211 protein-coding genes, 1 tRNA gene and 1 riboswitch (1 of these 213 running past the window's edge) are annotated in these 224,482 nt (G+C 74.0%); of the genes, 109 read left to right on the top strand and 103 right to left on the bottom strand.

All coding sequences use genetic code 11. The annotated features are described in order from the left end of the window. Positions 1-156 precede the first annotated feature (156 nt). Positions 157-2,571 carry a transglycosylase domain-containing protein gene (locus tag EBO35_RS19150; protein WP_122819145.1) on the top strand — a complete coding sequence of 805 codons (2,415 nt, stop codon included), beginning with the start codon at positions 157-159 and terminating at the stop codon, positions 2,569-2,571. A gap of 1 nt (position 2,572) precedes the next feature. Further along, the gene (locus EBO35_RS19145) at positions 2,573-3,994 is read left to right on the top strand and encodes a glycosyltransferase family 87 protein (protein WP_122819144.1); all 1,422 of its coding nucleotides are present in this window, start codon (positions 2,573-2,575) and stop codon (positions 3,992-3,994) included. On the opposite strand, the gene EBO35_RS19140 is transcribed toward EBO35_RS19145, so the two are convergent. Together EBO35_RS19140 and EBO35_RS19135 are read right to left on the bottom strand one after the other, a co-directional pair. Beyond that, the gene (locus EBO35_RS19140; RefSeq protein WP_122819143.1) at positions 3,987-5,072 is read right to left on the bottom strand and encodes an alanine racemase; all 1,086 of its coding nucleotides are present in this window, start codon (positions 5,070-5,072) and stop codon (positions 3,987-3,989) included. The two genes, EBO35_RS19145 and EBO35_RS19140, sit on opposite strands and share 8 nt — an antisense overlap. Next, positions 5,072-6,238: a lipid II:glycine glycyltransferase FemX gene (locus EBO35_RS19135; RefSeq protein ID WP_122819142.1), complete on the bottom strand. Its 1,167-nt coding sequence runs from the start codon at positions 6,236-6,238 to the stop codon at positions 5,072-5,074. The genes EBO35_RS19140 and EBO35_RS19135 overlap by 1 nt, the downstream gene beginning before the upstream one ends. Positions 6,239-6,456: 218 nt before the next feature. On the opposite strand from EBO35_RS19135, the gene EBO35_RS19130 reads away from it, so the two are divergent. From EBO35_RS19130 to EBO35_RS20275, 4 genes are read left to right on the top strand one after another with little or no spacing between them, the layout of a single operon-like run. Then, on the top strand, positions 6,457-7,095 hold the full coding sequence (locus tag EBO35_RS19130) for an RNA polymerase sigma factor (protein WP_122819141.1): 639 nt from the start codon (positions 6,457-6,459) through the stop codon (positions 7,093-7,095). Beyond that, entirely contained in the window at positions 7,095-7,571 is a 477-nt protein-coding gene (locus EBO35_RS19125) for a hypothetical protein (RefSeq protein WP_127479395.1), read from the top strand. The genes EBO35_RS19130 and EBO35_RS19125 overlap by 1 nt, the downstream gene beginning before the upstream one ends. Positions 7,572-7,582: 11 nt before the next feature. Next, complete coding sequence (locus EBO35_RS19120; protein ID WP_122819139.1) at positions 7,583-9,184, top strand: S8/S53 family peptidase; 1,602 nt, start codon at positions 7,583-7,585, stop codon at positions 9,182-9,184. A gap of 4 nt (positions 9,185-9,188) precedes the next feature. Then, a complete protein-coding gene (locus tag EBO35_RS20275) occupies positions 9,189-11,636 on the top strand; it encodes a CHAT domain-containing protein (RefSeq protein WP_122819138.1) in 2,448 nt (815 codons plus the stop codon). Between the two features lie 102 nt (positions 11,637-11,738). Here EBO35_RS20275 and EBO35_RS19110 read toward each other — a convergent pair whose 3' ends face one another. The 3 genes from EBO35_RS19110 to EBO35_RS19100 all read right to left on the bottom strand — a co-directional run bounded on the left by EBO35_RS19110 (position 11,739) and on the right by EBO35_RS19100 (position 14,274). Next, positions 11,739-12,350, bottom strand: coding sequence for a DUF5317 family protein (locus EBO35_RS19110; protein WP_122819137.1), 612 nt, complete (start codon positions 12,348-12,350; stop codon positions 11,739-11,741). A gap of 176 nt (positions 12,351-12,526) precedes the next feature. After that, the gene (locus EBO35_RS19105; RefSeq protein ID WP_122819136.1) at positions 12,527-13,324 is read right to left on the bottom strand and encodes a deoxyribonuclease IV; all 798 of its coding nucleotides are present in this window, start codon (positions 13,322-13,324) and stop codon (positions 12,527-12,529) included. A 203-nt stretch (positions 13,325-13,527) separates the two neighbouring features. Further along, positions 13,528-14,274 carry an SDR family NAD(P)-dependent oxidoreductase gene (locus EBO35_RS19100; RefSeq protein WP_122819135.1) on the bottom strand — a complete coding sequence of 249 codons (747 nt, stop codon included), beginning with the start codon at positions 14,272-14,274 and terminating at the stop codon, positions 13,528-13,530. 100 nt (positions 14,275-14,374) lie between these two features. Between EBO35_RS19100 and EBO35_RS19095 the strand changes: the two genes are divergently transcribed. After that, positions 14,375-15,259: a helix-turn-helix domain-containing protein gene (locus tag EBO35_RS19095; protein ID WP_206422620.1), complete on the top strand. Its 885-nt coding sequence runs from the start codon at positions 14,375-14,377 to the stop codon at positions 15,257-15,259. A gap of 1 nt (position 15,260) precedes the next feature. Here the strand turns inward: EBO35_RS19095 and EBO35_RS19090 are convergent, their stop codons facing one another. Further along, on the bottom strand, positions 15,261-16,070 hold the full coding sequence (locus tag EBO35_RS19090; protein ID WP_206422619.1) for a serine/threonine-protein kinase: 810 nt from the start codon (positions 16,068-16,070) through the stop codon (positions 15,261-15,263). A gap of 214 nt (positions 16,071-16,284) precedes the next feature. Here EBO35_RS19090 and rpsF point away from each other — a divergent pair, with 214 nt between their 5' ends. From rpsF to rplI, 4 genes are all read left to right on the top strand, one after another. Beyond that, a complete protein-coding gene (rpsF, locus tag EBO35_RS19085) occupies positions 16,285-16,575 on the top strand; it encodes a 30S ribosomal protein S6 (protein WP_122819134.1) in 291 nt (96 codons plus the stop codon). 94 nt (positions 16,576-16,669) lie between these two features. Continuing rightward, positions 16,670-17,239: a single-stranded DNA-binding protein gene (locus tag EBO35_RS19080; protein WP_122819133.1), complete on the top strand. Its 570-nt coding sequence runs from the start codon at positions 16,670-16,672 to the stop codon at positions 17,237-17,239. 97 nt (positions 17,240-17,336) lie between these two features. Continuing rightward, positions 17,337-17,573 carry a 30S ribosomal protein S18 gene (rpsR, locus tag EBO35_RS19075; protein ID WP_056865083.1) on the top strand — a complete coding sequence of 79 codons (237 nt, stop codon included), beginning with the start codon at positions 17,337-17,339 and terminating at the stop codon, positions 17,571-17,573. A gap of 14 nt (positions 17,574-17,587) precedes the next feature. Next, positions 17,588-18,034, top strand: a complete 447-nt coding sequence (gene rplI / locus EBO35_RS19070; protein ID WP_122819132.1) for a 50S ribosomal protein L9 — start codon at positions 17,588-17,590, stop codon at positions 18,032-18,034. 84 nt (positions 18,035-18,118) lie between these two features. Here the strand turns inward: rplI and EBO35_RS19065 are convergent, their stop codons facing one another. Continuing rightward, on the bottom strand, positions 18,119-19,468 hold the full coding sequence (locus EBO35_RS19065) for an MATE family efflux transporter (protein ID WP_122819131.1): 1,350 nt from the start codon (positions 19,466-19,468) through the stop codon (positions 18,119-18,121). 506 nt (positions 19,469-19,974) lie between these two features. Between EBO35_RS19065 and dnaB the strand changes: the two genes are divergently transcribed. Continuing rightward, positions 19,975-21,393, top strand: a complete 1,419-nt coding sequence (gene dnaB, locus EBO35_RS19060) for a replicative DNA helicase (RefSeq protein ID WP_122819130.1) — start codon at positions 19,975-19,977, stop codon at positions 21,391-21,393. Positions 21,394-21,505: 112 nt separating this feature from the next. Here dnaB and EBO35_RS19655 read toward each other — a convergent pair whose 3' ends face one another. From EBO35_RS19655 to EBO35_RS19035, 5 genes are all read right to left on the bottom strand, one after another. Then, the gene (locus tag EBO35_RS19655; protein WP_164478050.1) at positions 21,506-22,108 is read right to left on the bottom strand and encodes an Ig domain-containing protein; all 603 of its coding nucleotides are present in this window, start codon (positions 22,106-22,108) and stop codon (positions 21,506-21,508) included. Further along, entirely contained in the window at positions 22,018-23,781 is a 1,764-nt protein-coding gene (locus EBO35_RS19050; RefSeq protein WP_122819129.1) for a putative Ig domain-containing protein, read from the bottom strand. The genes EBO35_RS19655 and EBO35_RS19050 overlap by 91 nt, the downstream gene beginning before the upstream one ends. Positions 23,782-23,976: 195 nt before the next feature. After that, on the bottom strand, positions 23,977-24,336 hold the full coding sequence (locus tag EBO35_RS19045; protein WP_122819128.1) for an MmcQ/YjbR family DNA-binding protein: 360 nt from the start codon (positions 24,334-24,336) through the stop codon (positions 23,977-23,979). A gap of 81 nt (positions 24,337-24,417) precedes the next feature. Next, on the bottom strand, positions 24,418-24,999 hold the full coding sequence (locus EBO35_RS19040; RefSeq protein WP_122819127.1) for a hypothetical protein: 582 nt from the start codon (positions 24,997-24,999) through the stop codon (positions 24,418-24,420). A gap of 232 nt (positions 25,000-25,231) precedes the next feature. Then, a complete protein-coding gene (locus tag EBO35_RS19035; RefSeq protein WP_122819126.1) occupies positions 25,232-26,143 on the bottom strand; it encodes an alpha/beta fold hydrolase in 912 nt (303 codons plus the stop codon). A gap of 97 nt (positions 26,144-26,240) precedes the next feature. Here EBO35_RS19035 and EBO35_RS19030 point away from each other — a divergent pair, with 97 nt between their 5' ends. Next, complete coding sequence (locus EBO35_RS19030) at positions 26,241-26,768, top strand: CGNR zinc finger domain-containing protein (protein WP_122819125.1); 528 nt, start codon at positions 26,241-26,243, stop codon at positions 26,766-26,768. Between the two features lie 140 nt (positions 26,769-26,908). Then, on the top strand, positions 26,909-28,315 hold the full coding sequence (locus EBO35_RS19025) for a M14 family zinc carboxypeptidase (protein ID WP_122819124.1): 1,407 nt from the start codon (positions 26,909-26,911) through the stop codon (positions 28,313-28,315). A gap of 81 nt (positions 28,316-28,396) precedes the next feature. Here the strand turns inward: EBO35_RS19025 and erm are convergent, their stop codons facing one another. Continuing rightward, positions 28,397-29,206 (bottom strand): 23S ribosomal RNA methyltransferase Erm, encoded by an 810-nt coding sequence (erm, locus tag EBO35_RS19020; RefSeq protein ID WP_122819123.1) that lies wholly within the window; start codon positions 29,204-29,206, stop codon positions 28,397-28,399. A 389-nt stretch (positions 29,207-29,595) separates the two neighbouring features. Here erm and EBO35_RS19015 point away from each other — a divergent pair, with 389 nt between their 5' ends. Further along, the gene (locus EBO35_RS19015; RefSeq protein WP_122819122.1) at positions 29,596-30,444 is read left to right on the top strand and encodes a DMT family transporter; all 849 of its coding nucleotides are present in this window, start codon (positions 29,596-29,598) and stop codon (positions 30,442-30,444) included. Positions 30,445-30,456: 12 nt separating this feature from the next. On the opposite strand, the gene EBO35_RS19010 is transcribed toward EBO35_RS19015, so the two are convergent. Beyond that, positions 30,457-30,846, bottom strand: a complete 390-nt coding sequence (locus EBO35_RS19010; protein ID WP_122819121.1) for a VOC family protein — start codon at positions 30,844-30,846, stop codon at positions 30,457-30,459. Between the two features lie 79 nt (positions 30,847-30,925). Between EBO35_RS19010 and EBO35_RS19005 the strand changes: the two genes are divergently transcribed. From EBO35_RS19005 to EBO35_RS18990, 4 genes are all read left to right on the top strand, one after another. Further along, positions 30,926-31,663 (top strand): TetR/AcrR family transcriptional regulator, encoded by a 738-nt coding sequence (locus EBO35_RS19005; protein WP_122819120.1) that lies wholly within the window; start codon positions 30,926-30,928, stop codon positions 31,661-31,663. An 89-nt stretch (positions 31,664-31,752) separates the two neighbouring features. Next, positions 31,753-32,028 carry a PepSY domain-containing protein gene (locus tag EBO35_RS19000; protein ID WP_122819119.1) on the top strand — a complete coding sequence of 92 codons (276 nt, stop codon included), beginning with the start codon at positions 31,753-31,755 and terminating at the stop codon, positions 32,026-32,028. A gap of 554 nt (positions 32,029-32,582) precedes the next feature. Next, on the top strand, positions 32,583-35,105 hold the full coding sequence (locus tag EBO35_RS20110) for a LuxR family transcriptional regulator (protein WP_164478049.1): 2,523 nt from the start codon (positions 32,583-32,585) through the stop codon (positions 35,103-35,105). Between the two features lie 139 nt (positions 35,106-35,244). Then, positions 35,245-36,501 carry an amidohydrolase gene (locus tag EBO35_RS18990; protein ID WP_122819117.1) on the top strand — a complete coding sequence of 419 codons (1,257 nt, stop codon included), beginning with the start codon at positions 35,245-35,247 and terminating at the stop codon, positions 36,499-36,501. Positions 36,502-36,507: 6 nt separating this feature from the next. Here the strand turns inward: EBO35_RS18990 and EBO35_RS18985 are convergent, their stop codons facing one another. From EBO35_RS18985 to EBO35_RS18975, 3 genes are all read right to left on the bottom strand, one after another. Continuing rightward, complete coding sequence (locus tag EBO35_RS18985) at positions 36,508-36,822, bottom strand: DMT family transporter (RefSeq protein WP_122819116.1); 315 nt, start codon at positions 36,820-36,822, stop codon at positions 36,508-36,510. A gap of 10 nt (positions 36,823-36,832) precedes the next feature. Next, positions 36,833-36,896, bottom strand: a riboswitch (guanidine-III (ykkC-III) riboswitch). A gap of 20 nt (positions 36,897-36,916) precedes the next feature. Beyond that, the gene (locus tag EBO35_RS18980) at positions 36,917-37,588 is read right to left on the bottom strand and encodes a hypothetical protein (RefSeq protein ID WP_122819115.1); all 672 of its coding nucleotides are present in this window, start codon (positions 37,586-37,588) and stop codon (positions 36,917-36,919) included. Between the two features lie 56 nt (positions 37,589-37,644). Further along, entirely contained in the window at positions 37,645-38,820 is a 1,176-nt protein-coding gene (locus EBO35_RS18975; RefSeq protein ID WP_122819114.1) for a fatty acid desaturase family protein, read from the bottom strand. A gap of 145 nt (positions 38,821-38,965) precedes the next feature. On the opposite strand from EBO35_RS18975, the gene EBO35_RS18970 reads away from it, so the two are divergent. The 3 genes from EBO35_RS18970 to EBO35_RS18960 all read left to right on the top strand — a co-directional run bounded on the left by EBO35_RS18970 (position 38,966) and on the right by EBO35_RS18960 (position 42,883). Beyond that, the gene (locus tag EBO35_RS18970; protein ID WP_122819113.1) at positions 38,966-40,063 is read left to right on the top strand and encodes a PfkB family carbohydrate kinase; all 1,098 of its coding nucleotides are present in this window, start codon (positions 38,966-38,968) and stop codon (positions 40,061-40,063) included. Further along, positions 40,060-40,977, top strand: coding sequence for a pseudouridine-5'-phosphate glycosidase (locus tag EBO35_RS18965; protein ID WP_122819112.1), 918 nt, complete (start codon positions 40,060-40,062; stop codon positions 40,975-40,977). The genes EBO35_RS18970 and EBO35_RS18965 overlap by 4 nt, the downstream gene beginning before the upstream one ends. 118 nt (positions 40,978-41,095) lie before the next feature. Next, a complete protein-coding gene (locus tag EBO35_RS18960) occupies positions 41,096-42,883 on the top strand; it encodes a DUF429 domain-containing protein (RefSeq protein ID WP_122819111.1) in 1,788 nt (595 codons plus the stop codon). Between the two features lie 140 nt (positions 42,884-43,023). On the opposite strand, the gene EBO35_RS18955 is transcribed toward EBO35_RS18960, so the two are convergent. Then, positions 43,024-44,013: an LLM class F420-dependent oxidoreductase gene (locus tag EBO35_RS18955; protein ID WP_122819110.1), complete on the bottom strand. Its 990-nt coding sequence runs from the start codon at positions 44,011-44,013 to the stop codon at positions 43,024-43,026. A gap of 52 nt (positions 44,014-44,065) precedes the next feature. Here EBO35_RS18955 and EBO35_RS18950 point away from each other — a divergent pair, with 52 nt between their 5' ends. After that, positions 44,066-44,569, top strand: coding sequence for a mycothiol transferase (locus EBO35_RS18950; RefSeq protein WP_122819109.1), 504 nt, complete (start codon positions 44,066-44,068; stop codon positions 44,567-44,569). A gap of 6 nt (positions 44,570-44,575) precedes the next feature. Here the strand turns inward: EBO35_RS18950 and EBO35_RS18945 are convergent, their stop codons facing one another. Genes EBO35_RS18945 through EBO35_RS18930 form a run of 4 tightly spaced genes read right to left on the bottom strand, consistent with a single transcriptional unit; the run spans position 44,576 to position 48,411 of the window. Next, a complete protein-coding gene (locus EBO35_RS18945) occupies positions 44,576-46,078 on the bottom strand; it encodes an SDR family NAD(P)-dependent oxidoreductase (protein WP_122819108.1) in 1,503 nt (500 codons plus the stop codon). Positions 46,079-46,099: 21 nt separating this feature from the next. Next, positions 46,100-46,651, bottom strand: a complete 552-nt coding sequence (locus EBO35_RS18940; RefSeq protein WP_122819107.1) for a hypothetical protein — start codon at positions 46,649-46,651, stop codon at positions 46,100-46,102. Positions 46,652-46,686: 35 nt separating this feature from the next. Continuing rightward, complete coding sequence (locus EBO35_RS18935) at positions 46,687-47,967, bottom strand: MFS transporter (protein ID WP_206422618.1); 1,281 nt, start codon at positions 47,965-47,967, stop codon at positions 46,687-46,689. A gap of 54 nt (positions 47,968-48,021) precedes the next feature. Next, positions 48,022-48,411 carry a VOC family protein gene (locus tag EBO35_RS18930; protein ID WP_122819106.1) on the bottom strand — a complete coding sequence of 130 codons (390 nt, stop codon included), beginning with the start codon at positions 48,409-48,411 and terminating at the stop codon, positions 48,022-48,024. Positions 48,412-48,525: 114 nt separating this feature from the next. Here EBO35_RS18930 and EBO35_RS18925 point away from each other — a divergent pair, with 114 nt between their 5' ends. The 3 genes from EBO35_RS18925 to EBO35_RS18915 are packed head-to-tail and all read left to right on the top strand — an operon-like array spanning position 48,526 to position 52,063. Further along, positions 48,526-48,879, top strand: coding sequence for a YciI family protein (locus EBO35_RS18925; protein ID WP_122819105.1), 354 nt, complete (start codon positions 48,526-48,528; stop codon positions 48,877-48,879). After that, positions 48,876-50,111 (top strand): RNA polymerase sigma factor, encoded by a 1,236-nt coding sequence (locus EBO35_RS18920; RefSeq protein WP_241153779.1) that lies wholly within the window; start codon positions 48,876-48,878, stop codon positions 50,109-50,111. The genes EBO35_RS18925 and EBO35_RS18920 overlap by 4 nt, the downstream gene beginning before the upstream one ends. Then, positions 50,108-52,063 (top strand): M3 family metallopeptidase, encoded by a 1,956-nt coding sequence (locus tag EBO35_RS18915; RefSeq protein WP_122819104.1) that lies wholly within the window; start codon positions 50,108-50,110, stop codon positions 52,061-52,063. Before EBO35_RS18920 ends, EBO35_RS18915 begins: the two co-directional genes overlap by 4 nt. A gap of 17 nt (positions 52,064-52,080) precedes the next feature. Here the strand turns inward: EBO35_RS18915 and EBO35_RS18910 are convergent, their stop codons facing one another. From EBO35_RS18910 to EBO35_RS18895, 4 genes are all read right to left on the bottom strand, one after another. Next, positions 52,081-52,686: a response regulator transcription factor gene (locus tag EBO35_RS18910; protein ID WP_122819103.1), complete on the bottom strand. Its 606-nt coding sequence runs from the start codon at positions 52,684-52,686 to the stop codon at positions 52,081-52,083. Next, positions 52,683-53,909, bottom strand: a complete 1,227-nt coding sequence (locus EBO35_RS18905) for a sensor histidine kinase (protein WP_122819102.1) — start codon at positions 53,907-53,909, stop codon at positions 52,683-52,685. The genes EBO35_RS18910 and EBO35_RS18905 overlap by 4 nt, the downstream gene beginning before the upstream one ends. Before the next feature lie 78 nt (positions 53,910-53,987). Beyond that, on the bottom strand, positions 53,988-54,800 hold the full coding sequence (locus EBO35_RS18900) for an ABC transporter permease (protein ID WP_122819101.1): 813 nt from the start codon (positions 54,798-54,800) through the stop codon (positions 53,988-53,990). Beyond that, positions 54,797-55,807 carry an ABC transporter ATP-binding protein gene (locus tag EBO35_RS18895; protein WP_122819100.1) on the bottom strand — a complete coding sequence of 337 codons (1,011 nt, stop codon included), beginning with the start codon at positions 55,805-55,807 and terminating at the stop codon, positions 54,797-54,799. The genes EBO35_RS18900 and EBO35_RS18895 overlap by 4 nt, the downstream gene beginning before the upstream one ends. A 198-nt stretch (positions 55,808-56,005) precedes the next feature. Between EBO35_RS18895 and EBO35_RS18890 the strand changes: the two genes are divergently transcribed. The 5 genes from EBO35_RS18890 (at position 56,006) to EBO35_RS18870 (ending at position 62,588) form a co-directional block, all read left to right on the top strand. Beyond that, a complete protein-coding gene (locus EBO35_RS18890; RefSeq protein ID WP_122819099.1) occupies positions 56,006-56,710 on the top strand; it encodes a PadR family transcriptional regulator in 705 nt (234 codons plus the stop codon). Between the two features lie 68 nt (positions 56,711-56,778). Next, positions 56,779-58,110: a methyltransferase domain-containing protein gene (locus EBO35_RS18885; protein WP_122819098.1), complete on the top strand. Its 1,332-nt coding sequence runs from the start codon at positions 56,779-56,781 to the stop codon at positions 58,108-58,110. A gap of 49 nt (positions 58,111-58,159) precedes the next feature. Then, the gene (locus tag EBO35_RS18880) at positions 58,160-59,410 is read left to right on the top strand and encodes an acyl-CoA dehydrogenase family protein (protein WP_241153778.1); all 1,251 of its coding nucleotides are present in this window, start codon (positions 58,160-58,162) and stop codon (positions 59,408-59,410) included. 29 nt (positions 59,411-59,439) lie between these two features. Next, positions 59,440-61,974: an ATP-dependent helicase HrpB gene (hrpB, locus tag EBO35_RS18875; RefSeq protein WP_122819097.1), complete on the top strand. Its 2,535-nt coding sequence runs from the start codon at positions 59,440-59,442 to the stop codon at positions 61,972-61,974. Continuing rightward, complete coding sequence (locus EBO35_RS18870) at positions 61,971-62,588, top strand: hypothetical protein (protein WP_122819096.1); 618 nt, start codon at positions 61,971-61,973, stop codon at positions 62,586-62,588. The genes hrpB and EBO35_RS18870 overlap by 4 nt, the downstream gene beginning before the upstream one ends. 22 nt (positions 62,589-62,610) lie before the next feature. Here EBO35_RS18870 and EBO35_RS18865 read toward each other — a convergent pair whose 3' ends face one another. Both EBO35_RS18865 and EBO35_RS18860 read right to left on the bottom strand, forming a co-directional pair. Then, positions 62,611-63,537: a GNAT family N-acetyltransferase gene (locus tag EBO35_RS18865; protein ID WP_122819095.1), complete on the bottom strand. Its 927-nt coding sequence runs from the start codon at positions 63,535-63,537 to the stop codon at positions 62,611-62,613. Positions 63,538-63,621: 84 nt separating this feature from the next. Further along, on the bottom strand, positions 63,622-64,221 hold the full coding sequence (locus EBO35_RS18860; RefSeq protein WP_122819094.1) for a YceI family protein: 600 nt from the start codon (positions 64,219-64,221) through the stop codon (positions 63,622-63,624). Positions 64,222-64,405: 184 nt separating this feature from the next. Between EBO35_RS18860 and EBO35_RS18855 the strand changes: the two genes are divergently transcribed. Genes EBO35_RS18855 through EBO35_RS18845 form a run of 3 tightly spaced genes read left to right on the top strand, consistent with a single transcriptional unit; the run spans position 64,406 to position 68,376 of the window. Next, entirely contained in the window at positions 64,406-64,669 is a 264-nt protein-coding gene (locus EBO35_RS18855) for a hypothetical protein (protein WP_122819093.1), read from the top strand. Between the two features lie 54 nt (positions 64,670-64,723). Further along, positions 64,724-66,556, top strand: coding sequence for a glutamine--fructose-6-phosphate transaminase (isomerizing) (glmS, locus tag EBO35_RS18850; RefSeq protein ID WP_122819092.1), 1,833 nt, complete (start codon positions 64,724-64,726; stop codon positions 66,554-66,556). Positions 66,557-66,615: 59 nt separating this feature from the next. Beyond that, on the top strand, positions 66,616-68,376 hold the full coding sequence (locus tag EBO35_RS18845; protein WP_206422617.1) for a DEAD/DEAH box helicase: 1,761 nt from the start codon (positions 66,616-66,618) through the stop codon (positions 68,374-68,376). Between the two features lie 111 nt (positions 68,377-68,487). On the opposite strand, the gene EBO35_RS18840 is transcribed toward EBO35_RS18845, so the two are convergent. The 3 genes from EBO35_RS18840 to EBO35_RS18830 all read right to left on the bottom strand — a co-directional run bounded on the left by EBO35_RS18840 (position 68,488) and on the right by EBO35_RS18830 (position 71,706). Then, a complete protein-coding gene (locus EBO35_RS18840; protein WP_122819091.1) occupies positions 68,488-68,925 on the bottom strand; it encodes a DoxX family protein in 438 nt (145 codons plus the stop codon). 9 nt (positions 68,926-68,934) lie between these two features. Further along, the gene (locus EBO35_RS18835; RefSeq protein WP_206422616.1) at positions 68,935-69,891 is read right to left on the bottom strand and encodes an NAD(P)/FAD-dependent oxidoreductase; all 957 of its coding nucleotides are present in this window, start codon (positions 69,889-69,891) and stop codon (positions 68,935-68,937) included. A 75-nt stretch (positions 69,892-69,966) separates the two neighbouring features. Next, positions 69,967-71,706: a vWA domain-containing protein gene (locus EBO35_RS18830; protein ID WP_122819090.1), complete on the bottom strand. Its 1,740-nt coding sequence runs from the start codon at positions 71,704-71,706 to the stop codon at positions 69,967-69,969. Between the two features lie 346 nt (positions 71,707-72,052). On the opposite strand from EBO35_RS18830, the gene EBO35_RS18825 reads away from it, so the two are divergent. From EBO35_RS18825 to EBO35_RS18815, 3 genes are all read left to right on the top strand, one after another. Then, the gene (locus EBO35_RS18825) at positions 72,053-72,460 is read left to right on the top strand and encodes a MerR family transcriptional regulator (RefSeq protein ID WP_122819089.1); all 408 of its coding nucleotides are present in this window, start codon (positions 72,053-72,055) and stop codon (positions 72,458-72,460) included. Between the two features lie 62 nt (positions 72,461-72,522). Continuing rightward, positions 72,523-74,436 carry a penicillin-binding transpeptidase domain-containing protein gene (locus EBO35_RS18820; protein WP_122819088.1) on the top strand — a complete coding sequence of 638 codons (1,914 nt, stop codon included), beginning with the start codon at positions 72,523-72,525 and terminating at the stop codon, positions 74,434-74,436. A gap of 150 nt (positions 74,437-74,586) precedes the next feature. Further along, complete coding sequence (locus EBO35_RS18815) at positions 74,587-76,044, top strand: NAD-dependent succinate-semialdehyde dehydrogenase (protein ID WP_122819087.1); 1,458 nt, start codon at positions 74,587-74,589, stop codon at positions 76,042-76,044. Between the two features lie 115 nt (positions 76,045-76,159). On the opposite strand, the gene EBO35_RS18810 is transcribed toward EBO35_RS18815, so the two are convergent. Together EBO35_RS18810 and EBO35_RS18805 are read right to left on the bottom strand one after the other, a co-directional pair. After that, positions 76,160-77,668, bottom strand: a complete 1,509-nt coding sequence (locus EBO35_RS18810) for a flotillin family protein (RefSeq protein WP_122819086.1) — start codon at positions 77,666-77,668, stop codon at positions 76,160-76,162. A gap of 41 nt (positions 77,669-77,709) precedes the next feature. Then, positions 77,710-78,252 (bottom strand): NfeD family protein, encoded by a 543-nt coding sequence (locus EBO35_RS18805; RefSeq protein WP_122819085.1) that lies wholly within the window; start codon positions 78,250-78,252, stop codon positions 77,710-77,712. Positions 78,253-78,366: 114 nt separating this feature from the next. Here EBO35_RS18805 and EBO35_RS18800 point away from each other — a divergent pair, with 114 nt between their 5' ends. Then, positions 78,367-79,344, top strand: coding sequence for a DUF2332 domain-containing protein (locus EBO35_RS18800; RefSeq protein WP_122819084.1), 978 nt, complete (start codon positions 78,367-78,369; stop codon positions 79,342-79,344). A gap of 33 nt (positions 79,345-79,377) precedes the next feature. Here EBO35_RS18800 and EBO35_RS18795 read toward each other — a convergent pair whose 3' ends face one another. Next, positions 79,378-79,932: a TIGR03086 family metal-binding protein gene (locus EBO35_RS18795; protein ID WP_122819083.1), complete on the bottom strand. Its 555-nt coding sequence runs from the start codon at positions 79,930-79,932 to the stop codon at positions 79,378-79,380. Next, the gene (locus EBO35_RS18790) at positions 79,929-80,939 is read right to left on the bottom strand and encodes a sigma-70 family RNA polymerase sigma factor (RefSeq protein ID WP_122819082.1); all 1,011 of its coding nucleotides are present in this window, start codon (positions 80,937-80,939) and stop codon (positions 79,929-79,931) included. Before EBO35_RS18790 ends, EBO35_RS18795 begins: the two co-directional genes overlap by 4 nt. A gap of 83 nt (positions 80,940-81,022) precedes the next feature. Between EBO35_RS18790 and EBO35_RS18785 the strand changes: the two genes are divergently transcribed. Next, entirely contained in the window at positions 81,023-81,499 is a 477-nt protein-coding gene (locus EBO35_RS18785) for a GNAT family N-acetyltransferase (RefSeq protein ID WP_206422615.1), read from the top strand. 34 nt (positions 81,500-81,533) lie between these two features. Here the strand turns inward: EBO35_RS18785 and EBO35_RS18780 are convergent, their stop codons facing one another. Then, positions 81,534-82,115 carry a VanZ family protein gene (locus EBO35_RS18780; protein WP_122819081.1) on the bottom strand — a complete coding sequence of 194 codons (582 nt, stop codon included), beginning with the start codon at positions 82,113-82,115 and terminating at the stop codon, positions 81,534-81,536. Between the two features lie 7 nt (positions 82,116-82,122). Beyond that, complete coding sequence (locus tag EBO35_RS18775) at positions 82,123-82,797, bottom strand: pirin family protein (protein WP_164478048.1); 675 nt, start codon at positions 82,795-82,797, stop codon at positions 82,123-82,125. Between the two features lie 15 nt (positions 82,798-82,812). Here EBO35_RS18775 and EBO35_RS18770 point away from each other — a divergent pair, with 15 nt between their 5' ends. Continuing rightward, on the top strand, positions 82,813-84,165 hold the full coding sequence (locus EBO35_RS18770) for a GH1 family beta-glucosidase (RefSeq protein WP_317983509.1): 1,353 nt from the start codon (positions 82,813-82,815) through the stop codon (positions 84,163-84,165). Here EBO35_RS18770 and EBO35_RS18765 read toward each other — a convergent pair. Beyond that, the gene (locus EBO35_RS18765; protein ID WP_122819078.1) at positions 84,134-85,306 is read right to left on the bottom strand and encodes a MalY/PatB family protein; all 1,173 of its coding nucleotides are present in this window, start codon (positions 85,304-85,306) and stop codon (positions 84,134-84,136) included. The two genes, EBO35_RS18770 and EBO35_RS18765, sit on opposite strands and share 32 nt — an antisense overlap. A gap of 111 nt (positions 85,307-85,417) precedes the next feature. Between EBO35_RS18765 and EBO35_RS18760 the strand changes: the two genes are divergently transcribed. The 10 genes from EBO35_RS18760 (at position 85,418) to EBO35_RS18715 (ending at position 94,453) form a co-directional block, all read left to right on the top strand. After that, positions 85,418-86,299: an ABC transporter substrate-binding protein gene (locus EBO35_RS18760; protein ID WP_122819077.1), complete on the top strand. Its 882-nt coding sequence runs from the start codon at positions 85,418-85,420 to the stop codon at positions 86,297-86,299. Positions 86,300-86,315: 16 nt separating this feature from the next. Next, positions 86,316-87,167 carry an amino acid ABC transporter permease gene (locus tag EBO35_RS18755; RefSeq protein WP_241153777.1) on the top strand — a complete coding sequence of 284 codons (852 nt, stop codon included), beginning with the start codon at positions 86,316-86,318 and terminating at the stop codon, positions 87,165-87,167. Then, a complete protein-coding gene (locus EBO35_RS18750; RefSeq protein ID WP_122819075.1) occupies positions 87,164-87,901 on the top strand; it encodes an amino acid ABC transporter ATP-binding protein in 738 nt (245 codons plus the stop codon). The genes EBO35_RS18755 and EBO35_RS18750 overlap by 4 nt, the downstream gene beginning before the upstream one ends. A 262-nt stretch (positions 87,902-88,163) precedes the next feature. Then, positions 88,164-88,430 carry a hypothetical protein gene (locus tag EBO35_RS18745; protein ID WP_122819074.1) on the top strand — a complete coding sequence of 89 codons (267 nt, stop codon included), beginning with the start codon at positions 88,164-88,166 and terminating at the stop codon, positions 88,428-88,430. A 37-nt stretch (positions 88,431-88,467) separates the two neighbouring features. After that, the gene (locus EBO35_RS18740; protein ID WP_122819973.1) at positions 88,468-89,622 is read left to right on the top strand and encodes a CaiB/BaiF CoA transferase family protein; all 1,155 of its coding nucleotides are present in this window, start codon (positions 88,468-88,470) and stop codon (positions 89,620-89,622) included. Positions 89,623-89,626: 4 nt separating this feature from the next. After that, positions 89,627-90,358, top strand: coding sequence for a glutamine amidotransferase (locus EBO35_RS18735; RefSeq protein WP_122819073.1), 732 nt, complete (start codon positions 89,627-89,629; stop codon positions 90,356-90,358). 49 nt (positions 90,359-90,407) lie between these two features. Continuing rightward, complete coding sequence (locus EBO35_RS18730; RefSeq protein ID WP_122819072.1) at positions 90,408-91,832, top strand: flavin-containing monooxygenase; 1,425 nt, start codon at positions 90,408-90,410, stop codon at positions 91,830-91,832. Positions 91,833-91,869: 37 nt separating this feature from the next. Next, the gene (locus EBO35_RS18725) at positions 91,870-92,064 is read left to right on the top strand and encodes a CsbD family protein (protein WP_122819071.1); all 195 of its coding nucleotides are present in this window, start codon (positions 91,870-91,872) and stop codon (positions 92,062-92,064) included. Positions 92,065-92,235: 171 nt separating this feature from the next. Continuing rightward, entirely contained in the window at positions 92,236-93,723 is a 1,488-nt protein-coding gene (locus tag EBO35_RS18720) for a DEAD/DEAH box helicase (RefSeq protein WP_241153776.1), read from the top strand. Positions 93,724-93,745: 22 nt separating this feature from the next. Further along, positions 93,746-94,453, top strand: a complete 708-nt coding sequence (locus EBO35_RS18715) for a CPBP family glutamic-type intramembrane protease (RefSeq protein WP_122819070.1) — start codon at positions 93,746-93,748, stop codon at positions 94,451-94,453. A gap of 8 nt (positions 94,454-94,461) precedes the next feature. Here EBO35_RS18715 and EBO35_RS18710 read toward each other — a convergent pair whose 3' ends face one another. Next, positions 94,462-95,352: an NAD(P)H-binding protein gene (locus EBO35_RS18710; RefSeq protein WP_122819069.1), complete on the bottom strand. Its 891-nt coding sequence runs from the start codon at positions 95,350-95,352 to the stop codon at positions 94,462-94,464. Between the two features lie 74 nt (positions 95,353-95,426). Further along, positions 95,427-96,173, bottom strand: a complete 747-nt coding sequence (locus EBO35_RS18705; protein WP_122819068.1) for a MerR family transcriptional regulator — start codon at positions 96,171-96,173, stop codon at positions 95,427-95,429. Positions 96,174-96,312: 139 nt separating this feature from the next. Here EBO35_RS18705 and EBO35_RS18700 point away from each other — a divergent pair, with 139 nt between their 5' ends. The 15 genes from EBO35_RS18700 (at position 96,313) to EBO35_RS18635 (ending at position 115,174) form a co-directional block, all read left to right on the top strand. After that, positions 96,313-97,524, top strand: a complete 1,212-nt coding sequence (locus tag EBO35_RS18700; protein WP_122819067.1) for an acetyl-CoA C-acetyltransferase — start codon at positions 96,313-96,315, stop codon at positions 97,522-97,524. A gap of 33 nt (positions 97,525-97,557) precedes the next feature. After that, positions 97,558-99,756: a 3-hydroxyacyl-CoA dehydrogenase NAD-binding domain-containing protein gene (locus EBO35_RS18695; RefSeq protein ID WP_122819066.1), complete on the top strand. Its 2,199-nt coding sequence runs from the start codon at positions 97,558-97,560 to the stop codon at positions 99,754-99,756. 77 nt (positions 99,757-99,833) lie between these two features. Further along, positions 99,834-100,505 carry a histidine phosphatase family protein gene (locus EBO35_RS18690; protein ID WP_122819065.1) on the top strand — a complete coding sequence of 224 codons (672 nt, stop codon included), beginning with the start codon at positions 99,834-99,836 and terminating at the stop codon, positions 100,503-100,505. Between the two features lie 184 nt (positions 100,506-100,689). Further along, on the top strand, positions 100,690-101,286 hold the full coding sequence (locus tag EBO35_RS18685) for a PadR family transcriptional regulator (RefSeq protein WP_122819064.1): 597 nt from the start codon (positions 100,690-100,692) through the stop codon (positions 101,284-101,286). Next, positions 101,283-101,429 (top strand): hypothetical protein, encoded by a 147-nt coding sequence (locus EBO35_RS19650; RefSeq protein WP_164478047.1) that lies wholly within the window; start codon positions 101,283-101,285, stop codon positions 101,427-101,429. Before EBO35_RS18685 ends, EBO35_RS19650 begins: the two co-directional genes overlap by 4 nt. After that, positions 101,426-102,145 (top strand): ABC transporter ATP-binding protein, encoded by a 720-nt coding sequence (locus EBO35_RS18680; RefSeq protein ID WP_122819063.1) that lies wholly within the window; start codon positions 101,426-101,428, stop codon positions 102,143-102,145. The genes EBO35_RS19650 and EBO35_RS18680 overlap by 4 nt, the downstream gene beginning before the upstream one ends. Next, complete coding sequence (locus EBO35_RS18675) at positions 102,142-104,823, top strand: ABC transporter permease (RefSeq protein ID WP_122819062.1); 2,682 nt, start codon at positions 102,142-102,144, stop codon at positions 104,821-104,823. The genes EBO35_RS18680 and EBO35_RS18675 overlap by 4 nt, the downstream gene beginning before the upstream one ends. 173 nt (positions 104,824-104,996) lie before the next feature. After that, complete coding sequence (locus tag EBO35_RS18670) at positions 104,997-105,629, top strand: TetR/AcrR family transcriptional regulator (protein ID WP_122819061.1); 633 nt, start codon at positions 104,997-104,999, stop codon at positions 105,627-105,629. Continuing rightward, positions 105,626-106,423 (top strand): TIGR03084 family metal-binding protein, encoded by a 798-nt coding sequence (locus EBO35_RS18665; RefSeq protein ID WP_122819060.1) that lies wholly within the window; start codon positions 105,626-105,628, stop codon positions 106,421-106,423. The genes EBO35_RS18670 and EBO35_RS18665 overlap by 4 nt, the downstream gene beginning before the upstream one ends. Next, positions 106,420-108,171, top strand: a complete 1,752-nt coding sequence (locus EBO35_RS18660) for an acyclic terpene utilization AtuA family protein (protein ID WP_206422614.1) — start codon at positions 106,420-106,422, stop codon at positions 108,169-108,171. Before EBO35_RS18665 ends, EBO35_RS18660 begins: the two co-directional genes overlap by 4 nt. Then, positions 108,168-109,331 carry an acyl-CoA dehydrogenase family protein gene (locus EBO35_RS18655; RefSeq protein ID WP_241153775.1) on the top strand — a complete coding sequence of 388 codons (1,164 nt, stop codon included), beginning with the start codon at positions 108,168-108,170 and terminating at the stop codon, positions 109,329-109,331. Before EBO35_RS18660 ends, EBO35_RS18655 begins: the two co-directional genes overlap by 4 nt. After that, positions 109,328-110,929: an acyl-CoA carboxylase subunit beta gene (locus EBO35_RS18650; RefSeq protein WP_122819059.1), complete on the top strand. Its 1,602-nt coding sequence runs from the start codon at positions 109,328-109,330 to the stop codon at positions 110,927-110,929. Before EBO35_RS18655 ends, EBO35_RS18650 begins: the two co-directional genes overlap by 4 nt. Before the next feature lie 8 nt (positions 110,930-110,937). Further along, the gene (locus EBO35_RS18645; protein ID WP_122819058.1) at positions 110,938-112,902 is read left to right on the top strand and encodes an acetyl/propionyl/methylcrotonyl-CoA carboxylase subunit alpha; all 1,965 of its coding nucleotides are present in this window, start codon (positions 110,938-110,940) and stop codon (positions 112,900-112,902) included. Continuing rightward, on the top strand, positions 112,899-114,086 hold the full coding sequence (locus tag EBO35_RS18640; RefSeq protein ID WP_122819057.1) for an acyl-CoA dehydrogenase family protein: 1,188 nt from the start codon (positions 112,899-112,901) through the stop codon (positions 114,084-114,086). Before EBO35_RS18645 ends, EBO35_RS18640 begins: the two co-directional genes overlap by 4 nt. 71 nt (positions 114,087-114,157) lie before the next feature. Then, entirely contained in the window at positions 114,158-115,174 is a 1,017-nt protein-coding gene (locus EBO35_RS18635; protein WP_122819056.1) for a YihY/virulence factor BrkB family protein, read from the top strand. 19 nt (positions 115,175-115,193) lie between these two features. On the opposite strand, the gene EBO35_RS18630 is transcribed toward EBO35_RS18635, so the two are convergent. Next, positions 115,194-115,751: a protein-L-isoaspartate O-methyltransferase family protein gene (locus EBO35_RS18630; RefSeq protein ID WP_122819055.1), complete on the bottom strand. Its 558-nt coding sequence runs from the start codon at positions 115,749-115,751 to the stop codon at positions 115,194-115,196. 51 nt (positions 115,752-115,802) lie between these two features. On the opposite strand from EBO35_RS18630, the gene EBO35_RS18625 reads away from it, so the two are divergent. Beyond that, positions 115,803-116,195 (top strand): PLD nuclease N-terminal domain-containing protein, encoded by a 393-nt coding sequence (locus tag EBO35_RS18625; RefSeq protein WP_122819054.1) that lies wholly within the window; start codon positions 115,803-115,805, stop codon positions 116,193-116,195. Positions 116,196-116,216: 21 nt separating this feature from the next. On the opposite strand, the gene EBO35_RS18620 is transcribed toward EBO35_RS18625, so the two are convergent. Both EBO35_RS18620 and sigK read right to left on the bottom strand, forming a co-directional pair. Further along, positions 116,217-117,026 carry an anti-sigma factor gene (locus tag EBO35_RS18620; protein WP_122819053.1) on the bottom strand — a complete coding sequence of 270 codons (810 nt, stop codon included), beginning with the start codon at positions 117,024-117,026 and terminating at the stop codon, positions 116,217-116,219. Beyond that, positions 117,023-117,628, bottom strand: a complete 606-nt coding sequence (sigK, locus tag EBO35_RS18615; RefSeq protein ID WP_263457640.1) for an ECF RNA polymerase sigma factor SigK — start codon at positions 117,626-117,628, stop codon at positions 117,023-117,025. The genes EBO35_RS18620 and sigK overlap by 4 nt, the downstream gene beginning before the upstream one ends. Before the next feature lie 232 nt (positions 117,629-117,860). Here sigK and EBO35_RS18610 point away from each other — a divergent pair, with 232 nt between their 5' ends. The 6 genes from EBO35_RS18610 (at position 117,861) to zwf (ending at position 126,236) form a co-directional block, all read left to right on the top strand. After that, a complete protein-coding gene (locus tag EBO35_RS18610; RefSeq protein ID WP_122819052.1) occupies positions 117,861-118,628 on the top strand; it encodes an enoyl-CoA hydratase-related protein in 768 nt (255 codons plus the stop codon). A 142-nt stretch (positions 118,629-118,770) separates the two neighbouring features. Continuing rightward, complete coding sequence (locus tag EBO35_RS18605) at positions 118,771-120,951, top strand: HelD family protein (RefSeq protein WP_122819051.1); 2,181 nt, start codon at positions 118,771-118,773, stop codon at positions 120,949-120,951. Between the two features lie 63 nt (positions 120,952-121,014). Further along, entirely contained in the window at positions 121,015-122,922 is a 1,908-nt protein-coding gene (locus tag EBO35_RS18600; protein ID WP_122819050.1) for an anthranilate synthase family protein, read from the top strand. Positions 122,923-122,929: 7 nt separating this feature from the next. Further along, the gene (locus tag EBO35_RS18595) at positions 122,930-123,499 is read left to right on the top strand and encodes an anthranilate synthase component II (RefSeq protein ID WP_122819049.1); all 570 of its coding nucleotides are present in this window, start codon (positions 122,930-122,932) and stop codon (positions 123,497-123,499) included. Next, entirely contained in the window at positions 123,496-124,785 is a 1,290-nt protein-coding gene (locus tag EBO35_RS18590; protein WP_122819048.1) for an anthranilate synthase component I family protein, read from the top strand. The genes EBO35_RS18595 and EBO35_RS18590 overlap by 4 nt, the downstream gene beginning before the upstream one ends. A gap of 14 nt (positions 124,786-124,799) precedes the next feature. After that, positions 124,800-126,236 (top strand): glucose-6-phosphate dehydrogenase, encoded by a 1,437-nt coding sequence (gene zwf, locus EBO35_RS18585; RefSeq protein ID WP_122819047.1) that lies wholly within the window; start codon positions 124,800-124,802, stop codon positions 126,234-126,236. Between the two features lie 7 nt (positions 126,237-126,243). Here the strand turns inward: zwf and EBO35_RS18580 are convergent, their stop codons facing one another. Genes EBO35_RS18580 through EBO35_RS18545 form a run of 8 tightly spaced genes read right to left on the bottom strand, consistent with a single transcriptional unit; the run spans position 126,244 to position 132,468 of the window. Further along, on the bottom strand, positions 126,244-127,122 hold the full coding sequence (locus tag EBO35_RS18580) for a thioesterase family protein (protein ID WP_122819046.1): 879 nt from the start codon (positions 127,120-127,122) through the stop codon (positions 126,244-126,246). 46 nt (positions 127,123-127,168) lie between these two features. After that, complete coding sequence (locus EBO35_RS18575; RefSeq protein ID WP_127479459.1) at positions 127,169-127,801, bottom strand: hypothetical protein; 633 nt, start codon at positions 127,799-127,801, stop codon at positions 127,169-127,171. Then, positions 127,798-129,276, bottom strand: a complete 1,479-nt coding sequence (locus EBO35_RS18570) for a sensor histidine kinase (protein WP_122819044.1) — start codon at positions 129,274-129,276, stop codon at positions 127,798-127,800. Before EBO35_RS18570 ends, EBO35_RS18575 begins: the two co-directional genes overlap by 4 nt. Beyond that, entirely contained in the window at positions 129,273-129,974 is a 702-nt protein-coding gene (locus tag EBO35_RS18565; RefSeq protein WP_122819043.1) for a response regulator transcription factor, read from the bottom strand. Before EBO35_RS18565 ends, EBO35_RS18570 begins: the two co-directional genes overlap by 4 nt. 42 nt (positions 129,975-130,016) lie before the next feature. Beyond that, positions 130,017-130,877, bottom strand: coding sequence for a fructosamine kinase family protein (locus EBO35_RS18560; RefSeq protein WP_122819042.1), 861 nt, complete (start codon positions 130,875-130,877; stop codon positions 130,017-130,019). Then, positions 130,874-131,377: a low molecular weight protein-tyrosine-phosphatase gene (locus tag EBO35_RS18555; RefSeq protein WP_122819041.1), complete on the bottom strand. Its 504-nt coding sequence runs from the start codon at positions 131,375-131,377 to the stop codon at positions 130,874-130,876. Before EBO35_RS18555 ends, EBO35_RS18560 begins: the two co-directional genes overlap by 4 nt. After that, on the bottom strand, positions 131,374-131,769 hold the full coding sequence (locus EBO35_RS18550; protein ID WP_122819040.1) for a phage holin family protein: 396 nt from the start codon (positions 131,767-131,769) through the stop codon (positions 131,374-131,376). Before EBO35_RS18550 ends, EBO35_RS18555 begins: the two co-directional genes overlap by 4 nt. Positions 131,770-131,781: 12 nt before the next feature. Then, positions 131,782-132,468, bottom strand: a complete 687-nt coding sequence (locus tag EBO35_RS18545; protein WP_122819039.1) for a GntR family transcriptional regulator — start codon at positions 132,466-132,468, stop codon at positions 131,782-131,784. Between the two features lie 76 nt (positions 132,469-132,544). Between EBO35_RS18545 and EBO35_RS18540 the strand changes: the two genes are divergently transcribed. Further along, the gene (locus EBO35_RS18540; protein ID WP_164478046.1) at positions 132,545-133,102 is read left to right on the top strand and encodes a VanZ family protein; all 558 of its coding nucleotides are present in this window, start codon (positions 132,545-132,547) and stop codon (positions 133,100-133,102) included. Between the two features lie 5 nt (positions 133,103-133,107). Further along, on the top strand, positions 133,108-134,187 hold the full coding sequence (gene hisC / locus EBO35_RS18535; protein WP_122819037.1) for a histidinol-phosphate transaminase: 1,080 nt from the start codon (positions 133,108-133,110) through the stop codon (positions 134,185-134,187). Positions 134,188-134,386: 199 nt separating this feature from the next. Here the strand turns inward: hisC and EBO35_RS18530 are convergent, their stop codons facing one another. Both EBO35_RS18530 and EBO35_RS18525 read right to left on the bottom strand, forming a co-directional pair. Further along, positions 134,387-135,718: an HNH endonuclease gene (locus EBO35_RS18530; RefSeq protein WP_122819036.1), complete on the bottom strand. Its 1,332-nt coding sequence runs from the start codon at positions 135,716-135,718 to the stop codon at positions 134,387-134,389. A 293-nt stretch (positions 135,719-136,011) separates the two neighbouring features. Beyond that, positions 136,012-136,920, bottom strand: a complete 909-nt coding sequence (locus tag EBO35_RS18525) for a M15 family metallopeptidase (RefSeq protein WP_122819035.1) — start codon at positions 136,918-136,920, stop codon at positions 136,012-136,014. Positions 136,921-136,977: 57 nt separating this feature from the next. Between EBO35_RS18525 and EBO35_RS18520 the strand changes: the two genes are divergently transcribed. The 6 genes from EBO35_RS18520 to EBO35_RS18495 all read left to right on the top strand — a co-directional run bounded on the left by EBO35_RS18520 (position 136,978) and on the right by EBO35_RS18495 (position 144,036). Continuing rightward, positions 136,978-137,955 (top strand): glutathione S-transferase family protein, encoded by a 978-nt coding sequence (locus tag EBO35_RS18520; protein ID WP_122819034.1) that lies wholly within the window; start codon positions 136,978-136,980, stop codon positions 137,953-137,955. A gap of 61 nt (positions 137,956-138,016) precedes the next feature. Beyond that, on the top strand, positions 138,017-138,931 hold the full coding sequence (locus EBO35_RS18515; RefSeq protein ID WP_122819033.1) for a cation diffusion facilitator family transporter: 915 nt from the start codon (positions 138,017-138,019) through the stop codon (positions 138,929-138,931). A gap of 170 nt (positions 138,932-139,101) precedes the next feature. Continuing rightward, a complete protein-coding gene (pdhA, locus tag EBO35_RS18510; RefSeq protein WP_122819032.1) occupies positions 139,102-140,280 on the top strand; it encodes a pyruvate dehydrogenase (acetyl-transferring) E1 component subunit alpha in 1,179 nt (392 codons plus the stop codon). Then, positions 140,277-141,257: an alpha-ketoacid dehydrogenase subunit beta gene (locus tag EBO35_RS18505; RefSeq protein ID WP_122819031.1), complete on the top strand. Its 981-nt coding sequence runs from the start codon at positions 140,277-140,279 to the stop codon at positions 141,255-141,257. Before pdhA ends, EBO35_RS18505 begins: the two co-directional genes overlap by 4 nt. An 11-nt stretch (positions 141,258-141,268) precedes the next feature. Beyond that, positions 141,269-142,762: a dihydrolipoamide acetyltransferase family protein gene (locus tag EBO35_RS18500; protein ID WP_206422613.1), complete on the top strand. Its 1,494-nt coding sequence runs from the start codon at positions 141,269-141,271 to the stop codon at positions 142,760-142,762. A 296-nt stretch (positions 142,763-143,058) separates the two neighbouring features. Beyond that, positions 143,059-144,036, top strand: a complete 978-nt coding sequence (locus EBO35_RS18495; RefSeq protein WP_122819030.1) for a DUF2804 domain-containing protein — start codon at positions 143,059-143,061, stop codon at positions 144,034-144,036. 19 nt (positions 144,037-144,055) lie between these two features. On the opposite strand, the gene EBO35_RS18490 is transcribed toward EBO35_RS18495, so the two are convergent. From EBO35_RS18490 to EBO35_RS18475, 4 genes are all read right to left on the bottom strand, one after another. Then, positions 144,056-145,258 carry an MFS transporter gene (locus EBO35_RS18490; protein ID WP_122819029.1) on the bottom strand — a complete coding sequence of 401 codons (1,203 nt, stop codon included), beginning with the start codon at positions 145,256-145,258 and terminating at the stop codon, positions 144,056-144,058. Then, the gene (locus tag EBO35_RS18485; protein ID WP_241153774.1) at positions 145,255-145,767 is read right to left on the bottom strand and encodes a GNAT family N-acetyltransferase; all 513 of its coding nucleotides are present in this window, start codon (positions 145,765-145,767) and stop codon (positions 145,255-145,257) included. Before EBO35_RS18485 ends, EBO35_RS18490 begins: the two co-directional genes overlap by 4 nt. A gap of 32 nt (positions 145,768-145,799) precedes the next feature. Then, entirely contained in the window at positions 145,800-147,293 is a 1,494-nt protein-coding gene (locus EBO35_RS18480) for a carboxyl transferase domain-containing protein (protein WP_122819028.1), read from the bottom strand. A 121-nt stretch (positions 147,294-147,414) separates the two neighbouring features. Then, complete coding sequence (locus EBO35_RS18475; RefSeq protein WP_122819027.1) at positions 147,415-148,914, bottom strand: M1 family metallopeptidase; 1,500 nt, start codon at positions 148,912-148,914, stop codon at positions 147,415-147,417. Positions 148,915-148,976: 62 nt separating this feature from the next. Here EBO35_RS18475 and EBO35_RS18470 point away from each other — a divergent pair, with 62 nt between their 5' ends. Then, positions 148,977-150,488 carry an amidohydrolase gene (locus EBO35_RS18470; protein ID WP_122819026.1) on the top strand — a complete coding sequence of 504 codons (1,512 nt, stop codon included), beginning with the start codon at positions 148,977-148,979 and terminating at the stop codon, positions 150,486-150,488. 11 nt (positions 150,489-150,499) lie between these two features. On the opposite strand, the gene EBO35_RS18465 is transcribed toward EBO35_RS18470, so the two are convergent. The 3 genes from EBO35_RS18465 to EBO35_RS18455 all read right to left on the bottom strand — a co-directional run bounded on the left by EBO35_RS18465 (position 150,500) and on the right by EBO35_RS18455 (position 153,550). After that, positions 150,500-151,456, bottom strand: coding sequence for an SGNH/GDSL hydrolase family protein (locus EBO35_RS18465; protein WP_164478045.1), 957 nt, complete (start codon positions 151,454-151,456; stop codon positions 150,500-150,502). Positions 151,457-151,565: 109 nt separating this feature from the next. Then, on the bottom strand, positions 151,566-152,222 hold the full coding sequence (locus EBO35_RS18460) for a fasciclin domain-containing protein (protein ID WP_122819024.1): 657 nt from the start codon (positions 152,220-152,222) through the stop codon (positions 151,566-151,568). Positions 152,223-152,350: 128 nt separating this feature from the next. Beyond that, complete coding sequence (locus tag EBO35_RS18455; RefSeq protein ID WP_241153773.1) at positions 152,351-153,550, bottom strand: PucR family transcriptional regulator; 1,200 nt, start codon at positions 153,548-153,550, stop codon at positions 152,351-152,353. A 118-nt stretch (positions 153,551-153,668) separates the two neighbouring features. On the opposite strand from EBO35_RS18455, the gene EBO35_RS18450 reads away from it, so the two are divergent. Both EBO35_RS18450 and EBO35_RS18445 read left to right on the top strand, forming a co-directional pair. Then, positions 153,669-154,781: a ferredoxin reductase gene (locus EBO35_RS18450; protein ID WP_122819023.1), complete on the top strand. Its 1,113-nt coding sequence runs from the start codon at positions 153,669-153,671 to the stop codon at positions 154,779-154,781. A 54-nt stretch (positions 154,782-154,835) separates the two neighbouring features. Continuing rightward, entirely contained in the window at positions 154,836-156,071 is a 1,236-nt protein-coding gene (locus EBO35_RS18445) for a fatty acid desaturase family protein (RefSeq protein ID WP_122819022.1), read from the top strand. 37 nt (positions 156,072-156,108) lie between these two features. Here the strand turns inward: EBO35_RS18445 and EBO35_RS18440 are convergent, their stop codons facing one another. Genes EBO35_RS18440 through EBO35_RS18430 form a run of 3 tightly spaced genes read right to left on the bottom strand, consistent with a single transcriptional unit; the run spans position 156,109 to position 157,660 of the window. Beyond that, positions 156,109-156,879 (bottom strand): Type 1 glutamine amidotransferase-like domain-containing protein, encoded by a 771-nt coding sequence (locus EBO35_RS18440; protein WP_122819021.1) that lies wholly within the window; start codon positions 156,877-156,879, stop codon positions 156,109-156,111. Beyond that, a complete protein-coding gene (locus tag EBO35_RS18435; RefSeq protein ID WP_122819020.1) occupies positions 156,876-157,163 on the bottom strand; it encodes a helix-turn-helix domain-containing protein in 288 nt (95 codons plus the stop codon). Before EBO35_RS18435 ends, EBO35_RS18440 begins: the two co-directional genes overlap by 4 nt. Continuing rightward, positions 157,163-157,660 carry a DUF2975 domain-containing protein gene (locus tag EBO35_RS18430; protein ID WP_122819019.1) on the bottom strand — a complete coding sequence of 166 codons (498 nt, stop codon included), beginning with the start codon at positions 157,658-157,660 and terminating at the stop codon, positions 157,163-157,165. The genes EBO35_RS18435 and EBO35_RS18430 overlap by 1 nt, the downstream gene beginning before the upstream one ends. Positions 157,661-157,780: 120 nt before the next feature. On the opposite strand from EBO35_RS18430, the gene EBO35_RS18425 reads away from it, so the two are divergent. From EBO35_RS18425 to EBO35_RS18415, 3 genes are all read left to right on the top strand, one after another. After that, positions 157,781-158,458 carry a response regulator transcription factor gene (locus EBO35_RS18425; protein WP_122819018.1) on the top strand — a complete coding sequence of 226 codons (678 nt, stop codon included), beginning with the start codon at positions 157,781-157,783 and terminating at the stop codon, positions 158,456-158,458. Next, positions 158,451-159,872, top strand: coding sequence for a sensor histidine kinase (locus EBO35_RS18420; protein ID WP_122819017.1), 1,422 nt, complete (start codon positions 158,451-158,453; stop codon positions 159,870-159,872). Before EBO35_RS18425 ends, EBO35_RS18420 begins: the two co-directional genes overlap by 8 nt. A gap of 97 nt (positions 159,873-159,969) precedes the next feature. Beyond that, on the top strand, positions 159,970-160,548 hold the full coding sequence (locus EBO35_RS18415; RefSeq protein ID WP_122819016.1) for a PepSY domain-containing protein: 579 nt from the start codon (positions 159,970-159,972) through the stop codon (positions 160,546-160,548). A 10-nt stretch (positions 160,549-160,558) separates the two neighbouring features. On the opposite strand, the gene EBO35_RS18410 is transcribed toward EBO35_RS18415, so the two are convergent. The 5 genes from EBO35_RS18410 to EBO35_RS18390 all read right to left on the bottom strand — a co-directional run bounded on the left by EBO35_RS18410 (position 160,559) and on the right by EBO35_RS18390 (position 165,670). Further along, positions 160,559-161,275 (bottom strand): ABC transporter permease, encoded by a 717-nt coding sequence (locus EBO35_RS18410; RefSeq protein WP_122819015.1) that lies wholly within the window; start codon positions 161,273-161,275, stop codon positions 160,559-160,561. Further along, positions 161,272-162,186, bottom strand: coding sequence for an ABC transporter ATP-binding protein (locus tag EBO35_RS18405; protein ID WP_122819014.1), 915 nt, complete (start codon positions 162,184-162,186; stop codon positions 161,272-161,274). Before EBO35_RS18405 ends, EBO35_RS18410 begins: the two co-directional genes overlap by 4 nt. After that, positions 162,186-163,085 carry an ABC transporter permease subunit gene (locus tag EBO35_RS18400; RefSeq protein WP_122819013.1) on the bottom strand — a complete coding sequence of 300 codons (900 nt, stop codon included), beginning with the start codon at positions 163,083-163,085 and terminating at the stop codon, positions 162,186-162,188. The genes EBO35_RS18405 and EBO35_RS18400 overlap by 1 nt, the downstream gene beginning before the upstream one ends. Continuing rightward, entirely contained in the window at positions 163,069-164,007 is a 939-nt protein-coding gene (locus EBO35_RS18395) for an ABC transporter ATP-binding protein (protein WP_241153772.1), read from the bottom strand. Before EBO35_RS18395 ends, EBO35_RS18400 begins: the two co-directional genes overlap by 17 nt. 73 nt (positions 164,008-164,080) lie before the next feature. Continuing rightward, positions 164,081-165,670: an LVIVD repeat-containing protein gene (locus EBO35_RS18390; RefSeq protein WP_122819012.1), complete on the bottom strand. Its 1,590-nt coding sequence runs from the start codon at positions 165,668-165,670 to the stop codon at positions 164,081-164,083. 145 nt (positions 165,671-165,815) lie between these two features. On the opposite strand from EBO35_RS18390, the gene EBO35_RS18385 reads away from it, so the two are divergent. Next, positions 165,816-166,523, top strand: a complete 708-nt coding sequence (locus EBO35_RS18385) for a DUF305 domain-containing protein (RefSeq protein WP_206422612.1) — start codon at positions 165,816-165,818, stop codon at positions 166,521-166,523. Between the two features lies 1 nt (position 166,524). Here EBO35_RS18385 and pgm read toward each other — a convergent pair whose 3' ends face one another. Continuing rightward, a complete protein-coding gene (gene pgm, locus EBO35_RS18380; protein ID WP_122819011.1) occupies positions 166,525-168,204 on the bottom strand; it encodes a phosphoglucomutase (alpha-D-glucose-1,6-bisphosphate-dependent) in 1,680 nt (559 codons plus the stop codon). A gap of 116 nt (positions 168,205-168,320) precedes the next feature. Here pgm and EBO35_RS18375 point away from each other — a divergent pair, with 116 nt between their 5' ends. Next, a complete protein-coding gene (locus EBO35_RS18375; RefSeq protein ID WP_164478044.1) occupies positions 168,321-169,916 on the top strand; it encodes a PQQ-binding-like beta-propeller repeat protein in 1,596 nt (531 codons plus the stop codon). A gap of 13 nt (positions 169,917-169,929) precedes the next feature. Here EBO35_RS18375 and EBO35_RS18370 read toward each other — a convergent pair whose 3' ends face one another. The 3 genes from EBO35_RS18370 to EBO35_RS18360 all read right to left on the bottom strand — a co-directional run bounded on the left by EBO35_RS18370 (position 169,930) and on the right by EBO35_RS18360 (position 172,576). Further along, positions 169,930-170,709: a hypothetical protein gene (locus EBO35_RS18370; RefSeq protein ID WP_164478043.1), complete on the bottom strand. Its 780-nt coding sequence runs from the start codon at positions 170,707-170,709 to the stop codon at positions 169,930-169,932. A 95-nt stretch (positions 170,710-170,804) separates the two neighbouring features. Continuing rightward, positions 170,805-171,758: an oxidoreductase gene (locus EBO35_RS18365; RefSeq protein ID WP_122819008.1), complete on the bottom strand. Its 954-nt coding sequence runs from the start codon at positions 171,756-171,758 to the stop codon at positions 170,805-170,807. After that, positions 171,755-172,576: a maleylpyruvate isomerase family mycothiol-dependent enzyme gene (locus EBO35_RS18360; protein ID WP_122819007.1), complete on the bottom strand. Its 822-nt coding sequence runs from the start codon at positions 172,574-172,576 to the stop codon at positions 171,755-171,757. Before EBO35_RS18360 ends, EBO35_RS18365 begins: the two co-directional genes overlap by 4 nt. A gap of 71 nt (positions 172,577-172,647) precedes the next feature. Between EBO35_RS18360 and EBO35_RS18355 the strand changes: the two genes are divergently transcribed. After that, on the top strand, positions 172,648-174,435 hold the full coding sequence (locus tag EBO35_RS18355) for an NHL domain-containing thioredoxin family protein (RefSeq protein ID WP_122819006.1): 1,788 nt from the start codon (positions 172,648-172,650) through the stop codon (positions 174,433-174,435). Here EBO35_RS18355 and mnhG read toward each other — a convergent pair. From mnhG to EBO35_RS18320, 7 genes are all read right to left on the bottom strand, one after another. Further along, positions 174,389-174,757, bottom strand: coding sequence for a monovalent cation/H(+) antiporter subunit G (gene mnhG, locus EBO35_RS18350; RefSeq protein WP_122819005.1), 369 nt, complete (start codon positions 174,755-174,757; stop codon positions 174,389-174,391). The genes EBO35_RS18355 and mnhG overlap by 47 nt on opposite strands. Continuing rightward, entirely contained in the window at positions 174,754-175,059 is a 306-nt protein-coding gene (locus EBO35_RS18345) for a monovalent cation/H+ antiporter complex subunit F (protein ID WP_122819004.1), read from the bottom strand. The genes mnhG and EBO35_RS18345 overlap by 4 nt, the downstream gene beginning before the upstream one ends. Continuing rightward, a complete protein-coding gene (locus EBO35_RS18340) occupies positions 175,056-175,637 on the bottom strand; it encodes a Na+/H+ antiporter subunit E (protein WP_122819003.1) in 582 nt (193 codons plus the stop codon). Before EBO35_RS18340 ends, EBO35_RS18345 begins: the two co-directional genes overlap by 4 nt. Next, complete coding sequence (locus tag EBO35_RS18335) at positions 175,634-177,331, bottom strand: Na+/H+ antiporter subunit D (RefSeq protein WP_122819002.1); 1,698 nt, start codon at positions 177,329-177,331, stop codon at positions 175,634-175,636. Before EBO35_RS18335 ends, EBO35_RS18340 begins: the two co-directional genes overlap by 4 nt. Then, positions 177,328-177,801: a Na(+)/H(+) antiporter subunit C gene (locus EBO35_RS18330; protein ID WP_122819001.1), complete on the bottom strand. Its 474-nt coding sequence runs from the start codon at positions 177,799-177,801 to the stop codon at positions 177,328-177,330. Before EBO35_RS18330 ends, EBO35_RS18335 begins: the two co-directional genes overlap by 4 nt. Then, complete coding sequence (locus EBO35_RS18325) at positions 177,798-180,725, bottom strand: Na+/H+ antiporter subunit A (RefSeq protein ID WP_122819000.1); 2,928 nt, start codon at positions 180,723-180,725, stop codon at positions 177,798-177,800. Before EBO35_RS18325 ends, EBO35_RS18330 begins: the two co-directional genes overlap by 4 nt. A 174-nt stretch (positions 180,726-180,899) precedes the next feature. Then, entirely contained in the window at positions 180,900-182,777 is a 1,878-nt protein-coding gene (locus EBO35_RS18320; protein WP_122818999.1) for an acyl-CoA dehydrogenase, read from the bottom strand. A gap of 286 nt (positions 182,778-183,063) precedes the next feature. On the opposite strand from EBO35_RS18320, the gene EBO35_RS18315 reads away from it, so the two are divergent. Both EBO35_RS18315 and EBO35_RS18310 read left to right on the top strand, forming a co-directional pair. Beyond that, complete coding sequence (locus EBO35_RS18315; RefSeq protein ID WP_122818998.1) at positions 183,064-183,972, top strand: sulfite exporter TauE/SafE family protein; 909 nt, start codon at positions 183,064-183,066, stop codon at positions 183,970-183,972. Between the two features lie 59 nt (positions 183,973-184,031). After that, on the top strand, positions 184,032-184,490 hold the full coding sequence (locus tag EBO35_RS18310) for an RrF2 family transcriptional regulator (RefSeq protein WP_122818997.1): 459 nt from the start codon (positions 184,032-184,034) through the stop codon (positions 184,488-184,490). Positions 184,491-184,513: 23 nt separating this feature from the next. Here EBO35_RS18310 and EBO35_RS18305 read toward each other — a convergent pair whose 3' ends face one another. The 4 genes from EBO35_RS18305 to EBO35_RS18290 form a co-directional block, all read right to left on the bottom strand. Next, positions 184,514-185,143: a DUF2461 domain-containing protein gene (locus EBO35_RS18305; protein ID WP_122818996.1), complete on the bottom strand. Its 630-nt coding sequence runs from the start codon at positions 185,141-185,143 to the stop codon at positions 184,514-184,516. A gap of 61 nt (positions 185,144-185,204) precedes the next feature. Beyond that, a tRNA-Gly gene (locus EBO35_RS18300) sits at positions 185,205-185,277 on the bottom strand. A gap of 37 nt (positions 185,278-185,314) precedes the next feature. Next, complete coding sequence (locus tag EBO35_RS18295) at positions 185,315-186,127, bottom strand: SGNH/GDSL hydrolase family protein (RefSeq protein ID WP_122818995.1); 813 nt, start codon at positions 186,125-186,127, stop codon at positions 185,315-185,317. A 4-nt stretch (positions 186,128-186,131) separates the two neighbouring features. Then, positions 186,132-188,921: a hybrid sensor histidine kinase/response regulator gene (locus EBO35_RS18290; protein WP_127479491.1), complete on the bottom strand. Its 2,790-nt coding sequence runs from the start codon at positions 188,919-188,921 to the stop codon at positions 186,132-186,134. 80 nt (positions 188,922-189,001) lie between these two features. Here EBO35_RS18290 and dcd point away from each other — a divergent pair, with 80 nt between their 5' ends. Both dcd and EBO35_RS18280 read left to right on the top strand, forming a co-directional pair. Continuing rightward, positions 189,002-189,577 (top strand): dCTP deaminase, encoded by a 576-nt coding sequence (gene dcd, locus EBO35_RS18285; RefSeq protein WP_122818993.1) that lies wholly within the window; start codon positions 189,002-189,004, stop codon positions 189,575-189,577. A gap of 141 nt (positions 189,578-189,718) precedes the next feature. Continuing rightward, a complete protein-coding gene (locus tag EBO35_RS18280) occupies positions 189,719-190,633 on the top strand; it encodes a siderophore-interacting protein (protein WP_241153771.1) in 915 nt (304 codons plus the stop codon). A 10-nt stretch (positions 190,634-190,643) separates the two neighbouring features. Here EBO35_RS18280 and EBO35_RS19645 read toward each other — a convergent pair whose 3' ends face one another. Genes EBO35_RS19645 through EBO35_RS18270 form a run of 3 tightly spaced genes read right to left on the bottom strand, consistent with a single transcriptional unit; the run spans position 190,644 to position 192,216 of the window. Next, positions 190,644-190,790 carry a hypothetical protein gene (locus EBO35_RS19645; protein WP_164478042.1) on the bottom strand — a complete coding sequence of 49 codons (147 nt, stop codon included), beginning with the start codon at positions 190,788-190,790 and terminating at the stop codon, positions 190,644-190,646. A 23-nt stretch (positions 190,791-190,813) separates the two neighbouring features. Then, positions 190,814-191,650: a DUF4097 family beta strand repeat-containing protein gene (locus EBO35_RS18275; RefSeq protein ID WP_122818991.1), complete on the bottom strand. Its 837-nt coding sequence runs from the start codon at positions 191,648-191,650 to the stop codon at positions 190,814-190,816. A gap of 32 nt (positions 191,651-191,682) precedes the next feature. Further along, entirely contained in the window at positions 191,683-192,216 is a 534-nt protein-coding gene (locus EBO35_RS18270) for a toxin-antitoxin system HicB family antitoxin (protein ID WP_122818990.1), read from the bottom strand. Between the two features lie 195 nt (positions 192,217-192,411). On the opposite strand from EBO35_RS18270, the gene EBO35_RS18265 reads away from it, so the two are divergent. Continuing rightward, positions 192,412-194,169, top strand: a complete 1,758-nt coding sequence (locus EBO35_RS18265; RefSeq protein WP_122818989.1) for a sodium:solute symporter family protein — start codon at positions 192,412-192,414, stop codon at positions 194,167-194,169. A 12-nt stretch (positions 194,170-194,181) separates the two neighbouring features. Then, a complete protein-coding gene (locus EBO35_RS18260; RefSeq protein ID WP_164478041.1) occupies positions 194,182-194,463 on the top strand; it encodes a hypothetical protein in 282 nt (93 codons plus the stop codon). Positions 194,464-194,577: 114 nt separating this feature from the next. Here EBO35_RS18260 and EBO35_RS18255 read toward each other — a convergent pair whose 3' ends face one another. The 5 genes from EBO35_RS18255 to EBO35_RS18235 form a co-directional block, all read right to left on the bottom strand. Further along, positions 194,578-198,189 carry a heterodisulfide reductase-related iron-sulfur binding cluster gene (locus tag EBO35_RS18255; protein ID WP_317983506.1) on the bottom strand — a complete coding sequence of 1,204 codons (3,612 nt, stop codon included), beginning with the start codon at positions 198,187-198,189 and terminating at the stop codon, positions 194,578-194,580. Positions 198,190-198,215: 26 nt separating this feature from the next. After that, a complete protein-coding gene (locus EBO35_RS18250; protein ID WP_122818987.1) occupies positions 198,216-199,223 on the bottom strand; it encodes a DMT family transporter in 1,008 nt (335 codons plus the stop codon). 141 nt (positions 199,224-199,364) lie between these two features. Further along, entirely contained in the window at positions 199,365-200,171 is an 807-nt protein-coding gene (locus EBO35_RS18245) for an IclR family transcriptional regulator (RefSeq protein ID WP_122818986.1), read from the bottom strand. Between the two features lie 47 nt (positions 200,172-200,218). After that, positions 200,219-200,848, bottom strand: coding sequence for a hypothetical protein (locus tag EBO35_RS18240; protein ID WP_122818985.1), 630 nt, complete (start codon positions 200,846-200,848; stop codon positions 200,219-200,221). A gap of 76 nt (positions 200,849-200,924) precedes the next feature. Next, positions 200,925-202,100, bottom strand: a complete 1,176-nt coding sequence (locus tag EBO35_RS18235) for an MFS transporter (RefSeq protein WP_241153770.1) — start codon at positions 202,098-202,100, stop codon at positions 200,925-200,927. Between the two features lie 171 nt (positions 202,101-202,271). Between EBO35_RS18235 and hutH the strand changes: the two genes are divergently transcribed. The 3 genes from hutH to EBO35_RS18220 are packed head-to-tail and all read left to right on the top strand — an operon-like array spanning position 202,272 to position 205,824. Then, positions 202,272-203,831 carry a histidine ammonia-lyase gene (hutH, locus tag EBO35_RS18230; protein ID WP_122818984.1) on the top strand — a complete coding sequence of 520 codons (1,560 nt, stop codon included), beginning with the start codon at positions 202,272-202,274 and terminating at the stop codon, positions 203,829-203,831. Between the two features lie 8 nt (positions 203,832-203,839). Next, positions 203,840-205,537, top strand: a complete 1,698-nt coding sequence (gene hutU, locus EBO35_RS18225) for a urocanate hydratase (RefSeq protein ID WP_122818983.1) — start codon at positions 203,840-203,842, stop codon at positions 205,535-205,537. Next, positions 205,534-205,824 (top strand): DUF1330 domain-containing protein, encoded by a 291-nt coding sequence (locus EBO35_RS18220; protein ID WP_122818982.1) that lies wholly within the window; start codon positions 205,534-205,536, stop codon positions 205,822-205,824. Before hutU ends, EBO35_RS18220 begins: the two co-directional genes overlap by 4 nt. Before the next feature lie 14 nt (positions 205,825-205,838). On the opposite strand, the gene EBO35_RS18215 is transcribed toward EBO35_RS18220, so the two are convergent. Continuing rightward, positions 205,839-206,360: a cupin domain-containing protein gene (locus EBO35_RS18215; RefSeq protein ID WP_122818981.1), complete on the bottom strand. Its 522-nt coding sequence runs from the start codon at positions 206,358-206,360 to the stop codon at positions 205,839-205,841. A gap of 62 nt (positions 206,361-206,422) precedes the next feature. Between EBO35_RS18215 and EBO35_RS18210 the strand changes: the two genes are divergently transcribed. The 9 genes from EBO35_RS18210 (at position 206,423) to EBO35_RS18170 (ending at position 214,196) form a co-directional block, all read left to right on the top strand. Continuing rightward, positions 206,423-207,076, top strand: a complete 654-nt coding sequence (locus EBO35_RS18210) for a TetR/AcrR family transcriptional regulator (protein WP_122818980.1) — start codon at positions 206,423-206,425, stop codon at positions 207,074-207,076. A gap of 80 nt (positions 207,077-207,156) precedes the next feature. Next, positions 207,157-207,492: a hypothetical protein gene (locus tag EBO35_RS18205; protein ID WP_122818979.1), complete on the top strand. Its 336-nt coding sequence runs from the start codon at positions 207,157-207,159 to the stop codon at positions 207,490-207,492. A 68-nt stretch (positions 207,493-207,560) separates the two neighbouring features. Continuing rightward, positions 207,561-208,727 (top strand): glycosyltransferase, encoded by a 1,167-nt coding sequence (locus EBO35_RS18200; RefSeq protein ID WP_122818978.1) that lies wholly within the window; start codon positions 207,561-207,563, stop codon positions 208,725-208,727. A gap of 48 nt (positions 208,728-208,775) precedes the next feature. Next, positions 208,776-209,117 (top strand): DUF1801 domain-containing protein, encoded by a 342-nt coding sequence (locus EBO35_RS18195; protein WP_122818977.1) that lies wholly within the window; start codon positions 208,776-208,778, stop codon positions 209,115-209,117. A 20-nt stretch (positions 209,118-209,137) separates the two neighbouring features. Further along, positions 209,138-209,479: a DUF2200 domain-containing protein gene (locus tag EBO35_RS18190; protein ID WP_122818976.1), complete on the top strand. Its 342-nt coding sequence runs from the start codon at positions 209,138-209,140 to the stop codon at positions 209,477-209,479. A gap of 248 nt (positions 209,480-209,727) precedes the next feature. Beyond that, a complete protein-coding gene (locus EBO35_RS18185; protein WP_122818975.1) occupies positions 209,728-210,975 on the top strand; it encodes an HNH endonuclease signature motif containing protein in 1,248 nt (415 codons plus the stop codon). A 103-nt stretch (positions 210,976-211,078) separates the two neighbouring features. Next, complete coding sequence (locus EBO35_RS18180) at positions 211,079-211,948, top strand: NmrA family NAD(P)-binding protein (RefSeq protein ID WP_122818974.1); 870 nt, start codon at positions 211,079-211,081, stop codon at positions 211,946-211,948. A gap of 77 nt (positions 211,949-212,025) precedes the next feature. Further along, positions 212,026-213,882, top strand: a complete 1,857-nt coding sequence (malQ, locus tag EBO35_RS18175; RefSeq protein ID WP_122818973.1) for a 4-alpha-glucanotransferase — start codon at positions 212,026-212,028, stop codon at positions 213,880-213,882. Next, entirely contained in the window at positions 213,879-214,196 is a 318-nt protein-coding gene (locus EBO35_RS18170; protein ID WP_206422610.1) for a hypothetical protein, read from the top strand. The genes malQ and EBO35_RS18170 overlap by 4 nt, the downstream gene beginning before the upstream one ends. On the opposite strand, the gene EBO35_RS18165 is transcribed toward EBO35_RS18170, so the two are convergent. From EBO35_RS18165 to EBO35_RS18120, 11 genes are all read right to left on the bottom strand, one after another. Beyond that, positions 214,119-215,228 carry an HAAS signaling domain-containing protein gene (locus EBO35_RS18165; protein ID WP_122818972.1) on the bottom strand — a complete coding sequence of 370 codons (1,110 nt, stop codon included), beginning with the start codon at positions 215,226-215,228 and terminating at the stop codon, positions 214,119-214,121. The two genes, EBO35_RS18170 and EBO35_RS18165, sit on opposite strands and share 78 nt — an antisense overlap. Beyond that, positions 215,225-215,575 carry a PadR family transcriptional regulator gene (locus tag EBO35_RS18160; protein WP_206422609.1) on the bottom strand — a complete coding sequence of 117 codons (351 nt, stop codon included), beginning with the start codon at positions 215,573-215,575 and terminating at the stop codon, positions 215,225-215,227. Before EBO35_RS18160 ends, EBO35_RS18165 begins: the two co-directional genes overlap by 4 nt. A 136-nt stretch (positions 215,576-215,711) precedes the next feature. Next, the gene (locus tag EBO35_RS19640) at positions 215,712-215,855 is read right to left on the bottom strand and encodes a hypothetical protein (protein WP_164478040.1); all 144 of its coding nucleotides are present in this window, start codon (positions 215,853-215,855) and stop codon (positions 215,712-215,714) included. 95 nt (positions 215,856-215,950) lie between these two features. Then, positions 215,951-216,817 (bottom strand): HpcH/HpaI aldolase/citrate lyase family protein, encoded by an 867-nt coding sequence (locus EBO35_RS18155; RefSeq protein ID WP_122818971.1) that lies wholly within the window; start codon positions 216,815-216,817, stop codon positions 215,951-215,953. 5 nt (positions 216,818-216,822) lie between these two features. Further along, positions 216,823-217,911, bottom strand: a complete 1,089-nt coding sequence (locus EBO35_RS18150) for an HpcH/HpaI aldolase/citrate lyase family protein (RefSeq protein WP_122818970.1) — start codon at positions 217,909-217,911, stop codon at positions 216,823-216,825. 97 nt (positions 217,912-218,008) lie between these two features. Next, entirely contained in the window at positions 218,009-218,521 is a 513-nt protein-coding gene (locus EBO35_RS18145; RefSeq protein WP_122818969.1) for a DnaJ family domain-containing protein, read from the bottom strand. A gap of 23 nt (positions 218,522-218,544) precedes the next feature. Next, complete coding sequence (locus tag EBO35_RS18140) at positions 218,545-218,886, bottom strand: hypothetical protein (RefSeq protein WP_122818968.1); 342 nt, start codon at positions 218,884-218,886, stop codon at positions 218,545-218,547. A 64-nt stretch (positions 218,887-218,950) separates the two neighbouring features. Beyond that, positions 218,951-220,432, bottom strand: coding sequence for an MFS transporter (locus tag EBO35_RS18135; protein ID WP_206422608.1), 1,482 nt, complete (start codon positions 220,430-220,432; stop codon positions 218,951-218,953). Beyond that, on the bottom strand, positions 220,429-221,766 hold the full coding sequence (locus EBO35_RS18130) for a M20/M25/M40 family metallo-hydrolase (protein WP_122818967.1): 1,338 nt from the start codon (positions 221,764-221,766) through the stop codon (positions 220,429-220,431). Before EBO35_RS18130 ends, EBO35_RS18135 begins: the two co-directional genes overlap by 4 nt. A gap of 37 nt (positions 221,767-221,803) precedes the next feature. Further along, the gene (locus EBO35_RS18125; protein ID WP_122818966.1) at positions 221,804-222,061 is read right to left on the bottom strand and encodes a DUF6458 family protein; all 258 of its coding nucleotides are present in this window, start codon (positions 222,059-222,061) and stop codon (positions 221,804-221,806) included. A gap of 159 nt (positions 222,062-222,220) precedes the next feature. Then, positions 222,221-222,835 carry a nitroreductase family protein gene (locus EBO35_RS18120; protein WP_122818965.1) on the bottom strand — a complete coding sequence of 205 codons (615 nt, stop codon included), beginning with the start codon at positions 222,833-222,835 and terminating at the stop codon, positions 222,221-222,223. Positions 222,836-222,882: 47 nt separating this feature from the next. On the opposite strand from EBO35_RS18120, the gene EBO35_RS18115 reads away from it, so the two are divergent. Both EBO35_RS18115 and hutI read left to right on the top strand, forming a co-directional pair. Further along, entirely contained in the window at positions 222,883-224,259 is a 1,377-nt protein-coding gene (locus EBO35_RS18115) for a formimidoylglutamate deiminase (protein WP_122818964.1), read from the top strand. Beyond that, on the top strand, positions 224,256-224,482 hold the beginning of the coding sequence (gene hutI / locus EBO35_RS18110; RefSeq protein ID WP_122818963.1) for an imidazolonepropionase. It continues 982 nt past the right edge of the window; the window shows 227 of its 1,209 coding nt (coding positions 1-227); the start codon lies at positions 224,256-224,258; its stop codon lies off the right edge, out of view. Before EBO35_RS18115 ends, hutI begins: the two co-directional genes overlap by 4 nt.

Genomic DNA, 224,482 nt, shown 5'->3' with positions numbered 1-224,482 from the left:
CGTAGCGATATATCTGCCGGACGTGAATCCGCGCGAGTCGGGCGTCGTTGCCGCGCGTTGCGTACCCTCTTGGATTGGCCAGCCCGCCGATCGCGTCCGCGTGGCGCGGGTCACCGGCCCCGGTCCCATCCCTGATCACCCTGGAGTTCCCGAGTCGTGAGCGGAAAGCGCAGGGCGCCCGGCGCCCCCGTCACCAAGACACCGAAGTCGACGGGCGGCACCAAGGCACCAGGCGGCGGCCAGGGCGGCGCCGGCGGCAAGGGGCCTGGCGGGAAGGGTCCGACGGGGCCCGGCAAGGGCGGCAAGCCGAAGGTGCCGCGCACCCGCAAGCAGAAGGTGCAGCGGGCGCTGAAGTGGTTCGCGCTCACCTGCCTGGCCGGCGCGCTGCTGCTGGTCGGCCTCTTCGTGGTGCTCTACCAGACCATCGAGATCCCGGACCCCAACGACGACTTCCAGACCGAGACGTCGTTCATCTACTACGCCGACGGGAAGACCGAGCTCGGCCGGTTCGCCACCCAGAACCGGGACTCGATCCCGCTCGACGAGATGCCCGACCACCTCCAGGACGCGGTCGTCGCCGCGGAGAACCGCACCTTCTGGAGCGACCGGGGCCTGGACCCCAAGGGCATCATGCGCGCGGCGTTCAGCAACGCCTCCGGCGGAACCACGCAGGGCGCCTCGACGATCACCCAGCAGTACGTCAAGATCCTCTACCTCACCCAGGAGCGCTCCTACACCCGCAAGGCGAAGGAGGCGATCCTCTCGCTCAAGCTGCACCGCCAGCAGAGCAAGAAGGAGATCCTCGAGGGCTACCTGAACACCATCTACTTCGGCCGCGGCGCGTACGGCGTCCAGGCGGCTGCCAAGGCGTACTTCGACAAGCCCGCGGCGGACCTGTCGCTGCGCGAGTCGGCAGTGTTGGCCCGGGTGCTGAACAACCCGTCGCGCTACGACCCCGCCAACGGTGAGGACGCCCGCGAGCGGCTGCGCTCGGGCTACGAGCGGATCCTCGCCGGCATGGCCGAGACCGGTGCCATCGAGGACGCGGAGGCCGAGAAGGCCGCCCGCCAGCTGCCGAAGTTCCCGAAGATCAAGGCCCAGAGCGCCTACGGCGGCCAGAAGGGCCACGTGCTCTCGATGGTCCGCGCGGAGCTGCAGCGCCTCGGGTTCAGCGAGCAGCAGATCGAGGGCGGCGGCCTGCAGGTCACCACCACCTTCAACCGCAAGGCGATGACCGCGCTGGAGGAGGGCGTCAACGAGGCCAAGCCCACCGGCTTCCCGGGCGAGAAGCAGCTGCACGTCGGCGCCGCGAGCGTCGAGCCCGGCACCGGGGCGGTGCGCGGCATCTACGGCGGCCAGGACTTCCTGGACTCCCAGATCAACTGGGCGGTCTCCGGCGGCCAGGGCGGCTCGATCCTCAAGCCGTTCGCGCTGGTCGCCGGCCTGGAGCAGGGCTTCGCGCTCACCGACACCTTCGAGGGCAACAGCCCGATCACCGTCGGCGACACCGAGGTCGAGAACCAGGGCGACACCGACTACGGCTCGGCGATCAACCTGATCGCGGCGACCGAGGACTCGGTCAACACCGCGTTCGTCGACCTCACCGACTCGATGGACAGCGGCCCGGAGAAGATCATCGAGGCCGCCAACAAGATGGGCATCCCGCCGGAGGAGGCCTCCAGCCGAAACCGCGGCTTCCCGGCCCGCACGCCGGGGCTGAAGCCGGACCTGACCGTGTCGCTGGGCAGCGCGACGGTGAGCCCGGTGAACATGGCCAACGCCTACGGCACCCTGGCCGCCGAGGGGACCGCCGCCGAGCCCTTCATCATCGAGAAGGTCGTCGACGAGACCGGCGAGGTCCGCTACGACCACAAGGTCCGCGACAAGCAGGCGGTCGACCCCGACATCGCCGCCGACGTCTCCTACGCACTCCAGCAGGTCGTCACCTCCGGCTCCGGCTCCCGGCACGGGCAGCTCCCGGACCGGCCGGCGGCCGGCAAGACCGGCACCTCGACCAACGGGCCCGGCGACGTGGTCTCGTCCTGGTACACCGGCTACACCCCGCAGCTGTCCACGTCGGTGGTCTATGTGCGCGGCACGGGCACCGGCAAGCTCGACGAGGGCTGGCTGCCGGACTTCGAGGGCGCCTCGGGCTACTTCGGCGGCGGCTACCCCGCCGCCACCTGGTCCGCGGTGATGACCCGGGCCCTGGAGGGCGCCGAGGTGCTGGACTTCCCGGAGCCGGCGTACGTCGACGGCGACGCGCCGAGCGACGGGCACGCGCCCACGCTGGCGCCGGAGCCGGAGCCCACGCGGGCGCCGGAGCCCCCGCGCAAGCCGTCGAAGAAGCCGAGCAAGGAGCCCAGCAGGGAGCCCTCGAAGGAGCCGGAGGCGCCGCCGAGCACGCCGGCTCCGTCGCCGCCGCCCCCGCCGCCGACGACGCCCGAGCAGCCGGCGCCGACGGTCCCGCAGCCGCCGGCGCCAACGACGACCGTGCCGCCCGCCGGTACCGGGGGTGCGCCGGGCGGCCGGGTGCCCGGGACGTCGGCGGACCGGAGCTCCGCGGACTGACATGACCGGCCACGTCCACCCGACCCGGGACGACCCCACCGCCGCCGCGCTCAGCGAGGGCATCGGCGGTCCGGTCGGCACGCGTGCCGGGCGGCACCCGTGGTGGACGCCGGTCCGGGTCCTGTTGGCGTTGACCGCGCTCTGCCTCGCCCTGGGTCTGGTGCAGAAGGCCGGCTGCTACCAGTCGACCTGGTCCGACGACGGCCAGCGCTACACCCAGATGTGCTACTCCGACCTGCCCTACCTCTACACCGGGCGTGGCTTCGCCGAGCTGGGCTGGCCCTACGACGACGACGCGGCGCTGCGGGACCGCTACGAGGTGATGGAGTACCCGGTCGGGATCTCCTACTTCGCCTGGGCCGCCGCCCAGGCGACGCACTGGCTGAGCGGGTCACCGGACCTGGACGCCCGCGCGGACCGGCCGGCAGCCGAGCTCGCCGGGGACCGGGACGTCCGGCGCGAGGTCCGGCTCTACTTCCTCGTCAACGCGGTCCTGCTGGCCGCGGTGGCGCTGCTGATGATCTGGCTGCTCGCCGGCGTGCACCGGCGGCGCCCGTGGGACGCCGCGCTGTTCGCGGCCTCGCCGGTCCTGGCGCTGACGGCGCTGATCAACTGGGACCTGCTCGCCGTGGTCTGCGTCGCGGGTGCGCTGTGGGCCTGGGCGCGCGACCGGCCGGTCCTCACCGGGGTCCTGATCGGGCTCGGGACGGCCGCCAAGCTCTACCCGCTCTTCCTGATCGGGGCGATCCTGGTGATCTGTCTGTGCGAGCGGCGGGTGCGGGACCTGCTCCGGGTGGTCCTGGCCGCCGCCGGCGCCTGGCTGCTCGCCAACCTCCCGGCGTACCTCTCCGGACCCGACCAGTGGCGGGTCTTCTGGTCGTTCAACTCCGAGCGCGGCCCGGACCTCGGCTCGGTGTGGCTGGTGCTTGCCCAGGCCACCGACACCGCCATCGAGCCGCACACCGTGAACACCTGGTCGTGGCTGCTCTTCGGCGCCTGGTGCGTCGGGGTCCTCGTGCTCGGCCTCCTCGCGCCGCGCACCCCGCGGCTGGCCCAGCTCGGGTTCCTGATCGTGGCCGGCTTCCTGCTCGTCAACAAGGTCTACTCGCCGCAGTACGTGCTGTGGCTGCTGCCGCTGGCAGTGCTGGCGGTGCCGCGGATCCGGGACCAGGTGATCTGGCAGGGCACCGAGGCTGTCTACTTCGCCTCGGTCTGGTGGTACCTCGGCGGCTACCTCGCCCCGGCGGGCGGCGAGGACGCCGCCCTGTACTGGGTGGCGATCCTGCTCCGGGTGGCCGGCGAGCTCTACCTGGTGGGCGTCGTCGTGCGCGACGTGCTGCGGCCCGCGGCCGACCCGGTGGCCGAGGAGCGCACTCCCCGGGTCCCCTGGCGGGCCGCCCGGGCGCCGGTGCCGCTCAGCTGATCCGGACCGCGTCGAAGGCCGTGGTCGTGAAGCGCACCCGGACCTCGACCTCCTCGCCGACCTCCGGCACCCGGGCGCCGTGCGGCAGGAACAGCATCGAGGCCTGCATGTGCGGCGGCTCGGCGAACAGGCGCAGCTTGCCGTCGATCGAGAACGGCGAGCGCACGAACCCGACGGCGTCGAGGCCGCCGCGCGCGAGCGTGGCCGCGCGGGCCTTCATCGAGTGGTCGCCGGTCGGCGCCTCGAGCCCGATCCCGTGGGCGGTCCCGCCGCTGACCACCAGCAGGTGGCCCGACTTGGGGGCGCCCCGGCCGCGGTAGCCGTAGGTCTCGCCGCGCTCCACCGCGTGCACGTCGAGCACTGTCGACTCGACCCGCAGCGCCCCCCGGTCGCCCAGCCACAGCGAGGTCCCCACCCGGGGCCGGATCGTGTAGTCGGCGTACGCCGTGCGCAGCGCGCTCAGCTCGGTGCCGGTGAGGTGGCTGACCCACAGCGTGCGCGTGTCGAGCTCGGCGGCGACCACGTCGTTCATCAGCCGGTGCACCTCGGACAGGTGCGAGCCCTGGGCCAGTGGCAGGTGCATCGCGACCCCCTCCACCCGGGCGCCGGGCCGGTCGGCGAGCATCCGGGAGGCCGCCCACAGGTCGGGGGCGGAGAACCCGTGCCGCTTCATGCTGGTCATCCGCTCCAGCACGATCCGGGCGTCCGGCTGCCGGTCGAGCAGGTCGGCGAGGTCGCCGAGCCGGCCGACGGTGTGCACGACCCGGTCCGCCAGCGCGGGATCGACCTCGAGGCCGACCCCGAACGGCCGCCACGGGGCGAGCACCAGCAGGTCGCCGTCGAAGCGGTGAGCGACGTGCTCGAGCTCGTCGTAGGTGCCGACCGCCAGCGTCGGAGCGCCGGCGGTCGGGTCGTGGAGCCCCTGGTCGTGCAGCCACTGGGCCTTGCGGGCCAGCCGGCCGACCGTGAAGCCGTAGCCGTTGCCCTTGGCGACCGGCACCAGGCCCGGGTTCGCCGCGGCGACCGCACGCAGGTGGGCGCGCCAGCGCTCGCCGTCGACGGAGAGGGTCAGGCTCATCAGTCCCTCCCCCCGCCGGAGCGGCGCTTCATGTACAGGTCGAACGCGGCGTACAGGGGCCGGTTGAGCGGCAGGTCCCACTCCCCGGCGTACTCCACGGCCTCGCCGCCGGTGCCGACCTTGAACTGGACCAGGCCGACGTGCGGGTCCTCGGCGTCGAGGGTGTCGGTGATCCCGCGCAGGTCGTAGACCTCGGCGCCGGCGGCCAGGGCGTCGCGGATCATCGCCCACTGCACGGCATTGGAGCCGCGGACCTCGCGCTTCTCGGTCGAGGAGGCGCCGTAGGAGTACCAGGCGTGGGTGCCGACCCGGATCGCGATGGTCGCCGCCACCAGGTCACCGTCGTGGCGGGCCAGGAAGAGCTTGAAGCGGTCGGGGTCCTCGGCGGACAGCGCCTGCATCATCGTGCGGAAGTACGACAGCGGCCGCGGCGTGAACGAGTCGCGCTCGGCGGTGTGGACGTAGAGCCGGTGGAACGCCTCGAGGTCCTCGGGACCGCCGACGCTGACCTCGACGCCCTCCTTGGCGGCCTTCTTGATGTTGCGCCGCCACAGCTGGTTCATGCCCTTGAGGAGGTCGTCCTCGGTGCGCGGGGTCCCGTCGGCGGTGGTCAGCGGCACCTGGAAGACGTACTGCGGCTGACCCGCGGCGAACCCGCCCTCGGCGACCTGGTGGCGCCAGCCGAGCCGGTCCAGCTGGGAGACCACCTTCGCGCCGGTGCCGTCGCGGTCCAGGGGGGCGAGGTCGCCCAGGCGCCGGACGCTCTCGTCGGCGATGCCCTGCTTGATCTGCGCGGCGCTCCAGCGGCGGACGACCACCGGGGGGCCCATCCGGACGCCGAAGGCGCCGCGGCGCTTGAGGTGCGCGGTCATCGGGGCCAGCCAGGACTGCAGGTCGTCGGCGGCCCAGTCCAGGACCGGGCCCTCGGGGACGTAGGCCAGGTAGCGCTTGACCCGGGGCAGCTGGCGCAGCAGCACCAGCGCGACGCCCACCAGCTCGCCGTCGCGGAACCAGCCGAGCGACTCGCGGCGCCACTCGGCCTTGACCTGACCCCAGGCCGGGGTCTGCAGGAACGACGCCGAGCGCTGCGCGCGCAGGAAGTCCAGATGGTCGCCCTCGGAGATCGCGTCGACACGCAGGAGGCTTCCGACAGGCTGCTGACTCATCTGGCCGAGGCTATCGGGCGCCCGCCAGCGCGCCCGGCGCGGCCCGCTCCCGGCGAGGTCGATCAGGTCGATCCGGTCGGACGACTGGACCGCGGACCGATCCCGAGGAATGCGGGTGCCGGACCGGAATCGATGCTCCACGATGTATCAGGACCGGTCGTGAGCGCTCTTGGGAGTTCGTGATCGCGATGAGGACCAGGGCAGGGACGTCAGGACCGATGACCACGACGACAGGCGGCACCACCGACGACGCGAGCGACTCCACGCAGCCGCCCGCCGGGCCGGCGCGCCAGCGCCCCGACCAGCTCTGGGGCCGCGCCGGGGCCGCGTTCGACACTTGGCTGGCCGGGGATCCCGCCGGGCTCGACGAGCTGGTCGAGGTGATGACCCCGGTGCTCTGGCACGTCGTGCGCGCCTACCGGCTGCCCCGCGAGAGCGCCGAGGACGTCGTCCAGACGACCTGGCTGGCCCTGGTCCGCCGCAGCGCGGACATCGCCGACTCCGGCGCCGTGGGCGGGTGGCTGACCACCGTGGCCCGCCGCGAGGCCTGGCGGGTCGCCGGGGCCGGGGCCCGCACCACACCGCTCGCGGACGAGGACCTGGCCCCGCGGCTGCCGAGCGTCGGCTCCGCGGAGGGCGACGCCGTCGAGCAGGACGAGCGACGTCGGCTGTGGGCGGTCGTCGACGGCCTGCCCGAGCGCTGCCGACGGCTGCTGCGCGTGGTGGCCTTCGAGCACCGACCCGACTACAGCCGGCTCGCCGGCGACCTGGACATGCCGATCGGGAGCATCGGGCCCACCCGGGGCCGGTGCCTGGCCAAGCTGCGCGTCGCGCTGATGCAGGCGGGAGTGAAGTGATGACCGAGATGACCCGAGAGGCGCTCTTCGGCGTGGTGCGCGGGATCTGGGAGGACCGGGATCCGGTCCCCGCCGGCCTCGTCGACCGGATGCGGGCGGCGGTGGCCGCGGTCGACCTCGACCTGGAGCTGATGCAGCTCGCCGAGCAGCCGACCCAGCTCGCCGGGACCCGCGCCGCCGGCCTGCGCGGCGCCGGCACGACGTACACGCTGCGCTTCGTGCACGGCGAGACCGACCTGCTGCTGCGGGTGGCCGTCGAGGGCGCCGAGTCGCGGGTCGACGGCTGGGTCGTCCCGCCCGAGCCGATGACCGTGCGCGCCCTCAGCGGCGGCGACCAGCCGCGCACCCTGGACGTCGTGGTCAGCGACAACGGCCGCTTCGAGCTGACCGGCCTGCCCGCCGGACTGTTCCGGCTCCGGCTGGAGCCGCACGCCGACGGCGCGCCCCCGATCGCCACCCCGTTCTTCGAGATCTGAGCAGGAGCGTCATGACCGAGCCCGAGAAGAAGCGCCCCCGCAGGCCCCAGGGCCGCCAGCCCGCCCCCGCGGCGCCGGCCGTCCCGGCGACCGCGACCCGGGTCCTGGACCCCACCACCGCCATCGCGGTGCGCGGGGTGCAGCCCCGCTCCACGGCGTACGTCGGCCCGCGGCTGCTGGTCTCGAAGTCCGTCGACTTCGACGGCGCGCTGGAGGTCCTGCGCGCGGTGGCCGAGCCGCTGGGCTGGGAGGTCATTCCGGAGGAGGAGGACGTCCGCACCCGGGACCTGCCCTTCGGGGTGCGAGCGGTCCGGGTCCTGGCGTCGACGTCGGTCAGCGCGGCCCCCGATGCCTTCGGGCTGCTACAGCAGACGCGGGCGCACTTCGGGGCGAAGGCGGTCGAGGGGACCGGCCTGGATCACGTCGTCTTCGCCGGCGGCCTCGGCGCGGACCCGTTCCACGCGAGCAACCCGTTCCACGCGAGCAACCCGTTCCATGCCAGCAACCCGTTCCATGCCAGCAACCCGTTCCACGCGAGCAACCCGTTCCACGCGAGCAACCCCGCCGGCGAGCTGTCCTACGCCGTCTCGACCTACGCGACCCCAGGGTCGGGTGGACGCCAGCCGGTCTCGTACATCGGGCCGAAGCCAGTGCGAAGCGAGCATGTCCCCGGGCGCCGTCCGGTGGTGGCGATCCTCGACACCGGCTGTGCCAGCCACCCATGGCTCGACGACGTCGTGCAGAAGGGGATCGAGCTCGACGGCCAGGCCATCGGGTACGCCGACCCGAAGACCGACCCGGAGGTCGGCGGCGACCTGATGGGGATGCTGGATGGGGTGATCGACCCCCTCTCGGGACACGGGACCTTCATCGCGGGCCTGGTCCACCAGGCCTGTCCCGACGCAGACCTGCTGGTGTGGCGGGCCGTCCCCTCTTCGGGCCCCATTGTGGAGTCCGACCTGGTGGCCACGCTCTCGCAGGTGGTCGAACTCGTGCGCCGGCACCGAGCCGGCGAGCCGGGCGGCCGGGCTATCGACGTGCTGACGCTGTCGATGGGCTACTACCACGAGACACCGGAGGACGAGCTCTTCGACCCGACCCTGCACGGGCTGCTCGCCGAGCTCGGACGCCTGGGGACCCTGGTCGTCAGTTCCGCCGGGAATGCCGCCACCACGAGGCCGAGCTTCCCGGCGGCGTTCGCGCCTTGGAGCGACGGCGCCGGACCGGTCGCGGCCGACTCCACCGTGCTGCCGGTGGTGTCGGTGGGCGCACTGAACCCCAGCGGGCGCAGCGACGCGCTGTTCACCAACACGGGTCCGTGGGTGCGGGTCTACGTGCCGGGAGCCGCGCTGGTGAGCACGATGCCCGCCTTCGAGGGCGGGCTGCAGCCGGTGGCGCGCACGAAGGTCCTCGGTCGGGTCCGGGAGTCCATCGACCCCGACGACTTCAGCGGTGGCTTCGGCGTCTGGAGCGGGACGTCGTTCGCCGCACCCCTGTTCGCGGGCCGGGTCGCCGCAACCCTGGGGGCGTTGCCCGAGGACGAGACCGCCGCCGACATGGTTGACCGGATCTGGGGAGTGCTGGCCGAGGTGGCCGACATGACCCCAGACTAGGAGCGTGCTGACGGCCGAGGAGCTGCACCGCAGGGCGCTCGCCGCGCTCAATGGCGGCCGGATGGCCCAGAGCCGCCGCCTGCTCGTCCAAGCCCGGGAGCGCGCCGACGATGTCGAGATCTCGGCGCGCATCGACCTCACCGAGGCCTACCACCACGCGGAGACCGGGGACCGTGAGCGGGCCCGCGAGATCTGTGACGCGGTGCTCGGCCGGCCGGGGACGGGGCCCGAGACGCGGGCTGCTGCGCACGCCCAGCGCGGGCTGCTCGCGATGCTGGCGGGCGACACGGACTCGGCCCTCGCCCACCTCGGCTCCGCCCTCGCGGCTGCAGAGGCCACCGCGTCGGTCGTCGGTCGCAGCCACCTGAACCGCGGCGGGGTGCATCTCCAGCGCGGCGAGGTGGACGCTGCGGAGGCCGACTTCGCGGCGGCCCTGGCGCCGCTGGCCGCCGCCGGCGAACCGCTCGAGGCAGCGATGGCCGAGCACAACCTGGGCTACTGCCTGCTGATGCGTGGCGACCTGCTCGGGGCGCTGCGCCGGATGGACGCCGCCCGCACCGTACTGGCCCCGCTCAGCCCGGTCAGCGAGGCGACCTGCGACCAGGACCGGGCGGAGGTGCTCCTGCCCGCCGGCCAGCTGGTCGAGGGCAGGAACGCCCTGGCCGCGGCCGCTCGTGCGTACGGCCTGGCCCGGCTGCGGCGGCGCCAGGCCGAGGCGGAACTCGCCCTCGCCCAGAACCTGCTGACCAGCGACCCGGTGGCCGCGGAGGTGGCGGCCAAGGCGGCGGGCCGCCGGTTCCGCGCGAGCGGGGTGCACGCGTGGGCGGTCCGGGCGGACGGGCTCGCGCTGGAGGCCGCGATGGAGCAGGGACGGGCGGGCCCGCGGGTCCTCGAGAGTGCGGGCGCCGTGGCCCAGGAGCTCAGGGGGCTGGGACTGCGCTGGCCGAGTTTGAAGATCGTCCTGCACACGGCCAGGGCGGAGCTGCTGCAGGGCCGCACCGCCGGAGCCCGGGCTCGCCTCGCGACGGTGCGGACCGGGAGCGGGACGCCGCTGGAGGTGCGACTCCTCGACCGCGAGGTCCGGGCCGAGCTGGCGGCCGCGCAGGGACGACGCGCCGACGCCTTGCGGCACCTGCGCGCCGGCCTCGCCGACCTGCACGCCTGGCAGAGCTCGTTCGGGTCGCTCGACCTGCAGACCGGAGTTGCGGGTCAGGGTGTACGCCTCGGCGTACGCGGGCTGGCCCTGGCCGTGGAGTCGGGTCGGCCCGCGGTACTGCTGGAGTGGTCGGAGCGGGCGCGGATGCTGGCGAGCCGGGTGCAACCGGTGCGGGCGCCCGAGGACGAGGCGCTGTCGGCCGACCTGTCCGAGCTGCGCCGGCTCGCTGGCGAGGAGGGCAGCCGCGACCCCGCGCGCGAGGCGGAGCTGCGGCGGCGGGTGCGGGAGCGCGCCTGGCAGCACCACGGATCCGGCGAGGTGAGCGACCCGGTCACGCTTGCGGCGCTGCGCTCGGCCCTGGACCCGCAGACGGCGCTCGTGGCCTACGTCGTGACGGCCGAGCGACTGACCGCGCTGGTGGTGACCGACGCCGGCACCACCTGGGCCGACCTCGGGACCCGGCCCGAGCTCGACGAGCTCGTCGGCGGGCTCCTTCCCGACCTCGACGTGGCAGCGGTCGACCTCCCGGAGCCGATGTCAGGGGCGGTCCGCGGCGCGCTCACCGCGCGACTCGACCGGCTCGCCGGCCTGCTGGTCACGCCGGTGCTCGAGGCGGTCGGCGAGCGGCGGGTCGTGCTGACGCCGTCGGGGGTGCTGGCCGGGGTGCCGTGGCCGCTGCTGCCCGGGTACGTCGGCCGGCCCGTGACCGTCGCCCAGTCCGCGACCTCCTGGCTGGCCCGGCGGACGACGCCGCTGCGGACGGCGACCGCCGGCCTCGTCGCCGGGCCGCGGGTGGCCAGGGCCGAGGACGAGGTCTTCGCGGCCGCCGCGGGCTGGGACGGGGCCCGGGTCCTGGTCGGTGCGGCCGCCACCGCGGCCGCGGTCTCCGAGCTCGCCGAGCAGGTCGACGTCCTGCACGTCGCGGCCCACGGCCGGCACTCGGCCGAGAACCCGATGTTCTCCGGCCTGACCCTGGCCGACGGGCCGTGGTTCGGCTACGACATCGACCGGCTCCGCTCGGTTCCCGACGTGGTGCTGCTCTCCGCCTGCGAGGTCGGTCGCTCCAACGTCCGGTGGGGCGAGGAGCTGATCGGCATGGCCGGGGCCTGGCTGCACGCCGGCAGCCGGTGCGTGATCGCCTCGGCCGCCGCGATCAGCGACCGGGCGGCGTACGACGTCCTGGTCGCCGTGCACCGGCAGCTCGCCGCCGGTGTCGATCCGGCCGCCGCCCTGGCTGCGGCGGTGCCGGCCGTCTCGACCGACACCGCCCCGGTGCCGCTGGTGTGCTTCGGCTAGCTCAGTGACCATGGTTGTACGGCGCGGCGAGGGTGTAGACGGCGAGCACGGTGGTGGCGACGCCGGCGGTGGCGACGTACACGCGTGCCTTGAGGGTGTCCTTCATGGGTTCACCTCCTCCCGGTGTGGAGTGGGGGCGGGCAAGGGTCGGAGGAGGGGCGCGAGGACGGCGGCGAGGAGGATCGCGCCACCGGGGACGAGCAGCAGGTCACCGAGGCTGACGACGGCCTCGAGCACCGGCACCGGAAGGACATCGCCGAGCAGGAGAGCGGGGACCTGGGAGGCGGACACGGCGACGTACTCGGCGTCTGGGTGCTCACCCGCCCGCAGGTCCGACCCCATCCACCGGGCCGACGCGGCGAGCACCGGCATGGCTCCGTAGAGCAGGGTCGCGGCCGCGTTCGCCGCGGCACCGGCTGCGGTCAGACGTACGCCGGCGCGCACCAGCGCCGAGCGCTGGCCCCGGTTCGCGATCAGGAAGCCCGCGGCCGCCAGCACGACCAGGACGGCGAACGTCCGGTTGACGACGCCGTCGGGAACGACCTCGGCGGCGCGCAGGCGCGCTGCGACGGGGGTGGCCACCACGATGGGGACGAGCAGCCAGAGGGCGCGCAGCCGCGAGGCGCCGGCGAGGCGGGGCCGCAGGGCCACGGCGAGTACGCCGGCCGCCGCGATCGGCGCCAGCATCAGGATGACCAGGCCAGGTCCCGGCATCGCGTCAGCAGATCACCGGGCGGGCCTGACGCAAAGGACGACTAGACCAGCGACTCGGTCCCCACCAGGACTCGGGCGGGGTATCACGCGGCCGGCTGCTGGCTCCTGGTGGTCGAGACCCGCGCCCCACGGCCCGGCCGCCACACGGGGTGCGGCCGGCCCGGGGGCGTCCGGAGTCAGACCCGCTCGCGCAGCCAGGCGAAGTCGGCGACGTGGGCGTCGGCCGGGCCGGGGGTCTCGCAGACGACCGGGGCCCCGGCGTCGCGGACGACCGAGGCCAGCAGCTCCGGGTCGATCTTCCCGGCGCCGAAGTTGGCGTGCCGGTCGGCTCCGGAGTCGAACTCGTCGCGGCTGTCGTTGCAGTGCACCAGGTCGATCCGGCCGGTGATCCGCAGCACGTCCTCGACCACGGTCTCCAGCGGGTTGCCGCCGGCGTGGGCGTGGCAGGTGTCCAGGCAGAAGCCGACCAGGTCGGCCTGCTCGCAGCCGGCGATCGCGTCCCAGACCCGCCCGATCCGGTCGAGGTAGCGGGTCATCGCGTTGTCGCCGCCGGCGGTGTTCTCGATCAGCAGCGGCAGCTTCAGGTCGGTCGCCTCGATCGCCTTGCGCCAGTTGTCGAACCCCTTCTCCGGGTCGTCGGCCTTGTTGACGTGCCCGCCGTGCACGATCAGCCCCTTGGCCCCGATCGCGGCCGCGGCGTCGACGTGCTGCTGGAGCATCTTGCGGCTCGGGATCCGGATCCGGTTGTTGGTGGTGGCGACGTTCAGCACGTACGGCGCGTGCACGTACAGGTCGACGCCGGCCGCCTCCGCGTCCGCGCGCAGGCCCTCGGCGCCTCCGGCGTACTCGACCTTCGGGCCCTTCCAGCCCTGCGGGTCGCCGAGGAAGAACTGCACCAGCTCCGCCCCGCGGGCCTGGGCCTCCCCGATCGGGTCGGCCTGGTCGACGTGGGCTCCGATCGCGATGCTGCTCATGGGCTCATCGTAGGAACCGGCGCCGACAGCCGGTGGCGCTGGGCCGATCCGGAAAAACTGGTGGGGTCTGAGGGAGCTGCGGTGACAACGGGTGGGGTCGGGGGCCTGCCGGGGCTCCGGAGCGGGCCGTCCCCACCAGTTGTTCCCGATCCGCCGTCCCACCCCACCTGTTTTTCGCAGCCGGGCCGGGCCGAGCCGGCCCCTCACCAGCCCAGCGCGCCGTCCCGGCCCACGAAGAGGCCGGGGAGCGTGTCCGCGGCGGCGCCGGTGACGATCGCCTCGACCCCCTCCGCGACGCTCTGCGGGCCGGAGTGGCCGTTGAGGTCGGTGGCGGTGTAGCCGGGGTCGACGGCCACGACGCGCACGTCGGGCAGCGCCTTGGCGTACATCGTCGTGACCATGTTCAGCGCCGCCTTCGAGGCGGGGTAGACGAGCCCCGGCACGGTGGACTCGACGCGGTCCGGGTCGCCCGTGATCGCGAAGGAGCCCATCCCGCTGGAGACCATCACCAGCCGCGGGGCGGCCGAGCGGCGCAGCAGCGGCAGGAACGCGTGGGTGACCCGGACCGGCCCGAGCAGGTTCACGCCGAAGACGGGGAGGAAGTCCGCCGGCACGACCTCGGCCGGCGCGGCGTGGGTGCCGGCGATGCCCGCGTTGTTGACGAGCACGTCCAGGCCGGTGCTGCTGGCCACGAGGACGTCGTACGCCGCGGCGACCGACGCGTCGTCGGTGACGTCGAGCAGGAGCGGCCGGACGTCGGCGTCCGGCTGCGCCGCGGCCACGTCGGCGGCGGCCTGGTCGCCGCGCTCGGCGTCGCGGGCGCCGAGCCAGACGGTCCAGCCGAGGGCGGCGAACCGGTGGGCGGCCTCGAGGCCGAGGCCCTTGGTGGCGCCGGTGACGAGCACGGAGGTGGTGGTGGGCGGGGGCGGCGGTGCGCTGTTGGTGGTCATGGCTCCACCCTCGGCGGGTCCGGCGGTGCGCGGGAGGACCGCGTCGTCGTGGGACCGGCGGTCCTACCCGGGGCCGCCCGGGCCGGGGCATGCTGGCCCGGTGAGCATCAACCGCCCCGGCCTCGCGAGCGCGCTGCGCCGGGCCCGGGCGCGGGTCCGGCCCGAGGACGCCGGCCTGGCGCCGGGCCGGAACCGCCGCGTCCCGGGGCTGCGCCGCGAGGAGCTCGCGCTGCTGGCCGGGATCTCGGTGGACTACGTGGTCCGGCTGGAGCAGGGCCGCGGACCCCAGCCCTCGGCGCAGGTGGTCGGCGCCCTGGCCCGCGCGCTGCGCCTCGACGTCGACGGCCGCGACGAGCTGTTCCGGCTCGCCGGGGCGGCGCTGCCCCAGGTGGGCACCATCGACCTGCACGTGCGGCCCAGCGTGCTGCGCCTCATCGACCGCTTCGTGGACCTGCCCACGATGGTGCTCAGCGCCAAGGGCGACGTGCTGGCGTGGAACGCCATGTCCGCGGCGCTGCTGGGTGACTGGTCGGCGCTGCGGCCCGAGCGCCGCAACCTCAACCGGCTGCGCTTCCTGCCCGACCGGAGCGACCCGCCGCGCAGCGGCGTGGGCGGTACGCCGCAGGAGCGGGAGCTGACGGCCCGGCAGAGCGTGGCCAGCCTGCGCTCGGCGTACGCCCGGTATCCGCGCGACCCGGACCTCCAGCGGCTCCTGGCGGACCTGCGCGGCGGCTCGCCGGGGTTCGCGCTGCTGTGGGAGCAGGAGTCGGCCGGCGCCTGGCGCAGCCATCGCAAGACCGTCCTGCACCGGGGGCTCGGCCCGGTGACGCTGGAGTGCGACACGCTGCACGTCCCGGACACCGACCAGCTGGTGGTCGTGTACTCGGCCGCCCCGGGTACGCCGGAGGCCGACTCGCTCGGGCTGTTGCGGGTGGTCGGCACCCAGGACCTGGGCGTCCCGACCTCCACCCTGGACCGGGCCTGAGTCACGGGGTCCGCAGCCGGGGCGGCGGCGGATCGGGGCCGATCCGGTCCGGCACCGACGGCCAGGCCCGGTCGCGGCGTACCGGAAGCGCACGCAGGCGCTCCAGCGCGGCGGCCGCCGAGGGCCGCAGCGCCGGCTCGGAGCGGGTCAGCGAGGCCAGCAGCGTGGCCGCGGGCGCGCTCGGCGCGAGCAGTCGGCGTCCGGTGACGCCGAGCGCGTACACGTCCTGGCTGGGATGCGGCGCGGCCCCGGCGGCCAGCTCCGGGGCGAGGTACGCCGGCGTCCCGGCCGGGCCCACGGGCGCGAACGCGACGCCGTCCGCGACGGTGGCGACGCCGAAGTCGGCCAGCCGGACGTGCGGGCGGCCGCGGCCGGTGGGCTCGAGGAGCAGGTTCGCGGGCTTCACGTCGCCGTGCACCACGCCCGCCGCGTGCACGGCCACCAGCGCCTGGAGGGCCTGGTCGAGCACCGCTGCCACGAAGCCCTCGGCGAGCGGGACGCCGCCCCCGGCCAGCGCCGCCAGGGAGCCCCCGCGGACCAGGTCGGTCGCGAGCGCCACCACGTCGTCCTCGGCCGCCCAGCCGCGCGGGGCCAGCACGTGGCGGTGGTGGATGCGCAGCGACTGCTCGCGCACGAAGCGCAGCACCAGGGCCGGGTCGCGGTGACGCAGCACCTTGACCGCGACGTACAGCTCCTCCCGGACGTCCCAGGCCCGCCACACGGTGCCGCTCCCGCCGAGCCCCACCTGGTCGGTCAGCACGTAGCGACCGGCGACGGTGGGGGGCGCGGCACGGCGGCGCAGACGGACCACCCCGGGAGGCTAACCACGCCGGAGACCCGGACGCGCACCGATCTCCACAGGATTGGGACCGCCGCGCGCGCCGCTGCTAGCCTGTGCTGTCCGCTGCGCCCTGCCCACCGACGGGTCGGTCGCATCCGGGACCCCGTGCTCCGCGCGGGGAACGCACAGCCCTCCTGCCACGGAGAGACCGTGGCCGCCGAGTCCAGAGGAGGTGGAGACCGCTATGCGTGCTTACGAAGTGATGGTCATCCTCGACCCCAGCCTTGAGGAGCGGACCATCGAGCCGTCCCTCGACAAGTACCTCAACGTCATCCGCAAGGATGGTGGCTCGATCGAGTCCGTCGACGTCTGGGGACGTCGCCGCCTCGCCTACGAGGTCAAGAAGAACGCCGAGGGCATCTACGCCGTCATCTCGCTGAACGCCGAGCCGGCCACGGTCAAGGAGTTCGACCGCCAGCTCACGCTCAACGAGTCGATCCTGCGCACCAAGGTCATCCGGCCCGACGTCCACTGAGGCGTCGTCCCCTGTGGATGACCCCCTCCGCATGTCGGCGCAGCACGCGACGATGCGCGGAAACCACTGATCAGCACGACGCTAGGGAGACCCCATGGCAGGCGATACCGTCATCACGGTGATCGGCAACCTCGTCGACGACCCGGAGCTGCGCTTCACCCCCTCGGGTGCTGCCGTCGCGAACTTCCGGATCGCCTCGACGCCGCGCACGTTCGACCGCCAGAGCAACGAGTGGAAGGACGGCGACACGCTGTTCCTGTCCTGCTCGGTGTGGCGGCAGGCCGCGGAGAACGTCGCCGAGTCCCTGCAGCGCGGCATGCGCGTGATCGTGCAGGGTCGCCTGAAGTCCCGGACCTACGAGACTCGCGAGGGTGAGAAGCGCACCGTCTTCGAGATCGAGGTCGAGGAGGTCGGTCCGTCCCTGCGCAGCGCCACCGCGAAGGTCACCCGCGCCAGCCGTCAGGGCGCGGGCGGTGCCGGCGGTGCTGGTGGGGGCGGCGGCTACTCCGGCGGGGGCGGTGCCCCGGCCGGCGGTGGCGGGGCCGACCCGTGGGCCACTCCTCCTCCCCAGCAGGGTGGCGGCTCGGGCGGCGGCCAGGGCGGTGCCCCGGCCAACGACCCGTGGGGTGCTCCCGGCGTGGGCTCTGACGAGCCCCCGTTCTGACCCGGCAGCTGATCAGCAGCCAGACCCATCCGTTCACCCTCAACCATTCCGGCCCTGTAACCACTCAGGGCCGGGCTTCTAGAAAGGAAGCACCACAATGGCCAAGGCAGTGATTCGCAAGCCCAAGAAGAAGGTTTGCCAGTTCTGCAAGGAGAAGGCGACCGGTGTCGACTACAAGGACACCACGCTGCTCCGCAAGTTCATCTCCGACCGCGGCAAGATCCGCGCGCGTCGGGTGACCGGCAACTGCGTCCAGCACCAGCGCGACGTCGCCACGGCGGTCAAGAACGCCCGCGAGGTCGCCCTGCTGCCCTACACCTCCACCGGTCGCTGAGAGGAGCCCAGAAGATGAAGCTCATCCTGACCCAGGAGGTCACCGGCCTCGGTGGCCCCGGCGACATCGTCGAGGTGAAGGACGGCTACGGCCGCAACTACCTCGTTCCCCGCGGTGTCGCGATCCGCTGGACCCGCGGCGCCGAGAAGACCGTCGAGTCCATCAAGTCCGCCCGCGCCTCGCGCTCGGTGCGCGACCACGCCCACGCGGCCGAGATCAAGACCAAGCTCGAGGCCCAGCCCGTCAGCGTGAAGGTGCGCTCGGGTGCTGGCGGCCGCCTCTTCGGCGCCGTCACGGTCGCCGAGATCGCCGGTGCCCTCTCCGAGGCGTCCGGCGAGCAGGTCGACAAGCGCACGATCGCGGTCAAGAACCCGATCAAGGCGCTCGGCTCGCACGAGGTCTCGGTCCGGCTGCACGAGGACGTCTCCGCCACGGTGGCGCTCAACGTCATCCCGGCCTGACGCTCGACCCCTAGCGGTGCCCCGACGGGGCCGTCCCTCATCGAGGGGCGGCCCCGTCGGCGTCGGTGCTGCCGCCGTCCGTGGCTACCGGACCCGCTCGGCGCCGGTGACCAGCCAGGCGTCCCCGCGCGCCCGGTGCGCGAGCACGACGAGCCGGGCGCCCATGAAGCAGCCGGCGAACGCCACCCAGACCGCCACCAGGCCGGCCCCGAGGTGGGCGAGCACCAGCACGACCGGGGCGTAGACGACCAGGGTCGCCACCCCGCCCCAGGCGAGGTAGACGCCGTCGCCGGCCCCGATGAGCACGCCGTCGAGGACGAAGACGATCCCGGCGACCGGCTGCGCCACCGCGGCCACCAGCAGCACCGGCACCAGCGCGTCGACCACCGCGTCGTCGCCGGTGAACAGCCTCCCCAGGAGCGGGCTGGCGGCCGCCAGCAGCAGGCCCGTCACGATCCCGCTGCCCGCACCCCACTGCACCATCCGTCGGGTGAGCGCCCGGGTCCCCGGCACGTCGCCGGCTCCGAGCGCGCGGCCGGTGATGGCCTGCGCGGCGATGGCGATCGCGTCGAGGACGAAGGCCAGGAACGTCCACAGCGTCAGCGCGAGCTGGTGGGTCGCGATCGGGACCGCGCCGTCCTCGGCGCGGTCCGCGACGCCCGCCGTCACGGCGTACGTCGTGACGAGCAGGGCGGCGCGCAGGGTCAGCGTGCGCACGACCAGCGCGACAGCGGCCCGGGCCGCCAGCCGGATGCCCGGCAGGTCGGGCCGCAGCGGGGCGCCCTGACGGCGGGCCCCGCGGACGACCACCGCGAGCAGGGCCGCGGCGCTCGCGACCTGGGCGAGCACCGAGCCGATCGCGGAGCCGGGCAGCCCCCACCCGTCGAACCCCGCGACCCCGTGGACGAGCAGCAGGTTCAGCACGATGTTGAGGCCGTTCCCGCCCACAGCGACGAGCAACGGGGTGCGGGTGTCCTGGAGGCCGCGCAGCACGCCGGTGGCGGCCATCATGATCAGCAGCGGCACCGTGCCGAGGAAGCCGATCCGCAGGTAGGTCTCCGCGTGGTCGGTCACGTCCGCCCCGGCCCCCAGGGCGACGACCAGCGGCCGGCTGAGTAGGACGCCGAGGACGGTGGCGACCGTGCCGATCCCGACGGCGAGCCAGATGCCGTCGATGCCCTGGGCGAGGGCACCGCGCAGGTCCCCGGCGCCGAGGCGCCGGGCGACGCTGGCCGTCGTGCCGTAGGCGAGGAACACGCACAGGCCGACGACGGTCTGCAGCACCACCGCGGCCACGCCCAGGCCGGCGAGCTCGCGGGTGCCGAGGTGCCCGACGATCGCGGCGTCGGAGAGGAGGAAGAGCGGTTCGGCGACCAGGGCGAGGAAGGCCGGGATCGCCAGCCGCAGGATCTCCCGGTCCTGGCTGCGACGCATGGGGCGGATCCTAGAAGGCCGGGCCCGCCGCCGGACTACCCGGGAATGGTCAGGGTGGGGGATTGACGGGCCGGGACGGGTGCTCTACAAGCGGTGGAAAACCTGTGGGGAAGTGCGGATCGGGGACGCTATGTCGACATGACGCCGCGGATTCGGCGTGTCTACCGCGACACGCCCGAACTATTTTCCGTCCACATCGACTCGGCATCGTTTCCGCAGGTCAGAGGGCGGTTGGCCCCGCTGTGACGCTGGTTGTCCACAGGCCCCTCCCCAGTCTGTGCACAGTGTTTCGCGTGTCGTCCACGGGCTGTCCCCGGTTATCCACAGGCCCTGTGGACAGGCCGGTGTCGCCGAGCCCCCGCGGGGCCGTAGCGTGCGGGCGTTGTCGGTCCCCGATCACGCCCCACCGGAGGCATTTCCGGTGTCGGGCCGGGGCCGCTGTCGGTGGAGGTCCCTAGCGTCGTGGGCGCCGGAGCAGGCGGGTTCGTGAACGTGGAGGAGTCAGGGTGAGCGTCACCGAGCAGGATGACCACGCTCTACCCGACCCGCCGTTCGAGGAGTGGGGCGACGGCCCCGCGCCGTACGCTCCCGGCGAGCGGCCCAGCAGGCCCGGTGACCGGACCCCGCCCCAGGACATGGCCGCCGAGCAGTCGGTGCTCGGCGCGATGCTGATCTCCAAGGACGCGATCGCCGACGTCTCCGAGGCGGTCCGAGGCGGCGACTTCTACCGGCCCTCGCACGAGACGATCTTCGACGCGATCATCGACCTGTACGGCCGCGGCGAGCCCGTCGACATGGTCACGGTCGCCGCCGAGCTCCAGCGCCGGGGCGAGCTCCAGCGGATCGGCGGCGCGCCGTACCTGCACACGCTCTCGGCGAACGTCCCGATCGCGGCCAATGCCGGCTACTACGCCGAGATCGTGCGGGAGAAGGCGATCCTGCGCCGGCTCGTCGACGCCGGCACCCGGATCGTCCAGATCGGGTACGCCGGGGAGGGCCAGGTCGACGACATCGTGGACCAGGCGCAGGCCGAGGTCTACAAGATCGCCGACAAGCGCTCCGGCGAGGACTACGCCCCGCTGAGCGACATCATGACCGGCGTCCTCGACGAGATCGAGGCGATCGGCAACCGGGAGGCCGGCATCTACGGCGTGCCGACCGGGTTCGCCGACCTCGACGAGCTGACCAACGGGCTGCACTCGGGACAGATGATCATCGTCGCGGCGCGTCCGGCCATGGGCAAGTCCACGCTGGCGCTGGACTTCTGCCGGGCGGCCTCGATCCACAACAACCTGGCCAGCGTCTTCTTCAGCCTGGAGATGACGCGCGCGGAGATCACGATGCGGCTGCTCTCTGCCGAGGCAAAGGTCCCGCTGAACCACATCCGCAACGGCAACATGACCGACGACGACTGGGTCAAGCTCGCCCGCAAGATGGGCGAGGTCTCCTCGGCGCCGATGTTCATCGACGACTCCCCGAACATGACGATGATGGAGATCCGGGCCAAGGCGCGGCGGCTGCGTCAGCGCCACGACCTGCGCCTGGTCGTCATCGACTACCTCCAGCTGATGACGTCGGGCAAGAAGGTCGAGTCCCGCCAGCTCGAGGTCTCGGAGTTCTCCCGCCAGATCAAGCTGCTCGCCAAGGAGCTCGAGGTCCCGGTGATCGCGCTCTCCCAGCTGAACCGTGGCTCCGAGCAGCGCGCCGACAAGCGCCCCATGGTCAGCGACCTGCGTGAGTCCGGCTCGATCGAGCAGGACGCCGACATGGTGATCCTGCTGCACCGCGACGACGTCTACGAGAAGGAGTCGACCCGCCCCGGCGAGGCCGACCTGATCGTCGCCAAGCACCGCAACGGCCCCACCCGGGACCTCACCGTCGCGTTCCAGGGTCACTACAGCCGGTTCGTGGACATGGCGCACTGACGCGCGACTGCTGCCGACAGCCTGCCGAACTGAAAATCCCTGGGTCGAATGCGCAGACAGGGGGTGCGCCCTCCTCGATCCGGCGTGAACGAGGAAGGCGCACCGGTCAGGCTCAGCGCCGTCGCGGCGGGGCCTTCTTCGCCTTCGTGACCTTCACCGTGAGGGTGCGCGAGATCGTGCGCCCGGCGGCGTCGGTGACCCGGACGCGGATCCGGAAGGTGCCCGGCTTCTTCGCCTTGCCCTTGATCGTCAGGGTGCTCCCGCGGGGGACTGCCTTCAGCCCCTTCGGTGCCGAGGTCACCGCCCAGCGGTAGGCCGGGGAGCCACCGGTGACTCGCAGCGCGGCCTTGAAGGACTTGCCCTGCTTGGTCTTGTGGCTCGGCTTCGAGCCGGAGGCGAAAGCGAATCGGGAGGCGGAGGGGGCGGCCGGGGCGTGGGCGACCTTGATGTCGATGGTCTGGACGAAGTAATTGGTGTCGTCGTAGGCCTCGATCGGGACGGCCCACGCCCCGTCCTGGGTCGGGGTGCCGCTGATCACGCCGTCGTCGGAGAGGGTCAGGCCCGCGGGCAGCCAGTCCTGCCGGGTGAACCAGTGGATGGGGTCGTGGCGCAGTCCGGTGACGCTCAGGCGCACGGAGCCGAACTGGCCGGCGACGAAGGAGACCTCGTCGGGCGTGATGGTGAACGGCCCGGGGGCCCGGACGGTGAAGTCCACGACGGTCTCGGCCTGGCGGCCCGTGCGTCGGTGACGGCGACGGTGAACCGGCCGGTCCTCGGCTGCCGGTCGGTCAGCGACCCACTGAGCAGGCCCGTCTCGTGGTCGATGCCGAGGCCCTCGGGGATGTCCGGAGAGGTCCACAGGTACGGGCGGGTGCCGCCGGTGGTCGTGACGAGCGGTTCGTCGTCGAGCCACTCGTCGTTCCACAAGGTGAGGTCGGCACCGCGGGACACCTGGAGGGGGTCCGGCACCGGGTTCCCGGTGTCGAGGTCGATGTCGTAGGCGCCGATGGATCCGTAGTCGCTGAAGGTGCGCGCCGCGATGGGGTCGAGGTGCCCGATGCCGTCGACGATCGCGGTGTAGCTGGCCGGCTCCATCGGCAGGTCGACGTCCCAGGTGGTCGGCGGGACACCGAAGGGGTCGGACAGGGGATCCATGACGAAGCCGACGGCCGGGGTGATGGAGACGGAGTCGACCTCGTCACCGCTCGCGTCGAGGATGGTGATCCCGGCGTGCAGGTTGGTGTAGGTCGACGGGGTGACCCGCAGCGTCGTGGTGCCGCGGGCGGTGAAGGTGAACGCGTCGGTGTCGGAGCGCGACGTGATGACTCCCTGCTGCGGCCTGCCCTTGACCAGCGTGGCTGCGTCGGTCGTGGAGCCGGCGTGGTCGTCCTCGCGCACAGGAATGCTCCAGGCCACGATCGCGGTGTCGTCCTGCGGGTTGTTGGCCTCGGGGTACTCGCCCTGAGACCACTGGCTGAACTGCGCGCCGTAGCCGGCGCCCATGATCGGGGCCCACGTTGCCTCATCTCCGGCGCCCAAGTAGTCCTGGGTGGCGGTGCCGTCGTGCTCGAGTCGGAGGTTGTGGCCGATCTCGTGTGAGGCGGCGTCGCCCATGGCGTGCCCGTTGCGCCCGAGGGTCTCGGGGTAGACGAACGCCGGCTGGTACCGGGCGCGGTCCGCACCGGCCCGGTCGAAGATGCCGAGGTAGGCCTGTCCGGCGCACCCGCACACGCCGGACATCGGGGTGTTGGCCGCGAAGAGGACCCGGGTGCCGTACGTGGTGTCGGAGAAGTTCGTGCGCTCGATCGCTGCGGCTCCGAGGTCGGCGGTGGTGACGTTGACCTCGAACGGGGCGTAGTCCTCGGCGACGACCTGCCAGGTGTCGAAGATCGCCTGACGCTCGCTGGCATCGAAGGAGGTCGACGCCGGCGCGGTGATCGAGAACGGCTCGGCCGAGATCGGTCCGTAGGTGTCGTTCCACCCGGTTCCGGTGACCTTGCCGCCGGTGAAGTCGAGGTAGATCGTCACCGGTGCACCGGGCAGCGACTGCAACGACAAGACGTCAGCGGGCGCCTCCTGGTAGGCCGAAGCGACCTCGGGCGTCTCGGGGGCTGGGTCGACGTAGAAGGCCATGCCGCACTGGTCGAGCCAGAGCGTCTCGTCATCGGCGACATCGGAGAATGCGGCCGGGCGCTCGCCGTTGACCGTCGCTGCCTTGGCGAACTTCTTCGGCGCGTCCTCGGCGATGTCGGCCGCGGGCGCTGCTTCGCCCAGCAGCGGGCTCGCACACGAGATCTGTGCGGGGGCGGCGGTCGCCGCTGGGACGGTGAGGGCGGCAGCGCCCAGGGCGGCGGCGATGGCGCCGACGATGGTCTTCTTGGGGAGCACGTGGTCTCTCTGTCTGCTGGCGATCGGGCATGGTGGAGGTGCGGAAGCCTGAAGTGCCTATCGGCGGGGCAGCGAGCGATCAGAGGCCGGCGTAGACCACCCGCGATGGCGTCGCGGTGGCACTGGTGCTGGGTCACCCGGACGGGCCTGTGTGGCCGTCGGCGGCGTAGCGCGCGGCGGGCGAAACGTCACCCCTCAGCCGGGGCCCATCGGATGAGCGAGGTCGTAGGCACGGGACAGCTTCTGGGGGACGACCATGCGCCAGGCGTCGACGACGAGCTCGCGGGCCTCGGCTCGATCGAGCGCCGCCAGGTCGGCGTGCACCCAGTGGAAGCGCAGGTCCGACGTGGATGGCATCGCGAACTTCTCCGGTTCGCTCGCGACGAGCGCTGCCCGCTCCTCGCGGGGGAAGGCGAAGCCCATCGTGCGCTTGTCGATGGAGAAGGCGACGTAGACGAGCTGGCCGACCCGGAACTTCAGCCGGCCCCGCACGTACACCTCGTAGGAGCGCTCCAGCTGCGACCCCAGGGGTCGGATGTCGTCGAGCACCGCCATCCGCGTCCCCGTCCCTCGTGCGTGGCCCTCGCCTGGTCGACCGCGCCCGCGGCTCGGACTCATCGACGGCGAGGTCTCGCGTCAGCGGAACGCCGGCACCGGCTCCGACGGATCGGCCCTGATCGCGTCGAGTCGTTCGTCCTCGACGACCGACCGGACAGCCGCGGCGCTGCCGCCGACGGCGGCCCAGTGCGGATCGACGTCCTTGGTGACACACCAGCGCCGGTCGGCGGGCCACACGAACGCCGGCGGCCATGCGGCGTCACCACCGAGGCACTCCGTCCAGGTGTCGAAGTCGGTCAACGAGCCCTGCAGGATCACGAAGCCGCGGTCTCGAAGGCGAACGCGGCTGCGGTCGGAGAATCGGGACAGGTCGAGATCGGAGTAGCCGTCCCAGACGCAGAAGAAGCACTCCTCGGGCGACTCGGTGTACGCCGCGAGGTGGCGAAGGACCCGCCCGACCTGCACCAGATCCGGTGGGTGGTCGTCCGCCAGGACGACATCGGCCTCAGCGGGCGTCGCCGGAGTCGGGTCCGGAATGAACCGGACTCGCGCGTAGGCCTCGAACCCGTCCGGCCCCCAGGTGATCAGGCGCTCGGGCTCGGCCCTCGAGTGGCGTAGCCAGTCGAAGGCGGCCGGGTCCGTGCAGGCGCGAAGCGGCACGTTCGCAGACTAGTGACCTGGCGGCACCCGGCGCCGAAGTGCTGAACCAGCTGGCGGTCCGCGACCGCGGCTGAGCGTGGACGAGCCCGACGTCGGCGCCTTGCCTCAGTACTTCGGCGAGCATCCGGCCGGTGATCAGCCCCGGCGGACCCGCCGCTGTCCCAGAACCGGGTGGCCCGCCGGGGCGTGCGCAGCGGCAGTCTGGGGCCGCGCTCGCCCCGGCGGGGGACGATCAGACCGACGCGGGCCCGCCCACCCGGTCCCGCGCCCGGGGGCGCGAGGCCCGGTCGAGGAAGGCGACCATCAGCGCCGCGGTCTCGTCGAGGGCGCTCTCGAGGAGGAAGTGGCCGCCGTCGAGGAGGTGGATCTCCGGCTCGTGGGCGTCGCGGCGGAACGCCTGGGCGCCGGCCGGTCCGAAGATCTCGTCGTGGCGACCCCAGACCGCGAGGACCGGGACGCGCGAGCTGCGCAGGTAGTCGTGCAGGGCGGGATAGAGCTCGCGGTTGTTCGCGTAGTCCCGGAAGAGCGCCAGCTGGGCGAGGTCGTTGCCCGGACGCGAGAGCCGACCGGCGTCGTGGAGCCAGGTGTCGGGACTGACCACGCTGGGGTCCGGTACGCCGTGCAGGTACTGCCACCTGATCATCTCGAGGCCGAGTGCCGGGCGCACCGCAGCCTCGGTCCGCGGCCCGGGGTCTCTGGCGTAGTCCCAGAGCCCCTGCCAGAACTCCTCGACGAAGCCCTCCTCGTACCCGTTGCCGCTCTGGGAGACGATGGCCCAGATCCGCGACGGGTCCTGCAGGGCCAGGCGCCACCCGATCGGTGCGCCGTAGTCCTGCACGTAGATCGCGTACCGGTCGACCCCCAGCGTCGCGAGCAGGCGCGACGTCATCTCGGTCAGTGCATCGAATGTGTAGTCGAACTCGCTGACGGGCGGGGCGTCCGAGAGCCCGAACCCGACGTGGTCGGGCGCGAGCACGTGGAAGCGGTCCGCGAGCTCGGGGATCAGGTTGCGGAACATGAACGAGCTGGTCGGGAAGCCGTGGAGCAGCACGATGGTCGGGGCGTCCGGCGAGCCGGCCTCCCGGTAGAAGAGCTGCCGCCCGGCGACCTCGGCGTACCGGTGGTGAGTCTGTGTCCGTGTCATGTCTAACCCCTTAAAGTCTGGTTGCTGGTTAGAACAGCAGAGCAGGCGATGCTGTAACCTGTCAAGGTCGGTTTGATGGTTAGGGGGGAGGAGGGTCGTGGACGCGGACGAACAGGCACTGCTCGCCCTGCTGAACTCCACCCCGGTGACTGGCGACGGGCCGGTGGACCTCCTCGACGACGAGGACTACGCCTCGACGCTCGCGCGCGACCTCGGCGGGCGGGGGACCGGCGCCGAGATCCGGGTGCTGCGTGAGGTGCGGGACCAGCTGCAGGACGCCGTACGCGCCGGGCTCGTCCCCGCCGGCCTCGACGACGCGCTCAGCGGAGTCGTGCAGCGACCGCTGCCGCTGACGCAGGACGGGCTGCGCTGGGAGCTGCACGGACCCGCCCCCCGGCTGCCGGCGGCCCGAGCGGTGATCGCGTGGGCGGCCCTCGCCTCCCGCCGGCCGGGTCGGCTGCGAGCCTGCGGCAACGACGAGTGCCGGCTGTTCCTCATCGATCACACCAAGGGGAACACCGCCCGCTGGTGCTCCATGTCGACCTGCGGCAACCGGATGAAGGCCCGTCGTCATCACTCGCGCACCCGCGGCCCGTCGCTCGACCCGTCCGGCGGGGAGCAGTAGCGCGGGCTGCGCTGGACGTCGCGCTTCCGGGACCTCTTGCCAGGCCGGTCCGCGCCGAGCATGGTGGGTGCCACCATCCATCCGCTGTGACTCGGACGAACAGCATGGGGCCGGGGCGCGGCGCATTCTCGAGGAGCGTCATGACGCCACCCGCTTCAACCCAGCCACGGTCCCGCCTCCCCCGCACCCGCCGGCGACTCTCCGTCGCGGTCGCCACGCTCACCGCCTCCGCCGCGGCCGCCGCCGGGCTCTGGGGCGCCAGCCCGGCCCCCGGCCAGGCCACCCCGGGCGGCGGCTCGGAGATGCCCGAGACCCTCCAGGCGGCGCCCAGCCCGCTGCGGACGCCGTTCGAGGAGTCGAACGGCGCGCGCTGGACGACGGTGCCCGAGTCCCAGCGGTTCTGGCGTCAGCTCGACGCCAGCAGCGACCGGGTCCGGGTGACCACTGTCGGGCGCAGCGTCCAGGGCCGCCCGCTCCAGCTGGTGGCCGTCGGCGACCCGGCCCCGGACCCCCAGTCCGCTGCCGCGGACGGCTCGGTGCTGATGTACACCTGCTCGGTCCACGGTGACGAGAACTCCGGCCGCGAGGCGTGCATGCGGCTGGCCCGGGACATGTCGACCACCACCGACCCCGCGTGGCGCCGGCTGCTGCGCGACACCACGGTGCTGTTCATCAACCTCAACCCCGACGGCTGGGTCGCCAACACCCGTGAGAACGCCCAGGGGCTCGACGTCAACCGCGACTACATGGCCCTGCAGTCGCCCGAGGCCAGGGCCGTGGTCAAGGTGATCCGCGACTGGAAGCCCGACGTCCTCAACGACCTCCACGAGTACGGCCCCAACCCGTACTACCGCACGGACCTGCTGCAGCTGTGGCCCCGCAACCGCCAGGTCGACCGGGTCGTCCACGACCTGGCCAGGACCATGAGCGAGGACTACTCCGGTGGCCAGGTGGAGGCCTCGGGCTACACCTCGGGCGAGTACGGCATCTACGTCAAGGACGGCGAGCCGTTCCGCCAGGTCGCCGGTGACGAGCAGGGCCGGATCCTGCGCAACTACGCCGGGCTCCAGCACGTCGCGGGGATGCTCAGCGAGACCGCCAACGAGCCGCTGAACGCCGAGGAGGAGGCCGACGAGTCGCTGCTGAACCGGCGCCGCGTCGAGGTCAACTACCTCAGTGCGGTCGGAAGCGCGCACTTCACCCTCGAGAACCGCGGCACCCTGGTGCGCGAGACCGCCGCGGCGGCCGAGCGGGCCACCGAGGAGGGGGCCACTCGCAGCGGCGTCGTCTACTTCGCCGGTCAGGACAACGTCCTGCCCACCGAGGCCTCGGAGGTGGAGCCGGAGCCGATGTGCGGCTACCAGCTCACCGTCGAGCAGCGGCAGGCCGTCGCCGACAACCTGCGCCTGCACGGCATCACCTGGCGCAACAACGCGCAGGGCGCCTACGTGACGATGGCGCAGGAGGACCAGCCGCTGATCCCGCTGCTCCTCGACGCCCGCTCGGAGTACCGCATCACCGAGGCGACCCCGGTCGAGACCTGCTGACCGCGCCGCTTCGCGCTCGACCCTGAGCGCCGGGCCCCGGGACCGCCTCGGTCCCGGGGCCCGTTCGCGTCGGTCTCCGCGTCAGCCCGGCCGACGTCGCCGGGAGCCGGTACGACGCGTCGGGCGGCGGGCCGCGCTCCTGATCGCGACCCAGAGGCTCGACCACTGCTCCGCGGTGAGGTTCCGCGGCAGCGCCTGGCGGTCGACGGCGGCGGCCACCAGGAGCTCGTCGGTCGGCAGGTCCGGGTGCAGGCGGCGGAGGATCCCGGCGATCCCGCTGCCGGGGCCGGTGAAGACCGCACGCACGAGATCCTGGTACCCGCCACGCTCGCCGGTCGGCACGAGCGGCTGGTCCCGGCGGGTCACCAGGAGCAGGCCGCCGTCCACGCTCGGCACCGGCCAGAAGCGCTCCGCCGGCACCCGCGCGCGCAGCTCGAAGGTGAACCAGGGCCAGTGCTGCGCGGTCATCATGGTGGCGCCACCGACGCCGGCGCGCTTGCGGGCCACCTCCCACTGGAGCAGCAGGATCGCCGAGGCCCAGCCCCGCGCCGCGAGCAGCCGGCGCAGGACCGGGGTGGTGAGGTGGAACGGGATGTTGCCCACGATCACCGGGGTGCTGAGATCGGTGCTGAGCACGTCGCGCCGCTGCACGGCGACGTGGGGCAGTCGGCGCGCGAGCCTGCGCACCTGGTGCTCGTCGACGTCGATGGCCAGCAGATCCCGTCCGAGGCCCGCGAGGGGGACGGTGAGCGCGCCGTCGCCGGCGCCGATCTCCAGGATCGACCCGCTGGTCCGGGCCACGAGATCGACGATCAGGTCGACGGTGGGCTGGTGACGAAGGAAGTTCTGGCCGAGCTCATGGCGACCGCCATGGGAGGAACGGGGATTCACGCGAGGGCTCCATCGATCGCACTGGAGCGCCCGGGACGCAGGCGGGCACGCCGAACGCGCTTCCGGGCGCGGGGGTCATTCGGAAGACGGCGCGATCAGGAACAGCCGCGCCGTCAGGCGCGGCGGTGCCGACTCGCCGCGCCGTCAGGCGCGGCGGTGCCGACTGGCCGCGCCGTCAGGCGCGGCGGTGCCGAACAGGCTGGTACGGGCCGACGGCGGCCCACGGAGCGGTGCTCATGGGCGGCAGGCTATCCACGCTCCGGCGGGGGGCGCCTCCGATTTGAGGGTGCCCCGGGCCGTGGAGCACTGGGGCCGCGACGTACCAAGTGGTACATTGCTGCGATGGTGGGGAAGTCGGTTGTCGAGGCCGGTGCTGGCCGGGCCCTCCAATGACCCTGCTCTTCACGGCGCTGGCGCTGCTGTCCGCCGTGCTGCACGCGACCTGGTCCGCCCTCGCCTACCGATTCCCCGATCAGGCGATCGGCTTCTCCTGCATGTCGGCGATCTCCGTGGTGGTCGGCGTGGTGCTCGTCGCGATCGAGCCGGCGGTCGGCGGTCACGCCGTCCCGTTCCTGGCGGCGTCGGTGGCGCTGCACGCGGGGTACATCGTCGCGCTGACGCGGTTGAACAGGCTGGCGCAGTTCTCCCAGCTCTATCCGCTCTCCCGGGGCCTCTCCCCGGTGTTGATCGCGATCGCCGCCCCGGTCGTCGCCCGTGACCGCCTCTCGGCCGGTGCGGTCCTCGGCCTCGGCATCGTCATCCTGGGCATCGTCCTCGTCGCGGGCGCCCGGATCGACACCGGCCGGGTCGGCGCGCGCAGCGTGGGCGGTGCGCTCCTCGTGGGCCTGACGATCGCCAGCTACACGGTCGTGGACGGCCTGGGGGTGCGGGCCGCCGCCTCGGTCCCGGCCTTCATCGGCTACCTGGCCATCGGGCAGGGGATCCTGGCCCCCGCCATCATGGTGGCCACCGGCGCCACGAGCCTCGCCGCCATCCGCCGCGAGGGACGCTGGGCCCGCGCGGTGGTGGTCGGCGGCCTGAGCGCCGCGTCGTACGCCCTGATGATCTGGGCGCAGACGCTGGGACCGCTGGCCGTCGCCGCGGCACTGCGGGAGACCAGCATCGTCTTCGCGACCCTCATCGGTATCGTCGTCCTACGCGAGGACGCCGGGGCGCGGAAGCTGGTGGCGGCCGGCGTGATCGTGCTCGGCATCGTCGTCCTGCAACGCGCCGCGTGAGCCGCCGGCCGGTCACTGGGGCGTGGTCACCCACTGCACCAGCTGCCAGACCAGGCCGTTGTCGTCGGCGAACTGGCAGTACCGCTCGCCCCAGGGCTCGGTCTCCGGTGGGGTGACGACCCGGGCGCCGGCGGCGCAGATCCGCTCGAACTCGGCGTCCAGGTCGTCGACGACCAGGACGAGCAGGGTGCCCTGGCCGGCGGTGCCGGCGATCTCCTGCGGCTTGAAGGTGGTCAGCCCGGTGCGCAGGAAGATCACGTTGACCCCGGCGGTGGGGTGCTCCAGCGAGACGAAGCCGTCGGCGGCCATCGCCTCGGTGAACCCCAGGTGGCCGGTGGCGAAGCGGGCGGAGGCCCCGACGTCGGGGACGTTGAGGGAGATGGCGGCGGACGTGGCCTTCATGGGCATCCTCTTCTCGACCAGAAACAGCGTACGCCGTACAACGTACAGCGTTATGGGAAGGTTCCGCCATGGAGATTCCGTGCCGCGCCCGCTGATCGACCTGCTGTGGCGCGACCACCCGGCCGCTCCGGCGGGGGGACGCCGCGGCCCTCGGTCCCGGATCTCGACCGGAGCGGTGGTCGACGCCGCCGTGCGGCTGGCCGATGCCGACGGACTGGCTGCGGTCACGGTGCGCCGGCTCGCGGCCGAGCTCGAGGTCTCGACGATGTCGGTCTACACCCACGTCAACAGCCGCGACGACCTGTTGGTCCTCATGGCCGACGCGGCGCACGCGCGCATCGACCAGCCGTCGTGGCGCGGCCTGGACTGGCGGGCGCGGGTCCGAGGGATGGCCGAGGCGAACCTCGACCTGCTCCGGGCCCACCCGTGGCTGCCGGACGTGGCGGACGACCGTACGGCGCTCGGGCCCGGGACGATCGCCAAGTACGACCACGAGCTCGACGCGCTGGCCCCGCTCGGCCTGCCGCCCGCCACCTGGGACGCGGCCATCACCTTCGTGCTGGACTTCGTCCGGTCCTCCGCCCGGGCGCTCCGCCCCGACCCCCGGGCCGGCGAGCTGGCCGAGCACTGGCCGGAATGGGGGCCGCGGCTCGGCGTCTACCTGGGCGAGGACTACCCGCTGGCACGCCGCGTCGGCGCCGCCGCGGGAGAGGCGATGGGCGGCGTGGCCGACCCGGCGCTGGCCTGGGATTTCGGGCTGGCCAGGATCCTCGACGGGCTCGCCGCTCTCGCGCCCGGAGCCGACCAGCGGTCCTGACCGACGCCCGGCGAACCCGGACCCTTTCGGGGGAGCCCGGACGGGTGGGCCAGCGGGAGTATTGAGGCCAGCCAGTCTCGGGGGGTCCCATGAAGCGTCTGTCGAACGCGGTCGCGAGCGCGGGGCTCGTGGTGGCGCTGCTGTGCACCGCGGCCTGCGGGGACGACGACGAGCTGACCAGCGACGAGCGGAGGCAGGCCTCCGACGCGGCGCTCGAGGACGTCGGAGAGGGCCGCGTGACCGAGGTGGAGAAGGGCGACGGGGACGATCCGTACGCCTACGAGGTCGAGGTCACCCTCGACAACGGCAACGACGTCACCGTCCAGCTGGACGACGACTTCGCCGTGCTCAACCCCAGCAGATGATCCCGAGCAGATGCCTGGGCTGACCTGGCACCGCCGGCCGCGACGCATCCGGAGGTGCCGCCCATGACCGTCCCCACCCTGGAGCGGCGCACCCTGCGCGCGGCGGACGTCGTCGCGACGCTGCTGCTGTGGCTGATTCCGCTCACCGGATTCCTCCTCGCGCTCATCTGGGTGGACTGAGCGGTTGTCCGACGGCCGGGCCCGGACCCCCGGAACGGCGGAGACGAGCGGCGACCGAGTCGGCGAAATCGTTGACAGCGCACGTCCGCAGGCGTACCACGGAGAGTAGATCTGCCGGTCACGGCAGTGGTCTACCCGACTCGGCGGGTGGTGCTCGGACGCTCCTTCGGAGTGCCCGCGTGGTGCTGGCCGACCTTTTCCGATTCCCCCGGAAAGGCGCGCACATGGATTCCGCAGCGTTGCAGCCCACCCCCCGGAACGGCCACGCGCAGGCGGCCGCCGTCAGCCGACCGAATCCGCCTCCCTCGCTCCCGGCCGGGTACGTCGCCCGGCCCGGTCTCTGGCAGGCCCTGGACCGGGCCGACTCCTGTCCGGTGACGGTGCTGACCGGCCCCACCGGGAGCGGGAAGACCCTCGGCGTCAGCGGGTGGCTGCGGCGGCGCGTGGACCTCAGCTTCTCCTGGTTCCACGCCGCGTCCGACGCCGGGCCGGGGCTCCGGACCCTGCTCGACGGTGCGCGAGGCGCGGCCGGCGGGGGAGCGACGAGGCCGCGGCTGGTCGTCATCGACGATGCCCACCGCCTGGGTCACGAGGCGCTCGCACTGATCTCGGGGCGGCTGCACGAGGAGCCGGAGCGGCTCCGGCTGCTGCTGCTCTCCCGCTGGCCGCTTCCCCTCGACCTGCTCTCGCCCCAGCTCCTGGGCCACTTCACCGGGCTCGGCGGCGAGATCCTGCGGATGAGTCGGACCGAGGCGGAGGCGCTGGTCCGCGCCCATGCGCCGGAGCTGGACGCCCGCACCACCGACACGATCGTGGCCGGCACCCAAGGCTGGCCGGGTGCCCTCGGGCTGGCCGCCCGCGCGGCTGCTCTTGACCCCGAGCCCGGGCCCGGCGACTGCCTGACCGCCAGCGTCAAGGCGGTCCGGACGCTCGCCGGGCAGGTCTTCGAGGGTCGCTCCGACGCCGAGCGGCACCTGCTGCTGTGCACGGCGGCCGAGGACATCGTCACCGGCGACAGCGCGGCGCACCTGACCCGGGACCCACGGGCGCCCGAGGCTCTCGCCGGGCTCGAGGCCACCGGCCTGCTCGTGCACCGGGTGCCCGCGGATCCCGACGACCCCGGCGCGGCCGGGCCGGCGCGCTACGCCGTGCACCCGCTGCTGCGCCAGGTCGCCGGCCAGGAGCTGGACCGGGGCGGCGAGCTGGTGGAGCGGGCGCGGGAGTCGGTGGCCCGCGCCGTGCAGCTCGACGTCCTGCGCGGGTGCACCGACGGCGCGTTCTGCCGCCTCGTCGCGGTCGGTGCGACGTCCGCGGCCGCACGGCTGCTGGCGACCAACGGGGTCGGGATGGCGATGCGCGGCGAGGGCGCCCAGATCGTCGAGTTCGTCCAGCGGCATCCGGAGGCCGTCCTCGGGACGCCGGCCGCCTGGTTCGCCGTCACCGTCGAGCGCTGGGTGGCGGGGGACGTCGCGGGCGCGCGGCACTGGATGGAGGTGCTGCTGGACAGCGACTACATCCACGAGCCGGCCAGCTGCGTCCAGCTCGCCTGCCTGCGGCTGATGCGCGCCCGCCTCGGCCTCGAACCGGTCGGGGGCGCCGTCGCCCAGGCCCGGCGGGTGCTGGAGTCGTCCCACCCGCACGCGCCTCGCGTGGACATCCCCCTGCTCCTGCACGAGCTGGCGATCACGCTGAACTGGACGGGGAACCTGGCCGAGGCCGAGCGGCACTTCAGCACCGCGGTCGCCCTGGCCCGCAGCGGGCGGCTGCCATCAGTGGAGGTGGCGGCGATGTCGCACCTCGCCCTGACCGAGTACATGCGCGGGCGGGAGCGGGCCGCGGTGGAGATGGCCACCGACACCTTCGCGCAGCTCGGCGACCCCGATCGGTGGTACGAGGAGTTCACCTGCGCCCGGACCGGCCTGGCGCTCTTCCTGGCCGGGGTCTCGGCGCCGCCGTGGCCGGCGGTGCCCCGCCTGGCACCCCCGCAGCCCGAGGCGACGCCGGTCCACCCGGCCGACCTGTGCGCGCTGTTCTGGCGCGACGTGCGCGACGTGACCCTGGCCCTGAGCTCCGGCGACGTGGCCGAGGCCGTCGGCATCCTGGAGCGGCCGCTCCCGGTGCCCGAGCAGTTCGGGACCAGCGCGGCCACCCAGCTGCCCCACCACCTGCACGTCAGCTGGCTAACCCTGCGCCTGCTGCTGGCGGTCGTCTCCTCGGACGGGATCGCCCTGCGGGCGGCGACCGAGGAGCTGCGGGCGGCGGGCGCCGAGGGCGAGGCGTCGCTCGGCGAGGGGTTCGCCGCCGACCTAGCCGGCGACCTGCACGCGGCCCGTCGCAGCTTCGAGCACGCCATGGCCCAGTGCCGCTGCACCCAGCCGCCGGCCGCCGAGATTGCCACGGTCTGCCTGGCGCAGGTCCTCGCGGGCCTCGACGACCAGGGGGGCGCCCTGGCGCTGCTGCGGGTCGCCGTCCAGGGCTCCCAGGTGCGCCGCAACGCCATCCCGTTCCTCGGGTGGTTGCGGCACGGTCGCTCGGTCGCGCTGCTGCTCACCCGGCTCACCGACGTCGAGACCTCCCCGTGGCTCACCCAGCTGGCTGAGGCGGTCGGTGTCGCGCCCGACATCGTCCAGTACTGCGGGCCGGTGGTGGCGAGTCCCTCCCCCGCGGCCTCCCCCGGTCCGGCCCCCGGCCGGGGGATGCCGATGCCGCTGCTGACCGCCCGGGAGAAGGATGTGCTCGCCGGGCTCGCCCGGGGCTGCACCTACGCCGACATGGGTGCGGAGCTGTTCGTGGCCGAGAGCACCGTGAAGACCCACGTGTCGAGCCTGTACGCCAAGCTCGGCGCGGCCCGCCGCAGCGAGGCGCTCGCGCTCGCGCGGCACCTGCGCCTGATCTGAGACCGCCGAACCGGGCGGCGGGGTACCGCCCGGTTCGGCGGAGGCCGCTGGGCCGGGCCGGTGTGAGGATCGAGGGGCCGACCCCAGGAGACCCCATGCAGGCGCAGCTCGCGACCATTCCTCACCCGGTGGCCCGGCGGTGACCGGGCCCCAGGACGCCACGACGCCGGACGGCGACTGGCCCGCGCTCTACCGCGACCTCCACGCCCACCCGGAGCTGGCCTTCCAGGAGGAGCGCACAGCTCGGGTCGCGGCCGACGGACTGGGCAGGGCGGGCTACGAGGTCATCACCGGCATCGGTCGCACCGGTGTCGTCGGCGTCCTGCGGCGCGGCAGCGGGCCCACCGTGCTGCTGCGCGCCGACATGGACGCGCTGCCGGTGCACGAGGAGACCGGGCTGCCGTACGCCAGCTCCGCCACCGGCGTCGGTCCGGACGGCACCACCGTGCCTGTGATGCACGCCTGTGGGCACGACATGCACACGACCTGCCTGCTGGCCGCGGCCACCCGGCTGGCCGGCGAGCAGTCGTGGTCCGGCACCCTGATCACGGTCTTCCAGCCGGCCGAGGAGATCGGTGCGGGGTCGCGTGCGCTGGTCGACGACGGGCTCTACGACCGGGTTCCCCGGCCCGACATCGTCCTGGGCCAGCACGTCGCGCCGCTGCCCGCGGGCGTCCTCGGCGTCCGCCCCGGGACCCCGCCCGCGTTCGCCGCCTCGGACCAGCTCACCGTCACCCTGCACGGTCGCGGCGCGCACGGCTCGCGCCCGGAGGTCTCCGTGGACCCGGTGCTGATGGCCGCCGCCACCGTGGTCCGGCTCCAGGGCATCGTCGCCCGCGAGGTCGGCGGCACGGAGACCGCGGTGCTGACCGTCGGCTCGATGCACGCGGGCAGTGCCGGCAACGTGATCCCCGACCAGGCCCAGCTCCAGCTGAACGTCCGGACCGTCGACCCGAGGGTTCGCGAGCGGGTGCTGCGCGCCATCCACCGGATCGTGGGGGCGGAGGCCGAGGCCTCCGGGGCGCCCCGGCCGCCGGAGATCGAGCCCGGCGAGACCTACCCCGCCGTGGTCAACGACCCGGACGCCTGCGCGACGACGAGCGAGGGGTTCGCCCGGGACCTGCCCCAGATCACCGTGATGGACCCGGGGTCGGGGACCGGCAGCGAGGACGTCGGCCTGCTCGCGACCGAGGCGGGCGCCCGATGCGTCTACTGGATCCTGGGCGGCGCCGACCCGCAGCTGTTCGCCGGGGTCGGCGGCGCGGACCTGGGGCGGGTGATCGCGGGCCTGCCCTCGAACCACTCACCGCAGTACGCGCCGGTCATCGACCCGACGCTGGGCATCGGCGTGAATGCGCTGGTCTCCGCCGCCCACACCTGGCTGGACGAGGCCTGAGCCGGCTCAGTGGGCCAGCTTGAGGCCCACGACGCAGCCGACCAGGCCGACGAGCAGCAGCACCTTCACCAGGCTGACCGGCTCGGTGCCGGTGGCCATGCCGTAGGCGACTGTCAGCGCGGCGCCGATGCCGACCCACACGGCGTACGCCGTCCCGACCGGCAGGGTGCGCAGCGCGAACGCCAGGCCGGCCATGCTGGCAGCCACCGCGACCAGGAACACCAGGGACGGCGTCAGCCGGGTGAAGCCGGCGGACCGGTCGAGCGCGATCGCCCACACGGCCTCGAGGGCACCGGAGAGCACCAGGATGAGCCAGGACACGCTTGCCTCCACGTGGCCGTCTTGTCGCCTGCCGGGTACGGCTCCCTCGTCCGGGGGGCCGGTCGCGGCTCCCGCGGCCAGCCTAGCCGGGGCCTCAGCCTGAGGCGTCGACGGTGCGCGGCGCCGGGGGCCTGTGCTCGAGCTGGGGCGCCACGGTGCGCAGCCGGCCGCTGCGCCAGGACGCGTGCACGACGACCGCGGCGAGCACCGCCCCCAGCCCGCCCAGTGCGAGGTCGCCCAGGGTGTCGGCGTAGGCCTCGAACCGCTCCGAGTGCTGGCTGACGAACGCGACGTACTCGGCCAGCTCCCAGGCCACCGCGCCGGTCATCCCGAAGGCGAGCGCCCGCTCCAGCGCGGCGCCGAACCCGGCGGAGCGGTGCAGGGTCAGCAGCAGCACGGCCCCGGCGAGCAGGCCGATGTTCATGAAGTGGATCCAGTCGTCGAACCAGACGATCTTGTCGTAGAGGTCCATCCCGTTGCCGAGGATGTCGGTGAAGCAGGTGATCGTCACCAACAGGTCCGCGAGCCACGGGAACGACGCGCGGTCGCGCCAGGCGAACCACCACACCGCCGGGACCGTGAACGCGAAGATCGGGTAGCCGATGGCACGGGCCGTGGCGGCCTTGTCCTCGAGGTTCAGGTGCTCGGGACTGACGAAGGCGACCGTCAGCATCAGGACCAGCAGGGTCTTGGCGGCGACGTTCGCGGTGCGGATGATGCCGGGGACCGGATGCCTGGTCTCCACGACCTCGTCGAGCGCACTCACGTCGTCACGCTAGCCGGACCCTCCAGGGCTCGGAGCGGCGGGGCGGCGGGGCCCGGTCAGGCGGGGGTGGCTGCGGGCTCGGCGCGCAGCAGCTTGCGGACCTGGCCGCGCCAGGTCCGGCGGTTGGTCTCCTTCAGCCAGTCGTTGGGCAGCGAGAGCCGGACGACCTTGTGCCAGGCGCTGGCCACCTGCTGGGGCAGCGGGCGGGCGTTGTAGGTCAGGCCGTAGCGCTCGAAGAGCTCGCGCACGTGGACCGCGACCTCGGCGTACCGGTTGGACGGCAGGTCGGGGAAGAGGTGGTGCTCGATCTGGTGGGACAGGTTGCCGGTCAGCAGGTGCATCACCGGCGGGCCCGAGACGTTGGCCGAGCCGAGCATCTGGCGCAGGTACCACTCCCCGCGGGACTCGTCGGGGTCGAGGGTCTCCTGCTCGAAGGCCTCGACGCCCTCGGGGAAGTGCCCGCACATGATCACCGAGTGCGACCACAGGTTGCGGGTCAGGTTCGCGGTGGCCGTGGCGGCCAGTGTCGCCCGCCAGCCGCGGCCCGAGAGCAGCGGCAGGATCACGAAGTCCTTGGCCGCCTGCCGCGCGGCGCGCTTGGCGGTGGTGCGCATCTCGGCCTTCTTCTTGTCGGAGAAGGTCATCCGGGCGCGCAGGTTGTCGCCGAAGTCGAGGTCGTAGAGCGCGATGCCGTACTCGAAGATGCAGGCGTTGAAGAAGTTCCACAGCGGCTGCACGAGGTAGCGGGGCTGCCAGGGCTGGCCCTCGTCCACGCGCATGATGCCGTAGCCGAGGTCGTTGTCCATGCCGAGGATGTTCGTGTAGGTGTGGTGCTGCTGGTTGTGCGCGCGCTGCCACTGCGCCGGGGGCGTGGCGTGGTCCCACTCCCAGGTGGTCGAGTGGATCTTGGGGTCGCGCATCCAGTCCCACTGGCCGTGCAGGACGTTGTGGCCGATCTCCATGTTGTCCAGGATCTTGGCCAGGGCGAGCATCGAGGTGCCCAGCACCCAGGTCGGCTTGCGCCGGCTGCCCAGCACCAGCACCAGCCGGCCACCGAGCTCGAGGCGGCGCTGCACGGCGATCACCCGTCGGATGTACGCCGCGTCGCGCGCGCCGCGGGACTCGATCACGTCCTGCCGGATCCGGTCGAGCTCCGCGCCCAGCCGGTCGACGTCCTCGCTGGTCAGGTGGGCGGCCGGTCCGGTGCGGGTCTGGTCCTGGAGGATCGTCACGAAGGTTCTCCCGTGGTGGGTCGAGGGCGGATGCTCCCAGCAGTGCCCCTGTGGGCGCCACCACATTCCACCGTACGACGCACCCGGGTGACCACTTTTGCAGATGTCACCCTTATTCGAATGAAGATGCCTTAGGCTGCTCAGCATGAGCCTCACCGACCGCGAGCAGCAGATCGTCGCCCTGCTGCGCCGGGACCCGCTGCTGGGGTCGGAGGCGATCGCCGCGGCGCTCGGCACCACCCGGGCCGCCGTGAACGTGCACCTGTCGAACCTCGGCAAGAAGGGCGTCATCCTCGGCCGCGGCTACGTGCTCGCCGACCAGCGCCACGTCGTCGTGGTCGGCGGCGCGAACATGGACGTCAAGGCGCGCAGCACCCGCGCCGCCGTGACCGCCACCAGCAACCCCGGCACCGCGTCGATGTCGGCCGGGGGAGTGGGCCGCAACGTCGCGGAGAACCTGGCCCGGCTGGGCACCCGCACCCACCTGGTCGCCGCGGTCGGCGCCGACCCGCTGGGCGACCAGCTGCTGGCCGCGACCTCCGACGCCGGCGTCCACGTGCAGCACGTACGCCGCAGCGCGCGCGCCACCGGCACCTACACCGCGGTGCTGGACGCCGACGGGGAGCTGGTCGTGGCCGTCGCGGACATGGCAGCGACCGATGAGCTCGCCCCCGCGGACCTCGACGGCGCCCGTGACCTGGTCGCGGTCGCCGGCCTGCTGGTCCTCGACGGCAACCTCGCACCCACCACGCTGGCCTACGCCCTGGACCTGGCCGCCGAGGCCGGCGTCCCCACGATCCTGGAGCCGGTCAGCGTGCCGAAGGCGGCGGCGCTCGCCCACCTGCTCGGCGAGGACCGGCCGCTGCTGGCCGTGACCCCCAACCGCGACGAGCTGGGTGCGCTCACCGGGCGGCCGGTCGGCACCGACCGCGAGATCGACGACGCCGTGGCCGTGCTGCACGGGCGCGGCGTCCAGCACGTGTGGGTCCGCCTGGGCGAGCGCGGCTCCGTGCTCAGCTCGGCGCAGGGCCGCACCGAGCTGGCCACGGTGCCCACCGAGGTCGTCGACGTCACCGGTGCCGGCGACGCCATGCTCGGGGCCTTCGCCCATGCACTGCTCGCCGGCGAGGAGGCCGCTGCGGCGGCCGCCTTCGGCCACGCCGCCGCCGCGCTCACCGTCGCCAGCCCGCACACGGTCCGACCCGACCTCACCGATCGACTCGTCAGGAGAACCGCCCGATGACCACCCCGCACCCCTCCCTCCTCCTCGCCGACGAGGTCGCCGAGGCGCTCGCCGCCGGCCGGCCCGTCGTGGCGCTGGAGAGCACGATCATCAGCCACGGCATGCCGTACCCCGCGAACGTGGCGATGGCGATCGAGGTCGAGGAGATCATCCGCGAGCACGGCGCCGTGCCGGCCACCATCGCCGTCCTCCACGGCCGGCCGTGCATCGGCCTGGACCGCGACCAGCTCGAGCTGCTCGCCCGCGACGAGCACGTCACCAAGGTGAGCGTGCGGGACCTGCCCTACGTCCTGGCCCGCGCCGAGCACGGCGCGACCACCGTGGCGGCGACGATGCGCCTGGCCGCGCTGGCCGGGATCGAGGTCTTCGTGACCGGTGGCCTCGGCGGGGTGCACCGCGGCGCTCAGCAGACCTTCGACATCAGCGCCGACCTCACCGAGCTGGGCCAGACCCCGGTCACGGTGATCAGCGCGGGCGTGAAGAGCATCCTCGACATCGGCCTGACCCTGGAGACCCTGGAGACGCTCGGGGTGCCGGTGCTCGTCGAGGGCAGCGCGGAGTTCCCCTCGTTCTTCTCCCGCAGCAGCGGGCACGCCGCCCCGATGCGCGTGGACGGCGCCGCCGAGATCGCGGCCGTCGCCCGCGCCGCGCGGACCCTCGGCCTGACCAGCGGCGTGGTCGTCGCGAACCCGATCCCGGCGGAGGACGAGATCCCCGTCGAGGAGATCGGCAGCATCATCGACCAGGCCCTGGCCGACATGGACCAGCTGGGCATCCACGGCAAGGAGGCCACGCCGTACCTGCTGGGCCGGATCGTGGAGATCACCGGCGGGGAGAGCCTGACCGCGAACATCGCGCTGGTGCGCCACAACGCCCGGCTCGGCGCCGCGGTCGCGCGGGAGCTGGCCGGCTGAGGGCCTGTCGCCCCTTGTAACGCGACGTTCGCACCACTAGGCGCCTGCTGCAGCGGGCGCCTAGAGCAGCGAACGTCGCGTTACATGCCCCGGGGGCGACATGCGGCAGGCTGCACCCATGCACCTTCACTACGTCGGCCTCGACCTCGCGTGGGGTGAGAACCGGCCCAGCGGGCTGGCGGTCCTCGACGACGGGGGGCGGCTGGTGCACGTCAGCGCGGCCCGCACCGACGACGAGATCGCCGACGGGCTGGCCCGCTACGTCGAGGGGGAGTGCCTGGTCGGCGTCGACGCGCCGATCCTGGTCACCAACGCCACCGGCAACCGGCCGGCCGAGGCGGCGCTGAACCGGGACTTCGCGCGCTTCGACGCCGGCGCGCACCCGGTGAACACCGGGAAGCCGGAGTTCCGGGACGGCACCCGCGCCCAGCGGCTCACCCAGCGGCTCGGCCTCGACGTCAACCCGCGCAGCGGCCGGTCGCGCCGCGCCATCGAGGTCTACCCGCACCCCGCGACCGTCGCGCTGTTCCGGCTCGGCCGGACCCTGAAGTACAAGAACAAGGCCGGGCGCGACGTCGCCGGGCTGCGCGCCGAGCTGCTGGTGCTGATGGGGCTGCTCGAGGGCCTGGCCGCCGCGGAGGTCGCGATGCACGTCGCCGGCCCGGCCTGGGCCGGGCTGCGCCGGGCCGTGGAGGGGGCGAGCCGCAAGAGCGAGCTGCGGGTCGTCGAGGACCAGGTGGACGCGATCGTGTGCGCGTACGTCGCGATGCTCGCCGCCCGCGCACCCGAGTCGGTCACGACGTACGCCGAGGAGGGCCCGGAGGGCTGGCGCAGCGGCTACATCGTCACGCCCACGCTGCCGGCCGACCACGCCCCGACGCCGCGGGAGCGCCGCGCCGCGGCGACCACGCAGGAGCGGATCCAGGCCGCCGTGCGGGAGTACGCCGTCCAGCACCCCGCGCTGGCCCGGGCCGGGGAGCAGGTGGTCGACCTGGTGCGCGCCGTGCTCGACGAGGCCGGCATCAACTATCTGACCGTCGACGGACGGACCAAGTCGATCGCGAGCTTCGCGGAGAAGGCGGCGCGGACCCAGGAGGGCCAGCCGCTCTACCCGCACCCGCTGCGCGACATCACCGACCAGATCGGCGTGCGGGTGATCACCTACGTGCACAGCGACGTCGACGCCGTGGCCGACCTGCTCGCCAGCCAGGTCGTGGTCAAGGACGACCGGGACATGGGTCAGGAGACCGCCGAGGAGGGCCGGTGGGGCTACGCCAGCCGGCACCTGCTGATCGAGCTGGACGCCGGGCGCCAGCGCGAGCCGGCGTACGCCGCGCTGCAGGACCGGGTCGCCCAGGTCCAGATCCGCACCGTGCTGCAGCACGCGTGGGCGGAGTTCGAGCACGACATCCGCTACAAGGGCACGATGCCCGAGGAGCACGCCCGCGACTTCGACCGGCGCTTCACGCTGGCCGCCGGCCTGCTGGAGCTGGCGGACCGCGAGTTCTCCACGATCCGCGACCGGATCCGCGAGGCCCCCGGGGGCCGGCAGCCGGCCGTCGACGAGCCCGACGACCCGCGCCTGGACCCGCGCGAGCTGGCCGCCTTCCTCGCCGGGCAGTACGCCGACGCGGGCTGGTCGCGCACCGACCACTACGCGTGGATCTCCGGACTGCTGCTCGAGCTCGGCATCACCTCCCTCGACGAGCTGGGTGAGGCGATCCGGCCCGCCCTGGCCTGGGACCTCAACGAGCGGATGGACTACCGCTACCCGCCCGGGGCCGTGCGCCGCCTCGACGACGCGCTGCTCGCCGTCTACGGCGACCGGTACATCGCCCTGCACGGCAACGCCCACCGCGCGGAGCTGCTGCGCCAGCGGCTGGCGAAGCTGCGCCCCGAGGGCTGAACCAGCTTGCCGCCCGGTGATCGAGCCGGCCGAGCCCTCGGCGAGGCCGTGTCGAGATCCGGAGGGGTCTCGACACGCTCGCTGCGCTCGCGGCTCGACCACCGGGTCCGCTGCGCTCGCGGCTCGACCACCGGGTCCGGCTAGGCCGGCGCGGCGGCGCGGAGCTTCTCCAGCAGCGGCTGCGCCGCGGTGGCGAGGAACTCCTCCTGGTGCCGGTCACCGACCTGGACCAGCGCGATGTCGGTGAACCCGGCCTTCCAGTACGCCGAGACCGCCTCGACCACCGCGTCCAGGTCCGGGCCGCACGGGATCTGGCCGGCCACGTCCTCGGGCCGGACGAACTGGGTGGCGCCGGCGAAGCCGGCCGGGGTGGGCAGGTCGGCGTTGACCTTCCAGCCCCCGGCGAACCAGCGGAACTGCTCGTGGGCGTACGCCGCGGCCTGCTCGGCGTCGGGACCCCAGCAGATCGGGATCTGGCCGATCGCCCGGGCGTCCGTGCCGATCCGGGGCGCGTCGGCTGTCGTGTTCCAGGTCTCGATCAGCTCGCCGTCCGGCTCGGTGGCGACCAGGTGGTCGGCCAGCGGCGCCAGCGCCTCGATCGCCCGCTCGCCCCCGACCGCGACGCCCAGGTCGACGCCCTCGTCCGGCACATCCCAGACCCGGGCGGACTCGACGTCGAAGTACTCGCCGCGGTAGTCGACCAGCTCGCCGGTGTGCAGCTCGCGGATGATCTCCATGGCCTCCACTAGCATCCGCTGCCGGACCCCGACCGAGGGCCAGCCCGTGCCGACGACGTGCTCGTTGAGGTTCTCGCCGCTGCCCAGCCCGAGCGTGAAGCGGCCTTCGGCCAGGATCTGCAGGGTCGCGGCCTTCTGGGCGACCACCGCCGGGTGGTAGCGCACGGTCGGGCAGGTCACGTAGGTCATCAGCCCGACCCGCTCGGTCGCCTGCGCGACCGCGCCGAGCACGGTCCAGGCGTACGGCGCGTGGCCCTGCTCGCTCAGCCACGGTGAGTAGTGGTCGCTGGAGACCTCGAAGTCGAATCCGGCCCGCTCCGCCGCCACGGCGTAGCGGACCAGCTCGCGGGGGCCGCTCTGCTCGGTCATCAACGTGTAGCCGAAGTTGGTCATGCGCGGTCGGTACCCCGTCGCGCCTGCTAGCTCCGCGTCGTAGCGTCGGTCCATGACTCCTGCAGCACTGCTGAGCGACGGCTTCCAGCGCATCGTGGACAGTGGGACGGCGGTCGTGGACGGCCTCGGCGCCGACGACCTGGCCTTCCGCCCCGGACCGGAGGCGAACTCGATCGCCTGGCTGGTCTGGCACCTCACCCGGGTCCAGGACGTCCAGGTGGCCGAGGTCGCCGGGCGCGACCAGGTATGGGTGGCGCGGCACTTCGTGGACCGCTTCACGCTGCCGCTGGACCCCGACGACACCGGCTACGGGCACAGCCCCGAGCAGGTCGGCCTGGTGCGGGCGCCGGCGGACGCGCTCGCGGCGTACCTGATCGCGGTGCACGAGGGCACGCTGGCGTTCCTCGACACGGTGGGCGAGGCCGACCTGGACCGGGTCGTCGACGAGCGCTGGGACCCGCCGGTCACCCTCGGGGTGCGGCTGGTCAGCGTGCTCGACGACTGCGCCCGCCACGTCGGTCAGGCGGAGTACGTGCGGGGGCTGCTGCACCCCTGAGACGCCTCACCAGGGACTGGGCACGTAGTCCTTGAGGAAGTGCCCGTAGAGGTCGACGCCGGCCTCGCCCTGCACGATCGGGTCGTAGACCCGGGCCGCGCCGTCGACGAGGTCGAGCGGTGCGTGCCAGCCCTCGGCGGCGATCCGCAGCTTCTCCTGGTGCGGCCGCTCGTCGGTGATCCAGCCGGTGTCGACGGCGGTCATCAGGATCCGGTCGGTCTCGAACATCTCGCCGGCCGACGTGCGGGTCAGCATGTTCAGCGCGGCCTTGCTCATGTTCGTGTGCGGGTGGCCCGGCCCCTTGTAGCGGCGGGAGAACTGGCCCTCCATCGCGCTCACGTTCACGACGTACGCCCGGCGCGCGCCGAGCCGCACGGCCTCGCGCATCGAGGCCCGCAGCCGGGAGATCAGCAGGAACGGCGCGGTCTGGTTGCACAGCTGGACCTCGAGAAGCTCCAACGGGTCGACCTCGTCGACGTGCTGGGTCCAGGAGTTCGTCGTCTGCAGGTCCGGCAGCAGGCCGCCGGCGTCGACGGCGGTGCCGTCGAGGTGCCGCTCCAGGGACGCCGAGCCGGCGGTGAGCGCGAGCGCTGTCAGGTCGGCCGCGGTGCGGGCGGGGAGCGTGGCTCCGTCCTCGTCGGGGTGTGCGACCGCGTGCTCGCGCAGCGCGCCGGCGATCATCGCCGGGTGCGCCTCGCTGACCCGGTCGAAGGTGACCATCTCGGGCAGTGCCAGGTCGGTCGGCAGCGGCGCGGACTCCATCTCGACCAGCTGCGAGTAGGCGCCCGGGGAGCGGCGCACGGTCTGGCAGGCGTTGTTGACGAGGATGTCCAGCGGCCCGGCGGCCGCCACGTCGTCGGCGAGCGAGATCACCTGGGTGGGGTCGCGCAGGTCGATCCCGACCACCTTGAGCCGGTGCAGCCAGTCGGCGCTGTCCTCCATCGCGGCGAAGCGGCGTACGGCGTCGCGCGGGAACCGGGTGGTGATCGTGGTGTGGGCGCCGTCGCGCAGCAGCCGCAGCGCGATGTACATGCCGATCTTGGCGCGCCCGCCGGTGAGCAGCGCGCGCTTGCCGGTCAGGTCGGCGTGCTGGTCGCGCTTGGTGTGGCTGATCGCCGCGCAGGAGGGGCACAGCCAGTGGTAGAACGCGTCGACGAGTGTGTAGTCGGTCTTGCAGATGTAGCAGCCGCGGGGGTTCAGCAGCTCACCGGCGAAGGCGCCGCCGGAGGTCGAGACCAGCGGGATGCCGGCGGTCTCGTCGTCGATGCGCATCGGGGAGCCGGTGGCGGTCGCCTCGGTGACCGCCCGGTCGTGGGCGAGCTCGGCCTCGCGCTTGCGGGTGCGCCGCTCGCGCTTGAGCGCCTTGTACATGTGCGAGGCGGCGTGCTTGACCGTGCGGATGTCTGGGTGGTCGTCGGGCAGCTCGTGGAGCTGGTTGAGGACCCGGACTGCGGTGGCGAGGTCGTCGGGGTCGATCCCGTCGAGCGGGCTGCGGTCGGTCGGGATCACTGGCCGGATTCTACGGCCGGCTCATCCCGGGGCGCCCGCCGCGTCCTCATCCTGCTGCTCCTCGACCCGCTTGCGGATCCGGCCCATGCCGGGCAGGTTCAGCAGCAGCTCGTTGAGCTCCCGGGAGATGTCGAGCAGGTCGTGCAGGTCGGGGGCGACGCTGCGCAGGGTCCTCAGCACCGGCAGCACGTCGGACTCGACGCTGTCGGTGAGCGCCGGCAGCCGGTCGATCAGCGCGACCATCGAGTCCACCTCGTGGGGCGAGGTGGACTCGGAGAGCCGCTCGAGCATCGGCTGCAGGCGCAGCAGCGAGGGCTCCAGCGCGTCCAGGAGCCTGATCAGCCGCCGGAACGGCTCGTCCATGTCGCGGACCATCTGGTCGGCGTCCAGGCGGGTCCCCTCGATGCGCGCCATCAGGCTCCGGGTCTCGGCCAGCAGGCCGTCCGCGGCCACCACGAGGGCCTCGGCCCCCGCGAGGACGGCGGTCATCCGCGGCACGGCGCCGATCAGCTGCTCGGCGTACCGCTGCAGATCGCGGGGTCCCGGGAGCCCGGGCGGGAAGGGCCAGCTCATGGTCCCCGGTGACGCACTCCGCGGGAGCGCAAACCTCAGGCGGTGCGCCGGTGGGTGACGCGGTAGCGGACGAACGACGGCACGGCGAGCGCCGCGACCACCGTGCCGACCACGACCAGGACCCCGCCGCCGGCCGCGGCCGCGGCCGCCCCGACCGAGGCGGCCGCCGCGCCGTGGGCGACGTCGGCGACCCGGGGGCCGCCGGCGACCACGACGATGAAGACGCCCTGGAGCCGGCCGCGGACGGCGTCGGCGGCCGCGCTCTGGAGCATGCTGGAGCGGAACGCCGCCGAGGCCATGTCCGCCGCACCGCCGAGGACCAGCATCAGCAGCGCCAGGCTCAGCATCAGGGTGTGCGCGTGCTCGGCCAGCCCCACGAAGACGCCGAACCCGGTCATCGCCGCCCCCCAGACCAGGATGCACACGATCACCGCGAGCCCCTGGCGCTCCACCCGGGAGACCCAGCCGCTGAACACCCCGCCGATCACGGCACCCGCCGGGATGGCGGCGAAGAGCAGCGCGAAGACCAGCCCGCCCTCGTCGGGGCCGCCGAAGTCGAGGTGGGCCATCTCCGGGAACAGCGCCCGGGGCATGCCGAAGAGCATCGCGATGATGTCGACGACGAACGACATCAGCAGCACCGGGTGGTCACGCAGGTAGCCGAGCCCCTCCAGGACCGAGCGCAGCCCGGGGACCGCGGAGCTCGCGCCGAGCACGGGCAGGCGCGGCAGCCGGAGCACCGCCCCCAGCGTCGCGAGCAGCGTGACCGTGTCGATGAGGTAGAGCCACTCGAAGCCCAGCACCGGGATCAGCACGCCGGCCACCAGCGGGCCAGCGATCGCGCCGGCCTGCATCACCGTCATGTTCAGCGAGTTGGCGGCCGGCAGCAGCTCGAGGTCGAGCAGCTTGGGCAGCAGCGCGCTGCGGGTCGGCTGGTTGACGGCGAAGAACGCCTGCTGCACCGCGAACAGCCCGAGCAGCAGCCAGACGTCGGTGCTGCCCATCGCGGCCTGGAGCCAGAACAGCGCGCTGGTGCCGATCAGGCCGAGCGTGGTCACGACGAGGATCGAGCGCCGGTCGAAGACGTCGGCCAGCGCTCCGCCGTACAGCCCGAAGACGACCAGCGGGACGAGGCCGAACAGCCCGGTGAGCCCGACGTACGCCGAGGAGCCGGTGTCGGCGTAGATCTGGGCCGGCACCGCCACGACGGTCAGCTGGGCGCCGATCACCGTGACGATGTTCGCCAGCCACAGCCGGCGGAAGTGCTCGTTGCGCAGCGGCCGCGTGTCGGCGACGAGGCTCCTCAGGCGCGGCACGGCGCGAAACGCTACGCGGGGGCCGAGGAGGACGCGGCGCGGGTCCCGGCCGGCTCAGCCGCCGGGGGCGAACAGGCAGAACGGATGGCCGGCCGGGTCCAGCAGCACCCGGACCAGCTCCTGGGGCTGCAGGTCGGCCTGGGTGGCGCCGAGCTGCTCGGCCCGCGCGACAGCGGCGGGCAGGTCGTCGACGGCGATGTCGAGGTGCAGCTGCATCTGCTGCCGCCCCTCGCCGGCCGGCCACGCCGGCGGGACGTGCCCGTCCTCGCGCTGGAAGGACAGGCCGGTGCCGCCGAGGCGGGGCTTGATCACCACCCAGTCGGGGTCGCCGTCGTCGGGCTGGCGCACCTGCCAGCCCAGCAGCTCGCGGTAGAACTCCGCGAGGCCGCGCGGGTCCGGCGTACCCAGGACGGTGTTGGCCAGCTCGAACCGGGGACCAGGCATGCCTCGAGGCTAGAAGGATCGCGGCTTCTCGGGAAGGGTGTCGGATCGGGGCCGGTCCGCTCGTGGAGGGGACGAGCGGTGGGCGGCGGTCCGCCCCGACACCGAGGAGGAACCATGACGCAGTACCTGCTCTCCGTGCACCACGGCGCCGACGAGGACCCGTACGCCGAGGATCCGGAGGCCGCACGGCCGGTCTTCGAGGCGGTGGACCGGTTCAACCAGAGGCTCCGCGCCGAGGGGGCCTGGGTCTTCGCCGGCGGGCTGGAGCCGATCGACACCACGACCACCGTGGACGCGACCGGCGGCGAGCCGGTCCTCACCGACGGGCCCTTCGCCGAGGCGAAGGAGTGGCTGGGCGGCTTCTGGGTGATCGAGGCCCCCGACCTCGATGCAGCGCTGCGCTGGGCGGCCGAGGGCTCGCGGGCCTGCCAGGGCCGGGTCCAGGTGCGGCCGTTCCAGTCGGAGTGAGCCCCGGGGAGGCCGATCCTGGGATCGATGCCGAGATCGAGCGGATCTACCGCCACGAGTACGGCCGGGTGGTGGCCGGGCTGGCGCGCCGCTTCGGCGACCTCGACCTGGCCGAGGAGGCCGCCGGGGAGGCGCTGGTGGTCGCGCTGGAGCGGTGGCGCCGCGACGGCGTACCGCCCAACCCCGGCGGCTGGCTGACCACCACGGCCACCCGCCGCGCGCTGGACCGGCTGCGGCGGGAGTCGACCCGCGGCGCCCGGCACCGGGAGGCCCTGCTGATGTACGACGACACCCCGCACGAGCCGACGGGCGCGGTCGCCGACGACCGGCTGCGGCTGATCTTCACCTGCTGCCACCCGGCCCTCGCCCCCGAGGTGCGGGTCGCGCTGACCCTGCGGCTGCTCGGCGGGCTCACGGTCGCCGAGATCGCCCAGGCCTTCTTCGTCGGCGAGGCCGCGATGGCGCAGCGGCTGACCCGGGCCAAGCGGAAGATCGCCCGGGCCCGGATCCCCTTCCGGGTGCCCGCGGCCGAGGACCTCCAGCCGCGGCTGGGCGCCGTGCTGGCCGTGGTCTACCTGATCTTCAACGAGGGCTACCTCGCCAGCGGAGGGGACGCCGCGCTCCGCGGCGACCTCACCGCCGAGGCGCTGCGGCTGGGTCGGACCCTGCGCGAGCTGATGCCCCGGGAGCCGGAGGTGGCCGGGCTGCTGGCCCTGATGCTGCTCACCGAGGCCCGCCGGCCCTCCCGGGTCGGCGCCGACGGCGCGCTGGTGCCGCTGGCCGAGCAGGACCGCGGCGGGTGGGACGCCGGCCTGGTGGCCGAGGGACATGCACTGGTCCGGGAGTGCCTCGCGATCAACCGGCCGGGGCGCTACCAGCTGCTGGCCGCGATCAACGCCGTGCACACCGACGCGCCGGCCGCCGCGGACACCGACTGGTCGCAGGTGGTGGCGCTCTACGACCGGCTGCGGGTCCTCGACCCCGGTCCGGTGGTGGCCCTCAACCGGGCCGTCGCGGTCGCGGAGGTCGACGGGCCCGAGGTGGCGCTGGCCGAGGTCGACCGGCTGGACCTGGCCGGCTACCACGCCTGGCACGCGACCCGCGCGGAGCTGCTGCGCCGGCTGCGTCGCAGCGCCGAGGCCCGGGCCGAGTACGACGCCGCGATCGCGGCGACCGCGAACCCGGCGGAGCGGGCCTACCTGTCCCGGCGTCGTGGCACGCTGGCGCCATGACGTCCCCCGCGCCGCTCCGGCTCCCCGACGCCGACACCGCCGAGCAGTGGGTCGACCACCGCGCCACCACCCTGCTCGGCACCGTGCAGGAGCTGGCCGACCGGCTGCGGACCGACCCGCCCGCCTCGGTCCTGGAGACCCTCGAGCTGTGGGACGAGATCACCCTCCAGCTCGGGAACGTCGCGGCGGTCGGCTCGCTGCTGTCCAACGTGCACCCCGACGCGGCGGTGCGCACCCGCAGCGAGCTCGCCGAGCTCGAGGCCGACCGGCTGGCCACCGAGCTCAGCCAGGACCGGGCGATCCACGACGTCCTCGCCGCGCTCGACCCTGCCGGCCTGGACGCCCAGGCGAGCCGGCTGCTCGAGCGCACGCTGCGCGACTTCCGCCGCTCGGGCGTCGACCGCGACGACGCGACCCGGGAGCGGATCAGCGAGATCCGGGAGCGGCTGACGGCGCTGGACCAGGAGTTCAGCCGCAACACCCGCGACGACGTGCGGACCATCTCGTTCCCCGCCGAGCGGTACGCCGGCCTGCCGCAGGACTGGCTGGACGCGCACCCGCCCGCGGCCGACGGAACGATCACCGCCACCACCGACTACCCGGACGCGGTCCCGGTGCGGATGTTCGTCCACGACGCGGAGGTCCGGGCGGCGATGACCCGCGCCTTCCTGACCCGCGGCTACCCGCAGAACGACCAGCTGCTGCAGGAGATGTTCGCGCTGCGCCACGAGCTGGCCACGCTGCTCGGCTACGCGGACTGGGCCTCCTACGACGCCGAGGTCAAGATGATCGGCTCCGGCCCGGCGGTGCCGGCGTTCATCGACCGGATCGCGGCGGCCGCCGAGGAGCCGATGGAGCGCGACCTGGCGGTGCTGCTCGAGCGCTACCGCCGCGACGTGCCGGGAGCGGAGCAGGTCACCGGCTCCGACGCGTCCTACTACCAGGAGCTGGTGCGCCGCGAGCAGTACGACGTCGACTCCCAGCAGGTGCGCGCCTACCTCGACTTCGCCAAGGTCCGCCAGGGCCTGCTCGACGTCACCGGCCGGCTCTTCGGGCTGCGCTACGTCGAGGTCGCCGGCGCCGCCGTCTGGCACCCGGACGTCACGGCGTACGACGTCGTGGACGCCGCCGCCCCCGAGGGCGCGGCGCCGCTGGGGCGCATCTACCTCGACCTGCATCCCCGCGAGGGCAAGTACAAGCACGCCGCCCAGTTCACGCTCACCGACGGAGTCCTGCGAGACGGCTCGTCCCTCGCCTCGAGCAGCCAGCTGCCCGAGGGCGTGCTGGTCTGCAACTTCTCCCGGGGGCTGATGGAGCACGACCACGCGGTGACGCTCTTCCACGAGTTCGGCCACCTCGTCCACCACGTCCTGGGCGGCCGGGGCCGGTGGGCGCGCTTCGCCGGGGTCGCGACCGAGTGGGACTTCGTCGAGGCGCCCAGCCAGATGCTCGAGGAGTGGGCCTGGGACGCCGAGGTGCTGGCCGGCTTCGCCACCGATGCCGCTGGCGAGCCGATCCCCGCCGACCTGGTGTCCCGGATGCGGGCGGCGGAGGACTACGGCAAGGGGATCGCGGCCCGGGTGCAGATGTTCTACGCCGCGATGTCCTACTGGTTCCACACCGAGCGACCCGCGGATCTCACCGCAGCGATGCGGGAGCTCCAAGCGCGCTACTCGCCGTTCCCGTACGCCGAGGGCACCCACATGTACGCCAGCTTCGGGCACCTCGGCGGGTACTCCTCGGCGTACTACACCTACATGTGGTCGCTGGTCATCGCCAAGGACCTGTTCAGCGCGTTCGACCAGGACGACCTGTTCGACACCGAGGTGGCCGGCCGCTACCGCGACCGGGTCCTCGCGCCCGGCGGGGCCAAGGACGCCGCCGACCTGGTCGCGGACTTCCTGGGTCGGCCCTACACCTTCGACGCGTACGCCGCCTGGCTGGCGCGGTAGCCGGGGCGGGCCCGAGGTCAGATCCAGCCCAGCCGCCGGGCCACGGAGCAGGCGTCGTGCCGGTTGGCGGCGCCGAGCTTGAGGGTGGCGCTGGACAGGTAGTTGCGGACCGTGCCGGGGCTCAGCGCGGCGCGCTCCGCGATCTCGTCCACGGGCGCGCCGTCGGCAGCGAGCTCCAGGACGTCGGCCTCCCGCGGGGTCAGCGGGCTGTCGCCGGCGGCCATCGCCTCCGCGGCGAGCTCGGGATCGACGTACCGACCGCCGGCGTGCACGCTGCGGATCACGGTGGCCAGCGTGGTCGCGGAGGTGGTCTTGGGCAGGAACCCGCGGACGCCGACCGCCAGGGCGCGCTTGAGGTGTCCCGGGCGGCCGTGGCCGGTGACCATGACGACGCCGCAGCCGGGCAGCTCGGCGGTCAGGGCCTCGGCCACGCCGATGCCGTCGAGGCCGGGCATCTGGAGGTCGAGGACGGCGACGTCGGGCCGCTGGGCCCGCGCGACCGCGAGCGCCTCGGGGCCGGAGGCGGCCTGGGCCACCACCGCGAGGTCGTCCTGGAGGTCGAGGAGCTGGGCCAGCGCGACCCGGATCAGGTTCTCGTCGTCGGCGAGCAGCAGCCGGATCACGGGGCGACCCCCGCAGGTCCGGCGGCTACCCGGCCAGCCCGGGTCGTGGGGCCGGTCGGTCCGGTCGGGAGGGCGGCGGGCCCGGGACCGGGAAGCCGGGCGGCGACCTCGAAGCGCTCGGTGCCCCGCTCGGTAGTCACGGTCGCGCCCAGCGGCGCGAGCCGGTCGGCCAGGCCGCTGAGCCCGGCTCCGGTGGGCCCCGGGGCGGCCGGGGCCGCCGGTCCGGGCCGGTCGTTGCCGACCCGCAGGACGCCGTCCTCGCCGTAGCGGATCGAGACGGTCGTGGCCTCGGAGTGGCGCAGCACGTTGGTCACCGCCTCGCGCACCACCCAGGCGGCCGGCTCGTGCCAGCCCGGCGGGAGGTCCGCGACGTCGAGCTCGACGGTGATGCCGGCCGAGCGCAGCAGCGACCGGGCGCCGTCCAGCTCCTGGCCGAGGTCGGTGGCGCGGTAGCCGCGGGCGAGCTCGCGGGCCTCGCGCAGCGCCTCGTTGGCAACGGCCCGCACCTCGAGCATCCGCGCGGGGGCCGAGGGGTCACCGCGCTCGGCGAGGGCGGCGGCCAGCTCGGCCTGCACGCCGATCGCGGAGAGCCGGCGGCCCAGCACGTCGTGGACGTCGCGGGCGAACCGCAGCCGCTCCTCGGCCACGGCGAGGGCCGAGCGGGTCCGTCGGGCGTGGTCGAGCTCCTGGACCACGGAGAGCAGCCAGAGCGAGACCCGCACGGTGAACACGAAGAACCCGCCGACGCCCAGTCCCAGCAGCGCGGACCTCGGCTCCCGGCTGGCGAGGGCAGGGGTCACCGTGAGCACCGCCAGGAGCACGCCGGTCGCCACCCGCCCGCGCAGCCCCGCCAGCGACCAGGCCAGCGAGCTCCACAGCAGCACCACCGCCAGGCCTCGGGTCTCGGTGGGCAGCCACAGGGCCGCGACGTACCCGACGGCGAGCAGTGCGAGGAACGGCACCGCCCGCCGAGGCAGCGCCCCCGCCTGCGGGTAGGCCTCCATCACCTCGCGCAGCACGACGGTCGCGGGGACGCACACCACCAGGCCGGCCACGGTGACGGCGAGGGCGAGGGCGGTCTGGTCCTCGGGGACCAGGGCCAGGGCCTGTAGGGCCAGGAAGACCGGCGACCCCCACAGCAGCAGGTACAGCGACTGCCGCGTGTAGGCGTCCACCCGGGAGACCTGGTCGCGGCCGGCCCACTGCCACCAGCGTGCGCTCATCGGTCTCCGCTCCTCGGTGCTGGCCGGCCGGGTGGCCGCGATGCTCGGGTCGGCGCCATTCTGCCCGGCGCCGGGGCCTCAGGCGCGCGGCTCCCAGCGCATGGATCGGGCGGCGAGCCAACCGCCCAGCAGGGTCCAGGCCACCAGCACCAGCAGCGGTACGCCCGCGCCGGCCCAGGCACCCAGCGTGTCGAGGGTCGGGTCGACGCCGTCGTCGGGGCCCAGCCCGAACCAGGAGCCGCGGACCAGGTCGGTGACGGCGCCGCCGGGCGTGTAGGCGATCCAGCGCCGCACCTCGTCGGGGAACCCGACGGCGAGTTGGCCGGCCACCAGCAGCGCCATCACCGGCATGCTGGTGAGCTGCGCCGCCTCCGCGTTGCGGGTCCAGGCGGCGGTCCAGAAGGCCAGGGTCGCCAGGGTCACCGAGGCGACGGCGATCGTCAGCAGGTAGAGCACCGGCGCCTGCGGGGCGGGTACGCCGAGGGCCAGGGCGGCGGGGATGGTCACGAGGCCGATCAGCATCGCGATGATCGCGCCGGGGGCGGCGAGCGAGACCAACAGCTCGGCGTCACGGACCTCCCCGGTGCGCAGCCGCTTGAGCACCAGCTCGTCGCGTCGGGTCACGATCATCGACAAGGTGTTGTAGAAGACCGGGAACAGCAGCGCGAGCATCACCACGGTGATCACCGAGGCGGCGCCCGGGCCGATCGCGCCCCGGTCGCCGCCCAGCACCAGCAGCAGCGGCAGCAGCGGCAGGACGACGGCGTAGGACAGCGTCAGCCGGTTGCGCACCACCAGGCGCGCGTTGGCACGGACCAGGCCGCGGACCCGGCGCAGCGAGGCGCGGGCGGGCGACGGGGTCGGGGAGTCGGTGGGGGCGAGGGTGCTCATCGCGGGATCCCTTCGAGGGCGCCGGCGAGCTGGTGCCCGGTCTGGTGGCGGTTCTGGTGGTCTGCGGGGTCGCTCGGGCGGTCGACGGGCTCGCGGGCGATGTCGAGGAAGACCGATTCCAGGCTCGCGGTGCGGGCGTCGAGGCCCTCGAGGCGTACGTCGTGGCGCCCGGCCCAGGTGAGCAGCGCGGTGAGCGTGGCCTGCAGGTCGTGGGTCTCGACGGTCGTGGTGGTGTGCTCGGCATGCAGGCGGAGCGCCCCCAGGGCATCGGCCGACGGCAGCGGCTCGATCGCCGGGTCGGTGCTGAACCGGATCCGGGAGGGGCGCGCGGCGGTGATCTCGGCCGCGGTGCCGTCGCGCACGATCAGGCCCCCGTGCATGATCGCGATCCGGTCGGCGAGGGTCTCCGCCTCGTCCAGGTGGTGGGTGCAGAGCACCACGGTTCGCCCGGCGTCGCGCAGCCCGCGCACCAGGTCCCACAGCCGCTGCCGGCTCTCGGGGTCCAGGCCGGTGGTGGGTTCGTCGAGCAGCACCAGCTCGGGGTCGCCGAGCAGCGTGCAGGAGAGGTCGAGACGGCGCTGCTCACCGCCGGACAGCGCCCCGACCCGGGTGTCGGCGCGGTCGGCGAGGTCGAGCATGGCCAGGCCGTCCGCGACCGGACGCGGACGGGTCAGGGTGCTGGCCCACAGCTCGAGGGTCTCGCGCACGGTGAGGTCCGCGGCAAACCCGCTGCGCTGCAGCAGTACGCCGGTGCGCCGCCGCACCTCGGCGCGGTCGGCGATCGGGTCCAGGCCGAGCACCTCGATGGTGCCGGCGCTGGCGGGTGCGAGGCCCTCGACGACCTCCAGCAGCGAGGTCTTGCCGGCACCGTTGGTGCCGAGCAGCGCGACGACGCTGCCGCGCGGGACGTCGAGGTCGACGCCGCGCACGGCCTCGAAGCGGCGCTCGCCGGTGCCGTAGCGGCGCCGGACGCCGCGCAGTCGGATGGCGGGGGTGGGGATCTCCATGCGTCCTACCCTCTCGGGCTCCGCGGCCGCCCGACAGTGCGGTGCCTCATCACCTGCCCATGACAAACCTCAGGGGTCCACCGCGCCGCCCGGGCGCCGAGGGACCTTGTCCGGGGACGGACCGCGGCGTACGGTAGCGATATATCGCCGAACAGTCGCGATATCACTTTCTGGAAGCACCACCGAAGGAGGTCCCCGATGGGACGCAGGAACGAATGGGGTCGAGGCCCCGACGGCGACTGGGAGTCGCGCTGGAGCCAGCACCGTGACGGCGGCCGTGGTGGCCGAGGCGGCTGGGGCGGTCACGGCCACGGCGGGCCGCCGCCGTGGGCCGGACTGCTGGGCTTCGGCCAGGGCGGCGGTCGCGGTGGACCGGGGGCGGGCCGGGGTCCGCGGGTGCGCCGCGGCGACGTCCGCACCGCGATCCTCGACGTGCTGCGCAGCGCGGCCGAGCGCGGTGAGCAGGTCAACGGCTACCAGGTGATCCAGCAGATCGAGGAGCGCACCGGCGGGGCCTGGAAGCCCAGCCCGGGGTCGGTGTACCCGACCGTCCAGCAGCTCCAGGACGAGGGCCTGGTCGTCGAGGTCGCCGATGGCGGCCGCCGCGCGCTGGGCCTCTCCGAGGCGGGCGCGACGTACGCCGCGGAGCACGCCACCGAGCTGGCAGCTGTATGGGCGCCGTTCGAGGAGCCCGGCGAGGAGCCGGCCCGCGGGGTCGACCTGAAGCCCGAGATCGGGCAGGTGATGAGCGCGGTGTGGCAGATCGTGACGACCGGCTCGGAGCAGCAGCGCTCGGCCGCGGTCACGGTGCTCGTCGACGCCCGCCGCAAGCTCTACGGGATCCTCGCGGACGGCGACGAGGCCGAGGACGGCACGGCCCCCGGGTCCGCCGACCGGGACTGATCCGGCCCCGGCGCCGCCCCCGGGGCAATTGGCGGGCGGCGGCGGTCCCGCCGGGATAACCTGCGCCGGTGCTCCTCGTCATCGGTCCCACCTGCGCCGGCAAGTCGACCTACATCCGCTCCCTCGAGGAGCCGGCCGACGGCGCCCGCCGGCGGGTCCACTTCGGGCACCAGCTGCGCCGCGGCCGCGCGGTGCCGAGCGGGCCGAACGACGTGGTCCACCTCAACCTGCTGGCGGTCAGCCAGTCCCGCAAGGGCGAGGGCCCCACCCGGATCGCACAGACCCAGCACCCGGAGTTCGTCGCGAGCCTCGAGGCCGCCGAGCGGGTCGTCGTGATCGGCGCCCCGCGCTCGGTGCTCATCGAGCGGGCCGCGATGCGGGAGGGCACCGAGCCCGACATCAAGCGCTTCGCGGACAACACCTACCGCGCCGAGCGCTGGTCGACAGTGCTGCAGACCAAGCACCTCGCCCAGTACTACGAGCAGCTGGCGCTCGCCCTGGACGGGGCGGGCAAGCCGGTGGAGTACCTGTGCAGCAACCACCCCGAGCTGCTCCCGGTCTCGCGCTGGCAGTTCCCGCTGCTCGCCACCGACGCCGCCGAGGGGCTGTGCGCGGCCGGCCACCCTGCTCCGGACCTCGACCTCGGCCCGCGGACCTACCAGGCCGACTACCGGCCCGGGGCCACCGGCTCGAAGCGCTCGCTGACGCTGGGCCGGGCCCTGCAGATGCCGCTGGCCGACAAGCGGGTCCTCGACATCGGCTGCGCCGAGGGCGCGGCGGCGCTCAGCGCGGCCCGGATGGGTGCCGAGGTGACCGGCCTGGAGCCGAAGCAGTCCCGGATCCGCAAGGCCCGGGCGATCTCGCAGGCCCTCGGCACCCCGATCGAGCTGCACCGGATGGTCCTCGACGGGTACGACGCGCCGCGGAACTCCTTCGACGTCGTGCTCGCGCTCAACGTCATCCACCACGTCCACGACCCGTTCGCGTTCCTGGACCGGGCCGCGGACCTGACCCGGTCCCACCTCGTGCTGGAGTACCCCGGGCTCGGCGACCGCAAGTTCGCCGCGACAGTGCCCGGGGCGACGGTCCCGGGCGACGACCTGCCGCTGATGGGGGTCAGCCTGCCCGCCGAGCAGGACCAGACCTACGTCTACACCCCGGCGGCCTTCGAGCGGTACCTCGTCGAGATCCTCGGCGTCTTCGGTCACCACGAGGTGATCCCCTCGCCGATCCCGGACCGGTGGATCTCGGTCTTCTCCCAGAAGCGCCGTCGCGGCAGCCGTCTCGACAGCGCCCTGGCCCGCGAGGCCGAGCTGCGCCGGCGCATCGCCGACCTCGAGGCCAGCCGCTCCTGGAAGCTCACCGCGCCGCTGCGCCGGCTCGGCGCCCTGCGCGGCTGAGCGACCCGATCCGCCCCCCGCGGGCGCCGGCCGTGGCTACGCTCGGCGCGTGAGCGACGCCACCGCAGCACCCTCCGGGCCTTCCGTCGGGCCTTCCTTCGAACTGGGCCCGGACCACCGGGAGCTGCGGGACTGGGTGCACACCTTCGCCGCGGACGTCGTCCGGCCCGCCGCCGCGGAGTGGGACGAGCGCGAGGAGTTCCCCTGGCCGGTGCTGGAGGAGGCCGCCGCGATCGGGCTCTACTCCCTGGACTTCTTCGCCACCCAGTCCTTCGACCCGACCGGGCTCGGCATCCCGGTGATGATGGAGGAGCTCTTCTGGGGCGACGCCGGCATCGGGCTCTCGATCGTCGGCAGCACGCTCGCCGCCGCGGCGGTCAGCGCGAACGGCACGCCCGAGCAGGTCGGGGAGTGGGCGCCGCAGATGTTCGGCGAGCCCGGCGACCTGCGGCTCGCGGCGTTCTGCTCCTCCGAGCCCGACGCCGGCAGCGACGTGGGCGCGATGCGCACCCGGGCGAGGTACGACGAGGCCACCGACGAGTGGGTCCTCACCGGCACCAAGACCTGGGCGACCAACGGCGGGCTCGCCGACGTGCACGTCGTCACCGCCGCTGTCGACCCGGAGCTGCGCACCCGCGGCCAGGCCAGCTTCGTCGTCCCGCCGGGCACCCGCGGGCTGAGCCAGGGCCAGAAGTTCCGCAAGCACGGCATCCGCGCCTCGCACACCGCCGAGGTCGTCCTCGACGCCGTACGCGTGCCCGGGCGGTGCCTGCTGGGCGGCAAGGAGAAGCTGGACGCGCGGCTGGCCCGGGCCCGGTCCGGGACCGGGCCCGCCCGGGGCAACGCCAGCATGGCCACGTTCGAGCGCACCCGGCCGGGTGTCGGGGCACAGGCGGTCGGCATCGCGCGGGCGGCCTACGAGGTGGCCCTGGACTACGCCCGGACCCGTGAGCAGTTCGGCCGCCCGATCGTGGAGAACCAGGCGATCGCCTTCGCGCTGGCCGACATGCGGACCTCGATCGACGCCGCCCGGCTGCTGGTCTGGCGCGCGGCCTGGATGGCCGCCCAGGGCAAGACCTTCGAGGCTGCCGAGGGCTCGATGTCGAAGCTGGTGGCCGGCGAGACAGCGGTGCGGGTCACCACCCAGGCCATGCAGATCCTCGGCGGCAACGGGTTCACCCGCGACTACCCGGTGGAGCGGTGGTCGCGCGACGCGAAGATCTACACGGTCTTCGAGGGCACTTCCGAGATCCAGCGGCTGGTCATCGCCCGCGCGATCAGCGGCGCCCCCATCCGCTGAGGCCACCGCCGGGGCGGCAGACTTCAGGGGTGAGCACCGACCCGATCGAGTGGCTGCTGGCGACTCCGCCGGACCTGCCGGTCGCGGCCGGGCTGGCTCCGCTCGTCGAGGCGCTCGCCGCGCGCGGGGCGGCGGTGCTGCACGCGCCGCCCGGCACCGGCAAGACCACGCTGGTGCCGCCCGCGGTGGCCGCCGCCCTCGGCGGGCGGGTCGTCGTGACCCAGCCACGCCGGATCGCCGCGCGGGCCGCGGCTCGGCGCCTGGCCCACCTGCTGGGCGAGCCGGTCGGCGCCACGGTCGGGTACGCCGTGCGCGGCGACCGCAAGGTCGGTGCGGCCACCCGCATCGAGGTCGTCACCACCGGGGTGCTGCTGCGCCGCCTCCAGCGCGACCCGGAGCTGCCCGGCGTGAGCGCTGTCGTCCTCGACGAGGTCCATGAGCGCCAGCTCGACGTCGACCTCACCCTCGCGCTGCTCGTCGACGTCCGGGAGCACCTGCGTCCCGACCTGGCGGTGGTCGCGATGTCGGCGACCGTGGAGGCCGAGCGGACCGCGGGGGTGCTGGCCGGCGGGGGCGCTGCCGGCGAGCCGGTGCCGGTCGTGGGCGTTCCCGGCGCGCTGCACCCGGTCGCCGAGCACTGGTGCCCGCCGCCGCCCGGCGTACGCCGCACCGACGACCGCGGCGTGACGCCGGCCTTCCTCGACCACGTCGCGGCCACGGCGCGCCGTGCCCTGGCCGATCAGCCCGGCGACGTCCTGGTCTTCCTGCCGGGGGTGGGCGAGGTCTCCGGCGTGGTGCGCCGGCTCGCCGGCGTGGCCGCTGACGTGCGCGCACTGCACGGCCGGCTGCCGAGCGAGGAGCAGGACCTCGCCCTCACCGCCGGACCGCGGCGGCGGGTGGTGGTCTCGACGGCGGTCGCCGAGTCGTCGCTGACCGTGCCCGGGGTCCGGGTGGTCGTGGACGCCGGCCTGACCCGCCGGCCGCACACCGACCACCGGCGGGCGCTGGCCGGGCTGGTGACGGTCCCGGTGAGCCGGGCGAGCGCCGAGCAGCGCGCGGGCCGGGCCGGGCGCGAGGGGCCGGGTGCGGCGTACCGCTGCTGGTCGCAGGCCGAGCACGCCCACCTCGACCCCCATCCGGCGCCCGAGATCGCCACGGCAGACCTGACCGCGTTCGCGCTCGAGCTCGCCGTGTGGGGCAGCCCGGGCGGCGCGGACCTCGCGCTCCTCGACCCGCCGCCCCGGCCGGCGCTCGCGGCCGCCCGCGCGACGCTGACGCTGCTGGGGGCAGTGGACGAGGACGGCGCGGTGACCGCGCGCGGCCGCGAGATCGCCCGGGTGGGCACCGACCCGCGCCTGGCCCGGGCCCTGCTGGACGGCGCCGGTCCGGTCGGCGCCCGCCGGGCGGCCGAGGTGGTGGCGCTGCTCTCCGAGGACGTGCGGGTTCCCGACGGCGACCTGGTCGCCGCCCTGCGGGCGATGCGCCGCGGCGGACCCGCGACGGGCTCGTGGCGCACCCAGGTGCGGCGCCTGCACGACGCGCTGCCCGGCAGCCACCGCCAGGACCGGCAGGACCGGCAGGCCGGGGGCACGCTCAGCGACGACCTCGCGGTCGGGATGGTCGTGGCCCTGGCCCACCCGGACCGGATCGCGCGCCGGCGCCGGGACTCCACGGCGTACCTGATGGCGTCGGGCACCGGCGCCGTGCTCGCGCCCGGGCAGTCCACCCTCGCGGGGCTGCCGTGGCTGGTGGTCGCCGACGCCGAGCGCCGCCCCGGCCAGCGCGACGCCACGGTACGGGCCGCGGCCCCGCTCAGCGAGGACCTGGCCCTGGAGGCCGCGCCGTCGCTGTGGCACGAGCGCGACGAGGCGACCTGGCGCGAGGGCCGGGTGGTGGCGCGCCGTACGACGCGGCTCGGCGCGATCGACCTCGCCTCGGTGCCGCTGGCCGACCCGCCGCCGGAGCTGGTGGCGGCGGCGGTGGGGGAGGCGCTGAGTCGCGAGGGGCTCGCGCTGCTGCCGTGGTCGGAGGCCGCGACGGCCCTGCGGGCGCGGCTCGCGTTCCTGCACCGGACGCTCGGCGACCCGTGGCCGGACGTCTCCGACGCGGCCCTCTCCGCCTCGGTCGAGAGCTGGCTCGGGCCCGAGCTGGCGAAGCTGCGCGGGGGGCGCGACCTGCGCCGCGTCGACCTGGTGACCGCGCTGCGCCGGCTGCTGCCCTGGCCCGAGGCGGCGCGTCTCGACGAGCTCGCCCCGGAGCGGGTAGCGGTGCCGAGCGGGTCGAGCGTGCGGGTGGACTACGACGGCGAGCAGCCGGTGCTGGCGGTGCGCCTGCAGGAGGTCTTCGGGTGGCGCGCGGCGCCCCGGATCGCCGGCGGCCGGGTGCCGCTGCTGCTGCACCTGCTGTCGCCGGCGCGCCGGCCGGTCGCGGTGACCGCCGACCTGACGTCGTTCTGGGCCAGCGGCTACCCGCAGGTCCGCGCCGAGCTGCGCGGCCGCTATCCCAAGCACGCCTGGCCCGAGGACCCGCTCTCGGCGCCGCCGACCCGGGGCGTACGCCGATGAGCCGGTTCCGCGGGGCGATCGCCGGGATCGGCACCACCAGCGGGACCCGGATCGTGGTCGGCAGCTGGCGGGAGAGCCCGCTCGGCGCGTTCGCCGACGCGATGGTGGAGACCGCCGACGGGCACCGGGTGCTGGTGGCGCCCCGGGCCGAGGTGGCGGAGTTCGTCGGCGCGACGTACGTCTTCGACGAGGTGCGGATCGAGCCCGTCGACCTGGTCGAGGCCGGCGCCGGGACAGGCGGGCCGGCCGGTTCCTGGCGGGTGCTCTCGGCCTCGCTCGACCTCGAGCTGCGGACCGGGCGCCGCACCGCGCTGGGCCTGCTGCTCGCGCTGGTGCCGCGCCGGCTGGCGGAGTCGCCGGCCTGGTGCGCGGTCACCGATCCGGTCGCCCGCGTCGTGCTGCCGGGCGTGCGCACCCGCGGGACCGCGCGCGGCGGCCGCCGGGAGTACTACGGCGCGACCGGCGCGCGTCGCATCGTCGCGGCCGCGGGCACCTTCGACGGCCGGCCGCTGGGCGGGCTGGCGCCGGTCTCCCCGCCCCCGGCGTTCGGGTTCTCCTCCACTCCCCGGACCCCGTCGCTCACCGAGGTGGTCACCACGGTCGTCGGCGACTGAGGGGTCCGGGGGACACAGCGGGTCACAGGTCGATCGCGCGGTTGACCCAGGTCGAGGTGACCTCCATGCCGACCTTCTCGTAGAGCGCCAGGGCGCCGGTCCGGCTGTCGGTGCTCAGCTCCGCGACGCCGGCGCCGTGCTCCCGGGCGACGGCGAACGCGTCGACGAGCAGCGCCTGGGCGAGGCCGCGGTGGCGCTGGTCGGCCCGGGTGGCCAGGCGGTCCACGAAGCCGGTGTCGGCGCTGAGCAGGACCAGTGCGCAGCCGGCCACGGCGCCGGCCGGGTCCAGCACGACGCGCAGCTGCCAGGGCTCGAAGCCGGGACGCCGCAGCACGGTGGCTGTGAAGTCCTCGAAGGACTGCCGGTCGCGCTCGGACCACTCCAGGAACGCGTCCTCGAGGACGGTCCAGCAGGCGCGGTGCTCGTCCTCGCGGGCGGCGCGTACGGCGTACCCCGCGGGCAGCGGCCGCTCCGGCACCGTCGCGCCCGGCGGCAGCCGCAGCACCCAGCTGGTCCACCGCTGCCGGTAGCCCAGCGCGGCGAGCAGCCGGTCGCCCGGGGAGCCCTCGGGCACCGGCATGCCGATCGTCGTGGCGCCCTGCGCGCGGGCCAGGTCCTGCATCCGGTGTGCCAGCCAGACGCCGATGCCCCGGCCGCGGTACGCCGGGTGCACGGCCGCGTCCCCGCGGTCGCCGCCCGCCGCCTCGGCGTACCCGACCATCCGGGCGCCGTCGAGGACGGCGACCGAGCTGGCGGCCAGGTCGTAGGACGGGCGCTGCCAGTCCGCGACCAGGTCGGCCTCCTCGATCAGGACCTCACCGAGGTCCTCGCGCTCCGAGGCCGCCATCAGCTCGTAGACGGCGCGCAGGTCGGTCGGCTCGAGCGGCCGCCAGACCAGCCCGGGCGGCAGGTCCCGGGCCGGGTCGTGGTGCTGCGGCGCGGTGTCCATGCCGGCCAGTGTGGGCCGGGCCGAACGCACCGCGCCTCCCCATTTGGGAGCCCGGAGGACCCAGGGGAGGCGCGGCCTGAGGGCTCAGGCGCTCTTGATCGCCGAGATGTCGAAGTCGAGCTTGATCTTCTCCGAGACCAGGACGCCGCCGGTCTCCAGCGCGGCGTTCCAGGTCAGGCCCCAGTCCTTGCGGTTGATGGCGGTGCCGCCCTCGAACCCGACGCGCAGGTTGCCGAACGGGTCCTGGGCCGAGCCGGTCTCGTCGAAGGCGATCGTGAGGGACTTGGTCACTCCGTGCAGGCTCAGGTCGCCGGTGACGGCCCAGGTGTCGTCGTCGACCTTCTCGACGGCGGTGGAGACGAAGACGATCTCGGGGTGGGCCGCGGCGTCGAAGAAGTCCGCGGAGACCAGATGGCCGTCGCGGTCGGCCGAGCCGGTGTCGATGCTCGCGGTCTGGATCACCAGGCGCACCGAGGAGGCGGCCGGGTTCGTGGTGTCGAGGTGCGCGGTGCCCTCGAACTCCTTGAAGGCGCCGCGCACGGTGGTGACCATCGCGTGGCGGGCGCTGAAGCCGATGTAGCTGTGGCTGGAGTCGATCGTGTAGTCGCCGGTCAGGTCGGAGACGGCGGAGGTGCCGGCGTCGAAGACGGTCTCGGTGGCGGTCTTGCGGCCGAAGATGCTCATGCGGTGCTCCTGGGATCGAAGGAAGTAGTTCAAAGTTCAATCACCATAACCACGGGGACCGGCGGGCCATTCCCGATGGCACGCACCGGTCTGGGCCGGGCGAATTCCTGGGCGACGAGGCGGATTCCTGCCCGATTTCGGGCAGGAACTTGTCAGTCGCCGGCGATCGAGCGACAGTCGAGAGGTGCCGCCCGATCCCGCCCTGGTCGCCCACGTGGCCACAAGCACCGGACTGACCGAGTCGGAGGCGCGCCGGGTCATCGAGGACGTCGTCGCCTTCCATGCCGAAGGGGTCGAGGACTACGTCCGGCGGCGGCACGCCCACCTGAAGACCTATGGCGCCAGGAACCCGGAGATCTTCGCCCGGATCGCCACCGAGCTCGGCACCCGCGTGGTCGCGGCGCCGCCGCTCTCCGAACGACAGCTGCGCCGGATCGTCTACGGCTGAGCGCGGCCGCGCCCCCACCGAGCAAACCGTTCAGCACGAGGAAAGGACCCCGCCATGTGCGGAATCGTCGGCTACGTCGGCAGCCAGCAGGCCGCTCCCCTGCTCCTGGAGGGCCTGACCCGGCTCGAGCACCGCGGCTACGACTCGGCCGGGATCGGCGTGCTGTCCGGCAGCGGGCTCAAGGTGGCCAAGCGGGCCGGCCGGGTGCGGGACCTCGCCGCCAGCCTGCCCGCCCGGTTCCCCGGCCGGGTCGGGATCGGGCACACCCGCTGGGCCACCCACGGACCGCCCACCGACGCCAACGCCCACCCGCAGGTGGACGCGGCGGGGCGCGTCGCCGTGGTGCACAACGGGATCATCGACAACGCCGCCGCGTTGCGCCGGCGGCTCAGCGACGAGGGCGTCCCGCTCGCCTCGGACACCGACACCGAGGTGATCGCCCACCTCGTGGCCCGCTCGGTCGCCGCGACGCTCGAGGAGCGGGTCGCCGCGGCGCTCGCGCTGGTCGAGGGCACCTACGGGCTCGCGATCGTGCACGCGGACTTCCCCGACCGGATCGTCGTCGCCCGCAACGGCAGCCCCCTGCTCATCGGGGTGGGGGACAAGGAGATGTACGTCGCCTCGGACCTGGCGGCGCTGGTGCGCTACACGACGACGGTCGCCCACCTCCAGGACGGCGAGATGGCCACGGTCACCGCCGCCGGCTTCACGACGTACCGCCAGGACCTGACCGCGACCGTGACACCGGCCGAGGAGCTCGACATCGACCCGGGGGCCTACGACGTCGGGGAGCACGACTCGTTCATGCACAAGGAGATGCTCGAGCAGCCGGACTCGGCCGAGCACGTCCTGCGCGGCCGCCTCGACGACCGGTTCGGCACCGCGCACCTGGGCGGGCTGGGGCTCGACGCCCGCGAGACCCGGGAGGTACGCCGGGTCAAGGTGCTCGGCTGCGGCTCGGCCTACTACGTCGGTGAGATGGGTGCCTCGCTCATCGAGGAGCTGGCCCGGGTCCCCGCGGACGCCGAGGCGGCCAGCGAGTTCCGCTACCGCAACCCGGTCATCGATCCGGACACCCTCTACGTCGCGGTCAGCCAGTCCGGGGAGACCGCCGACACGCTGCTGGCCGTGCAGGAGATCCGCCGCAAGGGCGGGCGGGTCGTCGGCCTGGTCAACGTGGTCGGCAGCGCGATCGCCCGCGAGTGCGACGGCGGCATCTACCTGCACGCCGGGCCCGAGGTCGCGGTCGCCTCCACCAAGGCGCTGACCAACATGTTCCTCGGGTTCGCGCTGCTGGCGCTGCAGCTGGGCCGGGTCCGGGACCTCTCGATCGCCGACGGGCACCGGCTGATCGCCGGGCTGCGGGCGCTGCCCGCCCAGATCGGGGAGGTCCTCAAGCGGCAGGAGGAGCTCCGGCCGCTCGCCGAGCAGCTGGCCGCCGCCGAGAGCCTGTTCTTCGTCGGCCGGGTCCGCGGCTACCCGGTCGCGCGGGAGGGGGCGCAGAAGTTCAAGGAGATCAGCTACCGCCACGCCGAGGCCTATCCGACCTCCGAGCTCAAGCACGGGCCGCTGGCCCTGGTCTCCCCGGCCGTCCCGACCGTCGCGATCGTGCCCGACGACGAGCTGGTCGAGCGCAACGTGGGGGCGCTGCACGAGATCGCCGCCCGCGGCGGCCCGCTGGTGGTCGTGACCCACGCCGGCGTCGACCTCGGGGAGGTCGCGGAGCGCCCGGACGTGCACCGCATCGACGTACCGGCCAGCGAGCGGGAGCTGGACCCGATCCTGCTCACGATCCCGCTGCAGCTGCTCGCCTACCAGGCGGCCGTGCACCTCGGTCACGACGTGGACAAGCCGCGCAACCTGGCCAAGTCCGTGACCGTGGAGTGACGAACGCCTCCGCGCCGCCGAATGGAGCGCAGGTGGCGCAGACCACTACCGTGGGAAACGTGAGTACCGAAGACGCCGTCGCCCAGACTCCCACCTTCGCGGAGCTCGGTCTCGACGAACCCGTGCTCAAGGCACTGCGTGACGTCGGCTACGAGACCCCCTCCGCGATCCAGGCCGCGACGATCCCGCCGCTGCTGGCCGGCCGCGACGTCGTGGGCCTGGCCCAGACCGGCACCGGCAAGACCGCGGCGTTCGCGCTGCCGATCCTCTCCCGCCTCGACGTGAAGCAGAAGGCGCCCCAGGCGCTGGTGCTGGCGCCCACCCGGGAGCTTGCCATCCAGGTCTGCGAGGCGTTCGAGAAGTACGCCAGTCACCTCAAGGGCGTGCACGTGCTGCCCGTCTACGGCGGTCAGGCGTACGGCGTGCAGCTCTCCGCCCTGCGCCGCGGCGTGCACGTCGTGGTCGGCACCCCGGGCCGGATCATGGACCACCTCGACAAGGGCACCCTGGACCTCTCCGAGCTGCGCTTCCTGGTCCTCGACGAGGCCGACGAGATGCTCAACATGGGCTTCGCCGAGGACGTCGAGACGATCCTGGCGAGCACCCCCGAGGACAAGAACGTCGCGCTGTTCTCCGCGACGATGCCCAGCCAGATCCGCCGCATCTCCAAGAAGTACCTGCGCGACGCGCAGGAGATCACCGTCAAGGGCAAGACCGCGACCGCCGCGAACATCACCCAGCGCTACCTGCTGGTGAGCTACCCGCAGAAGGTCGACGCGCTGACCCGGATCCTCGAGGTCGAGAACTTCGAGGGCATGATCGTCTTCGTCCGCACCAAGAGCGAGACCGAGAGCCTGGCCGAGAAGCTGCGCGCCCGCGGGTTCAGCGCCGCCGCGATCAACGGTGACGTGGCCCAGGCCCAGCGCGAGCGGACCGTCAACCAGCTCAAGGCGGCCAAGCTCGACATCCTGGTCGCCACCGACGTCGCTGCCCGCGGCCTCGACGTCGAGCGGATCAGCCACGTCGTCAACTACGACATCCCCACCGACACCGAGTCCTACGTCCACCGCATCGGCCGCACCGGCCGCGCCGGACGCAGCGGCCAGGCGATCTCGTTCGTGACCCCCCGTGAGCGCTACCTGCTCAAGCACATCGAGAAGGCCACCCGGCAGCCGCTGCAGCAGATGCACCTGCCCACGCCCGAGGACGTCAACACGACCCGGCTCTCCCGCTTCGACGACCAGATCACCGCGGCGCTGGGCCAGACCGAGCGGATCGAGAAGTTCCGCGACATCATCGCCCACTTCGTGCGCCACCACGACGTCCCCGAGGCGGACGTCGCCGCGGCCCTCGCGGTCGTGGCCCAGGGCGACGAGCCGCTGCTGCTCGACCCGGCCGCCGAGAAGCCGATCCGCGAGGCGCGCCCCGAGCGCGACCGCCCGGAGCGCTCGGCCAGCCGCGAGCGCCGCGGCAGCGACGTCCCGCTGGCGACGTACCGGATCAGCGTCGGCAAGCGCCACAAGGTCGAGCCGCGCCAGATCGTCGGCGCGATCGCCAACGAGGGCGGCCTGCGTCGCGGGGACTTCGGGGCCATCTCGATCCGACCGGACTTCTCGCTCGTCGAGCTGCCGGCGGACCTGCCCGAGCAGGTCTTCGAGGCGCTGCGCGGCACCCGGATCTCCGGCAAGCTGATCGAGCTGACCAAGGACCAGGGCGCCCGATCCTCGGCCCCGCGGTCCTCCGCCCCGCGCTCCTCCGCCCCGGACGGTGACGCCTCCGACGGCGACGCCCGGGCCCGCAAGCCGCGCCACAAGGGCTGAGCCTCCGCGGGCGTCCCGCGGCTTGTAACGCGACGTTCGCTGCACTAGACGCCCGTTGCAGCGGGCGCCCAGAGCAGCGAACGTCGCGTTACATGGCTGGGAAGGCCCCACTCACCTCCGCCGCGGCCGGTCCCGCCAGGCGCCGGTGGCCCACAGCGCCCAGGCGACCAGCAACGGCTGGAAGAACAGCCGGACCAGCCGCTTGCGGTCGGTGTCGAGCCCGAAGCCGTCGTTGCCCTCGAGGTACTGGGCGAGGTTGCCGGGGAAGATCGCGACGAAGAACGCCGCCACGACCAGCCCCACCGACACCCGGCCGCGCGCCCAGCCGAGCAGGGCCGCGCCCAGCGAGATCTCGACGACGCCGGACGCCACCACCACCGGGCCGTCGTCGACCGGGAACCAGCCAGGAACCTGGGCGGAGAACTCCTCCCGCGCGAAGGTCAGGTGGCTGACGCCGGCGAAGACGAGGACGCCGCCGAGCAGCCAGCGGGCCAGGGTGCGGGGCCGCGAGGTGGGCGGGGCGTCGAGCAGCGAGGTCCGGGAGGTCATGGCCTCAACCTAGGCAGGCGGTGCCAGCCCGACCCGCTCGGCGAGCCGATCGCCGTCCACGGCCGTGGCCGCCACCAGGCCCGCGGCCGCCGCCGTCAGCACCGCCGCCATCGGCATCGGCAGCTCCGGCACGTGGGCGAGGTCGCCCGCGGCGTACACGCCGGGGCGGCTGGTCCGCCCCAGCAGGTCGACCCGCACGCATCCGGACGGCAGCAGGTCCAGGCCGAGCTGGTCCGCGAACGGCGCCGCCTGGCTGAGGGTGGGGGCGACGAAGAGCCCGCCCACCTCCTCGGGCGGTCCGCCGGCCAGGGTCAACGTCGCGCCGGCGGCGCTGCGGCACACGCCGGTGACCGGCTCGGGGCGCACCGCCACGCCGGCGTCGTCGAGGAGTGCAGCGGTCGGGGGATCGAGCTCGCCGCCGTCGGCCAGGACCGTGATCCGGGCCGCGATCCGCTCCAGCAGTAGCGCGACCCGGGCGACGTGCGGCCCGCTGCCGAGGATGGCGACGTGGGTGCCGGCGTACTCGTGGCCATGGCAGTAGGGGCAGTGAGCCGCGACGTTCCCGAACAGCGGCGCCAGCCCGGGCAGGTCCGGAAGCGTGTCGCGCAGGCCGGTAGCGAGCACGAGCCGGCGGCCGGTGGCGGCGGTCCCGTCGGCCAGCTCGGCCCGGAACCCGTCGTCGACGGCCGTGACCGTGCGCACCGCGACGTCGCGGACCGCCACGCTCGGGTACGCCGCCAGGTCGGCCCGGGCGGCCGCGCGCAGGTCGGCGGGGTCGGTGCCGTCGTGTCCGAGCATGTTGTGCATCGCGTCGGCGGGGTCGTTGCGGTAGGCGCCGGAGTCGAGCAGCAGCACCGAGCGGTGCAGCCGGCCGAGCGTCAGCGCCGCCTGCAGCCCGGCGGGTCCGCCGCCGATCACGAGGCAGTCCAGCACGGGGTCCAGCACGGGGTCTTGGATGTCGTCCACGGCTTCCTCCAGGTGGCTCGGTGGGGTCCGACGCCAGCCTGGGACTTCAGGTCGACCTGAAGTCAAGCGCGTGGTTCAGGTACGGCGACGCCTGCTCAGCAGGAGCACGGCCACGGCCAGCAGGACGAGCACGACGGCCCCGGCCGCGCCTACGGCCGCCACCAGCGGGATCCCTCCCTCGTCGTCGGCCTCCGCGCCCGCGGCCTCCTGGGTGTCCTCCTGCTCGGGCGTCGCGGTCGGCTCCTCCGACGGGGTCTCCTCGGCGCCGCCGATCGGCGTCTCGACGAACTCCGGCTGGCCCGCCGGCGCTCCGGTGACCGCGAGGTCGAGCTCGAACGGGACGGCGATCGAGGGGTTCTCCTCGGTGTCCTCCAGGTAGAGGGTGACGGTGTAGGCGCCGGCCTCGGAGCCGGGGAAGTCGGTGCGGCCGTCGAGATTCGCGAGGCTGATGGCCCCGGTCGTCACCGCGGTCTCGGTGCTGCCGTCGGTGAGCAGCAGCACGTCGTTCTGGATCGGCTGGTCGGTGGACGCCGCCTGGGCCGGTGCCCGGCTGGGGGAGTACACCTCCATGATCGTGTGCGGCCCGCCCTCGGCGGCCTGGCCCGCGGCGCCGGCCAGGGCGGGATAGTGGGCGACGGCGTCGACCTGCTGACCCCAGTCGGCCTCCACCGTGAACGTCAGGGTCTCGCCGGGGACGATGGCGCCCTGGTAGCTGCCGGGCGTGAGCGCCTCGGCGTCACCGAACGAGGTGCCGCCGGTGACCTCGGTGCGGGGTCCTCCACCGGGGCGCACCCAGGTGGCGGTCGTGGGGGCGGGCTGCAGCTCGTCGAGGTTGGTGACCTCGGGCAGCTCGGTGACCTTGACCTCCATCGGCACCTCCTCGGCCGTGCCGCGGTAGCTGGCGACCAGGATCAGCTCCTCGCTGGTGAGGCACGGGTCGTCGGGTCCCTCGAAGATCGAGGCGGCGGTGGCCTCGCTCACCAGTCGGTTGCTGCTGCCGACGCTGCTCGCCGAGCCGCACGAGGCGCCGTCCGGGGTCGTCAGGCGGACGTCGACGTAGTCGGGGCCTGTGCGGCTGGTGCGGAAGGCGACGCTGGTGAGGATCGTGGAGCTCTCGAGCGTCCGCTGGACGCGGTAGTGCTTCTCGGGGGCGGCGAGCTCGCCGCGGTCGAGCCAGTCGCCGGGCTCGATCTCGGGCGCCTGCTCGGGGGAGGTCGCGCCGGTGACCGGCGTGCCGATGGCGGCGTACGGGCGGGCGGCTCGTCGCGTCACCCGGATCAGGGAGTCGGCGAGCTCCTCGGCGCTCCCGACGTCGTAGTAGGTGCCGGCGCCGGCGCCGGCGACGCACTGCAGCTGCTCGCGCGCGGCGCCGTTCACGTCCAGGCCCACGACGTCGATGCGCACGTCCACGCCGTTCTTGGTCAGCTCACGAGCCACCACGCAGGGGTCGGGCTCGCAGGTGGGCTCGCCGTCCGAGACCAGGATGATCGTGCGTCGCCCTTCGCTGCCCAGGTCCTTGCCGGCCTCCTGCAGCGCGTACCCGGTCGGCGTCTCCCCGTGGGGCTGATAGGCGTCCACGGCCTTCGTGAGCTCGCCGCGGTTGTCGATGGCCGGGTCGACCACGAGCTGGGAGTCGGTGCAGGCGCCCGCGTCCTGGGCGGAGAAGACCTGAGCGCCGTAGACGCGCAGCCCCACCTCCTGGTCGGCCGGGAGGTCGGCCACGACCGTGCGCAGCGCCTCCTTGGCCGCCTCGATCCTGGTCTGGCCGCCCGAGGCCGGCTCCTTCATCGAGCCGGAGGAGTCGAGCACCAGCATCAGCCGCCCGGCTTCCTCCGTTGCCGCGGCGCTGCGGTCGTCGCCACGGTCGTCGCCACGGTCGGCGAGGCGGCGAGCGCAGCTCCCGTGGGCACGACCAGCACGCTGAGGGCGAGGGTCACGACGGCGAGAAGACGGGGGGCTCTCGGAGGCACGGTGGTCCCTTTCGCAGGCTCGAGCTCACTGGGTGGAGGCGGTCTGTCGTCACCATCGAGAACCCGAGGAAGAGGTGCGTGACGAACCCGGATGCGGATCGCCATGCTTCCCGGAACCCCACGGGGCAAACTCCGGGGGACGCCGCGCGGCTCGGGTTGCGTGGAGGACCCTCCTGCGACTTAATGTGGACATGAAGTCAGCTGCCTGGACCGGATCCGTGGGGGACCTGGCCGCCAAGTTCGGGATCGGCACGCACGTGCTTCGGCACTGGGAGGACGTCGGCCTGCTCCAGCCCGCCCGCGACGCGGCCGGCCGACGTCGCTACGGGGTCGACGACCTGGTCCGGGTGGCGGTGATCGTGCGCAACAAGCAGGCGGGCATGACCCTGGAGCAGATCGGGGTGCTGCTGGACGCGGAGGCGAACGACCGGCACCGGGTCCTGGAGGCTCACCTCGCGGACCTCGAGCAGCGGATGGCAGACATGGAGCGCTCCCGGGAGATGACGCTGCACGCGCTGCGCTGCCGGGCCCACGACGTCGCGACCTGCCCGCGCTTCGCAGCCCACGTCGAGGACCTGGTGGCGGGGGCCGGCGGCTGAGTTGGCTCCGCGCGCCGGCAACTGACACGACTGGCGTCGGCGTCGGCTGATAGAAGAAGGGCATGCGTCGATCCCGATCCCACGCCCGTGCTGTCCGCCTGCTCGCGGCGGGCCTGGGCCTCGGCGTCGCCGGCGGGCTGCTCCTCGGCTGCACCGGCGAGTCCGGGGCCGACGGGCCGCCGGCCCCCGACGACGCCGCCGCCGCGCTGGCGAGCGGGCTGGCGCGCGGTGAGCTGTCCGGGGTCACCCCGGCCTCCGCCCAGGCCGGCTACGACGCGGTCGTCGAGCGGCTCGGGGACGCCGAGCCGCGGGTGGACGTGGTCGACGTCCAGACCAGCGGGGACGACCGCGCCACCGCCGTGCTGGGCTGGACCTGGCCGTTCGGCCCCGACGGGTGGAGCTATGAGACCGAGGCGCCGCTGCGCCTGGTCGACGAGGAGTGGGAGACCGCATGGTCCCCGGCGCTCGTCGAGCCCTCGCTCACCGACGGCGAGCTGCTCGCGACCACCACTGTCGACCCGCCGCGCGGACAGATCCTGGGCGCCCGCGGGCTCGCGCTGGTCACCGACCGTCCGGTGCTGCGACTCGGCGTCGACCGCGGCGCCGTCTCCGCGCCCGCCGCGGTCGGCGCGGCCCGGACCCTCGCCGGCCTGGTCGGGATCGAGGTCGCGCCGTACGTCAAGCAGGTGCGCGCCGCCGGCCCGAAGGCCTTCGTCGAGGCGATCACCTACCGGCGCGACGACGTCCCCGCGGCGGTGGCGCGGCGCTACCCGACCGTCCCCGGAGTGCTCGCCATCCCCGACGAGCGGCCGCTGGCGCCGACCCGTGAGTTCGCGGCCCCCATCCTCGGCACCGTCGGTCCGGTGACCGCGGAGATGGTCGCCGAGGACCCCGCGGCCCACCAGCCCGGCGATCAGGCCGGGCTCTCCGGTCTCCAGGCCCGCTACGACGAGCAGCTGCGTGGCACCCCTGGCGTCGTGGTCAACGCGATCTCCGACGACCCCGCGGGCGGCGACGACGAGCGCGAGCTGTTCCGCTCCGAGCCCGTCCCCGGGGAGGACCTGCGGCTCACCCTCGACGCGGACCTCCAGGTCGAGGCCGAGTCCCTGCTCGCGGACATCGGCCCGGCCAGCGCGCTGGTCGCGCTCCAGCCCAGCACCGGCAACCTCCTTGCCGCTGCCAACGGCCCCGGCGCCGGCGGGTACAACATCGCCACCTTCGGGCAGTTCGCGCCCGGGTCGACCTTCAAGGCCGTGAGCAGCCTGGCGCTGCTGCGGGCCGGGCTGACCCCGGACAGCACCGTGCCGTGCACCGCGACCCTCACCGTCGACGGCAAGCGCTTCAAGAACTACTCCGACTACCCGGCCGGGGCGCTGGGCCGGGTCCCGCTGCGCACGGCTGTCGCGAACTCCTGCAACACCGCCTTCATCTCCCAGCGCGACCAGCTGGGGGAGACCGACCTCGCCGACGCCGCGGCCTCGCTCGGGCTGGGTCGCGACCACGACCTCGGCTTCCCGGCGTACTTCGGCAGCGTGGAGCCGCCGGCGTCGCAGACCGAGGCCGCCGCGAACCTGATCGGGCAGGGCAGGATCCTGGCCTCGCCGATGGCGATGGCGGCGGTCGTCGGCACGGTCCAGCACGGCGCGCCGGTGGTGCCGCGGATGATCGAGGGCGTCGAGGTCGCGCCCCCCGGGGACGTCGAGCCGCTCACCGCGGCCCAGACCCGGGCCCTGCAGGGCATGCTCCGGGCGGTCGTGACCGAGGGCAGCGGCCGGGCGCTGGCCGACCTGCCGGGGCCGCCGGTGATCGCGAAGACCGGGACGGCCGAGTACGGCACCGGCGCGCGGCTCGGCACCCACGCCTGGATGGTGGCCGCCCAGGGCGACCTCGCGGTCGCGGTCTTCGTCGAGGAGGGCCAGTCCGGCTCCACGACCGCGGGCCCGGTCCTAGAGGCGTTCCTGCGCGCCGCCGGCTGAGGCAGACCCAGGACGGAGCGAACCCCTCGTCGCATGGGGTCGACGAGGGGTCCGTGTCGCTTCAAAGTGCTCCCTCCGAAGTCGACACCTCAAGGATTCCACGCGGCTCAAGCGCTGTCCCGGGTTTCGGCCAAGTGACAAGATCGCGCCATGAGTGGACTCGACCTGATTCCCGAGAAGCAGCGCAACCTCTTCGTCGGCGGCGCCTGGCGTGAGGCGTCCCAGGGTCGGCGCTTCGACGTGATCGACCCCGCCGACGGAACGGTGCTGACCAGTGTCGCCGACGCCTCCGTCGCGGACGCCATGGAGGCGCTGGACGCCGCCGCGGCCGCCCAGTCCGCCTGGGCCCGCACGGCTCCGCGGGAGCGCGGGGAGGTGCTGCGCCGCGCGTTCGAGCTGGTCCGGGAGCGCGCCGACGACTTCGCCGAGCTGATGAGCCTGGAGATGGGCAAGACCGTGCCCGAGGCCCGCGGCGAGGTGTCCTACGGCAACGAGTTCTTCCGCTGGTTCTCCGAGGAGGCGGTGCGCATCCACGGCCGCTGGATGAACGACCCCGCGGGCGGCAGCCGGCTGCTGACGGTCCGCAAGCCGGTCGGGCCGTGCCTGTTCGTGACCCCGTGGAACTTCCCGCTGGCGATGGGCACCCGCAAGATCGCGCCAGCGGTCGCCGCGGGCTGCACGATGGTGGTCAAGCCCGCCTCTCAGACCCCGCTCACGATGCTCGCGCTGGCCGGGGTGCTGGCCGAGGCCGGTCTGCCCGACGGCGTGCTCAACGTCGTCCCGACGTCCGAGGCCGGTGCTGTCAGCGAGGCGCTGCAGGGCGACTTCCGGCTGCGCAAGGTCAGCTTCACCGGCTCCACCGGGGTCGGCCGGACGATGGTGCGCCAGTCCGCCGACCAGCTGCAGCGGCTGAGCCTGGAGCTGGGCGGCAACGCGCCGTTCCTGGTCTTCGCCGACGCCGACCTGGACGCGGCGGTCGAGGGCGCCATGGTGGCGAAGATGCGCAACATGGGCGAGGCCTGCACCGCGGCGAACCGGTTCCTGGTGGAGGCCTCGGTCGCCGAGGACTTCGCGCACCGGCTGGCCGAGCGGATGGGCGGGCTGCGCCTCGGGCGCGGTCAGGACGACGGCGTGGACGTCGGCCCGCTGATCGACGAGAAGGCATTGGAGTCCGTGGGCCGGCTGGTCGCCGCCGCGGTCGACGACGGCGCCCGGGTGCTCACCGGCGGCTCGGCGCCGGAGCGGGCCGGGTTCTTCTACGAGCCGACCGTGCTGCTCGACGTCTCGCCTTCCTCCGCCATCAACACCGAGGAGATCTTCGGCCCGGTCGCGCCGATCACGACCTTCGAGACCGAGGAGGAGGCCGTGGCCCGGGCGAACGACACCGAGTACGGCCTCGCCTCCTACGCCTACACCAGCGACCTGGCCCGCACCATCCGGCTGGCGGAGTCCCTGGACTTCGGGATGGTCGGCATCAACACCGGGCTGATCTCGAACGCCGCCGCCCCGTTCGGCGGCATGAAGGCCAGCGGGGTCGGCCGCGAGGGTGGGTTCGAGGGCATCGAGGAGTACCTCGAGACCACCTACGTCGCCCTGCCGGCCGGCTGACCCCGGGAGCCCCGGTCCGAGCCGGGGATCCCCGGTGAACCGGGGATCCCCGGGGTTCTCGGGCACTGCACTGCCGTAGATGCGCGGGAAGTGCCCGAGGAGTGGCGGTCCTCGCTCAGCTGGGGGAGGAGCCGTCGGAGCCGGGCAGGCTCGGCACGGCACCGTCGACGGCCCGCTTGATCAGGCCCTCGAGGTCCAGACCGGTGGTGGTCTTGAGCATCGACAGCGTCTGGACGACGTTGTCGGTCACCTGCTTCGGCATCGCGCCGGCGCCGTCGGTGGACACGACCGTCAGCTGGTCGATCGAGGCGATCGGCGCGGCCACCTCGCGGGCGATCTGCGGGAGCACCTCGATCAGCATCTGGAGCACCGCGGCGTCGTTGTAGTGCGCGAACGCGTCCGCGCGCTTGTCCATCGCCTCGGCCTCGGCCTGGCCGACGGCCAGGGTCGCGGCCGCCTGCGCCTCGCCCTCGGCGCGGGTCGCCTCGGCCTCGGCGGTACGGCGGGCCTTCTCGGCCTCACCGCGCTTGGCGCCCTCGACGGCCTCGGCCTCGGCGAGCGCCGTACGCCGGGACTTCTCCGCCTCACCGCTGAGCCGGGCCTCCTCGGCCTTGGCCTGGGCGGCGGCGATCGAGGCGGCCTTGCGCGCCTCCGCGGCGGCGATCTCGGAGTTCCGGTTCGCCTCCGCCTCCTGCTCCACCTTGTACCGGGCGGCGTCAGCGGGCTTGCGGACCTCGGTCTCGAGCTGGCGCTCGGTGAGGGCGGCCTGGCGCACCGCCACCTTCTCCTGCTCCAGCAGGATCGTCTGGTCGCGCTCGGCCTGGGCCAGCGGGCCGGCGGCGGCCGCGGTCGCCGCCGCGGCGTCGGTCTCGGCCTTGATCTCGGCCTGCTTCAGCGCGAGCGTGCGCTGGGAGATCGCGATCTCCTCCTCGGCCTTGATCCGCGCCTGCTCGGCGGCCTGGCGGGCGTTGGCCTCGGCGATCGAGGCGGCCTGGCCGATCCGCGCCGCCTCCGGACGGCCGAGGTCGGCGAGGTAGCTGCCGTCGTCGGTGACGTCCTGGATCTGGAAGGTGTCGAGGATCAGGCCCTGGCCGGTCAGCGAGTTCTCCGACTCGTCGGCGACCCGCTGCGCGAACGCCGCGCGGTCCCGGATGATCTGCTCCACGGTCAGGCCGCCCACGATCGAGCGCAGCGCACCGGCGAGCACCTCCTGGGTGAACGCCTCGACGTCGCCCTGCTGGGACAGGAACCGCTGGGCGGCGAGCCGGATCTGGTCGGCGTTGCCGCCGACCTTGACGATCGCGACGCCCTCGACGTTCAGCTTGATGCCCTGCCCGGAGACCGCGCCGCGGATCTGCACCGAGATCCGGCGGCTGGACAGGTCGAGCGTGCCGAGCTTCTGCACGAACGGGATCACGAACGTGCCACCACCGAGGATGACCTTCTGCCCGGACAGGTCGGTGGTCAGCGCGCCCGTCTCGGGGTTGAGCACCGCCTTGCCCTTGCGGCCGGTGACGATGAACGCCTGGTTCGGCCCCGCGACCTTGTACCTGCTGGTGACCAGCAGCACGAGGAGCACGAAGAGGACGACCAGACCGATGACCGGCACGAGTGCTGAGTCCACGGGTTTCCTTTCGGGAGTGGTCCCGCGGCCGCGGGACGGGATCAGGGGGCCGGGTCGGGCCCGTCGAGCTCGAGCGCCTCGGGCCACACCGGGGCCACCGTGACGGCGGTCGGCGAGAGCACACCGGTCACGTGGACGGCGGTGCCGGCGGGGATGGGCAGCTCGGCACGGGCGTTGAGCCGGATCACGTGGCCGCCGACGAGGATCCGCACCGTGCCCAGCCCGTCGGCGGGGATCTCGGTGGTCACCGAGCCCTCGTGCCCGACGGCGTCGGACGTGCTGGGGGTGCCGTCGCTGCCGCCGCCCCGGACCAGACCGGTCAGCCAGGTCGCGAACCAGCCGAAGACCAGGCCGGCGCCCAGACCGACCGGGAGCACGACGCCCAGGGGCAGGTCCGCCCCCTCGGCCGCGGCGGCGCCGAAGCCGAACGCGGAGACGAACGCGCCGATCACCGCGGTGGAGAACACGTCGCCGCCCAGGCCGTCGAACAGCCCGTCGAGGACGCCGTCGAGGAAGTCGCCGACGACCAGCGAGACCGTGAGCAGGACCAGGCCCAGCACCCCGATCACCAGGAAGGTCGTCACGCGGCTGCTCCCCCCGCAGGCCGTCGGACCGCCGCACGCGGGTCCGGGCCCCCGAAGATAGCCGAGACCGTTGTCACGGGGACACCGGACCAGGCAACGAGCAGGATGACCGGCATGGAGCCCTACGCCGACGCCGCCGTGCAGTACACCCGCTTCGGGGAGGACGCCCGCGACTCGCCGTGCTTCAGCGCCTGGGCCTCGGCGGTCGCCGAGGATCGCGACGTGCTGGCCTGGCTGGGCACCCTGCCGTCCGGCAAGCAGCAGCCGAACCTGGTCTTCGCCGCGGCCCGCTGGCACGGCGTACACGCCCCGGGGCCGTACGCCGCGCTGCGCGAGGCCCTGCTCGGCGACGACGGCACGATCCGCGCGACGATCCTCGCCCGGGCCACGCAGACCAACGAGGCGGGTCGACTGGCGACGCTGCTGCCGGCGTTCACGGCGCTCGGGCTGGCGCGACCGCCCGCGCTGCTCGAGGTCGGCGCCAGCGCCGGGCTGTGCCTCTACCCCGACCGGTGGGGCTATGAGTGGCACACCCCGGAGGGCCCGGTGCTGCTCGGCCCGCAGCCGCGGCTGGTCTGCGAGGTGAGCGGCCCGGCGCCGCTGCCGCAGCGGCTGCCCGAGGTGGCCTGGCGCGGCGGGATCGACCTGCATCCGCTCGACGTCACCGACTCCGACGCGACGTCCTGGCTGGAGAACCTGGTCTGGCCCGAGCAGCAGGAGCGCCGCGAGCGGCTGCGGCACGCGGCCTCGATCGCCCGCGCGGAGCCGCCGCACCTGGTCGCCGGGGACCTGCTCGACCGGCTGCCCGCCCTGGTCGAGCAAGCCGCCGAGCACGGCCCGGTCGTCGTGTTCCACACGGCGGTGATCGCCTACCTCGAGGACGAGGACCGCGAGCGCTTCCAGGACCATGTGCTGGAGCTGGTCTCCGCCGGCGCCTGCCGCTGGGTCAGCAACGAGGGCAAGCGGGTGCTGCCGCGGGTCAGCGCCACGGCCCCGCGAATTCCCGAGGACCACGCCACGTTCGTGCTCGGCATCGACGGTCAGGCGGTCGCGCTCACCCACGGGCACGGCCGGTCGCTGCACTGGCTCTGACCGGCCCCGTGCGGGCTGCGGGCGCCGGCGAGGTCAGGAGCGGCCGGTGAACGCCAGCAGCTGGGCCGATGCCGACCCGTCCACCGCCGGGCGGGGCGGGGCGAACCGGAGCCCGCGGTCCTCCTCCCGCACGACCTCGTGGGCCACGGGGAGCAGCCCGACCGCGAGGCCGTCCGGGAGGGCCCGCTCGAGCCCGGTGGCCCGGGAGACGTCCCATCCGTGCAGGCCGACCTCCAGGGCCGCGGTGCCGACGAGCAGCCCGGCCCCCAGGTCGGCCCCACCCACCCGGACCCGCGCGGGCTGGGCGCGCACCCAGGTCCCCAGCAGCAGGCAGGCCTTGGTCTGCAGGGCCTCCACCCGCAGCCGGGCACCCGAGCCGGAGCCTGCGACGACCACCACCTGCCCGCCGGCGGCCTCGAGGAAGGCGTCGAGGGCGTCCTCCATGTGCGCCAGCAGCACCCGCAGGGTCCATCCCGTGCACGGCGTCGGGTCGTCGAGCCGCTCGTCGGTGACGCCGGCGAGGGCGCCGGCGGTGTAGGCGAGGGAGCGGTCGAGGAGCTCGACGGCGTCGTCGAGCTCGGTGCTCACTGGGGGACCAGGCTCAGCGGATGATCGCCCGGGCGGTGGCCGGCCGGCAGCCGGTCCGGCAGCCCGAACCGGGCGAACAGCGAGGTGTCGAAGAACGCCCGCACGTGCCGGACCCCGTCCGGGGCCAGGTCGAGGACCTGGAGCTGGAACGGCGTGAAGTCGCCGTCGCCGGTGCGCATGTAGAGACCGAACGCCGGCTGGCCGTTGGCGGAGGTCTGCAGCATCGGCATGTCGTTGCAGTCGCCGGGGCAGTTCTTGGCGATCAGCGACCCGATGCTCTCGCGTCCGACGTACCAGTTGAGGAACGGCGGCATCTCCCAGACGGCCTCGCTGGTCAGCAGGCTGACGATCGTGTCGATGTCCTTGCGCCAGAACGCGTCGACGTACCGGTCGAGGAGCTGCTGCTGGGCCTGGTTGAGGTCGGGCTCGACCGACTCCTCGGTCAGGCGCCGGTCCCGGAGCTGGGCGTGCGCGCGCTGCAGCGCGGAGTTGACCGCTGCGGTGGTGGTGTCGAGCGCCTCCGCGACCTCGGCCGCCGACCAGCGGAGCACGTCGCGCAGGATCAGCACGGCCCGCTGGCGCGCGGGCAGGTGCTGGAGGGCCGCGACGAACGCCAGCCGGATCGAGTCCCGCTCGGCCACCTGCACCGCCGCGTCCGGGACCGGCTGCAGCCAGGCCACCTCGTGGTCCTGCTCGAGGCCGTCGCCGCCCATCTGGTCGGGGGTGCCCAGCGCCGCGGGCAGCGGACGCCGGGGCCGGCCCTCGAGGTTGGTCAGGCACACGTTCGTGGCGATCCGGTAGAGCCAGGTCCGGACCGAGGAGCGTCCCTGGAAGTCGGCCGAGGCCTTCCAGGCCCGCAGGAACGTCTCCTGGACGAGGTCCTCGGCCTCGTGGACCGAGCCGCTCATCCGGTAGCAGTGCGCCAGCAGCTCGCGCTGGTAGCGCGCGGTGAGTGCTTGGAAGTCATCCAGCTCGGTTGCCTGCACGTCGGTCACCCGTCCGCTCATCGGCCGTCTCCGTTCTCGTCAGTCTGAACCCTCTGGAGACCGGCGTCGAGGTGATAACTCATCGGTGCTGGGAGGATGCGGTCGTGCCCGCATCGATCGTCGTGCGCGACGACCCCCGCCGCCCCGACGTGGTCGCGCTGCTGGAGCGGCACCTGGCCTTCGCCGCGCAGCACAGCCCGCCCGAGGACGTGCACGCCCTGGACCTGACCGGACTGCTCGGTCCGGGGATCACGTTCTGCTCCGCCCGGGTGGACGGCGTGCTGGTCGGCGTCGGCGCGCTGAAGGAGCTGGAGCACGGGCACGGCGAGCTGAAGTCGATGCACACCGCGGCGGAGCACCGGGGCGAGGGGCACGCCCGCCGGGTGCTCGCCCACCTCGTCGGACTCGCGCGGGCCCGCGGGCTGACCCGGCTGAGCCTGGAGACCGGCTCGATGGCGGCCTTCGCCCCGGCCCGGGCGCTGTACGCCGAGGCGGGGTTCGTCGAGTGCGCGCCGTTCGCCGACTACCGGTTCAGCCCGTACAGCACCTTCATGACGCTGCGGCTCGAGCCCGCGACCTGAGCCGGCGTCCGGGCACCGGGCCGAGGCCCGGGCGTCACCGCGCCGGCGCCGCGGTCGGTCGAGCGGGGTCAGGGGCGGGCGCCCACGCGGCGCGGGCGGCGAGCCGGCCCACGCCGGGGATCCGCACCAGGAGCCGGAAGGTCGCGTAGCCGAGCACGGCGCCGAGTGTGTTGCCGATCAGGTCGTCGACGTCGGCGATCCGACCGGGGCTCACCGTGAGCGCTGCGGCGAGCTGCACCGTCTCGATGACCAGGCTGACCACGAGACCCCAGGCCAGGGCGCGGCGCGCCGACCCGACGCGGGCGACGAGCGGGAGGAGCAGGCCGAGCGGCACGAACAGGGCGATGTTGAGGATGATCCCGATCGGGTCCTCGGCGACGTCGACGAACGGCGTCAGGTGCAGCCAGACCCGCCACGGCCCGGAGTCGCTCGTGTCGATGGGGAAGGGCAGCAGGACGTGCCCCAGGACCGCGGCGCCGTAGCAGCAGACGGCGACGCCGACCGCCGCGCGCGCAGCGGTCAGGCGGCCACGTCCGTGCAACCACCAGACCGCGACGGCGATGGCCGCCGCGGTGAGGGGGACGAGCACGGGGAGGGTCGGGATCTGGTCGGGCACGACCCACTCAGGCCTGGGCGTCGAAGGACCAGACCAGCAGCTCGGCGGGGACGGTCGCGGTGAGCGTGTGCTCGGGCTCGTCGGTGAACACGAACGCGTCGCCGGCGGCGAGCGGCTCGGCCAGCGACGAGCGGCCCAGGGCTCCGGTGGCGACGAAGACGTGCTGCAGCGCGCCGGCCGGCAGCGTCACCGACTCACCGGCCCGCAGCCTGGCGACCGCGAACGCCGCGTCGGGCCGCGGCCGGGCGGCCGTGACCAGCCCGGAGCCGGGGGCGGCGGCCACCGGGGTGACCCGGTACGACGGCTCCGCCGCGGCGTCGTCGGGGGCGGTCAGCCAGACCTGGATGAACCGGGTCTGCGGCGCGGCCGCGATCTCGGCGTGCTCGACGCCCGCGCCGGTGGACAGCACCGCCACCGATCCCGGGCGGAGGACCGTGCTGCCAGTGGCGTCGCTGTGCTCCAGCGCGCCGGAGACCACCCAGGTGACGATCTCGAGGCCCGAGTGCCGGTGGGAGGGGAAGCCCGACCCCTGGGACAGCAGGTGGTCGTCGTGGCAGACCATCGGGCCCAGCCGCAACCGGTCGGGGTCGTACGCCGCGCCGAACGAGAACGAGTGCTGGGTGAGCCGACCGGGCTCCCGCTGGGGGAAACGGGTCGAACTTCGACGGATCTGGACTGTCACGGCCATGATTGTGCCGTGCCCCCTGACCGCCCGCTGCCCATGCTGCCGCCCGGCTTCCGGTTCGGCGTGAGCACCGCGGCCTACCAGGTGGAGGGCGCCACCCGCGAGGACGGCCGCGGGCCGAGCATCTGGGACACCTTCGCCGCCCAACCCGGCCGGATCGCCGACGGCACCAGCGGCGAGCCGGCCTGTGACCACTACCACCGCTATCCCGAGGACGTCGCGTTGATGAGGCGGCTCGGGGTCGGCGGCTACCGCTTCTCGATCGCCTGGCCCCGGATCCAGCCGAGCGGCTCCGGCACTCCGAACGCCCGGGGCCTGGACTTCTACGACCGCCTGATCGACACGCTGCTCGAGAACGACGTGCAGCCGATGGCGACGCTCTACCACTGGGACCTCCCGCAGGCCCTCGAGGACGACGGCGGCTGGCTGAACCGGGCCACGATCGACCGGTTCGCCGAGTACGCCGCGATCGTCGGCGAGCGCTACGCCGACCGGGTCGAGCACTGGGTGCCTGTCAACGAGCCGAACGTGGCGACGTTCATGGGCTACGGGCTGGGCATGCACGCGCCCGGCAAGCACCTGGTCTTCGACGCCCTGCCGGCCGCCCACCACCTCCTGCTCGCGCACGGCCGCGCCGCGATGGCGCTGCGCGCCGCTGGGGCGACCAGCGTCGGGTGCGCCAACAACCACGCGCCGATCTGGCCGGCCAGCGACGACCCCGCCGACGTCGGGGCGTCCAAGCTCTTCGACGCGCTGTGGAACGGCCTCTTCCTGGAGTCGATGCTGCTGGGCCGCTACCCGGTCGACCTGGCGCCGCTGCTGGAGGACGTCGTGCGCGACGGCGACCTCGTGACGATCCGGCAGCCCCTGGACTTCTACGGCGTCAACTACTACAGCCCGCTGAAGGTCGGGGCGTCGGCGGAGGACTCACCGATCCCGTTCGACTTCCGTGAGCTGCTGGGCTTCCCGGCCACCGACAGCGGCTGGGCGATCGTCCCCGAGGCGCTGCGCGAGTGGCTGATCATGCTCCGGGCCCGCTTCCGCGCGGCGCTGCCACCGATCCTCATCACCGAGAACGGCGCCGCCTACGGCACCGGCCCCGACGAGCACGGCGAGGTCGACGACCAGGACCGCATCGACTACCTGCACGCCCACCTCGAGGCGGTGGCCGCGGCGGCCCAGCGCGGGGTCGACGTGCGCGGCTACTACGCCTGGTCGCTGCTGGACAACTTCGAGTGGAGCGCCGGCCTGTCGCTGCGCTACGGGCTCGTGCACGTCGACTACGAGACCCAGGAGCGGACCCCGAAGCGCTCCTTCGACTGGTACGCCGAGCTCATCGCGGCCCAGACCCGCTCCCGAGGCTGACCGCGAGCCGGCGTACCGCCTCGGTGAGCCGCTCGGGACTGGTGGCGAAGTTGAGCCGCAGGTGCCCGGGCAGCCCCGGGTGGTAGTCGGTGCCCGGCGAGAGCCGGACCCCGTGGCGCAGCGCCGGCCCGGTCGGGTCGTCCACGCCGTACCCGCGCAGGTCCAGCCAGGCCAGGTAGGTCGCCTCCGGCCGCCGCCACCGGGCCTGCGGCAGCTCGGTCGCGAGCAGCTCGCCGAGCAGCGCGCGCTGGTCGTCCAGCCGGGCCAGCAGCGCGTCCAGCCACGCGTCGCCGTGGCGGTACGCCGCGATCGCGCCGACCACGCCCAGCGGTGACCACGAGTCGTTGCGGACCTCGGGGGCACCGGCCAGGCGCCGGTGCGTGGCCGGGTCGGCGCAGAGGACCTGGGCGCAGCGCAGCCCGGCGACGTTGAACGCCTTGGAGGCCGAGACCAGCGCCACCGCGTGCTCGGCGGTCCCGGGCAGCGAGAGGTAGGGCACGTGCGTCGCGCCGGGCAGCACCAGCGGGGCGTGGATCTCGTCGCTGATCACCCGGGCGCCGTGGCGGAGCACCAGGTCGCGCACGCCCTCCAGCTCGGTGCGGGTGTAGACGTGCCCGCACGGGTTGTGCGGCTGGGTGAGCAGCACCGTCCGCGCGCCGGCGGCGAGCAGCGCATCGAGCCGGTCGAGGTCGATCCCGGCCCGCTCCGCGTCCGGGGAGACCGGCAGGTCCCAGCGCTCGCGGCCGGTGATGCCGACCACCGCGAGCTGGGGCGGGTACGCCGGCAGCGGCACCACGACCGGTGCCGGGTCGCACAGCACGTCGAGGACCAGCCGGATCCCCGCGGTCACGTCGACGACCGGCAGCACCAGCGCGGGGTCGATGCGCTGGCCGAAGCGCCGCTCGGCGAACCCGGCGTACGCCGTCCCGAGCGCGCCGCCGGCGTCGAGGGCCGGATAGCCGGTGTGGCTGGCCAGCACCGCGGCGCAGACCGCGTCGCGCACCGGCTCCGCCACGGCGTAGTCCATCTCGGCGACCCAGGCCGGCAGCACGTCCGGCGACGTGGAGCCCCACTTCAGCGGCAGCGCCGCCCGGGCCTCGTCGTCGGACAGGTCGCGCAGCAGGGTCTCGCTCGCAGTCATCGGGCCACGCTAGCCCGCCGTACCTCCGCGGATCCCGGCGTTCCACCCGTCGCGTGACCGCGCCGCGGACGAGGTGCGCGGGTGTGCCCGCCCGCCCCTACGATTCCGTCCATGCGCCTGCGTCGTACCGCCCTCGCCGCCCCCGCCCTGCTCGCCCTCGCCGTGACGGGCTGCGCCCCCGCGGACGAGGAGTCGGACGCCGCCGACGAGAAGAGCCCGGGCTCCGGCGAGACGAGCCAGACCGCTGCCGAGTGCGCCGAGTCGGCGGCCTTCCGCACCGAGGGCCGGCTCAGCATCGGCACCGACTCCCCGGCGTACGAGCCGTGGTTCGTGGACGACGACCCGACCAACGGCGAGGGCTACGAGTCGGCGGTGGCGTACGCCGTGGCCGAGCGGCTCGGCTTCGCCGAGGACGAGGTCGAGTGGGTGACCGTCCCGTTCAACAGCGTCTACAAGCCCGGCGCGAAGAACTTCGACTTCGACATCAACCAGATCTCGATCACCCCCGAGCGCGCGAAGGTCGTGGACTTCTCCGACGGCTACTACTCCGCCGCGCAGGCCGTGATCACCCTCGAGGGCGGCGTGGAGGTCGCGGACATCGCCGCGCTCACCGACCTCAAGCTCGGCGCCCAGACCGGCACCACGTCGCTGACCGCGATCCGCGACGTCATCAAGCCGGCCACCGAGCCGCTGGTCTTCGAGGACACCAACGCCGCCAAGCAGGCGCTCCTCAACGGCCAGGTCGACGCGATCCTCGCCGACCTGCCCACGGCCTTCTACATCTCCTCGGTCGAGATCGAGGGCAGCGCGATCGTCGGGCAGTTCCAGCCGGAGACCGGCGAGCAGGAGGAGTTCGGGATGCTGTTCGAGAAGGGCAGCGACCTGGTCCCGTGCGTCAACGCCGCGCTGGCCGAGATGCGCGACGACGGCACCCTGGCCGAGATCGAGCAGGAGTGGCTCTCCGACGTCGTGGACGTGCCGGAGCTCTCGTGATCCTCCGTGACCTCGCGTGAGCGGGGCCTGGACGCCTAGCCCCCGGGAGCTCGAGCGCCAGCAGGTCCGGCGCTCGATGCGGCGCCGGTCCACGCTGCTCGCGACCGCGGCGGTCGTGGTGGTCTTCGGGCTGCTGGCCGCCGGGGTGGTCAGCTCCCCGGGCTGGGACCGGTTCACCGAGACGTTCTTCGCCTGGGAGCACGCCAAGGCGTCGTTCCCCGCCATCCTGGGCGGGTTCTGGCTCAACGTCCGGCTGTTCCTGATCTGCGAGGTGCTGATCCTCGTGGTCGGGCTGGCGGTCGCGCTCGCGCGCGGCAGCCGCAGCCCGCTGCTGGCGCCGGTGCGGCTGCTCGCCGTGGTCTACGTGGATCTGTTCCGCGGCGTGCCGACGCTGCTGCTGGTGCTGATGCTCGGCTTCGGGATGCCGGCCCTGCAGCTGCAGGGGATGCCGAACAGCGGCTTCTTCTGGGCCGGCGTGGCGCTGGTGCTCTCCTACGGCGCGTACGTCGCGGAGGTGTTCCGGGCCGGGATCGACTCCATCCACCCCTCGCAGGTCAACAGCGCCTCCGCGCTCGCGCTGAGCCGGGGCCAGACGCTGCGGTTCGTGGTGGTGCCGCAGGCCGTGCGCCGGGTCGGGCCACCGCTGCTCAACGACTTCGTGTCCCTGCAGAAGGACACCTCGCTGGTCTCCGCCGTCGCGGTCTTCGACGCGGTCTTCGCGGCGCGCGACTACACGGCGTACAACTTCAACTACACGCCGTACGTCGTGGTGTCGCTGTTCTTCGTGGCGCTGACGATCCCGATGGCCCGCGCGACCGACTGGCTGGGCCGGCGGGCCCTCGAGCGCGAGCGGGCGGGGGCGCTGTGAGCGCCGCCCCGCTGCTCGAGGTCACCGGGCTGCGCAAGTGCTACGGCGAGCGGGTCGTGCTCGACGACGTGTCGCTGGCGGTGCAGCCCCACGACGTGGTGTGCCTGATCGGGTCCTCGGGGTCCGGCAAGTCGACGCTGCTGCGCTGCCTGAACCTGCTGGAGGACATCGACGACGGCGTGATCCGCCTCGACGGCGAGGAGATCTCCGACCCCCGCATCGACCCGCGGTCGGTGCGGCAGCGGATCGGGATGGTCTTCCAGGCCTACAACCTGTTCCCGCACCTGTCGGTGCTCGACAACTGCACGCTCGCCCCGCAGCGGGTCCACGGCGTACCCCGCCGGGCGGCCGAGGAGCAGGCGCTCGCGCTGCTGGACCGCTTCGGGCTGGCCGACCAGGCCCGCAAGCACCCCGACCGGCTCTCCGGCGGCCAGCAGCAGCGCGTGGCTCTGGTCCGGGCGCTGTGCACCGGCCCGGAGCTGCTGCTGCTCGACGAGATCACCGCCGCCCTCGACCCGGAGCTGGTCGGCGAGGTGCTGGAGATCGTGCGCGCCGAGGCCGTCGCCGGCACCACGATGGTGGTCGCCACCCACGAGATGGGCTTCGCCCGCGAGGTCGCCACCACCGTCTGCTTCCTGCACCAGGGCCGGATCCTCGAGCAGGGCCCGCCCGAGCAGATCTTCACCGACCCGCGCGAGGAGCGGACCCGGCAGTTCCTGCGGCGGGTGCTCTGAGTTCTCGGGTGGGGCCCGGGTGGCTGGGGCTGGGGTCAGCGGGCTCGGGCTGGGGTCAGCGGTGAGCCTGCCACCGTTTGTCAGGGGGTTCGGGGCTTGGCGGTGAGCCTGCCACCGTTTCTCGGCGGCAAAGGGTGGCCAGCTCACCGCTGACCTCGGCAGAGGGTGGCCAGCTCACCGCTGACCCCGGCGGACCCGTGGTCAGCCGCCGACCCGCCACCACGGCCCGGTGTCCCGGCCCGGACGGGGGGTACCGGCACCCATGCGACACGACGCCCTGGCGCTGCTGGGGGTCCGGCTCCTGGCCGGCTGCCTGGCGATGTTCGCTGTGGGGGCGGCGTGGTCGTGGGTCCTCGCGCCGTCCTTCCCGGGCGCGGTCGGAGCGCTGCTGATGCTGGCGAGCGTGCCGGCCATGCTCGCCAGCGGGCCGCGGGGGGCCCAGCCGGACCCGGGGCCGGAGCGCCGGCTCGGCATCGGCGCGCTCGGGGCGGGCCTGTTCACGGTCGGCGTCCTCGCGCTGGCCGGATGAGCCCCCGCGCGAGGGCCGTTCTGCCATGATCACCGCCATGACGTACGAGCTGGGCCAGGGCACGGGTCCGCTGCGCGGCGTGAAGGTCGTCGAGATCGCCGGGATCGGCCCGGCCCCGCACGCGTGCATGATCCTCGCCGACCTCGGCGCCGACGTGATCCGCATCGAGCGGCCCGGCGGCTCGCCGTACGCCGGCGGCCGGGGGGACCTGCTCAACCGTGGCCGCCCGAGCGTGGCCCTGGACCTGAAGAACCCCGAGGCCGCCGCGACCGTCCTGGCCCTGGTCGAGAGCGCCGACGTCCTGGTCGAGGGGCTGCGCCCCGGGGTCACCGAGCGGCTCGGCCTCGGCCCGGACGAGTGCCGCGAGGTCAACCCGCGGCTGGTCTACGCCCGGATGACCGGCTGGGGCCAGGACGGCCCGCTGGCGCACGCGGCCGGGCACGACCTGAACTACATCGCGATCACCGGCGCGCTCCACGGCCTCGGCCAGGACTCGAGCCGCCCGCACTTCCCCAGCAACCTGCTCGGCGACTTCGGGGGCGGCTCGACGTACCTCGTCATCGGCATCCTCGCTGCCCTCCTCGAGGCCCGGCTCAGCGGCGAGGGGCAGGTCGTCGACGCCGCGATCGTCGACGGGACGGCGCACCTGAACGCGATGGCGACGGCGTTCCTCGGCGCCGGGACCCTGCGCGAGGAGCGGGCCGTGAACATGCTCGACGGCGGCATGCCGTTCTACGACCTCTACGAGACCGCCGACGGCCGGCACATGTCGGTCGGCGCCCTGGAGCCCCAGTTCTTCGCGGCCTTCGTGCGGCTGCTCGGCATCGAGGACCGCGCCCCCGGGCAGTTCGAGCTCGAGCGCCACGGGGAGCTGCGCACGCTGATCGCCGAGACGTTCCGGACCCGCACCCAGGCCGAGTGGGTCGAGGTCTTCGAGGGCACCGACGCCTGCGTCGCCGGCGTCCTCCCGATCAGCGAGGCCGTGGACCACCCGCACCTGAGGGCGCGGCAGGTGTTCACCACCCGCGACGGGCTGGTCCAGCCGCAGCCGGCGCCCCGGTTCTCCCGCACCGAGGCGACGCTCGGGACGCCTCCCGCCGAGGCCGGCGAGCACACCCGCGACGCGCTGTCCGCCTGGGGCGTCGACGACGTCGACGGGCTGCTCGCGCGCGGGGCCGCCGTCCAGGCCTGATCCGGTGCTGCCCTTCCTCTTCCTCGGCACCCGCGCGGAGGACCTCGCCGCGGACGGCGAGTACGACGCGGTCCTGCGCTTCAGCGGCCTGCGCGAGCGCGACCTGCGCCGGGTCCGGCTCGAGCGCGCGGAGCTGGGTCCGGTGGACCTGGCGCACTGGTCCGGGATCGTCCTCGGTGGCGGCCCGTTCAACGTCAGCGACCCCGACGAGGCCAAGACCCCGGTGCAGCGCCGCGTGGAGGCCGAGCTGCGGGGCCTGGCCGAGCAGGTGGTCGGCGCGGACTTCCCGTTCCTGGGCGCCTGCTACGGCATCGGCACGCTCGGCGGGCTGCGCGGCGGCGCGGTCGACACGACGTACGCCGAGCCGATCGGCGCCGTCGAGGTCACGCTCACCGAGGCTGGGGCGGCCGACCCGCTGACCGGCGTGCTGCCGCGGGACTTCGCGGCGTTCCTCGGCCACAAGGAGGCGGTACGCCGGATGCCGGAGGGCGCGGTGCTGCTGGCCTCCTCGCCCACCTGCCCGGTCCAGGCGTTCCGACTGGGCAGCCGCGTCTACGCCACCCAGTTCCATCCGGAGCTCGACATCGAGGGGCTGTGCACCCGCATCGACGTCTACCGCCACTACGGGTACTTCGACCCGGCCGGTGCCGATGAGCTGATCGCCGCGGCCCGGGCGGCGGTGGTCAACGAGCCGCCCCGGCTGCTGGCCCGCTTCGTCGAGCTGTTCGCCCGCTGACCGGCTGACCGCCTATTGAACATTCGTCAATAGTCGTTAGCATCGGCCCATGAGCGAGCACGTCGACGTCCTGGTCGTCGGCGCCGGCCTCTCCGGGATCGGCGCCGCCTGCCAGCTGCGCGAGCACCACCCCGGCAAGTCGGTAGCTGTCCTGGAGGCCCGCGGCGCCAGCGGCGGCACCTGGGACCTGTTCCGCTATCCCGGCATCCGCTCGGACTCCGACATGTTCACGTTCGGCTACCGGTGGCGGCCCTGGCCCGGCGACACCGCGCTCGCCGACGGCCGGCTGATCCTGGACTACGTCCGGACCGTCGCGGCGGAGTACGGCGTGGACCGGCTGATCCGCTACGACCACCGGGTCACCCGCGCCGGCTGGGACTCGGCGAGCGCGCGCTGGACAGTGGAGATCGAGGGCCGCGAGCCGATCACCGCGGGCCTGCTGTGGGCGTGCTCGGGCTACTACGACTACGAGAGCGGGCACGCGCCCCAGTTCCCCGGCGCCGAGCGGTTCGCCGGCGAGGTCGTGCGCCCCCAGCACTGGCCCGCGGACCTCGACCACGCCGGCAAGCGGGTGGTGGTCATCGGCAGCGGGGCCACCGCGATCACGCTGGTCCCGGCGCTGGCCGAGACCGCCGAGCACGTCACGATGCTGCAGCGCTCGCCGACGTATGTGCTCTCCCGCCCCGGCCGGGACCCGTGGGCGGTCCGGCTGGGCCGGCTGCCGCAGCGGCTGGCGTACCCGCTGGTGCGGTGGAAGAACATCCTGGTCGCCACCGGCTTCTACCAGCTCGCCCGCCGGCGCCCGGCGGCCGTCAAGCGGCTGATCCGCGAGCAGGTCGCCCGCCAGCTCCCGGACGTCGACGTGGACACGCACTTCCGGCCCTCGTACGACCCGTGGGACCAGCGGCTGTGCTTCGTGCCCGACGGCGACCTGTTCCGAGCGATGCGCCGCGGGAGCGCCGACGTGGTCACCGACACCATCGAGACCTTCACCGAGACCGGCATCCGGCTCACCTCCGGCGCCGAGCTGGCCGCCGACCTGGTCGTGACCGCGACCGGGCTGCGGCTGCTGCCGTTCGGCGGGATCGAGCTCGAGGTCGACGGCGAGCCGGTCACGCTGGCGGACACGATGTCCTACAAGGCGCTGATGCTCAGCGGGGTGCCGAACTTCGTCTACACGATCGGCTACACCAACGCGTCCTGGACGCTCAAGGCCGACCTCGTCAGCGACTACGTCGTCCGGCTGCTGCGCCACCTCGACCGGCGCGGCCTGCGCCGCGTCGTCCCGCGCCGCGACCCGAACGTGGCCGAGCGGCCGTTCATGGACTTCCAGTCCGGCTACGTGCTGCGCGCGCTGGACCGCCTGCCCAAGCAGGGCGACCGGGCGCCGTGGCGGCTGCGGCAGAACTACCTCACCGACGTCCGCACGATCCGGCGCGACCGGATCGACGACGGCGTGCTCGACTTCGCCTGATCGGGTACCGGGTGGCTCCCCGATGCAAGGAGGACCGATGGGACTGAGTGACAAGGCCAAGAACAAGGCCGAGGACCTGGCCGGCAAGGGCAAGGAGTCGGCGGGCCGCGCGAGCGGCGACCGCGACCTCGAGGCCGAGGGTCGCGCCGACCAGGGCGAGGCATCGGTGAAGAACGCCGGCGAGCACGTCAAGGACGCCGCCAAGGACGTCAAGAAGGGGCTGACCTCCTAGTCGCCCCCTCTGTCGCGCGGATCACCCCGCCTCGATGGGGTGATCGCCGGGCCGCACCCCTACAGTGAGGGGTGCGGCCCGTCCAGTCTTGCCTCGGGCCTGCTGCGCTGCCACTCATCGCCGGCGGCGCCCTTCTTCTGGCGAGACACGCCACAGTGAGTGACTTTCTCCTTGTCTTCTGCTTCTGCTGTTTCTTCTTCCCTGCCCACGAACGCCTCGTTCACCGAGGCCGGGGTCCCCGACTACCTGGTCGCGCTGCTCGCCGAGGGTGGCATCACCACCCCCTCGCCGATCCAGGCCGCGACGCTGCCTGACTCCCTCGCCGGCCGTGACGTCCTCGGCCGCGGGCGTACCGGATCGGGCAAGACCTACGCGTTCCTGCTGCCGCTGGTGACCCGGCTGCGCGCCTCCGGCCGCCCGACGGCCGCCAAGCGCCCCCGCGCGCTGATCCTCGCGCCGACCCGCGAGCTCGTCGGCCAGATCCAGGAGGCGCTCGCGCCGCTGGCCAAGGCCGCCGGCCTGACCACGATGACCGTCTTCGGCGGCGTGGGCCAGAACCCGCAGGTCCAGGGCCTGCGCAAGGGCGTCGACATCGTCCTGGCCTGCCCCGGCCGCCTCGAGGACCTGATCGGCCAGGGTCACTGCGACCTCGGCGCCATCGAGATCACCATCCTCGACGAGGCCGACCACATGGCCGACCTGGGCTTCCTGCCCGCCGTACGCCGGATCCTGGACCGCACCCCGTCCGAGGGCCAGCGCCTGCTGTTCTCGGCCACGCTCGACGGCGCGATCAATGTGCTGGTCAAGCGCTTCCTGCACCAGCCGGTCACCCACGAGGCGGACTCGGCCCAGTCGCCGGTCTCCACGATGGACCACCACGTCCTGCACCTGGGCCGCGACCAGCGGGTCCCCGTCCTGGTCGACCTGACCAGCGCCCCCGGGCGCACCGTCGTGTTCACCCGGACCAAGCACGGTGCAAAGGCCCTGGCCCGCCAGCTCAACAAGAGCGGCGTGCCGTCGGTCGAGCTGCACGGCAACCTGTCGCAGAACGCCCGCACCCGCAACATGGAGGCGTTCCACGCCGGCCGCGCGACCACGCTGGTCGCCACCGACATCGCCGCCCGCGGCATCCACGTCGACGACGTCTCGCTGGTCGTGCACGCCGACCCGCCGTCGGAGCACAAGGCGTACCTGCACCGCTCGGGCCGTACGGCGCGCGCCGGCGCCGCCGGCACCGTCATCACGCTGATGACCGACGAGCAGGTCCGCGACGTCCGCGACCTGACCCGGGCGGCCGGCATCAAGCCGACCATCACCCGGGTCGACAACTCGCGCCACCCGATGCTGGCCCAGCTCGCCCCCGGCGAGCGCACCCTGGTCGACGGCGGCCTGGTCATCGAGACCCCGGACGCCCCGGCGGGTCGCTCCGGCGGCGGTGGCGGCGGTGGCCGCGGTGGCAACGGTGGCGGTGGCGGCCGCAACCGTCGCCGCTCCGGCTCGGGCTCGGGCAGCGGCGCCAGCGCCAAGTCCGGCGCCCCGGCGGCCAAGCGGACCGACAAGCCCGCCGGCGGCCGTCGCAGTGGCGGCGGCACGGGCGGCTCCAGCAGCGCGGGGGGCTCGCGGCACACCGCCGCGTCGTTCTCCAGCGGTCGCCGCTGACACTGCTCGTAGGCTCGGGGTGATGATCCCGGCGCGCGATTGGCTGCAGCGTTCGCTGTGGCACGTCGTGCCCCGGGACCACCGCGAGACCGCGTCCGCGCTGCGCCGACGCCAGCTGATCACGCTCGGGTTCGTCCTGGTCGGGGCGCTGGTGCTCGGCGCCTCGCTGCGCATCGAGCCCGGCAACCCGTGGTTCTACCCGGCGACCTTCGGGCTGGCCGGGGTCTGGGCGCTGGGCGCCTTCGCCTCCGGGCCGCTGCACCTGGGGCGGATCCCGTACCGCGACGCGATGGCCCGACCGTGGGTGACCCCGGTCCTGGTCGGCGCCGCCCTCGGCGGGCTCTTCGTCCTCGGCGGCCTGCTCGTGCGCGGCGTCCCGTGGCTCGCCGACGAGGTGGGCTCGGTCCTCGACTACGCCGACCAGGGCTCGGTGCCGCTGCTGGTGGTGATCACGCTCGTCAACGGCGTCGCCGAGGAGCTCTTCTTCCGCGGCGCCGTGTACGCCGCGATCCCGCGCCACCCCGTCGCCTGGACCACGCTGGCGTACGCCGTCGCCACGCTGGCGACCGGCAACCTGATGCTCTCGTTCGCGGCGCTGCTGCTCGGCCTGGTCGTCGGCCTCGAGCGCCGCGCCTCCGGCGGCGTCCTCGCCCCGATCCTCACCCACGTGACCTGGTCGCTGATCATGCTGCTGGTGCTGCCGCTGGTCTTCGGCCAGTCGCCCGGCTGAGCGCGGCCCTACCCGTCCGCCAGCGCCCGCCGCACGGCCTCGGCGTAGCTCAGCGGCTCGCCGGGGACCAGGTCCCGGATGGCGGGGTCGGTGACGACGACCTCGTTGCCCATCGACTCGATCAGGTTCGCGGCGGTGGTGGTGTCGACCCCGGTGACCAGGCGGATCCACCACGACGACAGCACCGGGGTGCCGACGGGGGCCTGCAGGATCGGGAGCCGGCGCCCGGTCATCTCGTGGGCGGCCTGCTGGAGCATCTCAAGGTAGGACAGCTGGTCGGCGCCGCCGATCTCCAGCACCCGGCCCCGGGCCGCCTCGTTGTCGACGACGCCGGCGAGGTAGCGGACCACATCGTCGATCGCGATCGGCTGGGTCCGGGTCGCGGCCCAGCGCGGCACCACCATCGCCGGCAGGTTCTTCACCAGGCGGCGAGTCATCTCCCAGGAGATGCCGCCGGCCCCGACGACGATCGCGGCCCGCAGGACGGTCACCGGGACGCCGCCCTCGCCGAGCACCCGCTCCACCTCGCGGCGCGACCGCAGGTGCGGGGACAGGTCGTCCTCGTCGGAGCCGAGGCCGCCGAGGAACACGATCTGGCGTACGCCGGCGGCGGCCGCCGCCCGCCCGAAGTCCCGCGCCGCGTCGGCGTCGCGACGCTCGAAGTCGCCGGTGTCGAGCGAGTGCACCAGGTAGATCGCGACGTCGGCGTCCTCGAGGGCCGCGGCGACGGTGGGCGGGTCGTGGACGTCGCCGAGGACGGCCTCGCCCGGGCCGGTGTAGCCCTCCGGGCGCCGGGTCATTGCCCGGACCCGGTGACCGGCGTCGAGCAGCTCGGGCACCAGCCGGCGCCCGACGAAGCCGGTGGCGCCCGTGACCAGTACCGTCCGGGGCTCGCTCATGGCGCCACAGTAGGTCGGCCTCCCAGGGCAGGCTCCCTGACGAGCGTCCCGCCGAGCTCCCCGACCAGCGCCGCTCAGGCGCTGTCGGCGTCCCCGGCGCGGCGGGCGCGCTCGGCGATCCGCTCCCGCTTGGTCTCGTCCATCGCGGCCTCGTAGGCGGTCACCAGGCTGGCGATCGAGAGCGGCTTGAGCCGCTCGACCACCTCCTGGATCTTCTCCGAGGACGTGCCGGCGTCGCGGTAGACCGGCCAGACCATGGTCCGGAACAGCTCGTTGAGCTCGGTGGCCATCTGCCGGCCGTGCTCGGCGTACACAGCGGCGGCGGCGACCGCCGCCTCGGTCGGGAAGCCGAGGTCCAGCAGGCCGATGCCGACGCCGAGCTGGGAGGTCGAGACCTCGTAGCGCCCGCGCGTGGTGGGCACGGCGATCCGCAGCGCGGCCAGCGTGGCCAGCTCGGACTCGTCGAGCTCGCGTCCGGCCCGCCGGTCCAGCTCGGCGCGGCTCATCTCGACCGGGTGGTCGGCCTGCCAGGGCGCCAGCATCGTGCGGTGCAGCGCGATGTCCTCGGCGGTCGCGTCGGCGGGAATCGCGGCGACGTACCGCTCGATCGCGGAGAGCGTGAAGCCGTGGCCCTGGAGCTCGCGCACCAGCTCCAGGCGGGCCACATGGTCGGCGGTGTAGTAGCCCGAGCGGCCCCGGCGCAGCGGTGGCGGGACCAGGCCCTTGGTGGTGTAGAAGCGCACGTTGCGCACGCTCATCCCCACCCGCGCGGTCAGCTCCTGCAGCGTCAGCAGCTCCCGGCTCGCGTCGCTGTCGCTCATCCTCACTCCTCCCGGGACCCGGTCAGGGGTCCCGCCTCGGGGTGGCCGCCCTTGACCGTGACACCAATGGTGTCACAATCGGAGGATCACCGCGGTTCCCGATCGGGACCCGACCACCCTCACCTCGCTAGGAACGGTCATGGCAGAAGCATTCGTGTACGACCACCTTCGTACGCCGCGCGGCAAGGGGAAGGCCAGTGGCACCCTGCACGAGGTCAAGCCGATCGACCTCGTCGTCGGCCTCCTCGACGAGATCAAGGTGCGCAACCCGACCCTGGACCCGAACCGCGTCGACGACGTGGTCCTCGGCGTCGTCTCGCCGATCGGCGACCAGGGCGGCGACATCGCCAAGACCGCTGCCCTCGCGGCCGGCTACCCCGACACCGTCGCGGGCGTGCAGCTCAACCGCTTCTGCGCCTCGGGCCTGGAGGCGGTCAACCAGGCCGCCAGCCGGGTGCGCGGCGGCTTCGAGGACCTCATCCTCGCCGGCGGCGTGGAGTCGATGAGCCGGGTGCCGATGGGCTCCGACGGCGGCCCGTGGGCCTCCGACCCCGCCACCGCGTTCCGGACCGACTTCGTGCCGCAGGGCATCGGGGCGGACCTGATCGCGACCATCGAGGGCTTCAGCCGCGAGGACTGCGACGCCTTCGCCGCGGAGTCCCACCACCGGGCCTCGAAGGCCTGGGCGAACGGCTACTTCGGCGACGCGGTGGTCCCGGTCACCGACCGCAACGGCATCACGGTGCTCGACCGCGACGAGACGATCCGCCCGGACACCAGCGTGTCCAGCCTGGCGGGCCTCCGGCCGAGCTTCGCGCAGCTCGGCGCGGACGCGGGCTTCGACGACGTGGCTCTGGCCAAGTACCACTGGGTGGAGCGGATCGACCACGTCCACCACGCCGGCAACTCCTCGGGCATCGTCGACGGCGCGGCGGTGATGGCGATCGGCACCGAGGCCGTCGGCGCCGAGCTCGGCCTGACCCCGCGGGCCCGGATCATCTCCACGGCCGTCTCCGGCGCGGACCCGACGATCATGCTCACCGGCCCGGCCCCCGCGGCCCGCAAGGCGCTGGCGCGCGCCGGCCTCGGCGTCGAGGACATCGACCTGTGGGAGATCAACGAGGCGTTCGCCGCTGTCGCGCTGCGGTTCATGCGGGACATGGGGATCAGCCACGAGGTCACCAACGTCAACGGCGGGGCGATCGCGATGGGGCACCCGCTCGGGGCCACCGGCGCGATGATCCTCGGCACGCTCGTCGACGAGCTGCGCCGCCGCGACCTGCGCCGCGGGCTCGCCACGCTCTGCGTCGGCGGCGGCATGGGCATCGCCACCATCGTCGAGATCGTCTGACCTCCCGTCCCTCCTCGCTGAACAGGACCTCGTATGACCACCAGCACCACCGAGCAGACCGCTGTCCGCTACGAGCGCGACGCGGACGGGATCGTCACGCTGACCCTCGACGACCCGAACCAGTCGGCGAACACCATGAACGACCTCTACATCTCCTCGATGCAGACCGCCGTGGACCGCCTGTACGCCGAGCAGGACGACGTGACCGGCGTCGTGGTCGCCAGCGCGAAGAAGACCTTCTTCGCGGGCGGCGACCTGAAGAAGATGGTCCAGGCGACCCCGGCGGACGCCGCTGACGTCTTCGCGATGGCCGAGGGCGTCAAGGCCGCCCTGCGGCGCCTGGAGACCTACCCGCGCCCGGTCGTCGCCGCGATCAACGGCGCCGCCCTCGGCGGCGGCCTCGAGATCTGCCTGGCCACCAACCACCGCATCGCGCTGGACCACCCTGCGGTCGTCGTCGGCCTGCCCGAGGTCAGCCTCGGCCTGCTGCCCGGTGGCGGCGGCGTCACCCGCATCGTGCGGATGTTCGGGCTCCAGGAGGGCCTGATGGGCTTCCTGCTCGAGGGCAAGCAGCTGAAGGCGGCCCAGGCCCTGGAGAAGGGCCTGGTCGACGAGCTGGTCGCGAGCCCCGAGGAGCTGGTCCCGGCAGCCAAGGCCTGGATCCAGGCCAACCCCGAGGCCGCGCAGAACCCCTGGGACCGGCCCGGCTACAAGATGCCCGGCGGCACCCCGAAGTCGCCGGCGCTGGCGGCGTTCCTCCCGGCGTTCCCGGCGCTGCTGCGCAAGCAGACCAAGGGTGCCCTCTACCCGGCGGCCCGGGCGATCCTCTCGGCCGCGGTCGAGGGCGCCCAGGTCGACTTCGACACCGCGTCGCGCATCGAGTCGCGCTACCTCACCAGCCTCGTGGTCGACCAGGGCTCGAAGAACATGATCCAGGCGTTCTTCTTCGACCTCCAGGCGATCAAGTCCGGGTCGCTGCGCCCGCAGGGCATCGAGCCGTACCGCGCCACGAAGGTCGGCGTGCTCGGCGCCGGGATGATGGGCGCCGGCATCGCCTACGTCTGCGCCCGCGCCGGCATGCAGGTCGTGCTCAAGGACGTCTCGGACGAGAACGCCGCGAAGGGCAAGGCGTACTCGGAGAAGCTCAACGCCAAGGCGGTCAGCAAGGGCCGGCTCACCGAGGAGAAGTCGGCCGAGCTGCTGGGCCGGATCACCGCGACGGCCGACCCGTCGGCACTGGCCGGGTGCGACCTGGTGATCGAGGCGGTCTTCGAGGACCCGGGGCTGAAGGCGAAGGTGTTCGCCGAGGTCGCGCCGTACGTCAACGCGGACGCGCTGCTGTGCTCCAACACCTCGACGCTGCCGATCACCGAGCTGGCCGAGGGCGTGGACCGCCCGGCCGACTTCATCGGCCTGCACTTCTTCTCCCCGGTGGACAAGATGCCGCTGGTCGAGATCATCAAGGGCGAGAAGACCTCCGAGGTCGCGCTCGCGAAGGCCTACGACGTCGTGCAGCAGATCAAGAAGACCCCGATCGTCGTCAACGACAGCCGCGGCTTCTACACCTCCCGGGTCATCGGGTTCATGGTCAACGAGGGCATGGCGATGCTCGCCGAGGGGGTCCGGCCGTGGACCATCGAGCGGGCCACCACCCAGGCCGGCTACCCGGCCCCGGTGCTCCAGCTCTCCGACGAGCTCAACCTCGAGCTGATGGCCAAGATCGCCAAGGCCACCCGCGAGGCCGCCGAGCGCGACGGGCTGGACGTCCCCGAGCACCCCGGCACCGCGGTGGTCGACCGGATGCTCGAGGCGGGCCGACCGGGCCGGCTGCGCGGCAAGGGCTTCTACGAGTACGACGAGTCCGGCAAGCGGGTCACGCTCTGGGAGGGCCTCGCGGAGCTGTTCCCGGTCGCCGAGGTGCAGCCGCCGATCCAGGACTGCCAGGACCGGATGCTGTTCGCCGAGGCGCTGGAGACCGCCAAGTGCTTCGAGGAGGGCGTCATCACCTCGGCGGCCGCCGCGAACATCGGCTCGATCATGGGCATCGGCTTCCCGCCGATGACCGGCGGCGCGGCGCAGTTCATGACCGGCTACCAGGGCGCCGACGGCGAGATCGGCCTGGCCGCCTTCGTCCGGCGCGCCGACCAGCTGGCCGAGACGTACGGCGACCGGTTCCGGCCGACGCAGTACCTGCGCGACCTCGCCGCCTCGGGCGGCTCGTTCCCGGCCTGACCCCCTCCGCAGGTGGTCGAGGCTCGCGCCTCGACCACCTGCGGACCCCCGGCCGGGTGGGCCACTAGCCTCCCCGCATGGGCGTTCTGCTGCTGGTCCGGCACGGTCAGGCCTCGTTCGGAGCCGACGACTACGACGTGCTCTCGCCGACCGGCTGGGAGCAGGGCCGGCTCCTCGGCGCGCACCTGAGCGCCTCCGGCGTACGGCCCACGGCGCTGGTGCGCGGGTCGATGCGGCGCCACCGCGAGACCCTGGAGGCGCTCACGGGCGCGGCGGGGTGGGGCGGGCTCACGGTCACCGAGGACGCCGGCTGGGACGAGTTCGACCACGTCGACGTGCTGGCCCGGCACCCCGACGCCCCCGACGGCGAACTGGACCGCCGTGCCTTCCAGCTGATCTTCGAGCAGGCCACCCGCCGGTGGACCGCCGGCCGGCACGACGCGGACTACCCGGAGACGTACGCCGACTTCCTCGCCCGCGTGCGCGCCTCGCTGTCCGCCGCCGCGACCCGCGCCGGCTCCGGGGAGACCGTCGTCGTGGTCACCTCCGGCGGCGTGATCGCGGCGGTGGCCGCCGGGCTCGTCGACCCCGACGCGGACCGCCTCGGCACCGCCCGGATGTGGGAGCGGTTCAACACCGTCACCGCGAACTCCGCGATCACCCGCGTGGTCGTCGGCCCCACCGGCCCCCGGCTGCTGACCTTCAACGAGCACCCCCACCTCGCCGGGGCGCACCTGACCTACCGTTGAGTCGGGACCTCTGACGGTTGAGTCGGGACCTCTGACGGCCTGGTCGGCCGTGGCGTGGCCGAAACTCCCCACTCGACGGTCTCAACTCCCGACTCAACGGGTTGAAGTCACGACTCAACCAAACGGTATACGCGGTATGCATATCCGGTATACGGTCGGGCCATCCGAGACGAAGGTGGCCGCGATGTCCGTCAAGCACGCACTGCTGGCACTGCTGGAGCAGGGGCCGATGTACGGCTACCAGCTCCGCGCCGAGTTCGAGCAGCGCACCGGGTCGACCTGGCCGCTCAACGTCGGGCAGGTGTACACGACCCTGACCCGGCTCGAGCGCGACGGGCTGGTGGCCGCCGCCGGCGCCGACGAGGGTGGTCACGTCCACTACGCGCTGACCGAGACCGGGCGCGAACAGGCTCGCAGCTGGTTCACCACGCCGGTCAGCCGCAGCCAGCCCCCGCGCGACGAGCTGGCGATCAAGCTGGCGCTGGCCGTCACCGTCCCGGGGGTCGACGTCGCCGCGGTGATCCAGCAGCAGCGGGTCGCCACGATGGGCGCCCTGCAGGACTACACCCGGCTCAAGCGGCAGGTGCCCGCCACGGATCCGCTCGCGCCGTCGGACCTGGCCTGGAGCCTGGTCCTGGACTCGCTGGTCTTCGCCGCCGAGGCCGAGATCCGCTGGCTGGACCACACCGAGGCCAGGCTGCGCCGGGCCGCGCTCGACCGCCCGGCCGGTACGCCGGAGCCGGCGCCCGCCCCGCGTCCGTCCGGGGACGTGGCGCGATGAGCGAGCGGCTGGGACCGGAGGCCGTGACCGCGCTGCGCCGCGCCGAGCGCCGCTGGCTGGACCAGGCGCGCGACCGGCTGCGCGAGCGGCCCGCGCGCCAGGAGACCGAAATGGTCGAGCGGGACGAGGAGACCGGTCGATGAGCGTGCTCACCCTGGAGGGGCTGACCCGGATCCACGGCGCCGGCGCCGCGGAGGTGCATGCGCTGCGCGGGATCTCGCTGACCGTCGGCCCCGGCGAGCTGGTCGCGGTGATGGGCCCCTCGGGGTCGGGCAAGTCGACGCTGCTCACGCTGGCTGGCGGTCTGGACGAGCCGACCACCGGCACCGTCCGGGTCGAGGGGGTCGACCTGGCCGGGCTGGACGGCACGCAACGGGCCCGGCTGCGGCGTACCTCGATCGGCTACGTCTTCCAGGACTTCAACCTCATCCCGGCGCTGACCGCCGCCGAGAACGTCGCCCTGCCCCGCGAGCTGGACGGCGTACGCCGCCGGGCGGCGCGGACCGCGGCGCTCCAGGCCCTGGCCGAGGTCGGCATCGAGCACCTGGCCGACCGGTTCCCCGACGACATGTCGGGAGGCCAGCAGCAGCGGGTCGCCATCGCCCGCGCCCTGGTCGGCGAGCGGCGCCTGATGCTCGCCGACGAGCCGACCGGCGCCCTGGACAGCGAGTCCGGCGAGGAGATCCTGCGGCTGCTCCGCTCGCGCTGCGACGGGGGCGCCGCCGGGGTGATGGTGACCCACGAGGCCCGGCACGCGGCCTGGGCGGACCGGGTGGTCTTCCTGCGCGACGGCGTGGTCGTCGACGAGAGCGGCAACGCCTCGGTGGAGGGGCTGCTCGGCCCCAGGCACGTCCAGTGACGCGCGCACGGGTCGGCCGCCTCCGCGTCTGGCTCGGGGGCTGGCGGGTCGCGGTCCGGCTCGCGGGCCGGGAGGCGTGGCGCGCCAAGCGGCGTACCGCCCTGATGCTGGTGCTGATCACGCTCCCGGTGCTCGCGGTGACCACGGCCGCGGTCGTGGTCCGCACGGCCGACGTCTCGACGCTCGAGGGGATCGACCGCCGGCTCGGCTCCGCCGACGCCGAGATCCGGGTGGAGGACGGTGTCGGCCAGGTCGAGCAGGCAGTCGACCCCGACGAGACGAGCGGCTGGTCCGACGACGTGCGCGAGGGCCGGGCGACCCTCGCGGAGGTGCACGCCGCCCTCGGCAGGGACGTGCCCGCCCTGGAGACGAGGTACGACGAGGTCCTGGTGTCGGTGCCGGACGGGCCCGTCACCGTCGGCGCCCACGAGCTCGACGGCACGGACCCGCTCGCCGAGGGACTGTTCGACCTGACGTCGGGCCGCTGGGCGAGCTCGGCCGACGAGGTCGTGGTCACCGAGCCGCTGACCGAGCACGGGATCGACCTCGGGGACCAGCTGAGCGTGCTCGGACCCGACCAGGAGGAGCTCCTCGCCCCGACCGTGGTCGGGATCGCCCGGGATCCGTCGAGCCGGACCTGGGAGCAGGCGATCGGGCTCCCCGGGACGCTCGCCGCCGCCGCGAAGGACAGGGGTACGCCGGAGCGCACCACCACCTGGCTGGTCGGTGGCGGTCCGGTCACCTGGGAGGAGGTCCGCATCCTGAACGCCCTCGGCGCCTTCGTGCTCTCCCGCGCCGTGGTCGAGGACCCGCCGCCCGAGGCGGAGGACTACGGGTACGCGGACGACGACGCGCTCGCGGCGATCGTCGGCCTGATCGTGGCGATGATCCTGATCGAGGTGGTGCTGCTGGCCGGCCCGGCGTTCGCCGTCGGGGCGCGCCGCCAGGCCCGCACGATCGCCCTGGTCGCCGCCGCCGGGGGCACTCCGGCGCAGGCGCGGCGCGTCGTCCTGGGGACCGCCGTGGTCGTCGGCGGGCTCTCCGCCGTCGTCGGACTGCTCGCCGGCCTCGGCCTCGGCGCGGTCCTGGTGCCGGTCGCCCAGCACTGGTCGGGGGAGTGGTTCGGCCCGTTCGACCCGCCGTGGGCCTGGCTGCTGGGGATCGCCGGCTTCGCGCTCGTGGCCGCCCTGCTGGCTGCCGCGGTCCCGGCGTGGACCGCGTCGCGCCAGGACGTGGTCGCCGTCCTCGGCGGTCGCCGCGGGGAGGGACCGCCCTCCCTGCGCTCGCCGCTCCTCGGCCTGGTCCTGCTCGGCCTCGGGATCGCCGGCGCCGCGGCCGGCAGCCGTCCCGGCGGCGAGATCCGGGTGACGGCCGCCGCGATCCTGGCGGTGCTCGGGATGGTGCTGCTGGTGCCGGTGGTGGTCGCGACCGTGGCCCGCCTGGGCCGCGGCCTCCCCCTCCCGCTGCGGTACGCCGTGCGTGACGCCGCCCGGCACCGCAGCCGCACCGTGCCCGCGGTGGCCGCGGTGGCCGCGACCGTCTGCGGGGTGGTCGCGCTCGGTATCGCCACGGCTAGCGACGAGGCCGAGAGCGCCGCGACCCACGTCTCCACGCTGAGGCACGGTGCGGCGCTGGCCACGGTCCCCGACCCGGACACCGGCTACGCCGACCCCGCAGCCGACTGGGCGGCGCTGCGCGCCAGCGTCGCCGAGCAGCTGCCCGACGCGGACCTCGAAGAGATCCGCGGGGTGGTCGAGCCCGACAGCGAGAGCCTCGAGCTGGCGGTCCGTACCCCGGCCGGGGCTGCGCAGCGCGATGAGTGGGGGGCGGCGCTCGGGGCCGGCATCGTGGTCGGGGACCGGCTGCCCTCGGCGCTGACCGGGATCTCCGAGGGCGACCGGGTGCGCGCGGACCGGGCCCTGGCCGCGGGCGGGGCGGTCGGCTTCAGCCACGTCCCGGTGCCGGGGGACCGCGGCCATGTCGAGCTGGAGCGGACGTCGTACGACGCTGTGGACGAGCGTGACCTCGAGCGCCGGCGGATCGAGGCTCCGGTGGCCGTGGTCGATCTCGCGCCCGACGTGCTCGCGATGTCCGCCGTCCTCTCTCCGCAGGCCGCCGCCGAGCTCGACCTGCCGGTCGCCACGGTGGGCCTGGCCATCCGCGGCCCGGTGTCCCGGACCGCCGAGCGCGAGCTGAAGGCGGCCCTGGCCGCCGTGGCCCCGCACAGCCAGGTCGAGGTCGAGCGGGGCTACCAGCGCCCGGCTTTCGCCAGCCTGGTGCAGGTGGCGCTGGGTGCCCTGGGCGCGGTGCTGATGCTGGCCGGGACGGTCACCGCCACCTCGCTCGCGCTCTCCGACGCGCGGGCGGACCTGGCGACCCTCTCCGCGGTCGGTGCCGCGCCCCGGCTGCGGCGCGCCGTTGCGGCGTCGTACGCGTTGGTGATCGGGCTGGTGGGGTCGGTGCTCGGCGCGGTGGTCGGGTTCGTGCCCGGGTGGGCGGTCACCTATCCGCTCACCGGGTCCGGGTGGCGGCCGGACGGCGCCGGCCTGCCCGACCACTTCGTCGACATCCCCTGGTTGCTCATCGGCTCGGTAGTCGTCGGCCTGCCGCTGCTGACCGCGGCCCTGGTCGGCCTGACGGTCCGCAGCCGGCTGCCCCTGGCGGCGCGGATCGACTGACGGGCCCCGGGCCCATCCGCAACTCCCGACTCGGCGTACAGAACCCCCGACTCGACGGGCGGGAGTCCCGACTCGACCGGCGAAACCCCCGACTCGACGGGCGGGAGTCCCGATTCAACCGGTAGAAAAAAGCAGGCTTGACTGTTTGTTGGGGGGCGGGGCATGCTTCAGCCGTGACCGGCACCACATCCCCGACTCGGGTTCCGCAGGAGGAGCGGTCGCGGGCCATGCGCGCCCGGCTGCTGGAGGCGACCGTGGAGCTGCTCGTCGAGCGCGGCTTCGCCGGGACCTCGACCACGCTGGTCTCCGAGCGCGCCGGGGTCAGCCGCGGGGCTCAGCTGCACCACTTCCCGAGCAAGAACGCACTGGTCGTCGCCGCCGTGGAGCACGTCGCCGAGGTGCGCGCCGCCGAGCTGAGCGCCGCGGCCGAGCGGCTGCCGACGGGGGAGCGGCGCACCCGGGCGGTGCTTCAGATGCTCGCCGACCACTTCACCTCGCCGGTCTTCACCGCGGCCCTCGAGCTGTGGGTCGCCGCCCGCACCGACCCGGCGCTGCTGGCCGCCGTGGCGCCGCTGGAGCAGCGCGTCGGCCGCGAGATCCACCACCTGACCGTCGAGCTGCTCGGCGCCGACGAGTCCCGCGACGGGTCGCGCGAGCTCGTGCAGGCCACCCTCGACCTGGTCCGCGGCCTCGGCCTGGCCCAGACCATCACCGACGACACCCGCCGACGGGCCCGGATCCTCGACCAGTGGGCCCGCACCCTCGACGCCGCGCTCGCCCCGGCGCCGACGAAGGAGAGCGCATGACCCTGCTCGACGACCTGCTCGCCGACCTGACCGCCGAGGGCGACACCCTGTGGAGCGCGGTGGCCGGCCTCGACGCCGACGGCTGGGCGACGCCGACGCCCGCCGAGGGCTGGACCGTGGCCACCCAGATCGCGCACCTGCTGTGGACCGACGAGGTCGCCATGCTCGCGGCGGGCAGCCTGACCCCGGAGGGGAAGGCGGCCTGGGACGAGAAGGTGCTGGAGGCCATCGCCGACCCCGAGGGGTACGTCGACGCCAGCGCCCACCAGATCGCCGCGCTCGAGCCGCCGGCGCTGCTGGCCCGCTGGGGCGCCGCGCGCGACGGGCTGCGGGCGGCGCTGCTGGACTTCCCCGACGACGAGCGGATGCCGTGGTTCGGGCCGCCGATGTCGCCGGCCTCGATGGCGACCGCCCGCTTCATGGAGACCTGGGCGCACGCGCTCGACGTGCACGAGGCGCTGGGGACCGGGACCGCACCGACCGACCGGATCCGCCACGTCGCCCACCTCGGCGTCCGGACCCGCGACTACGCGTTCCGCAACCGGGGCCTGGACGCCCCGGCCGCGGAGTTCCGGATCCAGCTGACCGCGCCGTCCGGCGAGACCTGGGCGTGGGGTCCCGAGGACGCCGCGCAGTCGGTCACCGGGTCGGCGTACGACTTCTGCCGGCTGGTCACCCAGCGGGTGCACCGCGACGACACCGACCTGGTGGCGCTCGGCGCCGACGCCGAGCAGTGGCTCACGATCGCCCAGGCCTTCGCCGGCCCGGCCGGCCCGGGGCGGGACCGCCGATGAGCGCGCCGGACGACGTGCTGCGGATCGGCAACTGCTCGGGCTTCTACGGCGACCGGGCCGCCGCGATGCGGGAGATGCTCGAGGGCGGCCCGCTCGACGTGCTGACCGGCGACTACCTCGCCGAGCTCACGATGCTGATCCTGGGCCGGGACACGATGAAGGACCCGTCCCTGGGCTACGCCCGCAGCCACCTGCGCCAGCTCGAGGACTGCCTGGGCCTGGCGCTGGAGCGGGGGGTCCGCATCGTCAGCAACGCCGGCGGGCTCAACCCGGCCGGGCTGGCCGACCGGGTCCGCGAAGTGGCCCGCGGGCTCGGCCTGGACCCGCAGGTCGCCCACGTCGAGGGCGACGACCTGCGCGCGCAGGCCGCCGAGCTCGGCTTCGGAGGCGCGCTCACCGCCAACGCCTATCTCGGCGGCTTCGGCATCGCCGCCGCCCTGACCCGCGGCGCCGACATCGTCGTCACCGGCCGGGTCACCGACGCCTCCCTGGTCGTCGGACCCGCCGCCGCCCGCTTCGGCTGGACGCCCACGTCGTACGACGAGCTGGCGGGCGCCGTCGTGGCCGGCCACGTGCTGGAGTGCGGCACCCAGGCGACCGGCGGGAACTTCTCCGGGTTCCGCGAGCTGCTCGCCGACGGCCGGGACCCCGCGCTGCCGCTCGGCTTCCCGCTCGCCGAGATCGCCGCGGACGGCTCCAGCGTCATCACCAAGCACGCCGGGACCGGCGGCGCGGTCACCGTCGACACCGTCACCGCGCAGCTGGTCTACGAGATCCAGTCCACCCGCTACCTCAACCCCGACGTCGCCACCCACCTGGAGACGGTCCGCCTCGAGCAGGCCGGCCCGGACCGGGTCGCGGTCACCGGCGTCCGCGGCGGCCCGCCGCCGGAGCAGCTCAAGGTCTGCGTCAACGAGCTCGGCGGCTTCCGCAACACCGTGGAGTTCGTGCTCACCGGCCTCGACGTCGACGCCAAGGCCGACTGGGTGCGCGCCCAGCTCTCCCCGCGGCTCACGGCCGCCGAGGTCAGCTGGACCGGCGGCCAGACCGCGCAGCCCGGCGCGGAGACCGAGGAGGGCGCCGCCACGCTGCTGCGCTGCACGGTGATGGACCCCCGGCCCGACCCCTGTGGCCGGGCGTTCACCGCCGCCGCCGTCGAGCTCGGCCTCGGCTCCTACCCCGGCTTCACGCTGACCGCGCCCCCCGGCCCGGCCACGCCGTACGGCGTCTACCGGGCGGCGTACGTCGACCGCGCGGCCGTCACCCACACGGTCGTCCACGCGGACGGCACCCGCGAGGTGGTCGCCGATCCGACCGAGTTCGGCCCCGCCGGGACCGACCCGGAGGTGCGCGACGCGGGCCGGCGGCCCTCGCCGTACCCCGCTCCGCCGGACACGCTGACCCGCCGGGTGCCGCTGGGCTCGTTCGTGCACGCCCGCTCCGGCGACAAGGGCGGCGACGCCAACCTCGGCCTGTGGGTGGCCAACGACGGCTCGCCCCTGCACGCCCAACGGGTCTCGTGGCTCGCGAAGCTGCTCAGCCCGCGCAAGGTGCGCGAGCTGGTCCCCGAGGCGGCCGACCTCGACCTCGACGTCTACGTGCTGCCGAACCTCGGCGCCGTGAACGTCGTGATCCGCGGGCTCCTGGGCCAGGGCGTCGCCGCCTCGACGCGGTTCGACCCCCAGGCCAAGGCGCTCGGCGAGTGGGTGCGGTCCCGTCCCGTCCATGTCCAGGAGGACCTGCTGTGAGCGTCACCGACGAGGCCCGAGAGGCCCGCAGCGCGCTGCGGGAGACCGCCGCGGAGTTCACCCGCCGCGAGGTGGCGCCGCACCTGCAGGCGTGGGAGGACGCCGGCTCGATCCCGCGCGAGCTGCACCGCGCGGCGGCCCGCCAGGGCCTGCTCGGGGTCTCCTTCCCCGAGGACGTCGGCGGCGAGGGCGGCGACCTGCTGGACACCATCGCCCTCCAGGAGGGCATGTTCGGCGCGGGCGCCTCCAGCGGCCTGATGGCCGGCCTGTTCACCAACGGCATCGCGCTGCCGCACATCGCCGCCCACGGGTCGCCGGACCTCGTGGAGCGCTACGTGCGGCCCACGCTGGCCGGGGAGAGGATCGGGTCCCTGGCGATCACCGAGCCCGGCGGCGGGTCGGACGTCGGCAACCTGCGCACGACCGCTGAGCTGGTCACGGGGGACGGGGAGCCCTATTACCTCGTCAACGGGGCCAAGACCTTCATCACCTCCGGGGCCCGCGCCGACTTCGTGACCACCGCCGTGCGCACCGGCGGCGCCGGGTCCGGCGGCGTGAGCCTCCTGGTGGTCGACACCGACACGCCCGGCTTCACCGTCGACCGGTCGCTGGCGAAGATGGGCTGGCACTGCTCCGACACCGCCGAGCTGTCCTACGTCGACGTGCGGGTCCCGGCCGGGAACCTGGTCGGCGAGGAGGACGCCGGCTTCTGGTACATCGCCGAGCAGTTCGTCGTGGAGCGGATGGCTCTGGCGGTGCACGGCTACGGCATCGCCGCCCGCTCCCTGGAGCTGGCAGCCGCCTACTGCCGCGAGCGCACCACGTTCGGGGAGCCGCTGATCCGGCGCCAGGTGGTGCGCCACAAGCTCGTCGAGATGCACCGCCGGGTGGAGGCCGCCCGCGCCTACACCCACGCCGTCGCGGCCCGGCACGTCGCCGGGGAGCAGGTGATCGCGGAGGCCTGCCTGGCCAAGCAGACCGCCTGCGAGGCCGCGACGTACGTCTGTGACCAGGCCGTCCAGCTGCACGGCGGGACGGGATACATGCACGGGACCGAGGTGGAGCGGCACTACCGCGACGCCCGGCTCCTGCCGATCGGAGGAGGAGCGACCGAGGTGCTCACCGACCTTGCCGCCAAGCTGCTGGGGTACACGAAATGACGGCCATCGACAGCGAGGCCGGGACCGAGGGGGACCGCCGCGAGCACCTGCTCGCCAAGCTCGCCGACCTCGACGAGCAGCACGCGAAGGCCGTCGCCGGCGGCGGGGAGAAGTACGTCGCCCGCCACCACGAGCGCGGCAAGCTGCTGCCCCGCGAGCGGATCGAGCTGCTCATCGACGAGGGCTCGGCGTTCCTCGAGCTCAGCCCGCTGGCCGGCTGGGGCTCGGACTTCACAGTCGGCGCCAGCGTGGTGACCGGCATCGGCGTGGTCGAGGGCGTGGAGTGCATGATCACCGCCAACGACCCGACCGTGAAGGGTGGCGCCTCCAACCCCTGGACGCTGCGCAAGACCTTCCGGGCCGCGCAGATCGCCGAGGAGAACGGGCTGCCCAGCATCAGCCTGGTCGAGTCCGCCGGAGCCGACCTGCCGACCCAGAAGGAGATCTTCATCCCGGGCGGCAAGGTCTTCCGGGACCTGACCCGGGCCAGCGCCCGCCGGCAGCCCACGATCGCGCTGGTCTTCGGCAACGCGACCGCCGGCGGCGCCTACGTGCCGGGGCTCTCCGACTACACGGTGATGGTCAAGGAGCAGGCCAAGGTGTTCCTGGCCGGGCCGCCGCTGGTGAAGATGGCCACCGGCGAGGACACCGACGACGAGACCCTCGGCGGCGCCGAGATGCACGCCCGGACCTCCGGGCTGGCCGACTACCTCGCCGAGGACGAGCGCGACGCGATCCGGATCGGCCGGCGCATCGTCGCCCGGCTGAACTGGCGCAAGGCCTCCCCCGAGCCCACGGCGTACGCCGAGCCGGCGTACGACCCGGACACGCTGCTGGACCTGATCCCGGCCGACCTCAAGGAGCCTTTCGACCCGCGCGAGGTGATCGCCCGGATCGTGGACGGGCCGAGCGCCGGCAACGAGGTGGCCTTCGACGAGTTCAAGCCGCTCTACGGCGCGTCGCTGGTCACCGGCTGGGCGCGGCTGCACGGCCGGCCGATCGGGATCCTCGCCAACGCCCAGGGCGTGCTGTTCAGCGAGGAGGCCCAGAAGGCCACCCAGTTCATCCAGCTCGCCAACTCCAGCGACACCCCGCTGCTGTTCCTGCACAACACCACCGGCTACATGGTCGGCGCGGAGTACGAGCAGGGCGGGATCATCAAGCACGGCGCCGCGATGATCAACGCGGTCTCCAACTCGACGGTGCCGCACCTCTCGGTGCTGATCGGGGCCTCCTACGGCGCCGGCAACTACGGGATGAACGGTCGCGCCTACGACCCGCGCTTCCTGTTCACCTGGCCCAACGCCAAGTCCGCGGTGATGGGGCCCGCCCAGCTCGCCGGGGTGCTCTCGATCGTCTCGCGCGCCGCCGCCGAGGCGAAGGGCAAGCCGTTCGACGAGGAGGCCGACGCGGGGATGCGGGCCTTCGTGGAGCAGATGGTCGAGGAGCAGAGCCTGCCCTACGTCCTGTCCGGGATGCTCTACGACGACGGCGTCATCGACCCCCGCGACACCCGCACCGTCCTGGGCATCTGCCTGTCCGTCATCGACACCGCACCGGTCGCCGGCACCGACCGCTTCGGCGTCTTCCGAATGTGAGGCCAGAAGTGATCACCCGACTCCTCGTGGCCAACCGGGGCGAGATCGCCCGCCGCGTGTTCACCACCTGCCGCCGACTCGGCGTCGAGACCGTGGCCGTGCACTCCGACGCCGACGCGGGCCTGCCGTTCGTCGCGGAGGCCGACCACGCGGTCCGGCTGCCGGGCAGCACCCCGGCCGAGACCTACCTGCGGGCCGACCTGGTCGTCGAGGCCGCCCGCCGGGCCGGCGCCGACGCTGTCCACCCCGGCTACGGCTTCCTCTCCGAGAACGCCGACTTCGCCCGCGCGGTCCTGGCCGCCGGCCTGACCTGGGTCGGGCCGGACCCCGCCTCGATCGAGTCGATGGGCTCCAAGATCGAGTCCAAGAAGCTGATGGAGGCCGCCGGCGTGCCGGTCCTCGCCGACCTCGGCACCGGGGCCACCGAGGCCGACCTGCCGCTGCTGGTGAAGGCCTCCGCGGGCGGTGGCGGCCGCGGGATGCGGGTGGTCCGCACGCTGGCCGACCTGCCCGGCGAGGTGGAGAAGGCCGCCGCGGAGGCGGCCTCGGCGTTCGGCGACGGCACCGTCTTCGTCGAGCCGTACGTCGAGCACGGCCGCCACGTCGAGGTCCAGGTCGTCGGCGACCGGCACGGCACGGTCGCGGTGTACGGCGAGCGCGACTGCTCGATCCAGCGCCGCCACCAGAAGGTGGTCGAGGAGACCCCGGCCCCGGGCCTGGCCGAGGAGACCCGCGCGGCGCTGCACGAGGCCGCGCGCCGGGCCGCCGCCGCGATCGACTACGTCGGCGCCGGCACCGTGGAGTTCCTCCTCGACGCGGGCGACCCCACCCGGTTCTGGTTCCTGGAGATGAACACCCGCCTCCAGGTCGAGCACCCGGTCACCGAGGCAGTCTTCGGGGTCGACCTGGTCGAGCAGCAGCTCGCCGTCGCCGAGGGCCACCCGGTCCTCGCACCGGCCGAGGGGCCGCGTGGGCACGCCGTCGAGGTCCGGCTCTACGCCGAGGACCCGGCCGCCGACTGGCAGCCGCAGAGCGGCACCCTGGTCACCTTCGAGGTCCCCGACGTCGTCGCCGAGTTCACCGGCCCGTCCGAGCCCGGCATCCGCCTGGACACCGGCTTCGTCACCGGTAGCGAGGTCGGCACCCACTACGACGCGATGCTCGCCAAGGTCATCGCCTGGGCGCCGACCCGGGAGCAGGCGCTGCGCCGGCTCGCCGGGGCGCTGTCCCGGGCCCGGGTCCACGGTCCGAGGACCAACCGCGACCTGCTCGTGGAGGTGCTGCGGCACCCGGTCTTCGCCGCCGGCGAGGTCAGCACCGACTTCCTCGACGTCCAGGAGCTGGCCAGCCGGTCCGCCGGGGCCGACCCCGCGGCCCTGGCCGCGCCGGCCGCCGCCGCGGCGGTCGCGCTGGCCGAGCACGACCGCCTGGCCCGCACCGTGCAGCGGCGGATCCCGGTGGCGTGGCGCAACGTGGTCAGCCAGCCGCAGTCGACGTCGTTCGCCGTCGACGGCCTGTCCGAGCCGCTCGAGGTGCGCTGGTACGGCGGCCGCGACGGCTACCGGATCGCGGCCGGCCCGGCGGTCCTGGCTGCGGCGCCCGACCGGGTCACGCTCGAGGCCGACGGGGTCGCCACGACGTACGACGTGCTGCTCGACGGCGCGCTCGCCCACGTCGACTCGCCGCGCGGCCACGTGCGGCTGAGCCGGGTGCCGCGGTTCACCGACCCGGCCGCGCAGGTCGCGACCGGGTCCCTGCTCGCGCCGATGCCCGGCAGCGTCGTGGGCGTGCTGGTCGAGGCCGGCGCCCGGGTCACCGCCGGCCAGCCGGTGCTGGTGCTGGAGGCCATGAAGATGCAGCACACCGTCGCCGCGCCGTACGACGGCGTGGTCAGCGAGCTCCCCGTGTCCGTGGGAGACCAGGTGGCGGCCGGTGCGGTCCTCGCCGTCGTCGAGGAGGAGGAGCAGGGATGAGCACGTTCACCGAGTCCGAGGAGCGCCAGGAGCTGCGCCGCCAGGTCGCGAAGCTGGCCGGCAAGTACGGCCGCGACTACTTCACCGCGCAGGCCCGCAGCGGGGGCAAGACCACCGACCTGTGGCTGGAGATCGGCCGCACCGGCTACCTCGGCATCAACATCCCCGAGGAGTACGGCGGCGGGGGCGGCGGCATCGGGGACATCGCGGCGGTCTGCGAGGAGCTCGCCGCCCAGGGCTGCCCGCTGCTGCTGATGGTGGTCAGCCCCGCGATCTGCGGCACGGTGATCGGCCGGTTCGGCACCGAGGAGCAGAAGCGGCGCTGGCTGCCCGGCATCGCCGACGGCACCGGCACCATGGCCTTCGCGATCACCGAGCCCGACGCCGGGTCCAACTCCCACCGGATCTCGACCACCGCGCGCCGCGACCCGGACTCGCCGGATGGCGGCTGGCTGCTGTCCGGCCGCAAGGTCTACATCTCCGGGGTCGACGAGGCCGACCACGTGCTGGTCGTGGCCCGCACCGAGGACCGCTCCACCGAGGACGGCGGGACCGGCCGGCTCAAGCCGTGCCTGTTCGTGGTGCCGACCGACGCTCTGGGCTTCGAGGCCCAGGAGATCGCGATGGAGATCGTCTCCCCGGAGAAGCAGTTCACTGTCTTCCTCGACGACGTCCGGCTCCCGGCCGACGCGCTCGTCGGCGACGAGGACGCCGGGCTGGTGCAGCTCTTCGCGGGCCTGAACCCCGAGCGGATCATGGCCGCCTCGTTCGCCACCGGGCTCGCGCGGCACGCGTTGGACCGGGCCACTGCATACGCCAAGGAGCGGGTCGTGTGGAAGGCGCCGATCGGGGCCCACCAGGCAGTCGCCCATCCGCTGGCGGAGTCGCACATCGAGGTCGAGATGGCCCGGCTGATGACCCAGAAGGCGGCGGCGCTGTGCGACGCCGGCGACGATGTCGGCGCCGGCGAGGCCGCGAACATGGCGAAGTACGCCGCCGGCGAGGCGTGCGTGCGCGCAGTCGACCGGGCGGTGCAGGTCCACGGCGGCAACGGCGCCACCCAGGAGTACGGCGTCGCCGGCCTGCTGGTGGCCTCCCGAGTCACCCGGATCGCCCCGGTGAGCCGGGAGATGATCCTCAACTACGTGGCCATGCACTCGCTGGGGCTGCCCAAGTCCTACTGAGGCGAGCCAGTCGGGGCGCCGCGCCGGGCCGCGCGGCGCTTCGGCCAGCCCGCCCCGGTACCGTGGCCCCCGTGGGTCGAGTCGTCGATGCCGTCGATCGCGGCCAGCAGCGCACGTCGGTCCTCGGGTTTCCGATCGCTGTCATCTACAAGTACTCCGATGACCAGGGCAACTACCTGGCCGCGATCATCACGTACTACGCGTTCATCGCGATCTTCCCGCTGCTGCTGCTGGGCTCCTCGATCCTCGGCTTCGTGCTGCAGGGCAACGACAGCCTGCGCGAGTCGGTGCTCGACTCCGCGCTGAGCCAGTTCCCGATCATCGGCGACCAGCTCGGCCGCCCCGAGGGGCTCCAGGGCTCGGCCGCCGGGCTGGTGGTCGGCTCGCTGGTGGCGCTCTACGGTGCCCTCGGCCTGGGCACCGCGATCCAGAACGCGCTGAACACCGCCTGGGCGGTGCCGCGCAACAAGCGCCCCAACCCGGTGCTGCTGCGGCTGCGCAGCCTGATGCTGCTCGCCACCGCCGGCGTGGCCCTGCTCGCGATCTCGCTGGCCTCGGCGCTGAGCCAGGCCACTGTCTTCGGGGAGCAGATCGCGTCCTACCGCTGGCCGATCGTGCTGCTCACGGTCGCGGTGATGACAGCGGTGCTCTCGCTGCTGATGCAGCTCGGCGTGGCCGGCACCCACCAGCTGCGCCACGCCTGGCCGGGTGCCCTGGTGATCGCGGTGCTGTGGCAGACGCTGCAGGTCATCGGCACGGCGTACGTCACCGGGATCCTCGCCGAGACCAGCGAGATGAACCAGACCTTCGCGCTGGTCCTCGGCCTGATCGGGCTGCTGTGGATCGCGGCGGTGATGGGGATGATCGGCATCGAGGTGAACGTCGTGCTGTCTCGGCGGCTGTGGCCGCGGGCCCTGATGGCGGCGTTCTCCGACAAGTCGCCGCTCACCGACGCCGACCGGCGCGCGTACACCAGCTACGCCCGCGCCCAGCGGCACAAGCGGGCCCAGGACATCAAGGTCACCTTCGACCAGTCCTCGCCGCTGACCGAGCCGATGCGGCTGCCGTTCGACGACCCGGAGGACTGAGCCGCGACGTCGGCCCGGCTCAGCGGAGCGGGACGAAGCGGTAGGCCCCGTGCTCGCTGATGCGCGGTCCGCCCGGGCCGCTGCGGACCCGCACCATCGTGCCCTGCACCGGGACCACGAGGATCCCGCCCGGGCCCAGCTGCGCGACCAGGTCCGCGGGCAGCTCCCGGGCCATCGCGGAGACCAGGATCCGGTCGTACGGCGCCCGGCGCGGGTCGCCGAGGGTGCCCTCGGCCGCCGGCTGGATGCTCGCCCACGGGCGACCGGCCCGGCTCAGGTTGAGGGTCCCGAACGCGACCAGCGCCGGCTCGATCTCGGTGCCGACCACGCTCCCGGCGGCCCCGGTGAGGTGGGCCAGCAGCGCGGTGGTCCATCCGGAGCCGGCGCCCACGTCGAGCACGCGGTCGCCGGGACGGACCGCCAGCAGCCGCAGCATCGCCGCCACCGTGCGCGGCTGGGAGTTGGTCATGCCCAGCCCGATCTCGACCGGCACGTCCTCGCCGGCGCGGTGGCGCTGCGTCGCGGGCAGGAAGTCCGCTCGCGGCGTGGCCTGGAACGCGGCCCGCACCCGGTCCATGCTTCGATGAAAGCACGCCCACGCCGCGGCGGCATGGTCCACAATCCGGCCATGATCCGGTTCCTGCCCGCCGTGCTGGTCTTCGTGCTGTGGGTCTTCTGCGTCGTCGACGTGATCGGCACTCCCGAGCGGCGGGTCCGGCACCTGCCGAAGGTCGCCTGGATCATCCTCGTGCTGTTCTTCCCGCTGGTCGGGTCGCTGGCCTGGCTGGTGGTCGGCCGGTCCGGCCGGGAGCGGCCGCTCACCCGCGAGCAGGGCGCGGCCCCCGGGTTCCCGGAGTACGAGCGCCCCGGCCGGGCCGCGGCCGCCGACCCCGAGAAGGACGCGGAGTTCCTGCGCCAGGTCCGCGAGCGGGCCGAGGAGCAGCGGCGCCGCTACGAGGCCGAGCGGCGCCGCCGCGAGGAGGCGGAGACCGACCCGGAGCCGGAGGCCGACGCCGGCTGACGCACGGCGTACTCGTCGAGCTCAGGCCTTGTCGAACTCGATGACTGTCAGCGGGGCGGTGGTGGGGGCGGGGGAGCCGCCGGCGGGCTCGATCGTGATCCCGAAGCCGTCCGCGGAGGCCGGGTCGCCCTCGAGCTCCACGACGTTGTTCGGCCCCTTGGGCATCAGCCCGGCCGGGACCATCCGCTCGTCGTGCTGCAGCCACAGCTCGTAGACCCGGCCCTCTGCGGGGTCGGCCATGTCCTCGGTCACGACCACCGCCTGGTTCAGGGACGTCGAGCGGATCAGCGTCGCGACCGACCCGTCGGGGAACTCCTGGCTCCACGCCTGGGCGTCGGGGGCGTTGCGCACCCGCTCGGCGGCGGACGGCACCTGGACGGTCCCGTCCTCCTCCCACGGCTGGGTGACCCCGAGCCCGATGCCGCACGCGGCGATCACCGCCGCGGCGGCGGCCAGGGACGGGAGCCACCGGCGGCGTGCGCGCCGACGCAGGGGCACGACCGGCCCCGCGGGGGGCGGGGCATCGGGCCCGGACTCGGGCCCGGTCGTGGGCTGCGGCGGAGCGGTGGGCGCCGGCGGGCCGCTGACGGGAGGCTCGGTCGCCGGTGGCAGCGGTCGCACGGTCGCGATGCCGGCCAGCACCGCGTCGCGCAGGCCGGGGGCGGGCGTGGTGGCAGTGGTCTCGGCGAGCAGGGCCGCGGCCTCGCGCAGGCTCTCGACCTCGGCGCGGCAGGCCTCGCACTCGGCGAGGTGGCGCTCGAACAGGGCACGCTCCGCGTCGTCGACAGCGTCGACGGCGTAGGCGCCAGACAGGGCGTGGACGTCGCTCATCGCGGGCCTCCTACTCCCATCGTGTCTCGCAACCGGATCAGGCCGTCCCTGATCCGGGTCTTCGCCGTGCCCACCGGCAGGTCGAGCATCCCCGCGACCTCGGTGTGGGTGTAGCCCCCGAAGTACGCCAGCTCCAGCGCCTCGCGCTGGACCGGGGTGAGGCTCTGCAGCGCGCCGCGCACCCGGCGGGCCTCCATCGACGCCTGGGCCGCCTCGGCGGTCGCGTCGTGGTCCACCGACTGGTTCTGCAGGTGGTACGTCGTGTCCCGGCGGGTCGCCGCCTCGGCGGCCCGGACCCGGTCCACGGCCCGGCGGTGCACGATCGTCAGCATCCACGCCAACGCGCTGCCCCGGGCCGGGTCGAACCGGGCGGCCGTCCGCCAGATCTCCAGGAACGCCTCCTGGGCGACCTCCTCGGCCTGGGCCGGGTCACGCACGACCCGCACCGCCAGGCCGACTACCCGGGAGGACGTGGCGTCGTACAGATCGGCGAACGCCCCCTGGTCGCCACGCGCGGCGAGCCGCAGCATGCCCCCGAGGTCGGGGGCCGCCGGCGGACCTCCGGAGGAGGGGACGCCGGCCAGTGGCCGGTTCAGTTCCACGGCAGTGATCCTTGCGGGTCAGGTGACGCGAGCTGGGACGGGAGCGGGGACACGCGACGGGACAGCTCCATGGTGCGCCCTCTCCTCGACGTGGCCCAAGACTGGGCGGTGACATGAGGAGTTCGGCCCCGCGCCGCAGACGGATTGGTCCTGGTGCGCAGGGGTCCAGACCGGGCGGCGCGACGCCGCACGGGTGGTTAACGATCGCTAACCCGCGGGCTAGGATCGCGCCATGAGCGACTCCGCCGCCGCCCCGGACCGGGTGGTCCACTACGAGGTCTCCGACGGCCTGGCCACGATCACCCTCGACTCCCCCCACAACCGCAACGCGCTCTCGCGCCAGCTGGTCGGCGAGCTGGTGGCCGCCCTGGACCGGGCAGCAGCGGACGACGACGCCCGGGTCGTGCTGATCCGGGCGACGGGCACGGTGTTCTGCTCCGGTGCTGACCTCGCCGAGGCCGCCACCGGGAGCATGGAGGAGGGCGCGCTCACGATCATCGCCATCCAGCGCCGCATCCTCACCCTGCCCAAGCCGGTCGTCACCCGGGTGCACGGCGCCGTGCGCGCCGGCGGCACCGGCATCGTGGCCGCCTCCGACGTCGCGATCAGCGCCGAGGAGGCCTCCTTCGCGCTCACCGAGGTCAAGCTCGGCCTGGCCCCGGCGGCGATCTCGGTGACCGTGCTGCCCCGGATGACCAGCCGCGCGGCAGCGCTGGCCTGCCTGGGCGGCGAGACGTTCCGCGGCGCCGACGCCGCGGCGTACGGCCTGGTGACCAGCGCCGTCCCGCGCGACCACCTCGACGAGGCGGTGGACGCGGTCTGCGCGAGCCTCGGCACCGGCGCGGCGCAGGGCCTGCGCGAGACCAAGGCGCTGCTCAACCGCGAGCTGGTCGAGCGGCTCGACGCCCGCGGGCCCGAGCTCGCGGCGCTGAGCGCCCGCCTCTTCGGCTCCGAGGAGGCCAAGGAGGCGATGCTCGCCTTCCTGTCCCGCTCCCGGTAGGCCGTACGGGGGCCGTCCCTGTGACGCAGTGGTCTCGCAATCTGGCGGAACCGGTCCCGCAGCGGCGATAGGCTGGTGGACTTGCCGTGGCGGCCCACGCCGCGGCACGGGCCGGGACCGGTACGAGCGAGGGGGTTCGTCCTTGAGTGACGAGCTGGTGGAGCGAGAGGTCGCGAACGAGCAGGCGTTCGTCGACCGCGTCTACGTGCAGCTGAAGGACTCGGCCCAGGCCGCCCGACAGCTCGCGCGCGAGGGCCACGACCGCGGCAAGATCGGCCACGAGGGTGGCCTGGTCGAGCGCGACGCGATGGTCTACCAGGCGGCGCGCCGGATCGCCCAGCTCGACGCCGCGCACGAGGGCCTGGTCTTCGGCCGCCTCGACCTGCGTCCGGAGAAGGACCCCGAGCCGCGCTACATCGGCCGGATCGGGCTGCGCGACGCCGACCGCGACTCGCTGCTCATCGACTGGCGTGCCCCGGCCGCCGCGGTGTTCTACCAGGCGACCGCTGCCACGCCGCAGGACGTCGTACGCCGCCGGGTGCTGCGCTGCGCCGGTCCCCGCGTCGTCGGGGTCGAGGACGAACTGCTCGACGACTCGGTCGAGACCGACCTCCCGATCGTCGGCGAGGGCGCGCTGATGGCGCAGCTCTCCCGGGCCCGGGACCGGTCGATGCACTCGATCGTCGCCACCATCCAGGCCGAGCAGGACAAGGCGATCCGCGCGCCCGGCAAGGGTGCCGTGCTGATCACCGGCGGACCCGGCACCGGCAAGACAGTGGTCGCGCTGCACCGCGCGGCGTACCTGCTCTACACCGAGCGGCGCCGCTACGAGACCGGCGGCGTCCTCGTCGTCGGCCCCAGCGGCGTCTTCATGCGCTACATCGAGCGGGTGCTGCCCAGCCTCGGCGAGACCGCCGTCGCGCTGCGCTCGCTCGGCGAGGTCGTCGACGGCGTGCGTGCGACCCGGCAGGACGAGCCGTCGGTCGCCGACGTCAAGGGTGCGGCCCGGATGGCCGAGGTGCTGCGCCGTACCGCCCGCCAGCAGGCCCCGGGCAGCCCCGACCACTTCCGGATCTTCTGGCGCGACGACACGATCGTGCTGGACCGGGGCGTGCTCGGGCGGGTCCGCCGCCAGCTGATGTCCCAGGGGCCGCGCAACAAGCAGCTGCCCCGGGTCGCCAACGCGCTGCTCGACGCCATGTGGCGCCAGGTGCGCGGCGAGCGGGGCCGCGAGCGGGGCCGCGAGGCGTTCAACGACGACATGCTCTCCGACCAGTCCTTCATGGACTTCGCCGCGGCCTGGTGGCCGCCGCTGCACGCCCGCGACGTGCTGGGCTGGCTGCGCGACCCCGAGCTGCTGGCCCGGGTCTCCGACGACGTGCTCTCGGCCGAGGACGAGCGGCTGCTGCTGAAGTCGTGGAGCGGAGCCGCCGAGGACCTCTCGGTCCAGGACGTGCCGCTGCTCGACGAGCTGCGCTACGCGCTGGGCGACGTCCCGGTGAAGGTCGAGGACGAGCGGGACAACCCGCTGGCCGCCCTCGAGGGGTCGGTGGACATGCAGGAGCTCTTCACCGCCGCCGACCGCGAGTACGCCCCCACCGGTCGGGCCTGGGCGGCGCCGACGCACCGCATCGAGGACGACGGCTTCGCGCACGTGCTCGTCGACGAGGCCCAGGACCTCACGCCGATGCAGTGGCGGATGGTCGGCCGCCGCGGCCGGACGGCGTCCTGGACGATCGTCGGGGACCCCGCGCAGTCGTCCTGGCCGGTGCCCGAGGAGGCCTCGGCCGCGCGCGCCGAGGCGCTCGCGGGCAAGGCGCTGCACGAGTTCCACCTCTCCACGAACTACCGCAACTCCGCCGAGATCTACGAGCATGCAGCGGCGTACGCCGAGCGGGTCGGGCTGAACGCCGACCTGCCCACCGCCGTGCGCTCCACCGGCGTCCACCCGAAGGTCGTCGAGGGCGTCGCCGACCTCGAGGCCGCGACCCGCGAGGCAGTCGTCGAGGTCGCCGGTGCCGTGGGCGGCACCGTCGCCATCGTGGTCCCGGCCGCCCGCCGCTCCGAGGCGAACGCCTGGCTGGCGTCGTGGCCGGAGCTCGCCGAGGACGCCACCGGCGCCCGGGCCGCGGTGGACTCCTCGGTGACCCCGTCGGGGGAGGACCGGGTCGTGGTGCTCACCGGCCTGGACACCAAGGGCCTGGAGTTCGACGCGATCGTCGTGGTGCGGCCCGAGGAGATCGAGAGCGAGGCACTCACCGGCCGCGCCACGCTGTACGTCGTCCTCACCCGCGCCACCCAGCTGCTGACCACGATCTCCTGAGGCGGCGTGTCCAGCGGCAATAACCCCGCGTTACAGCGGGCGGGGCGCAACTAGAGTTCGGCCATGACTGCCACGCCTTCCGCCGCCCGGGCCGCGATCGACGCGCTCCAGGAGCACGAGGCCTGGGCGATCATCCGGCGCTCGACCCGGGCCGGCGACCGGGACACGGTCGGCCTCGTGGGGGGACGGCGCAGCGTGGTCGAGTCGCTGCTCGACGTACCCCTCGAGGAGGGCCCGCCGGCCGCGGGCCACATCGCGGACCGGCTGGTCGCGGTGCCGTTCCGGCAGGTCGCCGAGCGCGGCTTCGAGGCCCACGACGACGGCACCCCGCTGGTCGTGGTCGACGTCGAGACCGAGCAGGAGTTCTCGGTCGCGGAGGTCGTGGCCGCGATCGACGAGGTGCCTGTCGAGTTCGCCGACCGCGGCGGCTTCGAGACCTCCGACGCCGAGTACGAGAAGCTCGTCGAGGCGATCGTGCGCGACGAGATCGGCCAGGGCGAGGGCGCCAACCTCGTGGTCGGGCGCCGCTACCGGGCCCGGGTCGCCGACTGGGGCGCCGACAAGGCCCTCGCCGTGTTCCGCCGGCTGCTCGAGCGCGAGCACGGCGCCTACTGGACCTACGTCTTCTTCACCGGCGACCGCTACCTGGTCGGGGCCAGCCCCGAGCGGCACGTCTCCATCCACGGCGGCGACGTCCGGATGAACCCGATCAGCGGCACCTTCCGGATCCCCGGCGAGGGCGACACCCGCCAGCAGCTGCTCGACTTCCTGGCCGACGAGAAGGAGATCTACGAGCTCTTCATGGTCGTCGACGAGGAGCTGAAGATGATGTGCGACATCTGCACCGAGGGCGGCCAGGTGCTCGGCCCGTTCCTCAAGCCGATGTCCCGCCTCGTGCACACCGAGTACCTCCTCGCCGGCCGCACCACCAAGGACCCGCGCGAGGTGCTGCGCGACACCATGTACGCCGCGACCGTGACCGGGTCGCCGGTGGAGAACGCCTGCCGGCTGATCAAGGCCTACGAGACCCACGGCCGCGGCTACTACGGGGCGGCACTGGCGATCCTGGGCCGCGACGCCGAGGGCGGCCCCGTGGTGGACAGCCCGATCGTGATCCGCACCGCCGACGTCGGCCTCGACGGCACCCTCACCGTCACCGCCGGCGCCACCCTGGTGCGCGACTGCGACCCGGCGTACGAGGTCGCCGAGACGCATGCCAAGGCCGGCGGGATCCTCAGCGCCTTCGGCCTGGTGCCGCCGGCGCCGGTCCCGGACGTCAACGTCGCCGAGCTGGTCAGCGACGAGGACGTGCTGCTGGCGCTGAACGCCCGCAACCGGCGGCTCTCGGGGTTCTGGCTCACCGACCAGGGCGGCGCCGACCCCGACCCGCGGCTGGCCGGGCGCAGCGCGGTGATCCTCGACGGCGAGGACGACTTCGTGAACATGCTGCGCCACGTGCTGCGGGTGCTCGGCATGACCAGCGAGGTGGTCCGCCACGAGGACTACCGGCCCGGGGTGCTGGACGGCTACGACCTGGTCCTCGTCGGCCCCGGCCCCGGCGACCCGCGCGACGGCGACGACCCGAAGATGGCGCAGCTGCGCGCGGCCGTGGCCGAGCTGCTGGAGCAGCAGCGACCGTTCCTGGCGGTGTGCCTGGGCCACCAGGCGCTGTGCCACCAGCTGGGCCTGCCGCTGACCTACAAGGACATCGTCTTCCAGGGGACCCAGTCCCCGGTCCCGATCGGCGGCCGCACCGAGCGGGTGGGGTTCTACAACACGTTCGTGGCGCGGCCCGACGACGCCACGGTGCTGCCCGACGGCGTGAGCGTCGAGACCGACCCGGAGACCGGCGACGTGCACCTGGTCCGCGGGCCGCACTTCCGCGGCATCCAGTTCCACGCCGAGTCGATCCTCACCGAGCGCGGCTACGACCTGCTGCACGACCTGGTCGCCGGGCTCCTGCTGGACTGACCCGGAGGTGGTCGACGCGGACGTCGTGGTCGTCGACCACCACGACTCCTACACCTGGAACCTGGTGCACCTGGTCGCCGGCGTCACCGGCCGGCTGCCTCGGGTCGTGCAGCACGACGAGGTGAGCGCGGCCGACCTGCTGGCGCACTCCCACGTCGTGCTCTCCCCGGGCCCGGGGTCACCCCACGACCCGGCGGACTTCACGGTCGGGCTGGAGGTGCTGCGGGCGGCCACCCGGCCGGTGCTCGGCGTCTGCCTGGGCATGCAGGGGCTGGTCGCGGCGTACGGCGGCCGGGTGGGGCGGGTGCGGCCCGCGCACGGGGAGGTGGCCACGGTCCGCCACGACGGGCGCGGCGTGTTCGCCGGCGTCCCGCAGGGCTTCGCGGCGGTGCGCTACCACTCCCTGGCGGCGCAGGAGGTCCCCGAGTGCCTCGAGGTCACCGCCCGCGCCACCGACGGGGTGGTGCTCGGGGTGCGGCACCGCACGCTGCCGCTCGAGGGCGTCCAGTTCCATCCCGAGTCGGTGCTCTCCGAGCACGGCGCCCGGCTGGTCGCGAACTTCCTGGGCCCCCGATGACCGGCCCGGCCGAGGAGTTCCGCGCCGTCGCGGCGCGGCACCCCCGGTGCTTCTGGCTGGACGGGGTCGGCTCCCGGCCCTGGTCGGGCCGTCGCTCGGTGCTGGGCTGGCTGGAGCCCGAGGACGTCTCGCTGGCCTACGACGCGCGCACCCGCGAGGTCACCCGGTACGCCGGAGGCCGCGCCGAGGTCGTCGGCGACGACCCGTTCACGGTCCTGGCCGAGGAGCTGGCCGCCGGGTCGGCCACCGACCGGTGGTTCGGCTACCTCGGGTACGCCGCGCGCGCCGACCTCCCGGCGTACCCCTCCCGCCGGGACGGGGCCGGGCTGCCCGACGCGGTGTGGATGCGGCCCAGCCGGGTCCGGGTCGTCGAGGTGCCACTTCTGGGGCAGTCCTCGGGGTTCTCGGGGTCTGCAATGCCCGAGAACCCCGGGGATCCCCGGCCCCCCACCCCCACCTACCGCGCCGCCTTCGACCGGGTCCAGGAGCACCTGCACGCGGGGGCGAGCTACGAGGTGAACCTGACCCACCGGGTGACCCGGGCGGTGGACCGGGACCCGGTGGCGACGTACCTGCGGCTGCGCGAGCTCAATCCCGCGCCGTACGCCGGGTTCGTCCAGCACGACGTGCCGGGCGCCCAGGCGTGGGTGCTCGGGTCCAGCCCGGAGCGCTACGCGCTGGTCGAGCGGCACCCGGACGGCGGGCGGACCCTCGAGACCCGGCCGATCAAGGGCACCACGCCCCGGGGCTCGACGCCGGAGGAGGACGAGCGGTGGCGCACCGAGCTGCGCACCGCTGCTCGGTTCCGGGCCGAGAACCTGATGATCGTCGACCTGCTCCGCAACGACCTGGCCCAGGTGTGCGAGCCCGACACGGTGCAGGTGCCGGAGCTGATGGCGGTGGAGTCCTACGCGACGGTGCACCAGCTGGTCTCGACGGTGCGCGGCCGGCTGCGGCCCGACGTACCCACCGTCGAGGCGCTGCGCGCGCTGTTCCCGGCCGGCTCGATGACCGGGGCGCCCAAGCTGCGCACCATGCAGGTGATCGAGGAGGTCGAGGTGACCCCCCGGGGCGCGTACGCCGGAGCGCTGGGGTGGGTGGGCGCCGACGGCCGGGCCGACCTCGGCGTGGTGATCCGGGCGCTGACCACCACCGGCAACGGGACCTGGCAGGTCGGCACCGGCGGCGGCGTCACCGTCCACTCCAGCGTCGAGGCCGAGTATGCCGAGGCGGTGCTCAAGGCGGAGCGGGTGCTGGCCGCGCTCGCGGTCGGCCACCGGAGGTGACTACCCTCGAAACCATGGAGCGACCGTGCGTGATCGTGCTGTTCGGGGCCACCGGCGACCTGGCTCGACGCAAGCTGCTGCCGGGGCTGCTCCACCTCTTCGAGGCGGGGCTGATCGTCGACGCCCGGATCGTGGGGACCTCGCTGGAGGATCTCGACACCGAGCAGTTCGTGAAGCTCGCCCACGAGGCGTGCCTGGAGTTCGGCAAGGCCCAGGTCAGCGAGGAGCAGTTCGCCCGGTTCGCCGGGCTGCTCACCTACGTGCCCCAGGGCCGGGGTCCGCACGCGCTGGCCGCGGCGGTCGCCGAGGCCGAGGCGGCCTTCGACCCGTCCGGGCCGTACGTGGGCCGCCTGCACTACCTCTCGGTGCCGCCGAAGGCCGCGCTGGACGTGGTGCACCAGCTCGACGAGGCCGGCCTGGTCGAGCGCTCCCGGATCATCATGGAGAAGCCCTTCGGCACCGACCTGGAGTCGGCCAAGCGGCTCAACGCCCGCCTGCACCAGGTCTTCGAGGAGCGGCAGATCTTCCGGATCGACCACTTCCTCGGCAAGGAGCCGGCGCAGAACATCCTGGCCTTCCGGTTCGCCAACGGCCTCTTCGAGCCGATCTGGAACCGCAACTTCATCGACCACGTGCAGATCGACGTCCCGGAGACCCTCGGCCTGGAGGGCCGCACCAAGTTCTACGAGTCCACCGGCGCCTACCGCGACATGGTGGTCACCCACCTGATGCAGGTGCTGGCGTTCATGGCGATGGAGCCGCCGACCTCGCTGGCGCCCGACCCGATCAGCGACGAGAAGAACAAGGTGTTCACCTCGATGCGCCCGATCGACCCGAACAACGTGGTGCGCGGGCAGTACGCCGGCTACCGCGGCAAGGACGACGTGGCCGACGACTCCGACACCGAGACCTTCGTCGCGCTCAAGGTCGAGATCGACAACTGGCGGTGGGCGGGCGTGCCGTTCTACCTGCGCACCGGCAAGAAGCTCGCCGAGGGCGCCCGGATCATCTCGATCGCGTTCAAGGAGCCGCCGCTGTCGATGTTCCCGGCGGGCTCGAACGCCGGCACCCAGGGGCCCGACCACCTCACCTTCGACCTGGCCGACCAGTCCAAGATGTCGCTGTCGTTCTACGGCAAGCGGCCCGGGCCGGGGCTGAAGCTGGAGAAGGCCTCGATGCAGTTCGCCACCCACGAGACCACGTCGTCGGGGGCGGTCCTGGAGGCGTACGAGCGGCTGATCTACGACGCGATCCGCGGTGACCACACGCTGTTCACCACCGCCGAGGGCATCGAGACCCTGTGGGAGCGCTCGGTCCCGCTGCTCCAGGACCCGCCCCCGGTCCGGCTCTACGCCCCGGGCAGCTGGGGACCCAACGCGATCCACCAGCTGATCGCCCCGCACGCCTGGCGGCTGCCGTTCGAGCGGTCCTGGCGCGGGGTCTCCCGCTAGCGCCCGCTCAGGCGCCGGGCGTCGACGTACGCCGTCGGGTGCCGTCCTCGGCGTGCTCGACCTCGCCGAAGTTCACGACCCGCTTGGCGTTGGCCAGCGCGGTGGTGATGACGGTGCCGAGCCGTCCGGAGCGGTCGAAGACCGCTGCCGTGCCGACCGCGATGCCGTCGTGCTCGCGCCGGTCGACGGCCTGGAGGCCGATCGAGACCCCGTCGGGCTCCCGGGCCAGGGCCAGGGTGATGTCGGTGTTGATGTGCTCCACGCCGCGGCTGCCCCAGTTCGTGACCAGGCTGGCCCCGTCGGCGAGCGAGGCCACCGCCTGGAACGGGGTGAGCTCCTCCCCGGCGACGATCCGCGGGCCGGTGCTCCAGGTCTGCTTGCGCCCGGCGTTCTGGTGCTCGCGGAAGTCCTGGGACCAGCCAGCGTCGCTGGCCACGAACGGCACGTGCGGCTCGTCGGTGGGCGGCGCGAGGTCGGCCGGCGGGGGGACCGGGTCGGCCTCCTCGGGCGCCCACACCTCGCCGCCGGTGCTGCCGGCGGCCTTGAGGAACAGGGCGCCCGCCCGGGCGACGGGGCGCCCGTCCTGGCTGAGTGTCGCGTCGACCAGGCACAGCCGCGGCCCCTCGCGCACCACCTCGGTGGTCAGCACGCAGGCGGCCGTCGTCGCGGCCCGGTACAGGTCGACGGTGTAGCGCGCCGGCCGCAGGTCGTCGCGGCCCAGCTCGGCGACGGCCCGCTCCGCGGCCCGGGCCAGGGCGCCGCTGACCGCGACCCCGTGCAGGTGGTCGTTGCCCCACAGGCTGCGGGCGAGGTCGGTCGGCAGCAGCGTCTCGGCGCCGTCGGGCGCGGTGTCGCGCGTGAAGAAGGACAGGTCCACGCCGGTCATTGTGTCCGGGCCCACGGTCGGGCCGGCACAGCGGGTCGGCCGCCGACTATCCCGCGTCGGCGAGCTCCGCGGCCTCGGAGGCGTGCGTCGAGAGCTGGGTCATCGCGAGCTCGATCCCGCGGACCAGCGCGCGGCGGTCGTAGGGGCTGGTGTCGGCGGCGTTGACGACGTGGATCAGGTTGCCGTTCTCGACGAACCCGGTGGCGGTGACGCCGTCAGCGTCGGCGGTGACCACGAGCCGGGCGGCGTCCGCACCGGGGATCGCCGGTTCCGAGACGCTGCCGTCGTCGGGGGGACCCATGGTCCGCCAGGCCGCGTCCAGGCCGTCGGCGAAGACCATGTAGTTCGCGTCCAGGACCGGGTCGCCCTCGGTTTCCGGCAGCAGAGCGCAGCGGGGCGCGTCGGCGGTGCCGCGGTCCGGCGTGACCTCGGCGCCCAGCGCCGCGGAGACCTCGTCGGCGGCGATCCCGTCGCAGGGGTTCCAGGTCTCGGCGGTGCCGTGCGGGTCGCCCTCGGACGCGGAGTCCACCGAGGAGCTGGTCGCGGGCTCGTCGTCCCCGGCGCCGCAGGCCGCGAGCGGCGTGACCAGCAGGCCGGTCAGCAGCGCGGGCAGCACGACCCGGGCGGCGCGGGTAGAACGGGGGCAGGTAGGGCGGGAGCGGAGGATACGGCGGTTCATGCGGGGTCCTGTCCGGCCCGGGGAGTCCGGGCGGCTGGTGGCGGGGCTGGCTGAGCGGGCTGGGGAGGAGGCTGGCGGGGCGGCGGGGTGGCGTTGCCGGGCAGCCGCAGCTGCAGGCGGGCGCCGCCCGCCGGGGAGGTGTCGGCGCGCACCGAGCCGGAGTGGCGCAGCGCGACCTGGTGGACGATCGAGAGCCCGAGGCCGGAGCCGGGCATGGAGCGGGACTCCTCGGAGCGGAAGAAGCGGTCGAAGACCCGCGGCAGGTCCGCCTCCGGGATGCCGGGCCCCTCGTCGTCGACGGTGAGCAGGCCGCGCTCCAGCACGACCCGGACCGTGCCGCCCTCGGGGCTCCACTTGGCGGCGTTGTCGAGGAGGTTGGTGACCGCCCGGGACAGGCCGGCCTGCTCCCCGACGACGTACCAGGGCTCGGCGCGGACCTCGAAGCGCACCTGCGGGGCCCGGCGGCGGACCCGGGTGATCGCGTCGTCGAGCACCTCGGAGAGGTCGATCGTCTCCACGACGTGGGTCAGCGGCTCGTCGCGGGCGAGCTCGACCAGGTCGCCGATCAGCGTGGTCAGCTCCTCCATCTGGGCGCGCACGTCGGCGAGCAGCTCGGCCCGGGCGCCCGGCGGCAGGGCGGCGCCCGAGGAGTCGGCCTGGGCGAGCAGGTCCAGGTTCGTGCGCAGCGAGGTCAGCGGGGTGCGCAGCTCGTGGCCGGCGTCGGCGACCAGGCGGCGCTGCCGCTCCCGGGAGGCCGCGACCGTGGTGAGCATCTGGTTGAACGCGGTGGCGAGGCGGGCGATCTCGTCGGCCCCCTCCACCGGGAGCGGGTCGAGGTCCTCGGTCCGGGCGATCTCCTCCACCCGCCGGGTCAGCCGGCGCACCGGCCGCAGCCCGTTCGCCGCGACCACCCAGCCGGCCATGCCCGCGCCCACCACGCCGGCCAGGCCGAAGAGCAGCATCACCACGCCGAGCCGGCCCAGCACCTGCTGCTGGGACTCCAGGGACTCCGCCAGCACCAGGGCGTTCCCCTCGCCGTACGGCACCGCGACCACCCGGTAGGCCTCGCCGTCGGTGCGGACGGTGCGGACGCTGGAGGACTCCTCACCGCGCGCGACGGCCACCTCCGGCGCCCCGAGCCGCGGGGTGGGCTCCATCCGCTGGGGGACGTACGTCGTGCCGTCGGCGGCGATCATCGCGACCCGCAGGTCCGTGGCCACGACCGCCCAGGCCGGGACCTCCTCGCCCGAGGGGAGGGCGGTCAGCGCCGGCGCCTGCGCGGCCTGCCGGGCGCGGTCGCGCAACGAGTCGTCGAGGGTCGCCTGCAGCTGCATCCGGACCGTCACGTAGGCGCCGAGCGCCACGAACGCGACGGTGAGGCCGACCGCCATCGTGGTCAGCAGCGTGACCCGGCTGGCCAGCGAGCGTCGGTAGTGCCAGCGGTCGTCGGCGGGTCCGGTGGGTCCGGTGCTCATGCTTCCTTCAGCACGTAACCGACCCCGCGGACGGTGTGGATCAGCCGGGGCTCGCCGGCCGCCTCGGTCTTGCGGCGCAGGTAGCCGACGTAGACCTCCAGCGAGTTCGCGCTGGTCGGGAAGTCGTAGCCCCAGACCTCCTCGAGGATGAAGCTGCGCTCGAGCACCCGGCGCGGCCGGCGCAGGAACATCTCCAGCAGCGTGAACTCGGTGCGGGTCAGCTCGATGAGCCGGCCGTTGCGCCGCACCTCGCGGGTGGCGACGTCCATGCTGAGGTCGGCGAAGGTGAGCGTCTCGTCGGGGGTCTCCTCGCTCGGGACCACCCGGCGCAGCAGCGCCCGCAGCCGGGCCAGCAGCTCGGCGAGCGCGAACGGCTTGGTCAGGTAGTCGTCGGCGCCCGCGTCCAGGCCGGCCACCCGCTCGCCGACGGCGTCGCGGGCGGTCAGGACCAGGATCGGGACGTCGTGCCCGGCGGTGCGCAGCGCCCGGGTCGTCTCCAGCCCGTCCAGGCGCGGCATCATCACGTCCATCACGACGACGTCCGGCGCGGACTGGCCGATCGAGGCCAGCGCCTCGGCGCCGTCCTGGGCCAGGTGCACGTCGTAGCCGTTGAACTCCAGGGACCGGCGCAGGGACTCCCGCACAGCCCGGTCGTCGTCGACGACGAGGACGCGGGGCTTCGGCGCGGTTGCAGTCACTCCCTCATGATGCCGAACCCGCCTGAGCCGGAACTGAGAGCGTCAGGAGTACGTCGCCGCGGCGGCCGCAGCGCGGGCGCCGTACCCGCCGCCGAACAGGCAGGCGTGCACCAGCAGCGGAAATACCTGGTGCGCGGCGGTGCGCTCGCGCCATCCGTCGGTGAGCGGACTCACCTCGGCGTAGGCGTCCAGCACGCGCTGCAGGTGCGGCAGCCCGAACAGCGCCAGCATCGCGAGGTCGACCTCCCGGTGCCCGCCGTACGCCGCGGGGTCGACGACGGCGACGTGGCCCTCGGTGCCCCACAGCACGTTGCCGTTCCACAGGTCGCCGTGCAGCCGCGAGGGGGCCTCCTCGGGCAGCAGCGCGCCCAGCCGCCCGACCAGGCCCTCGATGGTGGCGGCCTGGCCGTCGGTGACCGCGCCCCGGTCGCGGGCCAGCTTCAGGTAGGGCAGCACCCGCCGCACGGCGTAGAACTCCGCCCAGGTCGGCGCCGGCCGGTTCGGCAGCGGGAGCCGGCCGATGAAGCCGTCGGCGTCCAGCCCGTACGTCGGGGCGCCCGCGCGGTGGGTGGTGGCCAGCGCCCGGCCGAACTCCGCCGCGGCGTCACCGGAGTTGCGGCCCGGCTCGACCCACCGCAGGATCAGGCACTCCTCGTCGGCGGCGAGCACCTCCGGGGTGGCGACCCCGCCCTCGACCTCGGCCAGCCAGCGCAGCCCGCGGGCCTCGGTGGGGAAGAAGCCGGCCGGAGCGCGGGGGAGGGTCTTCATCAGCGCGGTGGTGCCGTCGCTGAGGCGGAGCTTGGTGGCGGTGCAGATGTCGCCGCCGGCGACCGGCGCCGTGGCCACGACGGACCCGCCGAGGAGGGCCTCGGCGTGGCGGGCGGCCAGCGGCTGGCGGGTCACGACGCGCGCAGCTCCCGCTGCAGGGCCGCGACGATCGCGGCGGCCGTGCGCTCCACCATCGCCAGCACCTCCTCGAACCCGTCGTCCCCACCGTAGTAGGGGTCGGGAACCTCGCCGCCGGGCTCGACCGGGTCGAAGTCGCGGAACAGTCGCACCCGGTCGCTGCGCCCGCCCAGGTCGGCGAGGTTGGAGCGGTCCATCGCGAGGACCAGGTCGTGCTCGTCGGCGCGGTCGGGCGCCCACTGGCGGGCCCGGTGCCGGGTGCTGTCGTAGCCGTGCGCGGCGAGCGTGGCGGCGGCGCGGGGGTCCATCGGGCCGCCGACGTGCCAGCCGCCGGTGCCGCTGCTGTCCACCCGGACCCGGTCGGCCAGTCCGGCCTCCTCGAGGCGCCGGTTCAGCACGACGTCGGCCATCGGGGAGCGGCAGATGTTGCCCAGGCAGACCACGGTGAGCGTGTAGCGGTCCGGGTCCCGGGCCGGAGGGAGCGCGGGTGGCGTCATCGGCGGTCGTCGGTGCCGAACAGGCCGTCCACGCCCCAGGTCACGATCGTGATCACGATCGCGCCGCCGACCGCCGGCCAGAAGCCCTCGACCACGAAGCCCAGGTCCAGCTTGCCGGCGATCCAGCCGGTCAGCTTGAGCATGCCCGCATTGATGACCAGCAGGAACAGGCCGAGCGTGACGATGATGAACGGGATCGACAGCACTGTCAGCACCGGCTTCACCAGCGAGGTGACCAGGGTCAGGATCGCCGCCACGACCAGCAGCGGGAGGATCTTCTCCTCGATCTGGGCCTGGCCGCTGGTCGGCCCGGAGAACCGGATCCCGGCGAAGATCCAGGCCGCAACGGCGAGGGCCACGGCATTGCTGGCCAGCAGGCTCAGGAAGCGCATGCGGCGATTGTGTCAGTCGCCGTCCAGTCCGAGCGCGTCGGCGATGTCGCGCTCGGCGGCCTCGAGGTGGCCGCGCAGGAACTCGTGCGCGCCGACGACGTCGCCGGCCTCCAGCAGCACCACGAGCTGGGTGTGGTTGTCGGCCTCGTCGTGGGCGTTGCGCCGCAGCCGCTCCACCTGGGCCAGCGCCACCTTGAGCTCGCCCACCAGGCTCTCGGCCGTGCCGACCAGCCGCGGGCTGCCGGTGAGCGCGACCAGCGAGACGTGGAAGGCGAGGTGGCGCTCGTTGAGCTCCTGGTAGGACGCGTCGGCGCGGACCGCGGCCGTGTAGGCCTCCAGGCGGCGGCGTACGTCGTGGCGCAGCTGGGGGTCGGCGTCCGGCCAGCGCAGCACGCCGGCCCCCTCCAGGACCCAGCGGGCGGCGCAGATGTCGCGCACCGAGTCCAGCTCCGGTCGGGTGACGCTGACGCCCCGGTGCGGCTCGCGGGTCGCGAGCCCCTCGGCGACCAGCACGGTCAGCGCCTCGCGGACCGTCGGGCGGGACACCCCCAGGGAGGCCGCCAGTGCGACCTCGCGCAGCGGCGTACCGGACTCGAGCTCGCCGTCGAAGACCGCCCGGCGCAGCTCCTGGGTCACCCGCTCCACGGCGGAGGGGTGCTCCTGGGGCAGCGTCCCGGAGGGGGCGGCCGGAGCGGGCATGGGGCCATTGTGGCCCATCCGGCAGGCACGGCGGGTGGTTCGGCCCGCCACGGGGCGGCTCGCTACGGTCGGGCGCATGGTCCCGGTCGGCGGTGTGGCGGTGATGCTCCTCGGCGTGGTCGTCTCCGGCGTCCTGTGCCTGCTGGTCTACCTGGTCGCGCGCGGCCCGCTGGGCGTGCTGGGCGCGGGTGCGCTCGCGCTGCTGCTGTGGTCGCTGGCCGTGATCGCCTGCCTCACGCTGGTGCCGGCGGAAGGCGCGCCCGGGATCGTCCCCGCCGAGACCCGGCAGGAGACCTGCTCGTGGGACTACGGCGGGCCGGCCCCCGAGGGGTTCTGGATCTTCTCCGGCGGGCAGCGGCTGCTCAACACGCTCGTCTTCGTGCCGCCGGGCCTGCTGATGGTGGTGTTCCTGGCCCGCTGGCCGCGGGCCGCGCTGGTCACGGTGCCGCTCGGGCTGGCGGTGCTCGCGGCGTACTCCGCCGGGATCGAGCTCACCCAGCTGGAGCTGGCCCGCCTGGACCGCGCCTGCGACATCACCGACGTCGTCGACAACAGCACCGGGGCGCTGCTCGGCGGCGCGGCCGGGCTGCTGGCCGCGCTCGTCCTGCGACCCTGGCGCGCGCGCCTACGCTGAGCGCCATGACCGGTCAGTCCCGCCCCGCACCGCGGCCCAACATCGGCCTGATCCCGCCGTACGTCGCCGGGCGGCCGCCGACGGTGCGCCCCGGGATGACCTCCTACAAGCTGTCCTCCAACGAGAACCCGTATCCGCCGCTGCCGGGTGTCGTCGAGGCGGTGCAGGAGGCGGTCGCGCAGATGAACCGCTATCCCGACATGGGGTCCGCGGCGCTGTACGCGGCGCTCGCCGAGACCTGCCGGGTGCCGGTGGAGGACCTGTCGGTGGCGACCGGGTCGGTGGCGCTGATCTACCAGCTCGTGCAGGCGTTCTGCGAGCCGGGCGACGAGGTCGTCTTCGCCTGGCGCTCCTTCGAGGCCTATCCGATCGCGGTCACGGCCGCGGCGGCGACAGCGGTCCGGGTGCCGGTGCTGCCGGACGGGCGCCACGACCTGCCCGCGATGGCGGCGGCCGTCACCGACCGGACCCGGGTGGTGCTGGTCTGCACGCCCAACAACCCCACCGGGCCCGCGGTGAGCCAGACCGAGCTGGACGAGTTCCTGGCGGCGGTCCCACCCCACGTGCTGGTCGTGGTCGACGAGGCCTACCTGGAGTTCGTCCGGATGGCAGACCCGGTCGACGGGCTGGCGACGTACCGGCGCCACCAGAACGTCGTGCTGACCCGCACCTTCTCCAAGGCCTACGGGCTGGCCGGCTTCCGGGTCGGGTACGCCGTCGCGCCGGCGCCGCTGGCCGCGGCGCTGCGGGCGGTGTCGCTGCCGTTCGGGGTCTCCTCGGTGGCACAGGCCGCGGCGATCGCCTCGCTGGAGCGGCGCGAGGAGCTCCTCGAGCGGGTCGACGCACTCGTCGCCGAGCGCACCCGCGTCGCCACCGGCCTGCGCGAGCGCGGCTGGGACGTCCCGCAGGCGCAGGGCAACTTCGTCTGGTTCGAGCTCGGCGAGCGCACCGCCGACTTCGCGGCCGCCGCCGAGGAGCTCGGGATCATGGTCCGGCCGTTCGCCGGCGAGGGCGCCCGGGTCTCCATCGGCGAGACCGAGGCCAACGACCGGCTGCTGCGGCTCGCCGAGGGGTTCGTGCGCTGACCGGCCTCGGTGGTCGAGCCGTGAGCGCAGCGAGCGTGTCGAGACCCCGATCGGAGCGCAAGGGGTCTCGACACCCCCAGGCGTCAGGGCGCCTTCGCGGCTCGATCACCGGGAGGGCCAGGCGCCGGGGCGCCTTCGCGGCTCGACCACCGGGGCAGGTGGTCGAGCCGTGAGCGCAGCGAGCGTGTCGAGACCCCGGTCAGATGGTGACGATGGTGGTGCCGGTGTGGTCGCGGCGCAGGTGGATGCCGTTCGGGGTTCGCCACAGGTAGGTGGTCTCGTCGAGCTTGGTGTAGGTCCAGGCGGTGTGGGTCTTGGCCCGGTGGTGGGTGCGGCACAGGGGTGCGAGGTTGGGGTCGGTGGTCTCGCCGAACTCCTCATGGCCCGGTGGCCCCTCGCGTTCGTGCCGGTGGCGGATGACGTGGTCGGTGTCCGCGCGGCGGGCCGAGCGGCCGCACCAGGGGAAGACGCAGGTCGGGTTGTTGAGCTGGACCCGTTCTGACATCCGGTCGGGGACCTCGTAGGCGTCGGTGTGGTCGACGTCGGCGAGGTCGAGAACCGGCTTCACGATGACTTGGGCATCGGGGTTGGCGCACCAGGTCTTGACCTGGTCGGCGGAGACGAACGAGCGGGTCTCCTCGACCCGGGCCAGATGCAGGCCGTCCCCGCCACTGAGGGCGGCCTCGGTGAGGTGGACGTGGATGACGACCTGGCGGGGCTGGCAGCGCTTGGACAGGCCCTGCACCTGGGTCGGGGTGGTGTCGAGGTCGAGGGCGAGCTGGCGGCGGGCGATCTCGCCGACCGCTAGGGAGCGGCGGACGTCGAGGGACTCCGCGCAGCCGAGCTCGCCGAGGACCCGGGCACCGCGGGCGACCGCGTCCTCGAGGTCGAGGGCGTCGGCGAGGTCGAGCTCGCCGTCCACGACCACGGTCCCGCCGAACGAGACGCGGCCGGTGTCGAGGTCGAAGTGCCGCCGGTCCGCGGCAGCGCGGCGCTTCTCTTCGGCGCCGGCGGGGTCGAACCGGACCCGGGCCTCCTCGATCAGCCGGTCCAGCGCGGCGTACCCGATCTTCCCGGCCACCGCGTGGACGTGGGTGTCGACGTAGGCCGCGCCATCGGCGGGGAGCGAGAGGGTGTTCGCCGCGATCTTGCGGCCCCGCCAGGCGGGCACGCTCCCGGCCCGCACGGCAGCCCAGGTCCGCGGGAGCCGGTGCGCGAGCTCGACCGCCTCACCGAGCATCGCCCGAGCAGCGTCGCTGCTCATGCCGAGCGCGGCACCGAGCTCGAGCGGGGCGAACTCGGTGACCAGCGGCGCGCCCGGCCCCGCGATCGCGATCTCGCCCTCGGCACCCGGCAGGCAGGCCGCGTCGTCCAGGCAGTCGACCGAGTGCATCGAGGCCCACGCGACCGCAGCCTCGAGCAAGGCGACCTCGGCACGGTCAGCCACAGCACGCTGGGACCGCGCGAACGCCAGCACCGCCGCTGGGCTGTCGCACTCGCCCAGCGGGGCGGGGTTCGGGTCGATGGCCATAGCACATTCTACTCGAACAGATGTTCGAAGAACTAGAGGTGGAGTGAAGAATGTGGAAGGAAATTCTGCGACGGAGGGCGGGACCGTCAGCCCAAGACAACGGCAACGCGACCGCGGGCGGAACCAAGACCCTCAACCCCAGCGGCGCGGAACCACCTGGTCCGGTGACCGGGGTCTCGACACGCTCGTCGCTGGCGCTCCTCACGGCTCGACCACCGGGGGGGCTCGACCACCGAGGGGCTCGACCACCGGGACCGGCTCGACCACCGGAGCGGCTCGACCACCGGGGGGCGTCACCGGCCGCTGGCGCTGAAGTGCTGGTAGTCCTTGCGGGTCGACCAGGCCCCGCCCCAGGCCCAGCCGATCCGGGCGAACGCGCGCACGACCGGGCCGTCGGGGGTGATCATGCCGGGCCGCACCCAGGCGCGGTCGGCGTACGCCGAGGCGAGCTCGGGCAGCACCAGGTCGCCGCGGACGTAGGGGTTCTGGAACGGGTTGATGTCGATGGCCAGCCCGTAGGCGTGCTCGGAGTACGACGTGCCGCCGGTGATCGGGCGGCAGACGAAGGCGCCGGTGTCGTTGCCGTCCCCGGTCGGCGCGGCGTCCAGCTCGGCGCGGGTGGTGATCGCGATCCGCTCGAACGGGAAGCGGGCCCGCCACAGGTCCCGGAAGACGCCGACCAGGTCGTCGGCCGCGGTGCGGTTCACGAGCAGCTCGCCGGTGTGCCGGGCGCCGTCGAAGCCGCGGAAGGCGACCCGCACCCAGGCGAGGTCGTCGGCGGCGACGGGGCAGCGCGGCCCCCAGGTGGAGCGCGCCAGCACCCGGGCCGGTGCGGGGGCGACGACCCGGGAGGCGAAGCCCCGGCCGGGAAGGGCGGCCACCGGGTCCGGCAGCGTGAACCGGCGGTTGCGCAGCTCGCGCGGCGTCGCGCGCACCGCGCCGTACCCGTCGGGGCCGAGGGGGAGCACCCGGGTGCCCAGCCAGTCCGGCGGGACGGTCCCGGGTGCGGCCGACGCCGGCGCGGACGGCGAGGACGCGGACGGCGAGGGTGTGGACCCGGAGGTCGAGGGGGCGGACGCGGACGGCGAGGGGGTGGCCGACCGGTCGGCGGAGTCCCCGCCGCCCTCGCTCGAGCAGCCGGCGGCCAGCACGGCCGCGGCCACCAGGGCGAGCAGCCCGCGCAGGGCGGGGGTCCGAGGCATCCGACGACCGTACGTCAGCCCGCCCCGGGTCGTTGAACGCTCACCTAGGATCGGGACATGAGTGCCGGTGCTGACCAGACCCCCACGAGCTCGACGTACGTCGAGAAGGGGAAGGCCTTCGACCGGGACATGAACTACATCCCGGACCGGATCACCCGCGACGCCCGCGTCCCTGAGCACGGCCCCCGCGACGTGCCGCTCTGGCCGGTCGAGCCCGGCCGCTACCGGCTGGTGGCGGCCAAGGCCTGCCCGTGGGCGAACCGCACACTCATCGTCCGGCGCCTGCTCGGACTCGAGGACGTCCTCTCGGTCGGGCTGCCCGGCCCGACCCACGACCAGCGCAGCTGGACCTTCGACCTCGACCCCGACGGGGTGGACCCGGTGCTCGGCATCCACTTCCTCAAGGACGCCTACGAGAAGCGCTTCCCCGGCTACCCGCGCGGCATCACCGTCCCCGCGATCGTCGAGGTCGAGAGCGGCCAGGTCGTCACCAACGACTTCCCGTGGATCACCCACGACCTGTTCTTCGAGTGGCGCGACTTCCACCGCCCCGACGCGCCGGACCTGTGGCCCGCCGACCTCCGCGAGGAGATGGAGGAGGTCATGAAGCGGGTCTTCACCGAGGTCAACAACGGCGTCTACCGGTGCGGCTTCGCGGGCTCCCAGGAGGCCTACGACGCGGCGTACGACCGGCTCTGGGTGGCCATGGACTGGCTCGAGGACCGGCTGGCGACCCGGCGCTACCTGATGGGCGCGGCGATCACCGAGGCCGACATCCGGCTCTTCACGACCCTGGCCCGCTTCGACGCGGTCTACCACGGCCACTTCAAGTGCAACCGGCAGAAGCTCACCGAGCTGCCCAACCTGTGGGGCTACGCCCGCGACCTGTACCAGACCCCGGGCTTCGGCGAGACGATCGACTTCGACCAGATCAAGGCGCACTACTACGTCGTGCACACCGACGTGAACCCCTCGGGCATCGTCCCGAAGGGCCCGGACCCGGCGGTCTGGCTCACCCCGCACGGGCGGCACTGAGACCGCCACAGCCCTGCTCCGGCCTGCTCCGGGGCCCCCGGCCCCGGCCTAGAGTGGCGCCATGGGGCACGACCACGCGCACGCCGCCGGGCGGGCCGAGGACCGGGGCCGGCTGCGCATCGCGCTCCTGGTCACCGGCAGCGTCCTCGTGCTCGAGGTCGTCGGCGGCCTGCTCACCGGGTCGCTGGCGCTGCTCGCCGACGCCGCGCACATGGCCACCGACGCCGGCGCGATCGTGCTGGCCCTCGGGGCGTCCTACCTCGCCAGCCGCCCGGCGGGGGTTCGCTCCACCTTCGGCTACCACCGCGCCGAGATCCTCGCCGCCGCTGTCAACGGCCTGCTGCTGCTGGTGGTCTGCGGGTACGTCGGCTGGGCCGGGGTGCGCCGGCTGGCCGACCCGTCCTCGGTCGACGCCGGCCCGATGGTGGGGTTCGCGCTCGTCGGCCTGGTCGCCAACGCGATCTCGCTGGCGGTGCTGAACCGCTCCGAGACCGGGTCGCTGAACCTGCGCGGCGCCGCCAACGAGGTGCTCGCCGACCTGGTCGGGTCGGTGCTCGCGGTGATCGCGGGCGTGGTCATCTGGACCACCGGCTGGCTGTACGCCGACCCGCTGGCCTCGCTGGTGATCGCGGTGCTGATCGCCCCGCGGGCGGTGCTGCTGGTCCGTGACAGCGCCGCGATCCTGTTGGAGATCGCGCCGCGCGACCTCGACCTGGACGACGTACGCCGGCACCTGCTCGGGGTTCCCGGGGTCGTGGACGTCCACGACCTGCACGCCTGGACGATCACCAGCGGCATGGCCAGCCTCTCCGCCCACGTGACGGTCACCGACGCGTGCCTGGCCGAGCGCGGCGTCGGCCCGACGCTCGACGAGCTGAGCCACTGCGTCGCCGCGCACTTCGCGGTCCAGCACGCGACCTTCCAGGTCGAGCCGGTCAGCCACCGCGACCACGAGGACCTCGGCGAGGTGCACTGAGCCGGCTCCGCGCCGGGGTGGGGCCGGTTGGCCGCCCGCACGGGGCGGCGCTAGGTTGGGCGCATCCCACTTGTGGGCCGGGTCACAGAGGTGCACCACCACCGCGCCCTGCGCCCGCCCGCCCTCGGCGTGCGGCGACCCCGCGGCCGGAGAGCAGAAGGAGTGCTGCCATGACGCAGGAATCGACATCCTCCCCTGGAGACCCGGGCTTCGGACCGGACCTCGCCGAGGTCTTCGGGCCCTCGCACCAGGACGGCGGCCCCGACCTCGTCCAGCTGCTCACCCCCGAGGGCGAACGTGTGCACCACCCGGAGTTCGACCTGGACTTCGACGCCGACGAGATCCGCGGGCTCTACCGCGACATGGTCCTGGTCCGCCGTCTCGACGTCGAGGCGACCGCCCTGCAGCGGCACGGCGAGCTCGGCATCTGGGCCCAGCTGCTGGGTCAGGAGGCCGCCCAGATCGGGGCCGGCCGGGCGCTGCGGCCGCAGGACCACGTCTTCCCGACCTATCGGGAGCACGGCGTCGCCTGGTGCCGGGGGATCGACCCGCTCAAGCTGCTCGGCCTCTTCCGCGGCGTCGACCACGGCGCCTGGGACCCCGAGGAGTTCCACTTCGGCCTCTACACGATCGTGATCGGGGCGCAGACCCTGCACGCCACCGGCTACGCGATGGGCATGCAGCGCGACGGCGTGGTCGGCACCGGCGACCCCGAGCGCGACGCGGCGGTCGTGGCGCACTTCGGCGACGGGGCCTCCTCCCAGGGCGACGTCAACGAGGCGTTCATCTTCGCGGCCTCCTACAACGCCCCGGTCGTCTTCTTCTGCCAGAACAACCAGTGGGCGATCTCGGAGCCGATCGAGCGGCAGTCCCGGATCCCGCTCTACCAGCGGGCCCTCGGCTTCGGCTTCCCCGGCATCCGCGTCGACGGCAACGACGTGCTCGCGACCTACGCCGTGACCCGCGCCGCGCTGCAGCGGGCCCGGGAGGGCCAGGGCCCGACGTTCGTGGAGGCCTACACCTACCGGATGGGCGCGCACACGACCACCGACGACCCGACCCGCTACCGGCTCTCCGACGACGTGGAGCGCTGGAAGCTGCGCGACCCGATCGCCCGGGTGGAGGTCTACCTGCGCCGCAACGGGCTGGCCGACGACGCCTTCTTCGAGACCCTCGGCGAGGAGGCCGACGAGCTCGGGGCCCGGCTGCGGGAAGGCTGCCGGGCGATGCCGGACCCCAGCCCGCTGGCGATCTTCGACCACGTCTACGCCGAGGAGACCGAGGAGCTGGCCGCGCAGCGGGCCGGCTTCGAGGCCTACCTCGAGTCCTTCGAGGGGAGCAGGCGATGAGCCAGCGGATCACGCTCGCGAAGGGCCTCAACCTGGGCCTGCGCAAGGCGATGGAGGACGACGACAAGGTCCTGCTGATGGGCGAGGACGTCGGCAAGCTCGGCGGCGTCTTCCGGATCACCGACGGCCTGCAGAAGGACTTCGGCGAGGACCGGGTCATCGACTCCCCGCTGGCCGAGTCCGGCATCGTCGGTACGGCGGTCGGGCTGGCGCTGCGCGGCTACCGCCCGGTGGTCGAGATCCAGTTCGACGGGTTCGTCTACCCGGCCTACGACCAGATCGTGTGCCAGGTCGCGAAGATGCACTACCGCAGCAAGGGCCGCTCCCCGCTGCCGATGGTGATCCGGATCCCGTTCGGCGGCGGCATCGGCGCCGTCGAGCACCACTCGGAGTCCCCGGAGGCGCAGTTCGCGCACACGCCCGGCATCAAGGTCGTCGCCTGCTCCAACCCGGTCGACGGCTACTGGATGATCCAGCAGGCCATCGCCAGCGACGACCCGGTGGTCTTCCTCGAGCCCAAGCGGCAGTACCACGCCGACAAGGCCGACCTCGACGAGACCGCGACCCCGGAGCCGCTGTTCACCTCCCGGGTGGTGCGCTCCGGCACCGACGTCACCGTGCTCGCCTACGGGCCGACGGTGAAGACCGCGATGCACGCCGCCGAGGCGGCCGCCACCGACGGCCGCTCGCTGGAGGTCATCGACCTGCGCACGCTCTCCCCGCTGGACATGGTCCCGGTCCTGGACTCGGTGCGCCGCACCGGCCGGGCGGTGGTCTGCCACGAGGCGCACGTGAACCTCGGCATGGGCGCCGAGCTCGCGGCCCGGATCACCGAGGAGTGCTTCTACGCCCTGGAGGCCCCGGTGCTGCGGGTCGGCGGCTTCGACACGCCGTACCCCGCGTCCCGGATCGAGGAGGACTTCCTCCCCGACCTGGACCGGCTGCTGGACGCCGTCGACCGAGCCATGGACTTCTGAGAGGGATCGCGGTGCCCGAGTACAAGCTGCCCGACGTCGGCGAGGGCCTGATCGAGGCCGAGATCGTCTCCTGGAAGGTCAAGGTCGGCGACGTGATCGCCGTCAACGACGTGATCGTCGAGATCGAGACCGCGAAGTCGCTGGTCGAGCTCCCCTCGCCGTACGCCGGCGCGGTGACGGCACTGCTGGTGGCCGAGGGCGCGACCGTCCCGGTCGGCACCCCGATCATCGCGATCGGCGAGCCCGCCGCGGGGTCCGGCACCGGGCCCGGCTCCGGCTCTGACGCCGACACCGGTGGCGAGGCGCCGCCGATGGAGATCGACCTGTCGAACCCGGCGGCGAGCGGCGGCGGCGAGGGCGAGAGCCTGGTCGGCCGCTCCAAGGCCGACCGGGGGCCGGTCCGCCGCCCGCGCACCGGCTCGGCGTCCCCGCCCACGCTGTCGGCCGCCGCGACCCAGATGCAGGTCCAGGGGGCGTTCGCCCCCGGTGGCGCCCAGTCCCAGGAGGTCGTCGAGGTCGACGAGCCGGCCGTCCCGGCGACCCCCGCGCGGGTGGCCGAGCGCCCCGCCCGGACGCTGGCCAAGCCGCCGGTGCGCAAGCTCGCCAAGGACCTCGGCGTCGACCTGGGCACGATCACGCCCACCCGCGAGGACGGCGTGGTGACCCGGGCGGAGGTCGAGGCCGCCGCGGCCGCGCTGGGTCATGACACGGGTCTCGACACGCTCGCTGGCGCTCGCGGCTCGACCACCGGGGGCGGCTCGACCACCGGGGGCGGCTCGACCACCGGGGGCGGCTCGACAGCCGGGGCCCGGGAGACCCGCGAGCCGATCAAGGGCGTGCGGAAGATGATGGCCACGGCGATGGTGAGCTCGGCGTTCACCGCGCCGCACGTGACCGAGTGGCTCACCGTGGACGTGACCCGCACCATGGAGCTGGTCGACCGGCTCCGGGAGCGGCGCGAGCTGCGCGAGGTCCGGATCTCCCCGCTGCTGGTCGTGGCCCGCGCCGCGCTGCTCGCGATCCGGCGTACGCCGGAGATCAACTCGTTCTGGGACGAGGAGGCCGGCGAGGTCGTCCTCAAGCACTACGTGAACCTCGGCATCGCCGCGGCCACCCCGCGCGGGCTGGTCGTCCCGAACGTCCGGGACGCCCAGGACCTCGCGCTGCCGGACCTCGCCGGGGCCCTCAACGAGCTCACCGCGACCGCCCGCGAGGGCCGCACCCAGCCCGCGCAGATGAGCGGGGGGACCTTCACGATCACCAACGTCGGGGTCTTCGGCGTCGACGGCGGGACCCCGATCATCAACCCCGGCGAGTCCGCGATCCTGTGCGTCGGGGCCATCCGGCGGATGCCATGGGTGGTCGGCGACGCGGTGGTGCCCCGCGAGGTCATGCAGCTCTCGCTGTCCTTCGACCACCGTCACATCGACGGCGAGAAGGGCTCCCGGTTCCTGGCCGACGTGGCCGGGATCCTCGAGGACCCGGGGACGGCGCTGCTCTACTGACCTCTGCTGACCGGGTCGTGACCGACCCTCTGCTGACCGGGTCGTGACCGACCCTCTACTGACCGGGTCGTGACCGACCCGCCGGGGGATCTGGAAGTCCCCCGGCGGGCCGGAGCCTGGGTCGGGCCGGAGCCGGCTCCGCGGAGGGGGCGGCTCGGCGGCCGCCCGAACGCTAGCCGCGGCGTTCTCGATCGGGCGACTCGAAGTCGATGAGACGTTCGTGACCTTGCGCGGCGGCCGGACCGGTGCTCTCGGCGGCCACCAGACGGCGGCACCCAGACGGCACACTGGGGCCCGTGCCCGAGCGCGAGATCACCGAGCCCGTCGACCTGTGCCTGCCGTCCGGCCGGCTGGCCCCCGAGGCGGTGGGGTGGACCCGGCGGCCGCTGCACCGCGCCAACCTGCGGGGGTGGGGCCGGACCAAGCGCTGGGAGTACTGGGGGGTGGTCACCCCCGACCACGTGGTCGGGCTGGTGGTCTCCTCCCTGGACTACGCCGGGGTGCTCGGCATCTACGTGCTGGACCGGGCGAGCGGGGTGGAGACCGTGCACGACGACGTGGTGCCGCTCGCGCGGGGCGTCGAGCTGCCGGAGCGCTGCGGGGTCGGCGGGGTGCAGGCGTCCGGCGCCAGCACCGCGTTCGTGTTCGACCAGGACCACGAGCGGACCACGATCCGGGCCACCGCGCCCGACCTGACCCTCGACCTGACAGTGGCAGTCGTGCCCGGGCAGGACTCGCTGGGCGTGGTGGTGCCGTGGAGCGACCGGCTCTTCCAGTACACCGTCAAGGACCTGGCCCGCCCCGTCACCGGCCGGCTCACGCTCGCCGGGACGACGTACGACGTGCCCGCCGGGGAGTCCTGGGCGGTGCTCGACCACGGCCGCGGCCGGTGGCCGTACTCGATGACGTGGAACTGGGCCGCCGGCAGCGCGGCCGGGCGGGGCATCCAGCTCGGCGGCCGGTGGACCGCCGGCACCGCCACGACCGAGAACGCCGTGCTCGTCGACGGCCGGCTGCACAAGATCGGCGAGGAGCTGGCCTGGGAGTACGACCGCGAGGACTGGCTGCGGCCGTGGCGGATCCGCGGCGAGCGGGTCGAGGCGACGTTCCACCCCTTCCACGAGCGGGTCGCCCGGACCAGCCTGGTCGTGCTCGCCGGGGAGACCCACCAGTGCTTCGGCCACTTCACCGGCTGGGCGGCCACCGACGACGGGGAGCGGGTCGACCTCGCGGGGCTGGTCGGCTGGGCGGAGGAGGCCCGCAACCGCTGGTGAGGCGGAGCGGCCGAGCCGCTCAGGTCGGCAGCGGCACCCCGGCCGCCGCCTGGCCGGTCGCCGGCCGCAGCCGGATCGTCAGCGCGAGGGCGCCGGCGAGCGCGAGCAGCAGCCCCGCGACGCCGGGCAGCCAGCCGATGCCCACGGTGCCGGCGGCGCCGGCCGCGACCAGGCCGGCGACCGCGCTGCCCAGGTACATCGCCGAGGAGTTCAGCGAGACCGCGATCGATCCGGTGGCGGGCTGCAGCCGCAGCAGGCACGCCTGGACGGGCACGGTGATGGCCCACTGGGCGAAGGCCCACACCGAGACCAGCGCGACCAGGCTGACCGGGCCGCGGGCGAGCAGCGGCATCGCCAGCAGCGCGAGCGCCGCGAGCGCGACCGCGGCGCGCAGGGCGAGGACCGGGTCGGCGCGGTCGCTGGCCCGCCCGGCGGCCCAGGTCCCGGCCAGCCCGAACAGCCCGAAGCAGAGCACCAGCAGCGGGACCAGCGCGGCGTCGCCGGTGACGTGCTCGGCGTGCAGGCTGACCAGGAGGAAGAACGCGAACCCGGCGGCCTGGGCGGTCCCGGAGACCGCGAGCACCCGCCGGACCCGGGCGTCGCGCAGCACCGCGACCCGGTCCGCGAGCCCGGCCACCTGCCCGGGGGCCTGCGGGCCGAGGAACCGGGCCAGCCCGAGCGCGACCAGGATCCCGAGGCCGGCGATGGTCGCGAAGACCCAGCGCCAGCCGGCCTGCTGCCCGACCAGCGTCCCGAGCGGGACCCCGGCGACCGAGGCCAGCGAGAAGCCAGCGAAGACGACCGCGAGCGCCCGCCCGGAGCGGTCCGGGCCCGCGGCGGCGGCGCCCGCGGCCGCCGCGGTGGGGGTGAACGCGGCCGCGCCGAGGGCCGCCACGACCCGCCCGGCCAGCAGCACCTCGTAGCTCGGGGCCAGGGCGCACAGCAGGTTCCCGGCCGTGAACACGCCGAGCGCGGCCAGCATCAGCCGGCGGCGGGGCCAGCCGGCGAGGGTCACGGCCAGCACGGGAGCGGCGACGGCGTACGTCAGGGCGAAGACCGTCGCGAGCTGCACCACCAGCCCCGCGCTGGTGTCGAGGTCGGCGCTGAGCTCGGGCAGGATCCCGACCAGCAGGTCCTTGTCGGTGCCGACCACGAACGTGGCGACGGCCAGCAGGTAGATCGTTGCCGGCAGCCCCCGCCGCCCGGCGGAGCCGCCGCTCACCGGGGCGTCGGCCCGGCGTCGGGCGCCACGAGCTCCTTGACCAGCATCGCGACCAGCGTGCCGTCCCCGTAGTCCCGCTCCCCGACCTGGACGAAGCCGCGCCGGGCGTGGAAGGCCAGCGACGGCTCGTTCGGGGGGTCGGTGTTCACCTCCAGCGTGAGCCGGCTGTACGCCGCGGCGTCCCGCTCGACGGCGTCGTAGACCAGCCCACCCAGGCCGCGGCGGCGGAACCGAGGGTCGAGCACGATCCGGTCCAGGTAGTAGAACTGCTCGCCGTACCGCTCGGCGTACCAGCGGTAGTTGCCGCCGTCGTACGGCGTCCCGGGCCCGAAGGTCAGGAAGAAGCCGGCGACCTCGCCGTCGACGTCGACCACGTCGGCCCGGTCCGCCCAGCCGCGCAGCCGCTCGAGCCGGGCGGCGTCCAGCGGGGAGAGCAGGACGACGTCGCGCTGGTTGAGGGCCAGGACGGCCTCGACGTCGGCCGGGGTGATCGGTCGCAGGGTGGGCACCCCGGAAACCTAGCGGCCCCGGGTGCCCGGGGTCACTGCTCCGGGCGGCCCAGGTAGCGGCGGGCCCGGTCGCCCGGGGACCCGGCGCCGGAGCTCAGCAGGCCGGCGAGCTCGTGCTCGAGCACCGCGCCGACGCGCCGGCAGAAGGCCTCCGGCTCCTCGGCGGCGTCCGGCCGCTCGGCGACGATCAGGTCCACGATGCCGAGCGCGGCCAGGTCCTGGGCCCGGACCCGCTGCGCCCGCGCCATCTCGGGAGCGTGCTCGATGTCGCGGTGCACGATCGCGCTGGCCCCCTCCGGCGGGAGGGGGGAGAGCCAGGCGTGCTGGGCGGCCACGACCCGGTCGGCCGGCAGCAGGGCCAGGGCGCCGCCGCCGGTGCCCTCGCCGAGCATCAGGGACAGGGTCGGGGCGTCCAGCGTGACCAGGTCGGAGAGGCAGCGGGCGATCTCGCCGGCCAGGCCGCCGTTCTCGGCCTCCGGCGACAGCGCCGCGCCCTGGGTGTCGATGACCGTGAGCAGCGGCAGCCCGAGCTCGGAGGCCAGCCGCATCCCGCGCCGGGCCTCGCGCAGTGCCTCCGGGCCGAGCGGGTGCCCGGCCTGGGTGCGCCGGTCCTGGCCGAGGAAGACGCACGGCGCCTGGCCGAAGCGGACCAGCGCGATGAACAGCCCGGGGTCCTGCTCGCCCTGGCCGGTGCCGTTGAGCGGCACCACGTCGCTGGCGGCGTGCCGCAGCAGCCCGCGCACGCCGGGGCGGTCGGTGCGGCGGGAGCGGACGACCGCGTCCCAGGTCTCGATGTCGGGGGTGCCGTCGTAGAAGGCGTCCGCGGGTCGCGCGACCGGCTCGATGCCCTGCCGGGGCGCCATCAGGATCGTCAGCGCCCGGTCCAGGATCTCGGCGATGTCCTCCGGGGCGACGACGGCGTCGATGATGCCGCGCTCGTGGAGGTTCTCCGCGGTCTGCACGCCCTGCGGGAACTCCTTGCCGTACAGCGCCTCGTAGACCCGGGGGCCGAGGAACCCCAGCAGCGCCCCGGGCTCGCCGACGGTGACGTGCCCCAGGGAGCCCCAGGACGCCATCACGCCGCCGGTGGTGGGGTGGCGCAGGTAGACCAGGTACGGCAGGCCGGCGTCCTTGTGCGCGGCCACGGCCGCGGTGATCCGCACCATCTGCACGAAGGCGGGCGTGCCCTCCTGCATGCGGGTGCCGCCGCTGACCGGGCCGGCGAGCAGCGGCAGGCCCTCGGTGGTCGCGCGCTCGATCGCGGTGACCAGCCGGTCGGTGGCGGCCCGCCCGATCGAGCCGGCCAGGAAGCCGAACTCGCCCATGACGACAGCGACCCGGCGGCCCTTCAGCAGGCCCTCGCCGGTGAGCACCGCCTCGTCGACGCCGCTCTTCTCCTCGGCGCGGGCCAGGTCCGCGGCGTACTGCTCGCTGATCCGGCCGCGCTCGGGCCGGGAGTCCCAGGAGGACCAGGACCCGTCGTCGAGGACCAGGTCGATCAGCTGGGTGGCGTTGAGGCGGGTCACCCCCCGAACGCTAGTGGGGCTCGGCCCCGCCGCCCTCGGCAGGAGTGGACGACGATCGGCCCGACTTGTCGTGGAACCGCGCGATGACGTCGGCGCCTCCGTCCGGGTTCGGCAGCCCCGCTCAGTCGCGCGGCGGCGTGTCCTCCCCGAGCAGCCAGGCGTCGAAGAACCCCGCGAGGTCCTCCCCGGTCTGCTCCTGGATCCAGGCGAGGTACTCCTCGGTCCCGGCGTTGCCGTTGTCGCGGGTGGCCGGCCAGGCACGCACCATCGCCCAGAACTCCTGGTCGCCGAGCCGCTCGCGCAGCTCGTGCCACATCAGCGCCGGCCCGTAGTAGATGTTCGAGGCGCCGAAGGAGTCGGCGTCGAAGGCGGCCGGCGGGCCGGCGGCCGTGCGCCAGTCCCGCTCCCACACCGCCCACTCGTCCATGACCGCCTCGACCGTGCGGCCGGACTCCTCGGCCTCCCACACGCCCTGGAGGTACATCGCCATGCCCTCGTTCATCCACACGTCGAACCAGTCGCGGGGCGAGACCTGGTTGCCGTACCAGTGGTGCGCCACCTCGTGGACCAGCACCGGCGTCGAGGTCGTGTACGCCGTGTCGCCCAGCGTGATCATGGTCTGGGTCTCCATGCCGCTCTCGGAGTCGACGACGACCACCCCGAGGGTGTCGTAGGGGTAGGGCCCCAGCCGCTCGCTGACCCAGTCCAGCGCCGCCCCGGTGCGCCGCACCCGGCGCAGCGTGCGCTCGTCGCCGGCGGGGGTCCAGTAGGTCAGCGGGACGCCGGCGGCCGAGGTGTCCTCGGTCATCGTGAACTCGCCGGTCGCCACCGTGACGAGGTACGACGCGGCCGGCTCGGCGAGGTGCCAGCTGGTCCGGGTGCGGCCGTCCTCCTCGGTGCGCGAGGTCAGCTCGCCGTTCGCGACGCCGACCCAGGGGGACGGCACCGTGAGCGTGATGTCGTAGAGCGCCTTGTCGGAGGGGTGGTCGTTGACGGCGTACCAGCTGTAGGCGCCGAACGGCTCCTGCATGGTCCAGGTCTCGCCGTCCTCGGTGATCGTCCAGCCGGTCTCGGTGAAGTCGGTGCGGGAGGTGGGGGCGGAGACCGGCTCGGGCGTGCCGGCGTACTCGACGGTGAGCAGGTGCCGGTCCTCGGCCGTGACCTCGGCGGCGACGACGAGGTCCTTGTCCTCGTGGGCGAACTCGACCTCCTCACCGTCGAGGGCCACCCGGGAGACGTCGAGGGGGGCGCCCAGGTCCAGGCGCACCTCGGCGGCGTCGGCGGTGGCCCGGAAGGTCAGCTCCTCCACGCCGGTCAGCGTCGAGGACTCCGGGTCCCAGTCCAGGGCCAGGTCGTAGTGGAGCGCGTCCACGCCCGGGTCGCCGACCTCGGGGTAGAGCGGGTCCTCCACGGGCTCGCTGAGCGCCACGTCGAGGTCGGTCGCGGGGGCGGAGGAGCCGGCGCCGTCCGGGTCCGCGGACGGCGCGGCGGTCGGCTTCGCGGTGGGCTCGGCGTCCTCGCCGCTGCAGCCGGCGAGGAGGCCCAGGCAGAGCAGGCCCGCCACCACGGCACGGTGGGTGGACCGACGGGCGGTCCGGCGGGCGGGCGGGAGCGGCGTCATGCGGCAAACCGTAGTGCGGACCGGGGATGCCGGGGGCGAGACCGTCTCCTACGGTGTGCCCCATGACCAGCCTGATCCTGCACGAGGTGCGCCTCGTCCCGCTCGCCGCCGGCGACGAGGTGCCGGCGGCGCCGGTCGACGTCCTGGTCGAGCACGGCGTGGTGACCGCGGTCGGGCCGGCCCTGTCGCGACCCGCCGGCGTGGCCGAGGTCCGCGGCGAGGGCCGGTGGCTGACGCCCGGGCTCTGGGACCAGCACGTGCACCTGGCGCAGTGGACGCTGAGCTCGCAGCGGCTCGACCTCGCGCCCGCGCGCAGCCCCGAGGACGCGCTGCGGATGGTGGCCGACCGGATCGCGCTGCTGCCCGGGCAGCCCGTGATCGGCTGGGGTCACCGCGCCGGCGGCTGGGAGCGCGACGTCACGGTCTCCGAGCTCGACGCGGTCTCGGGGCACACCGCCGTGGTGCTGATCAGCGGCGACGGCCACCACGCCTGGCTGAACACGACGGCGCTGATGCATCTCGCGCTGCCGGTGCGCGACGCGGTGATCCGCGAGACCGAGTGGTTCGCCGCCTATCCGCGCCTGGCCACGCTGGCCGGGCACGAGGGCACCTCGCCGGAGGCGTTCCGCAGGACCCTGGACGCCGCGGCGGCCCGCGGCGTCACCGGCATCGTGGACTTCGAGTTCGGCGGCGGCCTCGACGAGTGGGCGCACCGCTGGATCCACGGCTGCGACCGGGTCCGGATCCGCTGGGCGACGTACGCCGCGACCCTGGACGAGGTCATCGCCTCGGGCCTGCGCACCGGGGACCTGCTCCCCGGCTGCGACGACCGGGCGACGATGGGGCCGCTGAAGATCATCAGCGACGGGTCCCTGAACACCCGCACCGCCTGGTGCTGCGAGCCCTACGCCGACGCCCACCGCCTGGAGCACCCGGCCGGGCAGCCCAACCAGTCCGGCCCCGAGCTGCGCGAGCTGCTGGACCGGGCGCACCGCGCCGGCCTGGAGGTGGCCACCCACGCGATCGGCGACGCGGCCGTGGCCGAGGCGCTCGCGGCGTACGCCGAGACCGGCGCCCGCGGCTCCATCGAGCACGCCCAGATGGTCAACCGGGACGACGTGCGGAGGATGGCCGAGCTCGGCATCCGGGCCAGCGTCCAGCCCGCGCACCTGCTCGACGACCGGGACGTGACCGAGCGGATCTGGGGGGACCGGTCCGCGCGCTGCTTCGCGTTCCGCTGGATGCTCGAGGACGGCGTGCAGCTCGCGCTGGGCTCCGACGCCCCGGTCTCCCCGCTGGACCCGTGGCTGGCGATCGCCGCCGCGGTGCACCGCAGCGCGGACGAGCGGGACCCGTGGCACCCCGAGCAGGCGCTCACGGCGCAGGAGGCGCTGGCCGCGTCCGTGGACGGGCACCCGACCGTCGGCGTCGGGTCGCTCGGCGACCTGGTGCTGCTCGACGCCGACCCGCTGGCGTCGCACCCCGACACCGCGACGGCCGACGCGGCGCTGCGCGCGATGAACGTGGCGCTCACCGTGGTCGGCGGCCAGGTGGTCCACGCCGACCTGGGCTGAGCAGCCCGCGGCTACTCGCTCAGCGCTTCGACGACCAGCCCGGCGACGGCCTCCTGCTCGGCGGCCAGCGGGTGGTGGGCCAGCGCCTCGCCGGTCGCGGACTCCGACCCGCTGACCCAGGGCTGCGCGGAGCAGCGGTCGTGGGCGTCGCTGGCGGCGTACACGTCAGCGAACGCGACGCCAGCCGTCCGGGCGGCCTGCTGGACGGCCCGGTCGAGCCGGGTGTTGAGGTCGGCGAGGAACAGGTGGTCGTCCTCGGCGAGCGGCAGCCGGTCCGGGCAGGTGCGGTCCGGCGGCACGATCTGCGGGTAGCCGATGACCACCACCTCGGCGTCCGGGGCCCGGCGCCCGACCTCCTCCAGCACCCTCCCGACCCGGACCGTGACCTCGTCGAGCTGGGTCCGGACCTGGTCGACATCGACCCGGTCCTGGCAGGACTCGCCGTCGTCCGCGCCCGCCTCGAGGCAGCCGACCAGTGTCGAGAAGAGCCCGAAGTCGTTGCCGCCGATCCCGACAGTCACCAGGCTGGTCCCGGCCCGGACGGCGTCGAGCTGGGCGGGCACCGACCCGGTCAGGGTGCGCTGGGGGCCGGTGAGGTTCGAGGTGTCCGCGCCGGTGCAGCTGCGGTCCTCGAGCTGGGCGCCCAGGGTCTCGGCGACCCGGGCCGGGTAGTTGCCGGCCGAGCGCAGGCAGCCCACGGTGTCGATGGGCTCGCTGATCAGCGGCGCCGCGGTGTAGGAGTCGCCGAGGGCGACGTACGTCGGGAAGCGGGCCGCCGCGGAGGGCGGCGGCTGCACCGGGGCCGCCGGGGTCTCGGTCGGGCTGGCCGACGGGCTGGCGAGCTCGGCCCGGGTCGGGCCGTCGTCGTCCGAGCAGCCGGTCAGCAGGCCGGCCAGGCAGAGCAGTCCGGCCAGGCCCGCCCGCGCGGATCGGGGGCGGCGGCGGAGAGGGACGGTTCGCTCGGTCACGGGACCAGCGGTACCCGGTGGGGAGGCGCCGGTAGCGGCGACGAGGCCACCCTCACATGCCAAAGCGGGCCGGACGCGTCGCGTCCGGCCCGCCCTGGTCGGCATCGGCTCAGAGGTCGATGGGGCGCAGCACGCGGTTGATCGCGTGCCCGATCTGCTTGTTGCCCTTGTTGATGTCGGTGACGGTCACCACCGCGTTGCGGTCGTTGCGGTCGGCGTCCTGGAGCACGACGCCCTTCTTCTTGACCTCGATCTTGACCTTGCTGCCCAGGGCCGTGGTCACCGACTTGCCCTCCAGGGCGACGACCTTCTTCGCGCCGAGGGTCTTGCCGGGGACGACGTGGTAGAGCAGCACCGACTCCAGGGTGTCGACGTCGGCCACGGAGGCGACCGCGCTGAAGGCGGCGGCCTCGTTGGCGGGCCGCGAGCCGGTGAGGTCGCGGACCAGGCGGCGGAAGGCGGCGTCGGTCGGCAGGAACGCCGTCGCCCGCTTGCGGCCCTGCGTCAGGAGCGCCACCGGGCTGTCGGGCTTCTCGGTGAGGACCGTGACGACTGCCTTCTCGAGGATGTCGAAGTCCTTCCAGTTCTTGTCGAACCGGGCGCCGTCCTGGGCGAGGACGGCTGCGAGGCTGCGGTTGCCGCCCTGGCGGGCCGAGTCCCCGTGCTCCTCGGCGGCCTGGGCCGGCCCGGTCGCGACGGTGGTGCCAGCCAGGGCCGCCGTGACAAGACCGGCGATGCTGACCTTCAGGGTCTTGCTGCGGTTCATGGGGGTGCTCCCTTTCGATGGATCGGCGCCGCGGATGTGGGGCTCGTCACGGCGTTCACTGTCGATGGGTCTTCGGTGCTGGTCGGCCAGCGGATTGGATCGGGCTCCGCGACCGGGCGGTCGCCGGCTCAGTCGGCGGCGGCCGGCGTCCGCTCCGGCCGGCCCAGGGCGAGGGTCAGCGCCAGCAGCGTGTCAGGGTCCTCGAGCAGGTCGCCGTAGGCCTCGCGGAGCTGGCCGAGGCGGTAGCGCACGGTCTGCGGGTGCACGAAGAGCGCCGCCGCCACGTCCTCGCGCCGCCCCTGGTGGAGCACCCACGCGCGCAGCGTCTCGGTGAGCTTCTCCGCGGTCGCCGGCCGCAGCTCCGCCAGCGGCGCGAGGGCGCGCTCGCGCAGGTCCGCGAGCGCCTCGGGATCGGCACTGAGCACCAGTTCGGGCAGGTGGATCTCGGTGTCCAGGTCGAGCCCGCGGAGCCGGGCCCGGGCGGCCCGCAGGTAGGAGGAGCGCACCTCCAGCCAGGGGCGGGCGGGACCGGCGATCGCGCCCCGGTCGCGCAGCACCGCGAGCAGCGCGTCGCGCCGATGGCCGTGCGCGTCGGGGACCAGCAGCAGCGCCGCGTCGTCGAGGCCGACCAGGTCCCCGACCCGCAGGGTCAGCGGGGAGACCGCGGCCAGGACCGGGCGAACCTGAGCCTGCGGCACCAGCACCGCGGTCAGCGTGGCCGGCGGCACCCAGCCGGCCGCCTCGGCGGCGGCCTGGACGTCCTCGGCCGGCGACCCGTCCAGGAGGGCGCTGGCGACCCGCTCCAGCAGCCGCTGCCGGACCCGGCCCGTCGTCTCGCGCTCGTCGTTGTGGCCGGCGGCGCTGGCCGCCGACAGCTCGTCGATGTAGGCGAAGACCAGCTCGGCGAAGTCGACCAGGTCGGTGCTGTCGAGGCCGGCCGCGACGGCAGTCGTGGACAGCTCGCGCCACGAGACCCGGGCGCCGATCCGGTACGCCGCCAGTAGCGCGTCGATGGACCGGCCGCTGCGGGCCTCGCCGCGGCCGAGCTGGTAGGCCCCCTCGACGGCCGGTGCGGTGGGGGTGCCGGCGCCGGCGCCGCGCCGGCCGCTGGCCAGCGACAGGAAGCCGCCCAGCGCGAGCTGGACGGCGTTGCCGATCTTGGCGCCCATCGGGCCGTCGAGGGCCTGGGTGTAGCTGGGCACCTCCTCGATGATCGCGCCGACGGTGGTCTCGGCCACCCGGGGCAGCTCGGCGCGCATGGCGGCGACGGCGACCGGGGGGAGCTTCAGTCCGTGGCCGTCGGTGCGGCGCGGGGTCCGTGGCGGCACGGTTCCTCCGAATTCTGGGCAGTCAGCGGGCGGACTTTGTTCGTGACGAACAAAAAGGCGCGCCGGGTTCACGTCGACAGCACAGGACTTTACGCCGCCAATGCAGGAGAGTGGGGGTATGGCCAGTCTTGTCACCTCGGGGAACCCCGGCTCCGGCACCTCCTTGCGAGGAGTGCTGCGCCGGGTCGCCGGGGCCGCGGTCACCCCGCTCGAGCTCGACGACGTCCTCGACGTCTTCCACCCGCTGCGCGCCGGCGCGCCGCTGCGCGGCCGCGTGGTCCAGGTCCGCCCCGAGACCGCGCAGTCCGCGACCCTGGTCATCAAGCCCGGCAAGGACTGGGCCGGACACGTGCCCGGCCAGTACGTCCGGATCGGCGTCTCCGTCGACGGCGTACGCCTGTGGCGCACCTACTCGCTGACCCACGGCCCGCGCGCCGACGGCTGCATCTCGATCACTGTCAAGGCGATCGAGGACGGCACCGTCTCCTCCCACCTCGTGCACAGCGTCCGGCCCGGCGAGATGCTCCAGCTCGAGCAGGCCGAGGGCGAGTTCGTGCTCCCGCAGCCGCTGCCCGAGCGGCTGCTCCTGGTCACCGCCGGCTCCGGCATCACGCCGGTCATCGGCATGTTGCGCAACCTGTTCTCCCGCGCGACGCGTCCCGCGACCGACATCGTGCTGGTGCACGTCAACCCCTCGGAGTCGGCCGCGATCTTCCGCGACGAGCTGCGGGCGCTCGGTGCCCGGGGCGCGATCACGCTGATCGAGCGCTACGACGACCAGCACGGCCTGCTCGACGTGGCACTGCTCGACGAGCTCGTCCCCGACCTCGAGCACCGGCTCACCTACGCGTGCGGCCCGGCGGGCCTGCTCGACGCCCTCGAGGAGCACCACACCGCCCGGGGCCTGGCGCTCACCACCGAGCGCTTCCGCCCGGTCCTGATGGAGGCCAGCGGCGAGGGCGGCACCGTCACCTTCGCGTCCGGCGCCACCGTGGACGCCGACGGCAGCACCCCGATCCTCGACGCCGCCGAGGACGCCGGCGTCCTGATGCCGAGCGGGTGCCGGATGGGCATCTGCTTCGGCTGTGTCCTGCCGATGACCCAGGGCGCGGTCCGCGACCTGCGCAACGGCGAGGTCACCGTCGCCATCCCCGGGGAGACCAACCCCGAGGGCGTCCCGATCCAGACCTGTATCAGCGCCGCCGCCGGCGCCTGCACCATCGCTCACTGACCAGCGCCACTGATCCAGCCGATCCAGCGCCCATCCCGACCCCGAAGGAGTCTGATGACCGCCATCACCAAGAAGCCCGAGAACCCGACCGCTCACCTCACCGCCGAGGACATCGAGCAGATCGGCGCCGAGCTGGACGCGATCCGGCAGGACATCATCGACAGCCGCGGCGACAGCGACGCGGCGTACATCCGCGGGATGGTGGCCTTCCAGCGCCGTCTCGAGCTCGGCAGCCGCGCGGTGCTGCTCGCCAGCGCGTTCCCGCCCGCCTGGGTCGCCGGGACGGTCGGGCTGAGCGTGGCCAAGATCCTCGAGAACATGGAGATCGGCCACAACGTCATGCACGGCCAGTGGGACTGGATGCGTGACCCGAAGATCCACTCGACCACCTGGGAGTGGGACAACGCCTCGACCGCCGAGGGCTGGAAGCACAGCCACAACGAGGTGCACCACACCTACACGAACATCGTGGGCAAGGACAACGACCTCGGCTGGGGCATCATGCGGATGGACGAGGACCAGCGCTGGCACCCGATCTACCTCGCGCAGCCGCTGCTGAACTTCATCAACGCCTGCTTCTTCGAGTACGGCATCGCCGCCTACGACCTCGAGCTCGGGAAGAACCTGCGGGTCCCCAAGGAGCGGCGCAGCGAGACGTTCAAGAAGAACGCCAAGAACACCGTGCGCAAGATCCGCAAGCAGATGACCAAGGACTACGTGGTCCACCCGGCGCTCTCGCTGCCGACGGGCTCGTTCCTGCCCACGCTGGCCGCGAACTTCACGGCGAACCTGGTGCGCAACCTCTGGTCGCACTCGGTGATCATGTGCGGCCACTTCCCCGAGGGCGTCGAGACCTTCGAGAAGAAGGCGATCCCGGAGCGGGAGACCCGCGGCGAGTGGTACGTGCGCCAGATGCTGGGCTCGGCCAACATCTCCGGCTCGAAGGCCATGCACGTGATGACCGGCAACCTGTCCCACCAGATCGAGCACCACCTGTTCCCGGACCTGCCCTCGAACCGGTACGCCGAGATCGCCCCGAAGGTGAAGGCGCTCTTCGCCAAGTACGACCTGAACTACCACGAGGCGTCCCTGCCCAAGCAGGTCGGCAGCGCCTGGCACAAGGCGATCCGGCTCTCGCTGCCCAACGGCTGGATGGCCACCACCAAGCCGTCCAACGCGCCGCAGCAGCTCTCGCTGCTCTACAAGATGGCCACCGGCGGGCCCAAGGTCCGCCGCGCCGCCCAGGCCCGCCTGGAGCAGCAGGCCCGCAAGCTCACCAAGGCCGCCTGAGGCCTCCGGCCGGCGCCTCGGCGCCGGCCGGAGCCCCTCAGCCCAGGTAGCGGACCTCGACCGGGCTCTCGGCCACCTCCGGAGCCTCGGTGCCGTCGACGATGTCGAGGCCGTCCCCGGCCCGGTGCACCCGGAACGCGCGCGCGTCGGGGCGCGAGGAGACGGCCTCGATGAGCTCGCCGTCGCGGAACAGCAGGGCGCAGCCGTCGTCGGCGGCGTACCCGGCGGGCAGGACGCCGCTGCCGACCAGGTCGAGGTACGTCGGGCGCCGCTCGGTCTCGCCGTCGTAGTGCGGGCAGGCGCTGCCGGGCAGCAGGCCCAGGCCGTCGGGCAGCGCGGCGAGCGCTCCGAAGGAGTCGGTGACCGAGCCCTCGAACCAGCAGTTCATCCCGGCGCTGATGCCGGCCAGCACGACCCCGTCGGCGAGCGCGTCGCGCAGGATCGCGTCGAGTCCGTGCAGCCGCCACAGCGCGAGCAGGTTCGCGGTGCTGCCCCCGCCGACGTAGATGACGTCCTGGGCGAGCACGTGCTCGCGCAGGCCGGCCGCGTCGGGCTGGTCGGGCTCGGAGAGCCGGAACAGCTCCAGCGAGCTGGTCTCCGCGCGACCGGCGAACGCGGTCGTGAACCGGTCCGTGTAGTCCAGCGAGTCCCCGCTCGCGGTCGGCACGAAGCAGATCCGGGGCAGGTCGCCCGCCCCGCGGCGCCGGACGGCCAGCGAGACCAGGAAGTCGTCGAGCAGCGGGTTCTCCGGCTCCATCGAGAAGCCGCCGCCGCCGAGGGTCAGGATCGTGCCGGGAGTCGGGGTCATCCGGCGATTCTGCCGGTGCCCCGGTCGGCAGGCTCCGGCGTCTCGGGGGGCGTCTCGGGGAGCGTCTCGGGCGGGTCCGCGTCCGGCTCCCAGCGCAGCAGGTCGCCGGGCTGGCAGTCGAGGACCTCGCACAGCGCGGCGAGCGTGGTGAACCGGACCGCCTTGGCGCGGCCGTTCTTGAGCACCGCCAGGTTCGCCGGGGTGATCCCGACCCGCTCGGCCAGGGTCCCGACTGACATCTTGCGCCGGGCGAGCATCACGTCGACGTCGACGACGATCGGCATCAGATCACCTCGTCGAGCTCGGCCCGCAGCTGGCTGGCCTCGGCGTCGCGGTCGACCGCCTGCGCCAGCAGCGCGCGCATCACCAGGACCACCAGGGCGATCCCGGCGACCACCAGGGCGGCGCCCCCGATCAGCAGCACCAGGCCGGGCGCGACGGCCTCGCCCGGAGCGAGGACGACGCCCAGCGCGAGCAGGAGCAGGCAGGCGGCGGCGATCGCGCCGATGACGACGTCGACCCAGCGGAAGGCGGCCGAGGAGAACACCGTGCCCCGGCGCGCCATCGTCGCCAGCCGCCACACGCAGACCATCACGACCTGGGCGGCCAGGATGCCGAGCACCAGGATCGTCAGGACCGGGGTCCGCACCTCCAGGACGTCGGCGTCGGCGCCGTCGAGGTCGCGGTACGCCAGCGGGACCAGCACCACCTGCACGACGAGGGAGCCGGCGAGCGCGGCGGCGAGCACCACCCGCAGCGCGAGGATCGTCCACCGTCCCATGACGCATCTCCTATCGTTTCTCGATAAGAATCTATCGCTGCGCGGAGCGCAAGGCAAGCGTTCAGCGCAGGTTCAGGAGCGGGCGGGAACAATGGCGGTCCCGACTCCCCGGAGGTGCCCATGCGCGTGCTCGTCGTCGACGACGAGGTACGGCTGGCACGGTCCCTGCGGGTGGGCCTGGAGGCCGAGGGGTTCGCGGTCGACGTCGCCCACGACGGCACCGACGGGCTCTGGCTGGCCCGCGAGAACGAGTACGACGCGATCGTGCTGGACCTGATGCTGCCCGGAATCAACGGCTACCGGGTCTGCGCCGCCCTGCGCGCGGAGCAGGACTGGACGCCGGTGCTGATGCTCACCGCCAAGGATGGCGAGTGGGACCAGGTGGAGGGCCTCGACACCGGCGCCGACGACTACCTCACCAAGCCGTTCTCGTTCCCGGTGCTCACCGCGCGGCTGCGCGCGATCGCCCGGCGTGGGGCCCGGCCCCGCCCGACCCTGCTCGAGGCGGGCGACCTGCGGGTGGACCCGGCCGCCCGGCGGGTCTGGCGCGGCGAGGAGGAGATCGCGCTGACCGCCCGGGAGTTCTCGCTGCTGGCCTTTCTGGCCCGGCACCGCGGGGACGTGGTCTCCAAGCGGCAGATCCTCGAGGCGGTCTGGGACGTGGACTTCGACGGCGACCCGAACATCGTGGAGGTCTACGTGCGCCACCTGCGCAACAAGGTGGACCGGCCCTTCGGTCGGGCCGCGATCCAGACCCTGCGCGGCGCGGGCTACCGACTGGCGAGCGACGGTGGCTGAGCGCCGCTGGGCCCGCGCCTCGGTGCGGCTGCGAACCACGGCCGCCGCGGTGCTGGTGGTGGCGCTGGTCCTGCTGCTGGGCGCGGTCGCGCTGGTGCTCCTGGTGCGCGGCTCGCTGGGCGAGGGCATCGAGGCCAGCGCCGAGCAGCGCGCGGCCGAGCTGGCCGCCCAGGTCGAGGCCTCGGGTCCGCCGGCGCCGGGGACCGCGGCCGAGGACCCTGGGGACACTGAGGACTCTGGCGACCCCGAGGACCGGGAGGAGCCCGAGGAGCTGGTCTGGCAGGTGCTCGCCCCCGACGGGACCGTCGCGAGCGGCTCCCAGCCGCTCACCGCCCCGCTGCCCGCCGAGGACGCAGACACCGCGGAGCTGCCGGGCGCCGACCACGGCTACGTCGTGGTCACCGAGGACGTCCGGTCCGGGGATCGGGAGTACGTCGTGGTCGTGGCCGCCTCGCTGGAGGAGGTCGACGACTCGACCGACGCGCTGCTCCCACCGCTGCTGGTGGGCCTGCCGCTGGTGCTCCTGCTCGTGGGCGGCACCACCTGGGTGGTGGCGACCCGGGCGCTCGCGCCGGTCGAGCGGATCCGGACCGAGGTCGAGCAGATCACCGGCGACCGGCTGGACCGCCGGGTGCCCGAGCCGCCGTCGCGCGACGAGATCCACCGGCTGGCGCGCACGATGAACCAGATGCTCGCCCGGCTGGAGCGCTCCCGCGACCGGCAGCAGCAGTTCGTCGCCGACGCCTCCCACGAGCTGCGCTCCCCGCTGGCCAGCATCCGCCAGACCGCGGAGGTGGCCCGGGCCCACCCCGCCGCGCTCCCCGAGGGCGAGCTCGCCGAGGCGGTGCTGGAGGAGTCCGCGCGCATGCAGCGCCTGGTCGAGCAGCTGCTCCTGCTCACCCGCGCCGCCGGCGACCCCCACGAGCGGAGGTCCCAGGACGTCGACCTCGACGACCTCGCGCTGGGGGAGGCCCGGCGGATCCGTCGGGAGGGGCTGGGCGGCGGCCTCGGCGTGGACACCGCCGGGATCGGCCCGGGCCGGGTGCGCGGGGACGAGGTAGCGCTGGCCCAGGTGGTGCGCAACCTCGTCGACAACGCGGCCCGGCACGCGATCTCGACGATCCGGCTGGCGGTCCGGGAGGTCGACGGCGCCGGTGCGGACCCGGCCGTCGAGCTGGTGGTGGAGGACGACGGGCCGGGCATCCCCGAGGCGGAGCGCGAGCGGGTCCTCGACCGGTTCGTGCGCCTCGACGAGGCGCGCGCCCGCGACGCGGGCGGCAGCGGGCTGGGGCTGGCGATCGTCCGGGAGACCGTGGCCGCCCACGGCGGGACCGTCACGATCTCCGCGGCCCCCACCGGTGGCGCCCGCGTCGTGGTCCGGCTCCCGGCAGCCGCTGGCGAGGGCCGGTCCTGAACGGATCTTCAGACGCGTTCAGGTGGCCTTCAGCGACCGGGACGCAGGCTGGGGCCGTCCCCAGCCGGGGACGACCCCACGCAGAGAGGCATTCCCCATGAACCGACCCACACTTCGCAGCAAGCGCGTCGTCCTGCCCGCCATCGCGGCCGTCGCCGTCCTCGGGATCGGCGGCACCGTGTGGACCGCCACCGCCGACGACGGGGGCGAGCGCGTCGGCGGCGCCGAGCGCGACCGGATCGGCGCGGCCGCCACCGAGGCCGTCGGCGGCACTGTCGTCGACGTCGAGACCAGCGACGACCGGGGCGAGGCCTACGAGGTCGAGGTGCGCCTGGAGGACGGCAGCGAGGTCGACGTCGCCCTCGACGAGGACCTCACAGTGGTCCGCGAGGAGACCGACGGGCCGGACGGCGAGGACGAGGACGGGGACGAGACCGACGACCGCCCGGTGACCGACGCGGAGCGCGGCGCCGCCGAGGAGGCCGCTCTCGGTGCCGTCGAGGGTGGGACCGTCCTCGACGTCGAGGTCAGCGACGACGCGGGAGCGGCCTTCGAGGTCGAGGTCGTCGACGCGGAGCAGGCGGAGTGGGACGTGGTGCTGGACGCCGACTACGCGGTGCTGCGCACGGACCCCGACGACACCGACGACACCGCTGACAGCGACTCCGACGACTGAGTCGGCGCGGCTACTCGTCGCCGGTCAGGTTGAACGCCCGCAGCCGCCGCCCGGTCAGCCACGCGCCGCCGGCGATGACCACGGCGGAGGCGACGACGGCGTACCAGATCGACAGGTTGCCGGCGAGCCGGACGTCGGCGACCGCGTCGACGATCTCGCGGGCCCACCGGGTGATGCTCAGCCAGCGCACCCCGTCCAGGAGGCCGCCGAGCAGCCCCTCCCAGATCAGCAGGTAGATCAGGCCGATCACGACTGCATGCCGGGTCAGCACCGAGAGCAGCGCGAACAGCGAGCAGTACGCCAGGCCGCCGACCAGCCCGGCGACCAGGAAGCCCGCGCCCAGCTCGGGCGTCGAGGTGCGCAGCACGAGGCCGGCGACCAGCAGCGGCACGGCGCCGAAGGCCAGCACGCAGCCGGCGGCGACGAGGAGCTTGCTCGCGACGATGTCGTAGCGGGAGATCGGCTTGGCCAGCAGGTAGGCGATGGAGCCGTCGTCGATCTCGGGCGCCAGCAGCCCGCTGGTGGCGAGCAGCGCGACCAGCGGCACCGTGACCGTGAGCCCGAAGGCGTTCAGGGTGCTCTCGGCCGCGTCGGCGTCCTCGCCGACCAGCAGCCGGACGAGCACCGCGAGCCCGACCAGCACCACCGGCAGCACCAGCAGCAGGACGCCGCGCCAGCGTCCGAAGACGCTGAGCACCCCGAGCCGGACGATCGTGGGCGAGATCATGAGGACACCAGGTAGGCGAAGACGCTCTCGAGCGACTCGTCGGTCGGGGAGACCTCGAGCAGCCGGATGCCGTGCTCGCGGGCCAGCCGCGGCAGCACCTCGCTGAACCGCCCGAAGTCGGAGGCCTCCAGCTCGATGCCGCCCTCCGCCCGCAGCCGCGCGCCGCGCACGGACCGGTCGGCCAGCAGCACCGAGGCCATCGCGCGGTCGTCGCCGGTGCGCAGCACGAAGCGGTTGGGGCGGTCGGTCATCAGCCGCCGGATCGCGCCGAAGTCCCCGGACGCCGCATGGCGGCCCGCGACGACGACCTCGATCTGGCGCGCCACCTGCTCGACCTCCTCGAGGATGTGGGAGCTGAACAGCACCGTGCGCCCCTCCGCGCCCATCGCGCGCAGCAGCTCCATCAGGTGCATCCGCTGCCGGGGGTCCATCCCGTTGAACGGCTCGTCGAGCAGCAGCACGGCCGGGTCGTGCACCAGGGCGGAGGCCATCTTGATCCGCTGCCGCATCCCCTTGGAGTACGTCGAGATCCGCCGGTCCTGGGCGTCGGTCATCTCGATCTGCCCGATCGCGCGCTGCGCGGCCGCGCCGGCGTCGGCCAGTCCGTGCAGCTCGGCGTTCGCGACGACGAACTGGCGCCCGGTGAGGTAGTCGAACAGCGCCTCGCGCTCGGGCACCAGGCCGAGCTTGCGGTAGACCTGCTCGTTGCGCCACAGCGGCTCGCCGTCCAGCGTGACGGCGCCGGTGGACGGCGCGAGGAAGCCCGACATCAGCGCGATCAGCGTGGTCTTCCCGGCGCCGTTCGGGCCCAGCAGGCCGGTCACCCCCGGGCCGATCGTCATCGTGACGTCGTTGACCGCCACCACGTTGTGGTACCACCGCGAGACGTGGTCGAGCCGGATCTCGCTCATCAGTCCACCCTCCGGTAGCGCAGCAGCAGCGCCCCGACCGAGCCGAGCACGCAGAGCGCCACCGCGACCAGGTACAGCAGCCCCATCCCCGTGCCCTCGGGCGGCGTCGGGGTCGCGGCCGGGGAGTCGAAGAGGAACCTCTGCACCCCGTTGACGAGCGTGTACGGCGAGAACAGCCCGGCGACCTGGCCGACCGTGTCGTGGTCGGTCTCGGTCGCGATGCCCTGGATCGTCGAGACCACCGTGTAGGTGACGACCAGCACCACGATCACGCCCGCGGCCGCCAGCCCGCGGCGTACGGTCAGCGAGGCCATCACCGCGGCCAGCCCGGCCAGGCAGGCCGCGAGCAGCAGCGCGCCGACCAGGCCGCCGAGGAACCGGCCGGTCTCGCGGCCCAGCGGCAGGTCGGCGAGCACGCCGCCGACGTACATCAGCAGCAGCGGGGCCCCGATCAGCAGGAAGGTGGCCACGGCGAGCGAGGCCAGCCGGACCAGCACGTAGGTGCTGCGCCGCATCGGGCGCGCCAGGTAGAGCGTGATCGTGCGGAACCGAAGGTCGCGCGAGACCAGCGCGGGGGCCTGGGCGGCGACGAAGACCGAGATCACCAGCTGGGTGGTGAGGGGGTAGGTCGAGTAGGCCACGATCTGGCTGTCGAGTCCCAGCAGGTCGCGGGCCTGGACCAGCACCCCGACCAGGATCAGCGCGGGCAGCAGCATCGTCGCCAGCAGGATCATCGGGAGCACCTTGGAGCGCCCGGAGCGGCCCAGGCCGTAGGTGTTGCGCAGCCCGGTGATGAGGAACGACCACGCCACGGCGCCCTCGCCGAGGCGCGGCCCCGTGTAGGGCCGGTAGCCGAGGTCGTGGATGACCCCGCTCGGTCGCTCAGACGGGCTGGACATGGCCGGCGCCTCCCTCGCGGAAGACGTCCTCGATGCGGTGGTGGCGCTCCTGCATCCGCACCAGCCCGAGGCCGAGGTCGACGGTGAGGTCGCGGACCTGGTCGCGGGTGTGCTCGTCGCGCACGTCCACCTCGACCAGCCGCCCCTGGGCGGGCCGCGCCGCGAGCCCGGCGTCGACCAGCGCCTGGCCGAGCAGGCGGTCCGCGTCCGGGCGGCCCTGGACCTCGACCAGCAGGCTGCCGGTGGTGTTCAGGAAGTCGGTGGTGGCAGAGGAGCGCAGCAGCCGGCCGCCGTCGAGCACGACGATGCTGTCGCTGACCCGCTCCAGCTCGCCGAGCAGGTGGGAGGTGACCAGCACCGCGATGCCGAAGTCCGTGCCGATCCGGCGGACCAGGGCCAGCATGTCGTCGCGCGAGGACGGGTCCAGGCCGTTGGTGGGCTCGTCGAGGAGCACCAGCCGCGGGTCGTGCACGAGTGCCTGGGCGAGCTTGGCCCGCTGCTTCATGCCCGTCGAGTAGCCCCCGATCGGCCGGTAGCGCTCCTCGGCCAGCCCGACGTGGCGCAGCACGTCGGCGGCCCGCTCCCGGGCGGCGGCGTGGGGCAGTCCGGACATCTGGCCCAGGTGCACGACCAGGTCGCTCGCGGACACGTCGGCGGGGAGGCAGTCGTGCTCGGGCATGTAGCCCACCAGCCCCCGGATCGTGGCGCCCTCGGTGCGTACGTCGTGGCCGAGCACGTGCGCCTCGCCGTCGGTCGCGGGGATCAGCCCGAGCAGGATCTTGATGAACGTCGACTTGCCGGCGCCGTTGGCGCCGACCAGGCCGGTGACGCCCTCGTCCACGCGCACGTCGAGCCCGTCCAGCGCGGTCACGCTGGGGTAGCGCTTGGTCAGCGCCGCGGTCTCGATCACGGGCACGGGCACGTCGACAACCTAGCCAACACGCAGCCGGGCCGGTGCCCCCCACGCGTGGGAGACACCGGCCCGGCCGGGTGGGTCAGTTGTTGTAGTAGGGCTGGGACTGCGGGTTGAAGACGTCCATGCGGACCCTCTTCGCGCTGCTCACCCGCCGGTCATCCAGGTCGAGGGTGTCGAAGCCCTGCTGGATGTCGTTGCTGTAGATGTGGCCGTTGTACCAGTACGCCGACCACGATCCACCCAGGATCAGCTCGGTGTCGGAGAGCGGACCCCGGTCGAACCAGGCGATCTCCTTGGGCCGACGCGAGTTGGTGAAGTCGAAGACCGAGATGCCGCCCTGGTACCAGGCCTGGACCATGATGTCCTTGCCCCGGACCGGGATGAGCGACCCGTTGTGGGCCACGCAGTTCTCGGTCGCGGCCTGCATGCGCGGGAGCTTGTAGTAGCTGCGGAACTCCAGCTGCGGGCTCCCCTTGCCCCGCTTGCCCCGGGTGATGTCGTAGATCGCGTTCGCACCCTTGGTGGGGCCGGTCTCGGCGTTGCAGGTCGGGGCGCCGCCACCGCCGAGCTCGTCGGTGAAGACCACCTTGGTCGCCTTGTTGTTGAACGTCGCCGAGTGCCAGAACGCGAAGTTCTCCTCGTCGCGCACCTGCTCGATCACTTCCGGCGCCTCGCGGTCGGAGATGTCGAGCAGTACCCCGTCACCCATGCAGGCGCCGGCCGCGATGTCCTTGGCGGGGTACGCCGTGATGTCGTGGCAGCCGCTGGTCGTCGCGGAGTACCCGTCGCCCGGGTTCCCGCCGTCGGGGAAGAGCACCGGGGCGTTGACCAGCGAGGCGGACGCCGCGTCCCGCAGCGGCACCTTGACGATGCTGATCTTGTCGTGCGGCGGCTGGCAGTCGGGGAAGGTGGCGTTGGGCGAGTACGAGGAGACGTAGACGTAGAGGTTCCGCCCGCGCTTCTCCGGAGCCAGCGTGTGGGTGTGCGAGCCGCAGGCGGTCTCGACCGCGGCGACGTACTCCGGGGCCTCCGGGTTGCTGATGTCGAAGACGCGCACACCCTCCCAGGCGACCTCCTGCGTCGCGCTCAGCGGCTGGCTGTTGCACGAGTCGTCGCTGCGGCTGGAGTCGACGGAGAGCACGAGGAGGTTGCCGTAGACCGAGATGTCGTTCTGCGAGCCGGGGCAGACGACCTGGGTGACGATCCGCGGGTGCTTGGGCCGCGCGATGTCGTAGACCATGAAGCCGTTGTAGTTGCCGGCGAAGGCGTACTTGCCCTTGAACGCCAGGTCGGAGTTCAGTGCCGAGACGTCGGCGAAGGCGCCCTGCTTGGGGATGTTGCTGATCAGCGACAGGTTGTCGCTGCTGTCGGACTCGCCCGGCTTCAGCGCCCGGGCGGGGGTGCGCAGCGTGGAGAAGTCGTTGCCGGCGATGTCGCAGGCCGCGACGAAGTTGTCGCCGAGGGCGGCCAGCTCCTTGCGCTCCGCGGCGGTGCAGGCCCCGGCGCTCGCGGTGCTGCTCGCGCCGTCCTTCTGCTCGCCGTGGGTGTCGTCATGGGCGATGGCGGGGGCCGAGGCGAGGGCCAGGGCGAGCGCCGTGGCCGCTCCTGCGGCGAGGTGCCGCCACCGGCGGCTGAGGTGTGGGGGTGTGCTGTGACGTGCTGTGCTCATAGCCCGAGGACCTTTCGCTGGGAACGGGGGCCTGTTCCCCAGACACCCTCCTCTGTCATACCGTGACCCGGATCACTTCGTAAAGGCCTGTCGCGGCAGCTTTCGCGGCGGCTCACCAGACATCACCGGACATAAGGACGCCTTCGTGGTCTCGGGAATCCCTCGCACCTACCGGTACGCCGCCGCGCTCGTCGGCGCTCTGCTCCTCCTCCCGGCCTGCTCGGAGGACTCCGAGCCCTCGCCCGAGGCGAAGGCTGAGTCGGCGGGGACGGCGGGGACCGCCACGCCGAGCGCCCCCACCGTGATCGTCCCCGGCGCGCCGGGGGAGGCCGCCGAGACCGTCGGACCCGACGAGGTCGAGGTGGAGGACCCGTGGAACCACGCCGACGTCGCCTTCCTGCAGATGATGATCCCGCACCACGCCCAGGCCCTGGCGATGTCGGAGCTGGCGAGCACCCGCGCCGCGGACCCGCGGGTCCGCCGGCTCGCGGACCGGATCCACGCGGCTCAGCGGCCCGAGATCCTGGCCATGGCCGCCTGGCTGGAGGAACACGACATCGAGGTGCCGCGGGCGGCCGAGGACCCCTCGGCCTACGACCACGGGCAGCACGGGCACAACGAGATGCAGGGCATGCTCTCCCCGGAGCAGATGGCGTCGCTCGAGCGGGCCTCGGGAGCGAGGTTCGACCGGCTCTTCCTCCAGGGGATGATCGGCCACCACGAGGGGGCCATCGCGATGTCCGAGGACGTCGCCCGCGACGGGGCCCACGTGCGGGTCAGCGAGATCGCGTCCGACGTCATCGTCACCCAGCAGGCCGAGATCGACATCATGCGCCGGATGCTCGGCGGCTGAGTCAGGAGCCCAGCGCCTCCTGCACGACCTCCTGCGCCTCCTGCTGCACCTGGGCGAGGTGCTCGGGCCCGCGGAAGGACTCGGCGTAGATCTTGTAGACGTCCTCGGTGCCGGAGGGCCGCGCGGCGAACCAGGCCGAGTCCGTGGTCACCTTCAGCCCGCCGATCGGGGCGCCGTTGCCGGGCGCCTCGGTGAGCTTGGCGGTGATCGGCTCGCCGGCGAGCGTGGTCGCCGGGACCGCGTCGGCCGCCAGGGCCGACAGCGCCGCCTTCTGCTCCCGGGTCGCCGGGGCGTCGGTGCGGGCGTACGCCGGGTCGCCGTGCTCGGCGACCAGCGCTGCATAGCGCTGCGAGGGCGTCTCGCCGGTGGCCGCGAGGATCTCCGCGCCGAGCAGGCAGAGCAGCAGCCCGTCCTTGTCGGTGGTCCACACCGAGCCGTCACGGCGGAGGAACGAGGCGCCGGCGGACTCCTCGCCGCCGAACCCGAAGGAGCCGTCGAGCAGGCCGGGGACGAACCACTTGAAGCCGACCGGCACCTCGATCAGCGGGGCGCCGAGGGAGGCGGCGACCCGGTCGATCATCGAGGAGGAGACCAGCGTCTTGCCGATCCGCGCGGCCGCCGGCCAGTCCGGGCGGGCGCCGCCGAACAGGTGCCCGATCGCGACCGCCAGGAACGCGTTGGGATTCATCAGCCCCGCGTCGGGGGTGACGATGCCGTGCCGGTCGGCGTCGGCGTCGTTGCCGGTCGCGATGTCGTAGGAGGACCGCTGCGCCACCAGCGAGGCCATCGCCGACGGCGAGGAGCAGTCCATCCGGATCTTGCCGTCCCAGTCCAGCGTCATGAACCGCCAGGTCGGGTCGACGAGCGGGTTCACCACTGTCAGGTCCAGGCCGTGCCGCTCGGCGATCGCGCCCCAGTAGTCGACAGCCGCGCCGCCCATCGGGTCCGCGCCGATCCGGACGCCCGCGGACCGGATCGCCGCCAGGTCGACCACGCTCGGCAGGTCGTCGACGTAGGTCCCGAGGAAGTCGTACGCCGTCGCCGCCCGCCGCGCGCGGGCGAACGGGATCCGGCGGACGCCGTCCAGGTCGGCGGCGATCAGCGCGTTGGCCCGGGTGGCGATCGCCGAGGTGGCGTCGGTGCCGGCCGGTCCGCCGTGCGGCGGGTTGTACTTGAACCCGCCGTCGGCCGGCGGGTTGTGCGACGGGGTGACCACGATGCCGTCGGCGAGCCCGGACGCCCCGCCGGTCGAGCCTGCCCCGGTGGTCGAGCCTGTCGAGACCCGCCCGGCGTTGGCCCGCAGGATCGCGTGCGAGACGGCCGGGGTGGGCGTGAAGCGGTCGTCGGCGTCGACGAGCACGGTGACGTCGTTGGCGGCCAGCACCTCCAGCGCGGTCGCCCAGGCCGGCTCGGACAGCGCGTGGGTGTCGCGGCCCAGGAACAGCGGGCCGTCGTACCCCTGCTCGCGGCGGTAGTCGCAGATCGCCTGGGTGGTGGCGAGGATGTGGGTCTCGTTGAACGAGGTGCGCAGCGAGGAGCCGCGGTGTCCGCTGGTGCCGAAGGCGACCTGCTGGTCGGGGTCCTCGGGGTCGGGCCGCCCGGTGTAGTACGCCGTCACGAGGTGGGCGACGTCGACGAGGTCCTCGGGCTGCGCGGGGGTGCCGGCGCGGGGATGGGGCATGGCCTCATGGTGGCCGATCTCGCGTCGGCGGAAACGCCCGACCTCCCGGCGCGGACGGTCCGCCCCTGAGAGGATCGCCGCATGGGACAGCGCGGTCGTCGGGGGCACTCGCCGCGATGAGGCTCCCGCGCACGGCTGCCCTGGTCGGGGTGGCCCTCCTCGTCGGCGCCGTCGGCCCGGTCGTCCTGGTGGCCGCACTGGCGCTGCTCGGGAGCCGGCGGGTGCGGGACTGGCTGCGGCCCACCTGGCGGGTGGTCGCCGGCTGGACGGTCGCCGTGGTGGCGCTCGCCGGCCTGGTCGTCGTGGTCCCGGACGGCTGGCTGCCGATCCCGCCCGGTCCCGGTGCCGCGGTCACGCCGGCGTACGTCGGACGCGCGGCGCGGGCGCAGCCGATCGAGATGGCGGTCCCGCAGCACCCGCACCTGGCCGCCAACGGCCGCAGCGGGCGCCACAACGACGCCTGGTCCAGCGGCGCGTACGCCGGGCCGGGCCCGCTGGGTGACTCCGTCGAGGTCGACTCCGCGTGGTTCGGGATGCGGGCGTGCGCCACCGTCGCGGTCGACGCCCACGACCGGCTGGTCGTGCTGTGCGAGGGCCGGGCCGCGGCGACCCTGCGGGTGCTCGACGCCGAGACGATGCGGCCGCTCGCCACCAAGGATCTGCCCGGCCGGCCCGAGGGCGACGGGCCGGCGGCGCAGTCGCCCTGCGGCCGCTCGGCGTTCTACCTCGACGACCGGGACCGGGCCGTCGTGGCGACCACCGACCGCCGGGTGCTCGTGGTCCGCACCGACGACGCCGACGGCGCCGCGGACCTGACCACCGACCTCGCCCACGACCTGTCGGCGCACGTGCCCGCGGACGACTGCCTGGTCGCGCTGCTGCCCGACTGGGGCGGCCGGATCTGGTGGGCCAGCCGGGACGGGCGGGTCGGGGCCATCAGATCCGGCGGTGCCGGCGGTGCCGGCGGTGCCGAGGTGACCGACCTCGGCGAGCCGATCACCGGCTCGCTGAGCGCCGACCGCGACGGCGGGGTCTACGTCGCAACCACCGCGGCGGTCTACAAGCTCGCGGCCGACCCGGCCGAGCGGCCCTCCGTGCGGTGGCGCGCGCCCCGCGGCGGCGGCGAGCGCCCGGACGGGCCGCTCGCCGGGGACCCGGCGCCGACGATCCTGCCCGGCGGGGTGCTGGCCGGCACCGACCATGGCGGCGGGCGGCTCCAGGTGGTCTTCCGGCGCACCGGCGACGGCAGCGAGGTGTGCCGGGCCGCGGTCTTCGACGAGGGCAGCGCCGCGACCCGCAGCGCCCTCGTTGCGGTGGGCGGCGGCGTCGTGGTCGAGAACAACCACGGCTACGGCGGACCGCTGCGCACGCTGCTCGGCCGGACCACCTCGCCCGGGCTGGCCCGGGTCGACCACCGGGACGGCGCGTGCACCGTCGCGTGGACCTCCCCGGAGGTCGCGCCGTCGGCGGCGGCGAAGGTGTCGCTGGCGACCGGCCTGCTCTACACCTGGACCAAGCCGCGCAGCTGGTGGGGCGTCGACGCGTGGTACCTCACCGCGATCGACGCCCGCACCGGGCGCACCCGCTTCTCGGTGCGCGCCGGCCTGGGCGCGCTGCGGGACAACCACGGCGCCGCGGTCACGCTCGGCCCGGACGGCTCGGCGTACGTCGCGACGCTGGGCGGGATGGTCCGGGTCCGCGACAAGCGCTGAGCCCGAGACCGGGTCACGGCCGGCCGGGGCCCCGGTCGGCCTCGTCGGTGCTGTCGGGCTCCTCGACGCTCGCCCGCGCGGCCGCGCGCCGTTCGGCCTGCTGGCGCCGGCGGCGGACCTCGCCGCGCGCCAGCACGTAGGCCAGCACGATCGGCCAGACGTACTTCACGTGGTCCAGGATCCAGGCCAGCCAGCCCGGCACTGACCAATCGGGCAGTGACCAGTCCGGCAGCGGGATCGACGGCAGGTCCGGCCAGGGGATCGACGGCAGGTCCGGCAAGGGGATGCGCGGCAGGTCCGGCCACGGGACCGTGAACGCGATCCGGGCCAGCAGCGCGGCCACCAGGATCGGGACCAGCACCGCGGCCACCCCGCCCGCGGTCTGGATGACTGCATAGCGGCGCGGGTGGGCCAGCACCCGGTCCTCGTACGCCGCGGCGCGCGAGCCGGGCTCGGGGTCCAGGTCCAGGCCGCCGAGGCCGCTCAGCGAGGTCAGCTCCGAGGCCTCGTCGGCGGTGTAGAGGGTGGCGCGGCGGGGCCGGCCCAGCGTCGTGAAGAGCACCGCGACCATGCCGAGTCCGTCAGGGAGGCGGGTGCGTTCCTCCTCGTCGAGCCCGTCGCCGGGCCGCAGCCGGATCTTGTCGTCCATCGCGGCCTTGCGGGCGATGACGACGCCGTCGCGCAGCCACACGACGCGCCGGGTCACCGAGCCCCGGACCTCGACGTGGTGGCGACCCTCGGGGGTGACGAGGTCCCAGGCCTGGGCGGGGGAGTCGGGCACGGATCGAGGCACCTGTCGAGCCTAGGAGTCGCCACCGGCCCGGGCATCGGCCCGGAGACGGCGGCCGGGGGAACTTTGGTCGGGGGAGCTCTGGTCAGGGGCAGGACTCAGGGGTAGCGGATCCCGGTGACCCGCTCGCTGAGCTCCCAGAGCCGGCGCTGGGCGTCCTCGTCGTGGGAGAGCTGGCTGCTGCTCACCACCCGCGGCGGGCCGCTGACCTCCTGAAGCCCGCCGGGCCCGCAGTACGTCGCGCCCGGCAGGTCGGCGGTGGCGGCCATCAGGGTCGGCCAGGCGCCCCGGGCGGCCGGCTGGGAGACCGCCCGGACCGCGGCGTTCAGGATCGTGGCGGCCCCGCCGGTGGCCCGGCCGAACTGCCCGTTGGCCGCCAGGTGGGTGCCGGCGAGACCGGGGTGGGCGGCGAGCGCCTTGACCGGCACCGCTGCCGCCCGCGCGCGCCGGTCCAGCTCGTAGGTGAACAGCAGGTTCGCCAGCTTCGTCTGGGCGTAGACCTGCCAGCGGCGGTAGCGCCCCGGCTGCTCGGCGCGGGGGTCGCCCAGCGGGGCGCTGCGCGCGACCCGGTGCATGACCGAGGAGACGGTCACGACAGTCCCCGCGCCGCTGGCGACCAGCTGGGGCAGCAGCAGCCCGGTGAGCAGGAACGGGCCGAGATGGTTGGTCGCCAGCTGCAGCTCCAGGCCGTCCTCGGTGCGGGAGTACGGCGGGGCCATCACGCCGGCGTTGTTGACCAGGACGTCGATCGGGCCGAGCCGGGCGGCGTCGGCGGCCGCGCGGCGTACCGACGACAGGCTGGCGACGTCGACGTGCAGCTGCTCGGGGGCCGCGGCCGGGACCTCGCTGCGGATCGCCGCCGCCGTCGCGGCGAGCTTCTCCTCGCTGCGCCCCGCGAGCACCACCCGGGCGCCGCGGCGGGCCAGCTCCAGCGCGGTGTGGTGGCCGAGGCCGCCGAGGGTGGTGCCGGTGACCAGTGCGGTGCGGCCGGCCTGGTCCGGGATGTCCGCGGGGCTCCAGGTGTCGGTCGCGACCTCGGGTGCCTCGCTCATGGCGTGGTCGCCAGGTTCGCGACGAGCAGCCGGCCGAGCTCGGCGTCGCCCTCGACGGTGAGGTCCGCGGCGGCGCCGGGCCGGCGGCCACCGGCGAGCAGCACGTAGGTCTCCCGGTCCGCGCCCAGCCGGACGGTGGGGTCGGGCGGCGGTGCGGGCAGCCGCTCCCCGCGGCCGGCGTCGGTGACCGTGAACGCGTACGGCGCGCTGCCGGCCAGGTCGAGCACGACGCTGGCTCCGGGCGGGGCGCCGGTCTTGCGGGCCAGCACGTAGCCGAGCCCCTCGGCGAGGTACTCGGCGGTGTGCCGGGCCGCCGCGGTGTCCAGGCCGCCGGGGCGGCCGACCGCGCGGCGTACGTCCTGCTCGTGCATCCAGACGTCGAGGGGGCGGTTGCGCAGCAGCGTCTCCCAGCTCCACGGCACGCCGCCGAAGATCCGCTCCGGCCGGGCGTCCGCGTCGGCGGGCGGGTCCGCGAGCAGCGCGGCGTGCCGGGCGGCGGTGCTGCGCCGGATCTCCTCGCGGATCGCGGCGGGGCTCGCGGTGCGCCGGTTGACCACGCCGATCTCGGTGTAGCGGCCCAGCGGCCCGGTCACGTGGGCGGGCTCGCCGATCTCGGCGGTCTCCTCCGCGCCGGTGGCCAGCACGCTCTCGAGGTGGGCGGTGTGCGCGGCGACCGCGCGCACGTCCCACCCGGGCAGGTCGGTGGGGGCGGACCACTGCTCGTCCGGGACCTGCTCGAGCAGCCGGGTGAACGACTCGACCGCCTGCCACCACACCTCGACGTACCCCGCGAGCCGGTCCTGCGCTGTGGCGTCCATGGCCGTGAGCCTAGACGCGTCCCGGGCACACCGGGCCCGGGCGGGGCCGGCCCGCGCGGCAGACTGGTCCCATGAGCACGACCCCCCGCGTCCGCGCCCCCGAGCTCGCCGGCCGCGGCTGGCTGAACACCGACGGCCCGCTCTCCCTGCGCGACCTGCGGGGCCGGTTCGTGCTGCTGGACTTCTGGACCTTCTGCTGCGTCAACTGCCTGCACGTCATCGACGAGCTGCGCCCGGTGGAGGAGAAGTACGCCGAGGAGCTGGTCGTCGTCGGCGTGCACTCCCCGAAGTTCGTCCACGAGGCCGACCCGGTCGCGCTGGCCCAGGCCGTCGAGCGCTACGGCGTCCACCACGCGGTCCTCGACGACCCCGACCTGGTGACCTGGCAGGCCTACACGGCCCGCGCCTGGCCGACCCTGGTGCTGGTCGACCCCGAGGGCTACGTGGTGGCGCAGTACGCCGGGGAGGGCCACGCCCACGCGATCGACGCGCTGCTGACCGACCTGGTGGCCCAGCACCGCGAGCGGGGCACGCTCCAGCCCGGCGACTCGCCGTACGTCGCACCGCCAGTGGAGTCGACCGACCTGCGGTTCCCGGCCAAGGCGGTGCCGCTGGCCGACGGGCGGGTGCTGGTCGCCGACGCGGGCCACGACGAGGTCGTCGAGCTCGGCGCCGACGGGGCCGTGCTGCGCCGGTTCGGGGGCTTCCGCGAGCCCAACGGGCTGTGCCTGCTGCCGGCCGAGGTGGCCGCCGAGGTCGGCTACGACGTGGTGGTCGCCGACACCGTCGGCCACCGCCTGCACGGCATCGCGCTGGCGACGGGGGAGACCCGGGTGCTGGCCGGCGACGGCGAGCAGGCGATGCCCGGCGACGGGACCGCCCGGCTCTCCAGCCCCTGGGACGTGGCCTGGTGGCGGGACCGGGTCTGGGTGGCGATGGCCGGCCTGCACCAGCTGTGGACCCTCGACCCGCGCACCGGCGCCGTCGAGGTCGCCGCGGGCACCGCGAACGAGGGGCTCCTGGACGGCCCGGCGGCGCAGGCGTGGTTCGCCCAGACCTCGGGGCTCGCGCCCGACGGCGACCGGCTTTGGCTGGCCGACAGCGAGACCTCGGCGCTGCGCTGGCTCGAGGCCGACGGCAGCGTCCACACAGCTGTCGGGTCCGGGCTCTTCGAGTTCGGCTTCCGCGACGGCCCGGCCGCCGAGGCGCTCCTGCAGCACCCGCTCGGCGTGGCGGTGCTGCCCGACGGCTCGGTAGCGGTCTGCGACACCTACAACGGCGCGGTGCGCCGCTACGACCCCGCCGGCGGCGAGCTGACCACGCTGGCGACCGACCTGGCCGAGCCGAGCGGGGCGTACGTCGACGGCGACCGGCTGGTCGTGGTGGAGTCCACGGCGCACCGGCTGACCGGGTTGCCCCTCGGCGCGGCCGGCACCCGCACCGACGGGTTCGCGCACACCACCCAGCGCCCGGTCACCGAGGTCGGCGACCGCCTCGAGCTGCGGGTGGCCTTCGAGCCGCCGCCGGGCCAGAAGGTCGACGACCGGTTCGGCCCCGCCACCCAGCTGGTCGTCGAGGCGACCCCGCCCGCCCTGCTCCGCGAGGGTGGCGGCCGCGGCACCGACCTGACCCGCACCCTGGTCCTCGACCCGCACGTCGGCGGAGGCGTCCTGCACGTCGCCGCCCGGGCGGCCTCCTGCGACGCCGCCGGCGGCGAGGGCGCCGCCTGCCGGATGCACCAGCAGGACTGGGGCATCCCGATCCGGATCGCCGCCGGACCCGGCGTCCTCGAGCTGCCGCTGGGGGGCTCGGCTACGGCGCCCCCCGCGGCTCCGTCCAGTCCTCCACCGACTCGCTGAGCTCGTCGACGACGAGCAGGTCCTGGCGGACCTGGCCGGCGCGGAACGACGCGCGCCCGACCATGTGGCTGGAGACCACGCTGGTGGCCATCTGCATGATGATCACCAGCAGCAGCAGGCCCAGCACGCTGGGGTCGCGCAGCCGCAGGGCCAGGCCGACCACGACGAGCATCATGCCGATCACCTGGGGCTTGGTGGCCGCGTGCATCCGGCTCAGCAGGTCGGGCAGCCGCAGCACGCCGATCGCCGCGACCAGGGCGAAGAAGGCGCCGCTGAGCAGGCAGACGGCGGCGAGCACGTCGGCGACCACGGTCCAGCTCATCGGTCCTCCTCCGGGCTCTCGTCGGCCTCGCCCTCGGCCTCGACGTCGTCGCTGCCGTTGGCGTAGCGGGCGATGCTCACCGCCCCCACGAACCCGACCATGGCCAGCACCAGCAGGACCGGCAGGACCTCGGTGCGGTCGAAGTGGGCGGAGTAGAGCGCGGTCGCGCAGATCGTGACCGACATCAGCACGTCGAGCGCGACGCTGCGGTCCAGGATCGTCGGCCCGATCGTGAGCCGGACCAGCAGGACCAGGGCCGCGACCGTGAGCATCGCGGCGGCGACGGCGAGGACGGCGCTCATGCGCGACCTCGCTCGGGGGTGCGGCTGTCGTCCGGCTCCGGGCTCGGGACGAACGCCGCCAGGAAGCGCTGCTCGACGGCGAGCGCCTGGGCGCGGAACCGCTCGGCCGCCGCGCGGTCCGGTACGTCGAGCACGTGCAGGTAGAGGGTGTGGGTCGAGCGTCGGGCCTCGACGACCACCGACCCCGGCACCAGCGACAGCATCGCCGCGACGCCGGTCAGCACGAAGTCCGAGGAGCTCTCCAGGTCGACCGCGATGACCGCGTTGCGCACCGGGCGGCGCCGCAGCACCACCATCGAGACCTCGATGCTCGCGCGCACGATCGAAACGAGGAACCCGGCGACCAGCGTGACCAGCCGCCACGGGTGCACCCGCGTGAACAGCGAGATCGGGGGCAGCGGGAAGGCCAGGCAGGACAGCACCGCGACCAGCACGCCGGAGAGCACCAGCAGCGGGGAGAAGCTGCCCCACAGCAGCAGCCAGACCACTGTCAGCCAGACCACGGCCATCGGCTGGAGCGCGCGGTAGCGGACCGGCCGCGAGCTGCCGTCGCGGCGGGTGCGCAGCTGCGGGCTCACCGCTCGCCCCCGGGCAGCACGGTCTCGACGTACGACGTCTGACCGACCAGGTCGCGGGCGGCCCGGTCGCTGTAGGCGTAGAGCGGTCCGGCGACGACTGTCAGCGCCACGCTGAGGGCGACCAGGGCCGCGGTGGGCCCGACCATGCTGAGCGGGAGGTGGGCGTTGTCGTCGCCGGCGAGGATCAGCTGCTGGAGGTCGCGCTCGGGCTGGTCGTCGTCCTCGAGGCGGCGGGCGTCCTCGATGTCGTGCGAGGACAGGATCCCGCCGGCGGTGTGGATGTGGCCGCGGTGCTGCACGAGCGGCTTGGTGTCGTGGCCGGGAGGCGGGGAGCCGCCGGTGCTGCCGATCGCCTCCAGCGCCTCGTGGGCCTCGCGGGGGGTGCGCCAGAACGCGACCGCCCAGGTCTTGGCCACGGCGTACAGCGTGAGCAGGCTGGTGAGGACGCCGGCGGTCACCAGCAGCCACGCGAGCGGCGACCCGTTGCCCTGCGCCGCCTGGAGCAGCCCGACCTTGCCGATGAACCCGGAGAACGGCGGGATGCCGGCCAGGTTCATGGCCGGGACGAAGAAGAGCACCGCCAGCAGCGGCGCGATCCGGGCCAGACCGCCGATCCGGAGCAGCGAGGAGCTGCCGGCGCGGCGCTCCACCAGCCCGACCACGAGGAACAGGGCGGTCTGCACGGTGATGTGGTGGACGATGTAGAAGATCGTGCCCGCGACCCCGGCGGTCCCGGCCAGCGCGATGCCGAGGACCAGGTAGCCGATGTGGCTGACCAGCGTGAACGAGAGCATCCGCTTGATGTCGGACTGGGCGATCGCGCCCAGGATGCCGACGATCATCGTGAGCAGCGCGGCCCACAGCAGCAGGTCGGTGAGGTGGCTGTCGGGGAACAGCAGCGTCTGGACCCGCAGGATCGCGTAGATGCCGACCTTGGTGAGCAGGCCGGCGAAGACGGCTGTCACCGGCGCGGGCGCGGTCGGGTAGCTGTCGGGCAGCCACAGCGAGAGCGGGAAGACGGCCGCCTTGATCGCGAACGTCGTCAGCAGCAGCAGCTGGAGCATCAGCGACACGGAGTCGGGCAGGTCGGCGATGCGACCGGCGAGGTGCGCCAGGGTGAGCGTGCCGGTGGCGGCGTACACGACCGCCAGCGAGATCAGGAACAGCGTGGAGGAGAGCAGGTTGACCAGCACGTAGATGGTGCCCGCGCGGATCCGGGTGGCCGTCCCGCCCAGGGTGAGCAGCACGTAGCTGGCGAACAGCAGCATCTCGAAGCTGACGAACAGGTTGAACAGGTCCCCGGCCAGGAAGGCGTTCGCGACGCCGGCGGCCAGGACGAGGAACGTCGGGTGGTAGACCGACAGCGGTGCGCCCTCCTCGTCCTCGGTCATGCCCTGCCCGACGGAGTAGGCGAGCACGGCGAGCGTGACCAGCGCGCTGACCAGCAGCATCAGCGCCGAGAGCCGGTCGGCGACCAGGACGATGCCGAGGGTCTCGCTCCAGCCGCCGACCCACAGCGTCTGCGGGCCGTCCCGGTCGGCCTGCACCATCAGGATCGCGGCCAGCGCCACCATCGAGGACAGCGCGACGATGCTGATCCAGCGCTGGATCCGGGGGTGGTGGCCGAGCACCAGCGAGAGGCCCGCTCCGAGCAGCGGGATCGCGACCGGCAGCGGCACGAGCAGGTTGTTCACGAGGCCGCCTTCTCGGAGTCGTCGGGACCCTCGGTCTCGTCGGAGCCGCGCGGGTCGTCGTCGGCGTCCGCGTCGGCGACCTCGGCGTACGCCTCGGAGGTGACGTCGGCGGTCGCCAGGCGGCGGATGGTCGCGTCCTCGAGGTCGTCCTGGACGTCGTCGTGGCCGTTGAGCTGCCAGCTGCGGTAGGCCATCGCCAGCACGAAGGCGGTGGTCGCGAGCATGATCACGATCGCGGTGAGCACCATGGCCTGCGGCAGCGGGTCGGAGAGCTCGACGTCCGGGGCGGAGCCGGCGATCGGCGGAGCTCCGGCGGGCCCGCTGGAGACCAGGAACGCGATGCTGACGCCGTTGCCCATCATCACCAGGCCGGCGAGCACCCGGGACAGGCTGCGCTCGAGCAGCAGGTAGACCCCGCAGCCGAGCAGCGCGGCCGAGATCAGCACCAGGGTGAGGTTGACGTCGCTCATCGGGTGACCTCCAGCTCGTTCTCGCCGGCCCCGGTAGACCCGGCCTCAGCAGCCTCGGCTGCCTCGGCGGCCCGCCGCTCGCGCAGCACCTGCCGGTCGATCTGGGAGCCGAGGGCCCGGAGCAGGTCCAGGGCCAGTCCGACGACCACGAGGTAGACGCCGATGTCGAAGAAGACCGACGTGACCAGGTGCAGGTCGCCGAGCAGCGGCAGGTGCAGGTCGATCACCGCGCTCTGGAGCACCACGCCGCCGAACGCGAGCGGGAGCAGGGCGGCGACGGCGGCGACGGCCAGCCCGGAGCCGATCAGCCGGCCCGCGTCGACCGGGGCGGCCTCGTCGAGCTCGTAGCGGCCGCCGGCCAGGTAGCGGATGACCAGGGCCAGCCCGGTCATCATCCCGGCCGCGAAGCCGCCGCCCGGGTCGTTGTGCCCCGCGAGCAGCAGGTAGATCGAGAACACGATGATCGTGTGGAAGACCATCCGGGTGATGACCTCGAAGATGATCGAGCGGCTCTCCGGGGGCAGCGTGCGGGGCGCCGCCAGCCACACCCGCCGGCCCGGCCGGGTCGGCTGCTTGCGGACCCCGGCCGGGAACGGGATCTCGTGCACGCGCCGGATGCCGGCCCCGCGGGAGTCGATGAAGATCAGGCTGGCGACGCCGGTCGCCGCGGCGACCAGGACCGAGATCTCACCGAGGGTGTCCCAGGCCCGGACGTCGACCAGGATGACGTTGACGATGTTCGCGCCCCCGCCGTAGTCCAGCGCCTCGGCGGGCAGCGCCGCCGAGACCGGGGTGGCGGTGCGGGCGTCGGCGCCGACCAGCATGAAGCCGGCGGCGACCACGGCGACCGCCAGCCCGAGCCCCATCCGCCAGTAGCGCTGGCGGCTCAGCGGGCGGTCGGTGAAGTACTCCGGCAGCCGGCGCAGCGCCAGCACGAACACGACGATGGTGAGCGTCTCGACCAGCACCTGGGTCAGCGCCAGGTCGGGAGCGCCGTGCAGCACGAAGAGGACGGCGGTGCCGTAGCCGGTCGCCCCGGCGAGCAGCACCGCGCGCAGCCGGCGCCGCGAACGGGTGGCCATCACCGCGGCGATCACGATCACGACCCCGGCCGCCGCCTGGGCGGGGGTGTCCCACCACCGGAACGAGATGCCGTCCCACGCCGCCAGCAGCGCCGACCCGGGGACCACGACGACGACCAGCAGGATCACCCCGAGGTACGCCGCGGCGGAGCCGCGCTGCACCAGGCCGGTGACCTCGACGGCCGTGCGGTCCAGGGTCCGCATCGTGCCCCGGTAGAGACGCTCGAAGCTGAGGTCGTGGGCGAAGCGGGCCTGCAGCGCGGCGACCGGGCGGCGGGCCACGAAGAGCAGCGCGCCGGCGGTCAGCGCGACCACGGTGGCGCCGAGCGGGAGGCCCACCCCGTGCCACAGCGCCAGCTCCGGCTCGTGGGCGCCGGCGGGCACCTCCTCGGCGTACGCCAGGATCGCCTCGGTCAGCGGCCGGCCGAGGAAGCCCAGGACCAGCGAGAGGCCGGCGAGCAGCACCGGCCCGGCGACGAACCCGGCCCGGACCGGGCGGACCACGAGCTCCTCCTCGACCTCCCGGTCGGCGAAGGCGCCCCACAGGAAGCGGGCGGAGTAGGCGGCGGTGAGGGCCGAGCCCACGACCACGCCGATGAGCACGAGCCACCCGGTCGCAGTGTCCAGGCCGGTGCCGTCCCCGGTGGCGGCCACGTCGACGAGGGCGACGAAGACGCTCTCCTTCGCGACGTAGCCCAGCAGCGGCGGGACGCCGGCCATCGAGGCGGCGGCGAGCGTGGCGGCGACGGCCACGACCGGCATCCGGCGGCCCAGGCCGGTGAGCCGGCGCAGGTCCCGCACACCGGTGCAGCGGTCGATGATGCCGACGACGAGGAACAGCGTGGCCTTGAACAGCGCGTGGGCCAGCAGCAGGCCGAGGCCCGCCACCAGCGCGCTGCGGGTGCCGATGCCGAGCACCAGGATCAGGAACCCGAGCTGGCTGACGGTGCCGTAGGCGAGCAGCAGCTTCAGGTCGTGCTGGCGCAGTGCCCGCAGACCGCCGAGCAGCATCGTGAGCAGGCCGAGGCCGAGCACCAGGCTGCGCCAGCCGGCGATGCCGGCGAAGGCGGGGGCCAGCAGCGCGACCAGGTAGACCCCGGCCTTCACCATCGAGGCGGCGTGCAGGTAGGCGCTGACCGGCGTCGGCGCCGCCATCGCGGCGGGCAGCCAGAAGTGGAACGGCACCAGTGCCGACTTGCTGAGCGCGCCGATCAGCAGCAGGTGCACCGCCACGACGACGGCGGTGCCGGTCGGCGGGTCCGCCAGGATCTCGCTGATCCGGCCGGTGCCGGCCTGCGAGGCGAGCAGCAGGGCTCCGACCAGCAGGGCGAGTCCGCCCGCGGTGGTCACGATCAGCGCCTGGATGGCTGCCTGGCGGTTGGCGCGGCGGGCCGGGTCGTGGCCGATGAGCAGGAAGGAGAAGACAGTGGTCAGCTCCCAGAAGACGTAGAGCAGCAGCAGGTCGTCGGCGAGGACGAGGCCGAGCATCGCCGCGAGGAACGCGGTCAGGACGGCGGCGAAGCGGGGGACCCCGAGGCTGTCGGCGTGGAAGTACCAGCCGCAGTAGGCGATCACGACGCTGCCGACGCCGAGCACGACCAGCGCCAGCAGCCACTGCAGCGGGCCGAGCCGGAAGGCCAGGTCCAGGCCGATGCTGCCGACCCAGGAGTGGATCTCGGTGAGGCTCTCGCCGTCCAGCACCCGCGGGCCCTGGAGGCCCAGCCACACGGTGCCCGCGAGCGGCGCGAGGGCGATTGCGCCGAACGCCCGGCGGCCCCACCGCCGCACCAGCCACGGACAGAGTGCCGCGAGCACGAGATGGCTGGCGACGAGGATCAGCACGAAGTAGCCCTCCGGGGTCCTCGGGGGCGGTGGAAGGGGGGATCGCAGTCGATTCTACGTGGCGGGTGACCGCGTCCACGTGGCGGGTGACCGGGCCCGAGCACGGGCCGAGCCCCCTCCTCGTGCGGAGAAGGGGGCTCGGGTGCGGTACGCGGAACGGCCGCTAGGAACGGCTCAGAACGCGTCCTCGGAGAGGTCCATCACCGACAGGTCGGTGGCCTCCGCGATCGCCCGCTCGGCGCTGATCCGCGGCAGGTTGAGCTGCGCGAAGAACTGCGCCGCGGCGACCTTGCCCTCGTAGAAGGCCGTGTCCTTGGCGGAGTGCCCGCCGGCGGCGAGCTTCTCCAGCGCCACCTCGGCCTGGCGCAGCAGCAGCCAGGCGCAGACCACGTCGCCGAGCACCATCAGCAGGCGGCTGGTGTTCAGGCCGACCTTGTAGATGTTGCGGATGTCGGACTCGGCCGACATCAGGTCGTTGATCATGTGGCCCACGAGCGCGTTGGCGTCGTCCAGCGCCGTGGCCAGCAGGGCCCGCTCGGCCTTGAGCCGGCCGTCGCCGGCCTCGGAGTCGATGCACCGCTGGATCTCGGTCGCGAGGTGACCCAGCGCCTTGCCCTGGTCCTTGACGATCTTGCGGAAGAAGAAGTCCTGGCCCTGGATGGCGGTCGTGCCCTCGTAGAGCGTGTCGATCTTCGCGTCGCGGACGTACTGCTCGAGCGGGTACTCCTGGAGGAAGCCGGACCCGCCGAAGGTCTGCAGCGACTCGGTGCCGAGGAGCACCCAGGAGCGCTCCGATCCGTAGCCCTTGACGATCGGGAGCAGCAGGTCGTTGATGGCGTTGGCGAGGCGGTACTCCTCGGTGTCGGTCTGGCCGGCGTGCTCGGCCACCATCACCTTGTCCTGCCAGGTGGCGGTGTAGAGCACCAGCGCGCGCATCGCCTCCGAGAAGGACTTCTGCACCATCAGCGAGCGGCGCACGTCCGGGTGCTGGGTGATCGGGACCCGCGGCGCGGTCTTGTCGCCGGAGCGGGTCAGGTCGGCGCCCTGGATGCGGGTCTTGGCGTACTCCAGCGCGTTGAGGTAGCCGGTCGAGAGGGTCGCGATGGCCTTGGTGCCGACCATCATCCGGGCGTTCTCGATCACCTGGAACATCTGCGCGATGCCGTTGTGCACCTCGCCGAGCAGCCAGCCCTGCGCGGGCTCGCCGCCGCCGACCTGCGGGTCGCCGAAGGTGAGCTCGCAGGTGTTGGAGACCTTGATGCCCATCTTGTGCTCGACGTTGGTGACGTAGACGCCGTTGCGCTCGCCGGTGAGCTCGCCGGTCTCGTGGTCGAAGTGGTGCTGGGGGACCAGGAACAGCGAGAGCCCCTTGGTGCCGGGGCCGCCGACGCCCTCGACGCCCTCGGGCCGGGCCAGCACCATGTGCATGATGTTCTCGCTCAGGTCGTGCTCGGCGGAGGTGATGAACCGCTTCACGCCGGTGATGTTCCACGAGCCGTCGTCGTTGAGCGTCGCCTTCGCGCGGCCGGCGCCGACGTCGGAGCCGGCGTCGGGCTCGGTGAGCACCATCGTGGCGCCCCACTCGCGCTCGACCATGATCTGCGCGATCCGCTTGTCGCGGTCGTTGCCGTTGCGGTGCACGACGCCGGCGAACGGCGCGCCCGCGGCGTACATCCAGATCGGCGCGTTCGCGCCGAGGATCATCTCGGCGAGCGCCCAGTTCAGCGAGGACGGCGCGGGCGTCCCGCCGATGGCCTCGGGGATCTGCAGGCGCCAGTACTCCGCGTCCATCCAGGCGCGGTAGCTCTTCTTGAACGAGTCCGGGATCGGCGCGGTGTTGGTCTTCGGGTCGAAGACCGGCGGGTTCCGGTCGCTGTCCTCGTAGGAGGCGGCGAGGTCCTCGCGAGAGATGCGCTCCACCTCGGCGAGGATCTCGCGCGCCGTCTCGGAGTCGATCTCGGCGAACGGGCCGGAGCCCAGGACCTCGTCGGAGCCCAGGACCTCGAAGAGGTTGAACTCGATGTCGCGCAGGTTGCTCTTGTAGTGGCTCACGGACCCACCTATTCGTGTCTCGGGAAGCAGCAGCGGCGGATGGTGCCTACTGGTCGGTAACTTGATGGTAGGCGGGGCTGCCGCCGCTCGCAACACGGCATCGCCGGAGTCGGTCGCCAGAGTCGGTCGTGTCCAGACGGGTCGGCGGACGCGCCGCGCGGAGGCTTGCGTTCCTCGAGTCGCTAATGTGTACTGACTCGGTCAGAAATACTCGATCTAGTGTTTCTGGCGTTTCTATCCGCTCGGTGCCAGGTGCAGTCACCGATCGAACAAGGGTGCAACCTTCATGCGTCAGCTCATCGTGCTCGGATTCGTCGGATTCCTGGCCCAGCTCATCGACGGCTCGCTCGGCATGGCGTACGGCGTCACGTCGTCCACGCTGCTGCTCGCCGCGGGCGTCGCCCCGGCGGCGGCCTCGGCCGCTGTCCACTTCTCCGAGATCGGGACCTCGCTGGTCTCCGGCTTCTCCCACCACAAGCTCGGCAACGTCGACTGGCGCACCGTCTCGATCCTGGCCGTCCCCGGCCTGGTCGGCGCGTTCGCCGGCGCGACGTTCCTGGTCAGCCTCGACGGTGACGCCGCCAAGCCGTGGGTCGCGGGCATCCTGCTGACGCTCGGCGTCTACGTGGTCTGGCGGTTCCTGGTCCTCGGCGGCCAGCGCCCGACCTTCAAGGGCCGCCCGCCGGCGGCGATGCTGGCGCCGATGGGTCTGGTCGGCGGCGCGCTCGACGCGATCGGCGGCGGCGGCTGGGGCCCGGTCGGCACCACCACGCTGCTCTCCTCGGGCCGCCTGGAGCCGCGCAAGGTGATCGGCTCCATCGACACCTCCGAGTTCCTCGTGGCGGTCGGCGGCTCGGCCGGCTTCCTGCTCGCGCTGGGCTCCGCCAACATCGAGTGGGGCTATGCGGCCGCGCTGCTCGCCGGCGGCGTCGTCGCCGCGCCGATCGCGGCCTGGCTGGTCAAGAAGCTCGCCGCGCGGGTGCTCGGCGTGGCGGCCGGCGGCCTGATCATCCTGACCAACACCAAGACGATCGTGGAGTCCGTCGGCGGCTCGGGCGCGGCCGTGTGGGTGAGCCTCGCGCTGCTGTTCGTCCTGTGGATCACCGGCATCACCTGGGCGGTGCGCCAGGAGCTGGCGGCCCGACGGGCCGAGACCGCCGCCGCTGCCGGCGTCGAGGTGCCCGTCCCGGCCTGACAGCGACCCTGCCGGGGTTGGTCGAGTGTGTGGATCGACATTTCTGACACACTGACCCCATGCGAGTCTCCGCCAAGTCCGACTACGCCCTCCGCGCCCTGATCGAGATGGCGGCCCGGGCGGACGGCCGCGCGGTGAGCGCCGAGGAGCTCGGTCGGCTGCAGGAGATCCCGCACGGGTTCCTCCAGGCGATCCTCGCCGACCTGCGTCGCTCCGGGATCGTCATCTCCCAGCGCGGCCAGTCCGGCGGCTGGCGGATGGCCCGGCCCGCCGACGGCGTGACGGTCGCCGACGTGATCCGGGCGGTCGACGGCCCGCTGGTCTCGGTCTACGGCCTGCGCCCCGAGGCCGTGACCTACAACGAGTCCGCCGAGGTCCTCCAGCACGTGTGGATCGCCGCGCGGCGCTCGCTGCGCGAGGTCTTCGAGCAGGTCTCGATCCAGCAGCTCGCCGACGGGAAGCTGCCGGCAGCGGTCACCTCGCGCACGGCCGACGAGGACGCCTGGCAGCCGCACTGACCGCCGCTGCGGGCCCGGGGTGGTCAGCCGGTCCGAGCCGCGACCCACTCGACGAGCGGCCGCAGCCGGCGCCAGTCCGCCCGCACCAGCTCCAGCAGCTTCGGCGTGTGCACGACCGGCTCGAAGCCGAGGTCGTGGTGGGCGGTCAGCGACCGGTGCCGCAGCAGGTCGATGCGGGGATGGTCAGCGGCGTAGCCGCGGGGGCTGGTCTTGAGCCGGTCGCCGGTGATCTCCCAGCCCTCGGCGCGCAGGCCCTCGACGATCCGCTCCAGCTCGCGGCCGGTGCGGTCGTCGTCGATGGCGGCCCGGACCGTGGCCAGGACGGCCGGGTCCGCGCGGTAGAACCCGGCGTCGGTGCTGACGCCGCGCGGCGAGACCTGGACGTACCAGCCGGTCGCGGCCCCCACCGCGACGAACGCGCCCTGGTGGGTCTTGTACGGCGTCTTGTCCTTGCGGAAGCGGACGTCGCGGTAGGGCCGGAAGATCTTCGCCGGTCCGAACTCCTCGGCCAGCTCGGCGCAGAGCGCCTCCATCGGGGCCCGCACCGCCTCGGCGTACACGTGCTTGTGCTTCTCCCAGAACGACCGGGTGTTGTCGAGCTCGAGGTCGTCGTAGAAGTCGAGCGCGGCCACCGGGAATCCCTCGAACGTCACCGCCACAGCCTACGAACGGGGGCGGGCGGGCCGACGACGGGGCAGGCCCCTGACGAAGCGGAGCGGATGACGAGACTCGAACTCGCGACATCGACCTTGGGAAGGTCGCGCTCTACCAACTGAGCTACATCCGCATGACCGGCGGGACCGGTCGCAGGGAATCGTAGACGATCACGAGCCAGGAAGGGACACCCGCCCCGGCGTGGGGTACTTCGGCTCCAGCCCGTCGCCCGAGGAGCGGCCGGTGACCCGCCGCTTGACCCACGGCAGCAGGAACTCCCGTGCCCAGGCGGCGTCTGCCCGCAGCCGCTCCGCGCGCGGCACCGGCAGCACCTCCGGGAGCGGGCCGTGGGTGAGGCCGTGGTCGATGCCGAGGAGGTCGAGGACCATGATCGCGACGACCTGGTGGCCGACCGGGCCGAGGTGCATCCGGTCGACGTCCCACATCCGGGGGTCGTTGGCCAGCACGCCCTCGGGCAGCCGGTGGGCGACCCGCCAGGAGTCCGCGATCAGGGCGCCGTGCTTGTCGGCGATCGCGCGGACGTGCTCGTTGTAGAGGGCGAACCGGCCCCGGACCGGGCCGTAGACGCCGCCGCTGCCGGGGTCGAACGCGGTGAACAGCACGATCCGGGCACCGGTGGCGGCGAGCCGGGCCACGGCGTCGTCGTAGCGCTGGGCGAGGCCGTCGAGGTCGACCTTCGGCCGCAGGATGTCGTTGGCGCCCGCGTAGAGCGTCACCAGGTCGGGCTGCAGGGCAATCGCCGGCTCGACCTGCTCGGCGATGATGCCGTCGAGCTTGCGGCCGCGGATCGCCAGGTTCGCGTAGCCGAAGTCCGCGCCGGCCGTCTCGGCGCGGCGGGCCAGGACCTCGGCGACCCGGTCGGCCCAGCCGCGCAGGCCGTTGGGGCGGTCGGGGTCGGGGTCGCCGACGCCCTCGGTGAAGGAGTCGCCCAGGGCGACGTAGCGGTGGAACGAGGTGGTCACGTCCTCATTGTGCCGGGGCCCCCGGCGAGATCTCGAACCGCCGCCGGGCGGCCGCGACCTCGGCGCCGACCCGGTCGGCCGCGGCCACCAGGCCGACCTCGGCGCCGGCCGCGAGGTCGTGCTCGAGGTCGGCGCAGACCGCGGAGAGCCGGACAGCGCCCACGGCGGCGCTCGCCGACTTCATGCTGTGCGCCACCGCGGCGACCGTCGTCCGGTCCCCGTCGGCGGCCGCGGCCGCCAGCGTCGCCAGCTGGTTCTCCGCATCGGCGTGCCAGGCCGTGACGAGGGTCTCGGCGAACTGCGGACCGCGGGCGCCCAGGTGCCCGATCAGGACGTCGAGCACGGTGGGGTCGACGACCGGGAGCGTCGGCCGGTCCGCGGGGACGGGGGCCGCCTCGGCGAGCTCGGCCAGCTCCTGGACCACCGGCGTACGTCGCTCTCGGCGGGCGCGGTCCAGGACGGCGGCGAGCTCCTCGGCGCGGACCGGCTTCGCGAGGTGGTCGTCCATGCCCGCGGCCAGGCTGGCCTCCTGGTCGCTGCGCATGGCGTTCGCGGTCATGGCCACGATCCAGGGCTGGCGCTCCGGCGGGACCTCGGCGCGGATCCGGCGGGTCGCCTCCAGCCCGTCCATCACCGGCATCTGCACGTCCATGAGGACCAGGTCGTACCGCGCCGAGCGGACCTGCTCCAGGGCCTCCTGGCCGTTGCCGACCACGACCGGCCGCTGACCCAGCCGCTCCAGCATCAGCGTGGCGACCCGCTGGTTGACCGAGTTGTCCTCGGCGAGCAGGACCCGCAGGCGCTGGGCCTCGTCGGGCTCGCGGGTCCGCTCCTGCGGGGTCACCCGGACCCCGCCCAGCGCGCGGGTCAGGACCGAGCGGAGCGCATCCGCCTTCACCGGCTTGGTCAGGTGCGTCATCCCGAGCTCGCCCGCCTCCGCGACCCGGTCCCCGAGGGAGGTGAGGAGCACCAGCGGCACTGGGGCCCAGCCGTCGGTCCGGCGCAGCCCGCGGGCCAGCCCGATGCCGTCGAGGTCCGGCATGTGCATGTCGAGCACGGCGACGTCGACGGGGGCAACCGACCCCGACCCCGCCCACGCGAGCGCCTCCAGGGGCGAGGCGTGGTCGACGACCGTCATCCCCCAGCCCTCGAGCTGGGCGCGCAGGATCCGGCGGTTGGTGTCGTTGTCGTCGACGATGAGTGCGGTGCGCCCCGGGAGCTCGGCCGGCGGGACCAGGACCCGGTCCTCGAGCTCCTGGCCGTGCACCAGCGGAACGGCGGCGGTGAACGTCGAACCGACCCCGACGGTGCTGGTGACGTCGAGGCGGCCGCCCATCGCCTCGGTGAGCCGGCGGCTGATCGCGAGCCCGAGCCCGGTGCCGCCGTACACGCGGGTGGTGCTGGAGTCGACCTGGCTGAAGGAGCGGAACAGCCGGTCCATCCGGTCCTCGGGGATGCCGATGCCGGTGTCGCGGACCGCGAACCGCACGGTGCTGCGGTCGCCTCCCGGCAGCGGCTCGGCCTCGACAGTCACCAGGACCTCGCCGGCGCTGGTGAACTTCACCGCGTTGCTGAGCAGGTTGACCAGGACCTGCCGCACCCGGGTCAGGTCGCCGACCACCACCGGGGGCACGCCGGGGTCCAGGTGGGCGACCAGGTCGAGCCCCTTCCTCGACGCCTCGGCGGCGGTCAGGTCCAGGGCGCTCTCCACGCACTCGCGCAGCACGAAGGGCTGGCTCTCGAGGTCGAGCTGCCCGGACTCGATCTTGGAGAAGTCCAGGACGTCGTTGATGATCGTCAGCAGTGCGTCGCCGCTGGACCGCACGGTCTCGGCGAACTCCCGCTGCTCCTCGTCGAGGTCGCTGTCGAGCAGCAGCCCGGTCATCCCGATCACGGCGTTCATCGGGGTCCGGATCTCGTGCGACATCGTCGCGAGGAACGTCGACTTGGCGGCGTTGGCCTCCTCCGCGGCCGTGCGGGCGGCCACCAGGTCCCGCTCGCGGCGCTCGGCCTCGTCCTTCTCGTGGGCGAGGCCGGCCGCCATCTCGTCGAGCCCGCGGCCGATCTGGCGGAACTCCGTGGCCCCCGCGACGGCGGCGCGGGCGCTCAGGTCGCCGGCACCCAGGCGGCCGATCGTCCCCAGCAGGCTCTCGACGGGACGGACCACTGCCAGACGCAGCCGACGCCGCTGGTACTGGAGGATCAGCACGCCGAGCACCAGCAGCGCCAGCTCGGCCACCAGGGCGGTCCGGAAGGCGTCGGTCCGCTGGTCCTCGAGCTCCTCGCGGCGGTCGTCGGCGGCCTGCTGCGCCTCGTCGTACGCCGCGCGGTAGGCGTCGAAGAGCTTCTTGCCCTTGGTCACGAAGGCCCGCTGGGGGCGCGAGGTGGCCGAGTTCGCGAACGCCTGCCCGCGCAGGAGTGCCGGCTGCGCCCACTCGGTGGTCCACGTGGTGACCCGGTCCGACTCCAGGTCGACGAGGCGCAGGATCTCCGGCTCGTCGGCGAGGGCCTCGCGGACCTCCTCCAGGTGACCGGCGATCCGCTGCCGGCCCAGGAAGTAGACGCCGAGGTGGTCGTCGTCGCCGGTGATCAGGTAGGCGCGCAGCCCGGTCTCCTGGTCGAGCATCGCGAGGTGCTTCTGCCGCTCCAGCCGAGCCCCGTCGGACACCCGGTCGATCGTGCGGTCCAGCGTCACGGCCAGGTAGCCGAGCAGGGCCAGGTTGAGCACCGCCACCGCACCGAGCACCACCAGGGCCGTGAACGTCACGCGACTGACCTGGCGGGAGAGATTCACGGGCCAGATGCTCCCATGGCGGCGCGGCGTGCGCCCCCAGGACTGGGCAGCTCGCCGGTCCGGGCCGGTAGGTTGTCGCCGTGCTGCTCTCCGACCGCGACATCCTCGCCGAGATCGACGCCCGGCGGGTCGCCCTGGACCCGTGGGACCCGGCCATGCTCCAGCCCTCGTCGGTCGACGTCCGCCTGGACCGCTTCTTCCGGGTCTTCGAGAACCATCGCTACCCCCACATCGACCCGGCGGCCGACCAGTCGGACCTGACCCGGGTGGTCGAGCCCGAGGGGGACGAGCCGTTCATCCTGCACCCGGGCGAGTTCGTGCTGGGGTCGACCTACGAGGTCGTCACGCTGCCCGACGACATCGCCGCCCGGGTGGAGGGCAAGTCCTCGCTGGGCCGGCTCGGGCTGCTCACCCACGCGACCGCCGGCTTCGTGGACCCTGGGTTCTCCGGCCACGTCACGCTCGAGCTCGCGAACGTCGCGACGCTGCCGATCAAGCTCTACCCGGGCATGAAGATCGGCCAGTTCTGCTTCTTCCGGCTCTCCTCGCCCTCCCAGCACCCGTACGGCTCGGAGAAGTACGGCTCGCGCTACCAGGGGCAGCGCGGCCCGACGCCGTCACGCTCCTTCCAGAGCTTCCACCGCACCCCGATCTGAGCCCCCGGATCTGAGCCCCGGATGTGAGCACCGCTGGTCGCGGCACCGTCGGCGAAGTAAGGTGAGCCTTACCGACCCGACCGAAGGACCGCGATGCCTACGACGGCCACCACCCTCCCTCTGCTTCTCGAGGAGGTCGAGGTGCGTCGCGTCGAGCGCCTCTCGCCGAGCTTCGTCCGGCTCGAGCTGGGCAGCCCCGCCCTGGCCGACCTCGGCGTCGACGGGCCGTGGTGGGACCAGCGCTTCAAGCTGATCGTCCCGCACGCGCCCGGCGCCTCGGTGCCGTCGTTCGCCGGCGCCGACGAGTCCTGGTTCTCCACCTGGCTGGAGCGCCCGGTCGAGGAGCGCGGCGTGATGCGCACCTACACCGTGCGCGAGGTGCGCGGGACGGGCGCCGACACCCGCATCGTCGTCGACATCGTGCTGCACGCCGACGGCGAGGCCGGGCCGGGTGCCGCCTGGGCCGGACGAGCGGTCGTGGGCGACCGGGCGGTGGTGCTGGCGCCGCGCCGGGGCGCCCCCTTCGGCGGCATCGAGTTCCTGCCCGACGCGGCGCGGCGGGTGCTGCTGGTGGGCGACGAGACGGCGGTCCCGGCGATCACCTCGATCCTGGCCCAGCTGCCGGCGGAGGCCCAGGGCGCGGCGTTCCTCGAGGTGCCGCTCGCCGCCGACGTGCAGTCGGTGGTCCACCCCGAGGGGGTCACGGTGACCTGGCTGCCTCGTGAGCGCGCCGAGCTGGGGTCGCTGCTGCACCCCGCGGTCCTGGAGTGCCTGGGTCTGGGCCCCGAGGCGCTGGCCGAGACCGCGGTGACCGACGACGAGGTCGACCCCGACCTGTGGGAGACCCCGACGTACTCCTCCTCCGGGGAGGCGGTCCTCGACCCGGTGGAGCTGAGCGAGCCGGTCGACGTCCGCGACGGCCTCTACCTGTGGATCGCCGGGGAGTCCCGGATGGTCACGGGGCTGCGCCGGGCCCTGGTGAAGGACCACGGCTTCGACCGGCGACAGGTGGCGTTCATGGGCTACTGGCGCCACGGCGTGGCGATGAAGTCCTGACCCGAGCGACTCAGCCGTCGAGCCGGTCGGCCATCCGGCGCAGCTGACGCGCGACGCGCTGGCGGCGGGGCACCCGGCTCAGCCGGGTTGCGGAGGCGCGAGCGATGCGCTCCTGGATCTGGTGGCGGGCGCGGGCCTCGCTGATCATCTCGTCCATCTCAGCTCCTCTCGAAGACGTGCTCATGCCTCGACGAGCATGATGTCGCCGCTGACGCTGGTCGCCCGCAGCTCGACGTGGTCCGCGCCCTCGGCCGGCGCCCCCGTGCCGCGGACCTCGGAGCGGATCGACCCCGTCACGGTGCTGAGGTCGGTCCAGACGGGGACGCCGGGCGGGATGCCGATCCGGACGTCCCCGGACGCGGCTCGGGCCTGGAGTCGGCCGCGGTGGGCCGACCCGATGGCGAGGTCGCCGCTGCCGGTGGTCATCGAGACGTCCGCGTGCACGGCGCGGATCAGCAGGTCGCCGGTCCCGGTCTTGACCATCACCGGCCCCTCCACGGCGTCCAGCACGACGTCGCCCGACCCGGCGGAGACCGCCAGCGCCCCCGCGGCGTGGGTCACCTCGGTGTCGCCGGAGCCGGTCTTGACCTGGAGGTCCCCGGCGGCGTGCCCGACGCGGACGTCGCCGGACCCGGTCTCCACCTGGCCCGGACCGGTGAGCCGCTCGACCCGGACCCCGCCGGACCCGGTGCGGACCTGCAGGCGGCGCACGGCGCCCTCGACCGTCACGTCGGCGGAGCCGGTGCGGATCGCGGCATCGCTCCCGGTGGGGAGCTCGATCTCGACCTCGAGGGGCAGGGGTGCGCCGGAGAGGAACCCGCTGCGTCGCGGTGGGGCGGTGACCTCGATCCGGCCGTCGGTCTGCTCGACGGTCGTCTCGCGCGCGTCGGCGCCGGCGACCCGGACTCGGGTCTCGGCCGTGTCGGCCGCGGCGACGCGGACCGTGCCCTGGTCGACCTCGACGACGAGCTCGGCCGGGTGCGGGGTCTGGAACTCGTAGGTGCGGGACACACTCATGGAACGGTCTCCTCGGGTCGCTGTCGTGCCGATCAGAGCCAGCCGGTCAGCCGGCGGCTGCCGCGGGGGTTGCCGAAGGGGCCGCCGCCCAGGAACGGGATGCTGGACAGGTCGAGGTCGACCTCGACCGCGTGCTCCCGGGTCGCCTGGCGGATCGCCTGGACCAGCCAGGTGTTCAGCGACTGGCCCGACCTCGCGGCCAGCTCCTCGGCGCGGGTCTTGACCGACTCGGGGATTCGCAGCGTCACCCGGGCGACGGTCCCGTCCTCCGGGTCGTCCTCGCCCGGGGCCGCCGGTGGTGCGGGCGGTGCCGGCGGCGTGGGCGGGGCGGCGTCGACCACGAAGTCCAGCTCGCGGCCCAGCAGCCGCACGTCGACGCCGCCGGCCGGCATCTCGCTGGTGATCTCCGCGGTGGCCTGCGAGATCGCCTCCATCAGCGCCAGTCGAGCCGCGGCGTCCAGGGCGTGGCCCAGCCGCTCGGCGAGCTGGCGGGTCTGGTCGTCCCCGGACTCCGCGGCGGCCAGGAGATCGCGGCGCAGACCTTCGACGTACGGGGTGAGGTCCATGTGCACCACAATGACGCCATAGTGACGTCACGTCAACGCCCTCATGACGTCAGGCAGCAGATCAGGTGGCGTCAGGCGTGTCGATCCCTCGGCGCCGTCGGCGTGTCCCGTTTGTTCGTCCCACCTAGTGGGCACGGGGCGGAATGGTCCATCCGGGCGTCCGCCACCGGATCGGTGCATGAGAGGCAGCCCAGAATGAGTCCGAGTGCGTGGCTGACGCCGCTGGCGAGCGACACGATCATCGACGCGAACGCCGTCGACTACCTGATCGTGATCCTCTACTTCGTGGTCGTCCTGGCGATCGGGGCGATCGCTCGTCGACAGGTCTCCGACTCCGTCGACTTCTTCCTCTCGGGCCGGTCGCTGCCGGCCTGGGTGACCGGTCTGGCCTTCATCTCCGCCAACCTCGGCGCCGTCGAGATCATGGGCATGTCCGCCTCCGGTGCCGAGTTCGGGCTGCCGACCGTGCACTACTTCTGGATCGGCGCGGTGCCGGCCATGCTGTTCCTCGGCGTGGTGATGATGCCGTTCTACTACGGCTCGAAGGTGCGCTCGGTCCCCGAGTTCATGCGCCGCCGCTTCGGCACCGGCGCGCACCTGGTCAACGCGATCTCGTTCGCGGTCGCCCAGCTGCTGATCGCCGGCATCAACCTGTTCCTGCTCGGCAGCGTGATCCGCGCCCTGCTGGGGTGGTCGCTGTGGGTCGCGCTCATCGTGGCCGCCGTGATCGTGCTCTCCTACATCACCCTCGGCGGCCTGAGCGCCGCGATCTACAACGAGGTCCTGCAGTTCTTCGTGATCGTCGCGGCGCTGCTGCCGCTGACCCTGCTCGGCCTGAACCGGGTGGGGGGCTGGGACGGCCTGACCAGCAAGATCACCGGCGCGGCCGATGCGCACCCCGGCGAGATCGCGCCGGCCGACCAGCAGCTGAACTCCTGGCCGGGCCAGGCGCTGTCCGGGTTCGACTCCCCGATCCTCTCGGTCATCGGCATCGTGTTCGGGCTCGGCTTCGTGCTCTCCTTCGGCTACTGGACGACGAACTTCGTCGAGGTGCAGCGCGCGATGGCCTCGGACTCGATCTCCTCGGCCCGCAAGACCCCGATCATCGGCTCCTTCCCGAAGATGTTCGTCCCGTTCATCACGATCATCCCGGGCATGATCGCGGCCGTCCTCGTCACCGAGATCGCCGACATCAAGGCCGGGGAGAAGGTGCCGGGCGGGGCGTCGGGCGACGGGGTCGCCTACAACGACGCGTTGCTGTACCTGATGCGCGACGTGCTGCCGAACGGGCTGCTGGGCCTGGCGATCGCCGGCCTCCTGGCGGCGTTCATGGCCGGCATGGCGGCGAACATCTCCGCGTTCAACACGGTCTTCAGCTACGACCTGTGGCAGCAGTACGCCGTCAAGGACCGCGAGGACTCCTACTACCTCATGATCGGGCGGCTGGCGACCGTCGGCGCGACGGTGGTCGCGATCTTCACCGCGTCGCTGGCGTCGAACTTCTCCAACATCATGAACTACCTCCAGACCCTGTTCGGGTTCTTCAACGCGCCGCTGTTCGCGACGTTCATCCTCGGCATGTTCTGGAAGCGGATGACCCCGACCGCCGGCTGGGTGGGCCTGGTCGCGGGCACGGCGTCGGCCGTCGCCGTGGCCTTCCTGAGCGAGGACGCGTTCGGCTCGCTGAGCACCGGCGTGATCCCGATCGGCGGTCAGGGTGCGGCGTTCGTCGCGGCCGGCGTGGCCTTCGCTGTCGACATCGTGCTGAGCATCGTGGTCTCGCTCGCCACCCGGCCCAGACCGGCCTCCGAGCTGCGCGGCCTGGTGTACTCCGAGACCCCCCGCGAGGACCTCGTGGATCCGAACGAGGCCTCCTACCCGTGGTTCCGCCGGACGCTTCCGCTCGCCGGGATCTCGCTCGCCCTCGTCGTCGTGCTCAACCTGCTCTTCTAGAAGGAGGACCTCGTGACCGAGTCCCCGAACCGTCCGCGCAACCCCGTCCGCGCGCCGGAGCGCCGGCACAGCGCCGGCGTGCTCGACATCCGCAACATCATCGGTGGGCTGCTCGCCGTGTACGGCGTCATCCTGCTCCTGATGGGCCTCTTCGCCGACACCGAGCCCGAGAAGACCGGGGACGTCAACGCGAATCTCTGGGCCGGCATCGGCCTGCTGGTCGTTGGCGCTGTCTTCATCGTCTGGGCTTGGCTGCGTCCGGTCCTCGTGCCCGAGCAGAAGCACTCCGACTGACCGACGCGCCACCCAGGGCGGCCGAAACTCGGGTCGGCCGGAACCACGCGGGCCCCGGCGCGGTCCGGGGCTCGCAGCCCCAGGACCGGGCCGGGGCCCGTGCTGGTGGAGGGATCAGAGGTCGAAGAGCGACCTGCCCTCGCTGATCTCGACATCGGTGCGCGGCGTGTGCGCGGCGCCGTTCGAGCTCGGCTTCGGCCTCTCGGCCGGAGCCTCGGTGGCCGGCTCCGCCGCCGGCTGGGCCTCGACCTCGACCTCGGCCTCCGGCTCGACCTCGACCTCGACCTCGGTCTCGAGCTCGGGCTGAGCCTCGACCTCGGTCTCCTCGGGGGCCTCCGGAGTCGCGGTCGCCGTGCCGCCGGCGATCGCGGTCGCGGCCGCGCTGACCTCGGCGCCGCTCGGCTGCCCGTCCGTCGGCTCCGTGGTCGGCTCCGGCTCGGCGGCCTCCGGGGGCGCCACCTCAGCGCTGGCCTCGGCGGGCTTGGCCTCGGCGGGCTGGGCCGCGGTCGGGGCGCCGGCCGTGGTCGGCTCCGGAGCGGCGATGTCGAACAGCGATCCCAGGCTGTCGAAGTCGACGTCCGAGACCGGCGTCGACGCCGCGCCGGAGCTCGCCGCCGGTGCGGCGGGAGCGGCCGGAGGAGCCTGCGGCTCCGCGGCGGCCGCCGGCTCCTCCTCGACGACCGGCTCGACCGGCTTGACCGGCTCGGCCGCCTCGGGGGCTGCGATGTCGAAGAGCGACCCGCCCTCGGGGATCTCCGTGGCCGGCGTGCTGGTCGCGGCCTGCTCGACCGGCGCGGTCGGCTGGGACGCCACCGGCTGCGTCGGCTCCTCGGCGGACGTCGCGACCGCAGGCTCGGCGGGCTGCGACGCGGCCGGCTCCTCGGTCGCGATGTCGAACAGCGACCCGCCCGACCCGAGGTCGATGTCGGCCTTCGGCGCGGACGCCTTCGCAGGCGCGCTCTTCGGGGCCTCGGCCTTCGGAGCCTCGGCCTTCGGGGCAGCCGGGACAGGGGTCTCGGGCTCGTCGTTCCCGAGGTCGAACAGCGAGCCGCCAGAGCCCAGCGTCGTCTCGGTCTGGGAGGCGGGCTTCGAGGCCTTCGGCTCGGCCTGGGGCTCCGGCTTCGCCTTCGCCTCCGGCTCGTCCCCGCCCAGGTCGAACAGTGACCCGCCGGAGGAGGCCGGCTTCGACTCGGCCTTCGGCTCCGCCTTCGCGGGCTCGTCGCCACCCAGGTCGAACAGCGACCCGCCGGAGGACGCGGGCTTCGCCGCCTGGGCCTCCTCGGCCGCCGGCTTCTGCGGCGCTGCGGTCTCGGACTCCGCGGGGGTGTCGAAGAGCGACGACCCGCCGGACGCCTTGGCCGCCGGGCCGGCGTCCTCGGTGTCGACGACCGTGTTCTCGGTGATCGTCGCGTCGCCGGCCTCCGGCTCGGCCTTCGTCGCGGGGTCGGTCGGGGCGGCCTTGGCCATGGCCGGGGCCGGGGCGCCCGGAGCCAGCTTGGTCGCCATCTCGCCCTTGACCGAGGCGAGCAGCATCTGCGCGACGTCGAGGACCTCGACCTCCTCGCGGGCCGCTCCGGCGGACTGCTCGGCGGTGAGGCCGTCGGAGAGCATCACCCGGCAGAACGGGCAGCCGACGGCGATCTGGTCGGCACCGGTGCCGACCGCCTCACGGGTGCGGTTGACGTTGATCCGCTCGCCGAGGTTCTCCTCCATCCACATCCGCGCGCCGCCGGCGCCGCAGCAGAAGGACCGCTCGGAGTTGCGCTCCATCTCGACGTACTCGGCGCCGGGCAGGATCTCCAGCAGCTCACGCGGCGGGGTGTAGACGCCGTTGTGGCGGCCGATGAAGCACGGGTCGTGGTAGGTGATCGAGCGCTTGTGGGCGCCCGCGCCGTCGGTGACCGGCGTGAGCCGGCCCTCGCGCACCAGCCGGTTGAGCAGCTGGGTGTGGTGGACGACCTCGAGCTCGACGCCGAACTGCTTGTACTCGTTCTTCAGGGTGTTGAAGCAGTGGGCGCAGGTCGAGACGACCTTCTTGACCTTGTACTCCTGGAACGTCTCGACGTTCTGCTGGGCCAGGCCCTGGAAGACGAACTCGTTGCCGGCCCGGCGGGCCGGGTCGCCGCTGCAGGTCTCGCCGTTGCCGAGCACGCCGAAGCTGACGCCGGCCATGTCGAGCAGCTCGGCGACCGCCCGGGTGGTCTTCTTGGCGCGGTCCTCGTAGGCGCCGGCGCAGCCGACCCAGAACAGCCAGTCGACCTCGTCGAGGGACTCGATGTCGTCGCCGACGACCTTGACCTCGAAGTCGAGATCCTTGGCCCAGTCCAGTCGCGCGTTCGGCGACATGTTCCAGGGGTTGCCCTTGTTCTCCAGGCCCTTGAACAGCCCGTTGAGCTCGGCGGGGAAGTTGGACTCGACGAGCACCTGGTAGCGGCGCATGTCCTCGATGTGGTCGACGTGCTCGATGTCGACCGGGCACTGCTGCACGCAGGCGCCGCAGTTGGTGCACGACCAGAGCACGTCGGGGTCGATGACCGCGGCGCCGCTCTCGGGCATGTAGAACCAGTCGTCACCGGTGTCGCCGACCAGCGGACGGGCGACCTCCCGGGCCAGGGCGGGGTCGTTCTCGAGCAGGGCGGTGGCGGCCTCGCTGCCCTCGCCGCCGGCCTGCAGGTACGGCGCCTTGGCGTGCGCGTGGTCGCGCATCGCGGTGATCAGCAGCTTCGGGGACAGCGGCTTCTCGGTGTTCCACGCGGGGCACTGCGACTGGCAGCGGCCACACTCGGTGCAGGTCGTGAAGTCGAGGATGCCCTTCCAGCTGTAGTCCTCGATCGCGCCGACACCCAGCCGGGAGTCCTCGTCGAGGTCCTCGATGTCGTCGAGGGTGATCGGGGTGCCGTTGGAGGTCAGCGGCTTCATCGCGCCGAGCGCCAGGCCGCCGTCGGACTCGCGCTTGAACCAGATGTTGAACCAGGCGGTGAACCGGTGCCACGCGACGCCCATGGTGAGGTTGCGGCACAGCACGGTCAGCCAGATGGTCGCCATCAGGATCTTGGCGGTGGCGATGAGCAGGATGATGTTCTCGGCCGTGTGGTCGGAGATGTCGCCGTACAGCGAGCCGATCCACCAGGTGAGCGGGAAGTGCGCCCGGGTGCCGTCGTGGAGCTGGTACTCGGCGCCCCGGATGAGCAGCCCGGCCACGCCCTCGCCGAGGATGATCGACTCGACGAAGTAGGCCTGCCAGAAGTTGGAGCCGAAGAAGCGGCTCTTGCGGCCCAGGCGGCGCGGGTGGTTCTTCTGGCGGACGTAGATCAGGTACGCGATGCCGAGGACTGTCAGCCAGGACAGCAGCTCGGTGGCCCACTCGAACGGGTACCACTCGCCGACGATCCACAGCGTGTAGTGCGGGTCGAAGATCTGGAAGTACGCCGTCAGCACCGCGGAGCTGAGGAAGATGAAGCCCGCGAAGACCAGCCAGTGCATGATGCCGATCCAGGTCCACTGGAGCATCCGCGTGTGACCGACGGTCTCCTTGAGCATCGTGATCGTACGACGCCCCGGCTGGTCGCTGCGGGCCATCGCCGGCCCGCCGATGCGGATGACCTTCAGCAGCGATCTGACGCCCACCACCGCGGTGGCCACGGCCACGACGGTGAAGGCCATCGAGACCACGATGGCGAGGATCTGCACGATGTCCATGAAGTACGGCCCTTCGTCGTGACGCACGTCCGCCAGTGGACGCGAGGGGGAGCCTATTCGGCACCGTCCCGGCCGTGGGTCCCGGCCGGGGTGACCTCGATCCTACTGGTCGGTAACCGGCGGGCAAGCCTCGTCGGGACGGGGGTGGACGGCCGCCCGGCGGCCCGGCGGCCGAGGCCGCCGACCGCGAGCAGGATGAGGCCGGTGCCGATCAGTCCGGCCGTGCCGATCCGCTCGCCGAGGACGGCAGCGGCCACCAGGGCGGCGGTCACCGGCTCGAGCAGCGTCGCCACCACGGCCGCGCCTGCGTCGGTGGTCCGCAGCCCGGCGTAGAAGAGCCCGTAGGCCAGCGCCATCGTCGCCACACCGAGGTAGGCCAGCGTGCCGAGCACGACCGGGTCGGCCGCTGCGAGGTGCCCGGAGGCCAGGCCCGCGCCCGCGCCCAGCGGCAGCAGCCCGGCGGCCCCGACGGTCGTGGTGAGGGTGGTCAGCGCCAGCGGGTCCCCGGCCCGGGCCAGCGGCTCGCCCAGTGCCGTCGCCAGCGCGTACGCCGTACCGGAGCCGGCCGCGAGCAGCAGCCCCCAGCCCGGGTGCGGGCCGGTCTCGCCGGCGTGGGCGGATCCGGTGACCAGGACCAGGCCCAGGAGGGCGGTCGCGAGCACCGCGACCCGGCCGGCGGACGGGACCGTGCGGGTGCGGACCGCCGTGGCGATCGTGAGCAGCACCGGGGCCAGGCCGAGGCTGACGACCGTGGCGACGGTGACGCCAGCCGTGACCACCGAGCCGAAGTAGAGCGCCTGGTAGGCAGCGGTGCCGAGGCCGACGAGGACGACCCGGCCCGGATGTCGCCGCAGCAGCCGCCGGGTGGCCGCGCCCCGGCGCAGCCACCCCACGGCGGCGAGCAGGACGACGGCGGCGATCGCCAGGCGCCATGCGCTGAGGGTGAGGACGGGGATCGGCGCGGCGTCGCGCACGACCTGCACGGCGAGCCCGCCGGTGCCCCACAGGACTCCGGCCAGGCAGACCTGCAGCAGCCCGGCGCGGGCGGCGAGGTGGGACATGGGACCTGCTCCTCGAGGGATGCCGACGGGACCGGAGCGCACGCTCCGGCAGCGAGGTGTCTTCAGGCAGCCGTCTCGGGGGGTGGCCGGAGCCGGCGGTGGCAGGTCACCTGTGCATCCTCGTGGAGCCGGGCTCGGCGGTCATCCCATTTCCGGGCCATTTCCGGGCGCGACGCCCGCGATGCGGGCGGTGATCGTGGCGGCGGTCGTCCGTACGGCGTGCGCGAGCTCGTCGGGCCTGAGTCCGCTGGGGCCGGCGGGACCCGCGAGGGGGCCGTCGAGGGGATAGGTCAGGGCGACTCCGGCGACGGGGTGCGCGTTGTGGTCGTGGACCGCTGCGGCGACGCTGGCGAAGCCCGGGGTGATCTCGCCGTCCTCGACGGCGTACCCCCGGCGCCGGGTCTCGCCGAGCAGGGTCCGCAGCTGGCCCGGGGTGCGCGGGCCGGTGCCGTGCCGGTCCACGAAGGCCCCGGCATCGGGATAGAGCGCGCGCACCTGGTGGCGGGGCAGGCCCGCGAGCAGGGCCCGGCCGCTCGCGGCCAGGTGCGCCGGCAACCGGACGCCGACGTCGGTCACCAGCGGCGGGCGGCCCGGGGCCCGCTCCTCCACGACGTACAGCACGTCGCGCCCGTGCAGGACCGCGAGGTGGGCGCTGTGACCCACGGTGTCGACGAGCGTGGCCAGTGGCCGGCGGGCGATCCGCTGCAGCGGCTCCTGGCGCGAGTAGCCGCTGCCGACCTCGAAGGCCGCGACGCCCAGGCCGTAGCGGTGCTCCTCGGCGAGGTGGACGACGAAGCCCTCCTCGATCATCGCGTGCAGCAGGTGGTACGCCGTGCTGCGCGGCAGACCGCACACCTGCGCGACCCGGTCCAGGGGGACCGGGTGCGGCTGGGTGGCGAGGAAGCGCAGCACCCGCAGGGTGCGCGTCGCCGCCGGTACCTGACCCATGGCCGGAGGCTAGCCCCGGCCATGAGTCAGAGGGGGCTCAGCGGGCCTCAGCCGGGCGTGCCCGGCCCGCGGTGGCTGCCGCCGGTGCTGCCGCCGGTCCCGTCCGTCCCGTCGGGCCCGTCGGTGCCCTCGGTGTCGGCCTGCCCGTCCCGGTAGCCCTCGGTGTACTCGTCGGGTCCGCCGGCCGGGGCCGCAGGAGTGCCGGTGCTGGTGCTGCCGGTGCTGCCGGTGCTCGAGGAGTGCGTCCCGGTGGCGGAGGCGCCGGAGGCCCGGGTGCCGTCCTGGTCGCGGTGCTGCGGGTCGGGGACCTGCGGGCGGTAGTCCTTCGAGCGGTGGTCGACCGTCGGGTCGAGGCGGTCCGCCTCCCGGACCACGTCCTCCTGCCGCGCCGAGGCGGCGGCGGCACCCTGTCGGGCCTCGGCGGCCTGGGCCGCGGCCTGCTCGGCCTCGGCGCGCCGCAGCTCGGCCTCGGCCTCGGCCTTGCGGGCCTCCAGCTCGGACTGCTGGACGTCGGGCTGGTGGTGGGTGGCCTCCCGGCGCAGCTGCTCCGCGTGCGCATGGTTCCGGGCGCGGTCCCGGTCCTTCTTGCGCTTGGTGAGCAGGTAGGCGAGCACCGCGATGAGCGCGATGACCACCACCGCGATGATGATCCACACGATCACGTCGTCGTCGTTCATGCCAGTTGACCTCTCGTAGGGTCCCTGCCCGGTACCCGCGGTCCCTGCCCGGCACGCCACGGCGACCCGTCCCGCCTCAGGAGAGCTCGCGCTCCGCGTCGACCGGGACCAGGGGCGCCGCGAGGACCGGGAACAGGGCGGCCAGCGCGAACGCCGCGGCGTACCCGAGGTGGGTGACGGCCAGCCCCGCGACCGGCGGCACGGCGGACCCGGCCAGGAACTGGGCGGTGTTCTGGACGCCCAGCGCGCGGCCGGACCAGAACGGGCCGGCGCGCTCGGCGACGGCGGTGAACGCGAGCCCGTTGTCGGCGACCGTGACCACGGTGGCGAGCACGACCAGCGGCACCGCGATCGCCCAGTCCAGCCCGGTGGCCAGCGCGAGCAGCCCCATCGCGGCCGCGGCGGCCAGGGCGACCCAGCGCAGCGGCGCCATCCGGGCGCCGACGACGTCGGAGAGGTGCCCGGCGGCGATCCGGCCCAGCGCGCCGAGGACCTGGGCGCCCGCCACCAGGCCGCCGGCCGCGGCCGGGGACCAGCCCCGCTCCTGGACCAGCCAGACCAGCGCGAACGTCCACACCACGAACTGCGGGACCACCAGCAGCACCGAGACGCCGTGCACCCGCGGCAGGAAGCGGTCGCGGCGGTACGGGCTGGGGGTGCCGCCGGCCGCCCGCGCGGGGCGCGGCGGGTCGATCACGACCAGCGCCACCACGACCGCGCTGGCCGCGCAGGCCAGCGCCGGCGCCCAGAGTGCGGCCTGGACGCCGGAGCGGTCGGCGACGACGGCGATGGTCAGGGCCGCGACCCCGACGCCGAGCGGCTGGGCCATCTGCCGGATGCCCATCGCCAGCCCGCGTCGATGGGCGGGGAACCAGCCCACGACGACCCGGCCGCCGGCCGAGTTGGTGCTGGCCGCGGCCGCGCCGGCCAGCAGCAGCGCGAGCGCCATCGGGACCAGGCCGTCGACCAGGGCGCTGACCACGCCGGCGACCGCCGCGGACCCGAGCCCGGCCAGCAGCACGAACCGCTCGCCGACCCGGTCGGTCACCCAGCCCCAGGCGACCAGCGCGAGCATCACGCCGACGGTCGGGGCGGCCGCGACCAGGCCGGCCTGGGCGAGCGAGAGTCCCTCCTGCTCGTGCAGGGCCGGGATCAGGAAGGCCGGGCCGTGGTACATCACCGCGGCCGAGGCCTGGGCCAGGGTGCTCGCCGCCAGCATCCACCAGCGGCGTGCCGCACCCACCTCGTCCACCGCGCCAGTCAACCCGGGGCGGCCTCCGGGGCCGCGCCGGGTCTCGGCAGGCGGCCGGTGACGTTGCCGACACCGGCCCACTGACCCGAGCTGGGATCCGAGTCTGGGATCCGAGACACGGGCGCCCGCTTCGCTCTGGCGGGGGACGACGTCGAGGCCTGCAATGGAGCGATGAGCGTCGAGCCGCGAGTCGAGCCACCGGTCGGGGTGGACGTCGACCCCCTGTCCTTCGCCGAGGTCGTCGCGGTCGCCCGGCACGGCGCGGGGGTGGTGCTCACCCCCGCCGCGCAGGAGGCGGTACGCCGGGGGCGGGCGGTCGTCGACGCGCTCGCCGCGGGGCCGCGGCCGGCGTACGGCATCTCGACGGGGTTCGGCGCGCTCGCCACCCGGCACGTCCCGGCGCAGCGGCGCACCCAGCTGCAGCGCTCACTGGTCCGCTCGCACGCGGCCGGGTCCGGGCCCGAGGTGGAGCGGGAGGTGGTGCGCGCGCTGATGCTGCTGCGGCTCTCGACGCTCGCGACCGGGCACACCGGGGTGCGGCCCGCGACCGCCGCGCTGCTCGCCGGCCTGCTGGACGCGGGGATCACCCCGGTCGTGCCCGAGCACGGCTCGCTGGGCTGCTCCGGCGACCTGGCGCCGCTCGCCCACTGCGCGCTGGCGCTGATCGGAGAGGGCACGGTCCGCGACGCCGCGGGGGTCGCCCGTCCGGCGGCCGAGGCCCTGGCGGCGGCCGGGCTCGCGCCGGTGGAGCTGGGCGAGAAGGAGGGGCTGGCGCTGATCAACGGCACCGACGGGATGCTCGGGATGCTGGTGCTGGCGCTCACCGACCTGCGGCTGCTGCTGCGCACCGCGGACATCGCGGCGGCGATGTCGGTCGAGGGCCAGCTCGGCACGGACCGGGTCTTCGCCGCCGAGCTCCAGCGGCTGCGCCCGCATCCGGGCCAGGCGGCGTCCGCGGCGAACCTGGTCGCGCTGCTGGCGGACTCCCCGATCGTGGCCTCGCACCGCGGCCCCGACTGCCACCGGGTCCAGGACGCCTACTCGCTGCGCTGCTCCCCGCAGGTGCACGGGGCCGCCCGGGACACCGTCGAGCACGCCGCCGCGGTCGCGACCCGCGAGCTCGCCGCGGCGATCGACAACCCGGTGGTGGTCGGCGACCGGGTCGAGTCCAACGGCAACTTCCACGGCGCTCCGCTGGGCTACGTGCTCGACTTCGCCGCGATCGTGGCCGCCGACGTCGCCTCGATGAGCGAGCGCCGCACCGACCGGTTCCTGGACCGGGCCCGCAGCCACGGGCTGCCGCCGTTCCTCGCCGACGACCCCGGCGTCGACAGCGGGCACATGATCGCCCAGTACACCCAGGCCGGGATCGTCTCGGAGCTCAAGCGGCTCGCGGTGCCGGCCTCGGTGGACTCGATCCCGTCCAGCGCGATGCAGGAGGACCACGTCTCGATGGGCTGGTCGGCCGCCCGGACCCTGCGCCGCTCGGTGGACGGGCTGACCCGGGTGCTGGCCATCGAGGTGCTGACCGCGGCCCGGGCGCTGGACCTGCGGGCGCCGCTGACCCCGGCGGCCGCGACCGGCGCGGTGGTGCGGCTGCTGCGCGAGGCCGGGGTCGAGGGGCCCGGCCCGGACCGCTACCTGGCTCCGGAGATCGAGACCGCCGTGGGCCTGGTGCGCTCCGGGGCCGTCGTGGCCGCGGTCGAGGACGAGATCGGAGCCCTGCGATGACCCCTGGGATGACCCCTGAGGACCGCCCCCCGGTGCGGGCCCCGCGCGGCACCGGGCTGACCGCGCGGTCCTGGCAGACCGAGGCGCCGCTGCGGATGCTGATGAACAACCTCGACCCCGAGGTGGCCGAGCGCCCCGCCGAGCTGGTCGTGTACGGCGGGACCGGCAAGGCGGCCCGCAGCTGGGCGGCGTACGACGCCATCGTGCGCGAGCTGCGCGCGCTGGGTGACGACGAGACGCTGCTGGTGCAGTCCGGCAAGCCGGTGGCGGTGCTGCGCACGCACGCGTGGGCGCCGCGGGTGCTGCTGGCGAACTCCAACCTGGTCGGCGACTGGGCCACCTGGGAGGAGTTCCGGCGGCTCGAGGACCTCGGGCTCACCATGTACGGCCAGATGACCGCCGGGTCGTGGATCTACATCGGCACCCAGGGGATCCTCCAGGGCACGTTCGAGACGTTCGCAGCGGTGGCGGACCAGCGCTTCGGCGGCAGCCTCGCCGGCACGATCACGCTGACCGCGGGGCTCGGCGGGATGGGCGGCGCGCAGCCGCTGGCGGTGACGATGAACGGCGGCGTGGCGATCTGCGTGGAGTGCGACCCGCAGCGGGTCGCGCGGCGCCTGGAGACGCGCTACCTCGACGTGCTCGCCGACGACCTCGACGCCGCGCTGGCACTCGCGGTCCAGGCCCGCGACGAGCGCCGGGCGCTGTCGGTGGGCGTGGTCGGGAACGCTGCCGAGGTGGTGCCGGCGCTGCTGGAGCGCGGGGCCCCGGTCGACGTCGTCACCGACCAGACCTCCGCCCACGACCCGCTCTCCTACCTGCCCGCCGGCGTCCCGTTCGATCAGTGGCGGGAGCGGCGGGAGGCCGACCCGGCCGGGTTCACCGAGCAGGCGCGCGCCTCGATGGCTGCGCACGTCGCGGCGATGGTGGGCTTCCGCGACGCCGGCGCGGAGGTCTTCGACTACGGCAACTCGATCCGCGACGAGGCCCGCAAGGGCGGCTTCGAGCGGGCCTTCGACTTCCCCGGCTTCGTGCCGGCGTACCTGCGGCCGCTGTTCTGCGCGGGCCGCGGCCCGTTCCGCTGGGCGGCGCTGTCCGGGGACCCCGCCGACATCGCGGCCACCGACCGGGCAGTGCTCGAGCTGTTCCCCGACGACGAGCGGCTGCGGACCTGGCTGACGATGGCGCAGGAGCGGGTCGTCCACCAGGGGCTGCCGGCGCGGATCTGCTGGCTGGGGTACGGCGAGCGGCACCGCGCCGGGCTGCGGTTCAACGAGATGGTCGCCTCCGGGGAGCTGTCCGCCCCGGTGGTGATCGGGCGCGACCACCTCGACGGCGGGTCGGTCGCCTCGCCGTACCGGGAGACCGAGGCGATGCGCGACGGGTCCGACGCGATCGCCGACTGGCCGCTGCTGAACGCGCTGGTCAACACCGCCTCGGGCGCCACCTGGGTCTCGATCCACCACGGGGGCGGGGTCGGCATCGGCCGCTCGATCCACGCCGGGCAGGTCGTGGTCGCCGACGGGACCGAGCTGGCCGCGCAGAAGATCGAGCGGGTGCTGACCAACGACCCGGCGATGGCAGTGGTGCGCCACGTCGACGCGGGCTACGAGCGGGCCGAGCAGGTCGCGGCCGAGCGCGGGGTGCGCACGCCGATGGCCGAGGCCGCGACGCCCCCGCCGGGACCCGGCAGGATGGGCCCATGACCGCCTACTGGATCAGCATCTACAAGGACGTCCTCGACGAGGCGAAGCTCGCGGCGTACGCCGAGCTCGCCGGCCCCGCCCTGACCGACGCGGGCGGCAGGTTCATCGCCCGCGGGTTCCCCGAGCTGACCTACGAGTCGGGGCAGGCGACCCGGACCGTGCTCATCGAGTTCGCCTCGGTCGAGGCCGCCCGGGCAGCCCACGACGGCCCGGCCTACCAGGAGGCGCTGGCCGCGCTCGACGGTGGCGCGGTGCGCGACATCCGGATCGTGCCGGCGGTCGAGTAGGGACTTATCACTGTTCAATCGGGGATCGGCGGGCCGAGCACCTCGAGCCCGTAGCGGGGTCCAGCCTCGGCCCACCGGCCGATCTCCTCGGGCATCGAGCGTCCCTCGCCGTCGCGGGGGATCCGTCGGGCGCCGGCCGGCACGCCCACCTCGTCGTACAGGCCGAGGAGCCCGCCCGGGACGGTCAGGCTGAGGAACCGTGCCGGTCTGTCGCCGCGGATCCGGAAGGCGTGCGGCACGCCGCGGGGCAGGTAGAGGAACCACCCGGCGCTCAGCTCGTACGTCGCCTCGCCGGCGCGGTAGCTGAGCTCGCCCTCGAGCAGGAAGAGCGCCTCCGCCTCCCGCTCGTGGCGGTGCAGCGGCGTGGCGATCCCCGGCGGCTGGGTCACGAGTGCCACCCCGAGCCCGCCGCCGGTCTGCTCCGGGCCGGCGAGGTGCTCGAAGAGCGACCCCATCGCCCAGGTGCCGCGGCCGGTCCCCGGGCCGCAGGCGACCACGTCGTCCACCTGGTCGTGCCGAGCGCTGGTCTCCGTCATGGCTACCACCCACCGGAATTGGTCCGAATCGGCCTCGGACGAATATTGCTACGCTAGGCCGCGTGGACCAGCCCGTCAATGCCCCGGGCGCCCGCCGCTACGACTCCCCGGTCCGGCGCGAGCAGGCCGAGGCCACCCGTCGCGCGGTGCTGCGGGCGGCCCGGGCACTGTTCACCACCCGCGGGTACGCCGAGACCTCGGTCGCCGAGATCGCCCGGCGGGCCGGTGTCTCGGTCGACACCGTGTACGCCAGCGTGGGCCGCAAGCCCGCCCTGCTGCTCGCCGTGCACGACATGGTCCTGGGGGCGGCCGAGGAGCCGGTGCCCGCCGAGGACCGCGACTACGTGCGCCGGATCCGGGAGGCGGCGAGCGCCGAGGAGAAGATCCGGCGCTATGCCGACGCCCTCGGCGAGCGGCTCCCGCAGACCGTGCCCCTGGACCGGGCGCTGCGCGAGGCCGGCGCCCGGGACCCCGCCTGCCGGGAGGTCCGCGAGGCCATCGGCCGGCGCCGGCGCGCGAACATGCTGCTGTTCGCCCAGGACCTCCAGGCCACCGGGCGGCTGCGCCCGGAGCTCACCCTCGAGCAGGTCGCCGACCTGGTGTGGTCGATGAACTCCCCGGAGTACTTCCAGCTCCTCGCCGATGCCGGCTACCCGCCCGAGCGGTACGCCGACCTGGTGGCCGATGTCTGGACCCGGACGCTGCTCGGCTCCTGAGATCCGCTGCCGCCCTCGGTGGCAGGGGGGAGACGCGTCCGCGGGTAGGCTCGTCGCTGCCGATCAGACAGGGGTGCGAGATGACGGCGAGCCGTTCCGCTCGTGAGAGGAAGGCCGCCGCGGACGGCGGTCCGCTGGCGAGGGTCAAGATCGACGTCGACGCCGACCAGCAGTTCGTCTACAAGATCAGCTGCTCCGCGTGCGTGGTCAAGGGCGGGCGCAACTGGTCGGCGTACCGCGCCGGTGGCGACAACGGCTACCTGGCCGCGATGGACCGCTGGATCTTCCACCTCACCGAGAAGCACCCGGACGTCGAGGCGCCGTGCCTGGCGTACCTCCCCGAAGCGCAGCAGCGGCTGCACGAGCGCCGCGAGCAGCAGGGCTCCGGAGCCGCCGGGGGCGACCCCTCCGCCTGAGGGACGACCCGAGGCGCGAGGACCTCCGAGGGGTTCCCGTCGGGTCCGGTGGCTGCGACGCTGTCGTGATGCGCGTGCTCCTCGCCAGCACCGCGGGCTCCGGTCACTTCGGCCCGCTGGTCCCGGTCGCGCACGCGTGCCGGAGCGCCGGTCACGAGGTGGCCGTGGCGGCCCCGGAGTCGTTCGCCGCCCAGGTCGCCGGCGCAGGGCTGGAGCACCTGGCCTTCGCGGACGCACCGAGTGTGGTGCTGGCGCCGGTGCTGGCCAGGCTGCCCTCGTTGTCCACCGAGGAGGCCAACCGCACAGTCCTCGCGGACGTGTTCGGCCGGCTCGACGCCCAGGTGGCGCTGCCCGGGGTGACGGCGATCATCCAGGAGTGGGGGCCGGACCTCGTGGTCCGTGAGCCGATCGAGTTCGGGTCGCTGGCGGCGGCGCTCGCGGCCGGCGTACCGCACGCGGTCGTCGCCGTGAACGTCTCGGCCCTGATGGACCGGGTCTCGGCGGTCGTCGCGCAGCCGCTCGCAGAGCTCGACGAGATCGCCGGGATCGCGCTGGGCAGCTGCTCGGCGGCGCTCCGCACCGCGACGACCTTCACCAGCGTGCCGCGGATCCTCGACGACGCGCGCCCGTTGATCATCGGGTACGGCGGGCCGCTGCACCGCTATCGCGCACCGGCCGGCACCGGCGACCGCGAGCTTCCGCCGCCCTGGGGGGATCCCGCCGACCCGCTGGTCTACGTGAGCTTCGGCTCGGTCGCCTCGACCCTCCCGCACGTCGCCGGCGTGTATCAGGCGGTCCTCGGCGCGCTGGCCGACGAGCCGCTGCGGGTGCTGCTCACGACCGGGGACGGCCTCGATCCCCACGCGCTCAGCGCCCCGGGGAACGCCTGCGTGCGTCGGTGGTGGCCGCAGGCGGCCGTCCTGCCCGAGGCGTCGGCCGTCGTCGGGCACGGCGGGTTCGGGACGACGCTGGCGGCGCTGGCGGCAGGGGTGCCGCAGGTGCTGCTGCCGCTGTTCGCGATGGACCAGTTCGTCAACGCCGAGCAGGTCGCGGCGGTGGGCGCCGGGGTCAGGCTCCTCGGTGGCGCCGACGCGGCGGTGGGGGTGCCCGCCGCGCTCGGCACCGTGCTCGGCGAGCCCCGGTACGCCGCCGCCGCGCAGGCGGTCGCCGACGAGATCGCCGCGCTGCCCCCGGTCACCGAGGTCGTCCGGGCCCTCGAGGAGCTCGCTGGCTGACCTCGCGCGGTCCTATCCAGCAGGCGCCGGGCTCGGTACGGTGATTCGATGACCGAGGACTGGCGGACCGGGACCATCGAGCAGGCGCGTGCCCTGATCCTGGCCGCCGACCCGGACGTGGTCGAGGAGGCCAAGTGGCGCAAGGCCGCGAACCCCGACGGCGTCCCGACGTTCTCCTGCGCCGGTCTGATCTGCACGGCCGAGACCTACCGCGACAAGGTGAAGCTGACCTTCGCGCAGGGCGCCGCGCTCGACGACCCGTCGAGTCTGTTCAACGCGAGCCTGGACGCCGGCACCCGCCGCGCCATCGACCTCCGCGAGGGCGACGTGCTCGACGAGGCCGCGTTCACCGAGCTGGTCCGCCGGGCCATCGAGCACAACCGGTCCTGAGTCGCGGCCTGGGTGTGCCGATGAGCCGGATCTTCACGGTGAGCGTCGCCTCGGTCTACCCGCACTACCTGACCAAGGTGGAGAAGAAGGGGCGCACCCGAGCCGAGCTCGATCGGGTGATCGAGTGGCTGACCGGCTTCGACGAGGCCGCCTTGGGCCGCCACCTCGCGGCCGGCACGACGTTCGAGGACTTCTTCGCTGCCGCCGCTCTCCACCCGAACGCGGTGTCGATCACCGGCACGGTCTGCGGAGTGCGGGTGCAGGACGTCGAGGACCCCCTGATGCGGCAGATCCGCTACCTCGACAAGCTCGTCGACGAGCTGGCGCGGGGAAAGTCAATGGAGTCGATCCTGCGTGCGTGAGCTTGCGCGCACAGGCCGGTTTGTCCGCTTTTTCGCACACGTCACCCTCGCCAATGCCGCCGGCGGACCGGCCTGACGGCGCCGCCCGTCAAGGTCTGGTCGGCGCGACGGGGCGGCGTACGCCTGTATCGGAAGTGGTTGTCCACAGTTTCCAGAAATGTGGATTGAGCCTATTGCTTCGATTCGAACAGGTGAACGATTAGTGTTAGTGGCGGGGGTGCCACGCCTGGTGACTTCCGGGGGCTGCGATGGCGGAGACGGTTCACCCGTTCCTGGTGGGTGCGGAGTCGATCGAGGGCGTGCTGGACAAGCTGGTCGGCCTCGAGCCGGTGTTCCTGCCGGTCGCCGAGAAGCGTGAGGCCCTGCTGGCGCTGGCGCGGTTGTCCTCGCGCGTCGAGGCTCTGCAGGCGAAGCTGATCGCGTGCGCCGGGGAGGTCGCCGAGGCTGACGGGCACCGCGATGTGGCGGGGTGGCTGGCACACCGGACCCACGCCTCGGGGGCGGCGGCCCGGCGGGCTCAGCGGCTCGGGGTCGCGTGCGACCGACGCTGGCAGCGACTCGGCGGGTCGCTGCTCACCGGGCAGGTGAACGTCGACCAGGGCCACGTGATCGCGGGCGCCCTCGATGACCTCGCCTCGGCCGCGGCGCTGGTGGACATTGGCGCCGAGGAGTGGGGTGAGGTCCTGGCCCGGGCCGAGCAGCACCTGGTCGAGCAGGCCGCGCACTTCGGGCCGCGGGAGCTGCGGCGGCTGGGGGAGCGGATCCTGGAGGTGGTCGCTCCCGAGCTGGCCGAGGAGCTGGAGGGTCAGCAGCTGGCCGACGCGGAGCGGCGGGCCCGGCGGCGTACGTCGCTGCGGATCCAGCACCTCGGCGACGGCACCGCGCTGATCAAGGCCCGGGTGCCCGACGCGGTCGCGCTGCGGCTCACGACCTCGCTGGAGGCGTTCACCAGTCCCCGTCGCTCAAGCGACGGTGCGGAGCAGCAGCCCTACGACCGCCGCATGGGGGAGGCGTTCTGCTCGCTGCTGGAGACCATCGACCCGGCCCGGCTGCCGCTGCACGGCGGGGATGCCACGACGATGATGATCACGATGGACGTCGACGCGCTGGTGAGCGGCCTCGGGACCGCGGCCCTGGCCGACGGCTCCCGGATCACCGCCGGCGAGGCACGCCGACTGGCCTGCACGGCGAACCTCGTCCCGGCCGTGCTCGGCACCCGGTCGGTGCCGCTCGACCTGGGCCACACGGCGCGGCTGTTCACGCCCGCCCAGCGCAAGGCGCTGGCCCTGCGGGACCGGGAGTGCCGCGCCGACGGATGCTCGATCCCCGCGGCCTGGACCGAGGCGCACCACCTCCAGCCCTGGTCCCGCGGTGGGAGGACCGACCTCGCGAACGGGATCCTGCTCTGCTCCCGACACCACCACCTGGTCCACGACGACCGCTACCTCCACGACCGCATGCCCAACGGCGACGTCCGCTTCGCTCGGCGGCGGTGAGCCGGCGGAGCTAGTGTCGGGATCTCGACCGCAGACCGGCGGCGGGCGGCCACGGCGCCACTCCGCTGGAGCGGGCCATGAGCGGCCCTGAGGGGGGATCGACGTGGAGCGTGAGACGACGACCGAAGGCGGCACCACCCGCGTGCTGGTGACCGGGGTCCGCGGCAAGACCGGGGCTCCGCTGGCGGAGCTGCTCGCCGCGCGCCGCGACGTCGAGGTGCTCGGCGGCAGCAGCGACCCGTCGACGGTGAGCGGCCCGGGGGTCCGCCCGACCGCGTTCTCCTGGGACGACCCGGCCGGCTGGGCTGCGGCCACCGACGGCGTCGACGCGGTGTACGTCGTACGCCCCGACCGCGCCGACGCGCCGGAGCTGATCGCGGCGTTCCTCGCCGAGACGGCGCCGAAGACCCGGGTGGTCCTGCTGTCCGAGCGGGATGCCGACGACGTCGCGCCCGACGGGTGGGCGGCGCACGTCGAGCAGGTCGTGCGCGGAAGCGGCCGGGCCTGGACCATGCTGCGGCCGAGCTGGTTCATGCAGGTCTTCACCGACCCCCGCTTCTACGGCGGGCGGCTCGCCGAGACCGGCGAGCTGCCGTTCGCGAGCGGCGGGGTGGGCCTGGCCTGGATCGACGCCCGCGACATCGCGGCGGTTGCGGAGCAGGCGCTGCTCGACCGGCGGCACGCCGGCCGGGTCTACGAGCTCTCCGGCCCGGAGGCCCTCTCGCTGCCGCGCACCGCCGAGCTGCTCTCCGGGGCGATCGGGCGACCGGTCACCCACCGCGACGTGCCGATCAAGGAGGCCGTGGCCGGGACCGAGGGGTTCGAGCGGGACCTGATGGCGCTGACCTTCGAGCGGGTGCAGGCCGGCAGCTTCGCGGCGGTGACCGACGACGTCGAGCGGGTCACCGGCCGCCCGGCGCGGTCCTTCGAGGCCTTCCTCGCCGACGCCGAGCCGATCCTGCGGCGCCCCTGACGCGCGAGTGACCCACGTCGCTGGCCGGGAGCGGTAGCCGCAGGCATGCGCGCCGCCCGGTCGGGCACCGCAGCGGCATGACCGACGCTCTCTCCGTTCCCCTGGCCGCCCCTGCGGCCGACGCGTGGGGTCTCCAGCAGGACTGGGTCGACGCCGACGACCGGCCCCAGCGGGTCCCCGACGCCACGATCGAGCGGCTGCGCGAGGTGATCGGGACCCCGCCGGCCGACCTCGAGGACACCGCGCCGATCGTCACCCGGCCCGGTCGGCCGCTCGGGCTCGGCGACGTCACCGTGCGGTGCGAGGACGGCACCACTGTCTCCGTGAGCGACACGCTGCCGCAGGACTTCCCGCTCGGCTACCACACGCTGCGCGACGCCGCCGGGCGCGAGCGCCGGCTGATCGTGTCGCCCGGGCGCTGCCACGTCCCCACCCAGCAGCGCTGGGGCTGGACCGTCCAGCTGTACGGCGCCCGCTCCCACCGCAGCTGGGGCATCGGCGACCTCGCCGACCTGCGGCGGCTGCGCGAGTGGACCGAGGCCCTTGGCGGTGGGTTCCTGCTGGTCAACCCGCTGCACGGGGTCGCTCCGACGCTGCCTCAGGAGGCCAGCCCGTACCTGCCCGCCACCCGCCGGTTCCGCAACCCGGTCTACCTCGCCGTCGAGGACGTCCCCGGCGTCGACGAGGCGGACCTCGCGCCGTACGCCGCGGAGCTCGAGCGGCTGCGCGGCACGGAGCTGGTCGACCGTGACGGCGCCTGGCGGGTGAAGCGGCCGGTGCTGCAGGCAGTCTTCGACCGCACCGGCGGCGGCGCCGAGTTCGCGGCCAGGCGCCGGGACTCGGCGGCCGTGGAGTCCTGGGCGACCTGGTGCGCGCTGGCCGACCGGCACGGCCCGGACCGGCTGACCTGGCCCGAGGAGCTGCGTCGTGCGGACGGTCCCGGCGTGGCGGCCTTCGTCGCGGAGCACGCCGAGGAGATCCGCTTCCACGCCTGGCTGCAGTGGCTGCTCGACCTCCAGCTGCGCGCGGCGACCGGGGAGCTCACGGTCCTGCAGGACCTGCCGATCGGCGTCTCCGGCAGCGGCGCCGACGCCTGGGCCTGGACCGACGCCCTCGCCACCGGCGTCACGGTCGGCGCCCCGCCCGACCTGCTCAACAGCATCGGGCAGGACTGGGGGTCGCCGCCGCTGGTCCCGTGGCGGCTCCGGGCGGCCGACTACGAGCCGTTCATCGAGTCGGTGCGCGCCACCATCGCCGGCGCCGGCGGTCTGCGCATCGACCACGTGATGGGCCTGTTCCGGCTGTGGTGGATCCCCGAGGGCACGGCACCGACCGAGGGTGCCTACGTGCGCTACCCGGCCGACGACCTCCTCGACATCGTCGCGCTGGAGTCCCACCGCGCGGGCGCGGTGGTCGTCGGGGAGGACCTCGGAACCGTCGAGCCGGGGGTCCGCGAGGCCCTCGCCGAGCGCGGGATCCTCTCCTACAAGGTGCTCTGGTTCGAGGACGAGGACCCCGCCGAGTGGCCGGAGGGGGCGCTGGCCGCGGTCACCACCCACGACCTGCCGACCGTCGCCGGGCTGTGGACCGGCTCGGACGTCACCGACCAGCTCGAGGCGACCGACATGGCCGAGGACGACGTCCGCGCCGGCCGCGAGGACCTGCTGGTCCGGCTGCGCCGCGACGGGCTCGCCGCGGACGCCGAGGTCCCGGAGGCCGTCGAGGCGGCGTACCGGCAGCTCGCCCGGGCGCCCTCGCTGCTGCTCTCCGTCGCCCTCGAGGACGCGGTCGCCGAGGAGCGTCGGCCCAACGTCCCGGGCACGGTCGAGCGGGAGAACTGGCGGATCCCGCTGGCGGTCCCGCTCGAGGAGCTGGTCGCGGACCCGCGCGCCGAGCGGCTGGCCCGGCTGGTGGGCGACCTCACGGCCCGGTGAGCGGGCCGCCGACCGATCCGGGCGAGTTCGTCGCCCGGCTGCCGCTCGGCTGGTCGGAGGTGGAGTACGCCGGACGCCGCTACGGACTCAGCCGGACCGTCCAGGTCGGCGGCCGCAGCGAGAAGGTGTACGCCGAGGAGCTCGGCGGGTCCGACGTGGTCAGCGCCAACCTCTACCGACCGCGCCAGGGGCCTGCCGTGCTCCGGCCCTGCGAGATGTCCGCGGCGAAGGTGACCTCATTCCTGGCCGGACTGCGGCTTCGGGGCGGCGGGAGCGGGAGCCTCGGTGGGGACCTCGGCCTCGGCGGCCGGTGAGGTGACCGGCGGCACCTGGGCGAACGGTGCGACCGGCGTCGTGAGCGGGCCGGACTCGCGGTCCTCGTCCCGGCAGGTGCCGCGGCGCTGCTCGCGCTGGAGCAGCGGGAAGACGTGGAAGAGCTGGCTGCTGCCGTTGCGCCAGCCGCACCCGACGGTGCGCTCGGCGCCGTAGCCGCTGGCGGTCGTCCTCGCCGCGATCGCGAGCGGCCGGCCGTCGGCGTCGTAGAGCTGCACGCCGTCGAGGGGCTGGCCCGCGCTGTCGTAGGCGAACAGGTTGCGGACCGGGACGCCGTCGAGCCGCAGCCCGGTGGACCGCTCATCGGCCCCCATCACGTAGCCGTCCTGGAATGCAGTCCCCTCGTAGGACGAGTGCAAGGTGGCGGCGCTGGGCAGGTTCGAGGCGACCACGAGCAGGGCGACGAGCGCGCCGGCGTTGATCGCGAGCAGCCCGAGCCGTTCCCGCAGCGGGCTGCCCGGACCGCCGTGCAGCCGCAGCCGCCCCTGGCCGAGCAGCACGCTCGCCACCACAGCGGCGGCGAGCAGCACCTGTCCGATGAGCGGGCCGTTGAACGAGGGGATCAGCGTGACGAGCTCCGGGGGTCCGGCGAGCTGGTCCAGCAGGGTGACGACGGCCCAGGCCCGCAGCACCCACCAGGCCGGGCGCAGCGGAAGCAGCACCCGCCAGGCCTCCTCGGCGGCACGGTGGCTCGAGACCAACTGGGACAGGTCCTCGCGCAGGCCGTCGAGGGTCTCCTCGAGCTCGGCCGCGGTCGGCAGCGTCGGTCGCGGCGCGCGTCGCGGCCGCCGGCCGGGCGCCTCGGGCAGCCCGGCGGCGGCGCGCAGCTCCGCGGCGTACCGCTCGGGGTCGCCGAGGTCGGCGCCGTCGGCCACCTGGTCGGCGAGGTCGGCAGTCAGGCCGCCGAGCAGCTCCTCGCGCTCCTCCTCGGAGAGGTCGGCGAGGTGACCGCTGACGGCGGCCACGAACGCCTCGACCTCGGGCCGGTGCGCGGTGTGGGTGGGGTCGTTCATGAGTCGGCTCCCTGCGCGGTCGGCTGGTGCGGGTGGTCGAGGAGGGCGGTGACGGTCCCGGTGAAGGTGTGCCAGTCCTTGGTCTGGCGCTCCAGCTGGTCGCGGCCGGCCTGGGTGATCCCGTAGTACTTGCGGTGCGGGCCCTCGTCGGAGGGAACGACGTACGACGTGAGCGCGCCGGCGGCGTACAGCCGGCGCAGGGTGCCGTAGACCGACGCGTCCCCGACCTCGTCCAGGCCGCCGGCGCGCAGCCGGCGCAGGACGTCGTACCCGTAGCCGTCCTCGTCCGCGACGACGGCGAGCACTGCCAGGTCGAGGACGCCCTTGAGCAGTTGGGTGGTGTCCATGCATCGCAGACTAGTGCGCGATGCGCGGTAGTGCGGAGAAACGAGCACTACGGCGTGTCGAGGGGATGGCGGCCGCGGACGCAGCGAGACCCCCGACCGGTCCGGTCGGGGGTCTCGCGATGCTTGGTGCGCCGGGCTAGAAGACCCTGCGGCGCGAACCGCCCATGGGCACGAAGTTCAGGATCAGCCCGACGACCAACAGGATGGCGCCGATCGTCGTCAGGATGCTGATGCTGGCGACGAGGCCGATGATGAGCAGGATCAGTCCAAGGATGACCATGGTGGTTGTTTCCCTCCGTAGGTGAGTGAGCACCCGTTAACCGGCCCGCCGATCCGGCAAACCTGCGATGCGCGTCACCGCGGGCGGAGGCCCGCTCAGCCCTCCAGCGCCTGGACCGCCTCGTGGATGCTCAGGGTCCGCTGGGCGGACTCGACGTGCAGGTTCTCCACCATCCGGCCGCGGTAGGTCACGACCCCGGCGCCCTGGCCGTCCTGCCAGGCCGCGATCAGGCCCCGGGCGTCCTCGACCGCCTCCGCCGACGGCGCGAACGCCTCGTTCGCGCCCGCCACCTGGCCGGGGTGGATCAGGGTCTTGCCGTCGAAGCCCATCTCGCGGCCCTGGCGGCACTCGGCCAGGAAGCCGTCGAGGTCCTTGACGTCGTTGTAGACGCCGTCGACGATCGCGATCCCGGCGGCGCGAGCGGCCAGCAGCGCGGTGTGCAGCGACGGCAGGATCGGCGCGCGGCCGGGCACGTGCTCGGCGTACAGCTCCTTGACCAGGTCGTTGGTGCCGATCACGAACGCCGTGAGCCGCTCGGAGGCCCGGGCGATCGCGAGCACGTCGAGGATCGCGACCGGGGTCTCGATCATCGCCCAGAGCTTGGTGTGCGCGGGTGCGCCGGCGCGCTCCATCGCCGCCACCAGCTGCTGCACCTCGGCGGCGCTGTTCACCTTCGGGACCACGATCGCGGCCGGCCCGGCCTTCGCTGCCGCCTCGAGGTCGGCGTCGTGCCACTGCGTGCCGAGGGCGTTGACCCGGATCGTGACCGTCCGGCGGCCGTACTCCCCGGAGCCGACCGCCGCGCAGGCCGCCTCGCGGGCGGCCTCCTTGGCGTCGGGCGCCACGGCGTCCTCGAGGTCGAGGATCAGCGCGTCGCACGGGATCGACTTGGCCTTCTCCAGCGCTCGCTCGTTGGAGCTGGGCATGTAGAGGACCGAGCGCAGCGGCGTGAAGTCGCTCATCGCGCTCAGCCCTCCAGCTCGATCGCGTCGTACTGCTTCTTCAGCTCGGGGTCGATGGCGGCCAGCTGCTCGGCGAGCTCGACCATCACCAGGCACTGCTTGAGGGAGGCGTCGTCCTCCATCTTGCCGTCGAGCATCACCGCGCCGGTGCCGCCGCCCCCCAGAGCAGACATGGCGGCGGCGACCCGGCGGGCGTGCCGGACGTCCTCGACGCTCGGGCTGAAGACCCGGTTCGCGATCGCGATCTGCTTGGGGTGCAGGCTCCAGGTGCCGACGCAGCCGAGCAGGAACGCGTTGCGGAACTGGTCCTCGCAGGCGACGACGTCGGTGATGTCGCCGAACGGCCCGTAGTAGGGGTAGATGCCGTGCATCGCGCAGGCGTCGACCATCCGCGCGATCGTGTAGTGCCACAGGTCCTGCTGGTACGTCGTGCGCGGACCGTTGATCTCGCCGCCCTCCGGGTCCTGGCGGACCAGGTAGCCGGGGTGGCCGCCGCCGACCCGGGTGGTCTTCATCCGGCGGTCGGCGGCCAGGTCGGCCGGGCCCAGCGAGAGACCCTGCATCCGGGGGCTGGCGCCGCAGATCTCCTCGACGTTCGCGACGCCGCGGGCGGTCTCGAGGATCGCGTGGACCAGGATCGGCCGGTCGAGCCCGGCCTTCGCCTCGAGCTGGGCGAGCAGCCGGTCGACGTAGTGGATGTCCTCGGCGCCCTGCACCTTCGGCACCATGATCACGTCGAGCCGGTCGCCGATCGCGGGCACCAGCGTGGTCAGGTCGTCGAGGCCCCAGGGGCTGTCCAGGGCGTTCACCCGGGTCCACAGCTGGGTCGGTCCGTCGCCGCCGAGCCCGGGGGTCTCGCGGGCGATCTTCACCAGCCCCTCGCGGGCGGCGACCTTGTTGTCGGCCTTGACCGCGTCCTCGAGGTTGCCGAGCAGCACGTCGACGGTGCCGACCATGTCGGGCACCTTCGCGGCCATCTTCGGGTTGCTGGGGTCGAAGAAGTGGATCGCTCGGCTGGGCCGGGCGGGGATCTCCGTCAACGGGGTCGGTGCGCCCACGGCGAGCGGGCGGAAGAAGTCCTTGGCGCTGCGCATGCGCGCGAACGTAGCAGCGCCCCGGGACGGCTCGGTATGAGCCAGGTCTCGGTGGACGGGCGGTGGGCGGGTCGGGGATCCCCCGAGGCAGCCCGGTTCAGCGCCGGCGCCACCGCCACCGGGAGCGGCGGGGTGGTGGCGGTGCCGGTGCCGGCGTACGCCGGGCGGCCCGGCGCTCGCGCCAGGCCTCGACGGTGGCCTCCACGTCCCGGGGCATCGTCACCAGCGGCGGCCCCTCGGGGAGCCGGTAGCGGGCGGCGATGACCCGGGTGTTGAAGTCCTCCAGCTCGCGGCGCACCTGCTGCTCCGAGCCGAGCCGGTCCAGGCGGTCGTCGAGCTCGGCGTCCTCGTGGCGCAGCTGCACGCTCATCGGCAGCACCACGATCCGCTCGCGCTCGATGAGCCTCTTCAGCCACCAGTCGGGGTCGTGCTCGCCGCCGAGGCCCTCGATCGGCTTGCCGGCGCCGGGCAGGTCCTCGAAGTCGCCGCGCTCCATGGCCTGGCGGACCTGCAGGTCCACCCAGGTCTGCTGCTGGGCGATGCGGGCCCGGGCGGCCTTCCGCTCCGGGGCCTGGCCGGGGTCCGGCTCCGGGCGCGGGTCCTGCTCCATGCCCTCCGAGGATAGTGCGCGGGTCAGGCCAGCGAGGGCAGGAAGATCGCTGCGACCACCAGCAGGCCGGTTCCCAGCAGGGCTGCTGCCACGGCGGCCAGCGTCATCGCGGCGGCCGGGGAGGACCGGCGCAGGGGCAGGGCCCCGGAGGCAAGCCCGAGCGGAAGCAGCATCGGCAGCGCGATGAGGGCCGCGGACGCCAGGCCGAGGTTCGCGTCCTCCGTGGGCTGGGCCATGGTCACGATCCCGACGACCACCGCCACCGCGATCCCGACGACGCTCACCACCTGGGCGGTCCGGGCCAGCCGGCGGAAGGTGCGGTCCTCGGAGCGGGGGGACACGGGGGCAGGGGTCGTCTGCGTCATGGCTGGATTCTGGCGCCTCCGGGGCGCCTCCGCCTGAGCACGGGGGCTCAGGGCTGCGGCCCGGTCAGCGGAGCGCGGGCTCCTCGGTCAGGTCGGGGGCGGCCTCGCGCGGCATCATCAGCAGGGCGAGGGCGGCGAGCAGGGCGGCGACGGCGCAGACGGCCCAGACCGTGAGGTAGCCCGACATCGGGGCCTGGCCCTCGTCGGGGCCGTCCAGGGAGCCGGTGGCGGTCAGGGCGATCGCGAAGATCGCCGAGGCGATGGCGCCGCCGACGGTCTTGGTCGCGTTGGTCATGCCGGTGGCGAAGCCGGTGCGGTGCGCGGGCGCGGCGGCCGCGGCGGTCGCAGGGAGGGCGGCCACCAGGGCGCCGGACCCGAGCCCGGCGACTGCCATGTTGAGCAGCGCCTGGCCGGTCGTGTCGTGGAAGACCAGCCACAGGCCGTAGCCCACCGCCACCAGCACCGAGGACGCGACCAGGGCCCCGCGGGCACCGAGCAGCCGCGAGGTCAGCGGCAGCGTGAAGGCGCCGATCGCGAGGAAGACGACGTACACGCCGATCAGCGTGGAGACGAAGCCCGCGCTGGCGCCCAGGCCGTAGCCGGCCACGGCGGGATCGGTCTGCGCGAACGTGGAGAGCGGGATCTGCGCGCCCAGCACGGACATGCCGAACAGGAACGCGGTCAGCTGCACCGGCCACTGGGCCCGGGTGGCGAGCAGGCGTACGTCGACCAGCGGCTCGGCCAGGCTGTTCTCCCAGCGCACGAACGGCACCAGCGTCGCCAGGCCGAGCAGCACCAGCATCCAGGCGACGACGCTGCCGGGGCCGTCCAGGCGGACCACGACCAGGCCGGCCATCACCAGGCCCAGGGCGGCGGTGACCAGCGCCAGGCCGGTCCAGTCGATGCCGCCGGACGACTCGCCCGGGAGGTCCTCCACGCCCCACCAGATCAGTGCCAGGCAGGCGGTGACGACGATCGCGGGCAGCATCAGCAGGACCGTCATCGAGGTCGCCTCGACCAGCGCCCCGGAGGTGAGCGCGGCGACGATCACCGCCAGCTCCAGCGCACCGACCAGCACGCCGGCGGCGCGGCGGGTGAGCACTGTCTGCCGGCCGCTGCCGGCGGTGCGGCGGTGGATGATCGCGATCTCCAGCGGCAGCCACACGACGTACGCACCCTGGAGCGCCCACCCGATGAGGAACGTCGTGAAGCCCGGCGCCAGCGCCAGCATCCACGAGCCGAGCGCGGTGACGGCGGTCGAGAGCAGCAGCACCTTCTTGTGGCCGACCAGGTCGCCGAGCCGGGCCAGCAGCGGCACGCACAGCGCGGACACGATCAGCTGCGCCGCCTCGAACCAGTTGACGTCGCCCTCGGGGATCGACAGGTGAGCGGCGATGTCGGGGTAGATCGGGGTGTAGTAGCCCTGGAGGACGCCGCTGGCGATCTCGACGCAGACCAGGAACCCGACGACGGCGGCCAGGCCGTGCACCGGCCGGATGCCGCTGCCGCTGCCGCTGCCGGTCGGGGCGGGGGCGGGTGCGCTCACGCGGGGAGCCTCTCGATCAGGCGCCGGTACCAGTCGACGCCGTCGAGGAGGGCCTCGATCCCGAGATGCTCGTCTGCGGCGTGGATGGACTGGCGCTGGGCCAGCGTCATCCGGAACGGCGCGAAGCGGTAGACGCGCTCGCAGATCGTGGTGAAGTGCCGGGCGTCCGTGGCGGCCATCATGACGTACGGCGCGGGCACCGCGTCGGGGAACACCTCGCGGATCGTCGACTCCAGCAGCCGGAAGGCGTCGTCGTCGACCGGGGAGAGCGGGCTCGGCTCGTGGGCCTCGACGACCTCGAGCCGGACCTGGTCGTCGCCGATGGTGCAGCGCACGTGCTCCACGACGCCGGCGACGGTGTCCCCGACCATGACCCGGATGTTGACGCCGGCCTTCGCGTTCGCCGCGATCACGTTGATCGCGGGGCTGCCGGAGAGCGTGGTCACCGCGACTGTGGTCCGGGCCATCGCCGCGGTCTCGGGCCCGGCCGCCAGCAGCACCCGGGTCAGCAGCGGCCGCAGCCGGCCGGCGTTCGCCAGCACGGGGCGCAGCGGGGCGGGGGCGTGCGGGGCGAGGCGCCGGAACAGCTCGACGGTCGGCTCGGGCACCCGCGCCGGCAGCGGCGCCCGGTCCAGCCGGGTGATCGCCCGGGCCAGCCGGGCCGTCGGGCCGTTGCGGGTCGGGGTGGAGGCGTGGCCGCCGCTGCCCTCGACGCTCAGCTCCAGGGAGGTGACGCCCTTCTCGGTGACGCCGACGACGCCGATCGGCGCGCCGATGCCGGGGAACGCCTCGCTGGCGACGGCGCCGCCCTCGTCGACCACCAGCCAGGGGCGTACGCCGCGGCGTACCAGCTCCGCGACGGCGAGCGGGGCGCCCTGGCCGAAGACCTCCTCGTCGCAGCCGAGGCTGATCCAGACGTCCTGCGCCGGGACGAAGTCGCGTTCCAGGAGGGCCTCGACGGCCTCGCAGATGCCGACCACGCAGCCCTTGTCGTCGAGAGTGCCGCGGCCCCAGACGCTGCCGTCGACCAGGTCGCCGGAGAACGGCGGATGGGTCCAGCCGTCCTCGACGGGGACGACGTCGAGGTGCGCCATCAGGACCACCGGCCGCGCGGCGGAGGCGCCGGGCCAGTGCACCAGCAGGCCGTGGGTGTGCACCCGGGTGACCTCGAGGCGCTGGTGGATCAGCGGGAAGCGCCGCTCCAGCTCGACCAGCAGGTCCTCGAACGCCTGCGGGTCGAGCTGGTCGGGATGGCTGACCGTGGGGATCCGGACGAGGGCCTGCAGCGTCTCCACGGCGCGCGCGTGCGGGTGCGCCTCCCAGGTGCCGGTCACGGCGGCAGGCTAGCCGGGGCCGGCCGCCGGGGCGGGGTCAGACCGCGGCCGGCGGGTCCAGGTCGTTGCGCTGCTCGTTGACGGTCTGGCGACCGTCGGCGTGGGTGGTGCGGGAGACCGAGGTCGCGCTGCGGCGCGCGTTCATCTGGATGGCGGTCAGCAGGATGACCAGCAGGCCGGCGCCGGCGAGGATCCAACCGACCATGGTGAGGTCGACGTTGCTGATCGAGTCAGTGACGGCGAACCCGAGGATCAGTCCGATCGCCAGCAGGAAGACACCGAGTCCGTAACCCATGACAGTTTTCCTTTGGTCGCGCCCGCCCGATGGTCGGGCAGGTTCCTCCGCGCCGTATCCGATGCGGCCGGGCCGCAAACGACGCGGCTGCGACCAGTGGGCCACGAACGACCGTTGACCCGGACGCGCCGGGACTGTGGACTGGCGGGCGTGCCCGCCTCAGCCGCCGACCCGCCAGCCGCCCCGGTGCACGACCTCGTCCAGCGGCCGGCGCCGCCGACGGGCGGGGGAGCCGGCGCTGCCGGGCTCCGCGGCCGGGTGGCCGAGCGAGATGACGCCGACCGGGTCGTGGTCGGCCGGGATGCCCAGCTCCGCGCGCACCGCGGCGTCCGCCTCCGGGGGTACGCCGAAGAAGCAGCCGCCCAGGCCCTCGTCGACAGCTGTCAGCAGCACCAGCAGGCTGGCCATCGCGGCGTCCATGTGCCAGAACGGCATCGACCAGCGGGCCTCGTCCCGGTCGGTCCAGCCCTTGTCCGGCTCGGCGTAGCGCTCGACGTACGCCGAGCGGCTGCTGCACGGCACGATCAGCACCGGCGCTGTCATCATCCCCTCCAGCCACCGGTTGGTGGGGGCGCCCGAGCCGGTCGTGGCGCGCCAGAAGCGGGCCACGTCCGCGGGGGTGTCCAGGACCACGAACGCCCAGCCCTGGGAGAACCCGGCGCTGGGTGCGCGGACCGCGTTGGCCAGGGCCCGGTCGACGACCGCCGGGTCCACCGGGGTCGGCTCGTAGCGGCGGACCATGCGGCGCCGGCGTACGACGTCGGTGAACTCCATGCCCGCCAGTATCCGGGGCGGGCCGATGCGCTGGAGGTGCCGGTCCGGTGAGCGGGTCGGCGTACCTCCTGGAGCGGGCCTGGGTGGACGGCGCCGTCCACGACGAGGTGCTGGTGGAGATCGAGGACGGCCGCTTCACCGCCGTACTTCTCGGGCAGTCCTCGGGGTTCTCGGGGTCTGCCATGCCCGAGAACCCCGAGGATCCCCGGTTCACCGGGGATCCCAGGCCCAGACCCACCCGCCTGGCCGGCCTCACCCTCCCCGGGTTCGCGAACGGCCACAGCCACGCGTTCCACCGGGCCCTGCGGGGACGCACCGAGCGTGGGCGGGGGACGTTCTGGACCTGGCGGGAGCAGATGTACGCCGTGGCGGCGGCGCTGGACCCGGACACCTGGCTGGCGCTGGCCCGGGCGACGTACCGGGAGATGGCGGCGGCCGGCTACACGACCGTGGGGGAGTTCCACTACCTGCACCACCAGCCCGACGGGACGCCGTACGACGAGCCGAACGTGATGGGGCTGGCACTGATCGAGGCGGCGGACGAGGCCGGGATCCGGATCGCGCTGCTCGACACCTGCTACGTGTCCGGCGGATTCGGGGCGCCGGTCGCGGGCGCCCAGGTCCGCTACGACGACGGCGACGCCGAGCGCTGGGCAGCGCGCGTCGCCGCCCTCGCCGAGCCCGAGCACGTCCGGGTGGGGTCGGCGATCCACTCGGTCCGGGCGGTGCCGCGCGAGCAGCTGGAGACCGTCGTCGACGCGGCCAGCGGGCGCCCGCTGCACCTCCATCTCTCCGAGCAGCCGGCCGAGAACGACGCCTGCCGGGCTGCCTACGGCGCCACCCCGACCCAGGTGCTGGCCGACGCCGGGGTGCTGGGCCCGGACACCACCGCTGTGCACGCCACCCACCTGACCCCGACCGACGTCGCGCTGCTGGGCGGCACCCGCACCACCGTGTGCCTGTGCCCCACGACCGAGCGCGACCTCGCCGACGGGGTCGGGCCGGCCCGGGCGCTCCGGGCGGCCGGCGCGCGGCCCAGCCTCGGCAGCGACAGCCACGCGGTCATCGACCCGTTCGAGGAGATGCGGGCCCTCGAGCTCGACGAGCGGCTGGTCACCCGCACCCGTGGCCACTGGCCGGCCGCCGACCTGCTGGCGGCGGGCGCCCGCCACGACAGCCTCGGCTTCCCCGACGCCGGCCGGATCGCCGTGGGGGCCCGCGCCGACCTGGTCACGCTGGACACCGCGAGCGTGCGCACCGCCGGCACCGGCGCCGACGAGCACACGGCCGTCTACGCGGCCGGCGCCGCCGACGTCACCTCGGTGGTCGCCGACGGCCGGGTGGTGGCCGGGCCGGGGGAGCAGGCCGAGATCGGTCGCGAGCTCGCTGCGGCGGTCGCCGCCGTGCTGCGGAGGGTCCGGTGACCAGCACGCTGGTGACCGGCATCGCCGAGCTCGTCACCAACGACCCCGAGCGCGGGCCCGGGCCCCTCGGCACGGTCCCCGACGCGGCGCTCGTGGTCGAGGGCGGGCGGGTCGCCTGGGTGGGGCCGGCCGCCGGCGCGCCCGCCGCCGACGCGGCGTACGACGTGGCCGGCCGGGCCGTGCTGCCCGGCTTCGTCGACAGCCACAGCCACCTGGTCTTCGC

The sequence above is a fragment of the Nocardioides pantholopis genome, from assembly GCF_003710085.1.
In the GTDB taxonomy this organism is placed as follows: domain Bacteria; phylum Actinomycetota; class Actinomycetes; order Propionibacteriales; family Nocardioidaceae; genus Nocardioides; species Nocardioides pantholopis.
This window is presented reverse-complemented; position numbering and strand designations above follow the sequence as displayed.

Coding starts and splice junctions, on each gene's coding strand:
- EBO35_RS19145 (WP_122819144.1), top strand. CDS start 2,573: ATGACCGGCCACGTCCACCCGACCCGGGACGACCCCACCGCCGCCGCG.
- EBO35_RS19140 (WP_122819143.1), bottom strand. CDS start 5,072: ATGAGCCTGACCCTCTCCGTCGACGGCGAGCGCTGGCGCGCCCACCTG.
- EBO35_RS19135 (WP_122819142.1), bottom strand. CDS start 6,238: ATGAGTCAGCAGCCTGTCGGAAGCCTCCTGCGTGTCGACGCGATCTCC.
- EBO35_RS19130 (WP_122819141.1), top strand. CDS start 6,457: ATGACCACGACGACAGGCGGCACCACCGACGACGCGAGCGACTCCACG.
- EBO35_RS19125 (WP_127479395.1), top strand. CDS start 7,095: ATGACCGAGATGACCCGAGAGGCGCTCTTCGGCGTGGTGCGCGGGATC.
- EBO35_RS19120 (WP_122819139.1), top strand. CDS start 7,583: ATGACCGAGCCCGAGAAGAAGCGCCCCCGCAGGCCCCAGGGCCGCCAG.
- EBO35_RS19110 (WP_122819137.1), bottom strand. CDS start 12,350: ATGCCGGGACCTGGCCTGGTCATCCTGATGCTGGCGCCGATCGCGGCG.
- EBO35_RS19105 (WP_122819136.1), bottom strand. CDS start 13,324: ATGAGCAGCATCGCGATCGGAGCCCACGTCGACCAGGCCGACCCGATC.
- EBO35_RS19100 (WP_122819135.1), bottom strand. CDS start 14,274: ATGACCACCAACAGCGCACCGCCGCCCCCGCCCACCACCACCTCCGTG.
- rpsF (WP_122819134.1), top strand. CDS start 16,285: ATGCGTGCTTACGAAGTGATGGTCATCCTCGACCCCAGCCTTGAGGAG.
- EBO35_RS19080 (WP_122819133.1), top strand. CDS start 16,670: ATGGCAGGCGATACCGTCATCACGGTGATCGGCAACCTCGTCGACGAC.
- rpsR (WP_056865083.1), top strand. CDS start 17,337: ATGGCCAAGGCAGTGATTCGCAAGCCCAAGAAGAAGGTTTGCCAGTTC.
- rplI (WP_122819132.1), top strand. CDS start 17,588: ATGAAGCTCATCCTGACCCAGGAGGTCACCGGCCTCGGTGGCCCCGGC.
- EBO35_RS19065 (WP_122819131.1), bottom strand. CDS start 19,468: ATGCGTCGCAGCCAGGACCGGGAGATCCTGCGGCTGGCGATCCCGGCC.
- EBO35_RS19045 (WP_122819128.1), bottom strand. CDS start 24,336: ATGGCGGTGCTCGACGACATCCGACCCCTGGGGTCGCAGCTGGAGCGC.
- EBO35_RS19035 (WP_122819126.1), bottom strand. CDS start 26,143: ATGACACGGACACAGACTCACCACCGGTACGCCGAGGTCGCCGGGCGG.
- EBO35_RS19025 (WP_122819124.1), top strand. CDS start 26,909: ATGACGCCACCCGCTTCAACCCAGCCACGGTCCCGCCTCCCCCGCACC.
- EBO35_RS19015 (WP_122819122.1), top strand. CDS start 29,596: ATGACCCTGCTCTTCACGGCGCTGGCGCTGCTGTCCGCCGTGCTGCAC.
- EBO35_RS19010 (WP_122819121.1), bottom strand. CDS start 30,846: ATGAAGGCCACGTCCGCCGCCATCTCCCTCAACGTCCCCGACGTCGGG.
- EBO35_RS19000 (WP_122819119.1), top strand. CDS start 31,753: ATGAAGCGTCTGTCGAACGCGGTCGCGAGCGCGGGGCTCGTGGTGGCG.
- EBO35_RS18970 (WP_122819113.1), top strand. CDS start 38,966: ATGAGCCTCACCGACCGCGAGCAGCAGATCGTCGCCCTGCTGCGCCGG.
- EBO35_RS18965 (WP_122819112.1), top strand. CDS start 40,060: ATGACCACCCCGCACCCCTCCCTCCTCCTCGCCGACGAGGTCGCCGAG.
- EBO35_RS18960 (WP_122819111.1), top strand. CDS start 41,096: ATGCACCTTCACTACGTCGGCCTCGACCTCGCGTGGGGTGAGAACCGG.
- EBO35_RS18955 (WP_122819110.1), bottom strand. CDS start 44,013: ATGACCAACTTCGGCTACACGTTGATGACCGAGCAGAGCGGCCCCCGC.
- EBO35_RS18950 (WP_122819109.1), top strand. CDS start 44,066: ATGACTCCTGCAGCACTGCTGAGCGACGGCTTCCAGCGCATCGTGGAC.
- EBO35_RS18940 (WP_122819107.1), bottom strand. CDS start 46,651: ATGAGCTGGCCCTTCCCGCCCGGGCTCCCGGGACCCCGCGATCTGCAG.
- EBO35_RS18930 (WP_122819106.1), bottom strand. CDS start 48,411: ATGCCTGGTCCCCGGTTCGAGCTGGCCAACACCGTCCTGGGTACGCCG.
- EBO35_RS18925 (WP_122819105.1), top strand. CDS start 48,526: ATGACGCAGTACCTGCTCTCCGTGCACCACGGCGCCGACGAGGACCCG.
- EBO35_RS18915 (WP_122819104.1), top strand. CDS start 50,108: ATGACGTCCCCCGCGCCGCTCCGGCTCCCCGACGCCGACACCGCCGAG.
- EBO35_RS18905 (WP_122819102.1), bottom strand. CDS start 53,909: ATGAGCGCACGCTGGTGGCAGTGGGCCGGCCGCGACCAGGTCTCCCGG.
- EBO35_RS18900 (WP_122819101.1), bottom strand. CDS start 54,800: ATGAGCACCCTCGCCCCCACCGACTCCCCGACCCCGTCGCCCGCCCGC.
- EBO35_RS18895 (WP_122819100.1), bottom strand. CDS start 55,807: ATGGAGATCCCCACCCCCGCCATCCGACTGCGCGGCGTCCGGCGCCGC.
- EBO35_RS18890 (WP_122819099.1), top strand. CDS start 56,006: ATGGGACGCAGGAACGAATGGGGTCGAGGCCCCGACGGCGACTGGGAG.
- EBO35_RS18870 (WP_122819096.1), top strand. CDS start 61,971: ATGAGCCGGTTCCGCGGGGCGATCGCCGGGATCGGCACCACCAGCGGG.
- EBO35_RS18865 (WP_122819095.1), bottom strand. CDS start 63,537: ATGGACACCGCGCCGCAGCACCACGACCCGGCCCGGGACCTGCCGCCC.
- EBO35_RS18860 (WP_122819094.1), bottom strand. CDS start 64,221: ATGAGCATCTTCGGCCGCAAGACCGCCACCGAGACCGTCTTCGACGCC.
- glmS (WP_122819092.1), top strand. CDS start 64,724: ATGTGCGGAATCGTCGGCTACGTCGGCAGCCAGCAGGCCGCTCCCCTG.
- EBO35_RS18840 (WP_122819091.1), bottom strand. CDS start 68,925: ATGACCTCCCGGACCTCGCTGCTCGACGCCCCGCCCACCTCGCGGCCC.
- EBO35_RS18830 (WP_122819090.1), bottom strand. CDS start 71,706: ATGCTGGTGCTCGACTCCTCCGGCTCGATGAAGGAGCCGGCCTCGGGC.
- EBO35_RS18825 (WP_122819089.1), top strand. CDS start 72,053: ATGAAGTCAGCTGCCTGGACCGGATCCGTGGGGGACCTGGCCGCCAAG.
- EBO35_RS18820 (WP_122819088.1), top strand. CDS start 72,523: ATGCGTCGATCCCGATCCCACGCCCGTGCTGTCCGCCTGCTCGCGGCG.
- EBO35_RS18815 (WP_122819087.1), top strand. CDS start 74,587: ATGAGTGGACTCGACCTGATTCCCGAGAAGCAGCGCAACCTCTTCGTC.
- EBO35_RS18800 (WP_122819084.1), top strand. CDS start 78,367: ATGGAGCCCTACGCCGACGCCGCCGTGCAGTACACCCGCTTCGGGGAG.
- EBO35_RS18790 (WP_122819082.1), bottom strand. CDS start 80,939: ATGAGCGGACGGGTGACCGACGTGCAGGCAACCGAGCTGGATGACTTC.
- EBO35_RS18765 (WP_122819078.1), bottom strand. CDS start 85,306: ATGACTGCGAGCGAGACCCTGCTGCGCGACCTGTCCGACGACGAGGCC.
- EBO35_RS18760 (WP_122819077.1), top strand. CDS start 85,418: ATGCGCCTGCGTCGTACCGCCCTCGCCGCCCCCGCCCTGCTCGCCCTC.
- EBO35_RS18745 (WP_122819074.1), top strand. CDS start 88,164: ATGCGACACGACGCCCTGGCGCTGCTGGGGGTCCGGCTCCTGGCCGGC.
- EBO35_RS18740 (WP_122819973.1), top strand. CDS start 88,468: ATGACGTACGAGCTGGGCCAGGGCACGGGTCCGCTGCGCGGCGTGAAG.
- EBO35_RS18730 (WP_122819072.1), top strand. CDS start 90,408: ATGAGCGAGCACGTCGACGTCCTGGTCGTCGGCGCCGGCCTCTCCGGG.
- EBO35_RS18725 (WP_122819071.1), top strand. CDS start 91,870: ATGGGACTGAGTGACAAGGCCAAGAACAAGGCCGAGGACCTGGCCGGC.
- EBO35_RS18715 (WP_122819070.1), top strand. CDS start 93,746: ATGATCCCGGCGCGCGATTGGCTGCAGCGTTCGCTGTGGCACGTCGTG.
- EBO35_RS18710 (WP_122819069.1), bottom strand. CDS start 95,352: ATGAGCGAGCCCCGGACGGTACTGGTCACGGGCGCCACCGGCTTCGTC.
- EBO35_RS18705 (WP_122819068.1), bottom strand. CDS start 96,173: ATGAGCGACAGCGACGCGAGCCGGGAGCTGCTGACGCTGCAGGAGCTG.
- EBO35_RS18700 (WP_122819067.1), top strand. CDS start 96,313: ATGGCAGAAGCATTCGTGTACGACCACCTTCGTACGCCGCGCGGCAAG.
- EBO35_RS18695 (WP_122819066.1), top strand. CDS start 97,558: ATGACCACCAGCACCACCGAGCAGACCGCTGTCCGCTACGAGCGCGAC.
- EBO35_RS18690 (WP_122819065.1), top strand. CDS start 99,834: ATGGGCGTTCTGCTGCTGGTCCGGCACGGTCAGGCCTCGTTCGGAGCC.
- EBO35_RS18685 (WP_122819064.1), top strand. CDS start 100,690: ATGTCCGTCAAGCACGCACTGCTGGCACTGCTGGAGCAGGGGCCGATG.
- EBO35_RS19650 (WP_164478047.1), top strand. CDS start 101,283: ATGAGCGAGCGGCTGGGACCGGAGGCCGTGACCGCGCTGCGCCGCGCC.
- EBO35_RS18680 (WP_122819063.1), top strand. CDS start 101,426: ATGAGCGTGCTCACCCTGGAGGGGCTGACCCGGATCCACGGCGCCGGC.
- EBO35_RS18665 (WP_122819060.1), top strand. CDS start 105,626: ATGACCCTGCTCGACGACCTGCTCGCCGACCTGACCGCCGAGGGCGAC.
- EBO35_RS18660 (WP_206422614.1), top strand. CDS start 106,420: ATGAGCGCGCCGGACGACGTGCTGCGGATCGGCAACTGCTCGGGCTTC.
- EBO35_RS18650 (WP_122819059.1), top strand. CDS start 109,328: ATGACGGCCATCGACAGCGAGGCCGGGACCGAGGGGGACCGCCGCGAG.
- EBO35_RS18640 (WP_122819057.1), top strand. CDS start 112,899: ATGAGCACGTTCACCGAGTCCGAGGAGCGCCAGGAGCTGCGCCGCCAG.
- EBO35_RS18630 (WP_122819055.1), bottom strand. CDS start 115,751: ATGGACCGGGTGCGGGCCGCGTTCCAGGCCACGCCGCGAGCGGACTTC.
- EBO35_RS18625 (WP_122819054.1), top strand. CDS start 115,803: ATGATCCGGTTCCTGCCCGCCGTGCTGGTCTTCGTGCTGTGGGTCTTC.
- EBO35_RS18620 (WP_122819053.1), bottom strand. CDS start 117,026: ATGAGCGACGTCCACGCCCTGTCTGGCGCCTACGCCGTCGACGCTGTC.
- EBO35_RS18610 (WP_122819052.1), top strand. CDS start 117,861: ATGAGCGACTCCGCCGCCGCCCCGGACCGGGTGGTCCACTACGAGGTC.
- EBO35_RS18600 (WP_122819050.1), top strand. CDS start 121,015: ATGACTGCCACGCCTTCCGCCGCCCGGGCCGCGATCGACGCGCTCCAG.
- EBO35_RS18590 (WP_122819048.1), top strand. CDS start 123,496: ATGACCGGCCCGGCCGAGGAGTTCCGCGCCGTCGCGGCGCGGCACCCC.
- zwf (WP_122819047.1), top strand. CDS start 124,800: ATGGAGCGACCGTGCGTGATCGTGCTGTTCGGGGCCACCGGCGACCTG.
- EBO35_RS18580 (WP_122819046.1), bottom strand. CDS start 127,122: ATGACCGGCGTGGACCTGTCCTTCTTCACGCGCGACACCGCGCCCGAC.
- EBO35_RS18575 (WP_127479459.1), bottom strand. CDS start 127,801: ATGAACCGCCGTATCCTCCGCTCCCGCCCTACCTGCCCCCGTTCTACC.
- EBO35_RS18570 (WP_122819044.1), bottom strand. CDS start 129,276: ATGAGCACCGGACCCACCGGACCCGCCGACGACCGCTGGCACTACCGA.
- EBO35_RS18555 (WP_122819041.1), bottom strand. CDS start 131,377: ATGACGCCACCCGCGCTCCCTCCGGCCCGGGACCCGGACCGCTACACG.
- EBO35_RS18550 (WP_122819040.1), bottom strand. CDS start 131,769: ATGCGCTTCCTGAGCCTGCTGGCCAGCAATGCCGTGGCCCTCGCCGTT.
- EBO35_RS18545 (WP_122819039.1), bottom strand. CDS start 132,468: ATGCCCGCTCCGGCCGCCCCCTCCGGGACGCTGCCCCAGGAGCACCCC.
- EBO35_RS18540 (WP_164478046.1), top strand. CDS start 132,545: ATGGTCCCGGTCGGCGGTGTGGCGGTGATGCTCCTCGGCGTGGTCGTC.
- hisC (WP_122819037.1), top strand. CDS start 133,108: ATGACCGGTCAGTCCCGCCCCGCACCGCGGCCCAACATCGGCCTGATC.
- EBO35_RS18530 (WP_122819036.1), bottom strand. CDS start 135,718: ATGGCCATCGACCCGAACCCCGCCCCGCTGGGCGAGTGCGACAGCCCA.
- EBO35_RS18525 (WP_122819035.1), bottom strand. CDS start 136,920: ATGCCTCGGACCCCCGCCCTGCGCGGGCTGCTCGCCCTGGTGGCCGCG.
- EBO35_RS18520 (WP_122819034.1), top strand. CDS start 136,978: ATGAGTGCCGGTGCTGACCAGACCCCCACGAGCTCGACGTACGTCGAG.
- EBO35_RS18515 (WP_122819033.1), top strand. CDS start 138,017: ATGGGGCACGACCACGCGCACGCCGCCGGGCGGGCCGAGGACCGGGGC.
- pdhA (WP_122819032.1), top strand. CDS start 139,102: ATGACGCAGGAATCGACATCCTCCCCTGGAGACCCGGGCTTCGGACCG.
- EBO35_RS18505 (WP_122819031.1), top strand. CDS start 140,277: ATGAGCCAGCGGATCACGCTCGCGAAGGGCCTCAACCTGGGCCTGCGC.
- EBO35_RS18475 (WP_122819027.1), bottom strand. CDS start 148,914: ATGACGCCGCTCCCGCCCGCCCGCCGGACCGCCCGTCGGTCCACCCAC.
- EBO35_RS18470 (WP_122819026.1), top strand. CDS start 148,977: ATGACCAGCCTGATCCTGCACGAGGTGCGCCTCGTCCCGCTCGCCGCC.
- EBO35_RS18460 (WP_122819024.1), bottom strand. CDS start 152,222: ATGAACCGCAGCAAGACCCTGAAGGTCAGCATCGCCGGTCTTGTCACG.
- EBO35_RS18450 (WP_122819023.1), top strand. CDS start 153,669: ATGGCCAGTCTTGTCACCTCGGGGAACCCCGGCTCCGGCACCTCCTTG.
- EBO35_RS18445 (WP_122819022.1), top strand. CDS start 154,836: ATGACCGCCATCACCAAGAAGCCCGAGAACCCGACCGCTCACCTCACC.
- EBO35_RS18440 (WP_122819021.1), bottom strand. CDS start 156,879: ATGACCCCGACTCCCGGCACGATCCTGACCCTCGGCGGCGGCGGCTTC.
- EBO35_RS18435 (WP_122819020.1), bottom strand. CDS start 157,163: ATGCCGATCGTCGTCGACGTCGACGTGATGCTCGCCCGGCGCAAGATG.
- EBO35_RS18430 (WP_122819019.1), bottom strand. CDS start 157,660: ATGGGACGGTGGACGATCCTCGCGCTGCGGGTGGTGCTCGCCGCCGCG.
- EBO35_RS18425 (WP_122819018.1), top strand. CDS start 157,781: ATGCGCGTGCTCGTCGTCGACGACGAGGTACGGCTGGCACGGTCCCTG.
- EBO35_RS18415 (WP_122819016.1), top strand. CDS start 159,970: ATGAACCGACCCACACTTCGCAGCAAGCGCGTCGTCCTGCCCGCCATC.
- EBO35_RS18410 (WP_122819015.1), bottom strand. CDS start 161,275: ATGATCTCGCCCACGATCGTCCGGCTCGGGGTGCTCAGCGTCTTCGGA.
- EBO35_RS18405 (WP_122819014.1), bottom strand. CDS start 162,186: ATGAGCGAGATCCGGCTCGACCACGTCTCGCGGTGGTACCACAACGTG.
- EBO35_RS18400 (WP_122819013.1), bottom strand. CDS start 163,085: ATGTCCAGCCCGTCTGAGCGACCGAGCGGGGTCATCCACGACCTCGGC.
- EBO35_RS18390 (WP_122819012.1), bottom strand. CDS start 165,670: ATGAGCACAGCACGTCACAGCACACCCCCACACCTCAGCCGCCGGTGG.
- pgm (WP_122819011.1), bottom strand. CDS start 168,204: ATGCCCCATCCCCGCGCCGGCACCCCCGCGCAGCCCGAGGACCTCGTC.
- EBO35_RS18375 (WP_164478044.1), top strand. CDS start 168,321: ATGAGGCTCCCGCGCACGGCTGCCCTGGTCGGGGTGGCCCTCCTCGTC.
- EBO35_RS18365 (WP_122819008.1), bottom strand. CDS start 171,758: ATGAGCGAGGCACCCGAGGTCGCGACCGACACCTGGAGCCCCGCGGAC.
- EBO35_RS18360 (WP_122819007.1), bottom strand. CDS start 172,576: ATGGACGCCACAGCGCAGGACCGGCTCGCGGGGTACGTCGAGGTGTGG.
- EBO35_RS18355 (WP_122819006.1), top strand. CDS start 172,648: ATGAGCACGACCCCCCGCGTCCGCGCCCCCGAGCTCGCCGGCCGCGGC.
- mnhG (WP_122819005.1), bottom strand. CDS start 174,757: ATGAGCTGGACCGTGGTCGCCGACGTGCTCGCCGCCGTCTGCCTGCTC.
- EBO35_RS18345 (WP_122819004.1), bottom strand. CDS start 175,059: ATGAGCGCCGTCCTCGCCGTCGCCGCCGCGATGCTCACGGTCGCGGCC.
- EBO35_RS18330 (WP_122819001.1), bottom strand. CDS start 177,801: ATGAGCGACGTCAACCTCACCCTGGTGCTGATCTCGGCCGCGCTGCTC.
- EBO35_RS18315 (WP_122818998.1), top strand. CDS start 183,064: ATGCGTCAGCTCATCGTGCTCGGATTCGTCGGATTCCTGGCCCAGCTC.
- EBO35_RS18310 (WP_122818997.1), top strand. CDS start 184,032: ATGCGAGTCTCCGCCAAGTCCGACTACGCCCTCCGCGCCCTGATCGAG.
- EBO35_RS19645 (WP_164478042.1), bottom strand. CDS start 190,790: ATGGACGAGATGATCAGCGAGGCCCGCGCCCGCCACCAGATCCAGGAG.
- EBO35_RS18275 (WP_122818991.1), bottom strand. CDS start 191,650: ATGAGTGTGTCCCGCACCTACGAGTTCCAGACCCCGCACCCGGCCGAG.
- EBO35_RS18270 (WP_122818990.1), bottom strand. CDS start 192,216: ATGGACCTCACCCCGTACGTCGAAGGTCTGCGCCGCGATCTCCTGGCC.
- EBO35_RS18265 (WP_122818989.1), top strand. CDS start 192,412: ATGAGTCCGAGTGCGTGGCTGACGCCGCTGGCGAGCGACACGATCATC.
- EBO35_RS18250 (WP_122818987.1), bottom strand. CDS start 199,223: ATGTCCCACCTCGCCGCCCGCGCCGGGCTGCTGCAGGTCTGCCTGGCC.
- EBO35_RS18245 (WP_122818986.1), bottom strand. CDS start 200,171: ATGGGTCAGGTACCGGCGGCGACGCGCACCCTGCGGGTGCTGCGCTTC.
- EBO35_RS18240 (WP_122818985.1), bottom strand. CDS start 200,848: ATGAACGACGACGACGTGATCGTGTGGATCATCATCGCGGTGGTGGTC.
- hutH (WP_122818984.1), top strand. CDS start 202,272: ATGAGCGTCGAGCCGCGAGTCGAGCCACCGGTCGGGGTGGACGTCGAC.
- hutU (WP_122818983.1), top strand. CDS start 203,840: ATGACCCCTGAGGACCGCCCCCCGGTGCGGGCCCCGCGCGGCACCGGG.
- EBO35_RS18220 (WP_122818982.1), top strand. CDS start 205,534: ATGACCGCCTACTGGATCAGCATCTACAAGGACGTCCTCGACGAGGCG.
- EBO35_RS18215 (WP_122818981.1), bottom strand. CDS start 206,360: ATGACGGAGACCAGCGCTCGGCACGACCAGGTGGACGACGTGGTCGCC.
- EBO35_RS18205 (WP_122818979.1), top strand. CDS start 207,157: ATGACGGCGAGCCGTTCCGCTCGTGAGAGGAAGGCCGCCGCGGACGGC.
- EBO35_RS18200 (WP_122818978.1), top strand. CDS start 207,561: ATGCGCGTGCTCCTCGCCAGCACCGCGGGCTCCGGTCACTTCGGCCCG.
- EBO35_RS18195 (WP_122818977.1), top strand. CDS start 208,776: ATGACCGAGGACTGGCGGACCGGGACCATCGAGCAGGCGCGTGCCCTG.
- EBO35_RS18190 (WP_122818976.1), top strand. CDS start 209,138: ATGAGCCGGATCTTCACGGTGAGCGTCGCCTCGGTCTACCCGCACTAC.
- EBO35_RS18185 (WP_122818975.1), top strand. CDS start 209,728: ATGGCGGAGACGGTTCACCCGTTCCTGGTGGGTGCGGAGTCGATCGAG.
- malQ (WP_122818973.1), top strand. CDS start 212,026: ATGACCGACGCTCTCTCCGTTCCCCTGGCCGCCCCTGCGGCCGACGCG.
- EBO35_RS18165 (WP_122818972.1), bottom strand. CDS start 215,228: ATGAACGACCCCACCCACACCGCGCACCGGCCCGAGGTCGAGGCGTTC.
- EBO35_RS18160 (WP_206422609.1), bottom strand. CDS start 215,575: ATGGACACCACCCAACTGCTCAAGGGCGTCCTCGACCTGGCAGTGCTC.
- EBO35_RS19640 (WP_164478040.1), bottom strand. CDS start 215,855: ATGGTCATCCTTGGACTGATCCTGCTCATCATCGGCCTCGTCGCCAGC.
- EBO35_RS18155 (WP_122818971.1), bottom strand. CDS start 216,817: ATGAGCGACTTCACGCCGCTGCGCTCGGTCCTCTACATGCCCAGCTCC.
- EBO35_RS18150 (WP_122818970.1), bottom strand. CDS start 217,911: ATGCGCAGCGCCAAGGACTTCTTCCGCCCGCTCGCCGTGGGCGCACCG.
- EBO35_RS18145 (WP_122818969.1), bottom strand. CDS start 218,521: ATGGAGCAGGACCCGCGCCCGGAGCCGGACCCCGGCCAGGCCCCGGAG.
- EBO35_RS18140 (WP_122818968.1), bottom strand. CDS start 218,886: ATGACGCAGACGACCCCTGCCCCCGTGTCCCCCCGCTCCGAGGACCGC.
- EBO35_RS18125 (WP_122818966.1), bottom strand. CDS start 222,061: ATGGGTTACGGACTCGGTGTCTTCCTGCTGGCGATCGGACTGATCCTC.
- EBO35_RS18120 (WP_122818965.1), bottom strand. CDS start 222,835: ATGGAGTTCACCGACGTCGTACGCCGGCGCCGCATGGTCCGCCGCTAC.